Below are 220,864 nucleotides of genomic sequence, written 5' to 3' on the forward strand. Positions count from 1 at the left end.
TCGGTCAATCCCCCCGATCAGTTCGGCACGTCGGCGAGTTTCTCGATCGCCGATTTGTGCAGGTCGCTCTGCTGCTGCAGCAGCGAGGCGATTTGGGTGTAGGTCCGCGTGATCTCGATCATGCGGCTCATCTCGACGACGGAATTGACGTTCGACTTCTCGATGAAGCCCTGGCGGATCTGGGCCTTGGTGTCCGGCAGAGCCTGCGTGCCTTCGCCCGGCGCGTAGAGGTTGGAGCCTTCCTTCAGCAGGCGCTGGGCCTGCGCGAACGAGACGAGGCGCAGCTTGCCGCGGATCGAGTCGAGACGGGAGGTGCCCTCGAGCACGGTGATGTTGCCGTCGGCGGCGATCGAGACGTCGTGGTCGGTCTGCTGGAAGGTGATCGGGCCGGCGGTGCCGAGCACCTGGTAGCCCGAAGCGGTGACCAACTGGCCGCGATTGTTGATCTGCAGGCTGCCTTCGCGGGTGTAGCGCTCGCCGCCCGGCGTCTGCACCACCAGGAAGGCATTGCCGTCAATCGCGACGTCGAGCGGGTTCTTGGTCTCTTCGGTCGGGCCCTGCGCGAAATCGTGGAAGGTCGCGCGGTCCTGCACGAAGGAGACGCGGCGGTCGGAGGAGGCGAAATTGTCCTCATGCGCGTTCGAGGACAGATATTCCTGGAACAGCGACCGGTCGGCCTTGTAGCCGTTGGTGTTCATGTTCGCGATGTTGTTGGAGACGACATCCATCTGCCGTTCCAGCACCATCTGCTTCGATAGGCCGACCAGAAGCGTATTCTGCATCGGTGGTTCTCCCCTGTGAGGCGATCCGAATGCAGGTTCTCCCAAACCTTCACGCCGGACCCGTCGGTAACCATTGGGTTCTCCCAAACCCTGAGGTTACGCCGTCCTTTCAGCGAAAGCCGTGCCAACTTGGAATGGCGTGTTATTTGAACGGCTTAGGTGTTTGGCCGTGGCGCGCAAGGGGCGGCAGAAAGGTCTTGTTGACCATGTTTGCCCGGCAGTTTTTTCCTAGTGGATGGTAAATCCTAAGCTTCCGTTAACCATTATGACCCCAGTGTTGCCGGCATTGGGGCGCGTGTGCGCCGGCGGCATTTGTATCGCGTCTTCAGGCCAAGGCTGGGGCAAATCGCGTTCGCATCCTTCAGAGTGAAGCGAGCGGACGATGGCGGACGAGGAAAAGACGGACAGCGGCGAGGGCGCGGCCGCACCGAAGAAGGGCAAGCTCAAGCTGATCATTGCCGTCGTCGGCTTCCTCGTCGTGCTCGGCGCGGGCGCCGGCGGCTGGTTCTTCTTCATGCGCGGCCACGGCGAGGAGCAGCACGCCGAAGCGCCGCCGCCGAAGCCGCCGAGCTTCGTCGACGTGCCGGACATGCTGGTCAACCTGGTCGGCGCGCCCGGCGAGCGCGTGCAATATCTCAAGCTGAAGCTCGTGCTCGAGGTCAAGGAAGAGAAGCAGGTCGAGGCGATCAAGCCGGCGCTGCCGCGCGTTACCGACCTGTTCCAGACCTACATGCGCGAGCTGCGCCCGAGCGACCTCAACGGCTCGGCCGGCCTGTTCCGCCTCAAGGAAGAACTGACCAAACGCGTCAACCTCGCGCTGGCACCCAACCAGGTCAACGCGGTGCTGTTCAAGGAAGTCGTGATCCAGTGACGGGGTGGATGTAAGCCATGGCCGGCAACGACCAGATGGACCAGGACGCCATTGCGGCGCAGTGGGAAGCCTCGCTCGATTCCGAGGATCCCGCGGCGGCCGCGGCGGAAGCCGCCAAGAACGAGCTCACCGAGAACATGGCGCTGCAATGGGCCGCCATGGTCGAGGACGGCAGCCGCGACTTCGGCAGCAAGAGCACCAATGGCGAGCGCGTGCTGTCGCAGGAGGAGATCGACAATCTCCTCGGCTTCACGGTCGGCGACGTTAGCCTCGACGACCATTCCGGCATCCGCGCCATCATCGATTCCGCGATGGTGTCCTACGAGCGTCTGCCGATGCTCGAAATCGTGTTCGACCGCCTGGTGCGGTTGATGACGACCAGCTTGCGCAATTTCACCTCCGACAACGTCGAGGTCTCGCTCGACCGCATCACCTCGGTGCGCTTCGGCGACTACATGAACTCGATCCCGCTGCCGGCGGTGCTCTCGGTGTTCAAGGCGGAGGAGTGGGAGAACTTCGGGCTCGCTACCGTCGATTCCAGCCTGATCTATTCGATGATCGACGTGCTGCTCGGCGGCCGCCGCGGCCAGACCCAGCTGCGCATCGAGGGCCGGCCCTACACCACGATCGAGACCAACCTCGTCAAGCGCCTGGTCGAGGTGGTGCTGTCGGATGCCGAGCAGGCGTTCCGGCCGCTGTCGCCGGTGACCTTCACGATCGACCGGCTCGAGACCAACCCGCGCTTTGCCGCGATCAGCCGCCCGGCCAATGCCGCGATCCTGGTGCGTCTGCGCATCGACATGGAAGACCGCGGCGGCAATGTCGAATTGCTGCTGCCCTACGCCACCATCGAACCGATCCGCAACGTGCTGTTGCAGATGTTCATGGGCGAAAAATTCGGTCGCGACCCGATCTGGGAAGGCCATTTCGCCACCGAAGTGGCGCAGGCCGAGATCTCGGTCGACGCGGTGCTCTATGAAGCGGACATTCCGCTGAAGGAGCTGATGAAGCTCAAGGTCGGAGACACCCTTCCGCTGGATATCCGCTCCGACGCGCTGGTCTCGGTGCGCTGCGGCAACGTCACCCTGACGGAAGGGCGCATGGGCCGGGTCGGCGACCGTGTCGCGATCCGCGTCACCAAGAATTTGCGTAAACCCCAAACCACCTTCGCGATGTTCGAGAAGGCGGACGAGCGGACCAAGATGATGGAGGCACCATGAGTCATGTGCTTGGACTAGCAATCGAGAGTCTGGTAGCCGTGCTGCTGATGCTGACGATCGGCTATTGCTGGCTGCTCAACAGGCGGCTGCAGCGGCTGAAGGCCGACGAACATTCGCTGAAGGCGACGATCGCCGAACTGATCACCGCGACCGAGATCGCCGAGCGGGCGATCGGCGGGTTGAAGCACGCGGTGCGCGACGTCAACGAGAACCTCGGCAATCAGCTCGATGCGGCGACGCAGATGTCGGCGCTGCTGAAGAACCAGCTGGCGGAGGGTGACCACGTGGTGCGTCGCCTGTCCAAGATCGCGATGGCCGCGCGGCCGTCCGAGCCCGCGCAGGCACCGGCGCAAGCAGCCGCGCCAGTGGCGCCGGCGCCCAGGGTCTCGGCCGCGCACGCGGTTGCCGCGGCGGCTGAAGCCTTCACCGAGCGCAGGAGGGCCGGCGGTCTCGCTGCATGAAGTTGCTTCGTGACATCAGAGTGATGCCCGTGGTGCTGGTCGCGATCTTCGGCCTGATGGTGCTGAAGGTCGCCGGCCTCGTGCTCGATGGCGGTTACGTGTTCGCCGACGATACGCCGCCGGCCGGCCCGGCTGGCCCATCTTGGGCGCAACAGAATTTCAACTTCCCCGGCGCCGGCAAGGCGGTGGTTGACAGCAAGATCAAGGCCGATCCCGGCGACATCACGGGATCGGTCGAGCACAAGGACGCCAAGAAGGACGAGGCGCCGAAGCCGGCCGCACCGGCCGCGGAGCCGTCCAAGCCCGATGGCGTCGTCGTCAACCTGGATGCGCCGCCGCAAGTGTCGGCATCCGAGCGCGCGATCCTGGAGCGGCTGCAGGCGCGCCGCCAGGAGCTCGAGACGCGTGCGCGCGAGGTCGAGATCCGCGAAAGCCTGCTGAAGGCCGCCGAGAAGCGCATCGAGGCCAAGGTCGAGGAGGCCAAGGCCAATGATGCCAAGACGAATGCCGATGCCGCGGCAAAGGCGGAAGCCGATGCCGCGCGCTTCAAGGGCATCGTCACCATGTACGAGAACATGAAGCCGAAGGACGCCGCGAAGGTGTTCGATCGCCTGGAAATGAATGTGCTCTACCAGATCGCCTCGCAGATTCAGCCGCGCAAGATGTCCGACATCCTCGGCCTGATGCAGCCGGAAGCCGCCGAACGGCTCACGGTCGAACTCGCCCGCCGTGCCGGCGGCGACAAGTCGGCCTCGACCGACGATCTTCCCAAGATCGAAGGCAAGATGCTCACGCCGAAGACGAATTGATGGGAGCTATCGGAAAGTCCGCCAATTGGCGGTGGCCTGGTCAGCCGTAAGCCAGATCCGACTTAACACCGGGTTGCCTGCATCGCATCCATATCATCGCGACGAGGGTCGCGCACATGAACGGACCGACGGGCACGAGCGCGACCGGGTAGGTAAACCCCGCCAGGACAAGCACGCCGAACCCGATCCGTAGTTCGGAGCGATTCGAGAGAAGCGCGCCATGTTCGGCCATGGGCGCGTTCATGAGAAAGATGATCGCGAGAGCCAGTAGCGCCGTATCGTAGATCGCGAAGTAGGGAGAGACGAGCAGGGTCGCGACGAGCAGGCACGCGGCCTTGACGGCGAAGCTGACGTTGCGGCGCCATATGATCAGCGTCCACGTCGCGGCTGCCGCAGCGACCGCGACGTGCAGTGCCATGGCCGATCCATAGCCAAAACCGGCAAACCGAAGCACGCCGTAGACGCTCTGCAGTTTGTACCAAGCCAGCGTGCCGGTGAGATGGAACTGCGTCGTTGCGAAGACGGCGGCCTCACGGAACCCCTCAAAAGTGTTCCAGCCGAAGGTAAGCCCGGTAAGCAGCAAGAGCACCGGTGTCACCAAACTGGCTGTGATGAAGACGGTCCAGCGTCCAGTAGCTATCAAAACGAGGGGAAGCAGGACGCCATATTGCGGCTTGAAGATCAGCAGCGCGATCAGGAAGCCGCTGACGATCGGACGCCGGTCCAGCGTCAGCAGAATCGCGCCGAGCAGCGATGCCGCCAGCAAGGAGCTTTGGCCGACGATGAAATCGTACAGGACGGCCGGCACGCCGAATGCCAGCAGCAGTACGGCGAAGCGCGGCCGGATCGCGGAAACAACGAGCGCCCAGCACAGCAGCTTTGCGGTGCTCCAGATCCAGAACGCGGTCGGAAACGGCAATAGTGCCAGCAGTGCCGCCGCAAAGAGAAAAAACGGCGGGTAGAAAAACGGTATCGGTACTTCGTAAACGGGGAACGGAGCGTCGTTCAAGCTGGGATGTATTTGAATGATCGCTTGCCGCAACCGCGGCCAATCGTAGGCGGTGGCGGCATGGCCATCGAGGGCCATTTTCCCCGCGCTCCAAAAGCACGAAAAGTCGAGCCCGGTCGCGCCGGTACCGTCAACGACTTTCGGTAACACGCAGTACAGCGTAAAGCCCAACACGATGAGGCAGGCAATGGCCAATGCACGGTCGTATCCGCTGCGCTCCGCACGGGCGCGCACCATTCCAAATCCGTTCATGAAACTGCCAGAAACTAAGAATTGCTTGAAATGCAAACGGTTGTATACCGCAACTGGCGGTGGCGCAAGCGAGTGGCCGATCTCCCTGCGGCGTTGGGTTAATCGCTGGAAGTTCCGCGGATGCCCGGTGGATCGAGGTTAATCCTCTCGTGCAAAGGCCGAAGCCGGCGCCGTAGCGCCATGTGCCGGCTGGCAGACGCGGATGTTCGCCGCCTCCGATGGTGTGGGCTCGACGAGGTCTCCGCGAAGCCAAACGCCTATCGACGCCGAGAAGTGTACGCCGGTTATGGTAGCCTTAAACGGTAGCGTTAAGTTGCAACCGATTTGTCATTCTGGAATTGAAGTCGCTATGTCTCAAGGTGGTGTTTTGGGAATTGCCAATGCTGAAAGACATGCCATGGCTCACCGCGCCGCGCGCCCGATTATACGTGAGTGGCATCGCAATTGTGCTGGTGCTGACCCTTGCGAGGTCGCTTTTGCTGTTTTACCGCGATGGCGGCTATGGCGCGAATAACTTTCTGCTCGGCTCGGACTTTTTGACCTTCTGGGCCGCGTCGCTCCAGGTGTTGGCCGGGCATCCCGCCGAGGTTTATGTGCCCGAATTGCATCTGCTCGCGGAAGCTCCATACCTGCGAGAGGGCTACGAGGCGTTCTTCTATCCGCCGACGATGCTGCTTTTGTGCGTGCCGCTCGCGCTCGCGCCGTATTTCGCCTCGCTGTTCGTGTTCATTGGTATGACGGCGGCGTCGTTCGCCGCGGTGATCTGGCGTATCTTGCGAACGCCTTGGTGCCTGGTCGCGATCCTTGCCTATGCGCCGGTCTATCTTAATGCCGTGGCGGGGCAGAACGCCTTTCTGACGGCATCGATCCTTGGGTGCGGTCTCAACATCATGGACCGGAGGCCGAAGCTCGCGGGCGCGATCCTCGGGCTGATGGTGATCAAGCCGCATTTGGCGCTGGCCGTGCCGATCGCCCTGATCGTCACAGGTCGCTGGCGCACGCTGATCTGGGCAGGCCTGTCGTCGATTTCGCTCGTCGTGCTGTCCGCGCTGCTGTTCGGCCTCGATACATGGCTCAACTTCCTCGACGTCTCTCACTCGGCCCGTCAGGCTCTGGAGAACGGCGACGTCGAGTTTTCATTGCTGCAGAGCGCGTACGCGACAGCGCGCCTGCTCGGCGCCGGCGTCAACACGGCCTTTATCATTCACGGCCTCGTGGCGCTGGGCATGACGTGTGTGCTGGTCTGGATGTTGCGTCAAAAGATCAGTGCTGCGACTGAACGCTCGATCATCGTGCTCACCTGCCTTCTGATTACGCCGTTCTGCCTGTTCTACGACATGCTCATCATGGCGCTGCCGCTGGCCTGGATGCTCCGCGAGTGGTTGAAGGTCGGCTTTCCGGCCTGGTCGAAAATGGTGCTTGGCGTGACGTTTCTCGCGCCGATGGTCTTCTACCTACCTGTCCTCTATCAGCTGTCGGTCGTGAAGCCGCTGCCTTTTGGTTCTCCGGTGATCATCCTGTTCTGCTGGTTGCTGGTCCGGGAGAGCATGCAGACGCGGCAAGCGGCGCATGGCGAACGAGAGGTCGCGACGGTCTGAGTTCGGAGCACCTCACGCGGACCTCCGTAACATCGCGGGGAGTGTCCAGCGCTGGGCTGCTGGGCTTTGATCCGGCGGAGCATCCACCGCCGCGATAAATCAGTCGCGTTGCCATTGGCGCGGGAGCAAGGGCGAAGAACAACGCTGGCGGCGCCAAGGCCATTGCAACCGAGCCATCGCGGACATTGCCAAAGTGCTTGATGCGGGTCTAGCATTGGCGTGAGGAAGGCCAGCGTGACTTCGCTGTTTTGGAGCCTTCCGCGATTGCGATCGCATGGACCGCCGCTTGAGTTGATTGATTGAATGCTCTTGTGCCGGGCGCGAAGCTGCGCCCGATCAGAAATTGAATTTTTCATCACCAAGAAATTTCGAGGAAACCGATATGCGTAGCCTGTTCATGATGCTTGTCGTCATCGCCACCACCAATCTGGCATGGGCCCAATCCGAACTCGTCAAGCGGGGCGATTACCTTGTCAACGGCATTCTGGCTTGCGGCAATTGCCACACGCCCAAGGGACCGAACGGCGATGTTTTGGAGAAGGCGTTCTCGGGCGGGGGATACTGGGACGAGCCGCCGTTCACAGTGCATGCCGCCAACATCACGCAAGACAAGGAAACAGGCATCGGAAGCTGGAGCGACGCCGATATCAAGAAACTGCTGCGGACCGGGCAAACCCCAAAGGGCGTGCATACCGCGATGATCATGCCGACCAGCTTCTATCACATCCTAACGGAAAATGATCTCGACGCGGTCGTCGCATATTTGCGTACGATCACGCCGGTCCACAACAAGGTGCCCGATCCGATCTACAAGGTGCCTCAAGTCGAGAACGTTCCGCCGGGCGGCGAGAACCCATTCGCCGAACCGATGATGAGCGACAAGGTGCAGAAGGGATTCTATCTCGTCACGATCGCGCATTGCATGGCGTGCCATACGCCGATTGGACCGAGGGGACGAGAATACAAGAGCAGTCTTGGCGGGGGTGGCGTCAAATTCTCCGGGCCGTGGGGCATCTCGGTTTCACGCAACATCACGCAGAACAAGACCAATGGGATCGGCGCATGGAGTGACGACGAGATCAAGCGTGCGATCACCGACGGTGTCAGCCGCGACGGCAGCCGTCTCGGTCGACCGATGGGATACCACTACTACGCCCGGATCAGTTCAGATGACCTCGATGCCATCGTGGCGTATTTGCGCACGGTACCCGGCAGCGCGGAGTAAGGCTCGTTGCAAGGCCAATTCCTGTCCGGTCACAGCCGCGCAACGGGCCCCTGGCTGACTCCAATTCTGCGAGGATAGCGCGCGCCGCTATCTGCGCAGCTAGGCGGCGCTCGGAACAAGCTTCAGCTTCAAACCGAGCGCTTTTGTCGCCTTGTTCAGGGTTTCAATAGTCGGATTGCCGCCGGGCCGGAATGACTTGTAGATCACTTCGCGGCTCAAGCCAGTTTCGCGCGAAAACTGCGATACGCCGCGAGCTCTGGCGATGTCGCCGATAGCTGTCGCGATGAACGAGGGATCGTCCTCTTCCAGCGCCGCTTCGAGATAGGCGATCTGCTGCTCTAGCGTCTTCAGATGATCCTTGATGTCGAACTTGGTGGTCTTGAGCGGCATCTCAAATCTCCTTCACCATCTTCTGGGCCGCCTTGACGTCCTTGCTTTGGGTTCGCTTGTCGCCACCGCAGAGCAGGAGCACGATGGTTTTGCCTCGACGCGTGAAATATACCCGGTAGCCGGGGCCGTAATCGATCCGCATCTCGCTCACGCCTTCGCCCACCGATTTCACATCGCCTGGATTTCCGAGTTCGAGACGCCGGATGCGTGCGCCGATCCGGGCGACCGCTTTTATGTCGGCTAGCGAGTTGAGCCAGTGCGCAAAAGCGTCGGTCTGAACGACCTGGATCATGTGTATTATCATACACAACGCGGTCGATTTGTCAACTATAGTACACAGTCATTCCGTGGCAGGGGCCGGTCCGAAACAATCCGTTGACGTTAACAGCTCCTTAACGCCGCCCGATCCAAGATCGGGAAGCGTGGGCGAGGGCGCTTCGCGCTTGGTATGGCTGGGGTCCCGAGAAAACGTTTCGAGATGGCGCGAACGGCTGCCGCTGGAACATGGTCGCTAGGCCGCGCCTGGGCGCGGACCGCGCGTCTGTGCCTGCTTGCCACCGCCCTTGCGCTTACAACCCTTACCTATCCGACTGCGGCGCGGGCCGAAGACGCGGTGCCAGGTGAGGCGACATTCTCTGCCGCGAACGGCTATGCCCGGCTGGTGCTGAAGCTGAAGGAGGATGTCGAGTCGGAGGTCACGACCGCCGGCTCGATCATCGTGATCCGCTTCAAACGTCCGGTCGATATCCCCGTCGAGAAACTGCAGGATGCGGTGCCCGATTATGTCGGCGCCGCGCGCCGCGATCCCGACGGCTCGGCGATCCGTCTGTCGCTGGCGCGCCGCGTCTCCATCAACACCATGACCGCCGGCGAGCGCATCTTCATCGACTTCCTGCCCGACAGCTGGACCGGCCCGCCGCCGTCGCTGCCGCAGGAGGTGATCCGCGAGCTTGCCGAGCGCGCCCGCGCCGCCGAGCGCCTGCTGCGCATGCAGCGTGCCGCCGACGCCGCCAAGAAGAAGCCGCCGGTGCGGGTTCGCGCGCTGGTGCAACCCACCTTCGTCCGTTTCGTGTTCGAGGTGCCCGACGGGGTCAGTGTCTCCTCGGTGCTGAACGAGCAGAAGTTGACACTGTCCTTCAACTCGGTCCTGACCTTCGACCTTGCCGATGCCAAGGTCGCCGCCCCACCGAATGTCGCGTCGATCAGCGCGCGCGCCGACACGGACACGTCGGCAGTCGACGTGTCGCTGATGGGCGATGTCGACGTGCATTCGTTCCGCGACGAGAAGAACTACATCGTCGACGTCGCCTTCCAGCAGAACGAGCAGCAGGCGGCAAAGCCCTCGCTGAGCTCATTGTTGCCGACGCCGCGCGCCAAACCAAAAGGCGCCGCGGCGATCGCGCCGGTGACGTCGGAAAGCATCGCCCAGCAGGCCAAGATCGAGATCAAGCCTGAACAGTCCAAAACCGAACCGCCGAAGTCCGAGCCTGCCAAGTCCGAACCGCTGCGCTCCGAGCCGCTCAAGCCGGAGCAAGCCACGAGCGAGCAACCGGCGGCCGCGCCCGCCAAAACGGAGCAGCCCCGATCGGAACCGTCCGATCCCGAACTGCCGAAAATCGCGGCGGCACCTGCGGCCAACGCCGAGAACGCTGCTGCGCCGACCCCGCCGCACGACGGTGGTGCCGGCTCTGCGGCGGAACAGAACACGGCGCCCCTGACAGACGCACCACGGCCGGTGCCTGCTGTCGCCGCCGCGCCGGCGATGGAAGCGCCGGAGGCGGCTGCGGCGCCATCGCCGCCCGCTGCGGAGGCCCGTGCCGGCGGCAAGCCCGCGGTCGAGGCCCAGCGCGACAGCGACGGCCTGCGCGTGACGTTCTCATTCCCCGGCGCGACGCCGGCGGCGCTGTTCCGCCGCGCCGACACGGTTTGGATGGTGTTCGACACGGCTGAGGCAATCGACGTCGATCCGGTCCGCGCCAAGGCCGGCTCGCTGATATCAGATGTCAGCCGGATCGCGCTGGAGAAAGGCCAGGCGGTGCGCTTCCGCCTCAACCGGCCGCAGATGCCGTCGCTCGAAAGCGACGACCGCTCGCGCGGCGTGAGCTGGACGCTGACCTTTGCCGACCGCGTGCAGAAGCCGCCATTGCCGCTCACCGTGGTGCGCAACATCTCGGAGCCCTCGCTCGCCAATGTCAGCGTACCGCTCGCCAATCCCGGCCAGCTGCACAGACTGGTCGATCCCGACGCCGGCGATACGCTCTGGGTGGTGACCGCGCCGCCGCCGACCCGCGGCATCATCAAGCGGCAGGATTTCGTCGAGCTCTCGCTGCTGGAATCGATCCACGGCGTCGTGGTTCATCCGAACGCGGACGACGTCAAGGCCGAGGTCGGCGCCGACAAGGTGATGCTGGGCCGGCCGGGCGGCCTGACGCTGTCATCGGCCGACGTCGCCGCCGAGCGCGCGACCGCGGCGGTGAAGCCGTTGTTCGATCCGGACGAGTGGCGCAAGAACCAGTCAGACACGTTCCTCAAGCAGCTCGACGGCCTGATTGCGGCGACCGCGTCGGCCAATGCCGAGCAGCTGCCGCAGGCGCGGCTCGATCTCGCCGACTTCTACATGGCGCGCGGCATGTACCAGGAAGCCCATGGTGTCGCCAATCTGATCCTGTCCGAGAGCAAGCGCGGCAGCGAGACGGCGTCGGTGGTGATGGTGCACGCGGTCGCCAGCATCCTGATCGGCCACCCGGCGCAGGGCCTCAAGGATCTCGCCAATCCCGTGATCGGCAACGGCTACGATTCCCAATTGTGGAAGGGGCTCGCCTTCGCCCGCGAGGGCAAATGGGCCGAGGCGCGCGAGAAGTTCAAAAACGCCGAATTCGCGGTGGCGACGCTGCCGCCCGATTTGCAGCGCATCGTCACCATGGACTCGATGAAGGCCTCGCTCGAGGTCAAGGACTATGCCGGCGCCGCGCGGCGCAAGAGCGATCTCGACGTAGTCGGCGTTCCCGGCGAACTGAAGCCCGCGGTTGCGGTGCTGCGCGGCCGGCTGGCCGAGGCGCTCGGCCAGGAGAAGGATGCGCTCGACGCCTATCGCTTCGCCGCCAATTCGGCCGATCGCCAGGCTGCCGCCGAAGGCAGGTTGCTGGAGACGCTGCTCAAGCAGAAGCGCGGCGAGATCGGCCGCGACGATGTGCTGAAGGAGCTCGAGCTGCTGTCGATGCTGTGGCGCGGCGACAATATCGAGCTGAAGACGCTGTATGTGCTGTCGAAGATCTACGCCGAGACGGCGCGCTATGCCGACGCCTTCGCGGTGACGCGTGCGGCGACCCGGCTGCAGCCGAATGCGCCGGAATCGCGCCAGGCGCAGGATGGCGCCTCGGCCTTGTTCGTGCAGCTCTACCTCGGCCCCAGGGGCGACGAGATGTCGCCGATCGATGCGCTCGGCACCTTCTACGAATATCGCGAACTGACGCCGATCGGCCGCCGCGGCGACGAGATGATCCGCCGTCTCGCCGACCGCCTGGTCGGCGTCGATCTGCTCGACCAGGCCGCCGACCTCCTGCAATACCAGGTCGACAAGCGGCTTGAAGGCGCGGCCCGCGCCCAGGTCGCGGCGCGCCTTGCGATGATCTATCTGATGAACCGCAAGCCCGACCGCGCCATTGCCGCGCTGCGCTCGACGCGGATCGCGGATCTCTCCGGCGAGCTGCGCCAGCAGCGGCTGCTGCTCGAGGCGCGCGCGCAGAGCGACGTTGGCCGGCACGATCTCGCGCTCGACATCATCTCGAACATCACCGGCCGCGAGGCAATCCGGCTGCGCTCCGACATCTATTGGGCGTCGCGGCGCTGGCGCGAGGCGTCCGAGCAGATCGAGCTCTATTATGGCGACCGCTGGCGCGACTTCACCCCGCTCAATCCGGGCGAGAAGGCCGATATCATCCGCGCCGTGGTCGGCTACGCGCTTGCCGAGGACGCCATCGGGCTGTCCCGGTTCCGCGAGAAATACGCGCCGCTGATGTCCGGCGATGCCGACAAGCTCGCCTTCGACTCGGCCAGCAAGCCGGTGGCGACGTCCAGCGCCGAATTCGCCCAGATCGCGCGAATGGCAGCCAGCGTCGACACGCTCGACGGCTTCATCCGCGAGATGAAGACCCGCTTCCCCGACGCCACCGCCCGCGCGCCATTGCCCGATCCGGTCGCGACCGGATCGGTGACTGACAAGCCAAAGGTCGCGCCGGTGAGCGCGCTGCCGGCGATCAAGGGCGAGCGCCGCGCCAGCGCGGCGCCGTAGCCGCGCTGGGTCTCACGGCCCGGCAGACACCCACGCGGTCGAAATGATCCCGGTGGCGTCGAGCGCGATCCGCCAATGCGAGGCGCCGTTGGCGTGCCGCACACTGTAGACATCCTCGCCCTGCGCGCCGACGCCGAGGAAGCGGGTGGCTTCGATCGCGCCGAGGTCGGCGAGGAAAGGCTGCAGGTGTGGCAATTGCTCGCGGGTCGCCGCGGCGAGCGCAGGGGTCATGTCCGCATAGTCGGGCTGTCCCGATGCGACCCCCTCGATCAGGCGGCGGACCGCAGCCTCGGTTCCTGGAGCCGGCGACTGTTTCTTCACACGCTCTGCGGTGCGATCCGCAATCTGTTTCGCACTTGCAGCGTCAATGCGCGGCATCGGCTTGTCGCCATTTTGATGCAGGATCAGTGACGTCGCCTGACCGTCAGCCGCGATGACAAAGCTGATCTGCGCGTCGACCTCCCTGGCGAAAAACTCGGTCTGGCTCTCCGCAAAGAACGGTACGGCACGCTGCCCGGTGAGCTGTACAGCCAAGTGGTGATCCTCGCGCATCACACTGAGGACGGCCTGCTCGCTGAACTGGTAGAAGCCGGCATAGCGGTCGAGCACCGCCACAGCGACTGCGATCTCTTGCCGCATGACGTCCGGCGGCGATTGCTGAGCGGAAGGCAGCACATCGGCGGATCCGCCGGCGGCCCGTATCCGTGCCGCCAGCGTGTTCCAGTCGCGCTGGCCGAATAGTTTGGCGATCACTTCCAGGCTGTCGCTGTGGGTGAGGGGGATCGATTTGGCGCCGAGCGCTTCGCGCAGCGTCTGAGCCATGGCCTTGGCATCACGAAAGTCGCGCATGGGATCAACCTTTGCATCGACGAACGGAAAGCGTCAGGGGCTTGCGTTGCTGACCCGTTCGTGCGGGCAAAGGAAGCCTGAAGCATGGCTTGATACCTTCACCGTCCCCGGGCGGGGTGCAAGCGGCGGGTGGTATCGACCCTGCCAAATGTTCGCCGGGTACGAGTATTTTGTCAATTGCAACTGGTTGTGATCGCACGCGATGCTCTCGACATCGTGCCGTCAAATCGGCAACCATGGCGTCCGTTGCACAGCGCCGGGAGGACGTCGTTACATGAGCAAGCCGATCAAGACCGAAGCCGAACTGATCGCGATGGCGCGGGCCGAGTTGAAGGCCCATGCCGACTGCCCCGACAGCATCGACATCTCCGTGCTGCGCGACGGCGACAGCTGGGAGTTTCGCGCAAGCGCCGATGACGCCACGGTGGCGAGGCCCGGCTATCCCGAATGCGTCGCGATGCTGGTGCAGATCGGCGACCATCTCAGCAAGCAGTATGATGTGGAGGCCGACTAAGGCCTGCATCGACGAATGCCTGTGGCCGCTTGCCCCGAGAGCGGCGCCAGGCAGCCACGCCTATGTTGACGCCATGGGCCAACCGGCGACATTCCCGATCTCGATCATTCGACCGAATCCATGGTATCGCTAAGGGCTCGTTGAACCCATGCATTCCCGACCAATGCTTTCAGTCTTGAGCAGCAGAATAGCAATGGTCCTCCTCGCTTTGGCATGTTCGCTGGCGATCTCGGCCGATCACGCCTTTGGCGATGACGAACAGGCCTGGGTGGCATTGAAGCGAGGCGGCATGGTTGTCCTGCTGCGCCATACCCACGTCGATATGCGAGAAGGGATCGGGCACCTCGCGCCCGGAAACTGCTCCGAGGAAGTAAACCTTTCCGCCCGCGGCATTGAGCAAGCCAAGCGGATCGGCGAAGCGTTCCGTGCCCACGGGATTGCGGTCGGAGAGGTCCTGACCAGCCCGTATTGCCGTTGCATCGACACTGGGAAGCTTGCATTCGGTCGCGCGACGCCTGTCCAATATCTGATGCCTCCAGGTGTGTTGTCCGAAAGCCAGGCGAATTCGGATCAGGAGCGGGACTTGCAAGACATCCTTGAGTATCGGTCTTCCGCAAACCTGGTGATGATTACCCACGATCTCAACATCTCAAACATCGTTCTTGAACCATCGATCGCCATGGGAGATTTCTTTGTACTTCGGCCCAATGGGACGAATTTCGATGTCATCGGCAAGATACAGTTCGGCGACAAGTGAGAGATCGACGTCAATGTCGTCCAAGGTGTCTCCAGCGAAGGAGCCGTCATGGACCGCATCGACGCCATGAAAGTTTTCGTTGCGGCGGTCGACGAGGGCAGCCTCGCCGGTGCCGGCCGGAAACTGCGGCGCTCGCCGGCGGCGGTCAGCCGGGCGATCGCTTTCCTTGAGCACTATGTCGGCGCCGAGCTGCTACATCGCACGACGCGCTCGCTGAAGCTGAGCGATGCCGGCCAGCGCTATGCGGCCGCATGCCGTCGTATCCTCAGCGAGCTCGAGGAAGCCGACATCTCGGCGGGTGGCGAGCGGTCGGTGCCGCGCGGCACGCTGACCGTCACCGCGCCCGTCGTGGTCGGCGAGGATTTGCTGCGGCCGGTGCTCGATGCCTTCATGACGGACTATCCGGCGGTGTCGGTGCGGCTCGTGATGCTCGATCGCACCGTCAATCTGATCGACGAGGGGATCGACGTCGCGCTGCGCATCGCCCATCTCGCCGATTCCAGTTTCATCGCGATCAAGCTCGGCGAGGTGCGCCGCGTGGTGGCGGCATCGCCGGGCTATCTCGCGCAGCATCCGCTGATCGCCGAGCCGGCTGATCTGGCGAAGCACCAGATCATCGCCATGACGCATTTCGGGCTCGACTCCTGGAGCTTCCCGCCGGCCGCGAAGTCGAAGATCGCGCGCGCGGTCCAGTTCACGCCGCGGCTGGTCGTCAACACGGTGCGCGCGGCGGTGGCCTCCGCCAGCGAAGGACACGGCGTCACCCGGCTGTTCTCGTATCACATCGCCGACGAAATCCGTGACGGGCGGTTGCAGATCCTGCTCCCCGGCGACGAGCATCCGCCGCTGCCGGTGCATCTTTTGGCGCCGCAGGGCCGCGTCGACGTGCCCAAGGTGCGCGCCTTCGTCGATTTCGCGACGCCGCGGCTGAAACGCTATTTCGAGCGGCTGTCGCGCGAGGCCAGCAGGGCCGGCGCCATTCGTTCGCGCCGCGGAAGAGTGTCTGCCGAATAGCGGGCATTCGCGCGGAAAGCGGATGTATCTAGCTTGCTCTCCATCGAAGCGGCGCTGGGTCGCTTCAGCAACAGATGGAGAGAGATCATGGGTGCAGAGCAGAAGGTTGCCATTGTCACCGGTGCGTCGCAGGGCCTCGGCGCGGCCATCGTCAAGGGCTATCGCGACCGCAACTGGCGCGTCGTCGCCAATTCCCGCAGCATCAAGCCGTCGACCGACAGCGACGTTCTGACCGTCACAGGCGACATCGGCGATCCCGAAGTCGCCGACCGCATCGTCAAGCAGGCGCTCGGGCGCTTCGGCCGCATCGACACGCTGGTCAACAATGCCGGCATCTTCCTGGCCAAGCCGTTCACCGACTACACCGACCAGGACTACGCGCAGGTGCTCGCGACCAATCTCAACGGCTTCTTCTACATCACCCGCCGCGCCGCCAGGGAGATGGAGAAGCAGGGATCCGGGCACATCGTGCAGATCACGACCAGCCTGGTCGATCACGCCAACAGCAACGTTCCCTCGGTGCTGGCCTCGCTGACCAAGGGCGGCCTGAACGCCGCCACCAAGTCGCTCGCCATCGAATATGCCGCCAAGGGCATCCGCGTGAACGCGGTGGCGCCCGGTGTGATCAAGACCCCGATGCACGCGCCGGCGACGCACGACTTCCTCGCCAAGCTGCATCCGGTCGGACGAATGGGTGAAGCCAAGGACATCGTTGACGCCGTGCTGTTCCTGGAAGGCGCGGGCTTCGTCACCGGCGAGATCCTGCATGTCGACGGCGGCCAGAGCGCCGGTCATTAACGAGCACGATCCGGAGAGTGCCATGCCTATCGTCACCATCCAGGTCACGCGTGAGGGGACGGCGCCGGGGGCGTCGTCTACCACGCCGGAGCAGAAGGCGGCATTGATCAAGGGCGCCAGCGAACTGCTGCGCGACGTGCTTGGCAAGCCCATGGAGTCGACGTTCGTCGTCATCGAGGAAGTCGATACCGATAATTGGGGCTGGGGCGGGCTGCCCGCGCTGGACTATCGCAAGAAGCTCGCTGCCGCTGCGGCGTCCAAATCTTCCCGCTGAAGGCTTTCGCCAAACCGAATGTGCACCTCTCCCGATCGGGAGAGGTGAGCCGTGATCGCTGCGAGCGATTGCTGCGATCGCAACTAATCATTTTTCATGAACGGCCGGAGGGCCTACTGCGATGTCCATGTCAGCCAATGTCGATCATCACAGGCGCCATCATCACGCCGCGCCGGATCGCGATGCGGGCGGGCCGCTGTGGCTGTCCGCGGCCGCGGGGCTGTGCGCCTCGCTGGTCGGGCTCGGACTGGCGCGCTTCGCCTACACACCGCTGATCCCGGCTTTGATCGCCGCAAAGTGGTTCACGCCGGCGGAAGCGGTCTATCTCGGTGCGGCCAACCTTGCCGGCTATCTCGCCGGCGCGCTGCTCGCCCGCGATCTCGGCGCGCGCATCGGCTCGGTGTGGGCGCTGCGCGGCATGATGGTGCTGGCCGCGATCACCTGCTTTGCCTGCGCGGTGCCGATCTCCTTCATCTGGTTCTTCGGTTTTCGCTTTCTCGCCGGCGTCAGCGGCGGCGTGATCATGGTGCTGGCGGCAACGGCGATCCTGCCGCATACCGCACCCAGCAAGCGCGGCCTGATCGGCGGCGTGATCTTTGCCGGTGTTGGCCTCGGCGTCGCCGCGTCCGGCACGCTGGTGCCGCTGTTGCTGCAGCAGGGCGTCAAGCAGGCCTGGTACGGTCTTGGCGTGCTGTCGGCGGTGCTGACACTGGTCAGCTGGAAGGCGTGGCCTGCCGAAGCTCCCGCCGCACGTGGCGTGGTCGAGCAGCCCGTCGCGTCGCATGGCCTGCGCTCGCCGCTGGTGATCGCGCTGTGCCTGGAATACGGCCTCAACGCGCTGGCGCTGGTGCCGCACATGGTGTTCCTGGTCGATTTCGTCGCCCGCGGGCTTGGGCAGGGGATCGCGGCGGGATCGCATTACTGGGTGCTGTACGGCATTGGCGCCGTGGTCGGACCGTTGCTCACGGGACACCTCGCCGATCGCGCCGGCTTCGCCGCGGCGCTCCGCGCGGCGTTCCTGATCGAGGCGGTTGTGGTGGCGCTGCCGGCCGTGACGACATCGCCTGCCGCGCTGATCGTGTCGAGCCTGATCGTCGGCGGCTTCACGCCCGGCATCGTGCCGCTGGTGATCGGCCGCATCCACGAGCTGATCCCGCATTCCGCGGCGAGCCAGCGTTCAGCCTGGGCGCAGGCCACCACGACCTTCGCGCTGTTCCAGGCGGCGGGGGCGTACGGCCTGTCCTGGCTGTTCGCGCGCAGCGGCGGCGACTATGCGCTGCTGTTCGTGATCGGCGCGGCCGGAGTGGCCGTCGCGTTAGCGATCGAACTGTTCGGCGTCGTCGGACTGCGGCACAAGTCCAGCTAACCGCGCAGCGCTTTGGTCAAGACAGCGACGAGGCGATCGACATCGGCCTCGTCGTTGAAAACGTGCGGCGAGATCCGCATCCGGCCGAGCCGCAGCGCGACATGGATGTTCTCGGCGGCGAGCCGCGCGATCAATTCTTTCGGGATGCCGCCCGCCATGCCGAGGCTCAGGATGTGCGGCGCACGTAGGTCGCGCGCCAGCATATCGAGCTTGAGATCACGCACGCCGCCCGCGATCCGCTCGTTGAGCATCGCGAGCCGCGTGCTGACGGCAGCGGCGCCCCATTCCGCCATCATCTCCATGCCGATCGAGGCCATCTCCAGCGTGATGAAATGATCGCGCTCGCCCATGTCGTAACGCGTGGCGTTGCCGACATAGGCGAGATCGCCGAAATAGACCGGATTCTCGGAGTTGACGTTGCGGCGGCCGCTGGAGGTCTGCTCCAGCGGCACGCCGTTCTGGTGGCGTTTTGCAATGTAGAGGAAGGCGCGCCCGTAGGGCCCGATCAGCCATTTGTAGGTCGGAAACATCACGGCGTCGGGGTCGAGCCTCGTCACGTCCATCGCCACGACACCCGCACTCTGCGTGGCGTCGATGACGAACATTGCGCCGTGCCGCCGCAGCGCGGCCTGCACCTTGTCGACGTCGATCATGCCGCCGTCCGACCAGTGCACCGAGGAGATCGAGGCGAGGCCGACCGGCGGCGCGCCTGACCGCTCGATCGTTGCCAGCACTGCCGATGTCCAGTCGCCGTCGGCGGGCTGGCGTACGGTGTCGACGACGAACCCCTGCGCCTCGGCGCGGGCGTGCCATTCGAGGACCGGCGAGGAATGGTCGTTCTCCAGCACGATGACGCGTGAGCCGCGCGGAATGCTCAGCGCCTTCGCCACCGTCGCGACGCCGTAGCTGATCGCGGGGATCAGCGCGACATCGTCGGGCGCGGCCTTGATCAGGCGGGCCGCCGCGCTACGGGCGCGCTCATGCTGCCGGTCGGCGAAGCCGGGATCGATCGTCCAGGGCTGGCCTTTGCGTCCGACCGCTGTGCGGCCGGCCTCGAGCGTCTTCAGCGGCAGCGGGCTGTAGGACGCCGAATTCAGGTAGCAGACCTCGCGTGGAATCTCGAACAGATGGCGCTGGGAGGGAAGCATGTCGTCTCGTTTGCTGGAATTTGCGGATCATGACGTGACGCCGAAGAGCGCGCGCTCAGCCGTCATACTGGTCCGGCCCCATCGCCCACGGCGCCTGGTCGTAGCCGTTGGCGAAGGTGGGGTTGGTCTGCGCCGGATTGCGATTGACCAGTGGCCGCAGATACATCGGGTGGGTAGCGCTGCGCACCTCGTGCTCGACGGTGAACAGATGCCGGCCGTCGGCCGGATCGACGATGTCGCAGAAGCGGTACTGGTATTGATTGTCCTCGCGTGAGACCAGATTACGCTCGCGCAGTCGCCGGTAGGGGCCCGAGAAGTCCGTGATGTAGATCTGGATGTGATGGCCGTCGAATTCGCCCTGCGCAGCGTCGCTCTCGCGGAATTGCAGATACTGATCCTTGCCGACTTTTGCGCGCGCGACGACGTCGTCGCCGTTCACGACGCTGGCGGGGATGCCCATGATCTCAGGATAGAACCGGCTGATCGCCTCAGCCGTGCCGCGCGGCACCTCGAACTCGACATAGGGCATGCCGAGCGCGATGCGCCCGAACCGTTCGGCGTCCGGTTCGAAGCAGCGTAGCCGGTTGCCCCAGGGGCAGGTGGCCTCGACGTGATCGTTGCGCTCGCGATAGCTGAACGCGGTGCCCTCGAGCTTGGGCGCGACCGCGGCGAGCCGCTGCAGCAGGGCCTGCCGCCCGGCGATCACGATGCCGGTGTGGCCGCGCAGTACCTGCTGGCGGCCGCTCGGCAGGTGAAACTGGCTGCGGCCGACATTCACCCACATGTTGCTGTCGGAGACCATCAGATAGGGATCGCGCGTCAGCCCGATGCCGGCGACGTAGAACAGCGTGGCGAGGCGCTGGTCCGGCACCTGCACGTTGACATGTTCGAGATGGATGGCGTTGCCGAGATCTTCTGCGGCGCGGTCGAATGGCTGCTGCACGGCGCGGCTCCCTGGATGCGGTGCCGCGCATGATAGTGCAACGGTGTGGCCGATCCAGCTGACGGGCCATGAATGTTTCGCAGGGCGCTACCCGCCGTAACTCTGCACCAGGCTGCCGGCGACCAGGGCCCAGCCGTCGACCAGCACACGAAGAAGATCAGCTTGAACGGCAGCGAGACCACTACCGGCGGCAGCATCATCATGCCCATCGACATCAGGACCGAGGCGACCACGAGGTCGATGATCAAAAACGGCAGGAACAGCAGGAAGCCGATCTCGAAGGCGCGTTTCAGCTCGGAGATCATGAAGGCCGGCACCAGGATGCGCAGCGACATCTCCTCCGGCGTCGCCGGCGGCGGCTCGCCCGAGAGGTCCATGAACAGCTTCAAATCCTTCTCGCGGACGTTCTTCTGCATGAAGCCGCGCAAGGGGACCGAGGCGCGCTGCAACGCGTCCTCAACGCCGATCTGGTTGGCGACCAGCGGCTTGATGCCGTCGTCATAGGATTTCTGCAGCACCGGCCCCATCACGAAGGCGGTGAGGAACATCGCAAGCGCGATCATCACCGAGTTCGGCGGCGCGGTGGCGGTGCCGAGCGCGGTGCGCAGCAGCGACAGCACGACCACGATGCGCGTGAACGACGTCATCATGATCAGGATCGACGGCGCGATCGACAGCACCGTCAGCAGCGCAATCAGCTGGATCGCGCGCTCGGTCACGCCGCCATTGCCGCCGCCGAGATTGATGCTGATATCCTGCGCCATCGCCGGATCAGCGAGGGATCCGGCGGCGATCAGGACAGCGATGAAAAAAACTCTACGCGGGACTGCCCTTGGCCTCACGAAGGATTCTTCGGTCGGCCGAGCAGCGAGGCCATCTCGTCCTCGAGATTTTCGAACCCGCTCTTCTGTCCGCCGGCGGGCGGGGCGGGCGGCTCGCTGCGCTGCGGGCGCGCCGGCGGCGCCTCGGGCGCAACCGGCGGCGCGACGGTCTCGCCGGCGCCGGTCGGGCGGCGCAGCGCCGCTTCGAGCCGTTGCGCCATCTCGGCGAGATTGGCGTCGGCGTTCGATGGAGGCGGCGGAGCCGGAGGCGCCTGCGTTGCAGCCGGCGGCGGTGCCTGGGGAGGCGGTGGCGGCGGCGTCACGGCGCGCTCGGTTGTGCGCAGCGGTGGCGGCGCCTTCGCCGGCTCGGCGGTGCCGCGCGGCGGACGCGGGACGACCGGCTCGGAGCGCGGCGGCAGGCGTGGCGGCATCGGATCGGGCCGCGGCTCGCCGCGTTCGGGCGTGAAGCCCGCGAGCGGATCGCTGCGACGCTCGGCGATCGGCGGCGCGGGCCGGCGCAGCTCGTCGGCGAAGGAGGGCCGTGTCTGACGCGGCGGCAGCTCCGGCTCGGGAAGGTCGAAATTGTCGGAGCGGGCGGCTTCGCTCTCGTTCCAGGCTGCATCCGGAAGCGGCGCCACGCGCGGCGGCGCGGCATCGGCTGCGACCGCGGGGCGGGTCGACATTTGATCGCGCGCTGGCATCGCGCGGACGATATTCGGCTCGACGACGATATCGGTGGGGCCGCCGATCATCAGGAGATGCTCGATGTTGTCGCGGCGGACCAGCACCAGGCGGCGCCGCCCGTCAACGGCGGCAGCGTCGATCACCGCCAGGCGCGGCATGCGCCCGCGGTTGGCGTTGGCCCCGAGGCGGTTTCCGGCGAAGCGGCGGACGAGCCATGCGGTCACGCCGATCAGCGCCAGCACGACAACGAATGCCAAGACGAATGTAATGACCTGCATATTGGAGTCCCCGGCCATCTTGGCCTTCCTCAGCTTTCGCCATCAACGGGCGCGGATTGATAGGTGCGGTTTGCGCAGCGAATCGCGCCGGAGATTCGCCTTATTTCTTAATTCCCAGCGGCTTGCAGCCCACTGTTCTATTAATAAACCAAGAATCGCTTGTCCCAAAACGACTTCTCAGCGCCCCACGCTGTCTTGGTTTGTGCTGGTTAACGCAGCATTCGTGGCGAAAATGCGCTCGCAGGCCGCAGTTGCGGCGTTCTCCACGGATCCGTCCGGCATTTTAACCACCCGTTAACCATACACCGGGCAAATTCTGCCTACCTCGGAAGAGCCCTGAGGTTAACGGAGCCGCGGCGATGGCCATGAACGATCTCCCGATCCTGTCGGCGTTGCGCACCAAGATGCAGTGGCACCAGGAGCGCCAGCGGGTGCTCGCCGAGAACATTTCCAATTCCGACACGCCGAACTTCCGGCCGCGGGACCTGGCCGAGCCGAAGTTCGACCGGGCCGGCGCCACGGTTGGCGGCGGCGTGGGGACGCTGCCGATGATGCAGACCAGCGCTACCCACATGGCGGCGTCCGGCGCGCCCGACAGCTTCGACAACGATCGCGGCAAGAGCGGGTTCCAGACCCGTCCGGCCGGCAACGCGGTCAATCTCGAGGAGCAGATGCTGAAAGTGTCGGCCAACCAGATGGACTATGCGGCCGTCACCTCGCTCTACAGCCGCAGCCTGCATCTGCTGAAGACTGCGATCGGCAAGGGCTAGAGCAAGGGTTAGCCCGCCTGACGGCGGCAGGAGGATCCCATGGCAGATGGAACAAGCGATTTCGCCCGCTCGATGAGCATCGCAACCTCAGGCCTGCGGGCGCAGGCGGGGCGCATGCGGGTGATCTCGGAAAATATCGCCAATGCCGATTCGACGGCGCAGACCGCGGGCGGCGACCCTTACCGCCGCAAGGTGCCGACCTTCTCCTCCACGCTCGATCGCACGCTCGACGCCCAGGTCGTGGCGCTGGGCCGGATCCGCCCCGACCAGTCTTCGTTCCGGGTCAAGCACGAGCCGGGCAATCCGGCGGCGGACGCCTCGGGCAACGTCAAATATCCGAACGTCAATGCGATGGTCGAAATGACCGACATGCGCGACGCCCAGCGCTCCTACGAGGCCAACCTCAACATCATCAGCGCGACGCGGCGGATGATCCAGCGCACGCTCGACATCCTCAAGTCCTGACGCAACAAGAACAGGGAACGTAAATCATGGCTTCACCGACAGTCGCCGCCAACGCCTACGCCAACCTCGCCAAGATGATGGAGCGCGGCGGCGCCGAGAAGGCCGGGCAGGCCGTCGCCGGCCCATCCTTCAGCGCGCTGCTGAAGGACTCCGTCGGCAGCGTCCTGGAGGCGGGCAAGAAGTCCGACGCGCAGACCATGGCGATGACCTCGGGCAAGGCGAACGTGATGGATGTGGTGACGGCGGTCGCCGACACCGACGTTGCGGTGTCGACGCTGGTCTCGGTGCGCGACCGCGTGATCCAGGCCTATGAAGACATCATGAAGATGCCGATCTGACGTCGCTTGCGACGTCATCCCGGGGCGATGCGCAGCATCGAGCCTCAGATGTGCAATTGCACATCAAAGATCTCGAGGTTCCGGGTTCGATGCGTTGCATCGCCCCGGAACGACGGTGCAAACAACTGACAGCGAGAACTCAACAATGACCGGCCCCGAAACCCTCGACGTGGCGCGCGATGCGATCTGGACCATCGTGGTGGTGTCATCGCCCCTGATGGTGGTCGGCCTCGTGGTCGGCGTCGTGGTGTCGCTGTTCCAGGCGCTGACGCAGATCCAGGAGCAGACCCTGATTTTCGTGCCGAAGATCCTCGCGATCTTCGTCACATTGCTGCTGGCGCTGCCGTTCATGGCGGACTCGCTCAGTAGCCACATGATGCGGATTTCATCGCGAATCATCGGCGGTTGATGCACTAATGCCGCGGTCATGCGCATCGATGTCTCCCTGCTGCCGGCGCTGGCCGCGATCTTCGTGCTGGTCTTCGCGCGCGTGGGCGCGATGGTGATGCTGCTGCCCGGTTTCGGCGAGAGCAACATCCCGGCGCGGGTCAAACTGTCGATCGCGCTGTTGCTGACGCTGATCATCCTTCCCCTGCATCGCAACGCCTATCATGTCGACCTGACGTCGATCTCCTCGCTCGGCGTCCTGATGGTGCATGAGCTCATCATCGGCATCGTGCTCGGCGCGACCGCGCGGGTGACGCTGTCGGCGCTCAACGTCGCGGGCTCCGTGATCGCGCAGCAGCTCGGCCTCGGCTTCGTCACCGCGGTCGATCCGACCCAGGGGCAGCAGGGCCAGATTATCGGCAACTTCCTCACCATCCTCGGCCTCACGCTGCTGTTTGCGACCGACAGCCACTATCTCGTCATTGCGGCGCTGAGCGAGAGCTACCGCATCTTCTCGCCGGGCGAGATCATGCCGACCGGCGATGTCGCAGCGCTTGCGACCTCGGCCTTCTCCGCCGCCTTCAAGATCGGCCTGCAGCTGTCCGCGCCGTTCCTGGTGTTCGGCCTGGTCTTCAACATCGGGCTTGGCGTGCTGGCGCGGCTGATGCCGCAGATGCAGGTCTATTTCGTCGGCGTGCCGCTCTCGATCATGGTCGGGTTCCTGATCTTCGGCGTCGTGCTCGCCGCGATGATGAACACCTATCTCGACTATTTCCTCGGCGTCATGCGCCAGCTCGCTCCGATGAACTAGGTGGAGAAGCAGTGGCGGACGATACCGAAGACAAAACAGAAGACCCTACGCAAAAACGTCTCGATGAAGCCCTCGAGAAAGGTGACGTCGCCAAGAGCCAGGAGGTCAACACCTGGTTCGTGATCGCCGGCGGCACCTTGGTGTTGTCGACCTTCTCGGGTTCGATCGGCAGCGGCATCCTGATGCCGCTGCGTAACCTGATTGCCAATTCATGGATGATCCGCACCGACGGTGCCGGCCTGCTGGCGCTGACCCAGTCGCTCGGCTACGCGGTGGTCGCCGCGATCGGCGTGCCGTTCCTGTTGCTGGCGCTGGCCGCGATCGCGGGCAACATGGTGCAGCATCAGCTGGTGTGGTCGGGCGAGCAGCTGAAGCCGAAATTCTCCAAGATCTCGCCGGCTGCCGGCTTCAAGCGGCTGTTCGGCAAGCAGGCGGTGGCGAATTTCCTGAAGGGCCTGTTCAAGCTGATTGCGCTCGGCGCCGTGATGGTCGCGGTGCTGTGGCCCGACCGGATGCGGATGGAATCCTTCCTGCGGGTCGATCCGGCCGAGCTGCTGCCCGCCATCACCGGCATGACGGTGCATCTGCTGGCGGCGGTGGTGGCCATCCTCGCTGCGGTCGCGATCGCCGATTACTTCTTCCAGTACCGGACCTGGTACGAGCGTCACAAGATGTCGCTGCAGGAGATGAAGGAGGAGTTCAAGCAGTCGGAAGGCGACCCGCACGTCAAGGGCAGGATCAAGCAATTGCGGGTCCAGCGCGCCAAGAAGCGCATGATGGCCCAGGTTCCGAAGGCCTCGGTGATCATCACCAACCCGACCCACTATTCGGTGGCGCTGGCCTACGACCGCAGCATGTCGGCGCCGATCTGCGTCGCCAAGGGCGTCGACAATCTTGCCTTCAAGATCCGCGAGATCGCCAAGGAGCACGACATTCCGATCGTGGAGAACGTGGCGCTGGCCCGGGCGCTCTATGCGACGGTCGAGCTCGACCGGGAGATCCCGGTCGAGCACTATCACGCGGTTGCCGAAATCATCGGCTACGTGATGCGGCTGAGGCGCGGCCTGTCCGGCCTGCGGCAGTAAGGGGCGGAAAACCCGCTTGAAATGCGCGTAACTTGCGAAATTGCCGCCTGTTGGACTTGCGTTTTCGGGTCCGATTCAGGCACTCAGGGGCGAGGTGGCCGGCCGGTCGCCTTCGTGATGCAGACGAGCCATGTCTCTCCAGATGACCGCCGATAGCAACGATCCTTCCGTGACCGAGCCTTTCGTGGCCCACGGGCCAGCGCGGCGGAACGGCAGCATCCTGCTGGTGGTCCTGATCGCCGCCGGCATCGTCGCGGTGGCGGTCTGGCTGATGACCATCGGCCGCACCGAGGCGCAGCCCTATATTCTCGGCGTGCTGGCGCTGCTCGCCACCGTCGGGCTGTTCAACCTGTTCGCCCTTGCCGCCGGCATCATCCGCTTCTCCGACCGCGCCACCGATGATCCGGTGATGGCGCGGATCGCCGACCAGGCCCAGGAAGGGCTCGTCGTCACCGACTCCCGCGGCCACGTGGTCTATTCCAACGCCGCCTATCTCACGCTGACCGGCGCGGCCGGGCCGCAGGAGGTCCGTCCGGTCGAGCGCGTCTTCATCGGCAACCCCGACGTCTCCGAGGCCGTGTTCCGCCTTTTGAAGGCTGCGCGCGAGGGCAAGCGGCAGCAGGAGGAGGTCCGCCTCGCCGGCCACGAGGCCGGCCAGGGCCGCTGGCTGCGCCTGCGGGTACGCCCGCTCGGCGAGGGCAAGCGCGATGCGAAATATGCGGTTTGGTCGATCGCCGACGTCACCCGCGACCGCGAGCGCCAGGAAGACGTGTTCCAGGAGTTGCGGCACGCGATCGAATATCTCGATCACGCGCCATGCGGCTTCTTCTCGGTCAATCCGGCCGGCGAGATCGCCTATGTCAACGCCACGCTGGCCAACTGGCTGGACTACGATCTGGCCGAGATCGGCTCGGGCGGCCTGAAACTGACCGACATCGTCTCGGGCGACGGCGCGGCGCTGTTGACCTCGATTGCGGCGGTGCCGGGCGAGGTCAAGACCGAGGTGTTCGACATCGACCTGCGGATGCGCGGCGGCAAGACCGTGCCGGTGCGGCTCTATCACAAGCTCGCTTTCGGCTCCGACGGCGCGGCGGGCGCCTCGCGCACGCTGGTGATCAGCCGCGCCCGCGACGAGCATTCTGATCCGGAGCGCGCCGCCGAGGTGCGCTTCATGCGTTTCTTCGACCATACGCCGATGGCGATCGCGACCGTCGATCGCGGCGGCAATGTGGTCGGCGCCAATGCGCGCTATGCCAAGCTGGCGCAGGGCCTGAACGGCGACGGCGGCGCCGCCAAGTCGATCTTCCGCGCCGTCAATCCGCGCGACCGCGGCCTGCTGATCGCCGCGATCAACCAGGCGGCCGAGGGCCAGGGCGACATCGCGCCGGTCGAGGTGATGCTCGACGGGCCCAAGGAGCGCTTTGCCCAGTTCTTCGTCACCACCGTCGAGAAGGACGAGCGCGACGCCGAGACAGCGATCGTCTACATGCTCGAAACCACCGAGCGGCGCGCGCTGGAAAACCAGATCAACCAGTCGCAGAAGATGGAGATGGTCGGCCAGCTCGCCGGCGGCATCGCGCACGACTTCAACAACGTGCTGTCGGCCATCATGATGGCCAACGACTTCCTGCTGAACGCGCACAAGCCGACCGACCCGTCGTTCCAGGACATCATGCAGATCAAGCAGAACGCCACCCGCGCCGCGACGCTGGTGCGGCAGCTGCTTGCATTCTCGCGCCGCCAGACGCTGCGGCCGCAGGTGCTCGATCTCGGCGATGCATTGAGCGACCTCACAATGCTGCTGCGCCGGCTGATCGGCGAGAAGGTCAAACTCGACCTCGTGCATGGCCGCGACCTGTGGCCGGTGAAGGTCGACGTCTCGCAGTTCGAGCAGGTGGTGGTCAATCTCGCGGTCAACGCGCGCGATGCGATGCCCGACGGCGGCAAGCTGATCATCCGCACCGCCAATGTGCCGACCGAGGAAGCCGCCCAACTCGCCAACAAGGGCATGCCGGCGGCGGACTATGTGAAGATCGAGATCGCCGACACCGGCACCGGCATTCCGGCCGAGATCATCGACAAGATCTTCGAGCCGTTCTTCTCGACCAAGGAAGTCGGCAAGGGGACCGGTCTCGGCCTGTCCACGGTCTACGGCATCGTCAAGCAGACCGGCGGCTTCGTCTATGTCGATTCCGTGCCGGGCGGCGGCACCACGTTCCGGATCTATCTGCCGCGGCATCGCCAGCAGCAGGAGGTCGCACCGGAGGCCCAGGCCGGCAACGGTGCGGCCAAGGAAACCGCCGCCGTCACGGAAGCCGCCAAGCCGAAGCCGGACCTGACCGGGCAGGGCACCATCCTGCTGGTCGAGGACGAGGACGGTTTGCGCTCGCTCAATGCGCGCGGCCTGCGTTCGCGCGGCTACAGCGTGATCGAGGCGGCGAACGGCGTCGAGGCGCTGGAGGCGTTCGAGGAGAAGAACGGCGCCGTCGATCTCGTCGTCTCCGACGTCGTGATGCCGGAGATGGACGGCCCGACGCTGCTGAAGGAAATGCGCAGCCGCAACGCGGAGCTGAAGATCATCTTCGTCTCAGGCTATGCCGAGGACGCCTTCGAGAAGAGCCTGCCGGAGAACCAGCAGTTCGCGTTCCTGCCGAAACCCTTCACGTTGACGCAGCTGGTCGCCGCGGTGAAGGAAACCATGACGGCGAACTAGCCGGTTGCCGCGGCAACCGGCTTTACTTCTCGCAAGTGCGAGGCGAAATTCCGCGGTAACTGTGGTTGAAACCGGGCCTCATCCCGCGGTAGGACGCGCCGTCGCATCCACAAGGACCATAGTGTCACATCTCCGCGACCGAGGGCCGCAGCCGCGGTTCCCGTTTCCCGCTTCACTTTTAACCGTCCCTGCCCATCTTAGGGGCGTTTCCCCATGCCGGGGAATCCTTTGAGGAAACCAACATGAATTTCTCGCAACGCACGCGTGGAATTGTTCGGGCGATCGCCGTCGCGATGGCACTGGCGCTGCCCGTGATGATGACCGTTTCGGCGGCCGACGCCCGCGTTGGCGGCGGCGGCTCGCGCGGCTCGCGGACATTCTCCGCGCCGCCCTCGACCAACACGGCGCCGGGCTCGGTTGCGCCGATGAACCGCACCTTCAGCCAGCCTGGTAGCCCGAACATGGGCTCGCCGGCGGCGGCGAATTCCGGCGGCCTGTTCGGTCGCGGTGGAATGGGCCGCGGCCTGCTCGGCGGCCTGGCCGCGGGCTTCCTTGGCGCCGGCCTGTTCGGCATGCTGTTCGGCGGCGGGCTGTTCTCGGGTCTCGGCGGCCTGTCGTCGATGCTCGGCCTCTTGCTGCAGATCGGTCTGATCGTGCTCGTGGTTCGCCTTGCGATGTCGTGGTGGCAGCGCCGCAACACGCCGGCGGCCGCCTATGCCGGTGGCCCCGACGTCGGCCCCGGTCCGCAGGCGAACGCCCGCTCGGGCTTCGGCTTCGGGCTCGGCGGCGGATCGAATGCGCCGGTCGAGATCGCGCCGGGCGACTATGAGACGTTCGAACGGCTGCTCGGCGACATCCAGACCGCGTGGTCGAACGAGGACATCGCGAAGCTGCACACGCTCGCGACGCCGGAGATGGTGTCGTACTTCTCGAAGGATCTCGAGGAGAACAAGGCGCGCAACGTCACCAACAAGGTGACCAATGTGAAGCTGCTGCAGGGCGATCTGGCGGAAGCCTGGCGCGAAGGCGACAGCGAGTATGCGACGGTCGCGATGCGCTACTCGCTGGTCGACACCATGCTCGAGCGCGGCACCGGCCGTCAGGTCGGCGGCAGCACGCAGCCGGAGGAGGTCACTGAGGTCTGGACCTTCGTACGCCAGCGCGGCGGCAATTGGGAGCTTTCGGCGATCCAGCAGACCAACTGATCGGTTGCCGGAGAATGACAGATACAAGGCGCCGCGGCCTCGTCCGCGGCGCCTTTGTTTTGTGCCTTCATTCACATGTCGCGGCGCCGGAATATCCGGAGGGCCTGCGGGTTGATCTCAGCGGACCATAACAACCATCGGGAGGATTGAGATGAAGATCGTTGCGCATATCGCGGTTCCGGCCTGTCTTGCGTTCGTCGTCGTGGCGGCGCCGCCGGCGGCGGCGCAGACCGCCGACACCAGCTTCTTCCTGACCAGCAACGGCATCGGCAACGGCGGCAATCTCGGCGGGCTCGCCGGCGCCGACAATCATTGCCAGACGCTGGCGCAGGCCGCCGGCTTCGGCGCGCCGAAGACCTGGCGCGCCTATCTCTCGACCCAGGCGGCCGACGGCAAGGCAGCGGAGAATGCGCGCGATCGTATCGGCAAGGGACCGTGGAAGAATGTAAAGGGCGTCGTGGTCGCCAAGGACGTCGCCGACCTGCACAGCGCCGGCAACAATCTCACCAAGCAGACCGCCCTGTCCGAGAAGGGCGAGGTCGTCAACGGTGCCGGCGACACGCCGAACCGCCACGACGTGCTGACGGGCTCGCAAGCAGACGGTACGGCATTTGCGGCCGGCGAGGACCGCACCTGCAAGAACTGGACAAGCAGCACACAAGGCGCCGCCATGCTCGGGCACTTCGACCGCAAGGGCCTGCGCGACGACGAGCCGTCAAAATCCTGGAACACGTCGCATCCCTCGCGCGGTCCCGACGGCGGCTGCTCGCAGGCTGACCTGAAGAGCACCGGCGGCGACGGCCTGCTGTACTGCTTCGCGGCGAACTGAGAGAGCGCATCTGCTTCGTCATTGCGAGTGCAGCGACGCAATCCATCCTACCATAGGCCCGGAGCGATGGATTGCTTCGTCGCCTCGCGCCTCGCAATGACGGGATAGCACGATCGCGCTCAGCTCTTTTTGCGCTTGACGGTCTTCTTTGCGGTCTTCTTCGCGGCCTTCTTTTTCTTCGCGGTTTTTTTCTTCGCCGCGAAATAGGCTTCGACCTTCTTCGAGGAATGTCCGACCGCGGCGACCGCGGTCTTGAGCCGGGCAGGGGTCACCTTGAACTTCTTCGACCAGTAGCGGACCTCGTAGGGCTCGCTGATCGCGATCCGCGCGCGGTCGGCGGCCTTGTGGCGCTGCTCCTTGAAATGGCCTTCCACCTTCTTGGCGGAATGCCCGACCTTCTTGACCGCGGCCTTCAGCTTCGCCGGCGTGACCTTGAACTTCTTGGACCAGTACGCAACTTCGTAGGACTCGCTCAACGCGATCAGAGCGCGGTCTGCCGCGCCCCGCTTCTTCTTGCTGTCCGCCATAAGATGATCCCTCATCGAAAGATTCGACGTTGGAACCTTAGCAGCCTCTGTGCGGTTCGCACAGGCAGCGGTGCGCGATGGACGATCTGACCGCGGCGTGGCTACGATCGAGGTGAAGCGAAGCGATGCGGCGAAGTTTTCGGAGGTATGTGCATGCACTATCAGCTTTACTACTGGCCGATGATCCAGGGCCGCGGCGAATATGTCCGCCTCGCGCTCGAGGATGCGGGCGCCGGCTACACCGATGTCGCGCGCGCCAAGGGCGGCATGGGTGCCATGACGAAGATGATGGAGGCACACAAGGGCACGCCGCCCTTCGCGCCGCCGTTCCTCAAGGCCGGCAGTCTCGTGATCGGGCAGACCGCCAATATCCTGCTCTATCTCGGCGCGCGCCACGGCCTGGCGCCGAAGGCGGAGGGCGGAAAGCTCTGGGTGCACCAGCTGCAGCTGACGATCGCGGACTTCGTGCTGGAGATCCACGATACCCATCATCCGCTCGGGCCGTCGCTGTATTACGAGGACCAGAAGGCGCCGGCGAAGAAACGCTCCGCGGAGTTCTGGGATTCGCGGGTGCCGAAATATCTCGGCTATTTCGAGGATCTCGTGCAGGCCAACCGAGGTGCGTTCGTCACCGGCCGCCGGCTGACCTACGCCGACCTGTCGCTGTTCCAGATCGTGGACGGCCTGCGCTACGCGTTTCCGAAGCGGATGGCGGCATTCGAGAAGAATATCCCGCGCCTGATCGCGCTGCGCGATCGCGTCGCCGAGCGGCCGAACATCCAGACGTATCTGGCCAGCGAGCGGCGGATTCCTTTCAACGAAGAGGGCATTTTCCGGCGCTACAAGGCGCTGGATTTGTGATCGCCGTCATTCCGGGGCGCGAAGCGAACCCGGAATCTCGCGCCACAATCTCTGGATTCCGGGTTCACGCTCCGCGTGCCCCGGAATGACGGCGTGGAAGGCTACCGGCTCCGCCCATCCACCGGCGTCATCGCGATCTTCGACAGATCGATGCCATCGATGCAGCTGACATTCAGCGCCACGATGTCGGTGCCGTCGGGCTTCTTGCCGCGCGCGAACACGTCGACGCCGCAATCGACGCAAAGTTGATGGCGGATCGCATGGCGGTTGAAGAGATATTCCTTGAGGTTCTCGGCGCCGGCGCGAAGCTGGAAGCTCGACGGCGGCATGAACACGAAGTGCAGGCCCTTCTTGGTGCAGATCGAGCAGTTGCAGGCCGTCACCATGGCCATATCGGTGGTGCATTCGAAGCGGACCTGTCCGCAATGGCAACCGCCGGTGTAGGTCTTCTCCGCCATGATGATCCCTCACCACAGCCCGGGCACGAGGCGGTAGCGCACCCGTGCCGTATAATCGGCGTAGCCTGACAATCCCGTCACCAGCGTGCGCTCCTCAATCCGGGTGCGGATCGCAAACATCACGAAGAACACCGGCACGAAGGCGAGGCCCCACCAGGAGCCGAGCGTCAGCGGCACGCCGATGAAGAACAGCATCACGCTCGTATACATCGGATGGCGGACCAGCGCGTAGGGACCGGTCGAGATGACGTGATGGTCGCGCTCGGTCTGCACCTTCACGACTGGCGCGGCGAACGAGTTGGTGCGGAACACCCACAGGATCGCCACGGTCGAGACCAGATACAGCACAAGGCCGAGCACGATCAGCGGCACGCCGTCATTGACGCCGCCAAAGCGCCGCTCGAGCCCCATCGCGACGAACCACAGCACGGCAACGACCAGGAACACCAGCATGAACCGCTTGTCCTCGGTGGGCTGGCCTTCACGCGCGGTGAGGCGCATGCGCTCGGCCAGCAGCCCGGGATCGACCTTGGCGAGCCAGAGCCCGCAGGCCGGGCCGATCACGGCCGAGGCGATCAGATAGACCCACGCGCCGGGCCACTGCAGCGTACCTGCGAAGGCAAACAGCAGCACGGCCATGGTGATGACGAAGAAGGTATTCTGCAGAAGGAGCTTTGCGATCATGGGCGGCTCCGCACGATTCCAGTCGATATTATCGCACCCTTTTCCCGGCAAACATGCGACCGCAGCGATCAACTTTCGGAGCAGGCGAGACGTTCCTGCGTCGCGACCGTATTGACAATCATATAAGCAATTGCTTATATATTTTCATGCCCGCCGCCACGCAGCTGACCGATGTGTTGAAGACCCTCGCGGACCCGACGCGGCGGGCAGTGTTCGAGCGGATTGCGCGGGAAGGCGAGATCGCCGCGACCGGCCTGGTGCAGGGTTCAAAGGTGTCGCAGCCGGCGGTGTCGCAACATCTGCGCGCGCTGCGCGATGCCGGGCTGGTCGCCGAGCGGCGCGAGGGCCGGCATATCCATTATCGCATCGCGCCGAAGGGGCTCGGTCCGCTGATCGACTGGCTCGGCCACTACGAGACGTTCTGGGCCGAGCGCTTCGCAAATCTGGAACGGCTGTTGAAGGAGAGTGAGTGATGGGTGAGACGCACGCGATCACGGTCGAGAAGGTGCTGCCCTACGCGGCCGAGAAGATCTGGCGAACGCTGACGACGAGCGATCGGATCGCGAAATGGCTGATGCCGAACGATTTCGTGCCGGCCGTTGGCCATCGCTTCAATTTCCACACCAAGCCGATGGGCGACTGGGACGGTGTCGTGCATTGCGAGGTGCTGGATTGCGATCCGCCGCGCCTGTTGCGCTACTCCTGGAAGGGCGGTGCTGATACCAATCCGGAATACGGCTCGAAGCTCGACACGATCGTCACCTGGACGCTGACGCCGGTCGAGGGCGGCACCCATCTGCGGATGGTGCATGACGGCTTCGTGCTGCCGGGCAACCGCTTCGCCTTCGACATGATGAGCCCGGGATGGGGCCGGGTGCTCGACGCCATCGCGCGCATCACCAGCGAAGGCTGATCACTCGTTGTTGCCGCGGCGAACCGTGATCGAGGCGTCGGCCTTGTTGCGGGTGCATTCGAGGTTGAGGCGGCGATAGCGCATCGTGATGGTGTTGCCGCGCAAGATGCCCATGCGCTTCAGGCAGCGCGAGGTGCCGGTGACGGCGTCGTCCTTCGGCACGGTGAAGATCAGCGCGGTGGCGGAGCCGACCAGGTTGAAGAACTCCGGCTTCATCTTGCGATCGGTCTTGGCGTAGAGCTCGATCGAATAATCCTTGCCGCGGCAGCCGAGCGACAATTCCTTTGCCGCCGGATGCGTGAGGTAGGTAATGTTGGCGGCGCTGAAATTGACCTTCAGTCCGTCGATCTGGCCGGCGAGCTGCTTGGCGATATCAACGCAGGGATCGGCATGCGCGGTCGCTGCGACGAAAACCGTCGCCAGCGCGATCAGCGCGGCCGGCAGAGTGGAGCGGATGCTCAAAGGCAAGCGTCGGCGCAACGATGCTGTCACGAAATACCCCCCGCGGTATGAAAGTACGCGAAGCTACATGCAGGCTCCCGCGGAGCGCGTCAATATGGCCACGTCAGGACGCGCACCTGCCGTCCTGCGCTTTGGAAGCCCCGGCGGCCCGGCGCTCGCAATCATTGCCATAGGTCTTGCCGTCGCAGCCGCATACGGGCTTGAAGATCTTGTTGCAGATCGTCGGGCGGAACGCGCAGGTGCCGGTCTGGTCGAAGCGGCCGCAGGTCACGGGCTTGAACTGGCAGAACTGGCCGCGACCGCCGCATTGCAGTCCGGCAAGGCCGCCGCAGGGCCTGCCGAGGCGGGCGGCATCGGGCGCCGGTCGGGATCGCGATCAACAAGGCCAGCGCCGCGAACCAGACGAAAAGCGCTGTCTTCATGAAGGTCTCCTGATGGCTTCCTGATGGTTTCCTTGGCCGTTCCGCGGCTTGCCGGCGTTGTGGCAACTTGGGATTACGATGGCATGAAACATAGCACGTGGATTGCCGGTCCCGCGCATGGCTGGAAGGCGGCCCGCTTCCCTTTCCTTTGTCGGAAAAAGGCTTAGAACGGCTCTACATTGCCGGCGGCCCCGCGGCCGGCACCGGCCTTTCGAAACCAACGAGCAGCTCATGAACGCCCCCTCAGCTTTTCCCGACCAGCAGAAGCCCGTTCCGCCCTACAGGCACACGCCTCTGTTCCCGCTTGGTGCCGACACCACGCCCTACAAGAAGGTGACGAGCGAGGGCGTCCGGGTCGAGAAGGTGTTGGGCAAGGACATGCTCGTGGTGTCGCGGGAGGCGCTGCGGGCGCTTTCCGAGGCCGCCTTCGGCGACATCAACCACTATTTGCGGCCGGGCCACCTGAAGCAGCTCCGCTCGATCCTCGAGGACAAGGAAGCCAGCGACAACGACAAGTTCGTCGCCTTCGACTTCCTGAAGAATGCCAACATCGCGGCCGGCGGCGTGCTGCCGATGTGCCAGGACACCGGCACCGCGATCATCATGGGCAAGAAGGGATGCAACGTCATCACCGACGGTGACGACGAGGCCGCGCTGTCCGAAGGCGCGCGCGATGCCTATCTGCGCCGCAATCTGCGCTACTCGCAGGTAGCTCCCTTGTCGATGTATGAGGAGAAGAACACCGCCAACAACATGCCGGCGCAGTGCGAGATCTACGCCGAGGGCGATGATGCCTACAAGTTCATGTTCATGGCCAAGGGCGGCGGAAGCGCCAACAAGAGCTTCCTGTTCCAGGCGACGCCCTCGGTGCTGACCAAGGACCGGCTGCTGGCCTTCCTGAAGGAGAAGGTGCTGACGCTCGGCACCGCGGCGTGTCCCCCGTACCACCTTGCGATCGTGATCGGCGGCACCTCGGCAGAGCTCTGCATGAAGACCGTGAAGCTCGCCTCGGCGCGCTATCTCGACGCGCTGCCGACCCACGGATCGGCCGACGGCAATGCGTTCCGCGATCTCGAGATGGAACAGGAAATCCTCAAGATGACGCAAAGCCTGGGGGTGGGCGCGCAGTTCGGCGGCAAGTATTTCTGCCATGACGTGCGCGTGATCCGGATGCCGCGCCACGGCGCCTCGCTGCCGATCGGGCTCGGCGTCTCCTGTTCGGCGGACCGCCAGGTGCTCGGCAAGATCACCAGGGATGGCGTCTATCTCGAGGAGCTCGAGCACAACCCGGCGCAGTATCTGCCTGCGGTGGAGCGGTCGCTCGGCGGCGAGGTTGTCAAGATCGACCTCAACAAGCCGATGAAGGAGATCCTTGCGACACTGTCGCAATATCCGATCAAGACCCGCGTCTCGATGACCGGCACCATGATCGTCGCGCGCGACTCGGCGCACGCCAAGCTGCGCGAGCGGCTGGAGAAGGGCGAGCCGTTGCCGGATTATTTCAAGAACCATCCGGTCTATTACGCCGGTCCCGCCAAGACGCCCGATGGCTACGCCTCCGGTGCATTCGGCCCGACCACGGCGGGACGCATGGATTCCTTCGTCGACCAGTTCCAGGCGGCCGGCGGCTCGATGGTGATGGTTGCCAAGGGCAACCGCGCAGTCGCGGTGCGCGAGGCTTGCAAGAAGCACGGCGGCTTCTACCTCGGCTCGATCGGCGGCGCCGCGGCGAACCTCGCCGAGCACTGCATCAAGAAGGTCGAGGTGGTCGAGTATCCCGAGCTCGGCATGGAAGCGATCTGGCGCATCGAGGTGGTCGATTTCCCGGCCTTCATCATCATCGACGACAAGGGCAACGACTTCTTCAAGGAATTGAATCTCGGTTGAGGATCGGGGTTGATTGCGGTCGGCCTCGACGGGTTCTCCAAGGGCTGGGTCGCCGTCACCATCGACGGCGACCGGCGTACGATTTCCTTTCACAGCGATATTGCGCGCGCGCTTTCGCGTCCGTTCGATCGCGCCGGGATCGATATCCCGATCGGTCTGACCGATAACGGCGAGCGCGATTGCGACCTTCTCGCGCGCGTAAGATTGCGCCCGCACACCTCGCGCGTCTTCACCGGCGCGCGGCGCTGGCTGTGGCAGCAGTTTGACGATCCCGATCTCGCGAATGCGGAAGCACTGCGCCGCGGCCAGACCCGTGTGTCGCGCCAGCTCTGGCATCTCGGCAAGAAGATCATGGAGGTCGACGGGTTCGTGCGCGCGAACGCCACGCGCGATATCCGCGAGGTGCATCCCGAGCTGGTGTTCCTGCAGCTGAACGGCGGCGAGCCTCTGCCGCGCAAGAAGTCGGAGGAGGGCGATGCGCTACGCTGCAGGCTGCTGAAGCGATCAGGCTTTCGCGAGATCGATCGCTGGCTCACCGAGGTGCGCATCGGCACCGGCGCAAAGCGCGACGATGTGCTGGATGCGTGTGCAGTGGCGCTGGCTGCGCGCGAACCATGCGGAAGCGTTCCCGAAGCGCCGCCGCGAGACGCGCACGATCTGCCGATGCAGATCTGGTTCTAGTGTCCTGAACCAAAAGTTCATGGCATTTTATGCCTTGGCGGGCAGATTGTAAGCGCAGAAGCGTTCGATTGAGCCGAGAATGTCGTCAGCCGATTTGGTCCATCGGAACGGCATTGGGTCAGCGTTGTGATGGTCGATGAAGGAGGCAATCTCGGCCCGTAGCGCCGCCACACTGCGATAGATGCCGCGCCTAATCTTACGCTCGGTGATGAGTGCAAAGAAGCGTTCGACCTGATTGAGCCAGGATGAGCTGGTTGGCGTCAGGTGGACGTGCCAGCGCGGCCTCTTTGCCAGCCAGTTGCGGATCAACGGCGAACTCTTTGGCACGATGGCGTCCATAGCATTTGCCAATGACCCGGCCGGTTGCGACGTCGAGGGCGGCAAACAGCGAGGTGACGCCATGGCGTTTGTAGTCGTGACTACGGCGTGCCGGCTGGCCAGGTCGCATGGGCAGCATGGGGTGGCTGCGATCCAGCGCCTGGATTTGCGACTTCTCATCGACACACAGTACGATGGCGCGCTCGGGCGGAGCTACGTAAAGGCCGACGATGTCGCGAACCTTGGCGACGAAGTCGGGGTCGGTTGAGAGCTTGAAGGTCTCCAACCGATGCGGCTGCAAGCCGAAAGCGCGCCATATACGCTGTACTGTTGAGACTGACAGCCCGCTGGCCCGCGCCATGCTGCGCGAACTCCAGTGGGTGGCCCCGGGAGGCTGGGTCTCAAGGGTGCGAACGATCACCGCCTCGATCCGGGCATCCTCAATCGTGCGTGGCGTCCCCGATCGCGGCTCGTCCCAAAGACCTTCAAGCCGATGCTCGGAGAACCGCCGCCGCCATTTGCCGACCGTGTCGGGATCGACAGCCAAACGGGCCGCCACGACCTTGCTCTGCTCGCCCTCAGCACAGGCCAGGACGATCCGAGCCCGCAGTGCCAACGCCTGAGCAGTGCTTCGACGCGACGCCAACGATGTCAACTCAGCACGTTCCACCTCATCAAGCTCCAGCGGAGCAAAGCGTCGACCCATCGCCAATCCTCCCCAAATCAGGAGAGTCCGCTATCATCGAGTCGATTTGGAGTCCGCCGAACTTTTGATTCAGGACACTAGCTGCAGTTCGTCACCTGGTTGGAGCACAGGCTGCGCCACCAGCCGCGCACGCCGTCATGGCTCTCCACCAGCGCCCAGTGCCCGCTGCAGGCGAGGATGCGTTTCGGACCATCGTCGGTATCGAACTCACCGCCGAGCTTGCGCAGCGCCGGCGTCCATTTGGCATCGACGAAGGGCGCCTGGAACAGCCCGCCCATCCGGGTGTAGCCGTTGGCGTAGCTCGCGCCGACCTTGTTGGCGGCAACCCATCCGCGTCCGGCATAAGGCTTTGGCGCGTTGCGCGGATAGCGCTTGTCATCTTCATAGGCCTTGCCCGGCGGCATCGCGCCCTCGATCAGGAACCAGCCGTCCTTGAAGCCGATGATACGAAACTCGGTGAGCCAGCCGCCCTCCGGCGTGTTCTCGGCCCCGCCCATCTTGAGATGGTAGGGTGGCGGCAGCTTGCCGAGCACGCGTGCCTTCACCGACGGCTCGGCGCGCACGTTGAGGCCCGCGAGGTCCTTGTCCTCCGACCAGGCGCCGAGGTCGCATGGCTCGGTGCCAGCGGGCAGTGCGTTTCGGTTCGCGTCAAGCTCGGCCTGGCGCGCGGCAAAGTCATTGTCCGCCCCGTCGGCGTTTCCGGCAGCGATGTCGCTCGGACCGCGCGGCTTCAGTTCGGCCGACAGCGCGCGCGTGCCGTCCTTGCTGAGCGTCACGACCATCATCTGACGCGGCGCGAAGACGCTTGCCGGCGTCTTCGGGTCGTCCGCGCTCGCGGCATAGACCGCGAGGTGGCCGGTGGTGCGGGCGGCATCCGTGCTGGAAGAGCTGCCCGCAACATATCCGGCCGGCACCAGCGCGACCGCGCTCGCGCGCCACGCCGGTTCGGCTTCGCTTGCCTGCTGCGCGGAAGCCGTCGTGGCTGATAACGCCATGACGGCAACGGATGCCAGGATGCGCATGCGTGTGCGTGTGCCGCGGTTACGCCCGCGTGCCGGTGAAGGGGAAGCTGCCCATTGGGCCGATGCCCATCTCGCCGGAGATGCCGTCGCCCGAGACCTTGCCGGTGAATTCGAGCGTCAGCGGCATCGGATTGGTGATGGAAACCTTCCAGGCGACGTCGTCGCCGTTCACGGTGCCGTCGAAGATTTCGGTGGAGTTGCCCTCGGCGCCCTGCGTGCCGGTGAGCGTGCCGCCCGAGCTTGTCAGCGACAGCGTCGCCTTGCGCTCGCCCATCGGCGTCGTCATCGTGAGATTCCAGTTTCCGTCCACCGCCATTGATGTCTCCCCTCCAGGTAAGGCGCCTTCAAGCGAAATGGCTACCGTTCGCGCGAAGAAAACGCGTGCGCGGGTATAGCCCATCTTGCCGCGCGCGCCTAGTTCGCGGCTGCGGCGATCAGGCGCGGGCGGCGGCGCGCAGCCGGCTTCCGACCAGGACGCGGAAGGCGACATACTGGATCGCGAAGGCGGCGATCTTGGCGCCGACCAGCACCACCGACACGTAGAACGCCCACAGCTTCATGTCGCCGGTCGCCGCGATCGCAACGGTGCCGGCGGCGAGAATGAACATCAGCCCGGCCCAGGCGTAGCCGGCGAGGGTGGCGTATTCCGGAATTGTCTCGGTCACGATCGGCGGCAGATAGCGCAGCATCCAGCCGCGCTTGAGCATGATCGCGCCGATCGCGATGTGGCCGATCGCGGGCTTCGCCAGCACGAAGCGCGGATCGTTGGTGAAAAGCGTCGCACCGCCGAGCACGATCACCAGCCCAAGGCTCGCCCAGGTCATGTAGCCGAGCGCCTGTCCCTTGACGCGCGCATAGACCACTTGCGCGATCGCGCCCGCGATCGCAACGCCGGTGGCGATCAGGACATTGTCGGTGGCGAAATAGACCACCAGGAAGACGATGGTGGAGAGGAAGTCGCTCGCAAGCCTGGCAAATACGCTCTTCATCGTCGTGGTTTCCGTTTCCTCGGGATGATCGTGGTGATGTTGTTATGGCAGCGTCTAGCGTGAGGGCAGCGCGCCGGCTGGCGGCGTCACGTCCTTGGCCGCGCGATAGTGCGGATACCAGTGGGTAAAGCCGACCGCGGCATTGCGCGCGGCGAAGGCGATCAAGAGGCCGGTCCACAGCGGCAGCGCCGGCACGTAAAGCACCGCAATGTTGCCGATCAGCATGAGCAGCATCGCGGCGGTCCAGGCGCCGGTGATCAGGTAGTTGGCATGGAGGAAGCCGGGCAGCTTCGCGGTCTCGGCATCGACCTGCTCCAGCGCATATTGCCGCGTGAAGGGACGGCCGATCATGATCGAGCCGAGCGACACCAGCAGGATGCCGGCATCGACCGCGATCTTCACCGCGGTGTTGCTCAGCGTCGCATCGACGAAGGTGAGGTAGGAGCCGATCGCGGCGAAGATGACGACCGAACCGACGCCGAGGATCTTGATGCTGCGGCCGCGCGCGACATCGAACGCGATGGCAGCGAGGCAGATCAGGGCGGCACTGAGCAGGCTCACCGTGGCCGAGGTCACCAGCATCAGCATGGCGAAGGCGCCGTAGGGAGCGAGGATCAGGAAGATCGTCATGGTGAGCCTCATAGGCTTATCTTTACAGTGTAAAGATACGCTAATGGTGGGCAACGGAGGCGTCAAGCGAAATCTTTACAGTGTCAAAATCGTGAGGTGACGGGAAAATCCAAGGTTTGCCAATGGCATAAAGTGGCGACCGCTCGTTTTCGGTCGGTGGCGACAAAGACGTGGATGCCAGGGACAAGCCCGGGCATGACGCGTGGAGAGGTTGGCGCACTGACGTCCGGGGTGATCGTTGGCTACTCCGCCCCAACCCAATTGCCGTGGAATCCATCCGGCACGCGGTGGCCGAGATGGACCAGCGCGGTCGGGCCCGCTTCGACATCTTGCGCGTTGAACACGGCGAGGTCGCTGCGGTTTTCGCGGGCGCGCCAGACCACCGCGAGCAGCCAGCCGTCGCCTTCCGCGGCGTCAGCGCCGCGCTCGACGAACACAGGCTCGGAGATCGTATCGCCGGCGGGCAGCAGATAGTGGCCGAGCCGCTTGCCGCGGCCGTCGACATGCACGATGCCCGACAGCGCACCGAACATCGGCAGATCGGGGTTGGCGCAGGCGTACCAGCCGTGATTGCTGGCAAATCCGGCGCGGCGATCGTCGACGCGCGGAAATTCGCCGGTGAGGTCGTCGAGATAGGTTTGCGTGAAGCGGTCGGTGTTGCCGGAGAGGTCGAAGGTCCAGCGGCAATAGCGCGCGCGGTTCTTCTGCGGGTCCGTCGGCGAGCCGTCGGGATGATTGAACAGCGGCGCTTCCTCGAACTGCATCACGTCGGCGATGATGCGGTTGCCATCTTCCCACGCGTTCATCACGTGGAAAACGTAGCAGGTCTCGGCGCGGAACCAGACGATGTCCTTTGACGCGCCGCTGCGCTTCATCACGCCGACATAGGCGCCTTTCTCCGGCTCCCAGGCGTACGGCGCCTGTCCGCGCATCGCGCGCTGCATGCTGCCGGTGATCGGCAGGATCGGAAACAGCACATGATTCTCGGTGACGATGAAGTCGTGCACCATGCTGGCATAAGGCGCCTCGAAGCGTTCGAACCGCGTCACCACGCCGGACGAGCTCACCGCGCCGAACGACAGCGCCGGCGTCAGCGGGCCCGCGGCGTTGTAGCCGAAGAACACCATCTCGCCGGTCGCCGGATCGATCTTGGGATGCGCGGTGAACGGGCCTGTGATCGCGCCCTTGTAGTCGCAATAGCCGAGGCGATTGAGCGTGCCGGGCTCGATCTCGGTCGGCAGATGGCCTTCCTCCAGCGCGAGCAGGCGGCCGCCATGGAAGATGATGTTGGTGTTGGCGACGCCGCCGTCGGTCGTTGTGGTGGCCGGCGCATCCGGCATCTTGCGGCCGAAGCCGCCGAACAGCGCGCGACCGGCGTCGTGCTCGGCCTGCCATTTCGGCGTGCGGACCCAGCGGTTGCGGTAGCTGGCGCGGCCGTTCTCGAGATGGAAGGCGTGCAGCATGCCGTCGCCGACGAACCAGTGCGCACCCGGCGCCTCGAACTGCGGATTGGGGCCGTTGCGATAGAGCGTGCCGTTCAGCTCGCGCGGCAATTCGCCCGAGATCTTCAGGAACGGTGCGTCGGCTTCGAATGGGATCGGCGCCAGATTGGTGCGCGCCGCGTTGGATGTGACCTGGTCGAGCATTCCGCATCTCCCTGTATTATGATCTTTACATCGTAAAGATATCAGTAGGGATGACGCCGCCGATCGTCAAGCAAAATCTTTACAGTGTAAAAATTGCGACCTATAAGGCCGGATGGCAAGAATCTCCAAAGAAAACAAGGCGACTCGCCCGGCACGGGCTCCGACCCGCCGGGTTGCACGGACTGCGGCAGCTCGTCCGGCCCGACGGCGCCGCGCCAATGACACGCCGTATCACCATGGCGATCTGCATGAGGCGCTATTGAAGGCCGCCGAGCGCGTGCTCGAGCGTGATGGATTGGCGGGGCTGACATTGCGTGCGGTGGCGCGCGAGGCCGGCGTGTCGCACGCCGCGCCGACGCATCATTTCGGCGATCTCACTGGTTTGCTCAGCGAACTTGCGGCGATCGGTTTCCGGCAATTCGGCCTTGCAATGGCTGCTGCGGACGCTTCGGCGGCCACGACGCCCGAGAAGGGCGTGGCGAGCGCCAAGGCTTATGTTGCCTATGCCCAGGCACATCCCGGCATGTACGGGCTGATGTTCCGCAGCGAGCGGCTTGATCACTCGCGCCCGTCGCTGCACGAGGCGTCCGAGGCTTCGTTCGCAGGGCTGACCCGCGGCGTCGGCGCCAGCCGGCACGAGCAGATTTCCAAGGAGCAGCTTACGCTGGACCAGGCCGCCGCGATCGCGTCGGCCTGGTCGCTGGTGCATGGTTTCACCATGCTGCTGCTCGACGGACGCCTCAAGACGATCCTGGATCGGTCGCCCGAGGGCACATCCGCGGAAACGCTATTGACCGCGATGCTGCGATTGTCCGCGGGCCGCTCGGCGCGGCAATAACCAGTGCTGCCCCTGGACCAGCGTCCCAAATCCGAAGTTCGCATCATTTGCCGCACCTTCGGAGCGAACTTCGGATTCGATAAGGACACTAGCAAGCTTATGATTCTAGTGTGCTTTATGAATGCGAAGTTCGTGAAAGTGGTTGCCGCGAAATCGCACGAACTTCGCATTCAGCACACTAGCGCCTCACAAGCGACGTGGTCCGGCCGCTCTGTCCGATCGTCTTCACCGTATCCGTGCCGCATTTGAAATCGCGGGCGAAATCATCGGCAGCCTGCCGCGCCAGCTCGTTGGCGTTGGGATTGGCCGCGACGTCGACATAGGCGACATGACAGACATCGCCCGGCGGCAGCCGGGTCACGGCGAGCATTGCCCGCGAGACAGGACCGCCGCGCTTGTCCTGTTCGCTGTTGTCGGCGATCTGCCAGCGCTGGATGATCGCAAACGGTTTGCCGCCGGCTGCACGCCATTCGACCCTGTCGCCGGTCGAACTGAACGGGCCGAACCAGGCCCGCGCGGCCGGTTCCCTGGCGGCTGCCTCGCGGTTTCGGCCCACCGAGACCACTTCACGCAGGTCGCCCTCGTTGATCAGCACCACAAGCCCGGATTTTCCCGGACAGACCCTGGTGGTGCTGCCGTCCTCTTCGCTGGGCTTGCCGATCATGCGGCAGGCCTTGGGCGCGGTCGATGTGTAGCTGCTGCTGATCGTCTCGGAGCCGGCATGACCGGGATTTGCGCCGGCAGCCGTCATAAAGACTGTTGCAAAAGCAAGGTATTTCATCGGGGGAAACCTGCGATCCGGACGTTACTTTGTCTCTGACATATGCAATCTGGGGAACGTTCAATAGACACGCGGGAAACACCTGACAGGCGCGCGGAATCGTCCTAGAAGGGCGGCTTCGCAACTTCTGTCGCGTGCACCTGCGTGCCGTAACCTCGATCGTCATGCCCACGATATCATCCAACAAGCCCTATCGCGTCGGCCGTTCCCGGACCGGTCTTGGCCTTTTCGCCACCAAGCCGATCAAGAAAGGCACCAAGATCATCCGTTATTTCGGGCCGTTGCTCGACTCGAAGAAGAAGGATGAGGACGCGATCGAGAACAAATATCTGTTCGAGCTCACCAACCGCTGGACCATCGACGGCTCGATCCGCGAGAACGTCGCGCGCTACATCAACCATGCCTGCAGGCCGAACGCGGAATCCGACGTTCGCCCACGCAAGCGCAAGGTGTTCATCCGCGCCATCAAGGACATCGAGCCGGGCGACGAAATCAATTACGACTACGGAACCGACTATTTCAAAGCCTATCTGAAGCCGATCGGCTGCAAGTGCGATGCCTGCGAGAAGAAGCGCAAGAAGAAGCGCGCGGAGGCGAGGGCGGAGCGGGTGCGGCTGAAGGAAAGGGCCGAGCGGAAGGCACAGCGCAAGGCCGAGAAACTGGCCGAGGAGCGGGCCAGGCAGCGGCAGGCGAAGAAGGCAGCCAAAGCAAACGGCAAGCTCGCCAACGGCACGGCGCTGAACGGCAAGCACCTGAATGGCCACAGCCTGATCAACACGGCGGGCAAGAAGGCCGCCTCGTCGAAGCGCGGCACCGCTCGGGCGCTGAACGCCTGAGACTCACGTCGCTCGAAAACGCTCTAGTGTCCCGAATCCGAAGTTCGCATCATTTGCCGCACCTTCGGAGCGAACTTCGGATTCGATAAGGACACTAGCAAACTTATGATTCTAGTGTGCTTTATGAATGCGAAGTTCGTGAAAGTGGCTGCCGCGAAATCGCACGAACTTCGCATTCAGCACACTAGCCGCTCGGCCGGTGCGCCGCGCGTGGCAACGGTGAATTGCCGAAATCCAGCGTCGAGCGTTGGATGATCGTGCCGTGCTCGTCGATGACGAGACGGAAACGCTTGCTCCCCGAGAAGAATGTGAGGCGATGCCGCCCCTGATCGGCGTCGAGCCCGCGCTCCGAGCGCGTCGTGATCGCGCCCGAGCGCATCCCGGCCTGCAGCAGCGGAACCGCGATACCGAGGCCTTCGGCGACGATATTGGCGTCCACCTCGAACGCGCCGTCCGCGAATGTGATCGTCGTCATGATGCCCTCGCGGGATGGCGGCCGGGACGCGGCAGGTAGGCGCATTCGGCGAGCGTCGTACCGTCGAGCTCGCGCATGAAGGCCTCGCGCGCCGCCGCAAGCTTCGCCTTCAGCCGGCAGCGCGGCAGCAGCAGGCAATCTCCGCCATCATCCCTGAAACATTCGACCAGCGCGCTGTCGCCTTCCAGCGCACGCACCACCTGGCCGAGGGTGATGGTCTCCGCCGGCCGCGCCAGCGAGAACCCGCCCCCCGCGCCGCGCTGGGTGGCAATGAAGCCGGCGTCGGCAAGGTCGCGCACCACCTTGGCAAGGTGATTGCGGGAAATGTCGAACTCGGCCGCGATCTCGCTGGTCGCAAACGACCGGTCCGGCTCGCCGGCCAGCCGCATCAGGGCGCGGAGCGCAAAATCCGTGAACGATGTCAGGCGCATGGAAGCCCTTCGAAATCAGCACTTGGCGGATCAGCTATAGCAGCCTAAATAGGCATTTGAAATACCTATTTAGGATGTATGCCATGACAGCAGCAGAGCGCCGCGAGCAGATCACCGCCGGGATTGTCGCGCGGACCGGGATCACCGAGGCCATGATCGAGCAGCTGGTGCATGCCTTCTACGCCAAGGTCCGCAAGGACCCGATGATCGGACCGGTGTTCGAGACCAGGATCAGCAATTGGGAGCCGCATCTGGCGCAGATGTGCGCGTTCTGGTCTTCGGTTGCGCTGATGACCGGGCGCTATCACGGCACGCCGATGGTCAAGCATATGCCGCTGCCGATCGACGCCGCGCATTTCGACCGCTGGCTCGAACTGTTCGAGGCGACCGCGGCCGAGCTATGCCCGCCTGACGCGGCGGCGCATTTCATCGATCGCGCGCGGCGCATCGCCTCGAGCCTCGAGATGGGCGTCGCCGGCGGACAGGGCGTGATGCTGGCGGTCGGCGAGCGTTACAGGCGAAGCGAAGCAGGAGCAGTGCAATGAGGAACAGAGCGAAAGCGATCGAGCGTGCCATCGACGGCGCGTGGTTTCATCAGGATCAGGCCGATCCGTTTGCCGGCAGCAGTCTGGTGCCGATGCTGATCATCGGCCTGGCGCTGACCTTTGCCGGTATGATCGTCGCGGTCGTGCTGAGCTGACGGAAACGGCCGCCGCGTTTGCCGCGACGACCGCTCGTCACATCCGGCATTCGATTTACGCCGCGACCGTCTCGCCGCTGCGGCGCAGCCCGACATATTGCAGCTCGGCGAACACGCCGGTGGCGATCGCCTGGGCCAGGATCACGAGGGTCCCGAAGAGGTTCGGCGACACCGCGCCCGACAGCAGCAGCGCGATGCTGGCGAGCGTCCAGGCCGCGTTGCCGACGACCACCAGCATCACCAGCAGCTTCGGCACCGACATGCGCGTGCCGAGCCAGCCGACCAGCGCGGTATAGGCGATCAGGAACAGCCCGGTCTCGCGCAGCAGCGCTTCCGGCAGGCCGAGCAGCGATGCCAGCGCGCCGGCGTCGAGCACCATGGCTATGGCGGATACGCCGCTGAAGACGGCGTCGGCAAGCAAGGCGCGGCGCAGCAGCTGGGACGAATGGATCATGGCAGTGTCTCCTCGGGTTGGGATGGGGTGGTCAGCGGAACAGCGACTGCAGCTGACGCCACAGCCGGAGCGGACACAGCGCCTTGCCGACCCTCATCTCGGCCGCATAGACGTGCGCGAACACGAACACGCCGGTCGCGTGCACGAGCGGCTGCGGCATGTTGAGCGAGCGCGCCAGCAGCCAGGTGGCCAGATGGACCAGCCACGGCAGCAGGACGGCGAGGGCGCGGACAAGGGATAGCATCAGCATGGTCATCTCCTGTGCCGTGGAGGATGAGCCGGCCAGCGCGCCAATTCGATTACCTCAGGCGTAATGGAACGGGCGAATTCCGCATGGTAGGTTTCGCATCATGAACGCACATGCATCCATGGCGCGGGCCGAGCCCGCAAAACCCGTTCCGATCGGCGAACACCTGCGCGAGTGGCGGCAGCGCCGTCATCTCAGCCAGCTCGACCTTGCCGTCGATGCCGAGATCTCGGCGCGGCATTTGAGCTTCGTCGAGACCGGCCGCTCGGCACCGTCGCGTGACATGGTCCTCAAACTGGCGGAGCGCCTCGACGTGCCCCTACGCGAACGCAACGTGCTGCTGGTCGCCGCGGGTTTCGCGCCCGCATTCCCGCAACGCTCGCTGGACGATCCGGCGCTGAAATCGGCGCGCGAGGCCATCAACCTGGTGCTGAAGGCGCACGAGCCCAATCCGGCACTGGCCTATGACCGGCACTGGAATCTGGTCTCCGCCAACCGCATGGTGGCGCCGCTGCTCGAGGGCGTGCCGCAGCGGCTGCTCGGCCAGCCCTTCAACATCCTGCGGCTTGCCTTCCATCCCGAGGGCCTCGCCCCGCGCACCGTGAACCTCGCGGAATGGGCCGCGCATCTTCTGGAGCGGCTGCATCGGCAATGCGAGGCAACGGCCGATCCGGAGCTGCTCAAGCTCTACCAGGATCTGAAGTCCTATCCGATCCCGGCGCGGTCGGCCCCGATCACCACCGACAACAACGTCGCGCTCCCCTTCAAGCTCCGCCTCAATGGCGAGATTCTGAGCTTCATCTCGACCACCATGGTGTTCGGCACGCCGGTCGACATCACGCTGCAGGAACTGGCGCTGGAGACCTTCTTCCCGGCCGATGAGCTGACCGCCGAGCGGATGCGGCAGATGGCAGCCAGTATGAAATAGCGGCTTGTCTCGGAGCGCTTTCGGCCTACCTTTGGGGTTCCATTTTCCGCCGGGAACCCCGCCATGAGCGATCTGAAGCCGCTTCGCCTCGACATCGTCTCCGACGTCGTTTGCCCCTGGTGCTATATCGGCAAGCATCGCATCGAGGATGCGCTCAAGCTGGTGCCCGATGTGCCGGTCGAGGTGCATTGGCGGCCGTTCTTCCTCAACAATTGGGTGCCGCGCGAAGGCATCAGCCGCGAGGAATATCTCACCGCCAAGTTCGGCTCGGTCGAGGCCTACAAGGGCATTGCCGGCCGCGTGGTCGCCGCCGCCAATGAGGAGGGGCTCACCTACCATCCCGAGCTCGTCAAGCGGCAGCCCAACCACGATCGACTGCCATCGCCTGATCCACTGGGCCGAGGCCAAAGGCAAGGCGGCCGAGATGAAGCAGCGGCTGATGGAGCTGTATTTCCGCGACGGCGGCGATCTCACCGACAGCAACGTGCTGGTGCAGGCGGCAAGCGATGTCGGGCTCGATGCCGACGACGTGCGCAAGCGTCTTGCCACCGACGAGGATGTCGCCCTGGTCTCGGCGCAGGCCCAGGAGGCCGCCGAGAAGGGTATTTCCGGCGTGCCGACCTTCGTGTTCGCGCAGAAATACGCGGTGTCCGGCGCCCAGCCGGCCGAGCAGCTCGCCCGCGCCATCCGCCAGGTCTCGGCCGAGATCAACGCAGAGGCTGCGGAGTAGTCCGCAATCCCTATCCAGCGAACCGCCGTATACGGACCCGTATGTACGGTGGTGTGGGAGGGGAGGGGCTGCGAGGCTCCCCCCTATCCCGAGCCCACATCATCCATCGGAAACAATCAGGGGAGACCACCATGATCTATGAGCTGCGCACCTATACAGTCCGTCCAGGCGCCGTCGGCGAGATGGTGAAGGCGGCGAGCACGATCTCGCGCGATATCCGCGCCGACAATTTCGGTAAGCTGGAAGGCTACTGGATCACCGAGATCGGTCCGCTCAATCAGGTCATGCATATGTGGAGCTACGCCGATCTCAACGAGCGGACCCGGCTGCGCGCCGAGCTCGCCAAGAATCCGCGCTGGACCGGCGAGTATATTCCGGTGATCCGTCCGCTGCTGGTGCGGCAGGAGGTGCGGCTGCTCAATCCAATCATCCCGCCGGTGGCGCCGGCGACATCAGGCAACATCTACGAATTCCGCAACTATCGTGCCAAGCCGGTCGGCGGCGCCAAGCAATGGCTCGATCTGATCACCGGCGTGATGCCGGAGCGCGAGAAATACTCCAAGATCGTCGGCCTCTGGACCACCGAGGCCGGGCAGCCCAACGAAGTCTGCCACATCTGGGCCTATCCCGATCTCAACGCCCGCGCCGCCGCACGCGGCAACGCGATGAAGGATCCGGCCTGGCTGGAATTTTTGAGCAAGGGCACGCAGGTGCTCGAGGAGATGCACTCGACCATCATGCTGCCGGCACCGCACTCGCCGTTGCAGTAAGGGGAGGCGCTGGTCGCGCCGCGTTTCCCAATGATGCGCGGAGCGCAAGACAGAGAGGCCGTCGGTTGAGGCGGCCTTGTCGTTTGCCGTCAGGATGTCGCGAGCGCCGGCAAAAAGCCCCATCCGATGTTTCCATCAGATGAGGCTTTCGAAGCAAGGGCGCGCGCCGTCTGAGAACCAGCGCGCCGCAACGCTAGTCGGGCCAGCTGACACCAACCTGACGGCGGCAGCCCGTTGTTTCCCGATGTGTCTGCATGCCTACGAAAGGGTAAACCGCATTATCCGGGCTTGCCGCGCCGGCTGCGGATGAAGCGGACGGCGCCGCGCGCCGCTTCGTAGGCGAGTTTGTTCAGGGTCAGCGCGGCGTGAATGGCCGGCACCAGCGGATCGCGGCGCCGCAGCGGCAGCAAGACGTCGCCGATCGCGAAGCGGCCGCGCCAGATCGGGTCGATCATGGGGTGGCCGGGCGCCGCGGTGGAATCGGCCGAATTGATCGCGGGATCGGCGCAGAGATGGCGCGTCAGCTCCAGCGTCAACTGCGTGCCGGGCGAATGTTTCGCAAAGCGCTCGTCGACGCCGATCTTGAAGAAGAAGGCGCGGTCCTGGTGACGCACCACGATGCCGCCCGCGACCGGCGTGTCGCCCGCATGCAGCGTGATGATCTCGCAGCGGCCGGCTTCGGCCATCGTCGACGTCGCGCGGCGGATGAAGGCCGCATCGTCGGCATGCTGGCTCAGCGCCGTGCCGCGCTTTCCCTTCCAGCCACCGGCTTCGAGGACAAGGAAAGTCTCGAGCGCCGTCGCAACCTCGCGCGGCGTGCGGGCGACATCGAAGCGCACCGCGCCGTGGTCGGACAGGCGATGGTGCTGGCGGCGCAGCTCCTTCAGCTTCTTGGGCCCGAGCGCGTCGCGCAACAATTCGTCGGCATCGCGCGTCGCATCCAGCTGGGCGCGCTGATAGGCGCTCACCATGCGCGGCTGCAACCCGTCTCGGGCCAGCACCGCGCGGATCGCCGCGATGGCCGGCCCCTCGAGCGACATGGTGCGCAGGATCAGCGCATGCGCGCCCGCATTGCGCGCCTGCCGCAGCATCTTGCCCACCGCTTCCTCGGCGGCGTCGCGGTCGAGCAATGGCGTGCACAGCGTGCCATAGGGTTCGGCGCCGACCAAAGCGGGCAGGGGAATCCGGTAGATCCGGCGCATCGGAACCACCGGCAACAGCCCGATCAGTTGCCCGGCATCGCCGGCGGCACTGAGCAGCGCCGCGCCGGTGCGGCCGCGCGCGGAGGCATCGACCGCCAATTCCCAGTCTGGCTGATAGTAGCCATTGGCCTCGATCGCGCGCGCGGCAAGCGCGCGCCATGCATTGAGCGGCGCGGCCGACAGCGGCGGCAAGGTGCGATCGTCCGTGGCATCCTTGCGCGATGCACGGTGGATCATTGCCCGGTCAGCAATATCGGCCACGTCCCTGTTTCCCCACTCCGCGAGGCTGATTGGGCCTTGCGTTCGTCAGGGCAACGCTAGCTGAAAGAAATGGAAAATGCCGTTGAGGCCATCAGGCAATTTGAGCGGTCGTGTTAACGGACCGTTCAGCATACCCGGTGCGCAGCGGCTTGGCCGGCTCGCCGGTTCAAGCGCTAGGGTTTGGTGGTCCGTTGCGTTTCTACCGCAACGGTGCTCTCGACCGGCTCGTAAGTCTCCGTCACGCAATTGTCGTCGGCTCCGACCTGCCGGCGATCGAAAATCGAGCCTTCATTGATGAACACGCGATAGGTCTGCGTCCCCAGCGGCTTGCCGATCACCGATGTCAGCTCGGCGCGTACGCATGCCGTCCAGCCGGTGCCGCGCGGGTCGTGCAGCGGGGCGGAGACCCGCACATGGGTTGGCTGTGAACCGGCCGTGAACACCGAATCCAGCTTGCCCGCGACCAGCCGTTTGACGTCCGGAGGCATCTCGAGCGGCGCCGGCTCGGCGGCCTTGACCTTCAAGGCCTCCGGCCACACCGCATGGCTGTCCGCCAGGCCGCAGCCACTCAATATTAAGGCGGCGCCGGCCAGCAGCGCCGCCAGATGTACTTGTCCCTGTCCCATTCAGTGCATTTAATGTGCCGCCGTCAGGATTGCGCCCCCTGGTGGCGCTGAATTCGCGTGAGGCGGCGCTTTGTCGATCAACAAATGTCGAGCGACAAGTTATCGTTGGGGTAGAGGTATTACCGGATGTTGCTGCGGCGGCGGGGGAGACAGACTGACATGAAACGCTTCACGGTTGCTGCCGTCATCCTGGCGCTGCTCGCGACACCCACCCTGGCCCAGGGCCGGCGAGGGGGCGGTGGAGGCGATACGAAGACGGAGCAGAAGCCCAAGGTCGACGAGAAGGCCTACAAGGCCGCGCTCGATCGGATCCCCGAGCCCAAGGAGAAATACGATCCCTGGGGCGTCACCAAGCCGGCAGCGGATCCGGCCAAGAAACCGAAATAGCCGGGCTCACGAGTCGGCAGCCATTTGACCGGCGTCGGTCGGCAGCACATTTGCCGCAAGGCATGAACCTTGGCCTGACGGCCTCCGACCCATCTTCGATGTCATTGTCGGAGGCCGCCATGCTTCGCCGTTCGCTCCTCAGCCTGATCGTTCCGGCAGCGATCCTGCTCGGCGCCGTGCCGGCGTCGGCGGAAAACCGGCTGGCGCTGGTGATCGGGCAGTCGGCCTACAAGTCGGTGCCCGCGCTGCCGAATCCGGCCAACGACGCCAAGGCTGTGTCGCAAATGCTGACCGATGCCGGATTTGCGGTGACGGCCGCATCGGACCTGTCGCAGGACGAGATGCGCGCACGGCTCAGCGATTTCGCTGGCCAGGTGGCGGCGAAAGGCGCCGATACCGTGGCGCTGGTGTTTTATGCCGGGCATGGCCTGCAGATCGACGGCGAGAACTATCTGGTGCCGGTCGATGTCGATCCGAAGCGCGAGGCTGATATCCCGATCCAGGCGGTTCGGCTCAACGACGTCCTGAATACGCTCACCTCGGTTCCGAGTCGGATGCGCATGGTGCTGCTCGATGCCTGCCGCAACAATCCATTCCCGGAACTCAGCAAGACCGCGGGGCACGGGCTCGCCATCGTCGATGCCAGGGTCGGCGCGCCCGGCACGTTTGTGTCGTTCTCGACCTCGCCGGGAGCGGAAGCCGAGGACGGCAGCGGCGCCAACAGCCCCTACACCACCGCGTTGCTGGCCTCGGCCAAGGAGCCGGGCATCCCGATCGAGGACACCTTCAAGCGCGTTCGCCTGGCGGTGAACAGGGCAACTGACGGTCGCCAGACGCCGTGGGACTCGTCCTCGCTCACCGACGACTTCCGTTTCATGGTGGGTGCGGCGGCATCGCCCGCAGTGACGCCGCCACCGGCCGCGGCCAAACGCACCGTCGACGAATGGAAGCGCGAGTTGCAGGGCAAGCCGATCGAGGCCGCGAATGAACTGATGGTGGTCGATGGCTCCGACGAATCCTATGAGGCCTTCGCCGCGATCTTCGCCGGCACGCCGCGTGGCCTGCAGGCGCGCGACTGGCTCGACCGGCATCGCCGCATGGTGGCGTGGAATAACGCTGTTCTCGCCAACACGGCCGCGGCCTATCGCGGTTTCCTCGCGCAATATCCTGACACCGACCTGACAGCGACCGCGCGCAAGATGATCGAACGGCTGCGCTACCGTCCCGATCCGGCGCCCGCCGTCGCGCTCAGCGTGCCCGCGACCAGCGTCGCGCTGGCGGCACCGACCTGTCCCTGCAACGCCGCGCCGCCGCAACAGCCGCTGCAGCAGAGGGCCAACGTGCCGGTGAAAAAGCGTGCCGATCCCGATCCGCCGCGGCGCGCGGGCAAGCGCCCGCCGCGCGTCGTCGTTGAGGACGACGTCGTGGTGGTGCGCCGTCCGCCTCCAACCGTGGTCTACGAGCCTGCCGGACCGCCGATCGGAATCGGAATCGGGATCGGCATCGGCGGCGGCGGTGGTGGTTATCGCGGTAACTACGGCGGCGGCTATCGCCGGGGTGGATACTGACGCGACGATCGCGTAAATGCTTTCCCGCATGAGATGCGGCGCCCGGTGATCGCATCCTGGGGGAGGACGCGATGCGGTTGCTGTTTTGCCTGCTTGCCGCGCTGCTGCTGTGTGGTCAGCCGGCGCGCGCCTGGGAGTATTGGGGCGGCGACCGCGGCGGACAACGCTTCTCGCCGCTGACGCAGATCACATCAGACAATGTCGGCAAGCTGCTGCGCGGCTGGGAATTCCGCACCGGCGATCTCGATACGCGCCCGCCCGAGGTCATGAAGCGCACCAAGTTCGAGGTGACGCCGCTGTTCGTCGAGGACAGCCTGATCCTCTGCACGCCGTTCAACGAAGTGATCGCGCTCGATCCCGGCACCGGTGCGCAGAAATGGCGTTTCGATCCGAAGATCAGCATGGCGCAACGGCCGGCCAATCGCTTTGTCTGCCGCGGCGTCGCGTACTGGACGGATGATCGCGCGGCGGAAGGCGCCGCCTGCAAGTCACGCATCTTCACCGGCACCAACGACAGGCGCCTGATCGCGCTCGACGCCAGAACCGGCAAGCCTTGCGCCGATTTCGGCAACGGTGGCGAGATCAGGATCGACATTGGCATGAAGCTGGAATGGCCGGGCGAGTTTCAGATCACGTCGGCGCCGGTGACGGGACGCGGCGTGGTCGTGGTCGGGTCCGCGATCGGCGACAACCGGCGGGTCGACGCGCCGCTCGGCGCGGTGCGCGCCTTCGATGCGCGAACCGGACAGCCGCGCTGGAGCTTCGATCCGCTCGTGCACAATGGCGTCGAGGCCGGCCACAGCAATGTCTGGGCGCCGATGTCGGTGGACGAGGAGCGCGGCCTGGTGTTCCTGCCGACGACTTCGCCCAGTCCGGACTTCTGGGGCGGCAAGCGCCCCGGCAATGACGAGCACGCCAATTCCGTGGTCGCGCTGCGGATCGAAACCGGCGAACTCGCATGGGCATTCCAGACCGTGCATCACGACGTCTGGGACTACGACCTGCCGGCGCAGCCGACGCTGGCGCGGATCGACACCGTCGATGGTCAGCGCGACGTCGTGATCCAGCCGACCAAGCAGGGCTTTGTGTTCGTGCTCGATCGCGACACCGGCAAGCCGGTGTGGCCGGTCGAGGAGCGCGCGGTGCCGCAGAACGGTGCCGTGGGCGAGAGGCTGTCGCCGACGCAGCCGTTCCCGACCCATGTGCCGCCGCTGCTGACGCAGCGGATGAGGGCCGATGATGTCGCCGGCCTGCTGCCGGGCACCGGGAGCTCGGCTTGCGAGACGCTGCTCGCGCAATCCCGTAATGAGGGCCTTTACACGCCGCCGTCGACGCAAGGCACCGTGATCTATCCGATGACAGGCGGCGGGGTGAACTGGGGCGGCGCGGCGTTCGATCCGGTCAATCAGCTCCTCTACGCCAATGTCAGTCATGCGGCGCACATCGTCACACTGATTCCGCGCGACCAGGCCAAGGGCTTCAATCCGCCGCCGGGTCATGAATTCGGCCAGCAGGAAGGGGCGCCGTTCGCGATGTCGCGGGCGCTGGCGAAGTCGGCGGTCGGGTCGCCCTGCAACAAGCCGCCATGGGGCGAGACGGTGGCGGTCGATCTCAAGGCCGGCAAGATCCTCTGGCATTCGTCGGTCGGCACCAGCGAGGATCTCGCGCCGCTCGGCATCGCGCTCAATACCGGCACGCCGCTGGTCAACGGCGTCGCGATCACCGCGGGCGGCCTGGTGTTCACCGGCGCGATGGATGCCTATCTGCGCGCGTTCGATGCCAGGTCGGGAAAGCAGCTGTGGCTCGGCCGGCTTCCGGTGCCGGGCGTCGCCAATCCGATGACCTATCTCTGGAAGGGCGAGCAGTACGTCGTGATCGGCGCCGGCGGCCATTCCGAAGCCGGCACCTCAATCGGCGATAGCGTGGTGGCGTTTCGCCTGCCGCGTCAGGGCGAGGGGGCATCGTTGTGGACCCGCCTGATCGATCGGCCCGGCGGGCGGTTCACCGCCAAGGCTGTGGCCGCCGGTCTCGTGCTCGTCGCCCTCGTTGCGCTGTTCTGGCGCTGGCGGCGGAGCCGTCGCTCGCGATCCGCTTAGGTGCTCGCTGCCGCAGGTGCGCGCCGCCAAAATATCGAAAACAACCCCATGCAAAGGTGCCGGCAGCTGCCGGCGTACGAAAAGCAACTTGACACGTCGGGCAACTCAGGGTTACTTTTCTACTATTCCGAAATGGTGCAAGCGTCGCCTCGCTCCGCTAAAGCGCGATGAATTCAGGTTGAATCGGCCTGGCGGCATTCGCTGCATCTCCTCCCGCAACCGGAGAGGGGAGCGCAGGTTGTTCGCGGATGCAATTGAACCTGGGGCGTGGACCCGTAAATCCGGGACGAAATGCGGACACGCCGCGCAGACCGGGGATGTCACCTTGCGGACCAACTTCGCCGCCTCCGATTGGTCCGGTGTTGGGTGCAGTCCGGACTTCTCATCAACGATCCTCGATCGCCACATTTGACCCATCTCGGACATTCGGTAGGGTTGCCGCGGGTCGGTTACAGGCTTCTCGCACGAGCGTTCGCGCGCCATCGCTCGGGGAGGCTCTGCGGCGAGGCGGCCGGTTTCCACTGCAGGGACACGACCCAGTTGTCGAAGACCGTGTTGAAGCTCCCGGACTGGTACGAGAAGTTCTCGCCCGCCGGCCAAAAGTAGCCGGCATCGGCTGCGTAGGTGAAGAGCGTCCAGGTATGGGGTTTCTTCCAGAACGCGTTGCCGCCGTCCGGGTCCCCGTCGAGGGCGCTGAAGTCGAGGAAGAGCCAGAGAGGTGCATTCTTGGTGCCGAGGTTCGTATCCGGCGAGTTGAACTGCAGCGCGTTCCAGTAGATCCCAGGTCCGGCTCCGGGATCAGCATCGTCCACGAGCTTCTGCAGCCGCCAATAGAAGCTCGCGTCGCCGGTCATAGTGGTCTCGCCGGTGAACGTGATTAGGCCAGCCTGCGGGCCTGACTGGATGATGCCGCTGATGGAGGTGGTCCCGCTGATTGTTCCGCTCCCTTGTAGCATGCCGCCGGGAGCAGGCGAATCGGTGCCGGTCGCTGCAATGGTGACCGGGCCCGAGACCGTCCCACCGTTCATGAACAGTGTGCCCGACTCGCCGACAACAACCGCGCCGGTCACCGTGCCGGCGACCTCCAGCGTCGCCGCGTAGGATACCAGCACCTCGCCGGCACCCGTTGCTGATCCACCGGTACCGCCGGCAATCAGCGTACCCCCATTGACCCTGATCAGACCGGAAAGCATGCGGCTGCTGTCTGCGCTCAGGGTCAGCGTGCCGGGACCGAAGATCGTCAGGCCCGCCGATCCCTCGATGGCGGCTGCGATCTGCGAACTACCGCCGGTAGCATTGGTGTAGATCAGGCCTTCTGCCGCGCCGAACGAAAGGCTCGCAGTAGCGATGCTGCCGCCGTTCATGATGAGGCCCGCGGCGTCGCCGCTCGCCTGGCTTCCGACCAGAATGCTCGCATCGCCGCCCGTAATCGCCCCGCCGTTCACTTCGAGCGCCGCCACCTGCGGCACACCGCCGCTCTCGACCGCCTGGCTGTCGACGACCTCGTAGACGGCATCGGCCGGAACGTCGTTGATGCTGACATCGGTCGACGACACGGTCGCCGCGCTCGCGAAGCCCTCGGAGGGCGAATAGGTCAGGAACTTGCCCGAGCTGGCCGCGTCGTCGTCCTCTCCGAGAATGTAGGGAGCGACGATCCCGTTCATGACGATGGGCAGGTTTGCTCCCGTTCCTGCCACGAACACCTGTTGCGTCAGCCCAAGCTGGGCCATGCCGCCGCCCGGCACGATAACAAGAGTTCCGCCGGAGTTGCGGACAATGTTCGTCAGGGTACCGTCGTCATTGCCCCCGATTACGACGCGATAGTTGCCGCTTCCGGAAAGCTGCAAGGCGCCTCCCGTAGAGCCGATGACGAACGTCGCCAGAGATCCCGAGGCGATCTGCACATCGACCGTCGCGCCGTCCGAACGAAGCTCGAGTATTCCGCCGTTCGTCACCGTCACCCTGAAGCTGCCAAATGGTGTGCCGGATGTCCGGGTACTTGCCAGCGTCCCAGCGCCTACGGTGTTGTGTCCTATCAGCTGGTTCGTGTTGGTGAGCAGGAGCGTGCCTTCGCCGTATTTGTGGAGGCCGCCCAGCCCGGAGATCGGCGCGACGACGGTCAGCGTGCCGCCGTTCGTGTTGATGACCTTAGGCTGGTTGATCGTCCAAGTGCTGGGTTCATATCCGGATGTCGAGGGCAGCGCCGACGGCGAGATCGCCCAAGCTTGCCCCTGCCAGAGCACGGCGTAGACGCCCCACCCGGTGAGCGCGTCGGTGACGACCTGGCTGTAGTCTTCGGAGGGTAGCGGCAGATTTTCCAGCGTCCATCCGCTGGGCATTTGCGCGATCTGGACGGTCTGCGGATTGCTAGACGGGAGGTTGGGTACGTTCTCGAACGAGGCGGGGAAAGCGTTGTTGATGGTGATCGTGCCACCCGTCAGGTTCACCGTGAGCGGCGCGAGGACGTGGCCGCCGTTATTTTCCACGTATCCCTTCGTCGTCTGGGAAACGGAATACCAGCCAACCGCGAAATTGGCCAAGACGATCGTCTGCGGACTCTCGGACACGTTCGGGGCCAACTGATCGGCGAGCCACGCGAGGCCCGGATTGGAAGTGCTCGTCAAATTATAAAGATCAGGCCCGATTCCGCAGGCCGACAGATAGTCGGCCATCCCGCTCGTCATGCCGTCCACGAAGCTGCCGCTCTCGCTCGACGTCCGCATCAAGCCCGCGACCACCCTTTCCAGGTTGATCGCCACGGGGTCGTCCTCGCCGTTGTAGACCACAGGAGCAACCTGCGTGAAGCCGTTTGCCGACAGCCAGTAAAGGCCCATGACCATCGACGTCGGGCCGCAATAGGCTTCACCGTCCCCCGGCAGGCTCTGCCCGAAGGGCCCGAAATCGGTCTGGATGATCGAAGGCGTGCTCTTGATGGGGTCTTTCCACATGGGGCTGGTCCACTCCTGTCCGACAAAGGCCACGGTACGCGCTTGACCCGCAGGTTAATGTCCCGTTAATTGCGGGACACAACTTGTGAATACTTCAGCTAGTCGATACACTCCAAGAGTGTAGAGCGGAATCTTGAAAGTACGCAAGCTGGGTCTCCAGCTTGGCCGGCAGGGACGGCTTAGGAGTTCAAGCGCGGGCGCCGAGCGGCAGCATGTTCATCGTGAGTGGCGCATATCTGCCACCAGCGGCGATGTCCTGCGGCAGAGCCTGATACCAGGTGGTGTCGCGGCCGGTCCGTGTAACGCGAACGTCTACTTCTGAGGCGTGCTGCGAATCCTGGAAGTGGCACCTTTGAGATATGGCGACCGGATCTGAAGACGTCCGTTCATTGGGGTAGACCGGAAGTACCCGACTGATTGCTAAAACGGCGCCTTTGACCCGAAGCGGACTATCAATGTTTGACGCGCTCGATAGCTAGCGACTGGAGAAGCGAGATGTCGCTCATTTTATGCCTACTCGCCATTGTGCTAATCGGCATTGCCGGATGGGGTTTCATGTCCGTCATGAGCGAGCTGGGAAAGTGGTATCCCCAAGAGCCGGTGGATACGATTTCCCGCAGGTTCGAGGTTGATGGCTTCGTCTGGAGCTCCCGCGCTCCGCGGGCACTGCGCCGCCGGTTTGTTGTGACACAGGCGTGCGCAATCCCTGCGTTTCTGTGCTTGGCGGCACTTGTTTGGCTGAATGAGACAAGCCCTAATGTCCGTGTCTGGGGGACGATAGCATTCTGTTCTATGTCACTTTTCCTTGCCGGCTCTCTTACCTGGAAGGTCATTCGGCGCGGAGTGTGATCGCGCCATTTTTGAACCGCAGGACTGGTATTGGGCCCTGAGCGGACATTCACCACAGCATCGCCGGTATCGGCTTTTGAGAGCGACACCGACCTCGCTATCCCCGCTCGCATACACTGGATTCTCGACTACACGCCCTGTTCTCATCACGCTTTAGCGCGGGCGCCGTCGCAAATCAGAAACACGAATTCTCAAGCCGTGCAGCGAAACGATGTGCGGGCTGATCCGCGCGATGCAGTGCTTGCGTTCGATGTAACGCATCGCTTACGAGGTCGCGGACGGAGCCGCCGGGCTTCCGGCGACCGGTTCATTCCAAATCATTGCCCAAGGAGATTGCGATGAAGATCACTGCCTCGATCATGCTTGCCGCCGCGCTCGCGCTGTTGTCGGCACCAGCCAGCGCCACCGTCCTCGATCTCTCGACCATGACCTGCAAACAGTTCGTCGACGGTGGCGACGACACCATCAAAATGGTGCTGGTCTGGATGGACGGCTGGTATAAGGGCGACTCCGACGAGGCGATCATCGACACCGACGTGTTCACCGAGAACGCCAAGAAGTTCGGCACCTATTGCGGAAAGAATCCGACCGTCAGCATCGTCAACGCGGCGGAGGCCGTGCTCGGCAAGTAAATCTTGCAGCGTGGTTGGTCTGAACCTTCATTGTGAGACGCGCGGTACGCGCGTCTCTGTACGATGCTTCGCATCGCCAGGCGAACCGTGAGGCCGGGCTGGTAACCTCGTCCTTCGAGACGCCTGCTGCGCAAGCTCCTCAGGATGACGGGATTGAAGGCGGGACAACATGTCCGACGTCGTCCCTGCGAAAGCAGGGACCCATAACCACAGGGTTTAATTGTTGAGGAAGGCTGTGGCCGCAGCCCTGCGCAACAATGGTCTTCGGTGGTTATGGGTCCCGGCTTTCGCCGGGACGACACTGAATGTTTGGTGCCGCTCCTCGGTCATACATTCACATCCTTCAGGATGAGATAGACCGGCCATGATGCGAGAGGCCTATCCCGGCAGCATCGCGAACGCGCTCGACACCATCGCCACCGGCTTGTTGTCGGTGGCAGAAGATAGCGTGACGCGACCGAAGCTCATGGTGCGGCCGAGCCGGACCACGCGAGCGTCGGCCAGCACGTCGGACGCCGTCACCGCGCGCATGAAATGCGTGGTCTGGTCGACCGTCGTCATCGGCCGGTAGCCCTTGTTGGCCGCGAGGTTGGCGAGCACCATTGCGGTGTCGGCGAACGCCATCAAGGCCTGGCCGCAGACGATGCCGCCATTGCGGCACAACCGCTCGGAAAACGGCATGCGCAGGATGGCGCCGGGCTGCCAGTCGGCATCGCCGGCAGGCGGCGTGATGTCGAACTGCTCGATCGACAGATTGAGGTCCTGCACCCATGGCGCAAAGACGTCGCCGAGCACGCGTTTCGCGTCGTCGATCCCGAATTCCCCGGCTTGCTGCTGCATGACGTCCCGTTCCCTCTGTTGATGCTATCTATCTTGTTCTAGTTGCGCGTGACATGCACGGCCGGCGTGTTGCCCGCATTCCACTTGCCGTCGATCGCCCGTTCGATCTGGGCGGCGAGCTGCAGCAACAGCCCGTCATTCGCTTGCTTTCCGATCGCCTGAATGCCGAGCGGCAGGCCGTGCTCGTTGGTCGCGAGCGGCAGCGAGATCGCGGGGATGCCGCAGAGATTGGCGAGCGGCGTGAAGGCGAAGTTGCGCCAGAGATTGCCGAACCAGTCCAGCACCGACGGATTGTCGCTGATGGTGAGATATTCCGTGGTGCCGACCTTCGGCGTCGGCAGTGCCGTGATCGGCGTCAGGATGATGTCCCAGTCCTCGAAGAAGGCGCCGAAGCCGCGCGAGGTGGTGTTGAAGACGGCCTGCATGCGTGCGCGATCGGCGAAGCTGAAGTCGCGGCCATGCTCCCAGATGCGGATGTTGATCGGCTCGATCAGCTCCGCCGGCGGCCGCTCCAGCCCGCGCGCGGCGAGCATGTTGCCGATCACGACGGCGAAATTGCTGATGTAGCAGGTGGTCTGCGCCGCGAAGGCTTCCCGATAGTCGATCGCCGGCAGTGCATAATCGACTTGATGGCCGAAGCCTTCGAGGAAACGTCCGACCCGCTCGAGCTCGGCTGTGATGTGCGGCGTCGCGCGATAGTCGCCCCATGTGTGCGACAGCGCGATTCTGAGCCGGCCGGGATCACGCGCGATCATCGCGGCATATGGCTCGGGCGAGGTCCAGAACGGCATGAACTCGCCGGGCGCAGGTCCCCGGCAGGCATCGACGAAGCCAGCGGTGTCGCGCACCGTGCGCGACTGGCAGCCCTGGATCGAGACCAGCCCGGTGAGATCGGACAGATGCGGCGCGAGCGAGAACACGCCGCGCGAGACTTTCAGGCCGATATTGCCGTTGACCCCGGCGGGAATGCGGATCGAGCCGCCGCCGTCGGTCGCATGCGCGATCGGCACCGCACCGGCGGCGACCATCGCCGCGCTGCCTGCCGACGAGCCGCAGGTGGTGTAGTCGGTGTTCCAGGGATTGCGCGTGACATAGACCGCGGGATTTTCCGCCGAGCTGCAGACCCCGAACTCCGGCGTCGTGGTGCGGCCGATCAAATTGAGCCCGGCCCTGCGCATCTTCGCGGTCAGGAAGGTATCCGCCGCGGCGCGATTGCCGCGCATCATCAGCGAGCCCATCTCCTGCAGCCGTCCCTTCAGGGTCGGGCCGAGGTCCTTCATCAGGAAGGGCAGGCCGGCGAACGGGCCGTCGAGGTCGGCGCCGTCGCGCGCCGGATCGGCGATCACATCGTCGAACAGCTCGACGACGCCGCAGAGCGCGGGATCGACCTTGGTGACGGCGCTGGCTGCCTGCGACGCCAGCTCACGGGGCGTCAGCTCGCCGGACCTGACGCGCTCCGCGAGCGCCGTCCCGTCGTGCTGCGTCCACTCGTCCCAGCTCATCGCCAAAGTCATTTGATCGATTCCTTTTCTGCTTTGTTGCGCAGTGTAATTTGCGCGGCCGCCCGGTCAAACCAGTGCGCGCCGGCAGCCCGTCCGACGCGCGCTTGCGCTCCGACGCGCACTGCGCTGCGCTACAAGCGCCGTGTCCGGCTTGAAAATGCCCCAGTTTCGGCGCCCAGTCGCCTGCTCGCGAGTGGTGGGGGCGTACATGTTCCGCAGGTTGGTGGTGCTCGGCGGCGTGATTGCGATCGGACTTGCGCTCAGCGGTTGCACGCGCTGCGGTCCGATCTGGGACGACTGGATGCAGTCGCCGAAATCCTGCAAGTCAGACCATCTCTAAGGGCATGATCCGGAAAAGTGGAAACCGGTTTTCCGAAAAAGATCATGCTCAAACAAAGAGATGAGAACATGATGCGATTCCGCGGAAACGCATCATGTTCGGGGCCGGGGCAGGCGCGCTTGGCGGCGGCTTTCTTGCGGTGATATACCGCCGACGAAAACGCAGGGAGTGTTCTTATGAGAGTTTTGAGCGCAGTTGCGGTTGCGGTGCTGTTGTCGGCGCCGGCCTATGCGCAGATGCCGAACGTCAACCTGATGCCTGAGGTCAAGACCAGGACCCAGGAGGAGAAGGAGCAGGACGCGGTCAGGGACAAGGCCTACAAGGACTCGCTCAGCAAGATTCCCGATGCCAAGGGATCGTCCGATCCCTGGGGCGTCGTGCGCAGCGATCCGCCGAAAGCGGCCGCCCATCCCGCCAAGCCGAAGACCAAGACCGGAAGCTCGGCGCAGCCGGGAAGCGCCGCGCCGCGCAGCCAGTAACGCCCATTCGGGGCGACGTCGTCCGTCTCCCGCAGACTCGGATTCTCCCGCCGCCGCCCCTATATTGGGGTGTCGTCAGTTGGTCCGGAGTTGCGGCATGGTGTCTCGTCCGCGCGATCTCGCCAGCCGGATGGCCGAGCGGCGAAAGCCGGACGACGGCTATCTGCGCGAGACCTTCAGCCTGCCACGCGATCAGGCCCGCGTGAGGGCGCGTGACTTTCTCAAGCGCTATCCGAAGGCGGCCTATATGAGCGCCGTCGAGAGCTGGCGCGAGCTTCCCGGCGGCGACATCGAGTTCACGATGCGGCGGCTGGCCAGCGCGGATTGAAGCGTTTTCGAGCGAAGCGGGCGCCGGTTCGTGTGTTCTAATTTTAATTAGAACCGAAGCTCTGCAGGCCAGCGCGTCAGGGCACCGGGGCGTGCACGATAGACTGTGCCTCAGTCCCCATTGCTGCCGCGGGTCCGTTCCCGCCCCAGATTGTTCAGCTCGCGATCGATCCGCAGCTGCACGCGGCGGATCGCCAGAAGATCGAGCTTTGCTTCGGTCTTGCCCGTGAAGACGCGATCGCCGATCTGGAAGCGCCACGTCCAGACGCCGGCCATCAGCTGAGTGACGCTGAACTCGATGCCCCTGTGGATCATCTGTATCGGTTCCGCGAAGGAAGGGCGGTCGTCGATATTTAAACCATTAGTTGTAGCAATGATTAGCGCCCGTAAAAAGATCGTGTGAAAGGCCGCGCCCGTTCGGGCCGTCGTGGTGGATTCCGGAAAGGATTCGTCCGCCGGCAGCGTCGCCACGGAACGGTCGCCAGCCATGTTGCCTGCCCAGCGCCGCCCAATTCGCGTTGCTTGGAGCAGGCCAATGTTACGAACACTGGCGGAACCCGAGTCTTCCCGTCGAACGCTACGGAGTTTTTCCAGGGCTCAGGAGGGGTACCAAGGTAGTATGCAGATTGTGCCAAGCCGTTATCGGACGCCGTCGCGCCTGTCAGGTTAACTTGTTGATTATCAGGGGAACTTCGGGCGCAAGGCGCGTCGCATGGCCGGAACTTTGTTCTTGGCCGGAGAACTACGGAATTTTAAACGGCCCCAACAGGGGGCCGCCAACCCGTCCCGGAGGCGGGTTTTCCTCCAGCAGTCGGGGGGCTACCTGTCTGGCTGGGGGCCCCCAAATAAGGGCACTGCCGGGTCAATTGTTCCAGTAAACATTCCGCGAGAACAGATCGCGACCCGCAGGAAATTATGGGGCCAGAACATCTGAGGACCTTCTCAATAGTCCTACCGAGAACATCGGCTAGCCCTTGGTTACGCCGGGGTTAAAGCCAAGCCGGCCACTCGAAAAATCAAAGCTGTCGCGCGCCATGGAAAACTGCCCCCTCGGCGCCATGGAGGTTCTAGCTTGAGGTGGGGGCGTCCAGAATCTTTCCCTACCCCACGGGCGCTCCTCGGCCTCAGCCTCCCTGTCGGGGTGCTGGGGCCGTTTGTTTATGTAGAATCCAGTTTGGCTGGGGCCGCAACACTCGGAGCCCCTGCCCAGTAGCGGCGCGGTGAGGCGGTCTCAGCGTTCGTTCCAACGCGCTGGGGCCGTTTCTTCAGGACACCTGATGCCGGCGCACTTCTCCGGCCGCCATGTTGAGAACTGGGATGTGATCGGCGGCCAGCTGTCGCCGAATGAGGCTAACAGCCCATCCCTCCGGGATTGCATCCAGCACTCGGTCAACGGCTTCTTCGCGCGAGGTCGCGGCGAGCCAGATTTGGACCTCGCCGTCATCGGTCGTCACTCGGACTAGATGAACCTCGGTCGCCTGTTGCATGAGCAATAAAAGCGGCATCGAGGGAATCGTTTCAAAAATCTTCGCTTAAGTTAAGCCTGGAACCGCAATTAGGGCGCTATCGCTGACATGCCTACTTTAATGCGGACACGAAGACCGTGGCGCAAGCTCTCTGTATGTTCAGGCTCAGTCACCACGACGGCGTCGAGTACGGCTTCATGGCGTTCGCGGCGATATCGTTCGTAGCGCTCATCGTAGGCATAGGCGCCCTGTTTATGTGATGAGCCTGTCATCTCATGGATGATCCAACCGCCTTGGCCTCGGCGTGTACCCCCTCGCTGGGGCCGTTCTTTGGGCCAAGAAAAATCCCGGCTCGCGCCGGGCTTCATAGTTCAAGCTGACCTGCGAGATAGCGCCGCTTCTCGACTGCCGCGATGTCGAGAGCCTTTCAGCACCTCATTCACGCGACCGGATTCACGTCATATGTCGCAGCGATTCGACGGGAAGGGCCCGTAATGAAAGAGGCCGCCAAGTGAGGCGGCCGCTTTCTCACATGAATATTGCAATCGCAGCGATAGCAATGGGGCACAGCCCCAGCACCACAATGCTCGCTCTAAAAAGTAGGTCACTGGTCATGACACAACCTCTGCGTGAGGTTGGAATCTAACTCGGGATGACCACCAAAACAAAGTGCAGTTTGTGCCACGCTAGGAAATTAATCGTGCGCTAGATGAGAATAGGCCGTCAACTGAGGTGGCCCTTTACTCTCCCAGCTCTCTGCGGATTCGGTCGCGGTGCTGAACGTGCAAAACCTGGCATGAGTAGAAGTTATCCAGAAGCTTCTTCGCTTCCGCTAGATCGTGCCCGTGATTGGCAAGGTGCTCGATCAGTCCCTCTTGCTCGGCAATGTGTCGTTCGCCTTGGGCAATATGCCGCTCGGCTTGCTCCAGATGGCGAAGCTGCATCTCGCGGTGCGCTATTGTGGAATGGTTCGGCATGGCCGCGCTCCCTTCCTATGCAGGCGGGAGCGCTGTTGGTCTCTCAGCCACCGACGCCTACGGGCAAAGCCTTGGCCGGTGATGATGATATCGTATCACGTTCCGTTGCCCCCGGTTCGTTCTCTCAAGATTAAATTCCCTGATCTCGGTCAAAGGCGGGACGGGGATAGAACATCCGATGGGTCGCCTCGGTAGTCCTACTGAGAACACCGGCCAAGCTACGGTTTCCGTTCGCTTAATCCGAACATTCAAACTAGGATACGGGGACTTAAATACGGCCAGTACCGATCTGTTGGTACTGGCCGAAAACCGCTGTCCCGTTTTTGCGAAATACGCACTATTGAGCGGCCCCAGCAACTTTGGGGGCTGTAGGGGCCGTTGCTGGGGCCATCTACCGGGCGGCCCGATGCACCGAGCCAGGTTTGCGAAAGACTACTGTAGGCCAACTAGCCAATCTTTCCGCCGCGTCCACGATCTGAGCTTGAGAGTGGATGTGGAGCTTCCTGAGTAAGCGAAGGCGCTGGACCGATATTTGCGCTTCTGTTCCGCCGATCTGCGTGGCGATCTGAGTATCACGCCGCCCGAGAGCCATGCGCCTCAGGAGTTTCTTTTCACGCGGGCTCAGTATCAGCGCCGTCACGGCGCGAACATTGCAATACCGACGATGATGAGTGGACTTAGTCCGAACAGGACAATGCACGCGCTTATAAGTATGTCACTGCCCATGACACAACTCCTGCGTTGGAGCTGGAACTTACACCCGCCGGCAATAAGTTGTGTAGTGCAGTTTGTGCCATTGGGCTGGCACGCTCCATTCACCAACGGAGAACCCCGGTAACGCTTCTCCCTTGTGGAGGGAGAACACTTGGCGGACCATAACGATTGCTAAAGCCAGAACATCCGATGGGCGACTCAGTAGTCCTACCGAGAACATCGGCCAACCCTTGGTTGCCACAGGATTAAATCCAAACTAGGCCACTCGAAATTTCAAAGCAGGCCACTAAGGATGGAAACAGGCCAGTACCGATCTGCTCGAAAGAACATATTGCGAACATAGAACAAACGTGGTACGAGGTTCCAATCAACAACGCATTCCGCCCGATCTCTTCGCCCGTTTTCCCGCTAGCGAATCCCCGCCATAAGGAGCACATCCCAAATGTCCGCCACCGCACTGCGTATCGTCGAAGGATCCTCCATGGACAAGTCCAAGGCCCTCTCAGCCGCGCTCTCCCAGATCGAGCGCCAGTTCGGCAAGGGCTCGGTGATGAAGCTCGGCAAGAACGACCGTTCGATGGATGTCGAGACGGTGTCGTCGGGGTCGCTCGGGCTCGATATCGCGCTCGGCGTCGGCGGCCTGCCGAAGGGGCGCATCGTCGAAATCTACGGGCCGGAATCGTCGGGCAAGACCACGCTGGCGCTGCACACGGTGGCGGAAGGCCAGAAGAAGGGCGGCATCTGCGCCTTCATCGACGCTGAACACGCGCTCGACCCGGTCTATGCGCGCAAGCTCGGCGTCAACATCGACGAGCTCTTGATCTCGCAGCCGGACACCGGCGAGCAGGCACTCGAGATCGCCGACACGCTGGTGCGCTCCGGCGCGGTCGACGTGCTGGTGATCGATTCGGTCGCGGCTCTGGTGCCGAAGGCCGAGCTCGAGGGCGAGATGGGCGATGCGCTGCCGGGTCTGCAGGCCCGCCTGATGAGCCAGGCGCTGCGCAAGCTCACCGCCTCGATCAACAAGTCGAACACGATGGTGATCTTCATCAACCAGATCCGCATGAAGATCGGTGTGATGTACGGTTCGCCGGAGACCACCACCGGCGGCAACGCGCTGAAGTTCTATGCCTCGGTCCGCCTCGACATCCGCCGCATCGGCGCGATCAAGGAGCGCGACGAGGTGGTCGGCAACACCACCCGCGTCAAGGTGGTGAAGAACAAGCTGGCGCCGCCCTTCAAGCAGGTCGAGTTCGACATCATGTATGGCGAGGGCGTTTCCAAGATGGGCGAGATCCTCGACCTCGGCGTCAAGGCCGGCATCGTCGAGAAGTCCGGCGCCTGGTTCTCCTATGACAGCCAGCGGCTCGGCCAGGGTCGCGAGAATTCCAAGGCATTCCTGAAGTCGAATCCCGACATCACCGCCAAGATCGAAGCCGCGATCCGGCAGAACTCCGGCCTGATCTCCGAGCAGATCCTCGCCGGCACGCCCGAACGCGACGCCGAGGGCGAGGAGCCGACCGAAGAGTAAGCCTCCAGCATGATCCGGAAAAGTGCGAAGCGGTTTTCCCTCGCGACAAACGCGAAGCGTTTGTCCGGAGATCATGCTCAAATCATCACATGACTTCGCTGCAAGCGGGCGCTGAGGACGTTGGGTTGCCGACGTCTTCGGCGCCCGTTTGGTTTTGTGTGTCTTTTGTAAAGCAGTTGATCCTCAGCTTGCGGTGCTGATGCCATCGCGCGTAGCCGGAGAGCATCGTGACAAGTCTGATCCTGGCGACAAGTGAACTCGCGAGCTATCGCCCGAGGTAGGCGGGAAGGGCGGACATCGTCGTCGGGTTGAGGCCGCGCTTCGTTTGGGGGAAAATGCCCTCGTCGGGTGACCTCACGACCCTGCTGGAACCGCGTTCCGCAAAGCATGTCGATTTCGACACGCACTGGCTCGACTTCGCCAGTTCAAGATGGACCGGCTCGATCGGTCGGGACATTGGGCTTGTCGAGTTGTGCGAGCGTTGCGATAGCGTCGAGCTATGGGCTGATCCCCAGCCGAATGACCAGTTGGTGCTGGCCTGGTTGCTCGACGTGCTCCGCCCGCACCGCCACATCGTAGCGAAGCTCAAGCTGGTCCAGACCGATGTCGAGATCGGCGGGTACCGAGGCGAGAGCTTGGCGAAATGGCGGTTGCCTGCACTTGCGGTGACCGATGATCGGCTGGAATTGGCCGGTCGCGCCTGGACTGCCTATCGCGCTCCGACGCCCGAGCCCTGTTTCGACCTTCTCATGCAGGATCTGTCGGCCATCCCGCAGCTCCGCGCGGCACTGATTGCGTTGCTCGAGGAGCTACCCGGGCAAGACACCGGCCTCGGCGCGTCCGAACTGCGGATGCTGGATCTCGTCGCCGACGGCGAGACAAGCCCACAGGTCCTTTCAAGCGAGCTGAACAGGGAACGCGGCGTGTTCGATTTTCAGGAAGCGGAGCTGATCCTGGACCGGCTCGCCTATTGTCCATCACCGGTCCTGACCGGATTCCCCGCGGAGATCGAAGCGCCCGACGATCTGAAGGCCCGAAACAACCGACTCCTGCACAGTCGGCTGTCGCTCACCGATTTCGGCCAGGAAGTGTCGGATCGCGAGCTCGACTTCAGCCAATACAACACGATCCATCGCTGGTGGGGCGGCACCGAACTGACCAATGAGCGGCTGTGGCGCTGGGACGCCGAAAGCCGGGCCTTGGTTGCCCCGTAAGCCTGATCCGCACCTGTGTGCGCAATCAGCCTATGCCAGCGTCTTCTCCCGGCTTGCGATCAGTGCCCGCAAATCCTCGGTCACCGCGACCGACTGATGGGTCTTCTGATCGGTCGCGACCCAGATGATCTCGCCGGTGGCGCGCAAATCATCGGAGCCTTTGGCGAAGATCGCGAGCGCAAGATTGATCGAGGAGCGGCCGATCTTGGCGACCCGCACGCAGACCTCGATGTCCTCGTCGAACCGGATCGGCGCCTTGTACTCGACGACCGATTTGACAGTGTGGAAGTCGATGCCGGTCCGCGCCACCTCGCCGAGATAGTCGTAGCCGAGCGCGCGGAAATATTCGGTGATCGCGGTGTCGAAATAGGTGAGGTAGTGCGCGTTGAACACCACGGCCTGCGCGTCGACCTCCGAATAGCGGACGCGAAACGGGAAATGGAACCAGAATTCCTCGCGCATGTTTCCTCCTGCCGCGGGCCGGACCATTCCGTCATTCCGGGGCGCGACGCAGTCGCGAATCCGGAATCCGGAAGTCGTGGATCGAGATTCCGGGTTCTCGCTTCGCGAGCCCCGGAATGACACCGAGTGAATCACGCGTCAGAGACGCAGCACGACGTAGCTGCAACAATGGTGCGCTTTACTCCGCCGCCTGCGCATAATCCTCGACCGGCGGGCACGAGCACACCAGATTGCGGTCGCCATAGACGTTGTCGACGCGGCCGACCGGGCTCCAGTATTTGTCCGAGCGCGACACGCCGGCCGGGAAGCAGCCCTCGGCGCGGGTGTAGGCCCGGTTCCAGACATCGTCGGCGATGTCGTGCACGGTATGCGGCGCGTGGCGCAGGGGCGAGGCCTCGACCTTCCAGCGGCCCTTCTCGATCTCCGCGATTTCGTCGCGGATCGCGATCATGGCGTCGCAGAACCGGTCGATCTCGAACTTCGATTCCGATTCCGTCGGTTCGATCATCAGCGTGCCCGCCACCGGGAAGCTCATGGTCGGCGCGTGGAAGCCGTAGTCGATCAGGCGTTTTGCGATGTCGTCGACGGTGACGCCGCTGGTCGTCTTCAGCGGCCGCGGATCGACGATGCACTCATGCGCAACGCGGCCGCGCTCGTTGCGGTACAGCACCGGAAAGTGCGGCTTCAGCCGTGCGGCGATGTAGTTGGCGTTGAGGATCGCGATCTCGGTGGCGCGCGTCAGACCTTCGCCGCCCATCATCAGGATGTAGATGTAGGAGATGGTCAGGATCGACGCCGAGCCAAACGGCGCGGCCGACACCGGGCCGATGGCGTGCGCAGTTGCCCCGTCGGTTGCGGGATGGCCCGGCAGATAGGGCGCAAGATGCGCCTTCACGCCGATCGGGCCCATGCCGGGGCCGCCGCCGCCATGCGGAATGCAGAAGGTCTTGTGCAAATTGAGATGGCTGACATCGGCGCCGTAATCGCCGGGCCGCGACAGTCCGACCTGCGCGTTCATGTTGGCGCCGTCGAGATAGACCTGGCCGCCATGGGCATGCACGATGTCGCAGATCTCGCGGATATGCTCCTCGAACACGCCGTGGGTCGACGGATAGGTGATCATGACCGCGGCAAGGTTGGCGGAGTGCTTCTCCGCCTTGGCGCGAAGATCATTGACGTCGACGTCGCCGCGCGCATCGCACGCGACGACCACGACCTCCATGCCGACCATCGCAGCCGAGGCCGGATTGGTGCCGTGCGCGGAGGAGGGGATCAGGCACACCTTGCGGTGCGGCTCGCCGCGCGCGAGGTGATAGCCTCGGATCGCCAGCAATCCGGCATATTCGCCCTGCGCGCCGGAGTTCGGCTGCAGCGAGACCGCCTCATAGCCGGTGATGTCGCACAGCCATTGCTCCAGCCGCTTGAACAGCGCGTGATAGCCCTTGGCCTGATCCGCGGGCGCGAACGGATGCAGATTGCCGAACGCCGGCCAGGTCAGCGGGATCATCTCCGTGGTGGCGTTGAGCTTCATCGTGCAGGAGCCGAGCGGGATCATCGCGCGGTCGAGCGCGAGGTCACGATCGCTGAGCTTGCGCATGTAGCGCAGCAGCTCGGTCTCGGAACGATGCGTGTTGAATACCGGATGGCTGAGGAAGGCGCTGGTGCGCCGCAGCTCCTTCGGCAGCGCCTCGTGCGCACCGGCCTCGATCTCGGCATAGCTGAGCTTGCCGCCGAACACGCGCCACACCGCCTCGACCGTCTCCGGCGTCGAGGTCTCGTCGAGCGCGATGCCGAGCGTGGTCGCGCCGATGCGCAGATTGATCCGCTCCGCCTGCGCGCGGGTGACGAGCTCGATCTGCTTGCTACCAGCCTCGACGGTTACGGTATCGAAGAACGCTTCGCTGGTCGGCGCGAAGCCGAGCTTGCGCAGGCCGGCCGCGAGCACGGTGGCGCGGCGATGCACGCTGCGTGCGATATGGGTCAGGCCCTCGGGACCGTGATAGACCGCATACATCGAGGCGATCACGGCGAGCAGCACCTGCGCGGTGCAGATGTTCGAGGTCGCCTTCTCGCGGCGGATATGCTGCTCGCGGGTCTGCAGCGCGAGGCGATAGGCGGGCTGCCCACGCGAATCCACCGAGAGGCCGACGATGCGGCCGGGCAGCGAGCGCTTCAGCGTGTCGCGCACCGCCATATAGGCGGCGTGCGGTCCGCCATACCCCATCGGCACGCCGAACCGCTGCGCCGAGCCGATCGCGATGTCGGCGCCGAGCTCGCCGGGCGAGGCGAGCAGCGTCAGCGACAGCAGGTCCGCCGCGACGATCGCAAGCGCGCCCTTGGCGCGCAGCGACGCGATGGCAGGCTTGAGGTCGCGTACCGCGCCCGATGTGCCCGGATATTGCAGCAGCGCACCGAGCACATCGGCGTTGTCGAGCTCGGTCAAGGGATCGCCGACCACCAGCGCCCAGCCCAGCGGCGCGGCGCGCGTGCGCATTACCGCCAGCGTCTGCGGATGCACCTCCTTGTCGACGAAGAACACCTTCGCCTTGACCTGCGAGTGCCGCTCGGCGAGCGCCATCGCTTCCGCCGCTGCCGTCGCCTCGTCGAGCAGCGAGGCGTTGGCGACGTCGAGCCCGGTGAGATCGCAAATCATGGTCTGGAAGTTGAACAGCGCCTCGAGCCGGCCCTGGCTGATCTCCGGCTGGTACGGCGTATAGGCGGTGTACCAGGCCGGGTTCTCCAGAATGTTGCGCTGGATCACGGCGGGCAGGATGGTGCCGGAATAGCCCTGGCCGATCAGCGAGGTGAACACCTGGTTCTGCGCGGCGAGCTCGCCCATATGCGCGAGCGCCTCGGTCTCGCTCAGCGCCCGGCCGAGATCGAGCGGCGCCTTCTGCCGGATCGACGCCGGCAGCGTCTCGTTCATCAGCGCCTGCAGGCTCGCGGCGCCGACCGTCTCCAGCATCGCGTTGACGTCGCGCGGCGACGGTCCGATGTGGCGGCGGACGAAATCGGTGGCGGCTTCGTTGATCGGCTTGAAGGGCGCGTTCATGACGTGATCCTCGGAGTGATCCTTTAGGCGGTGTGCGCGGCGTAGGCGGCCTCGTCCATCAGGCCGCCGAGCTCGCCCTTGTCGGCAATCTTCAGCTTGAAGAACCAGGCCTTGCCGCCGGCGTCGGAATTGACCAGTGCGGGCTCGGCGGCGAGCGCGTCGTTGACCTCGACCACCTCGCCGGAGATCGGCGCGTAAACGTCGGAGGCGGCCTTGACGGATTCGACGACAGCGGCGGCCTCGGCCTGCTTCAGGCTGCGGCCGACCTTGGGCAGTTCGACGAACACGACGTCGCCGAGCTGCGACTGCGCATAGTCGGTGATCCCGATTGTGGCGACGTCGCCCTCGATGCGGAGCCATTCGTGGTCGGACGTGTACAGCGTCGTCATGGGGTCGATCCTTTGGCGTTCAGCGTTTGTAGGTATTGGGGACGAAGGGCGTAGCGGCGACTTTCAGCGGCAGCCGCTGGCCGCGCACTTCGGCGAAAACGGTGGTGCCGACGGCGGAAAGGGCCGTGGGCAGGTAGCCCATCGCAACCGGCGCATTGAGGCTCGGGCCGAAGCCGCCCGAGGTCACCTTGCCGATCTGCTCGGTCGAGCCGGCATCGGCGAACAGCGCGGCGCCTTCGCGCACCGGTGCGCGGCCGTCAGGCTTCAGGCCGACCCGTCGGCGCGCAGCGCCATCTGCGAATTGCGCGAGAATTTTGTCGGCGCCGGAGAAGCCGCCGGCGCGGGCGCCGCCGCTGCGGCGAACCTTCTGCACCGACCATTCCAGCGCGCCTTCGACCGGCGTCGTCGTGGTGTCGATGTCATGGCCATAGAGGCACAGCCCGGCTTCGAGCCGCAGGCTGTCGCGCGCGCCGAGCCCGATCGGCAACACGTCGGGATTGTCGAGCAGCGCGGTGACCAGGGCTTCCACCTTGTCTGCGGGCACGGAAATCTCAAAGCCGTCCTCGCCGGTATAGCCGGAGCGCGAGACGAAGCAGTCGACGTCACTGAGCCGGCGCGGACCGGCATCCATGAATTTCATCGAACCGACATCTGCACAAAGTTTCGCCAACGCCGATTCCGCTTTCGGGCCCTGCAGCGCGATCAGCGCGCGGTCGGCCAGCGAGATGATCTCGCAGGCGTCGGAGAGATTCGCGCGCAGATGCGCCTCGTCCTCGGCCTTGCAAGCGGCGTTGACCACCAGGAACAGGTGATCGCCGAAATTCGCCACCATCAGGTCGTCGAGCAGGCCACCGTCATTATTGGTGAATTGCGCGTAGCGCTGCCGTCCCGGCGCGATGCCGACGATGTCCTGCGGCACCAGTTTTTCCAGTGCGAGCGCGGCATCCGCGACCTTGCCGGATTTGGCCTTCAGCACGAGCTGGCCCATGTGCGACACATCGAACAGGCCGGCTTCCTTGCGGGTGTGCAGGTGCTCCTTCAGCACGCCAGCCGCGTATTGCACCGGCATGTCATAGCCGGCGAACGGCACCATCTTGGCGCCCCGCGCAAGGTGCAGCGCGTGCAGCGGGGTCTGTTTCAGCGGGGAGGTTTCGCGCGCAAGCATCACAGGGCCCTCGCGGTTCCCGCCGGGGACCTATTTCCCCTTGAGAAACCTGCAGAAAGCCCCATCTGTCGCTGTGCCTGAGAGTATTATCCCGTCGGCGGACGCATCGGGGCGAACCCCAGCGTCTCTTTCCAGATGTCAGACGTCACGCGGTCCTTTTGCCTGAGAGTTTCCGGGGCGGTTGCTCCTTCGGCGCCGGCGGTAAGGCCGGTCTCTCCCGACGTGACTAGGTATAGGTAGGTAGAAAACACGGCGCCACCAAGACTGTCAACGCAGCTGCAGCAACTATCCAATGGGCTTTGTGCTGCCGCGGCAAGCCCATGATCCGCCTGCACAGTTTCTGGACACCGCAGCTGGCAATGTCTAAAAGCGTTCGGCCGGAAAATGACGCCTTTTTGCGGCTGGCCGGCCACTTTTTCCGATTGGATGAACATGAGCAGCGTCAACGACATCAGGTCGACATTTCTGAACTACTTCAAGGCGAACGGGCACGAGATCGTGGCCTCGTCGCCGCTGGTGCCGCGCAACGACCCGACCTTGATGTTCAACAATGCCGGCATGGTGCAGTTCAAGAACGTCTTCACCGGGATCGAGAAGCGTCCCTATCAGCGTGCCACCACGGCGCAGAAATGCGTGCGCGCCGGCGGCAAGCACAACGACCTCGACAATGTCGGCTACACCGCGCGCCATCTCACCTTCTTCGAGATGCTCGGCAACTTCTCGTTCGGCGATTACTTCAAGGAGCGCGCGATCGAGCTGGCCTGGAACCTGATCACGAAGGAGTTCGGGCTGAAGAAGGACAAGCTGCTCGTCACCGTCTACCACGACGACGACGAGGCGGCGGGCCACTGGAAGAAGATCGCCGGCTTCTCGGATGACCGCATCATACGGATCGCGACCTCGGACAATTTCTGGGCGATGGGCGATACCGGCCCGTGCGGGCCGTGCTCCGAAATCTTCATCGATCGCGGCGAGCACATCTGGGGCGGTCCGCCGGGCACGCCTGAGGAGGACGGCGACCGCTTCCTGGAGTTCTGGAACCTGGTGTTCATGCAGTACGAGCAGGTGACGAAGGAGGAGCGCGTGGCGCTGCCGCGTCCCTCGATCGATACCGGCATGGGCCTGGAGCGCATGGCGTCGATCTTGCAGGGCGTCGAAAGCGTGTTCGAGAGCGACCTGTTCCGCAACCTGATCGATGCGGCATCGTCGGCGCTCGGCCATGGGCCGAACGCGCGGAACGTGGCGTCGTACCGGGTGATCGCGGACCATCTGCGTTCGTCGGCTTTCCTGATCGCCGATGGCGTGCTGCCGTCGAACGAGGGCCGCGGCTATGTGCTGCGCCGGATCATGCGCCGCGCGATGCGCCATGCGCAGCTGCTCGGCGCGAGCGAGCCGCTGATGCATCGGCTGGTCTGGGCGCTGGTCCGCGAGATGGGCCAGGCTTATCCGGACTTAGTGCGCGCTGAGAAGCTGATCGAGGAGACGCTGCGGCTGGAAGAGACGCGGTTCCGCAAGACCCTGGTGCGCGGATTGTCGCTGCTCGACGAGAAGAGCGCCGGCCTCAAGAAGGGCGACATGTTCGACGGCGACACCGCCTTCACCCTGTACGACACCTTTGGTTTCCCGCTGGACCTGACCCAGGACGCGTTGAAGTCGCGCGGTATCAGCGTCGACCAGGCGGCGTTCACCGACGCGATGGAGCGCCAGCGCATCAAGGCGCGTGCGTCCTGGGCGGGCTCCGGCGAGGCGGCGAGCGAAGCGATCTGGTTCCCGCTGCGCGAGAAGCTCGGCGCGACCGAGTTTCTGGGCTACGAGACCGAGAGCGCGGAAGGCGCGGTGACGGCGCTGATCAAGGACGGCGCCGAAGTCGCGAGCCTCAAGGCCGGCGAGAGCGGCGCGATCGTCTTGAACCAGACGCCGTTCTACGGCGAGTCCGGCGGCCAGGTCGGCGACACCGGCGTGCTGACCGGGGAGGGCGTTAAGTTCCGCGTCACCGACACGCAGAAGAAGGCCGGCGATCTCTTTGTGCATCTCGGCACGGTGGAGCAGGGCACGCTCGGTGTCGGCACCGCATTACAGCTCGAGGTCGACCACACCAGGCGCTCGTCGATCCGCGCCAACCATTCGGCGACGCATCTGTTGCACGAGGCGCTCCGCCAGGTGCTCGGCGATCACATCGCGCAGCGCGGCTCGCTGGTGACGCCGGACCGGCTGCGCTTCGACTTCGTGCATCCGAAGCAGATCACGCCGGAAGAGCTCGCCCGGATCGAGGACATCGCCAACGATGTCGTGCTGGAGAATGACGAGGTCACGACCCGGGTCATGGGCGTCGACGATGCCCGCGAGGCCGGCGCCCGCGCGCTGTTCGGCGAGAAATACGGCGACGAGGTTCGCGTCGTGTCGATGGGCAAGGGCGCCCGCGATCACGGCCAGAACGCGCTTGGCTGGTCGGTCGAGCTCTGCGGCGGCACCCATGTCCGCCGCACCGGTGACATCGGCATGATTTCCGTGACCAGCGAGGGCGCGGTCGCGTCCGGCGTGCGCCGTATCGAGGCGCTGACCGGGCATCATGCGCGCAAGCACGCCAACGACACCATCGCGCTGGCCAAGACCGCGGCGCTGGAGCTGCGCACCACGATCGACGACGTGCCGGCGCGCATCACAGCTCTGATGGAAGAGCGCAAGAAGCTCGAGCGCGATTTGTCCGACGCCCGCAAGAAGCTCGCGATGGGCGGCGGCGGTGCGTCGAACGGCGCCGCCTCAGCCGTTCGCGAGGTCGGCAATGTCAAGCTGCTGGCGCGCGCGGTCGAGGGCGTCGAGACCAAGGATCTCAAGAGTCTCGTCGACGACGGCAAGAAGCAGATCGGCTCGGGCGTGGTCGCGATCGTTGGCGTCACCGAGGACGGCAAGGCCGGCATCGTGGTCGGCGTCACTGCCGATCTGACCGCGCGGTTCAACGCGGTCGAGCTCGTGCGCAAGGGCTCCGAGGTGCTCGGCGGCAAGGGCGGCGGCGGCCGGCCCGACATGGCGCAGGCCGGCGGGCCCGACGGCGCCAAGGCCGACGCCGCGCTGTCGGCGATCGAACAGGCCATGACCCAACAGGCATCGGCTGGCGCCTGACGGAGAGGCTGATCGTGGCGACGGCTCCGCTTAAGCCCACGATCGGCGATCCCGGGCTGCGCGACCGTCTCTACGAGCTGCTCGAACGCGATGATCTGCCGCATTCGGGCGGCTTGCGCTTTGCCCGGGTCATCGTCGCCATCATCGCCGTCGATGTGCTGGCGGCGATCCTGGCCTCCGTGCCCGAGATCGACGCGCAGTTCGGCTGGCTGCTGACGACCATCGAGATCGCGGCGGTCATCGCCTTCGCGCTGGAATATGCCGCGCGGCTCTGGAGCGTGGTCGGCCACTCGCTGCGCGACATGACGCCGGCGCGGGCGCGGCTGGAATACGCCTTCTCGGCGCTCGGCGTGATCGACCTGCTGGCCTTCCTGCCGTCGGCCGTCGCGCTTGCGACCGGCGACAAGACCGCGCTGGTGCTGTTCGGCATGCTGCCGTTCCTCAAGCTGGTGCGCTATTCGACCGCGATGCGCTCGCTGCTGGCGGCGCTACATGCCGAGCGGCGCACGCTGTTCGGCTGCGTGGTGATCCTGACCGGCGCCGTGCTGCTGTTTGCCTCGCTGCTCTATGCCATCGAGCACAGGGTGCAGCCGGACAAGTTCGGCACCATGCCGCAGGCGATGTGGTGGGCGATCGTGACGCTCGGCACCGTCGGTTACGGCGACGTCGTCCCGATTACGCCGCTCGGCCGGACCGTCACGGTGGTCGCGATCGTGGTCGGCTTCGCGATGATCGCGCTGCCGGTCGCGATCATCTCGACCGCGTTCGCCGACGAGGTCCGGCGCCGCGACTTCGTCGTGACCTGGGGCATGCTGGCGCGGGTGCCGCTGTTCTCACATCTTGGCGCTGCCGATATTTCCGACATCATGCGCTTGCTGCGGTCGCAGACCATCGAGGCCGGCGAGGTCTTGGTGCGGCGCGGCGATGCGGCGTCATCGATGTATTTCATCACCGCGGGCGAGGTCGAGATCGACCTGCCGAGCCAGCTTGTGCGGCTTTCCGACGGCGCGTTCTTCGGCGAGATCGCGCTGCTGCGGCGGACCAGCCGCTCCGGCACGGTGACGGCGGCGCGCAAGACCAAGCTCCTGGTGCTCGATGCGCAGGACTTCCATGCCCTGATCGAGCGCATGCCGGCGCTCGCCGCGCATGTCCGGGAGACCGCCGAGGCGCGGCTTGCCGACCCGATCGCGGCCGGCGGCGACCTTGCCGCCGCAGAGATCGCCCAGGCGCCGCGCGAAATCGACGGCGGCATCCGCGACTAGAACCTCATTCCGATTGAATCGGAACGAGGCCTCGATTCTTCGTTTGGCGCGTTTTCTGCACGCGAACCGGTATCCACTTCGCTCGAAAACGCTTAGTCCCGTCGCAGGAACACGTAATCCGCCGAGTAGGCCGCTCCCTTCAGCGCGCCTGATTTGTCGCAAGCGCCGCTGAGCTCGCCGCCCGAGGTGTTGATCCGCTGCACGGTTGCGACGCCGGAGAAGAGGCCGTTGCCGCGATGGGCGATCACCTCGAGCTTCAGCCAGGGAATATCGGCGGCGGTGGCGCCGGGTGTGCTGCCGGCGGTGCGGGCGGTCACGACGCTGCCGTCGACATGCTCCCAGTTCGGACCCGCATAATGCCGGCCGACCGTGCGGCCGTCGGCGATCAGGGTGGCGATCGGTTCGCGGAACGACCAGGCGAGCTTGCCGTCGGTGACCGGCTTGCACTCATAGACCTGCACGCCCTCGGCATGGACGGTGAGGATCTTGGACTCGCCAGGCGCCGCGACGGCGTCGGGCAGGGGATCGGCAGCGAATGCCGCCGACGTGGTGAGCGAGAACGATGCGAGCACGACGGCTCTGACAAGGGCCACGGTCATGCTCGCACCTGTCTTCCCAGGATGACGGCCTCAGGCCGCGATCGCCTTCACGAGGTTGTCGGATACCTTGTCGAGGAATCCGGTGGTCGAGAGCCAGCGCTGGTCGGCGCCGACCAGGAGCGCGAGGTCCTTGGTCATGTAGCCCTCTTCGACGGTCGCGACGCAGACCTTCTCCAGGGTGGTGGCGAACTTTGCCAGCGCCTCGTTGTTGTCGAGCTTGGCGCGATGGGCGAGGCCACGGGTCCAGGCGAAGATCGACGCGATCGAGTTGGTCGAGGTCTCCTTGCCCTTCTGGTGCTCGCGGTAGTGGCGGGTCACGGTACCGTGCGCGGCCTCGGCTTCCACGGTCTTGCCGTCCGGGGTGAGCAGCACCGAGGTCATCAGGCCGAGCGAGCCGTAGCCCTGGGCCACGGTGTCGGACTGCACGTCGCCGTCATAGTTCTTGCAGGCCCAGACATAGCCGCCGGACCATTTTAGCGCCGAGGCCACCATGTCGTCGATCAGGCGGTGCTCGTAGGTCAGGCCCTTGGCGTCGAATTCCTTCTTGAACTCGCGGTCGAAGACGTCCTGGAAGATGTCCTTGAAGCGGCCGTCATAGACCTTCAGAATCGTGTTCTTGGTCGACAGATAGACCGGGTAGTTGCGCATCAGGCCGTAATTGAACGAGGCGCGGGCGAAATCGGTGATGGAGTCGTCGAGATTGTACATCTCCATCGCGACGCCGGCGCCGGGCGCCTTGAACACTTCCTTCTCGATCACGGTGCCGTCCTCGCCGACGAACTTCAGCGACAGCGTGCCCTTGCCGGGGAACTTGATGTCGGTGGCGCGGTACTGGTCGCCATAGGCATGGCGGCCGATGATGATCGGCTTGGTCCAGCCGGGAACCAGGCGCGGCACGTTCTTGCAGATGATCGGCTCGCGGAAGATGCAGCCGCCGAGGATGTTGCGGATGGTGCCGTTCGGCGACTTCCACATCTGCTTCAGGCCGAACTCCTTCACCCGGGCCTCGTCGGGGGTGATGGTGGCGCATTTGACGCCGACGCCGACCTTCTTGATGGCTTCGGCGGCGTCGATGGTCACCTGGTCGTTGGTCTCATCGCGGTATTCCATGCCCAGATCGAAATAGAGCAGTTCGACATCCAGGAACGGGTTGATCAGCTTGTCCTTGATGTACTGCCAGATGATCCGGGTCATCTCGTCGCCATCGAGTTCGACGACGGGGTTGGATACCTTGATTTTTGCCATGACGGGGAGGCCCTCTTGGGAACGGCGCGCTTTTGACGGCGGGGGTGGAAAATACGCCTGCGCTATAGCACCGCCCGGGGGCGGGCGGAAGCGGAGGGGTTATGCACTTTCAGCCCATCTTTTCACCGAGAACCGCCACTCTGGACGGACCAGAATAGCGCCTCTCGGCCCTTGTTCTTGACGGGTTTTCTTCACGCGAACCGGTGCCCGCTTCGCTTGAAAACCCTCTAAAACGCCGCCTGCGTCGCGGTCCCGGCCACGATGTACCAGGTCACGAACAGGCCCGCGATCAGGGCCCCCGGCAGGCTCGATCCGGTCCGCCGCCAGGTGAAGGTCGCGATCACGGCGACGATCGCGAGAAGGGGCACGAACTGGATCGCGACGATGGTCGAGAGCGGCACGAAACCGGGGTCCGGGACCGGGTTGAACAGCTTCCCCGTCAGCCACAGCGTGCCGTATTGCAGCACCAGCAACACGATGAAACCGAACGTCAGCACCAGGATGTTGGTCAGGTACAGCGCCCCGCGCGGCGCATCCATGGTCGAGAAATTCCGGTGCAGCACGTGCAGCGCCACGACGAAAAACGCCGTGAACGGAATCAGATAGATCAGGAAGATGAGGAATTGCTTCGCGCTCATCAACTTGAGTGCGACGATCCAGAAGCGGAAGTCGATCTTGAAGGCGAGGTCGGCAAGCCACAGCGCGGCGTAGCCGACCGCGACCGAAGCCAGCGCGATCACGATGGATTGACCGACGAGGCCGGCCCGGGTGGTGCGCCTTGGGGCGAAGGGCATCAGCGCCAGCGTGATCAGGCCGTTGATGATGGCCCAGACCAGGATCTGGTTGGTGATGCCCTGCGGCAGGAATGCGCTGGGGGCCACGAAGGTGCCGCCCAGCGCGAAGGCCGGATAATAGGTCAGCGCCGGGATGAAGGCGGACAGGATGAACGCCGTGGTCCAGCGCCGGCCCTTGGCAGCCTCATGCGGCGGCATGGTGCCGTCGGCAACCGCCGGCAGCCGGAGGCGGGAGAACGTCTTGGCTTCCAGCAGCCCGTCGAACGTCCCGATGACAAGGGCAATGAAACCGATGAGGGCGATGAGCGTGCCGATCTCCTTGCGGAACCAGATCTGATCGTCGACCGGGCGCGGGGTGCCGCCCTTCAACGTCTTGGCGAACCAGTCCAGGCTGTAGCCGATCGTTTCATGCGAGATGTGCTCCGCCGGATGGGTCATCGCCGGGGTGTACAGCGCCCGCGCGGTGCCGTTGGCTGGATCGCCATAGACCTTGCCCGGCTCGACCGCGCCTTGCGTGCCGAACAGCGCCCAGAGCTTTGGGCTCGTGGTGACGTCGCGGGCCAGCTGGACGCCCCACATCAGGTCGGGGAATTCCTCATACTGGGCGAACACCAGCGCGGTGTTGCGCGGCCACGACGTGGTGCCCTCGGCCGCGAACGGCTTGCCGGTGGACGAGCCCTCCAGCACCATCGACTTGTAGTCGTTGGGCTGAGCTGCGGCGGCCGCCAGCACGGTCCAGCCGCCCATCGAATGGCCCTCGAGCCCGATATTCTCCTTGTCGACGAATTGGAGGCTGCGGAGATAGGCAAGGCCGTCAGGTCCGCCAAAACCGTTGGCGAAGGAGGGCGGGTCGCTGTAGCCATGGCCGGTCTGGTCGAGCGCCAGCACGACATAGCCACGGCGGGCGAACTCGATGGCGAAGCCGTCCTGGGTCTCGCGAGAATTGATGTAGCCGTGAACGGCGAGGATGCCGGGCGCCGGAATTTGCGCGGTCGCGTTCGGCGGGACATAGAGCAGGGCACTCATGGTGTTGCCCTTGGCGCCCTTGAACCTGACATCCTCGATCCGGATGCCGCCTGCGGTCTGCGTGAGGTGGGCGAGCAGGCCCCCCGCCACGATCAAGATCAGGCCCACAATCGCCAGCGTCCATCTGCCCCGCATCGTCGTCCCCCCAATGTGCTTTGACCCAAGTGCTTCGACCTAAAGTGCTTCGGTCCAAAGTGCCTCGCCGTTCAACCGGCGTCTCAAGCGTGCCTTTACAGCTTCGCTTTGGTTGTGGTTGATAGCCTATCCGAAGGCCAAGCGCGCACAAGCGGCGGGCCTCGTTCTGTGCGATCGGGATTCCGATTCAGGATTCGCAATCGCCGCTAACCCTGTTATCTGCTTGGAGAAATTGGTCCCGCACAAAACCGGTGCAAAGCTGGTTGCGGGGACCAGTATGAGACTTTGAATCAGCCGCTTCGGAAGCTGATTCAAAATCTTCAGATGTTGAATCAGAAAGTGAAGTGAGATGTCCGGCACCGACAAGACCAAGGCAGGGCACGACCTTGCCGGTCCCGTCGTCATCCTGGTCGAGCCGCAGCTTGGCGAGAACATCGGCATGGCCGCGCGCGCGATGGGCAACTTCGCGCTGTCGAGGATGCGCATCGTCAACCCGCGCGACGGCTGGCCGAACATTGCCGCCCAGCGCGCGGCCGCAGGCGCCGACCACATCATCGGTTCCGTCGAGCTGTTCGACACCGTCGAGCAGGCGATCGCCGATCTCACGCTGGTGTTTGCGACCACCGCCCGGGCCCACGACCAGGCCAAGCCGGTGGTCGGGCCGGAGGGCGCGGCGGGTGAGATCGTCGGTCATGTCGCATCCGGCGGCGGCGCCGGCATCCTGTTCGGGCGCGAGCGTGCCGGCCTGACCAATGAGGAGGTCGCGCTCGCCAACCGCATCATCACCTTCCCGGTCAATCCGGGCTTCGCCTCGCTCAATCTGGCGCAGGCGGTGCTGTTGATGGGCTACGAGTGGTTCAAGCTCTCGACCGCGGGTGCGCTGCCGTTCGCGATGCCCGAGCGGTCCGAGCCGGCCTCCCAGCACCAGATGCAGGCGTTCTTCGACAACCTCGTCGCCGAGCTCGATAAGGTCGAGTTCCTGCGGCCGGCGGAGAAGCGCGACACCATGCTGGTGAACCTGCGCAACATCTTCACCCGGATGGATCCGACCAAGCAGGACATGCACACGCTGCACGGCGTGGTGATGGCGATCGCCGAGGGCCGCAAGGGCCCGGCCAAGGGCGGGGTGCTCGACGGCGCCCAGGCGACGCGCTTGCGGGCGCTGCTCGCCGAGCAGGGGCAGGGCGGCGCGACCGCTGACAGTAGCAGCACGGTGCGCGGCCTCGCCCGGCTGCTTCGCCGCAACCCGACCGACGCCGAACGGATCCTGTGGCAGGCGCTGACGCGGGACCGCCGCTTCGCCGGCCAGTTCAAGCGCCAGACCCCGGTCGGCCGCCACATCCCCGACTTTGTCTCCTTCGTGCACCGGCTTGCGATCGAGCTGGTCAACCCGAACGAGAGCGAGGCCATCGGGGCCGACCGCGCCAAGCGCAGAGCCTGGCTCGAAGCGCGCGACTATCGGGTGGTCGACATGCGGGTGGCCGATGTCGAGCGCGACCTCGACGCCGAGCTCGCCCGGCTGGAGGCGGGGCTGCGGCAGGAGCGGTAGCTTACGCAATTGCTCTGTCCGCGGAGCAAAAGATCGGGATTCGAGTAAGCGTCTCTTTCCACACGTCGTCCTGGCGAAAGCCAAGACCCATAACCACCGCATTGGATTGTGAAAGGGATCGAGGCCGCAGCGTCGCGCAACAATTGAGATTTGGGGTAATGGGTCCTGGCTTTCGCCTGGCTTTCGCCAGGACGACACCGTGTTGGTGCGCCGCAGATGGCACGATTTCTGCCGTCACAATCCCGAAGGCAGCATCTCGCTAGGCTCGTGCCGACACGAGCCACAGACCCACATGCAGGTCGCGCCCATCCGCTCCGAGGCTTGCGGCGAGCGCGTTGCGTACCGCTTCCATGGCGCGATGACGTTGATCGTCCGTGGCATTCTCGAGCAGCGCAGGCAGCGGGCCGGCCTGCGTGATGAAGGCCATGCTTTGCGTGATGTCGCCGCCATGGATCGGCACGTCGGTGGCCTTGAGCGCAATCTCGTGAAACCCGGCCTCGGTCAGGATGCCGCGAACGCGATCCTCGCGCGCGAACGAAAACATCCCGGGCGCCAATGGATCGAGCGGCGGCTGTGGCGGCACGTGCGGTCGGGCCGCCTCGATGGGTACGCGAAACCACGGCGACTCCGGCATGGTGCGAAAACAGACGAACACCAGCCGCCCGCCCGCTTTCATGCCGCTACGGATGTTGGTGAAGGCCCTGACCGGGTCATCGAAGAACATCAGGCCAAAACGCGAATACACCAGATCCGCCCAGCGCGGTTCGAAGCCGTAGATCGTTGCGTCGGCCAGCGCACAGGTCACGTTGCCAAATCCCGCCTCGGCGACACGATGCTTGGCCAGATCCAGCATCGGGACCGAGATATCGACACCCAGCACAGCACCCGACGGACCAACAGCCTTGGCGAACGCCAACACTGTGTCACCGGTGCCGCATCCGATATCGATGACACGCTCACCCGGCTTTGCCGCCGCGGCACCCAGGCTGACGTTGGTGACCGACGTGAAGACTTCGCTGATCACGGCTTGCTGCGAAACCCATGAGTGCCCCATGGTGCTGTTCCAGAACTCTGCTCCTCGGGGGTTTGGCGTGGGCGTCTGCATTTGATCAATCTCCTGGTGCTGAAAATGGAGTGTCGTCTGAAACAAACTGCACAAAATTCCGGATCGAACGCGAAGCTGAAATCTCCGTACCGGGCATTAGCGAATTGCAGCCGACGTGCTTTGCATCTCGGCTCTAGGCCATCAGGACGTCTTCGCGCGATCCGCATCCGATCGATGCTGGACGGCGCTCAGGTGGTGGATTCATTGCCGCCGCCCCTCGGCTTGGAAATCGGAGGGATGCAGCTACCGAAGCGTGAATCGAGCGGATCGTAGCGCGACCTCATTCTCGCAAAAATATAGAGCGCCGCCAGTGCGAAGGCGCCGAGCAACAGCAGGCCCCATGCAGGTGGCGGACCTGCAACCAAAAGCACTGCTGCTCCAACGAGGACTAACGCGATAATGCCCGAAGACAGTTTTGAAGCCATGACCGGCTCCGCAGTTAGCGCAGTGACGGGATACTATCCCTGAAATCGATCCATTTGTGAGAGGCCAACTGCGACACGCCAGCGCAGATATTTCCACCTGGGGGGACTGAGCGACGGCCTGTTCGCTCACGGCCGCGAACGTCACTATTGCGAGTTAGAGGTTGAGTTGGCCCGGGCTCACTTGCTCACTGCCGCGTGGATGGCGCGGCAATGTTGTACCAGGGCATCGTGCGAGACCACGAATTGCTTCAACGGCGTCTCGATGTCGTAGAAGTAGATGTTGGCCACGAAGCCATAGATGCCGGCATCGACGGTCGTCGGTTTGTCGCCATGCACATAGCCACGGCTCGGGATCAGGCTCGCCAGTGCAGCGAGATCGGCGAGCCCGCGGGCCATCGCGGCGTCGGGCTCGAAGCGGCCGATGCCCTGGTAATAATAGCGCTGCGCGTTGAACTCCTTGGCCTTCATCAAGCCGTCGTCGGTGAGGGCTGGATGCTCGCGCTTGAGCGCGTCGCGGAATTGGGGCCAATTGCGCGCGTCCTGCCAGCGCGAATAGGACATCACCCAGTAGAGATCGTCGAGCGTCCGCGTGACGAGGAGGTTGGTCGTGCGCTGCGCCGGCGTCAGCGCGGTATCCAGCGTCACGTCATATTTTCCGGTGACATAGGCGAGGATGGTCTCGCTGTCGCCGACAGTGTCGTCGCCGTCGACGACATAGGGCAATTGCTTGCGCGGTGCCTTCGATGCATCGAAAATATGTTCGTGCCGGAACGGTACGCCGGCGAGCTTCAGAAAAGCGAATACCTTCAGACCATAGCCATTGTTGTCGGCAACGCCGAACAACGGCGGATAGGAATAGAGCGTGAGCATGATGGCTCGCCACGTTCGAGGTCGCTACACGCTACCTCAGAATCCGTCGGCTGGATACGTCGGGCAGGCAGGCCCGCCTGTTGCGCCGCAACGCCTGAAACGATTGCCTACAATCCGTAGTTGATGTCTTATTGTCGTCCTCGTCCCGGGTCGGGCGATTTTTACGGACATTTTTCAGGGAGGAATTGCGATGCTGCGGACGTACTTCTCATGCCTGTTCGTGACTGCCTTTTCGCTGTCTGCAATGGCCGCCGACGGTGATCCAAAGCAGAAGGCCGAAGCGATTGCTTCCGAATATGCGGCGAGTTTCAACAAGCAGGATGGTGCGGGAATTGCCGCGCTGTTCGCGGCCGGTGGCATCCACGTCAATCCCGCGGGGCCGCGCTCCGACATTGCGGAGTTTTATCAAGGCGCCTTCAAGGCCGGGTTCGACCATGAGGAAATAACGGTGGACCAGGCATGGCCATTGGGCTCGGACATGGCGCTCGCCATCGGCGGGTATCGTCTCTCGGGCAAGAACCAAAGCGGGGCGCCTATCGAGACAGGGGGCATCTGGACAGCAACTTACGTGACCGAGGGAGGCAAGCTCAAAATTCGCTTGCTGTCGGCGATGCCCAAGCCGCCGCCGAAGTAGCAGGGGCATCCGGACGGACGATACCGCCGCGCGCTTCGGCGCGCGGCTTCGATGAAGTCTACCGGCGCAGTTCGCGCCAGCGGTGCACGCCCGGGACGATCACGCCTTCGAGATCCCGCCGTCGATCACCGGTCCCATCGGCTCGTAGCGCTCGCCGCTGAAACGCACCAGTTGCAGCTGCTCGAGCGGATAATAGTCTGATGGCGAGGTGTTGATCCGGATGCCGGGCAGCAGCATGTCGGATTCGAAATCCTTCAGGTTGGCCGCCTGCTTGATGATGCTTTCGGACGAGACGTCGTCGCCGCACTGCTTGAGCACCTGGACCAGGATCTGGCTGGTGAGATAGCCGGTGACCGCGTAGATGTCGTTCTTGGCGGCGGCCGGATCATATTTGTCGAGGAACGCGCGCCATTTCTGGATGGCGGGATCGCTGTCCCAGGCGGCGTCGACGGGATCCTTCAGGTAGGCGCTCGAAATGATTCCCTTGGAGACGTCGAAGCCCGCGGCCTTCAGCGTCGAGCCGGCGGAGGAGGCGTTGTTGCCGATGTAGTGCGCCGGCTGCCAGCCGAGCTCGGCGATCTTCTTGATGCCTTGGGCGGCGAATTTTGGTGTGGTCATGCTCATGAACACGTTGGCGCCGGCGGATTTGCAGCGGACCACCTGGCTGTCGATGGTCGGGTCGGCGGTCTCATAGGACAGCTCCGCCACGATTGCGGACGTCCTGGCGCCAAGTCCGTCCTTGAAGCCCTTCAGCACGTCGCGGCCGAAATCGTCGTTCTGGTAGACGATGCCGATTTTGGGATCGTTCTGTGTCGACAGCACATGCTGCGCGAAGGTGCGGCCCTCGATCTGGTAGCAGGGCTGGAAACCCATGGTGTAGGGGAAATTCTTGTAGTCGCCGAACTTGGTCGCGCCCGAGGCAATGAAGAGGTGCGGGACCTTCTTCTGGTTCATGTACTTCATGATCGCCGCGTTGGTCGGCGCGCCGAGCGGCGCAAACAGCACGTCGATCTCGTCGCCTTCGACCAGCTTGCGCGCCTGCTCGACAGTCTTGGCCGGGCTGTAGGCATCGTCATAGGTGATATACTTGATCATGCGGCCATTGATGCCGCCTTGCTCGTTGATCATCTTGAAATAGCCGCCGGGGGTGCGGCCGATCGACGAATAGACCGCGGCCGGTCCCGAATAGGCGTCGATGTTGCCGATGACGATCTCGGTCTTGCCCTCCGTCTTGCCTCTGGCGATCGCGGGCCTGCCGAGCAGCAGCGCGGCTGACGTGGCCGCGGCGCCCTTGATGAGATGACGGCGCGATAGCCGGGGCGAACGGTTCCTTGTCATTGCAGTCCTCCGCTTCTTCTTGTTGGCCGTTTTGGCATTATTGGCCGTTTGGCAGCCTCTGACGGGCATGTCGGCGCGCAGCATTCCACAGCGGTGCTTTGGGACTTGTGTGCAGTCGCTACCATCTGAAATTTTCGCGCGATGTCAGCCGCGGAGGCCGCGTTCCCCATCCTCGGTTACCGACATGCCGCGCCGGATTGCTATACTGCGGCGGATGTCTTGGTGATCTCAGCAGGGTGGACCGATGGCGAAAGTGTTGGAAGGCAAGGTGGCGGCCGTGACTGGGGCGGCGTCGGGGATTGGACTGGCGAGCAGCGCGGCGATGCTGGCCGCGGGGGCGCGCGTGGTGATGGTCGACCGCGATGCCGTCGCGCTGCAAGCGCTCGCCCGCAACCACGGCGATGCGGTGGTCCCGCTGGTGATCGACCTGCTCGATCCCGGGGAGTGTGCGAGCTTGCTGCCCAAGGTGCTCGAGAAGACCGGCCGGCTCGACATCCTGCACGCCAATGCCGGCATCTATGTCGGCGGCGACCTCGTCGATGCCGACACCGCGGCGATCGACCGGATGCTGAACCTGAACGTCAACGTCGTGATGAAGAACGTGCACGACGTGCTGCCGCACATGATCGCGCGCGGGACCGGCGACATCATCGTCACAAGCTCGCTCGCCGCGCATTGCCCGACGCCGTGGGAGCCGGTCTATGCGTCGTCGAAATGGGCGGTCAACTGCTTCGTGCAGACGGTGCGGCGCCAGGTGTTCAAGCACGGCATCCGCGTCGGCTCGATCTCGCCCGGGCCCGTGATCAGCGCGCTGCTGGCGGACTGGCCGCCCGAGAAGCTTGCGGAGGCCAAGGCGGCCGGAAGCCTGCTGGAGGCCAGCGAAGTCGCCGAGGTCGTGATGTTCATGCTGACCCGGCCGCGCGGCATGACCATCCGCGACGTCGTGATGCTGCCGACGAATTTCGACCTGTAACGGCGAGCGCCGCGCCTCAGGCGGCGCTGCGATCGGTGGCGGGCGCCGGGCTGTGCTGCGTGAGGCGGCGCAGTGCGGCGACATTGGTCGCGACGGAAGCCATCCGGCACCGCGCCTTGCCTTCGGATTTCGCCTCGTACAGCGCGGCGTCGGCGGACGCCAGCAGCTGTTCGGCCTCGGTGCCGTGCTCAGGCGACACCGCGATGCCGACGCTGACGCCGACCTCGGCCGAGATGCCGCCCGCGAGCTGATAGGGCATCGTGACGGTCTGGATGATGCGCTGGCCGGCCGTGAGCGCCTGTTCCGCCGTGACGCCGCTGACCAGCACCACGAACTCGTCGCCGCCGAGCCGTGCGATTACCGCGGTTTCGGGCAGCGCGCGCCGCAGCCGCTCCGCGGTCAGCATCAGCACCTGGTCGCCGGCGGCGTGGCCATAGGTGTCGTTGACCGGCTTGAAATTGTCGAGGTCGAAGAACAGCAGCGCAAAGGGCCTGCCATTCCCGGCGGGAGCCGCCAGCTTCGTGTTCAGCGCCGCGACGAAGCCGGCGCGATTGCGCAGGCCGGTCAGGGTGTCGTGATGGGCAAGATGGCCGTTCTCGCGCTCGGCGCGCATGGTGGCGATCAGCATCTTGTCGAGACGGAAGGCCGCCACCGTCATCGCCGTGAGATACAGCGGCACCTGCATGACGACGATGAAGAGCAGCGGCTCGCCGGCAAGGGCCGCGCCCGGAACAATCGGGCCGAGGCTGAGCAGGATCATGGTGCCGGCAAGGCGCGGGGCGCTGAAATTGCGGAAGCAGATGCCGCCGACCATCGCTGCCGCCGATAGCGAAGCCAGCAGCGCAACCACCCAATCGCCGCTTGCGAGGCTGATCAGGATGCCGAAGCCGACGCTGGCGCTCCAGGCGACTGCAAGCAAGAGATGCAGATCGGTCGGGGTCGGCCGCTGCTCGCGCGCGGCGCGATGCGCAACCACGAGCACGGCGAGGCGCGAGAGGCAGATGACGAGTTCGAGGACGACCCAGGTGATGAACAGCGCGGTCGGCTCGCGGATCGCAATCACGGCTGCGACTGCGACCGTATTGACCGCGCCAGCCGCAAACACCGGCAGCGAGCCGTAGAGATCCCCGATCAGCGCCGCGCGGATGTCCTCAGGTACGCCTGGTCCGGCGTCGGCGAGCCAGCGCATCACGCCCCAGCGCGGCTGGCTGTATCGTCCTTTTTCGGACTGCATTGTTCTTGCCTCGTACTTTCACCGCGCAACTGACCCGGCCGGACCTAACAGGCGTTTAAGGCCGGCGCCGATCGCGCGGCGTGATTGACGGCAGGCAAACCCGGCGGGCGATCGCGCCGCAGAAATACCGACGCCGGAGGTCGCGACGATCGGTTCGGCCGGCGGCGAGAAGGATGAAGTCTGCGCCAATGCCGGCCTTGCCAGGGTGGCGGACGCGCTGAAACAGCGCGGACGCCGCGTCGGCAGACAATCACATGTGAAAAGGGCAGAACTGCTGCGGATTGCGGCGGCCGTTGCGTTACACGGCGAGGAGCTGTTGTTCGGCCGCGCCGCCGGCGCGCTTCGGCTTCTTCGCCTTGGCCGGCGCGAACAGATTGCTGGCGGCAAGGCCCGCGGTGTCGGCGACAGCCGGATCGCACGACACCATGGCGGCGACGATGGCGCCGTCGATCAAGAGCGCGAGCTGGTGCGCAAGCACGGCCGGCTCGGCCGCGCCCATCTCGCCGGCGAGCTTCTCGATATGCGCCAGCACCACCTTCTTGTGCTTCAGCGCGATGTTGCGGAACTGCTTGGCGTCCTTGTCGTGCTCGGCGACCGCGTTGATGAAGGGGCAGCCGTAGAAGCGCTCCTCGGCGAACCAGGTCTTCAGGGCAGGGAAGATCCGCGACAGCTTGGTCTGCGGATCGCCGCCGCCGGCCTCGATCGCGCCGATGAACCATTCGCGCCACTGGCGGCCTTCGCTCTCCAGCACCGCATGCACGAGGTTGGTCTTCGAGCCGAACAGCTTGTAGAGCGTCGTCTTCGCGGTTCCGGCCTCGTCGATGATCGCATCGATGCCGGTGGCGTTGATGCCGTTCTTGCAGAACAGATGGGTTGCGGCGTTCAGCAGGCGCCCGCGCGCCGATTCATCGTCGCCGGCGGTGAACGCCGCGGCAGATTTTTTCTTCGCAAGCGATTTGGCCATGCGCGGCAGTAAATCGGAGCGCGCCGAAATCATCAAGCCGCATCTTCACGGGGGCGGGCATGTGCGCCGTCCTGCGCTCAAAATAATCGCGGCGGCGCCGCAGATGCACCGCGTTTGAGCAGCCGCGCCCTGATCAATCCGCAGGCAGCCCCGCTTAAGCGCCTGCGGGATTTCGGCTTTTGTTTTGGGGCAGGACTGGCACGCTTCGTGCAGGAAACAGACCGTTCGGTATCCTGACCAATTCCATCGCTCCCAGGGAGAAAACTGATGACCGCTGTCGCCCAGAAAACCGCACTGACCGGCTGCCTCGCGCCGATCGACAGAGGCGGGCTCGAGCAGCTGATTGCCAACGGCAAGGCCAACCCGAAGGTGATCAAGACCTTGAAGTGCAAGACGGTGGCCGAGGGCAAGTTCCGCCACGCCAACTACATCCGCAACCTCGCGCCCTACATCGTCGACGAGCCGCCGGGCCTGCTCGGCGACGACACCGCGCCCAATCCCTCCGAGGCCTCGCTCGCCGCGCTTGGCTCCTGCCTCGCTGTCGGCCTGCACGCCAACGCCGTGCATCGCGGCTGGATCGTCAACAAGCTCGAGCTCGAGCTCGAGGGCGATCTCAACATCACCGCGGTGTGGGGCACCGGCGACGTCAGCGAGAAGCCGGTCGGCTTCACCGACGTCCGCGTCAAGGTCGACATGGAGTGCGAGGGGGTCTCGCAGGCCGAGATCGACGCGCTGGTGGCGCATGTGAAGAAGTGGTCGCCGGTCGCCAACACCTTCACCCGTCCCGTCAATCTCGAGGTCAGCGCGTAAACGCCCGACCGGCAATTCAAGGTGCGGAGATCATCCATGGGTTCACTGGCTTTGTCGCGGGTCGCAGCTCAAGATCCCGCACCGACCATTGCGGACGAGGTTGCCCGCCTTGCCCGTCAGGAGCTGGCGCCGATCGCAGCCGCGGTCGATGCCGGCTCGGTCTATCCCGGCGAATTCCTGCGCCGGCTCGGCAAGGTCGGCGCCTGGAGCAGCCATGTGCCGCAGGAGGGGCCTGCCGACCTGCGCTGGGCCATCCAGTCGATGGCCGCGCTCGGCGAGGTCTGCGGCGCCACCGCCTTCATGGCGTGGTGCCAGAACACGCTGGTCTGGTACGTCGCCAATTCCACCAACATGAAGCTCGCCGCGCGCTTCGGTGACTGCTTTGCCCGCGGGCGCGCGCTCGGCGGCACCGGGCTCTCCAACCCGATGAAGAGCTTCTTCGGCATCGAGCGGCTGAAGCTGAAGGGCCGCAAGGTCGATGGCGGCTACATCGTCCGCGGTGCGCTGCCCTGGGTGTCGAACCTCGGGCCCGGCCATTACTTCGGCACGATCTTCGAGCGCGAGGACGAGGGCACCAAGGGCGAGCCGGGCGGCATCGCAAGCGGCGAGCTGGGCAGCACCGTGATGTTCCTCGCCGACTGCTCCGATCCCGCGATCACGCTGACGCCCTGCAAGCCGTTCCTGGCGATGGACGGCACCGGCACCTATGGCGTCCAGTTTCGCGACGTGTTCGTGCCGGACGAACTGATCCTGGCCGAGCCGGCTGCGCCGTTCGTCAAGAAAATCCGCGCCGGCTTCATCCTGTTGCAGGCCGGCATGGGCCTTGGGCTGATGAAGGATTGCATCAACATCATGGACGAGGTCCATGCGCCGCTCGGACACGTCAACCGCTATCTGCCGCAACAGCCGCTGCAATTCCGCGAGCTCCATGCCGAGTTCGAGAAGGAGGCGATGGCGCTGGCAAGCGACCCCTACAATGCCGATGACAGCTACTGGCGCCGCGTCGTCGCACTGCGACTGCGGATCGGCGATGCCAGCGTCGCGTTCGCGCATGCCGCGATGCTCCATTGCGGCGCGCGCGGCTACCTGATGAGCCACCGCGCCCAGCGCCGGCTGCGCGAGGCCTATTTCGTCGCCATCGTCACGCCCGCAACCAAGCAGCTGCGCAAGATGCTGGCGGACGGCTGAAGCATGATCCGGAAAAGTGGAAACCGGCTTTCCCTCGCGACAAACGCGGAACGCGTTTGCGCGGAGATCATGCTCAAACAAGTTCGGGACCACCACAACTGCAACCACAGACAGGAGAGGCTGCCATGACGGACGTTCTGATCACCGCCGGCGAACTTGCCGAGCTCGTCAAGAAAGACCCGTGTGTCATCATCGACACGCGAAATCCGGATGCCTATGCGGCCGGCCATTTGCCCGGTGCCGTCAATGTGCATGACATCTTCACCTTCCTCGCGACTTCGACGCCGGAGGGTATCCACGAGCTCAAGACAAAATTCGCCGACGCGTTCGGCGCCGCCGGTCTCTCCGGCAAGGAGACCGCGGTGATCTACGAGCAGTCGATGAATTCCGGCTTCGGTCAGTCCTGCCGCGGCTACTACCTGCTGACGATGCTGGGCTATCCCAGGATCAAGGTGCTGCATGGCGGCTTCGATGCCTGGAAAGCGGCCGACCTGGCGGTGACCACCGACGTTGCGGTGCCGGCGAAGGCCGCCTTTGCGATCGTACCGGAGGCCGGCGATATCATGATCGACGCCAAGGCGATGCTGGCGGCGGTCGGCAAGCCCGGCGTTGCGATCCTCGACGTGCGCGACGTCGACGAGTGGATCGGCGAAAGCTCCTCGCCCTATGGCAAGGATTTCTGCCCGCGCAAGGGCCGCATTCCCGGCGCGGTGTGGCTGGAATGGTACCGCATGATGAAGCCGACCGCCGAGGGCCCGCGCTTCAAGTCGAAGGACGAGATCCTGGCGGAATGCGCCACCGTCGGCATCTCGCAGACCACGCCGGTCTATCTCTACTGCTTCAAGGGCGCGCGCGCCTCGAACACCTTCCTGGCGCTGAAGAACGCCGGCGTGAAGGACGTGCGGATGTACTTCGGCTCCTGGAACGAGTGGTCGCGCGACCCGTCGCTGCCGATCGATGAGGGCTTGCCGACCGCGGCCGTCGTCACCGGCAAGGCGGCATAGAACCTGCATGTTTGTTGGTGTCCGGCGGCGCAAAACGCGGCCGGACGCCGATCAATGAACCGGATCGCGGAGTTCTCCGCGTTTCGGTGCGACAATGGGGCGCAGCATGCCGACGTCAGATGATCCCTTCGATACCGACCGCGTGCGCACGCGATCGGGTTGCGCCTGCGGCTGGCATCGCTCAGCCGCCGAGCATGAGCAGGCCGCGCGCACGCTGCGCTGCGAGCCGGTCGCCGATCTCAGCGAACAGAAGCGTTACGAAGGCATCGTCGCGTCGGCGGTGATGCGGGCGGTGTTTCCGCAGAATGTCGCGCGCCGCGCTTTCCTGAAATCGGTTGGCGCCGCGACGGCGCTCGCCGCGCTGTCACAGTTCTTCCCGCTGAAGACGGCGACAGAGGCGTTCGCCGACGCCGGACCGCCGGAGAAGAAGGACCTCAAGGTCGGCTTCATCCCGATCACCTGCGCGACCCCGATCATCATGGCGGCGCCGCTCGGCTTCTATGCCAAGCAGGGCCTCAACGTCGAGGTGGTGAAGACCGCCGGCTGGGCGGTCATTCGCGACAAGACCATCAACAAGGAATACGACGCCGCCCACATGCTGGCGCCGATGCCGATCGCGATCTCGCTCGGCCTTGGCGCCAACGCCATCCCGTTCACGGTCCCTGCGATCGAGAACATCAACGGGCAGGGCATCACGCTGGCCATGAAGCACAAGGACAGGCGCGATCCGAAGGACTGGAAGGGCATGAAGTTCGCCATTCCGTTCGACTACTCCATGCACAATTATCTGCTGCGCTATTACCTCGCCGAGCACGGGCTCGACCCGGATACCGACGTGCAGCTTCGCTCGGTGCCGCCGCCGGAGATGGTCGCCAATCTGCGCGCCGACAACATCGACGGTTTCCTCGCGCCCGACAATATCTGCCAGCGCGCGATCTATGACGGGGTCGGCTTCCTGCACATCCTCTCCAAGGAGATCTGGGACGGCCATCCCTGCTGCAGCTTTGCCGCCAGCCGCGAGTTCATCACGACAGCGCCGAATTCCTTCGCTGCGCTGACCCGCGCGATCGTGGATGCCACCGGCTACGCGGCGAAGGCCGAGAACCGCAAGCAGATCGCGGAAGCGATTGCGCCGGCCAACTACATCAACGCGCCGGTGACGGTGCTGGAGCAGGTGCTGACCGGCACCTATGCCGACGGGCTCGGTGGCGTGAAGACCGATCCGAAGCGCGTCGATTTCGATCCGTTCCCCTGGCAGTCCTTTGCGGTGTGGATGCTGACGCAGATGAAGCGCTGGGGCCAGATCAAGGGCGACGTCGACTACAAGGCGGTCGCCGAGCAGGTCTATCTCGCCACCGATACCAAGAAGGTGATGGCCGAGATGGGCCTCGCGCCACCCGCCACCTCGTACAAGTCGTTCTCGGTGATGGGCAAGAGCTTCGATCCGGCCAAGCCCGACGATTATCTCGCGAGCTTCAAGATCAGGAAATCGTCGTGAGAGAGCAAGCTTTCTCCACGATGTCGTCCCGGCGAAGGCCGGGACCCATAACCCCAACAGCCAGTGATTCGGCACGGCGTCTCCCCGCGTGCCTTATCGCGACGGCACGGCGTATGGGTCCCGGCTTTCGCCGGGACGACGGGTTGAAAGAGTGGGCGCGATGATGCTGCCCCTTCGCCTTCGCGCCGCCATCGTCTCGATCGCGCTGCTCTGCGCCTTCCTCGGCGCCTGGCACCTCGCCACCCGCGGCAGCGGCACGACGGCGGCCATGAGCCCCGAATACGCCAGGCTGATGGGGCTGACCGCGACGCAGGGCAAGTCGGCGATGCCCGGACCGCTCGATGTCGGCGCCAAGCTGTGGGAGCATCTGAAGCGGCCGTTCTACGACAATGGCCCGAACGACAAGGGGCTCGGCATCCAGCTCGCCCATTCGATCGGGCGCGTCGGGCTCGGCTATCTGATCGCGGTCGTCGTCGCGATCCCGCTCGGCTTCATGATCGGCATGTCGCCGCTGATCAGCAGGGCGCTTGATCCGTTCATCCAGGTGCTGAAGCCGATCTCGCCGCTGGCCTGGATGCCGCTCGCGCTCTACACGATCAAGGATTCCTCGATCTCGGCGATCTTTGTCATTTTCATCTGCTCGGTGTGGCCGATGCTGCTCAACACCGCGTTTGGGGTCGCGGGTGTGCGCAAGGAGTGGATCAACGTCGCGCGCACGCTCGAGGTCGGCACCATCAGGCGCGCCTTCACCGTGATCCTGCCGGCGGCGGCGCCGACGATCCTGACGGGCATGCGGATCTCGATCGGGATCGCCTGGCTCGTGATCGTCGCCGCCGAGATGCTCGTCGGCGGTACCGGCATCGGCTATTTCGTCTGGAACGAGTGGAATAACCTGTCGATCACCAATGTGATCATCGCAATCCTCTTGATCGGCCTCGTCGGCATGCTGCTCGACCAGGTGCTGGCGCGGTTCACGCGCATGGTGACGTTTCCGGAGTAGCGATGACCGACAGCCGCATTGCAGCCCCTTCACCTCGCCCCGCCTGCGGGGAGAGGTCGATTGCGAAGCGATCGGGTGAGGGGGAGTTTCCGCGAGTCTATCTGCCGCCGTGCTCGCGGAGGAAGCCCCTCCCAACCCTCTCCCGGCGAAGAGCGGGGCGAGGGAGTGCAGTCCATTCGTGGAGCTACCGCGGATGACCGACAAGTTCATTTCGATCGAGGGCATTGCGCGGCGCTATCCCGGCGCCGGCGGCGGCGTCACCACGGTGTTCGAGAATTTCTGGCTGTCGATGGCGCGCGGCGAGTTCGGCTGCGTGATCGGCCATTCCGGCTGCGGCAAGACCACGGTGCTGAACATCCTCGCCGGCCTCGACGAGCCGAGCGAGGGCACGGTGATCGTCGACGGGCAGGGGATCGAGGGCACCAGCCTCGACCGCGCTGTGATCTTCCAAAGCCATGCGCTGCTGCCGTGGCGCACCGTGTCGGGCAATGTCGCCTATGCTGTCAGCTCGAAATGGCGCAAATGGGACCGTGCGCGGGTGAAGGCGCATGCGCAGAAGTTCATCGATCTCGTCGGGCTCACCGGCTCCGAGCACAAGCATCCGTCCGAGCTCTCCGGCGGCATGAAACAGCGCGTCGGCATCGCGCGGGCGCTGTCGATCACCCCGAAGATCATGCTGATGGACGAGCCGTTCTCGGCGCTGGATGCGTTGACCCGCGGCACGCTGCAGGACGAGGTGCGGCGGATCTGCCTGGAGACCGGGCAGACCACCTTCATGATCACCCATGATGTCGATGAGGCGATCTTCCTCGCCGACAGGATATTCCTGATGACCAACGGTCCCGGCGCCGTGCTGGCCGAGATCGTCGAGAACCCGCTGCCGAAGGAGCGCGGCCGTATCGATCTGCACCGCCATCCCTATTACTATGCGCTGCGCAACCATATCGTCGATTTCCTGGTCAGCCGCAGCAAGAGCTTTGCCGCCGAGGTGACCGGTCACGATCCGCGCCACGTGCCGACGGTGCGGCCCGGCGTCGGCGAGCCCGTGATCGTCTCGCCGCCACGCGCCATCGAACTCAATCCCGCGCAGAGCGCTGCGCGCTGAAGCCCAAGGAGGAAACCTGATGAAACGCGAAGACCTCACCGAGAAGCTGCTCGACATCAAGCGCGAGAAGGGCTGGAGCTGGAAATACATCTGCGAGAAGATCGGCGGCTATTCCGATGTGCTGATCACGGGCGCGATCCTCGGCCAGATGAAATTGACAAAGCCGCAGGCGGCGAATGCCGGCGAATTGTTCGGGCTGTCGAAGGCCGAGATCGCGATGCTCAACGAGGTGCCGACGCGCGGCACCGGCACGCCGATGCCGCCGACCGATCCGCTGATCTACCGCTTCTACGAGATGGTGATGGTCAACGGCCCAGCCTGGAAGGCGCTGATCGAAGAAGAATTCGGCGACGGCATCATGTCGGCGATCGACTTCGACATGGCGCTGGAGCGCGTCGCCAATCCGAAGGGCGACCGCGTCAAGATCACCATGAGCGGCAAGTTCCTGCCGTACAAATATTACGGCGCCAGCGGCAACGTGCCTGAATACGGCTTCAAGGAAGAGTAAGGCGAGGGGGCGAATGGCGAGTAGCGAATGGATTCCTGCCCACTCGCTACTCGCACCTCACCAATCGCTACAGGATCGTGCCCGGGTTGTAGCGAGCCGCCTCAGGCTTGGCCTTGGCCAAAGCCTCGACCTGCTCGGCGAAGAAATCGACCTGGGCGCCGGCGTCGCCGGAGTTGGCGCGACCCTGGTCGAGCACGTGCTGCAGTTCGGCTGCGCTCAAGCCAAGACGCTTGTCGGCGGCGAGGCGCTGCAGCAGATCGTTCTGCACGATCTTGCCGGTGCGCAGGTCGCCGATGGCCGCGACGGCATGCTCCTTGATCGCCTCGTGGGCGCCTTCACGGCCCGCACCCTTCTTGACCGCTTCCATCATCACCGTGGTGGTCAGCAGGAAAGGCAGATAACGGTTGAGCTCGGTCTCGACGACGGCTTCGAACACCTCCATCTGGTCAAGCACCGTGAGCAAAGTTTCGAGCAGGCCATCCATGGCGAGGAAGGCATCGGGCAGCATGACGCGGCGGACGACCGAGCAGGAGACGTCGCCTTCGTTCCACTGATCGCCGGCAAGGCCTGCGGCCATCGCGAGATAGCCCTTCAGGATCACATGCAGGCCGTTGATGCGCTCGCAGGAGCGGCTGTTCATCTTGTGCGGCATCGCGGAGGAGCCGACCTGGCCCTTGGCAAAACCTTCGCTGGCGAGTTCGTGGCCTGCCATCAGGCGGATGGTCTTGGCGAAATTGCCGGGCCCGCTGGCGAGCTCGGTGAGCACGCTGACCGCACGGAAGTCGAGGCTGCGCGGATAGACCTGGCCGACGGCATCGAGGGCCTTCGGCAGGCCGAGGTGAACGAGGACGCGCTGCTCGAGCGCGCGCGCCTTGCCGGCATCTCCGTTGAACAGGGTGATCTGATCGAGACGGGTGCCGACCGCGCCCTTCAGGCCGCGGGCGGGATAGGTCTGCAGCACATTGACCAGGCTCTGATGCGCCAGCAGCATCTCCTCGCCGGACATGGCGATGCGCTTGCCGAGCGTCGTGACCTGCGCGGCCACGTTATGGGTGCGCGCGGTGAACGGGATGTCGCGCAATTGCTTCGCGCGCGTGGCAAAGCGGATGAGTGCGGCGATGCTCTTGGTCTCGATGAGCTGCAGCGCGCGGTAGACCTGCAATTGCTCGACGTTCTCGGTGAGGTCGCGGCTGGTCATGCCCTTGTGCAGGTGCTCGTGACCAGCGAGCTCGCAGAACTCCTCGATGCGCGCCTTGACGTCGTGGCGGGTGACGCGCTCCCGCTTCATGATGGAGGCCAGGTTGATCTGGTCCTTGACGCGCTCGTAGCTTTCGATCACGCCATCCGGCACCGCGATGCCGAGATCGCGCTGGGCCTTCAGCACGGCGATCCAGTAGTCGCGTTCGAGGCGGACCTTGCCTTCGCCACTCCAGATGGCGCGCATGGCGGGCGAGGCGTAACGTTCGGCGAGGACGTTGGAAATGTGATCTTGGGACATCCCGCTCTCTTGGCATTGCCTGAGACTGGCTGCAAGCCGCGACCTGCGATGAATCGTCAGGTCTGGTAACGCTCGGCCGGGCTTGCGGTGCTGGCGCCAGCATACCAGATTCAGGAAGGCGCCGCCTCGGGCAATCCGGGGCGGCGCAGGCATGCTTCGCCCCGCGTCAGAGCGAGAAGGTCACTGCGGCGGGTCCGCAGCTCAGGCCGGCCGTGTTCGGCACGGCCGTGTCGCTGGTCCAGTTGTCCTCGCCGTCGGTCGTCTTGTACAGGAACTGGCCGTTAGGCCCCTGGTGCGGGACGTACAATGTGTCGTTGAACACGACCGGCGCGGCATTGCCGAAATTGCCCGGCGTGTCGGGGACCTGGCGGTCGGCTCCCCAGCTGCCAATGCCGTCGAACCGCTTGAAGAAGAAGAGACCCGTGGGGTCGTTGAAGAACAGGTAGATCCAGTCCTTGTAGGAAGCTGCGCCCGGACCGTTCCGTGCCGGCAACCGGATTGCTTCGCCAGGTGCTGCGGTCGAAGGTCGCGTACCAGAAGCGGTTCATGTTGCCGGGTTCGCTATAGCCGGGCCCGCGGCCGAACACGTAGAGCGTGTCGCCGCGCACGACCGCGGCCGGGGTGTCGACGTTCTGGTAGGCGACGGAGATGAGATGATTGGTTCCGGATGTGTTGATCTCGGGTCCGAAGCTGGTGCCGTCGTAGGTCTTGTACATCAGGTCGGACTGGCCGGGATTCGAGTACAGCAGATAGATCAGGCCGTCATACACGGCGGCCGCCACGCCGCCGCCGACGCCGGCCATGTTGGGCACCTGGGCTGCCGCCGTCCACAGCTCGCCGTCATAGACCCTGTAATAGAGGGACTGGTTGATCGGATAGAACACATACAGGTTGGTGTTGAAGACGACGGCTGCCGGCGTGTTGCTGATCCAGGTGTTCCCCGGCATCGGGACATCGCCGCTCCAGGCCTCGCCGTTGAAGACGTTCGTAAAAAATTGCGGACTGTTTCCAACGCCCTTGTGCAGGGAAAACAACCAGCTCTTCATTTTGGAAATCCCCCACGGCGACGAGACGCCGCCTCTGATCATCGGTGTAGATTGGATCGATGTGCGCAGGATCGATTGGAATGAACTGATCGTACGCCTGCGCCCGTCGTGTTCTACGTCCGATTCACCGATGGTTGTGTGAAGCTGTTCACTCACCCTGGAGGAGGAGACCATATATGTCGTGCGCAGACTGAGAATCGCGGCCGCTCAAGGCACGCCGCGACGTGAGTGGCGACTTGTCGGAAGACGGATTTCGAGGAGATGAGAGAAGCGCGAATAGCGAATGGATGCTTTCCGATTAGCTATTCGCTGCGCCCTATTCGCCTTTCGCTGCGGCGAATGCCGCGCGGACCTCCTTCACCGGCGCCATGTCGCGGACGAAGCCGAATGCGCCGTTGTCCTTCATCTCGCGGGCACAGCGCAGGAACGCAGCCAGCGCGTGGCGCTGCATCGCGCCGCCGACGCTGATGCGCTTGACGCCGGCGGCGGCGAGTTGCTCGACGGTCAGGGTCGGATCGGCAAAGCCCATCACGAGGTTGAACGGCTTGTTGATCGATGACACCACGGTCTTGATGGTGGCGAGATCGTAGAGGCCCGGCGAATACAGCACGTCGGCGCCGGCGGCCTCGAACGCCTGTAGCCGCTTGATGGTGTCGTCGAGGTCCTTGCGGCCGTGCAGGAAGTTTTCCGCCCGCGCCGTCAGCGTGAACGGGAACGGCAGCGCCCGTGCGGCCTCGACCGCGGCCTGGACCCGCTCGACCGCCAGCGAGAAGTCATAGATCGGGCGCTGCGGGTCGCCGGTCGAGTCCTCGATCGAGCCGCCGACCGCGCCGGCCTCGGCGGCGAAGCGGATCGCCTCGGCCGCGAGCTTCGGCATGTCGGCGCCGCATTTTTCCAGATCGGCATTGACGGGCAGGTCGGTGGCCTCGGCGATCACCCGGCAATTCTCGATGATCTCATCGAGGCTGACCGTCGAACGGCCGAGCGTATTGGCGAGCCCGAGGCTGGTGGTTGCGAGCGCCTCGAAGCCCATGGATGCGAGCAGCTTCGCCGTTCCGGCGTCCCACGGATTTGGAATGATGAAGGTGCCGGGCCGCTGATGCAGCTCGCGAAACCGTGCTGCCTTGTCCGCCTGGGTGCGCATGTGAACTCCTGCTGTTGTCAAAAGCGACTGAAAGCAGCGATAGGGCGGTATCGCCCATCAGACAAATTTGTTATTTCTCTCGATATCATCAGCTTTTTGCATGGGGAGGGCGATGGACAGCGACGCGCTCAACACGTTCCTGGTGGTGCATCGGCGCGGCGGGATCTCGCATGCCGCCAAGGCGCTGCACCGCTCGCAGCCGGCGATTTCGCGGCGCATAGGGCTGCTCGAGCAGGAGCTCGGGGTGCCCCTGTTCGAGCGGATCGCGGGCAAGACGCGGCTGAGCGATGCCGGGCGGGTGATGGTGCCCTATGCCGAACGGGCGGTGGCGGCGGCGCAGGATGCCGAGAACGCGGTGCGCGCGCTGCTGCGCGGCAATTCCGGCCCGGTGGCGCTGGCGGTGACCGGTACCCTCGCCGGCGAGCGGCTCTCGAACGTATTGAAGCGCTTTGCCCGCCGGCACCCGGACGTTGCGCTGACGCTGCGCACCGCGACCAGCGCCGAGGTCAGCGACCTGATCCGGCGCGGCGAGGCGACGATCGGGTTGCGTTACGACCGCGACCGCTCGCGCGACCTCGATTGCGAGGTGCTGTTTGCCGAGCCGCTCGGGGTGGTCTGCGCGCCGGACCATCCGCTGGCGGGACGCCGGGTCGGCAAGCTTGCCGATCTCAGGGATGAGCGCTGGATCGCCTTCCCGGAGGTGCCGGGACGCCGCGAAATCACCGCCTCGCACGTCTTCGCCCTGTTCCTGACGCACGGGCTCGGCGAGGTCGCCTGGACGCCGGTCGACAGCCTGACGGCGCAGAAGCGCCTGGTCGAGGCCGGGCTCGGGATCGCGCTGCTGTCACAAAGCAATGCGGCGGAGGAATTGGGTAGCTCGAGGATCGCGACGATCCGCGTCGGCGATCTCGCCGCAAGCCACGAGGTCGTCGCCGTGACACGGCACGGCGGCTTCCTCAGCGCCGCCTCACGCCGTCTGCTCGACATCCTCCGTGCCGACTTCACCAAGACGAGGGGCACAAACACGTCGCGCCGGAACGGTGTCCGGCGCGCGTAAAGGTCGACTTGGTAGGATGTCCGGGGAACTCAGCTTCCCGCCTTGACCTGCGCCGCGGCCATCGCCAGCAGCTCGTCCATCTTGGCGCGGATATCGCGCTCGGTGGCGGGTTGCCCCTTGGCCGTGAGGTCCTTCAGAACCTTGTGCAGCACGTCATTGTCGCCGGCTTCCTCGAAGTCGGCGGCGACCACTTCCTTGGCATAGGCGCTGGCGGCATCGCCCGTGATGCCGAGCTTCTCGGCCGCCCACAGGCCGAGCAGCTTGTTCCGGCGGGCTTCAGCCTTGAACTTCTGCTCCTCGTCGAGGGCGAACTTCTTCTCGAAACCTTCCTCGCGCTTGTTGAATTCGCTCATGGCTGAAGTTCCAATTCCCTTGCTGAATGAGGGCCGCCGCGCGTTGCGGCAACCCCGATGCCTGCCTAGATAGGTGGGAGGAATCGGCAAGACAACGAGCCGTTAAGCCGCAGGCAAAACTGGCGGAATCGGCCCTTTATGATAGGGCGGTATAAGTGCCCTCAAGGGGGCACTATCGATTGTGCTGGATGGGCCAATCGGATAGGTTGCCAACAGGCATGGTTCTTGTTCTGTTTCCAGTTGGATTGCCCAGGTTCCAGGCCTCCGCGGCAGCTCCGTCGTGGGTCGTAACCCCAAGTCATCCGGAGCACCCAAATCCATGGATTTCAACAAAACACGGTACATCCCAATGAGCCGTCGACGCCGTATTTATGAAGGCAAGGCCAAGGTGCTTTACGAAGGCCCCGAGCCGGGAACCCTGATCCAGCACTTCAAGGACGACGCGACCGCGTTCAACGCCAAGAAACACCAGGTGATCGAGGGCAAGGGCGTCCTCAACAACCGGATTTCGGAGTACCTGTTTCAGCACCTCAACGACATCGGGGTGCCGACCCACTTCATCCGCCGCCTCAACATGCGCGAGCAGCTGATTCGCGAGGTCGAGATCGTGCCGCTCGAGGTGGTGGTGCGGAACGTCGCCGCCGGCTCGCTGTCGCAGCGGCTCGGGATCGAGGAGGGCACCCAGCTGCCGCGCTCGATCATCGAGTTCTATTACAAGAACGACCAGCTCAACGACCCCATGGTGTCGGAAGAGCACATCACCGCCTTCGGCTGGGCGACGCCGCAGGAGATCGACGACATCATGGCGCTGGCCATCCGCGTCAACGACTTCCTGACCGGCCTCTTCCTCGGCATCGGTATCCGCCTCGTCGACTTCAAGATGGAGTGCGGACGGCTGTTCGAGAACGAGATGATGCGGATCATCGTCGCCGACGAGATCTCGCCGGACTCCTGCCGGCTGTGGGACATCAAGTCGAACGAGAAGCTCGACAAGGACCGTTTCCGCAGGGATCTGGGTGGCCTGCTCGAGGCCTACACCGAGGTCGCCAAGCGGCTCGGCATTCTGATTGAAAACGAGCGGCCGGCCGGTAGCGGCCCGGTGCTGGTGAAGAGCTAAGCTGAAGGGACGACTGTGAAGGCACGTGTGACTGTGACATTGAAGTCGGGCATCCTCGATCCGCAGGGCAAGGCGATCGAGGGTGCGCTGAAATCGCTCGGCGTCGACGGCGTCGCCAGCGTTCGCCAGGGCAAGGTGTTCGACATCGAGCTCGCCGCGACCGACAAGGCCAAGGCGGAAGCGGCGCTGAAGGCCGCCGCCGACAAGTTGTTGGCGAATACCGTGATCGAGAATTATGCCATCGAACTGAAGGCGTAAGGGGCGAGCAAATGGCCGACGTGACGATGGAGCTGATGTTCGAAGTGATGAAATCGGTCCAGGCGCGTTTGGCTCAGGTCGACGGCAAGATCGATGAGTTGAAGCAGGAAATGCAGGCATCGCGAACGTCTCAGAATGGTATCCGCCAGGAAATTACCGGCGTGTTCCAGGAGATTTCCGGTATTCACGCGACGCTGGTTCGCCACGAAGGGCGTCTTGACCGCATAGAGACACGTCTCGAATTGAACGAAGTACCAACTCCATGAAATCAGCCGTCCTCGTCTTCCCCGGCATCAACCGCGAGCGCGACATGGCGCGCGCGCTCAAGCTCGCATCCGGCAATGAGACCGCGATGGTCTGGCACGCCGAGACCGCGCTGCCCAAAGGCACGGACCTCGTGGTGGTGCCCGGCGGCTTCTCCTATGGCGATTACCTGCGCTGCGGCGCGATCGCGGCGCGCGCGCCGGTGATGGACGCGGTGCGCGACTTCGCCGCCAAGGGCGGGCTCGTGCTCGGCGTCTGCAACGGCTTCCAGATCCTCTGCGAGTCGGGGCTGCTACCGGGCGTGCTGATGCGCAATGCCGGGCTGAAGTTCATCTGCCGCGACGTGCATATGCGCGTCGAGCGTTCCGACACGCCCTTCACCCGCGGCTACAATGCCGGCCAGGTGATCCGCGTGCCGGTGGCTCACGGCGAAGGCAATTACGAGGCGGACGAAGAGACGCTGAAGCGGCTCGAAGGCGACGGGCGGGTGCTGTACCGCTACTGCTCGCCGGAGGGCGTGGTCGACGAGGCCTCCAATATGAACGGCGCCGCGCATTCGATCGCCGGCATCGTCAATGAGCGCGGCAACGTGCTCGGCATGATGCCGCATCCGGAAAACCACGTCGAAGAGATCATGGGCTGCACCGACGGCCGCGGCCTGTTCGCAGGCCTGGTCCAGCAGTTCGAAAAGGCGGCGTAATCACCATAGCGTTTTCGAGCGAAGTGGGGACCGGTTCGCGTGAAGAAAACGCGTCAGAATAAAATGCTGCGGCGGTGGTGCGTTGCCGCGGCTGCGGCGCTTCTGCTTGCGACGTCGGCCTACGCCCAGGACTTCCCGAAGCGTCCGATCACGATGATCGTGCCGTTCACGGCCGGCGGCACCTCCGACGTCATCGCCCGCGCGGTCGCCGACCAGATGGGCACGGCGCTCGGCCAGAGCATCATCATCGAGAATGTCGGCGGCGCCGGCGGCTCGACCGCGCTCGCCCGCGCCGCGCGCGCCGAGCCGGACGGCTACACCATCGCGATCGGCAATGCCGGCACCAACGCCGCGACCTACACGATCTATCCGAAGCTGCCGTTTACGCCTGACTCCTTCGCGCCGATCGCCGTGGTCGCCAAGACCTTCGGCATCGTCGCGCTGCGCAAGGATTTTCCGGCCAAGGACCTCAAGGAATTCATCGACTACGCCAGGAACAATCCGGGCAAGGTCAATCTCGGCCATGCCGGCGTGGGCTCCTCGAATTACCTGATCTGCAAGAGTTTTGTTCATGCCGCCGGCATCGACGTGCAGCTGGTCGGCTATCGCGGCGCGGCGCTTGCGCTGACGGACGCGATCGGCAGTCAGATCGACGGCGTCTGCGATGCCGCGGCCTCGGTGTCGCAGGCGGTCGACGACAAGCTGGTGAAAGCGGTCGTCGTCGGCTCGACGGTACGGCTTGCGTCGTTGCCGGAACTGCCGACCTCGGCCGAGGCCGGACTGCCCGAGTTCGAGGCGCAGGGCTGGAACGGCCTGTTCGCGCCGAAGGGCACACCGCCCGAGATCATCGCCAAGCTCAACGCCGCCGCGCGCACCGCGGTTGCGAGCGAGGCGGTGAAGAAGCGCTTCGCCGACCTGTCGACCGTCGCCCCCGACGCCAATGAGCTCGCGCCCGAGGCGCTGCAGCAGCTCGTGACCCGCGACGTCGCGAAATACCGCACGCTGCTGGCGGACGATAAGAAGTAGAGGGTCATCGTCGCTGCGTTGGCTCTGCCCTCGACGCGGTCGCCGAGGCGGCGAGCCTTGCGTCAGCCGCTCTCCAGACTGGCCTGAAATTTGCTGGTGATCTCCCGATCGATCAGGACGGGAGCGCATCATGCTCATTCGCAAGGCTCACTGCACGATTGCGTTCCTATGCGCGCTGCTGTGGTCGCATTGGGCGATGGCCGAGACCACGTTGCGCATCGCCATGACGGCGTCCGATATCCCGACGGCCACCGGGCTGCCGAATAACGGCTTCGAAGGCATGCGCTTTCTCGGTTATCCGATCTTTGAAGGTTTGGTGCTGTGGAATCTGAGCGGAACCGACCGCTTGGCGACTTTGCGTCCCGGACTCGCGGAGAAATGGGAACAGGACCCCGTCGACAACAAGACCTGGATTTTCCATCTGCGCCAGGGCGTCAAATTCCACGATGGTACCGATTTCAATGCCGATGCCGTGATCTGGAATCTCGATCGCTACTTCAACAGCGAGAGCCCGCAATTTGAGCCGCCGAGTTCGGCGATGTCGCGGGCGCGGGTCCCGGTGATGGGCAGTTACCGGAAGATCGATGACGCAACGGTGGCGATCTCGACGACGAAGCCGGCATCCTATTTTCCCTATATGGCGGTCTATCTTCTGTTCACCTCGCCCGCCTCATTCGAAAAGGCCGGCCGCGACTGGGCCAAGGTCGCGACGTTGCCGGCTGCCGGCACCGGGCCGTTCCGCATCACCAGGATTGTGCCGCGGCAAGAGGCAGATCTGGCGCGTTGGGACAAGTATTGGGACACGAGCAAGACAGCGAAGGTCGACAATGTCGTGTTGCTGCCGATCCCCGAGGCCAATTCGCGGCTGGCCGCCTTACGTGCCGGCCAGGTCGACTGGATCGAAGTGCCGCCGGCCGATGGCGTCGACTCGCTGAAATCCGCCGGCTTCACCATTACCACCGGCTCCTATCCGCATGTCTGGCCGTGGTTCTACAACATCGGCGCCGCCAACAGCCCGTTCAAGGACGTCAGGGTTCGCCAGGCCCTGAACTACTGCATCGATCGGGACGGGCTGGTGTCCCTGCTCAACGGGACCGCAGAGCCGTCGGTCGGCTGGCTCAAGGCCAGCGATCCCGATTTCGGCGCGCCGGTCAATCACTACAAGTTCGATCCGACCAAGGGCAAGGCGCTGCTTGCCGAGGCGGGTTACACGTCGGCGAAGCCATTGGCGTTCAAGGTGCTGATCTCGAATTCAGGCTCGGGGCAGATGCTGCCCCTGCCGATGAACGAATTCCTGCAGCAGAACCTGAAGGAAGCCTGCGGGGTCGATGTGGAATTCGACGTCATCGAGTGGCAGGTGCTCCTGACGGCGGCCCGGGCCACGCCCGACAGCTCAACTTTGCGCGGCGCCATGGCGCTCAATATCAGCTCGCCTTCGTCGGACGCCGGCGTGATGGCGCGCTATTTCCTGGCCGCCAATTTTTCACCGAACGGTTTCAATTTCGAGCAATGGAAGGACGACGAGTTCGAAGCCGCACTCAAGACGATTTCGGAAGCGACCGATCCGAAAGTGATCTCGGCGGCTTACCGCAAGGCGCATGAGCGCCTCGTCGACGATCCGCCCTGGCTCTATATTGTCCACGATCTGAACCCTCGCGCGATGAGTCCGAAGGTGAAGGGTTTTGTGTCGCCCCAATCGTGGTTCGTCGACCTCACGCTGGTCAGCGTGCAATAAGCCGGGGTCCAGCATCGTCGCCCGCATGGCTGCGCCCGAGTGCGAGCGAAGCGGTGAAGAAGCGGTTCGTCGACCTGTCGACGGTCGTACCCGACGCCAATGAACTCGCGCGCCGAGGTGCTGCAGCAACTCGTGACCCGCGACGTTGCGAAGGACGACAAGAAGTAGCATTTCTGCGGCGTGCAACGCCCTGATGCGGACACAGTCCGCGACGAGCCTGAGTTCAGGTCTGATCGGGGAAAGCGGCCATGCGCCGTGTGATCTTGCGTTGCTGCGCCGGCATGGCGCTTGCTTGGCTGGTTGCCGGCCCAGTAGCCGGCGAACAGGCTACGTTGACTTATCCCCCCTGGACGAAGTTCTGCATAGCCGACACCTGCATTGTCGGGCGAGAGGGGCGATCGAAGATAGAGAACATAGACTGCGGGGCAGTCGTGGCAGCCGCGCTGATCGCGCGCACCGGAGATTCCAGGAAGACGTTGCGCGTTTTCTTGCCGACCCGGGTGATAGTCGAACGTGGTGTTCGGATCATTATCGATCAGGAACAAGCGATTGAGCGGCCCTACGCGGGCTGCTTTGCCTACGGTTGCACGGCTGACTACGACGCCGGACCGGAAATGGTCGATCAGCTCAAGCAAGCGCATGCGCTCACTCTGGAAGCCTTCGATAAGGCCAATTCGCCGATCAGCCTGACCGTGCCGCTCGCCGGATTCGATGATGCCTACGATGGACCCGCACAAGAGACGAAGGTCATCGAGGAGGTGCTTTCGGCGGAGGAAAAGCAGGCGAGATCGGAGCGTGCGAAGCGCGCCGAAGAGGAGCGCAAAGCGCGCTGTGAAGCGAGATAGGCGACCGCAAATAGCGGGTCTGTCAGATTCGATGAGCAGCAGCTAAAGCCTGCGCAGCCACCGTTTGACTGCTTCGCCCGGCACCGTCATCGCGGCGACGCCGGCCATGACCAGCACGAGGCCGAGCGCGAGATTCGACGGCACGGATTCCCCGAGCAGGATCACCGACAGCGCGACGCCGATCGGAATGCGAAGATAACCTTGCGCATTCGTCGTCAGCGTGCCGAGCCGCGTCAGGCACATGTAGAACAGCATCAGGCCGAACGCGCTGGAGAAGATGCCCATCACGACGGTGGCGACCAGCGCCTGCGGCGTCGGGTGCAGGGTCCAGGGATGGTCGACGATCAGGGCGACCGGCAGCAGCACGGTGCCGCCGAACAACAGCGAGCCGGCCGCCACGACCATCGGATCATAGTCCGACAGCCGAAGCCCGAAGATCGTGGCGCAGGCGAACGAGACGGTGGCGAGCAGGATCGCGATCTCGGCGAAGATCTCCTTGCCGAAGCCTGAGAGTGCGTCGAGGCCGATGATCGCGACCGTGCCGGCGAGGCCGAGGATCGCGCCGACCAGCTTGAGCAGCGAGGCCGGCTCGTGTCGCGTGATCGCCCAGGTGATGAGGAAGGCGAAGATCGGCGTCGTCGAGGCCAGCACCACGGTGTTGGATGCCGGCACGTAAAGCTGCGCCCAGGTGATCACCAAAAACGGGATCGTGGAGTTGATGGTCTGCTGGAAGGCGAACAGCTTCCAGGCCTTGAGGTCGGTCGGGATGCGGATGCCGCGGATGCGCAGCACGATGAGCAGGAAGGCGGCGGCCACCAGCGAGCGCGCGGAAATGAAGGTGACCGGCGGGATCGAGCCGAGCCCGATCTTGGTCAATGGATAGGTGGAGCTCCAGCAGCAGGCCAGCGCCAGCAGCAGCGCATAGTCGCGCCAGCCGCGCGCGCCCGGCGCTGACGTGGACGAGGTGGGCACTTTCTCGGGAGCCGTCACGCCGCCCGTTTTCGCTGTGCTCTTCGGCACCTTGATTTGGCTCCCTTCGCGCATTGGCGCGCGAAGCAGCAATCTAGCGCGGCGGCGCGATGCAAGGCTAGGGTATTGAATTTACGCCGATATCCCGCTTGGAGGAATTGGCGGGCTGCGTCTGTGGGACTGAGGCTGGCGTCGTCCGGGTGCCAATCCGACGCCTCCGGCGTATGCTACCGTTTTGTGACTTGGCCCACACGGGCGTCTGGCTCGTCCTGCAAGCCTCAGCACCATGACGAAGCATTTCAGATTACCGATCATTTTCACTGCGCGTCGTCGCAACGCAATGCTTTGCTGCGGAGACCAAGGGCGCGGGCTCAACCTTCGTGTCGCCTGTGGTGGCGAAATGGATCGATGCCTACAAGGCCAAGACCGGCAACACGGTCAGCTATCAATCGGTGGGCTCGAGCATCGGCGTCGGCCTGATCAAGAAGGCCGCCGTCGATTTCGGGACGAGCGATATGCCGCTCGATCCGAAAGAGCTGGACAGGCTCGGCATGGTGCAATTCCCGATCGTGATCGGAGGCGTCGTGCCGGTGGTCAACATCGCGGGCGTCAAGCCCGGCCAGATCCAGTTCACCGGACAGCTGCTCGCCGACATCTATCTCGGCAAGGTCAAATCGTGGAACGATCCGGCCATCCAGGCGGTCAATCCCGATCTGAAGCTGCCGCGCACGGCGATCACCGTCGTGCATCGCCTCGATGGGTCGGGGACGACGTTCAATTGGTCGAACTATCTTGCGAAGGTCAGTGCGCAGTGGAAGGCAAGCGTCGGAGAGGGCTCGTCGGTCGAGTGGCCGGTAGGGCTCGGCGGCAAGGGTAATGATGGCGTCGCCTCGCTCGTCAGTTTGATTCCCGGGGCGATCGGCTATCTCGAATATGCCTACGCGCTGCAACGGCTTGACCGGATTTCCTTCGGTCTGGTGCAGAACAGTGCCGGCAATTTCGTCACTCCGGACGCCGCATCGTTCCAGGCTGCGGCGTCGAGTGCGGACTGGACGACGACGCAGGATTTTTACCAGGTCCTCACCAACGCTCCCGGCGAGGACGCATACCCGATCACGGCCACGACCTTCGTCCTGATGCACAAGCAGCCGAAATCGCCCGACGGGTCGGCAACCGCGATCGACTTCCTGCGCTGGTCGTTGCAGAGCGGCAAGCCGCAGGCTCAATTGCTCAACTACGTTCCCCTGCCGGCCACGCTGGTCGAACAGATCGAGCAGTATTGGCAACACAATTTCGAGGCGCTTACGGCGTCGGCAGCGGCGTCCGGAAAGCGGACTGATCGGTAGACCACGCGGATACGCTACTTAAATCCGATCACCATCGAATCCGGGCCAACGAGCGGTTCGACCCGCGTTCGGGAAAATCCGACGTCGCGCATCCAAGCCTGACAGTCTTCGCCTGTGTAGTCAAACCCACCGGCGGTTTCGATCAGCATATTCAAGCTCATCAGAAGCCCGAAAGCGTTTTCGCGGCGATCGTCATCGATGATGGCGTCATAAACAATGATTGCGCCACCTTTCGGAAGCGCATCGAATGCCTTGCCGAGAAGCGCCCGTTTCTTGGCAAGGTCCCAATCATGAAGGATGTGACCCATGATGATGACGTCAACCTCCGGCAGCGGGTCCTCGAAGAAGTTTCCTCCCCGAAACCGCACCCGATCCTCCAGCCCGCGCTGAGCGATAAATTCCTCGAACACCGGCTTGACCGCGGGAAGGTCGAAGCCGATGCCGGTGAGGTGCGGATGGTCGTGTGCGAGCGTGGCAGGCACCATGCCCTGAGCCGAACCGAGATCCATGAAAGTCTTGTACTCGCTCCAAGGGAACTTGCCGGCAATAGCATGCGCCGCACCCGCGCTTATTGCGCTCATCGCGGTCAGAAATCCCCGCAACCGATCCGGATCGGCATACAATGCCGCAAATAAGTCTTCTCCTCCGCCCTTGCCCTCGTTCTGCAATTCGCCGCTGCGCAGGGCCTCCGTGAGCGATCCCCAAAAGCCATAGAGCCGGGCATTCGCCATCTCCAGAATGCCTCCGATGTAGGATGGCTTGGCGCGATCGAGATACAGGTCCGTGTCCGGGGTGTTGCTGTAGATGCCGTTCTCGCGCTCAAGCAATCTGAGCGCCACCAGCGAATCGAGGAAGTCGCGGGCCGATCGCTGATGCAACGCAAGCGTCCTTTGCAGCGTCGGCAGGTCAGCGGGGCCATCGGCCAACGTACTGAACACGCCCAGTTCGACGGCGCTCAAGAGCGTTTTGGACGCCCAAAAGCCCAGACCAATCTGCATAATATGTTCCGGTGTTGCCGCGCTCATGACTTGATCCCAATTGGTTGTCACTGCTGGTGCAGCCGGGTGAACATGTCGCCCCTGGTTCGGGCCTGGTGCGCCGGGAGGGTGGCAGGGGTTCACCACGGCGTCATTTCAAATAACGGCGAATAAATTTGATTTTGACACTTCCGTTCGGTGAACGCCAGTGGCGCAGGATTGGCGAGAACGAATCAGCGATGGACGCCGCTCCGGCGTCCATCGCGTGAGCTGTGCCTGAAATGCCGGACCATGCTCTAGCGCAGGACCTGGCCCAGCACCTCGCCGTCGACCTGCTGCGGTGCCAAACCGAGGATCCGCATGATGGTCGGCGCCACGTCGATATTGCGCATGTGCCGCACCACGGTGTCCTTGCGGATCTGCGGGCCCGCGGCGATGAACGTCGCGCTCATCACCGGAAGCTCGGGATCGTGACCGTGGGCGCCATGGAAGTTCGGCATCGACAGCATGGTGGTTGCCGCGTTGAACGGCGCGTCGCCCTGGCGCGCGACGCCAGGGTTCTGGATGCCGTCGAAATTGTAGCCGGGCGCCATCAGCGCGAACACGTCGCCATAGTCCTGGCCGATGGTCTTGCTGATGCATTGTCCGGTTCCGGCGTCGCATTGCAGCGGCCGGGTCTCGACGACGGTGAAGATGCGTTGGTCCTTCAGTGAGTAGTTGAAGCGGGCATTGGGGTCGACCGCGTTCTTCACCGCGTCAGTGATCTGCGCCACCAGGGTGCGGTAGGTCGCCAGATCAACGGTGCCGCCGAGCTCGCGGTTCTGCAGGTTGACGTAGATGTCGGCGGCGGGGCCGGAGGTGCGGATCCCGACCTTGCTGGTGTCGATCCCGGCGTTGCGCAGGATGTTGGTGAGATTGACCGAGGTGTGGAACGGCGCGAAGCCGTGGTCCGACACCACGATCACGTTGCTGTCGCGGCCCGCCGCATCGGCGATCTGCTTCACCGCCTTGTCGGCCGTCTGGTAGGCGAAACGGATGTAGGACGCGTAGCGCTTGACCTTGGCAGCATCCTGGTTGGCGCCGATCGAATTCGGATCGGTCGGGTTGGTGCCCTGGCGGGGATCGGTCAGCAGGAACTGGTGCTCGGAGCCGTCGGGCTGCTCGATATAGACCATGACGAGGTCGGCGTCCGGATGGGTCTTGATCGCGCGCTCGCCGATATTGGCCTGGTAGCGCACGAAGGTCTTCACCATGTCCTCGAACATCGTCTCGATCTCGACGTCGGAGAAGCTGGTGAAGCCGGGGCTCAGGCGCTCCGGAATGCGGAAGTCGGCCTGCGGACGCCAGAACCCGATGTTGTTGTTGATGTCGTCGACGTCGGCGAGCACAGGCGTGTTGCGCGGGATGTAGTTGGCGCCGTAGCGGGCGAAGCGCACCACCGAGAGATCGGGAGACAGCGCAGAGACGAAGTACGCGGCACCAACCTTCGCCCCGCTGCCTTCAAAGAAGAACGGTGCGTTCTCGCCACCGAACTTGACATAGGCCGGTCCGGTCGACGGCGCGTGGAACGGTCCTGCGGTGATGCCGCGGTTGGCGTCGAAGAACACCAGCGTGTCGTAGTTCACCTTCCGATCGTTGGTGGTGTCGATCGCGGCGACGCGGATCGAATATTTGACATCGAGCGTCGAGGCATTGGTGCAGGTCGCGGTTGCCGCGGCCGAGCAGGAGAACGTCTCGATCGGTGCCGAGGTCACCAGCATTGGGCTGAACGAGAAATGGCCGGCAGCCTGCAGCGCCGTCACGATGCTCGGGTCGGCCGTGAAGTCGCCTCGCGACAGCGAGAAGCCCTGGGCCCCGATGCCGCCGAACGCGCCGAACGGGACCGTGAAGTCGGTGATGCGGGTCGGCTGGGCCGGCTGCACCACGGTCTTGTTGATGGAGATGTCGGCGCCGTCGCCGCCGGGCCAGGTCGCCGTGACAACCTTCTTGCCCTTCTGGCGCAGCTGCACCCACAACGGCACCGCGGTCGGGTGCGGCGACGGCCCGAGCGGATTCTCGCTGTAGCCGCCGATCGGCGCCGCAAAGCCGCTGATGCTGCCGGAGATCGGCCCGACGATCGGCTCGAACGTGTTCGAGGGGATGTCGTTGTGGACCGCCGTCGAACCGGTCGCGATGGCAATATGAGACACCGCGGTGAGCGACGGTGACGCCGTCACGTTCTGCAACGTCACCGCGCCGCGCCGGCTCAGCCGGGCGAGGCCGCCGTCGCGCGGCAGTACGCCTTCCTCGATGAATTTCTGGATGAAATCGGGCTTGGCACCGTCAAGCGAGATCATCACCACGCGCGGCTTGCGGCCGTGATGACCGCCGTCATGATCCTGGTCTTGATCCTGATCATGACCGCGAGCATCGCCAACGCCGCGATCACCATTATCGCCGTCTTGACCGGCGCGCACCGGAGTTGCAGTCCACACCAGCGATGCGACAAGCGACATCGCCGTCGTAACGGAAACGAACGTCTTCAATTTCATGAGAATGCCCCAACTTCGCTGCGCGAACGCACAAACGGAAACGGTTCAGCAATCTTCGGGGGCTTGCCTGACGCGCATGTGACGCGCGCGCGACGACGCAACGACAGTGCGTCGATGCGTCACAACCGCAGTTCGTATTGCCTCACGCGAAGAACGCGCGTGAACACAACGCGCTAGAGCTGCGCTGTCGATTCAATCCGTGGCGATGTAACGGCTGGATGACGGCGAGCGTCCACAGACGTCACACGCTTTACGCCGTTGCCTGCGCCGGCGTCCTGCGCTTCACCCGCTTGATGGTGCCGGAGAAGGTGAACAGCGGCCGCTCCGCCGATGTCAGTATGCCCCGCACGAAGATCAGCGACATGCCGGCGCGGGTGACCTCGCCGGTGCACTCGATCAGGTCGCCCTCGCGGGCGGCGTCGAGGAATTCCGAGGCGAACGACACCGTGACGCCGGGGCCCTGCAGCACCGAGCCGGCGAGCGCGAACAGGCAGTAATCCGCGAAGGTCATGAAGCAGCCGCCGTGGACGTTGCCGGAGCCGTTGAGATGCTTCTTGCCGACCCGGAACGCGCAGGTGATGCGGCCGTTCTCGTCCATGCGGTGGTAGAACGGGCCGGTATGGGTCTCGAAATTGTCCCGGGTCCAGGTTCGCCAGCCGGTGAATTCGCCCTCGGTTTCGACGTGCAGGTCGGGGCGGCGGTTGAATGCAGTTTTGGCGAGCTCGTTCACGAAATATGGCCTTCAATTATCGGGTTCGGGTCCTTAAATCCGATCCATCCCCATTGTGCAAATCCCGGGAGCAGATCTCGGGCCGCGGCCAGCTGCCGCAAAGCTCTGGACAGGCCGGAAATGGGCCCTAAAAGGCCTTTTCGCCCCCGTTCTATCTACCTATTAAGGGTCCCATGAACGCGCCCAAGAACGACCCCAAGAACGAGCCCCAAATCACCCCCGAACTCGTCGCCGCCCACGGGCTGAAGCCGGACGAGTACGAGCGCATCCTGAAGCTGATCGGGCGGGTTCCGACCTTCACAGAACTCGGCATCTTCTCGGCGATGTGGAACGAGCATTGCTCGTACAAGTCGTCGCGCATCCATCTGCGCGGGCTGCCGACCAAGGCCCCCTGGGTGATCCAGGGCCCCGGCGAGAATGCCGGCGTGATCGACATCGGCGACGGGCAGGCCGTGGTCTTCAAGATGGAGAGCCACAATCACCCGAGCTACATCGAGCCCTACCAGGGCGCGACCACCGGCGTCGGTGGCATCCTGCGCGACGTCTTCACCATGGGCGCGCGGCCGATCGCCTGCCTGAACGCGCTGAGCTTCGGTGCGCCCGAGCATCCCAAGACCCGGCATCTGGTGTCCGGCGTGGTCGCGGGCGTCGGCGGCTACGGCAATTCCTTCGGCGTGCCGACGGTCGGCGGCCAGGTGCGTTTCCACACCCGCTATGACGGCAACATCTTGGTCAACGCCATGGCGGTCGGCCTCGCCGACGCCGACAAGATCTTCTACGCGGCGGCCTCCGGCGTGAACATGCCGATCGTCTATCTCGGCTCCAAGACCGGCCGCGACGGCATCCACGGCGCCTCGATGGCCTCAGCCGAATTCGACGACGCCTCCGAGGAGAAGCGCCCGACCGTGCAGGTCGGCGATCCCTTCGCCGAGAAGCTCTTGCTGGAAGCCTGCCTCGAGATCATGGAAAAGGGTTGCGTGATCGCGATCCAGGACATGGGCGCGGCGGGCCTGACCTGCTCGGCGGTCGAGATGGGCGCCAAGGGCGATCTCGGCGTCGAGCTCGACCTCAGCGCGGTGCCGACCCGCGAGACCGGGATGAGCGCCTACGAGATGATGCTCTCGGAAAGCCAGGAGCGCATGCTCATGGTGCTCAAGCCCGAGAAGGAAAAAGAGGCCGAGGCGATATTCCGCAAATGGGGGCTCGATTTCGCCATCGTCGGCTACACCACGCCGACCGAGCGTTTCGTCGTCAAGCATGGCGGCGACGTGATGGCCGATCTGCCGATCAAGGAGCTCGGTGACGAGGCGCCGGTCTACGACCGTCCGCACGTCGCCTCGAATGCGCTGCCGGTGATCCGCGGGCAGGACGTCAAGCCGCCGCTCGGTATCGCGGATGCGCTGGAAAAGCTGATCGGCACGCCCGAATTGTGCTCGAAGCGCTGGGTGTGGGAGCAGTACGACCACGTCATCCTCGGCAATACCATGCAGCGCCCCGGCGGCGATGCCGCGGTGGTTCGCGTCGAGGACGGACCGAAGGGCCTTGCGCTCACCGTCGACGTCACGCCGCGCTATTGCGAGGCCGATCCGTTCGAGGGCGGCAAGCAGGCGGTCGCGGAAGCCTGGCGCAACATCACTGCGGTCGGCGGCCGGCCGCTCGCGATCACCGACAATCTCAACTTCGGCAATCCGGAGCGGCCCGAGATCATGGGCCAGTTCGTCGGCTGCCTGAAGGGCATTTCGGAGGCCTGCCGCGCGCTGGACTTCCCGGTCGTGTCCGGCAACGTCTCGCTCTACAACGAGACCAACGGCCGCGGCATCCTGCCGACGCCCTCGATCGGCGGCGTCGGCCTGCTCGACGACTTCACCAAGTCCGCGACCCTGGCGTTCAAGGCGGCCGGCGAGGCGATCCTTCTGGTTGGCGACACGCAGGGCTGGCTCGGCCAGTCGGTCTATCTGCGCGACGTCTGCGGCCGCGAGGAGGGCGCTCCGCCGCCGGTCGATCTCGCTGCCGAGAAGCGCAATGGCGACGTGGTGCGCGGCATGATCCACGCCGGCACCGCGACCGCGGTGCACGACGTCTCCGACGGCGGTCTTTTGATCGCGCTCGCCGAAATGGCGATCGCAAGCGGCATCGGCGCGCAACTCCTGGCCGCGCCGTCCTCGATCGTGCCGCACGCCTATTGGTACGGCGAGGATCAGGCCCGCTACATCGTCACCGTGCCGGCCGCCGACGCAGGCCTCGTGCTGGCCAAGATGAAGGGCGCCGGCGTGCCCTGCGCGCGCATCGGCACCACCGGCGGCGACGCGATTGCGGTGGCTGGGGAGTCGCCGGTTGCGGTCGAAAGCCTGTCGCGCGCCTTCGAGCACTGGCTGCCGAACTACATGCACGGCACTGCCGCCTGATCCGGCTGGATCAGGCGCCGCGAGCAATGATTCAATGGCGCGATGAACCCATCATCGCGCCATTTCTATTCCGAACGTGATCCCTTCGGATCATGCCTTATGTCGCGCCGCGGACCGCGCGCCAGGCAAAGATGATGATGCAGGCGCCGATGAAGCCGGCGACGAGATAGCTGAGCCAGCCTCCGCCGAGCGATACGCCGAGCAGACCCAACAGCCAGTTCGCCAGCGCGGCGCCGACAATGCCGAGGATGATATTCATGAAGATGCCGGTTCCGGATTTCATGAACATCTCGGCGAGCCAGCCCGCCAGTCCGCCGACGATGATGGCGGCGATCCATCCAACTTGAGGGTCGTTCATCTCAGGACTCCCTAGGGTCAAGAAGTCCGGCCAGCATACCTGAGAATCACCTGGCGGGATGTGACCAAAGGCAGGTTGTGCGCAACTTGTCGGCCGCGAAAATGCCGTCAGCCCCGCCGCTTGCGCCGCGCCCGGCGTTCGGCCGCGGTGATCAGGATGCGCGGGCCCGGCCCCTGGGCGCCGAGCTTGTCGTCGCAGTTGCGCAGCGGGCAATCGGTCACCGACAGGCAGCCGCAACCGATGCAGTTGAACAGCTTGTCGCGGAGATCGGTGAGATCGTTGATGCGCTGCTCGAGCGTCTCGGTCCAGGCCCGCATCGCGCGCTCCCATTCGCGCACGGTCGGCGCGCGATCGAGCGGTATCGCGGCGAAGGTCTGCCTGATCTCCTCGAGCGGGATCCCGGCGCGCTGCGCGATCCTGATCACGGCGATCCGCCGCAGCACCCCGCGCATGTAGCGCCGCTGGTTGCCGCCGGTGCGCCGGCTCGCGATCAGTCCCTTGCTCTCGTAGAAGTGAAGGGTGGAGACAGCAAGTCCGCTGCGCCGCGCCACCTCGCCGACAGAAAGCTCCTGCGCAAGCGTCATTGCAAATCCTGGATTAGAAGTCCTGCAAGCTGCCAGCCTTGACCTCAACCGTACTTGAGGTTCTATATCAGTTGCGGGCTTGCAGGCGCAAGCTTCCGGCCGACACGCCGGGGTTTGTTCTTGGAAACAATATGCCGTCCGCATCATTTTCGTCGCGCCGCTGGCTCGGGCTTTGTGCCAGGCCGTTCGGCATCACCGTTCTGTTGCTCGCCTGTGCCGCGGCCGGCTTGTTTGCCTGGCGTGCAGGCGGATCCAGCGCCTCGGCCAAGCCCACCGCCGAGGCCCCGCCGACGCCGGTCGCGGCGATGGTGGTGCGGACCGAAACCCTGCCGCGGTCGATCGAGGCGATCGGCTCGCTGCAGGCGGTGCGTCAGGTGATTCTGGCGCCGGAGGTTGCCGGCCGCGTCACCGCGATCAATTTCGATGCCGGCATCGATGTCGCCGAGGGCGCGCCGCTGGTGCAGCTCTATGACGCGCCGCTGCGCGCCGCGCGTGCGGTTGCGGTCTCCAAGGGACGCTTCGCGCAATTGCAGGAGAAGCGCTCGCAGGGCCTCGCGCCGTCCGGCTTCGTGACCCAGGAGACGCTGCAGCAGCGGCAGGAAGATCTGAAGCAGGCCGACGCCTCGCTCGACCAGCTCGATGCCCAGATCGCGCAGATGACGATCCGCGCGCCGTTCGCGGGCCAGATCGGTCTGCGCAAGGTCAATCTCGGCCAATACGTCAATGCCGGCGATGCGCTCGCGACGCTGACCGCGCTCGACCAACTCTATGCCAATTTCACCGTTCCGCAGCAGCGCCTGTCAAATCTGAAGGTGGGAGGCGCGGTGACGATCCGTACCGATGCTTTCCCCGATCGGGTGTTCGAGGCCAAGATCAACGCCATCGAGCCGCAGGTCGCCGAGGACACCCGCAATGTCCTCGTGCAAGCCCTGTTTCCTAATCCCGACCGGCTGCTGCGGCCGGGCCTCTTCGTGATGGTAAGCGTGGTGCTGCCGCCGCAGGCGGACGCCATCGTGGTGCCGGTGACCGCGATCCAGACCAGCGCATCCGGCGAGAGCGTGCTGGTCGTGCGCGACAACAAGGCGGTCGGCGTCGCTGTCAAGACCGGGCAACGGATCGGCGAGCGTGTCGTGGTGGAACTGGGGCTTGCGCCCGGCGATCACATCGTCACCGCGGGCCAGCTCCGCGTCATGCCCGGCGCGGCCGTCCAGACGACCATGGCGGAGACGCCGGAGAAGGGGCGCTGACCCGCGAGCGGTAGGCGACCAAAGGCAAGCATCATGCATTTCACCGACATCTTCATCCGCCGGCCGATTCTGGCGACGGTCGTCAGCCTGCTGATCCTGTTGATCGGCACCGCAGCGATGGTCTCGCTGCCGGTGCGGCAATATCCCAACATGGAGAGCGCGACGATCCAGGTCGACGTCTCGTTCCCCGGTGCGACCCAGGACGTGATGCAGGGCTTCGTCACGTCCGTCATCGCGCAGTCGATCGCGACCGCCAACGGCATCGAGTACATGACCTCGAACTCGACGCTTGGCCTCAGCCAGATCAAGGCCAAGCTGGTGCTCAACGCCAATGCCGACCGCGCCATGACCGAGGTGCTCGCCAAGGTGCAGCAGGTCAAGTACCGGATGCCGACCGGCGTGTTCGACCCTGTCATCACCAAGATCACCGACGGCGCCTCGGCGGTGCAGTACATCGCCTTCACCAGCGACACGCTGACGCCGGCGCAGATCACCGACTTCGCGACCCGCGTGGCGCAGCCGCTGCTCACCTCGGTGCCCGGCGTGGCGTCGGCCGACACCTCGGGCGGATCGTCGCTGGCGATGCGGGTGTGGATCGATCCGTTCAAGCTCGCGGCACGCGGGCTGACCGCGGCCGATATCTCCGCCGCGCTGCGGTCCAACAACGTGCAGGCGGCGCCGGGGCGGCTGCGCGGCGAGATGACCGTCACCAACATCTCCGCGGCGACCGATCTGCGCAATCTCGACGATTTCCGCAAGATGGTGATCAAGACCGGCGCCGGCGGCGGCGGCCTGGTGCGGCTCGGCGACGTCGCCACCCTCGAGATCGGCGGCGAGAACTACGATTCCAACGCACGCGACAGCGGCAGGCCCACCGTCTACATCGCGGTGCAGCCGACCCCCGACGGCAACCCACTGGAGATTGTCGCCGCCACCGCCAAGGTGATCGAGGACCTCAACCGCGTGGCGCCGCCCGGCTTGAAGGTCGCCGACGTCTTCAACATCGTGCACTTCGTCAAGGCCTCGATATCGGAGGTGCAGCATTCGCTGGCCGAGGCGATCGCGATCGTGGTGGTGGTGATCCTGCTGTTCCTGGGCTCGTTCCGTTCGGTGCTGATCCCTGTGGTCACCGTGCCGCTGTCGCTGGTCGGCACCGCCGCGATGATGCTGGCGCTCGGCTTTTCGATCAATCTGCTGACCCTGCTCGCGATGGTGCTGGCGATCGGGCTCGTGGTCGACGACGCCATCGTGGTGGTGGAAAACATCCATCGTCACATCGAGGAAGGGCGGAGCCCCAGCGACGCCGCCTTGATTGGCGCGCGCGAGATCATCGGTCCCGTGATCGCGATGACGATCACGCTCGCCGCGGTCTATGCGCCGATCGGCCTGATGGGCGGCCTGACCGGCAGCCTGTTCCGCGAATTCGCCTTCACACTGGCGGGCTCGGTGGTGGTCTCGGGCGTCATCGCCCTGACCTTGTCGCCGATGATGAGCGCGCAGCTGCTCGGCGAAGCCAACTCGCACGGCCGATTTGCCCGTTTCGTCGAGCATCAGTTCTCAAGGCTGTCGCGTGGCTACGGCCGGCTGCTGGCCGCGACGCTCAAGATGCGCGCAGCGGTGCTGCTGGTGGCATTCGGCGTGCTGGCGGCGATCGTGGTGCTGTTCCTCGGCAGCCAGCGCGAGCTCGCGCCCTCCGAGGACCAGGGCTATGTGTTCACCGTGCTCCGCGCGCCGCAATATGCCAGCGTCGATTACACCACGCGCTCCTCCGACCAGATCGAGCAGCTGTTTCGCTCGTTTCCCGAATACCATGCGAGCTGGTTCATCAACGGTACCGACGGGCAGAACCATGCCTTCGGCGGCATCACCCTGACCGATTGGGACAAGCGCAAGCGCTCGGCCAACGACATCCAGAACCAGCTCTACGGCATGTCCTACGGCGTGCTCGGCGCCAGCGTGACGCCGTTCCAGCCGGCGGCGCTGCCGGCGGCGACCGGCGGCCTGCCGTTTCAGATGGTGGTGCGCTCGGCCGGCGATTTCGCCACCATCTATCAGGAGGTCGAGACGCTGAAGGGGGCCGCATGGAAGAGCGGGCTGTTCGCCTTCGTCGACAGCGATCTTGCCTTCGACAGCCCGACCGCGCGGATCACCATCGATCACGCCAAGGCGGCCGAGGCCGGCGTCAGCATGCAGACCATCGCCGACACGCTCGCGGTGCTGGTCGGCGAGAATTATGTCAACCGCTTCAATTTCTTTGAACGCTCCTACGAGGTGATCCCGCAGGTGCGCCAGGCCGACCGGGTCACGCCGGAAGGGCTCGGAAACTTCAACGTCCGTTCGAGCTCGGGGCAGATGTTTCCGCTGTCGACGGTGATCAAGGTCAACGTCAAGCCGGAGCCGAACCGGCTGCCGCAGTTCAATCAGATGAACGCGGCGACGATCTCGGCAGTGCTGAAGCCCGGCGTCACCATGGGGCAGGCGGTGTCGTTCATGCAGGGGCAGAAACTGTCGCCGGGGATGACCGTCGACTGGCTGTCGGACAGCCGGCAATATGTCCAGGAGGGCAACCGCCTGATCGTGACCTTCGGCATGGCGCTGATCGTGATCTTCCTGGTGCTGGCGGCGCAGTTCGAGAGTTTTCGCGATCCGCTGGTGATCATGGTCACGGTGCCGCTCGCGGTCTGCGGTGCGCTGCTGCCGCTGTATTTCGGCTTCACCACGCTGAACATCTATACCCAGATCGGCCTCGTCACCCTGATCGGGCTGATCTCCAAGCACGGCATCCTGATGGTGAGCTTTGCCAACGAGATCCAGCACCATGAAGGGCTCGACCGGGTCGCCGCGATCCAGAAGGCGGCCGCGGTGCGGATGCGGCCGGTGCTGATGACGACAGCCGCGATGGTTGCGGGCCTCGCCCCGCTGCTCTATGCCGATGGCGCCGGCGCGGCGAGCCGCTTCGCGATCGGCATCGTCGTGGTGATGGGCATGCTGATCGGCACGCTGTTCACGCTGTTCGTGCTGCCGACCTTCTACATCCTGATCGCCCGCGATCATCGCGCGGCGGCCGCCCCGCGGCTGGAAAGCGTGGCGGCGAGGGGCGAGATCGCTGCGTAGGCGTAGGGTGGGTAGAGCGCAGCGAAACCCACCATCTCGATGCACGGCACGAAAGTGATGGGTTTCGCTGCGCTCTACCCATCCTACGGGTTCATCGAACTAAAGCACGTATCTCGAGCCGGGAATCTTGCGCAACACGGCCGTGACCGCCCAGCTCAGCGCCACAGTGGCGAAGAACGCGATCGCGGCCTTGGCGAAGGCCGGCAGATCCATATCAAACAGCCAGTATTGCAGCCACAGCACGATCGGATAGTGCACCAGGAACATTCCGTAGGCGTCGCCCTGCATCCGGTCGAGCAGCGTCGGGCCCGACGATTTCGATTGCAGGAAGTAGGCCAGGATCGCGAACAGGATCGAGGCGCTGAACAGCACATAGAAGGTACCGTAGATCCCGAGATACCAGCCCGGCAGCGGATCGGGGTTACCGATGATCATGCGCTTGATGTAGATCATCACCCACATCAAACAGTAGGGGATCAGCGTGATGCCGGTCCAGAACCAGCGGCGCTCGGTCAGCCGTCCGTGCGCGCTGAGCACGCCACCCTCGAGGTTCGCCGCCCCGATTCCCGCTCCGATGAAGAAATAGGACGCGTACAGCAGCACCCGACTCGCCTGCACCGAAAACGGTCCGAACTCGAACCAGTAGTTCTGGCCGTAATGGACCAGCATCGGCAGGTAGGCGGCGACACTGACGATGACGAGGAACAGCCAGAACTTCGAGGGACGTTGAAATCCCTTGATCGATAGGCGGTTGATCGGATCGAGCAGACGCGGCGACACCCGGTACAGCAGGCTCGCCGTGAGGTCGAAAGCCATCAGGACGTAGACGAACCAGATCGGTCCGCTTGGCCACGGCCCGACCGTCATGGTTTTCCACCAGAATTCGGAGAAGCTCAGCCCCGGCGTCGCGCGCAGCGCGATCGCGTAATAGGCGATCGGAATGACCGTGACAGCGCAGATCACGAACGGCAGGCCGAGCCGCAGCAGCCGGTCGCGCAGGAAGATCAGCCATGGCTTGTTGCCGAGCCCCGGCCAGACGAACAGCCCCGACAGGAAAAAGAACATCGCCATGAAGAAGCTGTCGGTGGCGAGCACCACGCAGTCGAAGCCGATCCACGATGTCGGGTCGGTGTGCCCGAAATAGGTGTAGGGGATCACCGCGTGGTGCAGCAGCACGACCAAGGTCAGGAAGGTGCGCGCGCGGTCCAGCGCGACATTGCGCTTGTGGAGCTTCGGTGCTGCCTGGATGTCGACGGCCGGAGCCGCGTGAGCAATCGATTTCATGGTGCCACCAGCCGGGTCTGCATCCTGATGTTGCAGTCGGGAACCTGATTCAGCAAGGCCCAATCGGCTGGACGGGGGAGTATCGAGGTCGGTCATCTCGGCGAAGCCGTTTCGTCTTTGGAACTGCGGTCGGGTGCGGGCGTTCTCGTTCGACCTGGCGGACACGCGCGGTTATGAGGAGCGGGTAATGACAATTCTGAAATGGGCGCTGATCTTCCTTGTCGTATCGATCATCGCGGGTTTGCTTGGCTTCACCGGCATTTCCGCCGCCTCCGCCGACATCGCGCGCTTTCTGTTCTATGTGTTCGTCGTGATCTTCCTGGTGCTCCTGATCCTCGGGCTCACGATATTCAGGGTATAGCTGGGATCGGGGCCAAGCGCTCCCGACGTCATGCCCGGGCCTCGCCCGGGCATTGCCGTTTTGCAGGCTGAGTCAGCGCGCGCCAAAGGCCGGGCGAGGCCCGTCGCTTGCGGCAGGCGACCCTAGGCGACTTCCTCGATCTTCACCTTGTCCGGATAGAAGGCGAGGTGGCCGGCGATCTCGGTCATCGCCGGGAAGGGCTCCTCATAGGTCCAGATCGCGTTGTCCAGCGTCTTGCCGTTGGCCTTGATGCTGAAGTAGGTCGCGTCCCCCTTGTACGGGCAATGCGTGGTCCGCTCGGTGCGGGTCAACAGCTCCATGTTGGCGTCCTGCCGGGGGACGTATTGCACGGCCGGATAGCTCGCTTCCTTCAAGGTCAGCGCATGGGTAGTCTCGGCGATCACGACGCCGTCCGCGATGACGCGGACGCGCTTGGCGTTGGGCGTGATCGTAATGGGATGATCGGGGCCGGGGAGCTTCATGATTCTGCGCCTCTTCTGGTCATTTCGGTGTGATGGCTTGTGACCGATTGATGCAGGTTTAAATCGCTGGGAATGGGAATATAGTGTGCCCGGGATGACCTAGAAGACCCCAAGGGCTAGGTTTTATCCTTAGGTTTATCTGGCCGATCTGGCCCTGATTCGAACGACCTGACGGAGGTGGACTGGGATGCCGATGGACGCCCGTGATATCGAATCGATGATCAAGGCAGCGATTCCCGATGCCGAGGTGACGATCCGCGATCTGGCCGGCGACGGCGACCACTACGCCGCCACTGTTATTTCCGAGTCCTTCCGCGGCAAGTCCCGCGTCCAGCAGCACCAGATCGTCTACCAGTCGCTGAAGGGCCAGATGGGCGGCGTGCTGCACGCGCTGGCCCTGCAGACCGGCGTGCCGGAAGGCTAGGCCCGGCAAAGCTGCGGGCGGGGGCCTCAAGCATGGTGGACAATCCACGCGGTGCGATGTTTCGCGTCATCGTGCCGAACCAGCACAGCCGCGTCACCAATGCCGAGCTGTTCTTCGACCTCGTCTTCGTCTTCGCCGTCACGCAGCTGTCGCATACGCTGCTGCACCACTTCACCCCGCTTGGGGCGGTGCAGGTCACGCTGCTGTTCCTCGCGGTGTGGTGGGTGTGGGTCTACACCACCTGGGTCACCAACTGGCTCAATCCCGAGCTGACGCCGGTCCGCCTGCTGCTGTTCGTGCTGATGCTGGGCGGGCTGTTGCTGTCGACCTCCATACCGACCGCCTTCGAGGGCCGCGGGCTGTGGTTTGCCGGGACCTATGCGGCAATGCAGGTCGGCCGCACCACGTTCTGGCTGCTGGCGACGCCGCGGCGCCGGACGGCGGTGCGCCACAACGCCATCCGCATCCTGACCTGGCTGTCCTGCTCGGCCGTGCTGTGGATTCTCGGCGGATTCGCCGAGCACGAGACGCGGATGTGGCTCTGGATTGCGGCGCTGACCATCGAATATATCGCGCCGGCCGCGCGGTTCTGGACCCCTGGGCTCGGCTTTTCCTCGATCGAGGCGTGGTCGGTCGAGGGCGGCCACATGGCCGAGCGCTGCGCCGGCTTCATCATCATTGCGCTCGGCGAGGCCATCGTGGTCGATGGCGCGACCTTTGCCGAGCTGACCTGGACGCCGGAGAATGTCACCGCGTTCATCTCGGCGCTGGTCGGCAGCATCGCGATGTGGTGGATCTATTTCCACAAGGGCGCCGAAGCCGGCTCGGATATGATCTCCAAGTCAGAGGAATCCGGGCGCGTGGCGCGGATCGCCTATACCTATCTGCACATGCCGATCGTCGGCGGCATCATCCTCACCGCGGTGGCCGACGAACTGGTGCTGAAGCACCCGTCCGGTCATTCCGATCTGAACACGATCGTCAGCTCGGTCGGCGGGCCCATGCTGTTCCTGGTCGGAACCATCCTGTTCAAATATGTGATCCGCAACTTCCTCCAGCTGTCGCACGGCGTCGGCATCGTCGCGCTGGCGATCACGGCCTATTTCGCCCGCGAGATGTCGCCGCTGGTGCTCTCGATCGTCACCACCGCGATCATGATCGTGGTCGCCGCGTGGGAGTCGATCTCGCTGCGGTCGACGGGGGAAGAGGAATAGCGGCGGCCGTTACTTGCGGCCGGCCTTTGCTACCAGGTGCTGCCAATAGACGAACAGCGGTGCGCCGATCACTTCGAGCGCGGTGAAGCCCACGAAGGGCAGCGGCGGCAAGCCGACCATCAGCATCGACAGCAGCCTGCCGATGCCGCCGAGGAAGATGCCGCCCCAGACCACCCGAAACAGCACGCTCTCGCTTTCGATCCGCGGTACCAGCCAGAGCAGCGCGAGGCCGAGACCAAGCCAGACCCCGCCGAAGAAGCGCAGATTGCTGTCGAGCACCGGCAGCGCCGGAACGCCCGCTGAGGCGTAGAGCGGATCGCTGACGCCCAGCATGGTGATGATGCCGGTCAGGATCGGGACCAGGGCGAGCAACGCCGTCGCGATCTGCAGCGGACGCCTGCCCATGATTTGCCCCGTCCTGGTTTGGGCGCTAGTCCGCGACCAGTGCGTGCACCGAGAACATCGTGTTGGCGTCGGTCCAGCTTTCGCGCACCGTCCAGCCCGCGCTGCGGGCGAGCGCGGTGAAGCGCTCGAGCGAGTATTTGTAGCTGTTCTCGGTGTGGATGCTCTCGCCCGGACGGAACGCAAAGGTGTTGCCGAGGATGCGCACGGTCTGCGCCTTGCGACTGATCAGGTGCATCTCGATGCGATGGCGATCGCGGTTGTAGATCGAGCGGTGCGTGAATCCCGACAGATCGAAATTGCCGCCGAGCTCGCGGTTGATGCGAACCAGCACATTGAGGTTGAACCGCGCGGTGACACCGGCTGCGTCGTTATAGGCGTCGTACAGCACGCGCTCGTCCTTCTCGAGGTCGACGCCGATGATCATCTGCGCGCCGTGGCCGAGGATTTTTCGCGCGCTGCGCAGGAAGGCCAAGGCCTCGCTCGGCTCGAAATTGCCGAGCGTCGAGCCGGGGAAGAAGCCGACCTTCGGCATCGTGGCGACGGCCTCGGGCAGCGTGAACGGCGTGGTGAAATCGGCAGCGACCGGGTAGATGCCGAGGCGAGGGAAATCCTTCCGCAGCCCGTCGGCCTGGGCTTTCAGGAAATCGCCTGAGATATCGACCGGCGCATAGGCTGCGAATTCGCAATGCTCGAGCAGCAGGCGCACCTTGGTGGTCGCGCCAGCGCCGAACTCGACCAGCGCCGCGCCGTCAGGGATGATCGCGGCGATCTCGTCGCCGCGGTCGCGCAGGATGCCAAGCTCGGTGCGCGTTGGATAATATTCCGGCAGCACCGTGATCTGCTCGAACAGCTCGGAGCCGGTGGCGTCGTAGAAATATTTCGGCGACAGCCGTTTCGGGTGACGGGCGAGATCGCCAATCACGTCGCCGGCAAACACCGATGTCGCTTCGTCGAACGGATACGCTTTGGCCAAAGCGGCGGCATGCACATTCATGATACTCTCCCGAACGCGCTTACCGACGCGTTATTGATGTCGACAGGACTCAATCAGGCATAGTCTGCGAGGCGTAACCCCGTGAATTGCCAGCGATGGTGTGGATAGAAGAAGTTGCGATAGGTGACGCGGCTGTGACCTGAAGGCGTCGCCAGCGACGAGCCGCGCAGCACGAGCTGGTTGACCATGAACTTGCCGTTGTACTCACCGAGCGCGCCTTCGATCGCGCGGTAGCCCGGATAGGGCGAATAGGAGCTACGGGTCCATTGCCAGACGATGCCGTAGGCGTCGTTGAGCAGGCCGGCGCGCGCGGCGACCTCCCATTCCATCTCGGTCGGCAGGTGCCTGCCGGCCCATCGGGCGAAGGCGTCGGCCTCGTAATAGCTGACGTGGCAAACCGGCGCTGACGGATCGATCGGCTGCAGGCCGCCGAGCGTCATGAGCTTCCATTCGCCGTCGATCTCGCGCCAATGGCCGGGTGCCTGCCAGCCCTCGTTGCTCACGGTGCCGAAGCCATCCATCAGCCACAGCGTGGCGGTGGAATAGCCGCCGTCCTTCATGAAGGCGAGCCAGTCGGCATTGGTGACGAGGTTCTTCGCAAGCTTGACCGGGCCGACCAAGGCGCGATGCGCGGGCTTCTCATTGTCGAAATGGAAGCTGTCCTCGCCATGGCCGACGGTGTGGATGCCTTCGTTGAGCGTCACCCATTCCTCAGGCCCGTGCTGCGACGCCGGGAAGCGCCACGCCGGATCGTAGGCCGGCGGGATCGGGTTCTGCGCGAAGGCATGCAGGATGTCGGTGTACATCAGCTCCTGATGCTGCTGCTCGTGATTGAGCCCGACCTCGACCAGCGGCACCAGCGCCTCGAGCGTGTCGGCGCCGGCAGTCTGGAAGAATTTCACCACCTCGGCATCGACATGGCGGCGGTAGGCGGTGACTTCGTCGGCGGTCGGGCGGGTCAAATGGCCGCGCTGGTGGCGGGCGTGCCGCGGACCGGCGCTGACGTAATAAGAATTGAACAGATAAGCGTAGTCGGGATGGAATGGCGTGTAGCCCTTGACGTGCTCGCCGAGCAGGAACTGCTCGAAGAACCAGGTGGTATGGGCGCGGTGCCATTTGGCTGGGCTCGCGTCCGGTATCGACTGGATCAGCTGGTCTTCGGGCGACAGCGGTGCGGCCCGCCGTTCGGTCTCGTCGCGGACGGCGCGATAGGCGTCCACCAAGCGCTGGGCGAGCGGGCCGGATTCGGAGGATAGTGACGGGGGGACGGCGGGAAGGGCGGCCGCGGCAGAGGCTGGTTTCGTCACAGGGGTCTCCGATTCAATGGAGAGAACGTTGCTTCGGCAAACTGGTTCCCAACGGACAGTTCGTCCTAGATAGGGGCTCCGTTACGGGAAAAAAGCCTCCCCCCGCGATGATATTGGGGCCGTCAGATAATCCCGGCCCATTTTGGGCGCCCGCAGCGCCCGGTGCATGCCAGATTTCCGCCATTTTGCTTTGGATGCACAATGGTTTGAGCTACATATATAGTCAGTCACGGGTTAGAAGGGTGGGCCGGCCCGTCAAGGCCTGAGAGCGCCGCCCCCGAAGGAAGCGAAAATGAGCATCGAGCAATTCATCGACAACGAAGTGAAGTCGAACGACGTCGTGCTGTTCATGAAGGGCACGCCGCAATTCCCGCAGTGCGGGTTTTCCGGTCAGGTCGTGCAGATCCTCGACCACATCGGCGTCGGCTACAAAGGCCTCAACGTTCTCGAATCCGCCGAGCTGCGCAACGGCATCAAGGTCTATTCGAACTGGCCGACGATTCCGCAGCTCTATGTGAAGGGCGAGTTCGTCGGCGGTTGCGACATCATCCGCGAGATGTTCCAGGCCGGCGAATTGCAGCAGCTGTTTGCCGACAAGGGCATACCGGTCGACGTGGCTGCCTGACCTTGACGGCGCGCCAGATCGGCAAGGCGCGGCTCGAAGTCATCGTTACCGACATCACGACCCTGCGCGTTGACGCCATCGTCAACGCGGCCAATTCATCGCTGCTCGGCGGTGGCGGCGTTGACGGTGCGATCCATCGTGCCGCGGGGCCCGAGCTGCTCGCTGAGTGCCGCACCTTGCACGGCTGCAAGACCGGCGATGCCAAGATCACCAAAGGCTATCGGCTCCCGGCCAAGCACGTGATCCACGCCGTCGGCCCGATCTGGCACGGCGGCATTCAAAACGAGGATGCGCTGCTCGCATCCTGCTATCGCCGCGGCATCGAGCTGTGCCACGCCAATCAGCTGGGCTCCATCGCATTTCCCGCCATCTCGACCGGCGTCTATCACTTCCCGCCGGATCGCGCCGCCGACATCGCGGTCAAGGCCGTCGTCGATGCCCTGGCCGCCGCACCCGGCCTCGCGCAGGTGATCTTTTGCTGCTTTTCTGCCCAAAGCGGCGAGCTTCATCAGAAGGTCCTTGGGGCCTTTGGCAGCCCTTGTGCCTGATGATACCGCCGCTACACTTCCCCGTGATTTCCGGGGAGGGATAATCCAAATGCATTCATTTCGTTTGACGTGCGCGGCCGCGGCCGCCGCGGTGGTGCTGGCGGCGCCGGCGTACCCGCACACCGAGGGCACCTACGAGATTCCGGCGGGTGCGCATTTCAACCGCGACAAGCTCGCCAAGATCAGCGAGTTCTTTAAGAACGAGGTCGCGACCGGGAAGATTCCCGGCGCCATCGTCTTGATCCAGCAGCGCGGCAAGCCGGTCTATCACGAGGCCTTCGGCGTGCAGGATGTGGTCAGCAAGGTGCCGATCACGGACAAGACCATCTTCCGGCTGGCCTCGATGTCCAAGTCGATCACCGCCGTGGTGTCGATGCAGTTGCTGCAGGAAGGGAAATACAAGCTCGACGATCCCGTCTCGAAATACATCCCGTCCTTTGCCAACGTGAAGGTCGGCGTCGAGAAGAAGGCCGAGGACGGCACCAAGACGCTGGAGCTGGTGCCGCCAAAGCGGCCGCTCACGATCCTCGATCTGATGACGCATACGTCGGGTATCACCTACGGCTTCTATGGCGACAGCCTGGTCCGCAAGGCCTACAAGGAAGCCAATATCTACGGCGGAGATTTTGATCTCGCCGAATTCGCCGAGCGGATCGCCAAGCTGCCGCTGCACAACCAGCCCGGCGCGCTCTGGCAATACGGCCATTCCACCGACATTCTGGCGCGCGTGATGGAGGTGACCACCGGCGAGAAGCTCTCGACGATCGAGCGCGAAAGGCTGCTCGATCCGCTCGGCATGAAGGACACCGGCTTCTTCGTCACCGATCCCGAGAAGCAGAAGCTGATGGCCGAGCCGATGCCGAACGACAGCGACTTCCGGGTCGGCCGGGTCAACGATCCGACCAAGGTCAAGAAATGGGAGTCCGCCAGCGGCGGCATGGTCTCGACCATGGCGGATTATTCGCGCTTCGCGCAGATGCTGCTCAATGGCGGCACCCTCGACGGCAAGACCATCCTGAAGCCCGAGACGTTCAAGGAGCTGACGACCGACCGCGTCGGACCGGGCTCCGGCGTCGAGCGCGACTTTTTTTACTTCCCCGGCGACGGCTTCGGCTTCGGGCTTGGGATCGCGGTGCGCACCGATCCCGGCACTGCGAAGCCACCACCGCCCGGCGATCTCGGCGAGCTGAAATGGGACGGCGCCAGCGGCTGCTATTATGTCATCGACCGCAAGCAGGACTTCTTCTTCGTTCTGCTGGAGCAGACGCCGACCGAGCGTCAGCGCATCCAGCGGACGCTGAAGCAGCTCGTCTATGAAGCCATGGAAAACTAGAGCGTTTTCGAGCGAAGTGGATACCGGTTCGCGTGAAGCAGCGCGTTGAAAAGAAGGGAATGACGGCATGATCCGATTCAGGCGGATCGGCTCATGCGCTTGCATGCGTGGGGGCCGCGCGTTCGTCGCGGCACTAGCGTTCGCGTTGGTCGCAACGATTGCGAAGGCCGGCTCCGCGGGGCCGGCCGCGCACAGCTTCTCGGCGGAGGGCCTCGCCAGGGTCTCCGACTATGTCAGGAACGAGGTCGCGACCGGAAAGATCCCGGGCGCGATCCTGCTGCTGCAGCAGCATGGCAAGCCGGTCTACTACGAGAAGTTCGGGGTTCGCGACGTCGCCACCGAGCTCTCGATGAGCGCGGATACCATCTTCCGCCTCTATTCGATGTCGAAGCCGATCACCACGGTCATCGCGATGATGCTGGTCGAGGAAGGCAAGCTCGCCCTCGGCGATCCGGTGTCGAAATATATCCCGTCCTTTGCCGACATGAAGGTCGGGGTGGAAAAGCGCGGCGATGAGGGCAAGATGGCGATGACGCTGGAGCCGCTGAGGCGCCCCATCACCATCGAAGACCTGATGCGCCACACCGCCGGCCTGCCTTACGGCTATTACGGCGGTGGTATCGTGAACAAGACCTACGCCGATGCCGGCCTGTTCAACAACGATCCCGACAATGCCGAATTCGTCGCGCGGCTCACGGCGCTGCCGCTCGCCGAACAACCCGGCACGCAATGGGACTACGGCCATTCCACCGACGTGCTCGGCCGCATCATCGAGGTGATCACAGGGAAGTCGCTGTTTCAGGTCGAGCAGGAGCGGCTGCTCGGCCCGCTCGGGATGAACGAGACCGCGTTCTACGTCGCCGACCGGGCGAAATGGCCGCTGATCGCCGAGCCGATGCCGAAGGATCGCACCATCAGTCCGGTCGCCGACGTCCGCAATCCGCGCAAGCGGCTGCGATGGGAATCCGGCGGCGGCGGCATGGTCGGCACCATCGGCGACTATGCGCGCTTCTCGCAGATGCTGCTGAACGGCGGCAGCTATGAGGGCAGGCGCTATCTGAAGCCGGAGACCATCGCGCTGATGGCGAGGGACCATATCGGTCCGGAGACCGGCGTCGTGCGCGACCAGAACTACTATCCTGGTCCGAATTCCGGCTTCGGCCTCGGCTTCGCGGTCCGCACCTCGGTGCCGGCGAACACAGACTGGCCGCTGGGCGAGTATCGCTGGGACGGCGTCGGCGGCACCTTCTTCTTCATCGATCCCGCGGACGACCTGTTCGGGATCTTCATGGTGCAGACGCCGTCGCAGCGCGGCCGGATCCAGCAGGAGCTGAAGACGCTGATCTACCAGGCGATGGGGCGGTAGAATTCAGCTTCGAAGCCCGGATGAAGCGAAGCGCAATCTGGGCTACGGGAGTTACGCCGCGCGCACGATGTCCCTGACGTGTCCGACCGCTTCCTCGATCATCGCCGCGGTGACATCGAGATGCGTGCAGGCCCTGATCCGGCCGTCCATCATCGCCAGGGTCACGCCGCGCTTGCGCAGCTCGGCGACCATCTTGTCGCCTGAGACGCCGGCGCCGTCGGGCTTGAAGAAGACGAGGTTGGTCTCCGGCGCCTGCACCGCGATGCCGTTGATCTGCGACAGGCCGCGCGCCAGCGCCCGCGCATTGGCATGGTCGTCGGCGAGGCGGTCGACATGGTGATCGAGCGCATGGATGCAGGCGGCGGCGCAGACGCCGGACTGCCGCATCGAGCCGCCGAGCCGCTGCTTCCAGCGCCAGACATCGTCGATGAAGGCGCGGGTGCCGGCGATCACGCCGCCGATCGGCGCGCCGAGGCCCTTGGAGAAATCGATCCAGGCGGAATCCCAGCCCGCCGTCATGTCGCGCGGCGTGATGCCGGACGCCACAGTCGCATTGAGCAGCCGCGCGCCGTCCATGTGGGTGACAAGGCCGTGGGCCTTGGCGGTACGCACGACCTCGTCGAGCGCCGCCTTCTTCCAGATCGTGCCGCCACCGATATTGGCGGTCTGCTCGACGCTGACGAGCACCTGCGGCGGCTGGTAGCGGGTGCGCGGATGCAGCGCGGCCTGGAAGGTCTCAGGCGTGAACTGGCCGTCATCGCCCGGCAGCTGCGTGATCTGGAAACCGCCGAGCGCGGCATGGGCGCCGCCCTCGCGCGCAATGATATGCGCGGTCGCATGCGCCAAAATCTCGTCGCCGGGGCGGCAATAGGCCAGCGTCGCCGCGACGTTGCACATGGTGCCCGACGGCATGAAGACGGCAGCCTCCTTGCCGAGCAGATCGGCGACGCGGGCGCAGAGCTCATTGGTGGTCGGATCGTCGCCGACCTGCTCGTCGCCGACCTCCGCCTTCGCCATCGCCTCGCGCATCGCCGGCGTCGGCCTGGTCTGCGTATCGGACAGAAGGTTGATGCGGACGGGCGGGGCCTTGGGATCGGGCCGGGCAGGGGTGTAGTGCATGGGCTTTCCTCATCGCTCCGCTGGCGTGCGGAATCGCCGCTAGCGTATAGGCCTCCGGGCAGCGTGACGAAACCGCATAATTATGATCTCGGTGGGCGTCACGCGATAGTCGATCAGGTAGGGATAAGGTGTCGCCGAAAGCCGGCGGACGCCTGAGCGGCTTGTCGGGCGCCCTGCGCGCGGCTGCTCTTGCAGCAGCGTGACAAGTGCCAAGATGCGGTCCCGCACGTCGACCGCCCCCTGGGGCGATCGTGTCTCGATATAGGAGAGTGCCTGATCAATCTGAACAAGAGCGCGTCGCGTGTAACGGACGCTCACAGCCCGTGCTTTGCCCACATCGCACGGACTTCCTCGGCCGTTGCCAGCTCGCCGCGTGCAATCTCGGAGTCGGCTTCAGCCAGATCGGCGTCTTCTTCCGGCGCGAGCTGAAGCGGTGGTTGGTCGACGCCGGCAAGCTGCAGCATGATGCGCGCGAGCTCGTCCTGCTCTGTGTCAGGCAAGTTTGAAACTGTCTCGAAGGCCTGTTCCAGTAACCGGGTCATCGGCAAGAAACCTCAACGGGCAGTCATCTGCCAAGTCCCGAATATCATAGTCGTCTTGTGGGCAAACAAAAAGGCCCCGGCAAAACCGGGGCCTTTCGGATATCGCAATGCTGCAGTGATCAGCGCGAATAGAATTCGACGATCAGATGCGGCTCCATCTGCACCGGGAATGGCACGTCCGAGAGGCCGGGGGTGCGCGCGAACGTCGCGGTCATCTTGGAGTGATCGACCTCGATGAAGTCGGGCACGTCACGCTCAGGGAGCTGGGCCGCTTCCAGCACCGGCGTCAGCTGCTTGGAGGAGTCCTTGACCTCGATGAGGTCGCCGACCTTCAGCTTGTAGCTGCCGATGTTGACCTTGCGGCCGTTCACCTTGATGTGGCCGTGGTTGATGAACTGGCGCGCGGCGAACATCGTGGAGACGAACTTGGCGCGGTAGACCACGGTGTCGAGACGGCGCTCCAGGAGGCCGATCAGGTTCTCGCCGGTGTCGCCCTTCAGGCGGCTGGCTTCGACATAGATGCCGTGGAACTGGCGCTCGGAAATGTTGGCGTAGTAGCCCTTGAGCTTCTGCTTGGCGCGCAGCTGCACGCCGAAGTCGGAGAGCTTGCCCTTGCGGCGCTGGCCGTGCTGGCCGGGGCCGTATTCGCGGCGGTTCACGGGGCTCTTCGGGCGGCCCCAGATATTCTGGCCCATGCGGCGATCGATCTTGTACTTCGCCTCACTGCGCTTTGTCATCGCGTCCTCTTTGTACAGCCGTCGCACCCAGCGCCCGGCGTTTTGTCAGTCTAGGGTTTGAGGAGACGCGCCCTCCTGTGTACCGGCCAAAAGGCCTGTACCGACAGGTCCGCCTCGAAAGCTCGGGGAGGACCACGGGTCGCGAAACGCATCGCGGGCCGAAAACCGGCCCGCGAGCAAGGTGGTCTTAAGGAGAAAGTCCGGTTCTGTCAAACAAAACGCAGGGCATTTTGGGCCGAATTGGCGTCAAAATTCGCCGATTTTGCCCCTCAGAGGCGGCTTCCGGCCGCCCGGACCAGCCGGGCATCGGCTTGCGGCCGGCCCGCGCCCAGTTCCGCGGCGATTTCGCCGCCCAGCACCTGCTCGAGGCGGATCAAGGTCTGCGCGATCAGGGCGGCGTCGCAGACCAGATGGTCCCAGCGCAGCACCAAGTCGACAGTGTGGTCCGGCCTGATCACGCCGTAGCTCAACAGGAATGGCCCTGGGCTCAGCGCGTGCAACTCGCCGGGGCCATAGGCCGCGACCGAGGTCACGCCAAAACTGCCGCAGAAATTGGCGCGCTGCCGGCCAAAATTCATCCCGATCGTCCACGCCAGGCGGCGCAGCGGAAGCGGCAGGCGCGTCACGCAGAGCATTTTGCGGAACGAGGGGATTTCGTGCAGCGGCGCGGTCTTGGCGCGGCGGATCAGCGCGTCGACCTCGGCGAGCGGCATCTCGTCGGCGGCACAGATGCGCTCGAACAGCACGCAATCCTCGCCCTTCTCAACGCGGGCAATCGCCACCATGCCGACGCTGCGCGGCAACTCGTAGAGGCAAGGCCACGGCCATTTGACGTGCAGCGTGCGTAACGTCGGCTCGGTCCTGGCGACCAGCGCGAATGCCTTGACGAAGATGGCGGCCCAGCCCGGTGCCTGCGCCGCACGTGCACGAGCCTCGACGATTGCCCGCACGTTCAGGGTGCGCTTCAGGGAGACCAGCGGCACGCCGGCCGATGCATGCATCAGATCGGCGACGAGACGGCGCGGCAATGAAATCTGACGAAATTTACCGCGCATCCGTTCGGTTCAGTTCCTTAGCAAACAGGCAAAAAATCAAAGGCCCGGCGAGCTCAAATGGTTGCTCGCCGCATTGGAGCTCAGATGAACCAACTGGTCGGAGACCAAAGGGTTCTGCTCACGGCGCGGGTTTTGCCAACGGCTCGCCGGCCTTGACCACATAGACGCCGAGCACCTTGAGCGGCTTGTCGCCGGACGTCTTGGCGTCGTGCACCGCGCCTTCCGGGATCTGGTAGGAATCGCCCGCCTTCAGCTCAGCGGCGGTTTGCCGTCGATCAGAAGCTCGAGCTCGCCTTCGAGCACATAGCCGGTTTCAGCGCCGGGATGGGTGTGACGCCCCGACGCACCTACGGCCGGAACCTCGGCGATCGCGGTGATCGTGTTGTAGCCTGTCGGAAAATCGACCTTCTGCAGCGGCGTCCGCTTGATGCCGCTCTGCTGCGCCAGCGCAGCGCCGGCACCGGCAAGGGCAATCACAGTGAGACCAAGCAATAATTTCCTGAACATGGATTTTCCTCCCAACCCGCGAATCTCTAGCAGCGCGGAATCGCGGCGGAAAGCGGGCGATATGTGATGTGCACTTGCGACGTTGGGATTAGTCCGTTCATCGAACAGCGCGGGTTGTGCCGCTTATTCATGAGCTACTCAGGCGAACGAGCCGTATCGGCGACACGCATCGTTCACTCCGTCGCAGGCGCGATGCAGGAAGTTGCGCCCGCGGTTCCTTCACGACGTGACTGGAACCTGCTCGCCGGCAGCTGTGAACAAGCGGAGCGCCGCGCGGCCGCGTTTGACGCCTACCGCTTGATCCCCGCGAACACAGCCGCAATGCCGCGCTGGAACAGCGACCAGTCGAAGCCGAGTGCGAGCGCGAGGTAGCCGCGGTCGATCATCGCATTGGCCTGTTCGGCGGTGCGCGCGACGCCGCCGATCGGCACGCCGCTCTTCATGATGCCTTGTTCGGCGCGCTGCATCAGCGCGACCACTTCGGGATCGTCGGGCAGGCCGCGCTTGTTGATCGAGGTGGCGAGATCGCCGGGGCCAATCACCGCGAGGTCGATGCCCGGTGTCGCCATGATCTCGTCGATGCGGTTGACGGCATCGACGTGCTCGATCGTGATCATGCAGATCATGTCGTCGTCAGCGGTCGCCATATAGTCGTTCATCGAGACGCCCCAGCGGAACGGCGCATGGAACGGTCCCCAGAGCCGGTCGCCTTGCGGCGGATAGCGCACGCTGCGCACCGCCTTCACCGCATCGCTTGCGTTGCAGATCATCGGAAAATTGATGCCGAGCGCGCCGATGTCCATCGGTGCCTTGGCGAGATGCGGCTCGTTGGCGGCGATCCGCACCATCGGCACGCAGGGCGTGCCCGAGGTCGCCACGATCATCGCATGGGCGGTGCCGAGATCGATCGGGCCGTGCTCGAGATCGACGATGATCCAGTCCAACGACTGCGCCATGATCTGCACGGTCTGGATGCTCGGAATGGTCGCGATCGCGCCGAAGGTCGGGCGCTTGTCGCGCCACGCCTCGCGCAGGCGATTGAGCGGTGTCAGCGGGGCTGCGGTCAAATTTGGTCCTCCCTCGAAGGAGAGCAGAGGCTAGCAGCGCGTTGTGACGGCGAAAAGGATCAGGCCGGCACGCGGCCGCCGAAGAATGGCGTCAGCGCTTCCGTCAGCGCGTGCGGGCGCTTCGATGTGAAGATCATCTCGGCGCCGGCCTGGTCACTCTCCGAGCCTGCCGGGCCGAGCAGGTCGGCGACGCGGCGTGCGATCGCCGGCGCCGGATCGATCCAGTCGACCGGCCAGGGCGCGAGCCTCCTGAGGCGCTCCAGCAGCAGCGGATAATGCGTGCAGGCGAGCACGACGGTGTCAGTGCGGGCGGGGTCATGGGCGCCATCGCCGACGAAGCAGGGCGCGAGCTCGGCCGCGATATCCTCGTCGCGCACCCTCTCGCCGCTGAGGGCGGCCTCCGCCAGCGAAGCGAGCTCGCCGGAGCCGACCAGCGTCACCTCGCAGCCTTGCGCAAAGTCCGAGATCAGCTTGCGGGTATATTCGCGCTTCACGGTGCCCCTTGTGCCGAGCACCGACACGCGCTTCGTTTTCGACGAGGCGCAGGCCGGCTTGATCGCCGGCACGGTGCCGACGAAGGGCAAAGGATAGGCGTCGCGCAAATGCGCCATGACCAGCGTGGACGCCGTGTTGCAGGCGATCACGACGAGGTCGGGCGCGTGGGCCGCGATCAGCTCACCGACCAGCGGCACCACGCGGGCGATGATCTCGTCCTCGCCGTGATGGCCATAGGGGAAGAAGGCGTCGTCGGCGACATAGACGTAATGCGCGTCGGGCCGGGCGCGGACGATCTCGCGCAGCACGGTGAGGCCGCCGAGACCGGAATCGAACACAAGGATGGTCGGGGGAGTGGACACGCGAAAACTCTATCCGAAGCAGGGTTACCATTCAGTTGTTTTTGGCTATCCGGCCGCTTCGGCCGACAAAAGGCGGTGAAGCCGGGAATTTCACATGGCCTTGACCGATAGCTGCAAGTATCACGGCAAACTATTGCTGCGACGTGTGAAATCCAAAAATGCGGCCGCAAGGGGGCCACGCGACATGATCCGCAATACCGCCGCGAGCTGGGGCTCGCTCGCCCGCGCGTTCCACTGGGTGCTCGGCATCGCCATCATCGGCATGCTGGCCTATGGCTGGTGGATGAACCACGTCCCGGCGCGGGCGGACAAGTTCTTCTACCGCTCGATCCACGCCGATATCGGCTACCTGGTGCTGCTGCTCACCGTGCTGCGGCTGGTCTGGCGCGGCGTCAACCCGACGCCGGCGCTGCCGGCCGAGATGCCCTCCTGGCAGCGGATCGCCGCCCGGGTCAGCCACGGCGCGCTCTACGCCGTCACCCTCCTGGTGGCGATGCTGGGGTGGGCGCATTCCGGCGCCCGCGCCCAGGATTATTCGAGCTTCTTCGGCCTGTTTCACGTTCCCCAGATCACCTCGCCCGACAAGGCGGCGGCGGATGCCTTTGAGGATCGCCACATCTTCTTCGCCTATGTCTTGCTGGCGCTGATCGTGCTGCACCTCGCCGCGGTCGCCTTCCACCACTTCGTCAAGCGCGACCGTGTCGCCGCGCGGATGGTGGGGACGGGCGCGGCGGACCAAGCCGGTTTGTCCACATGAGAAACTCCGCACCGGACGCTGACCGCCGTTGGCGGATGCCGGACGAGAGCGCTTTGCATGTCGCCACCTGGATGGCGTTCGCGCACGACACTAAGATCTGGCGCAAGCAGCGGCTGCTTCCGGTGGTCAGGGAAAACCTCGCCCTGGTCGCGAAGGAGATCGCGGCTCATGAGCCCGTGAACATGCTGGTGCGCAAGGAAGACTACGATATTGCCGCGCGGCTATGCGGCCCTCGGGTGAACCTCGTTGTTCAACCGCTCGACGACATCTGGATCAGGGACACCGGACCGGTCTTTGTAACGAACCCGTCAGGGCAACTCGGAGCCGTCGGCTTCAACTTCAACGGCTGGGGCGGGAAACAAAGGCATGCGCATGATGCCAAGATCGCGGAACGTGTGGCCGAGCTTGCGCAAGCTGAGTTCATCAAGGCCGGCCCGAAGCTGGAGGGCGGCGGCATCGAAGTCGACGGCGAGGGGACAGCGATCATCACCAAAAGCTGTGTTCTCAACGACAATCGCAATCCTGGTTTGACGAAGGATGAATGCGAGGCTGAACTCTTCCGCCTGCTCGGGCTGCAGGAGATCATCTGGCTACCCGGCTGTCACAACAAAGACGACATTACCGACGGCCATACCGATTTCTACGCGCGCTTCACCAGCCCGGGCGTCGTTGTCGCGGGCCTGGAGATGGATACGTCGTTCGACGATTACGAGGTGACGAGAGAACACCTGGCAATCCTGCCCAAGTCGACAGACGCAAGAGGTCGACACCTGAAGGTCGTGGAGTTGCAGGGACCGTCGACGGTCCGTCCAAAGTACGGAAACGACGACGGCTTCGCCGCCGGCTACATCAATTTCTACGTTTGCAACGGTGCCGTGATCGCGCCGGAATTCGGTGATGCGGCAGCGGACCGCAACGCGCGCGACAAGCTGCGCGACCTGTACCCCGACCGGGAAATCATCCAGCTCGATATCGACGGCATCGCCGCCGGTGGCGGCGGCATCCACTGCGTGACGCAGCAGCAGCCGCGCTTGTGAAAGCTGGCGGCCCGGTCGCGAAGCGGGCGACCGGGCCGTGGCTGCACGAGCGGCGCTAGCCCGCCGGCATCTGCTTCTCGACCAGCCGCACCCAGTAGGAGGCGCCGTGGCCGAGGATGTTGTCGTTGAACTTGTAGGCGGGGTGGTGGCACATCGGACCGTCGCCCATGCCGAGGAAGACGAACGCGCCGGGTCGCGCTTCCAGCATGAAGGCGAAATCCTCGGCGCCCATCACCGGCACCAGATTGTCGTTGACGCGGTCGGCGCCGACCACATCGCGGGCGACCTCGGCGGCGACGCCGGCCTCGCGCGCGTGGTTCAACGTCACCGGATACATGCGTCCATAATCCGTCTCGGCCGAGCCGCCATAGGCCTTGGCGATGCTGGAGGCGACCTCGCCGATCCGGCGCTCGACCAGGTCGCGCACACCGGGATCGAGCGTGCGCACGGTGCCGCCCAGCGTCACGGTCTCCGGGATCACGTTGAACGCGGTGCCGGCCTCGAACATGGTGATCGAGATGACCGCCGATTTCAGCGGGTCGACATTGCGCGATACGATCGACTGCAACGCATTGATGATCTGGGCGCCGATCAGCACGCTGTCGACCGCCTCGTGCGGGGCGGCGCCGGCGTGGCCGCCCTTGCCGTGGACCACGATCTTCAACGTGTCTGACGAGGCCAGCATCGGGCCCGGCGTCGTCGCGAAGTAACCCTCGGGCAGGCCGGGCATGTTGTGCAGGCCGTAGACCTCCTGGATGCCCCACCGGGTCATCAGCCCGTCGTCGACCATCGCCTTGCCGCCGGCGCCGCCTTCCTCGGCGGGCTGGAAGATCACGACCGCGGTGCCGTCGAAATTGCGCGTCTCGGTGAGATATTTGGCGGCGCCGAGCAGCATTGCGGTGTGGCCGTCATGGCCGCACGCGTGCATCTTGCCGGGAATCTTCGAGGCGTAGGCGACGCCCGAGGCCTCCGCGATCGGCAGCGCGTCCATGTCGGCGCGCAGGCCGATGGTCTTTCCCGAAGTGGACTTGCGGCCGCGGATCACGCCGACCACGCCGGTGCGCCCGATCCCCGTCACCACCTCGTCGCAGCCGAACTCGCGCAGTCTGTCGGCGACGATGCCGGCGGTGCGGTGGACTTCGTAGAGCAGTTCGGGATTCTCATGGAAGTCATGGCGCCAGGCGGCCATTTCATCCGAGAGGGCGGCAACGCGATTGACGATGGGCATGGGGAGCGTCCGTTTCTTGTGAACTTTGGTGGGCGGGTCAGCGTAGCGTAACCCGCCGACTTGTCACGCGGGAATGGCGTCAGTATCCCGGATGAGCGCAAGCGATATCCGGGGATATGCACAACCAGCCCCGGGTGTCGCTGCGCTCACCCGGGCTACGGGAGCGGGCTACAAATTCGCCAGCCCGCATTCGACGGCGAGGCGGACCAGCTGGGCGTCGGTCCGCATGCCGGTCTTGGCCTTGATGAGGTAGTGATAGTTCTGCACGGTCTTGGTGCTGAGGTTGAGGTTGGCGGCGATCTGCTCCTTGGTGCTGCCGGCGGCCAGCTGCCGGAGGATTTCGATCTCGCGCTCGCCGAGCTGGTCGAGCGCCGATCGGGTCGGCACCAGGCTTTCCATCGCCAGCACGCGGGCGACGTCGTCGCTCATCGCATGCTCGCCGCGCGCCACCGAGCGGATCGCCGCGATCAGCTCGGCCGGTTCGCTGCCCTTGGTGACGAAGCCACTGGCGCCGGAGCCGAATGCCGCTTTCACCTGGGCCGCCTCGCTATGCATGCTGAAGACGAGGATGCGCGCGTCAGGGTCGCGCGCGCGGATGTTGCGGATCGCCTCCAGCCCGCTGGCACCCGGCATCGAGATATCCATCACCACCACGTCCGGCTGGTGCGACTTGAACGCGCGATAGGCACTGGCGGCGTTGTCGGCTTCGGCGACCACGTGGAAATCGTCCTGATGCTCGAGCACGCGCCGATAGCCCTGGCGGACCACCGGATGATCGTCCACCAGCAGGATCGAGATGCCCCGAATCTTCGCCGTTGTCGTCGTCACGGTTGTCATCTCAGGCGGCGAGCGGGATCGTGGCGGCGACCGACAGGCCGCGGCTGGCGCGCGCGATCGACAGCGAGCCGCCGAGGGCTGTGACGCGTTCGCTGACGCCGGTGAGGCCGAAGCCCGCGGATTGCGCCACCTTGGCCGCATCGCCGCCGCCGTCGTCCTCGACGCGCACCAGCAGGGCGTTCTCGCTTCCGGTGCGCCGCTCGATCCGCAGCACGATCTCGCGCGCCGAGCTGTGGCGCAGCGCATTGGTCAGGCATTCCTGCGCGACGCGATAGGCGGTGGCGGCGACCGTGCCGCTGATGTCGGCAAGGTCGCCCTGCAGATCGAGCTGGATCATCGGCTGCGCCGTGCGCGACCGCCAGCTGTCGACGAGATCGACGAGGCTTGCCTCCAGCCCGAGCTCTTCGGCCGGCGGATGGCGCAGCCGGTTCAGTGTATCGCGCAGGCACGCCATGATGCGGCGCGTCGCCTGCGAGATCATCCGTGCATCCTGTGCAATTTCGGTGCCGGCGGCGTACTTGTCTCCGGCGCTTGCCTCGATCGTGTTGGCGAAGGCGAGGATCGCGGTGAGATTCTGGCCGAACTCATCGTGCAGCTCGCGCGCCAGCGTGCGGCGTTCGTCGTTGCGGATTTCGAGCAGCCGCCTGGTCAGCACCGTGCGTTCCTCCTCGGCAAGCGCGAGGCGGTCGCCGAGATCGCTGACGGCGCGCCCGATCATCGCGAGCTCCATCGAGCGGACGCGCGGCAGCGGCGTACGGTACTCGCCGTCGGCCATCCGCCGCAGCGCGGACACGATCGAGTGGGCGGGCGCCAGCGTGTGCGCGATCGCAAGCGAAGCGAGCAGCGCGATGGCGAGGGCCATCAACAGCGCGACATGGATGTTGTCGAGGATGTGCTGCCAGGCGAGCGCGATCGCGGCGTCCGGATCGGCGATGGCGCGGACGGTTCCCGCGGTCGCGGCGCGGGCGCTGATCGGCCGCTCCACGGTGGCGTGATCGCCGAGTATCATCTGCACGGTGGCCGCGAACCAGCGTGGCGGCGCCTTGCCGATCCCCTTGCTCTGGCCGCAGAGCGGCTTCTCGAAGGCGCCGGCCGGTTCGAACTGCACGCAGATCCCGGGCGCGATCAGGCCCATGGTTTCGATGGTGCGCCAGTCCGGTGCCGGCAGCAATTGCTCGCGCATCCGGTTGCTGCGCAGCAGCAATTCGCGCCAGTACAGCGCCTCGAGCGATTGCGAAACCCGCTCGGCGGATGCCTGCGTGGCACGATCGACACTGCGATAGGCGTCGATCGTGGCCCAGACGGTGGCCGCGCCGAGGCATAGCGCGACGATCACGAGCAGGCGGGCGACCAGTTGAAGCACAAGGCGCATGCGATCACTCCACGGCCAGAGCATGATCCGGAACGGAGAGAAGCGGCTGGTCATGCTCAAACGAGAGGTGCGATGCTAACAGCACCGCTGTTCCCCGCCAATCGCAAGCATGCGAAGCTACGCAGGTCGGGAAATTTGCCTGACGGAATCTGGGCAGATGTCTTTGGACGGCGCAGGCCGGCTCTGCTCTAACGGAAGGTGAGGCCCGCGCCGCGCCTCACGGAACACAGGGAGCTCACGCAGCATGGATGCCAAGGTCGATGTCGCGGCCGCATCGGCCGGCACGGACGCGGCAGAGCGCAGCGCCCTGCTGCTCTGGATGATCTTCACCGGCCTTTCGGTGTTCGCCGCATTCCTGCTGTGGCGCTACGGGCTGATCCGCCTCATGATCAGTTCCGACCGCACCTACATTTCCAGCGTCATCGCCGTCCTTTACATCGTCACCTGCATCCATTGCTTCTGGCGGACGCGGGCGATCGCGCGGGAAGGCGAGGTCGCGCGCTCCTGCCGCACCATCCTCGCCGCGCCCGATGGCGCCAAGATCCTTGCATCGGGGGCGCTCGCATCAAATGCCCGCGGCCTGCCCGGCGGGCTCGTCACCGATCACATCAAGAGCCTGGTGCAGAAGGCCGAGGCGCAGGCCAAGGGGCGCATCGACCAGACCCTGCTGCTGCGGACGCTGGCGGACCGGCTGCGCGGGTCCAACGGCTTCGGCGCCTTCGTCTCCGACACGCTGATGAAGCTCGGCCTGCTCGGCACCATCATCGGCTTCATCATCATGCTGGCGCCGATCGCTTCGCTGGATGCCGCCGACAAGGTCGCGATGAAATCGTCGATGGGCCTGATGAGCGACGGCATGGCGGTCGCGATGTACACGACGCTGGCCGGGCTGATCGGATCGATCCTGGTCCGGATCCAGTATTACATGCTCGATTCCGCGACCCAGCGGGTGTTTTCCGACGCAGTCGTGCTGACCGAGACGCACGTCACGCCGGCCCTCGAACGTCGCCTTGGTACGCCGTCATGATGGATGAGTTCGGGCTCTATCCGCGCGAGGAGCCGTTCGATCCGCTCGGCGTGATGTTGTTCAAGGCGCTGCAGGTCATCGCCTTCCTGTTCTTCTTGGCGCTGCTTGCGGTGTCGCCGGACTCCAAGGAAGGCAAGATCGAATCCAAGGCGGAGTTCATCATCACGATGGACTGGCCGGACAACCATCCTGACGATCTCGACTTGTTCGTGCAGGATCCGGCCGGCAACATCGCCTGGTACCGGCATCGCGAGGCCGGCTTCCTGACGCTCGATCGCGACGACCGCGGCGGCGCCAACGACTTCATCGTGGTCAACGGCAAAAAGATCGCATCGCCGATCCGCGAGGAGATCGTCACGCTGCGCGGCGTCGTCGCCGGCGAATACACCGTCAACGTCTCGCATTTCCAGGCGACGACCGGCCAGCCAGTGCAGGCCAATGTGAAGGTGCAGAAGCTCAATCCGACCGCGCAGGTGATCTTCGACGACAAGCTGACCGTCGATCACACCGGCGACGAGAAGACCGCGGTCAGGTTTCGTCTCGATGCCGAGGGCAAGGTGATCAACGTCGACCGGCGGCCGAAATCGCTGCTCGAGACCTTCCGCAGCAGCTGGCGCAACGGCGGCGACCTCGATCCTAACACCGGCGTCCCGAAATCCGGCGTCAGGGTGCTCCGCAATGATTAGCTTGCAGTCGGCGATCCTCACGCTTGCGGTCGCATACGCGGTGGTCGGTGCGCTGCTCTTGATCGTGCTGGTCTATGCGCGGCTGCACTGGTCGCTGAAGGCTGTCGTCATCGTCGTGACCAGCGCGTTCTATTTCGTCAGCTTCGGCGGCATGCGCGATCTGCTCGGCTGGGCGTCCGCGGAAAAATTGCCGGCGAATTTCAAGCTGCTGTCGACGCGGATCGTGGAGCCGCATTCGCTGGAGGGCGACCCCGGCTCGATCTATCTCTGGGTCGAGGAGCTTGACGAGGACAACCGGCCGAGCGCGATCCCGCGCGCCTTCCGCATTCCCTATAGCGACGCGCTGGCGGCGCAGACCCACACCGCCGAGAACGAGATCAAGGCCGGGCACCCGCAAGGCGGACGGGCGGCGGATTTCGGCGGCGGCGACGGCACCATCATCGACTTCGTCAGGGAGTACATCACGCCGAAGACGATCCTGGAGACGACCGGCGGTGATTCCACGACGGGGACGTTCGTGGCCCCGCCGGCCGGCGCGCAAGGGTCGGTGTTCACGCCGCTGCCGCCGCCCCGGATGCCGCCCAAGGACGAGCAGCGATAGCAGGATGCCTCCCCGGGAGGGTGGCACAAAAATAGGGATCGGGAATAATCAGTCAGCGGGATGGACAGTAATCATCCGGAATTCCTCAATTCCCTGAAGTGTGTAGTCTTGGGGCTAACCGGGGCTAGATTTCATCCCGAAGCGATTTTCCCGGCAAAGGGGCCGCTGCGTGAAGCGGCCCCTTTCGATTCCGTCGCCAAGCCCGGTGAGGGGCCGGCGCGGTGAGGCGGGCTCACAGCACCGTCAGGAATGCGATCGCAAGAACCATCAGCCACCCGACAATGACGAGCGAGACCACCGCGCCCGCGGTGATCTTGGCGATCTCCTTCAAGGTCATTGGCCGGTCCATGCAAGTCTCTCCCAGGTAGCCCCGAGCGAGAGATAGGCGCGGATTGGCAGATCGCCCCCGCTGCTCACGGAACGTTGTAGCGCCCATCAGCCGGGGGCTTTCCCGGGAGGACCGCTGTCATTTCACAAAATATTGTCTGACAGATATTGAAATCTGTCAGCGGGATGGTGTATATATTCATCAGCCCAAGGGAGGAGGGCGCCCAGTGGCTGTTCCGGCGTTTGGCCGGGGAGCCGGACTTAATTTGACTACCTCGAAGGACTACCTCCATGACCATAGAAATCTTTCAATTGACCGCCCAGATTCAACAGTGGCTCAATCTTCGCGTCGCTCGCCACTTGGCCGCCCAGGCCGCCAAGTTCACCCGCGGGCAGGACAGCGATAACCAGACGGTAAACGCATGAACGAGGCGGTGGTTTTGACACCCGAGCGGATCCTTGAGGCAACTGAGGATGTCTTGAGGCGCTTCGGGTTGACCAAGGCCACCGTTGTCGACGTTGCCCGTGCGCTGGATGTCAGCCACGGCAGCGTCTACCGTCACTTCCCCAGCAAAGCCTCGCTGCGCGATGCCGTCGCCAAGCGCTGGCTCGACCGCGCCAACGAGCCGCTGTGCAAGATCGCAGCCGGCGAAGGCCCGGCGCCGGAGCGGCTGGAGCAATGGTTGCGCACCGCCTTCACGATCAAGCAGAAGAAGGTCTGCGACGATCCCGAGATGTTCGCGACCTACCTGGCGCTGGCGCAGGACGCGCGCGAGGTGGTGGAAGCCTACAAGGACAAGCAGGTCGACCTGATCGCGAAAATCCTCTCCGACGGTGTCGCGCAGGGCGTGTTCGAGATCGACAATGTGAAGGCGACCGCCCGTGCCGTGTTCGACGCCACCGTCCGCTACCATCACCCGGCGCATGCTGAGGAATGGGCCAAGCCGGAATGCCCGGGGCGGATCGATGCGCTGCTGGCCCTGCTGCTGAAGGGCCTGCGGGTCTGCAAGCCCTAGCTGAGCTTTCTGCCGACATCCCCTGACCACCTGATGCCTTTGGCCCGATTGCGAGCCCGGGGCCGCATGTGCTTGATATCGGATAGGGATCAGCAACGCGGACCACGATGCGGCTTGCACTGTTTGCCGATATTCACGCCAACCGGCAGGCCTTCGCCGCCTGCCTCGACGCTGCGCATGCGCGCGGCGCCGAGCGGCTGATCTGCCTCGGCGATATCGTCGGCTACGGTGCCGATCCCGAATGGGCCGTCGACACGGTGATGGACCTCGTCGCCAAGGGCGCGATCGCGGTGCGCGGCAATCATGACAATGCGATCGGCGTGCCGAGCGACAGCATGAATGCCGAGGCGCAGGCTGCGATCGACTGGACCCGCGGCCGGCTCAGCGGCGAGCAGAAGGCGTTCCTTGCCGAGCTTCCGATGTCGCGGGAGGAGGACAATCGGCTCTACGTGCACTCCGAAGCTTCGGAGCCCGCGAAATGGCGCTACGTGCGCGACACCGCGGACGCCGCGCGCAGCATGATGGCCACCGAGCTGCAGATCACGTTCTGCGGCCACATCCATCGTCCCGGCCTCTATTCGATGTCCTCGACCGCCAAGATGACGAGCTTCGTTCCGACTTCGGGCATCGCCGTTCAGTTGCTGCCGGGGCGGCGCTGGCTTGCGGTGCTCGGCTCGGTCGGCCAGCCGCGCGACGGCGATCCCGCGGCGTCGTTTGCGATGTTCGATACCATAAGCCGCGAGATCACCTTTCATCGCGTGCCCTACGACGTCGCAACCGCGGCGGCGCGGATCAAGGCGAACGGCCTGCCGCACTGGCTCGCCGACCGCCTGCCGCTCGGCCGGTGACGCCGATGGCGGCGCTGGCGATGCAGGCGGGCGCCGAGATCGATGGCTTCACCATCGGCGAACGCGTGCACCGCGGCGGCATGGCGACGCTGTGGAGCGTCACCCATCCCGGCATCACCGTGCCGCTGCTGATGAAGGTGCCGCTCACCTCGGAGGGCGAGGATCCGGCCGCGATCGTCAGCTTCGAGATGGAGCAGATGATCCTGCCGCGGCTGTCGGGGCCGCACGTGCCGGCCTGTTTCGGCACCGGCGACTTCGAACGCCAGGCCTATGTGGTGATGGAGCGCATCCCCGGTCAGACGCTCTACAAGCGGCTCGGCGAGCTGCCGATGCCGTATGAGGAGGTGAGGGTGATCGGCGGCAAGGTCGCCACCGCGCTCGCCAGCCTGCACCGGCAGAACGTCATCCATCACGACATCAAGCCGAGCAGCATCATGTTCCGCGAGCGCGGCGAGGCGGTGCTGATCGATTTCGGCCTCTCGCATCACCGGCATCTGCCCGACCTGTTGCAGGAGGAGTTTCGGCTGCCTTACGGCACCGCGCCCTACATGGCGCCGGAGCGCTTGCTCGGCGTCCGCGACGATCCGCGCAGCGATCTGTTTTCGCTCGGCGTGCTGCTCTACTTCTTCACCACCGGCGTCCGCCCCTTCGGCGAGACCGAAAGCCTGCGCGGCATGCGCCGGCGGCTGTGGCGCGATCCCTATCCGCCGCGCGAGCTGAAGCCCGACTATCCGCCTTGGCTGCAGGAAATCGTGCTGCGCTGCCTGGAGATCGACCCCGCCGCGCGCTATCCGACCGCGGCGCAGCTTGCCTTCGATCTCGGCCATCCCGATCAGGTGAAGCTGACGGCGCGGGCGCAGCGGCTGCGCCGCGATCCGCTCAGCACGGTCTGGCGCCGCCGCTTCAATCTCGGCGCGGTGCCGCCGCGGCCGAAGTCCGATGTCGCGGCCCAGCTCGCCTCGAGCCCGATCGTGGCCGTCGCGCTCGATATCGGCGAGGGTGCCGAGGCGCTGAACGACACCATCCGCGTCACCGCCGAGCGGGTGCTGTCGACCTCGCCCTCGGCGCGGCTCGCCTGCGTGAATGTGCTGAAGCTCAATCGCCTGGCGATCGACCGCACCCATGACGAGCAGGGCCAGAACAAGCATGTCGACCGCCTGGTGGCGCTGCAGCACTGGGCGCGGCCGTTCGGGCTCGAGGAAGGGCGGTTGACCGTGCATGTGCTGGAGGCGATCGATCCGGCGGCCGCGATCCTCGAGTTCGCCGCGGTCAACCTGGTCGACCACATCATCATCGGCGCGCGGCAGAACTCGCTGCGGCGCGCGCTGCTCGGCAGCGTGTCCGCCAGGGTCGCGGGGGAAGCGCCGTGCACGGTGACCGTGGTGCGGCCGTCGCGGCTGGCGTCGCAAGCGGACGACGGCGAGAGCGATGAGGCGGCCGAGCAAGCGGCGAATGCCGCGGCCACGCCGCCCGCACTGTTCTAGTTTCCCCGGATCGTCAGATCGCCTCGCCGCGAGCTTCGGCCGCCGCATGGCGGATCGCGGCGATGTTGGTCTTGTAAGCCTCGACCGTGCCGCCCTTGAACACGGCGGACCCCGCGACAAAGGCGTTGGCGCCGGCGGCCGCGAGCTGGCCCGCGACGTCGGGTGCAACGCCGCCGTCGACCTCGATGTCGATCGGCCGGCCCGCGATCATCGCCCTGACATCGCTGATTTTGCCGATCGCCGAGCGGATGAAGGCCTGGCCGCCGAAGCCGGGATTGACCGACATGACCAGCACGAGGTCGATCAGGTCGAGCACATATTCGATCGCGCTCGCCGGCGTTGCCGGATTGAGCGAGACGCCGGCCTTCTTGCCGAGCGCGCGGATCGCCTGCAGCGAGCGGTGCAAATGCGGGCCGGCCTCGGCATGCACCGTGATATGGTCGCAGCCCGCCTTGGCGAACGCCTCCAGGTAGGGATCGCAGGGCGAGATCATCAGATGGGCGTCGAAGATCTTTTTGGTGTGCGGCCGCATCGCCTTGATGACGTCGGGGCCATAGGAAATGTTCGGCACAAAGTGTCCGTCCATCACGTCGAGATGGATCCAGTCGGCGCCGGCCTGGTCGACGGCGCGGACCTCCTCGCCGAGCTTTGAGAAATCCGACGCCAGGATCGACGGAGCGATAACGAGGGGACGCGGGGTGAATGACTGAGTCATGTCAGCTGTTCCGGAACACTTCAGGGGGCGACGGGTGAGTCCGCCTAACATGCGGACGCGTGGCGGGCAATGACGAGCGGACGGCGCTCTGCGACCGGAAAATTCTTCCGCCGGCGGCAGCTCTTGCCGGGTGCGCGGAACCCGCTTCGATGCGGGAACGCCTGGTTTTGCTGGGTTTTTGCCATGGCACGCCCTTTGCTCAGCCATTGACCAGCGTTTGAGCCGCCAGGCGCGGCCCTGTTGGAGTATTGCCATGCTGTTCGCCCTTGGCGCTGCGTCGTCGGCCATTGACCTCTTGAGCTCGCTGATGTCGTCGAAGTCGACGACCAAGACCGGCAGCTCTGGTCAGGGGAATCAGACCACCGGCCTGTTCGCCCCTTCGACCGGTACATCGACGTCGGCCGGCAGCAGCACCGGTATCGGCTCGGGCAGCGGCTCTCCGCAGATTTCGCCCCTGACGATGGGCGCGCTGATTTCCGCGCAAAGCCAGTCCCAGACCGCGGTTTCAAACAGCCCGACGGCGGCCAGCCGCTCGGATGCGCTCAAGGACCTGTTCTCGCAGATCGATGCCGACGGCAACGGCAAGATCACCCAGTCGGAATTCGAGAACGCGCTCGGCGCCGGCGGCACCAATACGGCGCAGGCCGACGACGTGTTCTCCAAGCTCGACAGCAATGGCGACGGTAACGTCAGCCTCGACGAGATGTCCCAGGCCTTGCAGGGCCACAAGGGCGGTGGCCATCATCGCCATCACATGGCCAGTGGCTCGACCGACGAATCCAGCAGCGGCGCGGGCGGATCGAGCTCCGATCCCTTGATGCAGGCGCTGGACGGCGCGACCTCGACGTCGGTGACCAACAGCGACGGCTCGACCACCACGACGACGACCTATGCCGACGGCTCGAAGGTGGCTATGACGACGCCGGCCACATCCTCCGCGACCCTCAACGCGGCTTCGTCCTACAATATCGTCGAGCAGCTGATCCAGCGCCAGGCGAAGGCGATCTCGGCGCAGGACTTCGCTGCGATTTCGGTCAGCGCTTAAGACGAGACTGGTAATTTCCGTCATTGCGAGGAGCTCGGCGACAAAATTGCAAAGCAATTTTGCGCTGGAGCGACGAAGCAATCCATCTGTCCACATGTGCGGACAGATGGATTGCTTCGCTTCGCTCGCAATGACGGCAGAGCCAGAAGCGCGATGATCTAACCGAATCTGTCCCGCCAGCTCGGTAGCGCGCCGGCGAATGGCAGCGCGGCCGCTGAATGGACGCCGCGGGCGATGGCGCGCGCCACCGTGTTGGCGGCGAGCGCACCGAGCCTGGTGAGGCCGAACAGCGGATCGATCGGCCTGGCGCCGGTCGCGGCGGCAAACACCACGTCGCCGTCGAGCGGGGCGTGCACCGGATAGATCGCGCGCGCCATGCCGGTCTGCGCGATCATCGCAAGCCGCCGTGCCTGCGGCTTCGTCAACTGCGCATCGGTCACCACGACGACGAGGGTGGTGTTCTCGACGGCGCGCGCGTCGGCGCCGCCCTTCAGCCGCGCCTTTAGCATGTCCGGCGTGAACGAGGGCGGCAGGCCGCGCCCGCCGAATTCACCGCCGACCTCGAACGGCGCCGCCCAGAACCAGGGGCCGCTGCCGACCGTGACGCTGCCGACCGCGTTGACCACCGCGAGCGCCGCGACCGTCACGCCGTCGTCGGTCATGTCGGACGCCGAGCCGAGGCCGCCCTTCAGGTTGGCCGTGGTCGCGCCCATGCCGGCGCCGACGCTGCCGAGCTCGAAGTCATCGGAGGCGGCATTGGCCGCCGCGTAGCCGAGGTCGCGATAGGGCGGAAAGCGTCCCCACGCCTTGTTGCCGCCGTTGAGCAGGTCGAAGCAGATCGCGCCCGGCACGATCGGGATCACCGCGTCGCGGATACGGAAGCCGCGGCCGCGCTCGGCGAGCCAGGCCTGCACGCCGCCGGCGGCATCGAGCCCGTGCGCCGAGCCGCCGGACAGCGCGATGGCGTCGATCGCCTCGACGACGTTGTGCGGCGAAAGCAGCGCTTCCTCGCGGGTCCCGGGACCGCCACCGCGGACATCGATCGAGGCGACCGCCGGCCGCTCGAACAGGATGGCGGTGACACCGGAGGCGACCGTGGGATCGTCGGCATGGCCGACGGCAACGCCGGCAATATCGGTGAGAAGGTTTTTCACGATGGGTCCATCCGCCTGCTGTCCGATCGATCCGGTATAGCAGCCGCAACGGATGCATCAACCGTCGGGCATGGGCGGGCAGGCACCTGCGGTAAGACTTGCAGGCAACAGGTCAAGAAAACGCCCCGGCGGACCGGGGCGTTCTCGTACTCTGATTGGATCAGACGCGAGAGAGGCTCAGGAGCCCTTCGGATTGATCTCGGTGTAGTTGCCCTTGGCGTCCCACTTGTAGACGACGTAATCGATCGCCTTGATGTCGCCCTTGGCGTCGAAGGCCATCTTGCCGAGCACGGTGTCCCACTCGCCGGCCTTGATGGTGTCCATCACCTTCTTGGCGTCGGTCGAACCGGCCTTGGCGACGGCCTGCGTCCAGACCTGCATCGCGGCGTAGGTGTAAAGCGTGTAGCCCTCGGGGTCGATGTTCTTGGCCTTGAACTTCTCGACGATCGCCTTCGCGGTCGGCTTGTTGCGCGGGTCGGGGCCGAAGGTGAACAGCGTGCCTTCGGCGGCGGGGCCGGTGATCGAGGCGAATTCCTTGTCGTTCATGGCATCGCCGGCCATCAGCACGGTCTGCAGGCCCTGGTCGCGCATCTGGCGCAGGATCAGGCCGGCTTCCTGATGGTAGCCGCCGACATAGACCAGATCGATGTTGTCGCGCTTCAGGCGCGAGACGATCGAGTTGAAGTCCTTGTCGCCCTTGTTGTAGGACTCGAACATCTTCTCCTGGAAGCCGGCCTTGTTCAGCGCCTTCTTGGTCTCGTCGGCGAGGCCTTTGCCGTAGGTGGTCTTGTCGTTCAGGATCGCGACGTTCTTGCCCTTGTAATTCTTCATGATGTAGTCGGCTGCGACCAGGCCCTGCTGGTCGTCACGGCCGCAGACGCGCGCCACGTTCCAGAGCTTGCGCTCGGTGAACAGCGGGTTGGTCGAGGCCGGGGTGATCTGCAGCACGTTGGCGTCGGCATAGGCCTCGGAGGCCGGGATCGAGGACGACGAGCAGAAATGGCCGGCCACGAACGGGATCTTCGAAGAGCCGATCTTTTCCGCGATCGAGCGCGCCTGCTTCGGATCGCAGGCGTCGTCGTCAGCTTCCAGCGCGAGCTTCTTGCCGAGCACGCCGCCGGCGGCGTTGATGTCGGCGACCGCCTGCTCGGCGCCGTTCTTCATCTGCCGGCCGAAAGCGGATTCGGAGCCCGTCATCGGGCCCGCGACGGCGATGGTGATGTCTTGCGCGAACGCGCTCGCCGATAATGCGAACGAAGCGCCAAGTGCCAGGCCGATCAGCTTCAGTGATTTCATGAGACGTCCCTCGTGGTCGTTGCCTCTTGCGGAAGGGCCCGGCACGCCGGGCCCCAAAACCGCGGGCATTCTCAGCTGATTTCGCGGCGAAGTCACCGGCAATTTTCAGGCAAATCGACGCTGCATCCGCCGCGTCTTGCTTGCGGGGACGGCACGGAACGTCAAGCTAGCCGCGGCGGCCGCCTTCCAGATAGGCGGCGCGGATTTCCGGGCGCTGCAGCAATTCGGCGCCGGTTCCGGCCAGCGTGATCAGCCCGTTGACCATGACATAGCCGCGATGGGCGAGTTTCAGCGCATGGTTGGCGTTCTGCTCCACGATCAGCACGGTGAGGCCGTCCTGCCGGTTCAGCGTGCGGATGGCGTCGAAGATCTGCCGCGCGATCAGCGGCGCGAGCCCGAGCGAGGGCTCGTCCAGCATCAACAGCCGCGGCCGGCTCATCAGGGCGCGGCCGATCGCCAGCATCTGCTGCTCGCCGCCCGACAGCGTGCCGCCGCGTTGTGCGACGCGTTCCTTCAGGCGCGGGAACAGCGCGAACACCCGCTCCAGCCCGGCTGCGCGCTCGGCCTCGCTGCATTCGGTGGCATCGGCGCCCATCTGCAGGTTTTCCGCGACGCTCATGCGCGGAAAGATCCGCCGGCCCTCCGGCGATTGTGCGATGCGCAGCCGCGCGATCTCGTGGGTCGGCACGCCGGTGATGTCACGGCCGTCGAACTCGATGGCGCCGGCGCGGGCGCGCGGCCTGCCGAAGATCGTCATCATCAGCGTCGACTTGCCGGCGCCGTTGGCGCCGATCAGGGCGACGATCTCCCCGCGATTGATCTCGATATCGACGCCCTTCAGCGCCTCGATCTTGCCATACGCCGCGCGCACGCCGCGCACCGCGAGCAGGGGTGTCGTTGCCTGTGCCGCGCTCACGTGCCGCTCTCCATCACGGCGATCGCCTCTTCCTCGTCGGCGCCGAGATAGGCGGCGATCACCTTGGGGTCGTCGCGCACCGTCTGCGGCGTGCCTTCGGCGATCTTGACGCCGTAATCCATGACCACGACGTGATCGGAGATCTCCATCACGACCGACATGTCGTGCTCGATCAGGAGGATCGAGGTGCCCTGTTCGTTGCGGATCGACAGCAGCAGCTCGTTGAGCCCGCCGCTCTCGCGCGCGTTCAGACCGGCCGCCGGCTCGTCGAGACAGAGCAGCACCGGTTCAGTGCACATCGCGCGCGCGATCTCGAGCCTGCGCTGGTCGCCATAGGGCAGATTTCCCGCGGCATCGTCGGCGCGGTCGAGCAGGCCGACGCGCGCGAGCCAGGTCCGCGCCAGATCGATGGCGCGCTGCTCGGCCTCGCGCCAGGACGGCAGGCCGAGCAGCCCGAGCAGGGTCAGGCCCGAGGCGCGCATCAGCGCGTTGTGCTGGGCGACCATCAGATTTTCCAGCGCGGTCATGCCGGGAAACAGCCGGATGTTCTGGAAGGTGCGCGCCACCTTGGCCTGCTTGGAGATGCGGAAATCGTTCAGCCGCTCGAGCTGGATGGTGCGGCCGTCGTCATGGGCGAGGCGGATCGCGCCCCCGCTCGGCCGGTAGAACCCGGTGATGCAGTTGAACACGGTGGTCTTGCCGGCGCCGTTCGGCCCGATCAGCGCGGTGATCTTGCGCCGCTCGGCCGCAAAGGACAGCTCGTTGACCGCGACGATGCCGCCGAAGCGCATCATCAGGCGGTCGACGGTGAGGATGGGGTCGCCGCTCATCCGTGGCCCTCCTTGACGAGGTCGGACGAGATCGCCTGGTTGCGTTCCAGGAACACGGTCGGCGCGCGATGGCCGATCAGCCCGCGCGGCCGCCAGATCATCAGCAGCACCATCGCCATGCCGAACACCAGCATGCGGTATTGATCGAGGCCGCGGAACAGCTCGAAGCCGCCGATCATGGTCAGCGCGGCGAGCGCCACGCCAAGCTGCGAGCCCATGCCGCCGAGCACCACAATCGCCAGCACCAGCGCCGATTCCTGGAAGGTGAAGGATTCCGGGCTGATGAAGCCCTGCCGGGTGGCGAAGAACGCGCCGGCGAGGCCGCCGAACATCGCGCCGGTCGCGAACGCCGTCAGCTTGGTGGTCGTGGTGTTGATGCCGAGCGCGCGGCAGGCGACCTCGTCCTCGCGCAACGCTTCCCAGGCGCGGCCGATCGGCAGCCGCCGTAGCCGGATCGTCACCCAGTTGGTGATCAGCGCCATCGCCAGGATCAGATAGAACAGGAAGACGAGGCGGTGGGTCGGCGAGAATTCGATGCCGAGCTTGGCGGCGAGCCCGTCGTCACCCGCCGTCAGCGGAATGCCGAACATGGTCGGGCGGGGAATTCCCGAGACGCCGTTGGGGCCGCCGGTCAGGCTCTGCCAGTTGATGATGACGAGGCGGATGATCTCGCCGAAGGCGAGCGTCACGATCGCAAGATAGTCGCCGCGCAGCCGCAGCACCGGGAAGCCGAGCAGCACGCCCCAGAACGCCGCCAGGATGCCGGCAAGCGGCAGGCAGACCCAGAACGACAATCCGAAATTGGTCGCAAGCAACGCATAGGAATAGGCGCCGACCGCGTAAAACGCGACATAGCCGAGGTCGAGCAGGCCGGCGAGGCCGACCACGACGTTCAATCCCCATCCCAGCATCACATAGGTCAGGACCAGGATCGACAGGTCGAGAATGTAGCGCTGGTTGTAGAAGATGACAGGCACGAGGAAGGTGAACACCAGGAGCGCCGGCGCCAGCCAGCGGCCGGCGAACGACATCGCCGATTGCACCGGCTTCGGCACGATGCGGTCCTTGTCGACCGGTCCCCACCATTGCCGCAGCAACTCGACGACGATGCTGCCGCCGAACACGGTAGCGACAAGGGCTGCGAGGTCGCCGAACCGCGTCCAGTAGATCAAGCCGCCCTGCGGCCCGGCCTCGGTGCGAATGCCGATCATCAGCGAGAACAGCACCAGCGCGACAAGGGCGCTGATCAGGGCCTTCTTGAGAATGAAGGCGCTGCCCGAGGGCTGCGCGGCGTGCGAGGGGCGGGCTGAGGTCGCGCTCACGAAGTGCCTGTCAGACTTTTTCGACTTCGGGACGGCCGAGCAGGCCGGTCGGCATGAAGATCAGCACCACGATCAGGATCGAGAACGCGGCGACGTCCTTGTACTCAACCGAGAAATAGGCCGACCAGAACGTCTCGATCAGGCCGATTGCGAGCCCGCCGAGCATCGCGCCCGGCAGCGAGCCGATGCCGCCGAGCACGGCGGCGGTGAACGCCTTGATGCCAGCGACGAAGCCCATGAAGAAATCGACCAGGCCGTAATACAAGAGATACATCATGCCTGCGACCGCGGCGAGCGCGGCGCCGATCACGAAGGTCATCGAGATGGTGTAGTCGACGTCGACGCCGAGCAGCGCGGCCATGGTCTGGTCCTGCTCGCAGGCGCGCATGTCGCGTCCGAGCCGGGTGCGCGAGACCAGCCAGGTGAACAGCGCCAGCACGACGATGGTGGCGAGCACGACCATGATCTGGATGTTGGAGAGCTGCACGGCGAAGCCCGACGAGCCTTCATGCAGCGTGTAGCCGCCGGTGATGATCGGCGGCACCGGCTTCACCCGCGCGCCCTGCGACACCTGTGAGAAATTGGTCAGCACGAATGACATGCCGATCGCCGAGAGCATCGGCGCCAGGCGGAATGAATGCCGCAGCGGCCGGTAGGCGATGCGCTCGATGGTCCAGCCGTAGAGCGCCGTGATCGCCATCGAGACCAGCAGCACGATCAGCAGGATCAGGGGGATCGCGGTGAGGCCGAGCGACACCAGCACCAGGAACGAGATCAGCGCGATGAAGCCGCCGATCATGAAGATGTCGCCATGGGCGAAGTTGATCATGCCGACGATGCCGTAGACCATCGTGTAGCCGATGGCGATCAGGCCGTAGATCGAACCGAGCACGAGGCCGTTGATCAATTGCTGGGCGAAATAATCCATACGCTGCCGTCAGAGCCTGTTCGGTTGAGAACCGACCAGGCTCTCGTGTTGATCTGGACGCGCTTTCTTCACGCGAACCGGTTCCCACTTCGCTCGAAAACGCTACGTCGAGGGTGACGCGGCGAGGGCCCCGGCAGCCTGATCCGTCGCGTCGTGTCGTTTTCTAACAGTGGAACCCCGGCCGCGGCAACAGCGTGGCAGCAGCAGAAAGGGCTTGTACATAACTAGTTTGGCGGATGCGGTTCCGATGTCACAGGGCCGACATGGCCTTGCCTTGCAATGATCACGCCGGAACCCGTGTTCCCCGAGCAACCGCGCTTCCGACGCGCGCGTTGTCCCCAGCTTGATGAAAGCAAGGGAGTAGCTGAATGAGCAACCCAAATCAGAATCCGGGACAGCCGAACCAGAACCCCAATCAGAAGCCCGGCCAGCAGCAGCAGGGCGGCGGCCAGAAGCCCGGCCAGCAACAGCAGGATCAGGGCCGGCAGGGTCAGAAGCCCAATCCGGAGCGCTAATTCGGACAATTGAGCCGAACTAGCAGGGAGGCCTCGCCGAAAGGCGAGGCCTCCCTTGTTCAGGCTGGACCCTTTTCGCTTGGGCTGTCTTGTTCAGGCCAACTGGTCGGCGAAGCGGCCGCGGAAGGCGTACGAACCGAAATGCGTGAGCTCGCTTCGAAGGTCGAGCCAGATTTCGCCGCCGAGATCGATCCAGCGCCGGCAGAACGCGTAATCTTCGGACAGATACTCGCCGGTTGTCTTGTCGATCATGCATTCGAACAGCGAGACGCGGTCGAGGTCGGCGCGAACCAGGTCGCCGGTGTTCAAGTCGTTGCTTTTGTGGTTCGCCCGATATTTGAGTTCGGGATGGGCGTCGCACAGCCTGACGAGGGCGGATCGCTTCATCATGAGAAAGCCGGTTCCGGCATATCGGACCTTGGCGAAGCCGTCGCCGCGAGATGTGATCTGGTCGCCCTCCCATGTGACGACATAGTCCAGCGAGGATGACGCGAGGTTCTTGCGCTTGGCGTCCGCAGCCCGCTGCACCTTTGCCCAATCGATGTGCTTGAGCGGATAGGCCGCGGCGGAAACGTCGGTGCCGCAATCCAGCAGCCGGAACACGGACTCGGGTTCGAACCCGATATCGGCATCGATGAACAGGAGATGGCTGGCGCCGGATGCAAGGAATTGGTGGGCCAGTTCGTTCCGGGCGCGGACGATCAGCGATTCGTTTCCGATCAGATGAAACTGGATGTCGATGCCCCGGGCGGTGGCCGCAGCTTGAAGCTTCAGGGCGGACAACACATAGGCCATCTTCAGATCGCCGCCGTAGCAGGGCGTTGCGACGAAAACGCGCGCTCTTTCGGTCATTTTACCCCCTTTATCCCCGGCCGGCGCCGATCTTGCGCAGATCCCGGCCTCGATCCGGAATCATCGCATCGCGCTTAACCTTAACAAAGGGTTTAAATTGCTGCCGGCAATTGATCGGCGTTAGCTCGCAAGCTGAACCGTCGCCGGTCTGAAAGGCGCGGGATGCACGGGAAGCGGCAATGTCGAACAACTGGCGGATCAGCTCCTTCAACGGCGCGCTGCTTGCGGCCTATTTCATTCCGGTCTGGACCATCATCGCCTTCAGCATCATGGTGTCGCCGATCCACGGCCTCTATGAGCGGCCGAGCGTGTCGATCGCGTTCTATGCCAGCGACTATCTGCACCTCGGCAAGATGGCGACGGTGCGCCTCGCATGGCTGCTCGCGCTGGCGCGGATCACCGTGGTGGCGTTCTTCGCAGTCTTCCTCGCGATGGCCGCCTTCTCACCGCTGCGCAAGAGCAGCAGCGGCGCCGACGAGGCGCTGGCGGTGGCGCTCTGCCTCGGCAGCGTGCTGAGCTTCGCCAGCATGATGATGGCCTCCAAGGTCGGCGAGGTCGAAGCGTTGCGCATGCATGCGGCCGAGCTCCTGATGCTGCTCGGGACCGCGATCGTGATGTTGTTCGAGACTGCGCCGAAACGGGCCGTCGAGCCGCCCGTCGCCGAGGCGGGCGCGCCTGCGAGCGAGCTATCCCTTCAGCAGCCCTAGCTCGGCAATGATCGCGCCGGCTTCCTTGACGGCGTGGTTGGCCGCTGGCACGCCGCAATAGATCGCCTGCTGCAGCAGGATCTCCTTGATGTCCTCGGGCGTGAAGCCGCCCTCGGCGAGCGCGGCGCGCACATGCAGGCGGAATTCGTCCCACTGGCCGAGCGCGACCATGGTGCCGATCACAAGCACACGCCGGGTGCGGTGATCGAAATGCGGCCGGGTCCAGATGTCGCCCCACGCATAGCGCGTGATCAGGTCTTGGAAGTCGGTGTTGAACGCGTTGCGGTTCTTGATCGACTTGTCGACCCATTCATTGCCGAGCACCTTGCGGCGCTGCGTCATGCCGTCGTCGCGGCGCTGATTGTCGTCCATGGATGTCTCCTCATGAAATCGTAGCCCGGATGGAGCGCAGCGCAATCCGGGGCTTCAGCGTTGGCCGAAGGACTTGTCCCGGATTTCGCTTCGCTGCATCCGGGCTACGTGCTGATTGTGGCCCATAGAGCATCTTTCCCGGTTACGTCATTCCGGGGCGGTCCGCAGGACCGAACCCGGAATCTCGAAGTTATGGATGCGGATCGAGATTCCGGGTTCGATGCTTCGCATCGCCCCGGAATGACGATGACCGTTACCGTTGCGTCAGGAAGCCGACCACGGCCTCGGTGAAGGCGTGCGACTGCTCGACGTTGGAAATGTGCGCGGCATCGAGCAGCGTCATGCTGGCGCCGGGAATGCCGCTGCGGATCATTTCGCCTGCCGACACCGGCGTCGCCATGTCCTGCTTTCCTGCAATCACCAGGGTCGGGCTCTTGATCTTCGGCAGCAGGGCGCGCTGGTCGAGTGTCGACAGCGCCTCGCAACAGGCGAGATAGCCTTCGACCGGCGAGGCAACCAGCATCGCTTTCATGCGCGCCGCGGTCTCCGGCTCGCGCTCGCGGAAATCGGCGGTCAGCCAGCCCGCGATCACGGTATCGGCGACGGCGGCGATGCCGCCTTCCTTCACTACCTTGATGCGGTTCAGCCAGTTGGTCGGATCGGGGTAGTAGCAGGCGGTGTTGGCGAGGATGATCTTGCCGAATCTTTCCGGGGCATTCGCTCCCAGCCACTGTCCGACCATGCCGCCCATCGACAGGCCGCACCAGTGCACCTTCTCGATGTTGAGGTCGTCGAGGATCGCCAGCACGTCGCGGCCGAAGCGCTCCATGGAGTAGGGGCCCGCCGGCACGCCGGACTTGCCGTGACCGCGGCGGTCGTAGCGGATGACGCGGAACAGCTGCGTCAGCGCCCGCATCTGCGGCTCCCACATCTGCAAGGTGCAGCCGAGTGAGTTCGACAGCATCAAGGTCGGTCCGCCGTCGCGGCCGTCCACCTGGACGTTGAGCAGGCACCCGTCGGCGTTGATCATCGGCATCGTCTTGTCCCTCTCGTCATGCGCTTGCCGGGTCATCTGCGCGAACATGCGCTTCGCGCTGTTGCCCGGCAATGACATCGTCGCTATTTGTGATCCAGTGAAGCCAGCAGGCGGTCGATCAGCGCTTGCGAGGCGCCCTGATAGGCCATCGGCTCGAACAGCTCCGCGATTCGTTTCGCGTCGAGATGCGCGGTGATCTTGGCGTCCGCCGACAGCACCTCGCGCAGGTGCTTCTTCTCCGCGACCGCGCGCTTGCTGGCGGCCTCGATCAGATGATGGGCGTCGCTCTTTCCGATCTTGTCGGCGAGCGCAAAGGTGACGGCTTCCGCCATGATCAACCCTTGAGTCGCATCGAGATTGACGCGCATCCGCGCCGCATCGACCTCAAGCCCTTCGGCGAGATCGACGATGGCAGCAAGCGCGCCCGAGGTTACCAGCATCAGGCCCGGCAAGGTCGGCCATTCCGCATGCCACGGACCGGCGCTGCGCTCATGATCCTGCACCTGCGCGGCGAAGATCGTCGCGGCGAGATTCGGCGCCATGGTCGCAGCCCCCAGCGCGCTCGCGGCGGCGACCGGATTGCGCTTGTGCGGCATGGTGGAGGAGCCGCCGCGGCCGGCGCCGGCCGGCTCGAAGGCCTCGCCGACATCGGTCTGCATCATCAGCGACACGTCGCGCGCGATCTTGCCGCAGCTGCCGGCGAGGATGGCGAACACCGACGCGGCCTCGGCGATGCGGTCGCGATGGGTATGCCAGGGCGCATCCGGCAGCGGCAGATCGAGCTCTCGCGCAAGGGCGGCGGCGACCGCCAGCCCCTTATCGCCGAGCGCGGCGAGCGTCCCGGCGGCGCCGCCGAATTGCAGCGCCAGCGTCTCGCGGCGCAGGCGCAGCAAGCGCTTGCGGGAGCGATGCAGCGCCGCGGCATATTCGGCGAGTTTGAGGGCGAACGGCATCGGCAGCGCATGCTGCAGCCAGGTCCGCGCCACCACGGCGGTGTTGCGATGGGCGCGCGCAAGCCCGGCGAAGCCGGCGACGGCGCGGTCGAGGTCGGCCAGCAGCGCGTCGATCCCCGCACGCAACGACAGCATGGTCGCGGTGTCGATGACGTCCTGGCTGGTCGCGCCCCAATGCACGTAGCGCGCCGCCTCGGCGTCCGCCCTGGCGACATTGGCGGTCAGGGCCTTCACCAGCGGGATCGCCAGATTGCCGGACCGCGTCGCGGCGTCGGCCAGCGCGGCCAGGTCGAATGATTCGGCCTTGCAGGCGGCGCCGATTGGTCCTGCGCCAGCTGCGGGAATCACCCCGCAGGCCACCTCGGCGCGGGCCAGCGCGGCCTCGAAATCCAGCATGTTCTGCAGCGTAGCGGCGTCGTTGCACACCGCGCGCATCGCGGCGCTCGACAGCATCGGCGCAAGCAGGGGAGAAAGGGCTGTGCTCATGGCCGGCGACCTAACCACTGTCGCGCGTCGATGCCAATGCCCCGGGGCTACCTGCATTTTCAACACCGGGGATTGCGCGATTTCGTGAACGATCGGCTTGGCTTGCTGCGGTTGCGAATATGCATCGCTCATCCTCCGAAGGTGCCCTTTCCTTTGCGCCCCGGCTGCTTTACTTGGGGGAAAAGGTTCTAGCGATCGAGGAGATCCCCCATGGCCATGACAATGACCGGCGAAGTCCAGCTTGCAGCGCCGCGCCAGGCTGTGTGGGACAAGCTCAACGATCCCGAAGTGTTGAAGGCCTGCATTCCCGGCTGCGAAGAGCTGGAGAAGACCGACGAGGGCGGCTTCCGCGCCACCGCCAAGATGAAGGTCGGCCCGGTCTCCGCCCGCTTCAAGGGCAAGGTCACCTTGAGCGATCTCGACCCGCCGAACGGCTACAAGATCTCAGGCGAAGGCGAGGGCGGGGTCGCCGGCTTTGCCAAGGGCGGCGCCACCGTGGGCCTTGCAGACAAGGATGGCGGTACGCTTCTGAGCTACAATGTGGAGGCGCAGATCGGCGGCAAGCTCGCCCAGCTCGGCCAGCGCCTGATCAACGGCGCCGCCAAGAAGCTGGCCGATGAATTCTTTGCAAATTTCGCCAAGGCGGTGCAGGGTTAGCCTCGCCTTTCGGCTGGATTATTCAGGTCCGGCCATGTCCTGGATGGGTGGCTCGAAAGGTTGCCCATCGCGGGGCGCGCCCATATTATGCCGTCTGGAATGATTTAAAACCGCCTGCTTCGCCGATATGCGGTGGCGCAGATAAGAGAGTGCTGATGGCCAAGATTTCAATGATCGTGAACGGCAACCCCGTGAACGCGAATGTCGACCCCCGTACCCTTCTGGTCCAGTTTCTGCGCGAAAACCTGCGGCTGACAGGCACCCATGTCGGCTGCGACACCTCGCAGTGCGGCGCTTGCGTCGTGCATCTGGACGGCAGGGCGGTGAAATCCTGCACGACGCTTGCGGTGATGGCCGACGGTCACGAGGTCAAGACCATCGAGGGGCTGGCGGCCGATGGCGCGCCGCTGCATCCGATGCAGGAGGCCTTCCGCGAGCATCACGGCCTGCAGTGCGGCTTCTGCACGCCGGGCATGATCATGACCGCGGTCGACCTGGTCCATCGCAAGGGCCACGAGCTCTCCGACGAGGTGATCCGCGAGGAGCTGGAAGGCAATCTGTGCCGCTGCACCGGCTACCAGAACATCGTTGCTTCGATCGCCGCCGGCGCCAAGGCGATGGCGAAGTCGGACCTCGCCTAGTCAGCAATTCATCGCGAGCGCGATCAGGACATTCCAATGTACGAATTCAAATATCACCGTCCCGGCACCGTGCGGCAGGCCGCCAATTTGCTGGTGAAGAACGAGGACGCCAAGCTGATTGCCGGCGGTCACACGCTGGTGCCGGTCATGAAGCAGCGGCTCGCCAGCCCGCCGCATCTGGTCGATCTCTCCCACATCGAAGGTCTCGATACGATCGAGATGAAAGGCCGCTCGCTGGTCATTGGCGCCACCGCCAAGCATGCCGAAGTCGCGAACTCCGCGGTTGTGGGCGAGGCGATCCCGGCGCTGGCCGAGCTTGCCGGCCTGATCGGCGATCCCGCCGTGCGCCACCGCGGCACCATCGGCGGCTCGCTCGCCAACAACGACCCGACCGCCGACTATCCGGCCGCGGTGCTGGCGCTGGGCGCGACCATCGTCACCAACAAGCGCCGCCTCAAGGCCGAGGAATATTTCCAGGGCCTGTTCTCGACCGCGCTGGAGGCCGACGAGATCATCACCAAGGTGATGTTCCCGGTGCCGAAGAAGGCGGCCTACGTCAAGTTCCGCAACCAGGCCTCGCGTTATGCGTTGGTTGGCGTGTTCGTGGCCAAGCGTCCGTCCGACGTGCGCGTCGCGGTCACCGGTGCGGGCTCCGACGGCGTCTTCCGCGTCACTGCGTTCGAGGACGCGCTGAAGAAGCGCTTCTCGCACAAGGTGCTCGACGGCATCGCAGTTTCGGCTGACGGGCTGAACAGCGACCTGCACGGCAGTGCAGAATACCGCGCGCATCTGATCGGCGTTTTGACGCGCCGGGCGGTGGAAGCCGCGAACGCCAAGGACTAAGTACCAAGGCGTGACTTTGCTGACCTCTGTTCGAAGACTGGCTGTTCCATGAGTGCATCGGCGTTACCCACTTCCGTCGATGCGCTCGAGGATCTCCTGACCTCGCGCGGCTACCTCGCCGAGCGGTCGCTCGCGACCGTGACCTATCTCGCGCTGCGGATGGGCCGGCCGCTGTTCCTCGAAGGCGAGGCCGGTGTCGGCAAGACCGAGATCGCAAAAGTGCTGTCGGCGGCGCTCGGGCGCAAGCTGATCCGCCTGCAATGCTATGAAGGCCTCGACGTCGCCTCCGCGGTCTACGAGTGGAGCAGTGCGGCGCAGATGATCGCGATCCGCCTTGCGGAGGCTTCCGGCGATACCGATCGCGACCAGCTCGCCAGCGACATTTTCGCCGAACGCTTCCTGATCAAGCGGCCGCTGCTGCAGGCGCTCGAGCCCGATGTCGCGGGTCCTCCGGTGCTGCTGATCGACGAGCTCGACCGCGCCGACGAGGCGTTCGAGGCGTACCTGCTGGAAATCCTCAGCGACTTCCAGGTCACGATTCCCGAGCTCGGCACCGTGAAGGCGCCGGCGCCGCCGATCGTGATCATCACCTCGAACCGCACGCGCGAGATTCATGACGCGCTGAAGCGGCGCTGTCTCTATCACTGGGTTGATTATCCCACAGCCGAGCGCGAGCTTGCGATCGTCAAGTCGCGGGTGCCGAACATCTCCGCCAAGCTGTCGCAGCAGGTCGTCCGCTTCGTGCAGGCGCTGCGCAACCAGGATTTCTACAAGTCGCCGGGCGTCGCCGAGACCATCGACTGGGCCACCGCGCTGTCCGAGCTCGACGCCCGCTCTCTGACCCCGCAGGTCGTCGGCGACACGCTGGGCGCGCTCTTGAAGTATCAGGACGACATCGCGCGCATGCAGGGCGATGCGTTGCAGAAGACATTGAAGGAAGCGACGAGCGACTAGCCGTCATTCCGGGGCACGCGAAGCGTGAACCCGGAATCTCGCGCCGCAATCTCCAGATTCCGGATCCGCACTTCGTGCGGTCCGGAATGACGAGGCCAAACAACAATGGCGATCAACCACCTCGCGCCTCCGACCGGCCACATGGCCGACAACGTGATTGGCTTTGCCCGCGCGCTGCGGGCGGCCGGGCTTCCCGTCGGGCCGGGCTCGGTGATCGATGCGCTCGACGCGCTGCAGCTGATCGAGGTCGGCCACCGCTCCGATTTCTACGCCACGCTGGAAGCGATCTTCGTCAAGCGCCACGAGCACGCGCTGATCTTCCGCCAGGCCTTTATGCTGTTCTTCCGCGCCGCCGAGGAGTGGAAGAGCATGCTGGATTCGGTGCCGCTGCCGGACCACGCCAGGAAGAAGCCGCCGCCGGCCTCGCGCCGCGTCCAGGAGGCGATGGCGCAGCCGGCGCGGAGCGAGGAGCGCCCGCAGGCCCAGGAGCAGGAGCTCAAGCTCTCGGTCTCCGACAAGGAGATCCTGCAGAAGAAGGATTTTGCGCAGATGACCGCGGCGGAGATCGCCGAGGTGACGCGCGAGATCGCCAAGATGCGGCTGCCGCAGGCCGAGCTCGTGACCCGCCGCTACCAGCCGGATGCGCGGGGCCTGCGGCTCGACATGCGCCGCACCGTGCGCAACTCGCTGCGCACCGGCGGCGAGATCATCGACATCCGAAAGCTCGGCCGGATCGAGAAGCCGGCGCCGATCGTGGCGTTGCTCGATATCTCCGGCTCGATGAGCGAGTACACCCGCCTGTTCCTGCACTTCCTGCACGCCATCACCGACGCCCGCAAGCGGGTCTCGGTGTTCCTGTTCGGTACCCGCCTGACCAATGTGACGCGCGCGTTGCGGGAGCGTGACCCCGACGAAGCGCTGGCGAATTGCTCGTCCGCGGTCGAGGACTGGGCCGGCGGGACGCGGATCGCGACCTCGCTGCACAGCTTCAACCAGCTCTGGGCCCGCCGGGTGCTCGGGCAGGGCGCCATCGTCCTCCTTATATCCGATGGACTAGAACGGGAGGCTGATGCCAAACTGGCCTTCGAGATGGACCGATTGCACCGTTCCTGCCGCCGCCTGATCTGGCTCAATCCGCTGCTGCGCTACTCCGGCTTTGAGGCCAAGGCGCAGGGCATCAAAATGATGTTGCCCCACGTTGACGAATTTCGCCCGGTGCATAACTTGACGTCCATCAAGGGCTTGATCGGGGCGCTGTCATCCCCGCCGCCGGCGCACCACCGCAGCCTGATCCGCTCCGTAGCCTAAGAAGCCTGACCCGATAGCAGGAGGCCACCATGCTGAACCGCGACGAAGACATCCTGCAGGCCGCCGAGACCTGGCAGAAGGAGGGCCATGGCGTGGCGCTTGCCACCGTGGTCGAGACCTGGGGCTCGGCGCCGCGCCCGGCCGGCTCGAGCCTGGTCATCAATGACGACGGCACCTTCCTCGGCTCGGTCTCCGGCGGCTGCGTCGAGGGCGCCGTCGTGACGGAAGCGCTCGACGTCATCGCGAGCGGCCAGCCAAAGATGCTTGAATTCGGCGTTGCCGACGAGACGGCCTGGAATGTCGGCCTGTCCTGCGGCGGCACCATCCGCGTCTTCGTCGAGAAGGTTGGTTAGCCGTGAAACTCGAGATCCTGAAAGAGCTGAACGCCGAGCGCGCCGCGCGCCGCCCGGTGATCATCGTCACCGACACCGCCAATGGCGATCAGCGTCTGGTCAAGGCCGCGGACATCGCCGCCGATCCGCTGCGCGCCGAGCTTTCAAAGCAGCTGCGGATGGGCAAGAGCGGCAATGTCGAGGTCGGGACCAAGAAGCTGTTCCTCAATGTCTACGCGCCGACCGCAAAGCTCGTGATCATCGGCGCGGTCCATATCAGCCAGGCGCTGGCGCCGCTGGCGCGCTCGCTCGACTATGACGTCACGGTGGTCGATCCGCGCACCGCGTTTGCGAGCCCGGAGCGCTTCCCCGACGTGCCGCTGGTCGCCGAATGGCCCGACGTCGCACTGCCGCCGCTCAACGTCGATCACTACACCGCCTTCGTCGCGGTGACGCATGATCCGAAGATCGACGATCCGGCGCTGCTGCACGCCTTCGACCGCAACTGCTTCTATATCGGCGCACTCGGATCGCGAAAGACCCACGCCAAGCGCGCCGAGCGGCTGCGCGCGCAGGGCGCCAGGGACAGCGACATCGCGCGCATCCACGCGCCGATCGGCCTCGATATCGGCGCGGTGTCGCCGTCGGAGATCGCGGTCGCGATCATGGCCGAGATCACCGCGCAGCTGCGCTTGCCCCCCAAAGAAAAAGAAGAAGCGGCATGAAATTCGGTCCCGCCAGTCCGGCCGACGCGATTGGCGGCGTCACCGTGCATACCCTCCGCCAGGGCGCGCTGGTGCTCAAGAAGGGCACCACGATCGGCCTCGCCGAGGTCGAGGCGCTGACCAAGGCGGGCGTCGACGAGATCGTCGTGGTGCGGCTCGACAAGGGCGACGTCTCCGAGGACGCCGCGGCCGCCAGCATCGCGCAGGCGGTGGCCGGCGACGGCGTCAACGTCGAGCGCGCCTTCACCGGCCGCGCCAATCTGTTCGCGGCCCGTCCCGGTGTGCTGGTGATCGATCGCGCCGCGGTCGACCGTATCAACGACGTCGACGAGGCCATCACCTTCGCAACGCTCGCCGCGTTCAAGCCGGTGGTCGAAGGCGAGATGATCGCGACCGTCAAGCTGATCCCGTTCGGCGTCGAGGGGCGCTTACGCGATGCCGCCGTCGCGGTCGCCGGCAAGGATACGCTGCGGATCGCGCCCTATGTGATCCAGAAGGTCGGCGTGGTCTCGACGCTGCTGCCGGGTCTTGCGCCGAAGGTGATCGACAAGACGCTGCGCGTCACCGCCGAGCGGCTCGCGCCGGCCGGCGCCACCATCATCGCCGAGCGCCGCGTGCCGCATGACGAGACGGTGCTCGCCGCCTCGATCAAGGAATTGCTCGGCTTAGGGGCCGAGCTCGTCATCGTGTTCGGCGCGTCCGCGATCGCCGACCGTCGTGATGTCATTCCTGCTGCAATCACCGAGATCGGCGGCGCGGTCGAGCATTTCGGCATGCCGGTCGATCCGGGCAATCTGCTGCTGATCGGCAGCGCCGGCGGCGTGCCGGTCCTGGGCGCGCCAGGCTGCGCGCGCTCGCCGGTCGAGAACGGCTTCGACTGGGTCTTGATGCGGCTGCTCGCCGGCATTAAGGTGACGCGATCGGATCTCACCGGCATGGGCGTCGGCGGCCTGTTGATGGAGATCGTGACGCGGCCGCAGCCGCGCACGGTGCCGGACACCGAAGGCAACCGCAACGTCGCCGCGATCGTGCTTGCCGCCGGCCGCTCGACCCGGATGGGCGGCCCGAACAAGCTGCTCGCCGAGCTCGACGGCAAGAAGCTCGCGCGCATCGTCGCCGAGCAGGCGCTGGCCTCGAAGGCTTCCGAGGTGATCGTGGTCACCGGGCATCAGGCCGAGCTGGTCGAGCAGGCGCTCGATGGCCTCAAGGTCAAATTCGTCCGCAACCCGGATTTCGCCGGCGGCCTCGCCAGCTCGGTGAAGGCGGGCATTGCGGCGGTGTCCGACAGCGCCGACGGCGCGATCGTCTGCCTCGGCGACATGCCGCTGATCGATGCGAAGCTGATCGATCGCCTGATCGAGACCTTCGCGCCGGACCGCGGCCATCTGATCGCGGTCCCGGTCAGTGAGGGCCGCCGCGGCAATCCGGTGCTGTGGTCGCGGCGCTTTTTCAAGGAGCTGATGACGCTCGACGGCGACATCGGCGCGCGTCACTTGATCACCAAGCATGCCGAGGTAGTCGCCGAGGTCCCGGTCGACGGCGACAGCGCCTTCCTCGACATCGACACGCCGCAGGCGCTGGAAGCGGCAAGACAGGGCTGAACATTCTCCGCGTCGTCCCGGCGAAGGCCGGGACCCATTACCACCAATCGTTGTTGTTGGTGGGACAGCGGCCAGAGCCTCGCGCAATCATCACCATCGGTGGCTATTGGTCCCGGCCTTCGCCGGGACGACGAGTGGATAGAATTCGCTCTCAACCCGTCATTCACCATCTGGAAACGACCCCTGCGTACAGTCCGCGCCGGGCTTTGGGGGATTTCCGCTTGATCATTTCGACCGCCGTCGCGCAGCGTCGCGCGTTGACGATTCTCGTCCTGACATTGCTGCTCGGCGCCACGCGTTTCTCCGTGGAAACCTTCGTGCCCAAGGCGCGCGCGGCCGGCGCGTTCGCGGTCGGCAAGTGCGGGGCCTATGGCCAGGCCTACGACTATCCGGCGGAAGGCGCGGCGCGCGCCGCCGCGCTGAAGCAGTGCAAGGGCGATTGCACCACCGTCACCATGAAGCGGGCCTGCGCCGCGCTCTCGATCGACATGAAGAATCCCTGCGGCGCCCATGGCTATGCCGTGGCGCCGAAGATCTCGAGCTCGCTCAATGCCGCGACCAGGAAGTGCTACGACTATGGCGGCAAGGAATGCGTGATCCGCGCCTGGGCCTGCGACGCCAAGGGGTAAGGCAGTCGCCGCAATCCGCCTGGTGGGCAAAGCGCGCTGCCGAGTTCAGACGGCGCCATAAAAGTGCCGGTATTGCCAGGCGGCGTCGCGCTCCAATTGGTCTTCGGACCACGATTGGTCTTTGAACCGCATGACCGACATCGGCGATAGATCGATGGGCGGCTTGCCGTCCACGATCCAGGCCGCAAGCGCCTCGCCGACGGTCGGCGAGATCGACAGACCGGCGACGTTGCACCCGCTCGCAAAATAGAAGCCGGTCACGCCGGCGGCCGGACCGAGAATATGATGGCCGTCGGCGGTCATCGTCGGAATGCCGCCGCGAAACTCCCGCACCTTGGCGGTTTGCAGGAACGGGAGCTGGTCCTTGACCTCATCGGCGGCTGCATGAAGCACGCCGATATCGAGCGGCATGTCCTTGACGTCGAAGCCGGCCCCAAGCGACTGCATATCGAAGAAGCGCGGCGTTTCCTCGTAGACACCCCACAGGAAGCCGCCCTGACATGGGCGGGCATACACCGCAGCGTCCATGATGCGGATCATCGGCAGGTCGGCACGGACGCCATCCAAAGGCTCGGTGACGATCAACTGCTGCCGGGTCGGCACCAGCGGCACGCGGATCCCGCTCGCCTCCGCGACCTGCCGCGTCCACGCGCCGGCCGCATCGACGACAACCGGACTTTCAATGACGCCGTTCGCGGTGGTCAGGCCGATCACGGTGCCGCCGACGATGTTGACGGCGCGCACGTCGGTCTTCGGCAGCAAGATTGCACCGTTGGCCGCCGCGGCTGTGGCGAAACCGACGGCAACCTGCGCCGGGTCGAAATACCGGTCGTCGCCGATCCGCATCGCCGCAACGACGCCCGTCGGCTGCAAGAACGGATTGAGACTGCTCGCCTCTTGCGGAGAGATCAGTTCGACGTCGAGGCCGGTGCGGCGTCCGCGCGCGAAATCGTCCTCGATCACTTCGGCGTCCTGTGGCCGGCGCGCAATCTTGAGGCTGCCCGAATGCACCCAGTCGAGCGGCTGGCCGGTTTCTTCCGTGAACGCCTCGATCTTGCGGCATGCGTCCTTGATGAGGCCAATCATCAAGTCGCTCTTGCGCGCACAACTCACCATGCCTGCCGCGCGGGGCGAGGTTTGCGATCCGATCTCATGCTTGTCGACAAGGGCGACGCTGAGACCTCCACGCTTGCTCAGGTAATAGGCTGTGGCCGCGCCCAATCCGCCCGAACCAATAACAACAACATCGGCCTTGCTGATCATGATGCAATGCCCTGAAATATGCTGATGGTCATCGAACGCCCGAAGCCTACTACGCGGCGCAGGAGCTGACTATCGCTTTCCGTCCCGGCAGGGATCGGGCCCTTGCGACGTGGCACGACTAGCGGTCGACGTGTGGGTTGAGCTTCTTCGCCGCAGCGATATCAGCTTCGCCAGCCGCGACGTCGCCCTTCAGGCGGGCAGGGTCCGCCCGTGGGTTGCTCAAGAAACTAACGTCAGCGCCTGGCGGGCAGATGAGGGATGCGCGGTCAGAACTGGCGTTTGTCGTCAACCTGCGGATAGATTTATCGCCATGCAGTTCGACACCAAGATCGCGGTCGTGATCCGCACCGACTTGGAAGTCTGGCAGAAGCTCAACGTGGCGTCGTTTCTTGCCGGCGGCATCGCGGCTTCCTTCCCCGAATGTATCGGCGAGAATTACCAGGACGGGTCGGGGACCAGATATCTCTCTTTGATCGGCCAGCCGATCCTGATCTACGGCGCCGACGGGCCCGCGCTGTCGCGGGCGCTGGAGCGCGCGCTGGCGCGCAACGTGCAGCCGGCGCTCTACACCGAGGACATGTTCAAGACCACGCATGACGCCGCCAACCGCGAGGTGGTGAGGGCGGTCGCGCGCAGCGAGCTCAACCTGGTCGGCCTCGCTATTCGCGCCGAGCGCAAGGTGGTCGACAAGATCCTCGATGGGCTGAAGTTTCACACCTAGCGGACAGCGCGCGTGTGCGGTCCGGCGCTTATCGGCTCGCCTCCTTGTCCGGCATGATCTGCAGCAACGGCGTCGGCGCAATCGATATCTGGCCGGTGAATGGTCGATCATGCGCGGCAATCAGCAGAACCGATGTGGCCACGCCGGTCGCGAATAGTCCCATCGCGATGGCGGATCCCAACCGGTTGTCGCAGTGAACAAGGGCAATGACCAATAGCTCGCAGATGGCCTGAAGGTAGAGGCACCACCATTTGATCAAGTCGACTTCCGTCTGGCTGACGATGATCCGTTGTCGTCGCGCATCGAGTGCCGAATTCAGATTGGTGATGATCTCGTGCTGCGTCGTCTGCTGGCCCGGGTTTTGCGCGGGCGTTGATACGACAAGCCGCAACGCCGCGGTCAGCGCAGGAGGAGCTGCCTTGAGCGATGCAGCCTGGCGCGCCATCATCGGCCATTCCACGGCGACCGTTTCCTCGACGTAGTCGCGAACGAGGCCGCGCAGGCGCGCCTCCTGCTCCGGCGGCAGGCCGCCGGCGAGCAGGATGACCGCCCGCAACGAACTGGCTTCGCGGCTCACCGCCGCGGTGGCGCGGTCGCTGTCACTCCAGACCTGTGCCGCGGTGAATGCGACAAACAGGCCGAAAAGGATGCCGAGCACCGGCAACATGCCGGGAGAGATCGATTTGAAAGACGTTGCGCGCTCCTTGGTCGACAGGATCGCAACGCCTGCGAAAATGAGAATGGCAACAAGGTAGGTGAAGCCGAAGACGATGAAGGCCATCCACGGCACAGAAAGGTTGTGTAACCAATCGCTCATTGGTGTTCCCCCAGCGGACCGCTTGTATCAAATTCCCCCCAATCTCGCCGGGGAGAGCACGAAGTGAGCCGTAGCGCATCGCGCAGGGAAAGCCGGATTGCTCCGGTTACACCTGTGGTGCCACCCCTGTGCCTTTTTGTTGCACAGGGCCCGCGGGTGCGATCGGCACCCGGCTTTCCCAGCGCCCACTGTTCCCCATAGGGCGGACATAAGCAGCAAATTCGGGCATTTGCGCCGCGAGATCGCGAATCTATGCGCACCCTGAGGGGCCGGGAAGGCCGACAGGAACGCTTCCGGCCGGCAGGCGTTTTCTCTGAACATATTGACAATGACTGACTGGTCAGTCATATTATGGCCATGACAAAGCGCATCGAAAAGACGACCCGCTCCCGGCCCGCCAAGCGCCGGACCACCGCGATCCGGGCTGCCGCGGCGAGGATCCCGAAGGTGGCCTCGGCAAAGCTGCCCGAGGCCAAGCCTGCTGCGAACCGCGCCGAGAAATCGGCGGAGCGGCGCGCTGCGATCGTCGAGGCGGCGATGGACGAGTTCATTGCGCGCGGCTTCGCCGCGACGCGGCTCGACGATGTCGCCAGGCGGGCGGGCGTCGCGAAGGGCACGCTCTATCTGTACTTCAAGGACAAGGAGTCGATGTTCGAGGAGTTGATCCGCACCGCAGTCGTGCCCTTGGTCAATCGCATGGCCGCGCCGCCCACCATCACCGGCCCGGTGCGCGATGCGGTGGAGAGGTTTGCCGAGACCTTCATCCGCGAGATCGTGTCGACCCGGCGCGGCGACATCGTCCGTTTGATCGTCTCCGAAGGGCCGCGCTTCCCGACGATCGCCGACTTCTATTTCCGCGAGGTGGTGTCGAAGGGGATGGCCGCGATGCAGGCGCTGATCCAGCTTGCGATCACGCGCGGCGAGATCAGGCAGCGCCAACTCGCGCAGTTTCCGCAACTCGTCGTGGCGCCCGCGATCGTCGCGGTGATCTGGCAGGGCCTGTTTGCCCGGCACGCGCCGCTCGATGCCCTCGCGATGTTCAAGGTTCATCTCGATCTGATCTTCGGCGAACGGAGCAAGCCATGACCGGCTCGCGCATGATGAAGCTCGTGACCGCAGTCGTGCTGGCGGCGGCGCTGGCCGGTTGCCAGGAGAAGCGTGATCCCGGCTTCCAGGGCTGGGTCGAGGCCGACATGATCTTCGTCAGCCCCGATGAATCCGGCCGCGTCATCAAGCTCAATGTGCGCGAAGGCGACGAGGTCAAGCCCGGCGATCTGCTCTATTCGGTCGACGACGATTTGCAGCGCGCCGATCTCAACCAGAACAATGCGACCCTCGCCAATGCGCGGCAGAGCTATGACCGCGCGGCCTCGCTGCGCGGCACCGGCGCCGGCACCCAGGCCAATCTGGATTCCGCGGTCTCGGCGCTGCGCGTCGCGGAGGCGCGGGTCAACACCTCGCAGACCCGGCTCGACCGTCGCAAGGGCTTTGCGCCGATCGCGGGCTCGATCCAGCAGATCTATTTCCGCGAGGGCGAGATGGTGCAGGCGCAGCGCCCGGTGCTGTCGATCATGCCGCCCGGCAACATGAAGCTGCGCTTCTTCGTGCCGGAGGCCGAGCTGCCGAAGCTTGCGCTCGGCGACGAGGTGAGGGTGACCTGCGACAATTGCGCCGCCGACCTCACGGCAAAGATCTACTTCATCGCCACCACGGCGGAGTACACGCCGCCGGTCATCTACAGCCTCGATGAGCGCAACAAGCTGGTCTATCTGATCCAGGCGCGGCCGAGCCGGCCCGATGTGCTGCGCGTCGGTCAGCCGATCAGCATCTACCTCAATCCCAAGACGCCGGTGGCGGAGCGCAGATGAACGGCGGCTCCACCAGCGCGCGGTCCGACGCACCCTCCATCGCGATCGATGTGAAGGGGCTGACCAAGTCGTTTGGCGGACGCGAGGTCGTCCATGACCTGTCGATGCAGGTCAAGCGCGGCTCGATCTACGGCTTCCTCGGTCCCAACGGCAGCGGCAAGACCACGACCATCCGCATCCTGTGCGGCCTGCTGACGCCCGACAGCGGCGAGGGCACCTGCCTCGGCTACGACATCCGGCGCGATGCCGACAAGATCAAGCGCAAGGTCGGCTACATGACGCAGCGCTTCAGCCTCTACCAGGATCTGTCGGTGCGCGAGAATCTCGAATTCGTGGCGCGGCTCTATGGCATGCCGGACGCGCGCGGCGCCGCGGCCGACATGATCGCGCGGATCGGGCTGAAGGGCCGCGAGGAGCAGCTCGCCGCCAACCTTTCCGGCGGCTGGAAGCAGCGGCTGGCGCTCGGCGCCTGCACGTTGCCCAATCCGCAATTGCTGCTGCTCGACGAGCCGACCGCCGGCGTCGATCCCAAGGCGCGGCGCGATTTCTGGAACGAGATCCACGCGCTCGCCGCCGAAGGCCTCACCGTGCTGGTCTCGACCCATTACATGGACGAGGCCGAGCGCTGTCACGAGATCGCCTACATCGCCTACGGTCATCTCTTGGCCCATGGCACGGTGGACGAGGTGATCGCGGCGTCCGCGCTGTCGACCTGGACGGTGACGGGCGAGGATTTCAACGGCCTGATGGCCGAGCTCACGGACAAGCCCGGCGTCGACATGGTGGCGCCGTTCGGCACCAGCCTGCACGTCTCCGGCCGCGACAAGGCGGCGGTCGAGGCCGCGATCGCGCCCTATCGGGACAATTCGAAGTGGCATTGGCAGGCCAGCGAGCCGTCGCTCGAAGACGTCTTCATCGATCTGATGGGGCGCTCCAAGGATAATTTCCAAGGATAATCTCCAGGGATAATTGCGATGAGCGCAACGGAATCGATCCAGAACAGCGAGGCGAGGGAGCCGGCATTCGGCTTCTGGCGGCGCAGCTACGCGATGCTGGTCAAGGAGTTCATCCAGCTTCGCCGCGACCGCGTCTCTTTCGCCATGATCATCATGCTGCCGGTCATGCAGCTGACGTTGTTCGGCTACGCCATCAACACCACGCCGCGCAATCTGCCGACCGCGGTGCTGACCCAGGAAGACAGCGATCTCGGCCGTTCGATCCTGAAGGCAATGGAGAACACCGCCTATTTCCATTTTGTCCGCGAGGTCCACACCGTCGAGGAATTCGACGAGCTGCTGCAATCCGGCAAGGTGCTGTTCGGCGTCGAAATCCCGCGCGGCTTCGAGCGCGCGGTGCGGCGCGGCGACAGACCGGCGCTGCTGGTCGCCGCCGATGCCACCGACCCGGTCGCGTCGGGCTCGGCGCTCGGAGCACTCGGGCCGCTGGTGCAATCGGCGCTGGCGCATGATCTGCACGTCGGCGATCCCCCGGACATGCCGTTCGAAATCCGCGCCCACGCCCGTTACAACCCGGCGGCGGACTCGCGCCTCAATATCGTGCCCGGTCTGGTCGGAACTATCCTGACCATGACCATGCTGATCTTCACCGCGCTCTCGGTGACGCGCGAAATCGAGCGCGGCACCATGGAGAGCCTGCTGTCGATGCCGATCAAGCCGGTCGAGGTGATGTTCGGCAAGATCATCCCCTATGTGCTGGTCGGCTTCATCCAGGCCACGCTGATCATCGCCATCGGCATTTTGCTGTTCGGCGTGCCGGTCCTCGGCAGCCTCACGCTGCTGGCGCTGCTCACCACGCTGTTCATTACCACCAATCTGTCGATCGGCTACACCTTCTCGACCATCGTCCAGAACCAGCTGCAGGCGATGCAGCTCTCGATGATGTTCTTCCTGCCGAGCATCCTGCTGTCCGGCTTCATGTTTCCGTTCGCGGGCATGCCGGTCTGGGCGCAATATATCGGCGAGGGGCTGCCGCTGACCCATTTCGTGCGCATCGTGCGGGCCATCATGCTGAAGGGCGCGGCGATGCAGAACCTGCAATACGACACCGCCGCATTGGTCGCCCTGATGCTGTTCGCCATGACGATCGCGGTGACGCGCTTCCGCCGTACGCTCGATTGAGGCTATGATGGATGCCATCAATGATCGTCATTTCGGGGCGATGCGAAGCATCGAACCCGGAATCTCGAGATTCCGGGTTCGCTTCGCGCCCCGGAATGACGGGGTGGGAGGCATGGCGGAATCTTCGGACAAAAACAGCGTAGCGGCAGACACAACCGTATCCGCCGACTTCCATCACGCCCTGATGCGCGAGGTGATGACCACCGAGTTGCTCCGCATCAAGGTGCTGATCGCTACCGCCGCTGCCCTCGCGGCGATCAGTCTGCTGGTGTATTTCTTTGCGCCCGATGCGGTCAGCCGCGTCTGGCACGGCAACCTCAGCCCCGTCTACGTCTTCTACGTCACCATTCCGCTGATCCTGTTCGAGTTCTGGGTGCACGGGGCGATCAGCTGGCACATGCGCAAGGGGCGCGACCTGCCGGTGGTCCGGCGCTACATCGGCGTGCTCGTCGAGACGTCGCTGCCGACCGTCGTGCTGGCGCTGCACATGAATAGCATGGGGCCGCAAGAGGCGCTCGGATTCGTGGCGCCGCTGATCTATTTCGTCTTCATCATCCTGTCGACGCTGCGGCTCGACTTCTGGCTCTCGACCTTCACCGGCTTCGTCGCGGCGGTCGAGCTGTTCTATATGGCGGTGTTCTTCCATCCCTCGGGCGGCGGCGCGGCCGAGACCAGCATCTACTATCACGCCGCGCGCAGCGCGATCATCCTGATCTGCGGCATGCTGGCCGGCGCAGTCGGCATGCAGCTGCGCCGGCAGTTCGCGGCCAGCATCGCGGCCGCCACCGCGCGCGATCGCATCACCAACCTGTTTGGCCAGCACGTCTCGCCGCAGGTGGTCGAACGTCTGATGACGGAGGGGGCCGGCACCGGCAGCGACATCCGCCGTGTTGCGGTGATGTTCGTGGATTTCCGCAGCTTCACGGCCGGTGCGCGCACCCGCTCGCCGCAGGAGGTGGTCGACAGGCTCGATGGCGCCTTTGCCGTGCTGGTCGATATCCTCGATCGCCATGGCGGCATCGTGAACAAGTTTTTGGGCGACGGCTTTCTCGCGCTGTTCGGTGCCCCGTTCGAGACCGGCGACGCCGCGCATCAGGCGGTCGCCGCCGCGCGTGAAATGCTCGCCGCGAACGAGCGCACCAACGCGGCGACGAGCTGGCCGCTGCGCATCGGCATCGGCGTCCACATCGGCGAGGTCGTCGCCGGCAATATCGGCTCGCCCCGGCGCAAGGAGTACACCGTGATCGGCGACACCGTGAATTTTGCCGCGCGGCTCGAGGCGCTGAACAAGGAGCTCGGCTCGCAGTTTTTAATTTCCTCCGCGGTGCGCGAGGCGCTCGGCGATGACTGCAAGGACGCGGTGTCGCGCGGCGAGATCCCGGTGCGGGGCTACGAGCACCCGGTGCACGTCTGGCAGTTGGGGTAGGCGGCGACGCTCACATGATCCGAGGCAATCACGCACGGCTCCTCAAGCCGCGCGAGCTGCCTGCATGTGACTTGCCCGCGATTGTACCGAGTGCTCTGAAGGGCATCGCTCGGGCCGTGGTACGGTGACGTCATCGGAATGACCGGAGCACGAGGACAAGCAGGATGCAGCGGCGCTATATCACCGTCGACGTTTTCACCGACCGCGCCTTCGGCGGCAACCCGCTCGGCGTGGTGCTCGACGCCGAAGGGCTCTCGACCGAAGAGATGCAGGCGATCGCGACCGAGTTCAACTATTCCGAGACGACCTTCGTGCTGCCGCCGCAGGACAAGGTCAACGACGCCCAGGTTCGCATCTTCACGGTGCGCTCGGAAATTCCGTTCGCCGGCCATCCCAATGTCGGCACCGCCTTCGTGCTGGCAAGCCGGGCCGCGAAGGCGCCGGCGCGCTTGAGGTTCGAGGAGAAGGCGGGCCTCGTGCCGGTCGAGATCCTGTCCGACGGCGGCAATGTGGTCGGGGCCGAGCTGACCGCGCCGCAGGCGCTACAGCGGACCAATGAGGTCAGCGCGGCCGCCGCCGCCGCGTGCCTGTCGCTGACGGCGGCTGATGTGAAGACCAATCGGCACGCGCCGCAGGTCGTCTCGGTCGGGCTGCCATTCCTGGTGGTCGAGATCGCCTCGCGCGAGGCGCTGAGGCGCGCCCGGCCGGATGCTGCGGCGTTCGCCAGGACGCTGGCCGAGATCGGCCGCGACGTGGTCTATTTCTACACGCGCGACGTGCCGGCGAGCGAGCAGCCGCTCGACCTGCAGGCGCGCATGTTCCATCCGGGCGCCAGCGGCCTGTCCGAGGATCCCGCCACCGGCAGCGCGACCGCGGCTTGCGCGGCGCTGCTCGCCGATATTGATCCCGCGCGCGATGGCGAATTGCGGCTGCGGATCGGGCAGGGCGTCGACATGGGCCGGCCGAGCCTGTTGCTGACGCGCGTGCGCAAGCAAGGCGGCGTGATCACTTCGGTGCATGTCGGCGGCGGCTGCGTGACGATGATGGAGGGAACGCTGAACGTGCCGGGCGAGGCAGGCTAGAGCTGCGGTGCCGCCAGGTTCTCGATCCTGACGCCGTCGCGCTCTTCAATGATCTCGGCGATCCATCGACGGTGGCAGTGCTGGTGGTCGCGCTCGTAGCAGAGGATGCAGACCGGGCCGGACTGCTTGACCAGCGCCGACAGCTCGTCGAGCTCTTCCTTGGCCTGCGCCGTCTTTAGGTGCGCCGAATAGATCTTGTGCAGCAGCGCATATTGCCCGCTGCGTGCCGCTTCCCGTCCGCTTTTCGGGGTGCCGAGACCGCGCAGATGGACGTAGCCGATGCCGCGCTCGTCGAGACCGGCGGCGAGCTGGGTCTTGGAGAAGCCGGGCCGGCGCGAGGAGGCGATGGCGCGGACGTCGACCAGCAGCTTGACGCCGGCCTGCTCGAGCTCGTCGAGCACCGCCTTCGACGGCGTCTGCTCGTAGCCGATGGTGAACAGCTTCCTGGCCTTCGCCATCGGTTCTCGCTCACTTCACCCGTTCGATCAGTTCCATCGCGCCGGCCGGCGCGCGGACCTTGCCCTCGTGGATCACATAGGCGAACACGTCGCGCGGCGCCTTCTTGGGCGCGGTCTTCTCGACCTTCGGCAGGTCGTCGGGCTCGCTGCCGGCGGCCCAGTCCTGAAACCGCTTGGCCCAGGCGTCGAGCTGCTTCGGCGGATAGCAGGTCTTCAATTCGTCATTGCCCTTCTGCAGCCGCGCATAGACGAAGTCGCTCGCGACGTCGGCGATCGCCGGATATTTGCCGTGCTCGGCGAACACCACCGGTACCTCGTGCTCGCGAATCAGGGCGACGAATTCGGGCACGCAAAAACTGTCGTGGCGGACCTCGACGACGTGGCGCAGCGCGCGGCCGTCGAGCTTGCGCGGCAGCAGCTCGAGGAACTTGCCGAAATCGGCGCCGTCGAACTTCTTGGTCGGCGCGAACTGCCAGAGCACCGGCCCGAGCCGGTCCTTCAGCTCCAGCACGCCTGAATCATAGAACCGCTTCACCGAATCGCCGGCTTCGGCGAGCACGCGGCGGTTGGTGGCGAAGCGCGGCCCCTTCAGCGAGAAGATGAAGCCGTCGGGTACTTCGCTGGCCCATTTGCGAAAGCTCTCCGGCTTCTGCGAGCCGTAATAGGTGCCGTTGATCTCGATCGAGGTCAGCTTGGAGGCGGCGTAGGACAGCTCCTTCGCTTGCGCGAGCTTCTCCGGATAGAACACCCCGCGCCACGGCTCGAAGGTCCAGCCGCCGATGCCGATATAGATGTTGCCTGCGTCGGTCTTGGTTTTGGTCGCCTTGGTGGGAGCTTTGGCCACGACTGCACTCATCGTGAGGGAGGGAACAGGAAGCAAGACTAATCAAAATAATCGTGATTGGCCAGTTTGCCAGATCGGCACGGCGGCGCTTATCGTCGCTGTCGCTCTTCGCTACGATGCGCCGAAATGGAGAACAACAATGCGCATGCTGGTTGCGGCCGCCCTCTTGATCATGTCCTCCGCCGCCATATCCTCCGCTGCAATGGCCGATGAGGTCGACGATGCGCACAAGCTCGCGATCACCGGCCGCGACGCCTACTGGAATTGTCTCGCCCGCGAATATCCCCGCGACAGCAACAAGGCGATGTCCGACCAGGAGTTCACCTCGCTGATCGCCAATGTCTGTCCGTCGGAGCGGCAGAACTTCCGTGTGTCGCTGATCGACTTCCTGTCGCTGCAATTTCCGAAGCAGGACGCCGACGCGAATCTGACGACCGCCAACCGTGCGATCGAGCTCGCGCAGAAGGACATCGTGACCGCCTTCACCCGGCGCAGGGCCGCGGCCAAATAGGTTCCCAAATCCTGTTGCGGCCGGCCGATTTTTGATATCAATCCGCGCAGGCGAGGGGATCATCGGCATGAGATCACAATCGACGGCAGGTTTCTTGGGCGCACTGGTCGCGGCCGTCGCGCTGGCGGCGGCGTTCATCTACGGGCCGTCGCCGAGCCAGCTCCGTAACCCGACCCGGTCCGCCGCACAGCCGCAGGCGGCTCCAGCTGCCGAGGCCGCGCCGGCAGCCCCGGCGCCACGCGGCCCGGTGATCCGGGAAGTCCCGAACAACTAGCGCCTCCTGCGCCCCTTGCGGACCGCCTGGGACCTTCCTATCTTGCTTCCAACGGCGACGTTGCAGCTTCAGGGCTCCGGCGCCGGACGACCACGACATTGATTGGCTGCGCCGGATGTACGCGCGCCCCTTGTTCGTGGTCGTTGGCATTTTCAGGGGTGTTTTGCCCCGTTTTCCCGCTTTCCGAGCGTGCGTTTGGGTCGGCCTGCCTTGGCAGCGGGAGAGGCTGCGGCTATACGCTGGCGCTCATGAACCAAGCCATCAAGCCGAGCCCCGAAACCTCATCGCAGGCAGCAAGCTTGCCGCTGCTTTCGGTGGTCGTCCCGACCTTCAACGAACGCGACAATGTCACGGTGCTGTACCGCCGGCTCGACGCGATCCTGAAGGACGTGTCCTGGGAAGTCATCTTCGTCGACGACAATTCGCCCGACGGAACCTGGGACGTGGTGCGCGCGCTGGCGCGGAAGGATTCCCGCGTGCGCTGCATCCGCCGGATTGGCCGGCGCGGCCTGTCCGGCGCCTGCATCGAGGGCATTCTGGCCTCGAGCGCGCCCTATGCCGCGGTGATGGACGCCGACCTGCAGCATGACGAGACCCAGCTGCCGAAGATGGTGGCGCTGCTGCAGAGCGGCGAGGCCGAGCTCGTGGTCGGCAGCCGCTACATCGAGGGCTACAAGGCCGACGGCTTCAACAAGCAGCGCGCCGGTGCCAGCGCGTTCGCCACCGAGATCGCGCGCCGCGCGCTGAAGGTCGAGATCGCCGACCCCATGAGCGGCTTCTTCATGATCCGCCGCGACCGTTTCGAGCAGCTCGCGCCGCAGCTGTCGACGCAGGGCTTCAAGATTCTGCTCGACGTCGTAGCGACTGCGGAGGGCAAGCTGCGCGCGGTCGAGATTCCCTACACGTTCGGTGCCCGCCAGCATGGCGAGAGCAAGCTCGACTCCATGGTCGCGCTCGACTTCCTCGGTTTGGTGCTGGCGAAGCTGACCAATGATCTGATCTCGCTGCGCTTCATTTTGTTCGCGGCGGTCGGCGGGCTCGGCCTGGTGGTGCACCTCACCGTGCTGTTCATCGCGCTCGAACTGTTCAAGGCGCCATTCCCGGAGGCCCAGGCCACCGGTGCGATCGTCGCCATGACCAGCAATTTCATCCTCAACAATTTCCTGACCTATCGCGATCAGCGGCTGAAGGGCTTTGGCATCCTGCGCGGCCTGCTGCTGTTCTATCTGGTCTGCAGCGTCGGCCTGCTCGCCAATGTCGGCGTCGCGTTCTCGGTCTACGACCAGGAGCCGATCTGGTGGCTGGCGGGCGCAGCCGGCGCGCTGATGGGCGTGGTGTGGAATTACGCGATGTCCGGGCTGTTCGTCTGGCGCAAGCGATGACGGTGGCATGAACGCGGACGAGGCGCGGCTGGCCCGAAACACCGCGCTTGCGGTGTGCGCGCTGGTCGTGTTGCGGCTGGCCGCCGCTGCATGGACGCCGCTGACTTTCGACGAAGCCTATTACTGGATGTGGTCGAAGTCGCTCGCCGGCGGCTATTACGACCATCCGCCGATGGTGGCGGTGGTGATCCGGCTCGGCACCATGATCGCGGGCGATACGCCGTTCGGCGTGCGGCTGGTGTCGATCCTGCTCGCACTGCCGATGAGCTGGGCGATCTACCGGGCGGCCGAGATCCTGTTCGGCGGCCGGCGCATCGCCGCGAGCGCAACCATCCTGCTCAATGTCACGCTGATGGCCGCCGTCGGCACGCTGATCGTGACGCCAGATGCGCCGCTGCTGGTCGCTGCCAGCCTCCTGCTGTACGCGCTGGCAAAGGTGCTGGAGAGCGGTCGCGGCGAATGGTGGCTTGCGGTCGGCGCCAGCGCCGGCGCGGCGCTGCTGTCGAAATACTCGGCGCTGTTCTTTGGTCCGGCGATCCTGATCTGGCTTGCGATGGTGCCGAAGCTGCGGCGCTGGTTTCTGTCGCCCTGGCTCTATCTCGGCGGCCTGGTCGCGCTCGGCCTGTTCAGCCCGGTCATCCGCTGGAATGCCGACCATCACTGGGTGTCGTTCATCAAGCAGATGGGCCGCGCGCGGATCGAGGATTTCCGGCCGACCTACATCGCCGAGCTGATCCCGACCCAGTTTGCGTTCGCAACGCCATTGGTCTTCATCCTCGGCGTGATGGGCCTGTACGCGCTCTATCGGCGCCGCGCCGGCGCGCTGGAGGCGCGCGTGCTGGTCAACACGATGTTCTGGACCATCGTCGTCTACTTCACCTGGCACGCATTGCATGCGCGGGTCGAGGCCAACTGGTTCGCGCCGGTCTATCCCGCCTTTGCCGTAGCGGCCGCGGTCGCGGCAGTCCAGGTGCAGTGGGCGCCGCGCGAGCAGCGCACGGTCGATTTCTGCCGCCGCTGGGCCGCGCCCCTCGGCGTCGTGCTGTTCGCGCTGCTGATCGTGCAGGCCAACACCGGTTTGCTCTCGGGCTACCGCCGCGACGCCACCGTGCGCAGCGTCGGTGTCGGCTGGCCGGAGCTTGCGGACGAGATCGAGGCGACCCGCGTGCGGACCGGCGCGAGCTGCGTGCTGGCGGCGGATTACGGCACCACCGGCTGGCTCGCCTTCTATCTCCCCAAGGGCACCTGCGTCGCCCAGCAGGGCCAGCGCATTCGCTGGATCAACATGTCAGAGCCGAGCCCTGAGCAGTTGTCCGGCAAGCTGCTCTATGTGCATGAGGTCGAGCAGGCGATGCCGGCCTCGCTGCGCGACAATTTCGCCCATATCGAAACGGTGGCCGAAGCCAAGCGCATGCGGGGGCCGCTGACCATCGAGACCTACGCGCTCGACCTGCTGGAAGGCGCAAAGGGCGAGATCCTCGACCGTTCCTCGCCGCCGGAACTGCAATAAATCCTCGCCGTTGAGTGTCGGATCGTCCGGGGCCGGCTCGTCTTCCAGACAGCCCGTCAACCACGCGAGGTTCCAACCATGACCAGTTCCGTCCTCAAGCCCGCCACCGAGCTCGCCACGACCAATGTTAGGCGCTTTCCCAATGAGAGCGCCGAGTATCGCCGCGCCCGCCAGGAATTGCTCGTCGAAGAGATCGAGCTGCGCCGGCATATCGAGCGCGTCGCCGCGCTGCGCCGCGCATTGCCGCCGGGCGGCGAGGTGGCCAAGTCCTATGAGTTCATCGGAGAGGCCGGTGCGACATCGCTCGCCGATCTGTTCGGCAGCAAGCCGACCCTCATCATCTACAGCTACATGTACGGCCCGCAGCGCGAGAAGCCGTGTCCGATGTGCACATCGTTCATGGGCACGTGGGAGGAGAAGCTGCCCGATATCGAGCAGCGCGTGTCGTTCGTGTTCGTGGCGCGCTCGCCGATCGCACGCCTGATCGAGGCGAAGAAGGCGCGCGGCTGGACGCGTCACAGGATCTACTCGGATGCATCGGGCGATTACACGCGCGACTATGTCAACAAGGATGACAGCGACCTGCCGGGCTACAATGTCTTCACACGCCACAACGGCACGATCCGTCATTTCTGGGCCGGCGAAATGGGGGCGGGCACGATGGACCCCGGCCAGGACCCGCGCGGCGCGCCGGACATGGATCCGCTGTGGACCTTGCTCGACACGACGCCTGAAGGACGCGGCAAGGACTGGTATCCGAAGCTCAGCTACTGAGAGATGGTTTTTGCTCGATCCCCGCGCGATTACGGGGCGATCTGCAAGGAAATTCTCCCCTGAATATATTCCGGTATGCCGCGCTGGAGCGGCATACCGGAATGTCCCATGATGGGACAGAAAAGCCGCTTTGGCGGTCCAATGTCATCTTAAAAAAGCCCTACGCCACAGGCACTTCCCGCGCTGCAGGGGATCGCATCCGGTTAAGACGCATTTAACTAAAAGTCGCCTTAATGGCCGTCTGTGCCCCCGCGCGACGTTGAGCCGAACACCCGTTCGACCCCGCGTCGAGTGAGGGACAAAGGTGGACCTGTTTTGAGCGCCGGGCGTATGGGTACGAGTGCGTATGTTCTTGGGGCGCCAAGCCGCAAGAAATCCTCCCGAAAAATTCTCCCACAGCATTTCCTCGGCAGCGCCGCGGTGGCGGGGCTGGTGCTTGGCTGCGCCTGGACCGTCTACGCCAACATTTTTGCGGCGAGCGTCTATCCCTCCGTGGGCAATGCGTCGTTCGATGCGCCGGTGGTGAAGCGGCCCGTCGCGGTCGCTGCGCGGCCGACGCCTGCCTTCAACGAGGTGTTCGCGTCCCTGACGCCAGCACCGGCGGCGCCCGCGAAGACCGAGGTCGCGAAGTCGGAAGCACCGGCATCGTCGCTTATGTTTAACGATCGGTTTGCGGCCGCCTCGCCCGAGGGCGTCGCATCCAGCGTCGTGGCTGACGCCGCATCGCAGATCGACCCGATCAAGCAGGCCGCTGCGCCCAAGGTCGCCGAAGCGGCGAGGGCGGTCGCCTCCGCGGAGCTTGCCGAGACATCGAAGGCGTTGCCGGCGCCGAAGTCGGTCGAGACCGCCAAGAAGCAGGCCGCCGCCAATCTGAAGGTGGCGCTCAACGATCCCGCTGCGGACGTTCAGCCCAAGGGGGCCGATAAGGCGTCCGAGGCGAAGCCTGCCGAGTCCAAGCAGGCTGCGAAATCCGGCGGCGTTCGCGACATGGCCGCGCGCGCCAAGGCCGCGGTGATGTCGATCGCATCGAACGAGCGGCAGACCATGGTCGAAAAACTGTGGGGCAAGCGGGAGTCGAGCGGCGGACTGCTCTCCTTCGCTTCAGCCGACGCGAACGTGACCGGCAGCATCCCCTCGACGTTGGACCAGAACCCGATGCTCGGCGGCTCGCCGCCCTATGACCGTCAGACCGCAGTCTACGACATCTCGGCCAAGACCGTGTACCTGCCCGATGGCACGCGCCTCGAGGCGCATTCGGGCCTCGGCTCCAGGCTCGACGACCCCAGATCCTCGCATCTGAAGATGGTCGGCGTGACGCCACCGCACATTTACGAACTCAAGCCGCGCGAGGCGCTGTTCCACGGCGTGCCGGCACTGCGGCTCAATCCGATCGGCGGCGAGGGCAAGATCTTCAACCGCGACGGCCTGCTCGCGCACACCTTCATGCTCGGTCCGAACGGCGACTCCAACGGCTGCGTCTCGTTCAAGGATTATTACGCGTTCCTCGACGCCTACCGTAACAAGGGCATCCGCCGTCTCGCGGTGCTCGCGCGGATTCAGTAGTCAGAGCGGGCAGCGGCCCACCGCTGCGGCCTGATCGACGTCTGGAACCCGATGCCATAGTCGCTATATTGTGCTGATCCAGGGCGAGTCCAAGCTCGGCAACGGATCTGGTGCAAGCGAACATGTCTCCTACACCCTCCATCGAAACCCCGCCGCCGATCACGACCGAAGCGTTCGTCGATGCCGCCGCGGCCGTTGCCCGCCTCGAAGAGATCTACGTGCGCAACACTGAATTCCTGCGCAATCGCTTTGAGGCCTATGTCAACGGCGTGCCGTTCACGACGCGGGTGCGGGCACATTACCCGTTCGTCCGCATCACGACCTCGTCGCATGCGCGGCTCGACTCGCGGCTTGCCTACGGCTTCGTCGCAGGACCCGGCGTCCACGAGACCAGCATCACGCGCCCCGATATCTTCCGGACCTATCTCACCGAGCAGATCGGGCTTCTGATCAAGAACCATGGCGTGGCGGTCGAGATCGGCGAGTCGAACGAATCTATCCCGATCCATTTCGCCTATCGCCGCGACATCAATATCGAGGCGGCGCTGACCATCGCCGACAGTTCGGCGTTCACAAGGTCGCTGCGCGACATCTTCGATACGCCCGATCTCGCGGCGATGGACGATGCGATCGCCGACGGGACCTTTGAGCTGACGCCGGGCGTGCCGGAGCCGCTGGCGCTGTTCCGCGCGGCGCGGGTCGATTACTCGCTGCGCCGGCTCTACCACTACACCGGCACCGACCCGGAGCACTTCCAGAATTTCGTGATCTTCACGAACTACCAGTTCTATGTCGATGCCTTCGTGCAGCTTTCCCAGCAGCGCCTTGCGTCGGGCGAGGCCGGTCTCGAGGCCTTCGTCGCGCCCGGCAATGTGATGACGCACAATGCGCGGCTCGGCGGCGGCATCACCGGGACCCCGTCCGAACGCGTCCCGCAGATGCCGGCCTTTCATCTGGTCCGGCCCGGCTATCGCGGCATTACCCTGATCAATATCGGAATCGGTCCGTCCAATGCGCGCAACATCACCGATCACGTCGCGGTGCTGCGGCCGCATGCCTGGCTGATGATCGGGCACTGCGCCGGACTGCGCAACACGCAGCGGCTCGGCGATTATGTGCTCGCCCACGGCTATGTGCGCGAGGACCACGTGCTCGATCACGAGCTGCCGCTCTGGGTGCCGATCCCGGCGCTTGCGGAGATGCAGGTCGCGCTTGAGGAAGCCGTCGGCGAGGTGACCGGGCTCACCGGCTTCGAGCTCAAGCGGCTGATGCGCACCGGCACGGTCGCCAGCGTCGACAACCGCAACTGGGAGATCAGCGGGCCGCAGGTGATCCGGCGCATGTCGCAGTCGCGCGCGGTCGCGCTCGACATGGAATCGGCGGCGATCGCCGCCAACGGCTATCGCTTCCGCGTACCCTACGGCACGCTGCTATGCGTCTCCGACAAGCCGCTGCACGGCGAGATCAAACTCGCAGGCATGGCCAGCGAATTCTACCGCCAGCGCGTCGGCCAGCACCTTGAGATCGGTCTCAAGGCGCTGGAGCGGCTCAAGCAGCAGGAATCCGAACGCCTGCATTCGCGCAAGCTGCGCAGCTTCGCCGAGGTCGCGTTTCAGTAGCGAACGCAGAGCGGGGCGGCCCTCAGGCAAGCGCGTTGCCGCGGGCGATGATCGCGAAGCGGTCGGACAGTTCGGCGAGCGCGACGTCGTGAATCAGCCTTGCGGCAATCGTGCCGCCGACGCCGTCGGGCAGGTCGCGGGTGGCGCAGCTGTCGGCGTCGATCGTGGTGCGGAAGCCGAGATCGAGCGCGGCGCGGGCCGTCGAGCTCACGCACATATGCGTCATGAAGCCGGCCAGCACCAGCTCCTTGCGGCCGGTCGCGGCAAGCTGCGCGTTGAGGTCGGTGCCGGCGAACGCGTTCGGCAATTGCTTCTCGATCACGATCTCGCCCGGCCGCGGCGCCAGCGGCGCGACGATCGCGCCACGCTCCGCGCTGCGGTCGAACAGGCTGCCCGGCTGGCCCTTGTGCGCGATGTGGATGATCGCGGCGCCGCTTTCACGGGCGCGCGCGAGCAATGCGGTGGCGCGCGCAATCGCCGGGTTGGCGTCGGGCAGCGCCAGCGGACCGGCCAGATATTCGTTCTGGATATCGATCAGCACCAGGCAGCTGTCGCCGAGGCGGGGCGGGGTGAGGTCGATACCGGCAAGCTGCATCAATGTCTTGGCTGACGTCATGGTCTCTCTCCAGCGGATGTATCGCCGAAAACATAGCCCGGGATCGGCCTGCCGTTATGCAGGGATACTGCAGCCGGTGGCTGCGTTATTGCAGGTGGCCGCCGTGCGATGTAGCCTGCCGCCATGAACTGGGACGATCTTCGCATCATCGCGGCCGTCAGGGATGAGGGCACTTACGCGGGCGCCAGCGCGCGGCTGCGCATCGACGAGACCACGGTCGGGCGCAGGCTGGCGCGGATCGAGCGCGCGCTCGGCCTGCGCCTGTTCGAGGCCGTCGATGGCGTTCGCAAGCCGACCCGGCAGTGCGACATGGTGCTCGCGCATATTGAGGCGATGGCCGCGCATGCCGAGGAGATCGGCCGGATCGGCGAAAGCCTGCCTGGTCCGGTCGGGCGGCTGCGCATCGCCTCCACCAGCGCGATCGCCGAGGAGGTGCTGGCGCCGCGCACAAGTGAATTCCTGCGCGCCCATCCAGGCCTGACGCTGCAGTTTCTGACGTCGAGCGACAATGTAAAATTCTCGCGCTGGGAGGCCGATCTCGCGATCCGCTTGCGCAAGCCGGACAAGGGCGACTTTGCGATCTCGAAGCTTGCCGAGGTCAGGTTGTATTTCTTCGAGCCGGCCGCGACGACAGCGGGCGAAGCGATGCTGTGCGCCTATCCCGACGAGCTTGGAGGGATTCCGGAAATGCAGTTCCTGCGCGCGAAGCGGCTTCGCGCGCGCTGCGTCACCGACAATGTCCGGATCATCCACACGCTGATTCAGTCGCATCACGCGGTCGGCGTGTTGCCGGAGCACAGCTGTGCCGACCTGCTGACCGACCAGCGTTTGCGCGCCACGCTGCTGCCGAAGCGACGCGACGTCTGGCTCCTGGTGCAGAACCATCTCAAGCGCGACGCGGCGACGCGCGTCACCATCGACTGGCTGCGCGCCTGCTTGCAGGATGCCACGCAGAGGGGGTGAGGTGCCCTCGCAATGACGGGACGTGCCGCGACGCGTGGGTCACAGCAGCGCCCCGTCATGAAAAAATCACACGCAGCCCTCTTGCAACCCGGACGTGCTTCGTCTATTAGCCCGCTCCTTCGCTTCGGCCACGGGTTCGGGCTCGTTGAGATCCCGACTGGCGCGAGCCGCTTTGCGGTGTCGTGTTCCGCCGAAATGAAGATCGCGAGATGAAGCTCCTGGTCGAGCGTCGGGGATGAAGTCCCGAAGGCATCGGTTCGAATCCGGTCTCTCACAAAGGATAGCTCAGTTGGTTAGAGCAGGTGAATGATACTCATCGGGTCGCGGGTTCGATTCCCGCTCCAAGCGCTCCGTTTCAGCCTGTAAAGCTGATACCTCTGAAGGGGACCGGACGCGCGTTTCAGTCGCAGTCCGGCCGTCCTGCCGCAAGGCATTTCGTCCGAACATCGACACTGTGAGACCGGCTTTGCGCCGCGGTGGATACCGCTTGCGCTGATGCCGGGTGGCTCCGCTCGGCCGCGCGACATTCGTCGCGCGAACGCGCGCGTGCGCCCGTCATCGCGCAAGCCTTAAGCCACGGCCCGCTTGGCTGACAGGAAGCCGCGTTCGCGTCCTCACGTCCTTTGCCAAATGCAACCCGCTCTCAGGCCCATGGGCCTGATGGCAAACGATGGAGGCGTGTCATGACCTGGCACTTCTTGACGACCAATTTGACGGTGAAGGATGGCGAGCGCGCGTTGCTGACGCGCAACGGCCGGCTCGAGCAGGTGCTCGCGCCCGGACGTCACCGCCTGTTCGATCCCCTGCATCAGCTCAAGGCCGAGCTGTTCAGCGTCGTGCGGACCGAATTCCCCGCGGATCGCTTCGCGGTGATCAAGGCCGCGCGGCCTGATCTCGCCGACGAGCTGTTCGAGGCGGTGGAAACCCGCGCGAACGAGATCGCGATCGTCAGCCTCGACGGCCGTCCCGTGCAACTGATGACGCCTTGGCAGACGCGCGTGTACTGGAAGATCGCGACGTCGGTCGTGGTCGAGCGCATCGACGTCACCAGCGATCCCAGGGTCACGGCACGCCACCTCGCGATGATCCAGCCCAACCGGGCCGGCGTCATCACCGAGGCGGTGGTCGAGAACCACGAGGCCGGTCTGCTCACGGTCGAGGGCAAGCTGGTCGAGCGGCTCGCGCCCGGCCGGCACGCGTTCTGGATCGCGGGCCGCAAGATCGAGGTCAAGCGCCTCGATTTGCGTCCCCAGGCGGTCGAGATCACGGCGCAGGAGATGCTGACCAAGGATCGCATCGCGCTGCGCGTAACGCTGACCGCGTTCCGCCGGATCGTCGATCCCGAGCGGGTCGTGGCAACGGTGCCCGACGTGGATGCGTGGCTGTACCGCCTGGTGCAGTTCGCGATCCGCGAGGCGGTGGCCGGCCGCACGCTGGACGAGGTGCTGTCCGCGAAGACGGCGCTCGATACGGAGCTTCGCGACTTCGTCCGCGATCGTGTCGCGGACAGCGGCGTCGAGGTCACCGAGCTCGGCGTGAAGGACGTGATCCTGCCCGGCGAGATCCGCGAGCTGGTCAACAAGGTGGTGGAGGCGGAGCGGGTGGCGAAGGCCAACCTGATCCGCCGCCAGGAGGAGACCGCGGCGACGCGTTCGCTCCTGAACACCGCCAGGCTGATGGAGGAGAACCCTCTGCTGCTGCGGCTCAAGGAGCTGGAGTCGCTCGAGCGTCTGGTCGAGAAGGTCGGCCGCATCGACCTGCATGCGGGGGAGGGCCAGGGCCTCGATGCGCTGCTGACCAAGCTGGTGCGTCTCAAGGCGCCCGAGAGCGCGTAAGACAGGAAGGGCCGCCCACGGGCGGCCCTTCGATTTTTTCGCCGGGACGGACCGCCGGCACTCGTACGAATGTTAGCGTGCAGACGGCTGTAACCGGGCACCGCCACTGCACAATTCGCATCTCCTGCGTCACGCCGCAAAACAGAGGTGCCACTCCGGTCAGATTGCGATAACGTTCATGCACCGTGGTCCATTCGGCCAGCCGTCAACCCGTCGGTGAAGCCAGTGCAGCAGATTGCGGAATGGCTCGAGAAGCTGGGACTTGGGCAATACGCGCTGCGTTTTGCCGAGAACGGGATCGACCTCGGCGTTCTTCCCGAACTGACGGATGAAGACTTCGACAGGCTCGGCGTCCTGCTCGGCCATCGCCGCAAGATGCTGCGCGCGATCGCCGATCTCAATCAAGCCGAACTGATCGCCGCGCCGGTTTCACCGCACGATGCCGAGCGCCGCCACCTCACCGTGATGTTCTGCGACCTGGTCGGCTCGACGGCGTTATCGGCACGTCTCGATCCCGAGGACATGTGGGAGGTGATCCGCGCCTATCGCGCGGCCTGCGCGCAGGTGATCACGACATATGACGGCGCCGTTGCCAGATTTATCGGCGATGGGATCCTTGCTTATTTCGGCTATCCCCGCGCCCACGAGGATGATGCGGAGCGCGCGGTGCGCGCCGGCCTCGACGTCATCGCCGCAATCGGCAAGCTCGAGACCCGCGCGGACGAGGGGGTTGCGGTGCGGATCGCAATCGCGAGCGGGCTCGTCGTGGTCGGCGACCTCGTCTCCGGCGGCGCGTCGGAGGAGCAGGCGCTGGTCGGCGATGCGCCGAACATCGCCGCGCGGCTGCAAAGCCTGGCGGAGCCGGGCGTGGTCGTCGTGGCGGCCTCGACCCGCCGGCTGCTCGGCAATTTGTTCACGCTGCGCAACCTCGGCCGCCGCGAGGTCAAGGGCATCTCCGAGCCGATCGCGGTGTGGGCCGTCGAAGGCGAGCCGGCATCGGAAAGCCGTTTCGAGGCGGTGCGCACCGCGCGCTCGATCGGCTTCGTCGGCCGCAAGGCGGAGATCGAATTTGCGCTGTCGCGCCAGCAACTGGCGTGGCAGGGCCAGGGCCAGGCCGTGCTGATATCGGGCGAAGCGGGTATCGGCAAATCGCGCATCGTGGCGATGCTCTCCGACAGCCTGGCGCCCGGAACACACCGCCGTGTGCGGTATCAATGCTCGCCCTATCACACCAACAGCGCGCTGCACCCCTTTGTCGGCCAGCTCGAGCGTGCCGCCGGCATCAGGTCGGAAGATGCGCCGGAGCAGAAGCTGGACAAGCTCGAAGCCATGCTGGCGCTCGGCACGCAGCACGTGCCCACCGTGACACCGCTGATCGCAGCGCTGCTGTCGATCCCGACCGGCGAGCGCTATCCGCCGCTCGGCCTCAGCCCGGCGCAGCAGCGGCGGCAGACATTCGCAGCGCTGCTCGACCAGCTCGAGGGCCTCGCCCGGCAGCAGCCGGTGCTTGTCGTCTGCGAAGACGTGCATTGGGCCGATGCCACGTCGCTCGAGCTGCTCGACCTCGCGGTCGACCGGATCAGGGGGCTGCCGATCCTGATGCTCATGACGTTCAGGCCGGAGTTCGAGCCGCCATGGGCGGGGCTCGCCAATGTCAGCCTGCTGCGGCTCGATCGGCTCGACCGGCAGGATACGCGCGCGCTGATCGAGCAGGTGACCGTCGGCCGGTTGCTGCCCGGCGAGATGATGGCGCAGATCGTCGAGCGGACGGACGGTGTCCCGCTGTTCGTCGAGGAGCTGACCAAGATGGTCATGGAGTCGGGGCTGCTGGTCGAGAATGCCGGGCGCTATCGCCTCGACAATCCGCTGCCGCCGCTGGCGATCCCGGCAACGCTGCAGGACTCGCTGATGGCACGGCTCGACCGGCTGGCGCCGGTCAAGGAGGTGGCGCAGATCGGTGCCGCGATCGGCCGTGAGTTCTCATATGCGCTGCTGCGCAGCGTGGCAGGGCGCGACGATCTGACGCTTGCCGCGGCGCTTGCCCAGCTCGAAGAGGCCGAGCTGCTGCTGCGCCGGGGCGTGCCGCCGGACGCAAGCTACAGCTTCAAGCACGCGTTGGTCCAGGAAGCGGCTTACGAGAGCTTGCTCAAGAGCCGCCGGCAATTGCTTCACAAGCATATCGGCGATGTGTTGCGCGACAAGTTTGCCGAGATGGCCGAGATCGAGCCGGAAGTCGTCGCCTACCATTTCACCGAGGCAGGGCTCGGCGAGACCGCGCTGGCGTGGTGGCGCAAGGCCGGTCAGCAGGCGCTGAAGCGCTCGGCCTATTGCGAGGCGATCGCGCATCTCGGCAAGGCGGTCGCCATCGCCGATGAACTGCCCGACGAGCCGGATCGGATGATCGGCCGGCTCCATCTGCAAATCGCCTACGGCCGCGCGCTGCGGGGCAGTCTCGGGCACAGCGCCCCCGAGACGGTCGCCGCCTGGACCCGCGCCCGGCAGTTCGCCTCCGATATCGATGATCCGATCGAAATGGCGCCGATCCAGTCGGGCCTCTTCAACGCCTGCTTGACCCACGGCGAGCTCGCGCCGATGCGGGAGTTGGCGGAGGCGATCATGGGCGCAGCGGAGCGGCACCCGCAGTCGCCGGTGGCGAGCGTCGTCGCGCGCTGGACCAGCGGGGTAACCTGCTGGTTCGCGGGCGAGTACCTGAACGCGGGCATCCATCTCGAGCAGGCCTTCGCGGCCTATGCGACCGAGCCGGATCCGGCAACCTTCAAGGCGTCGACGCTCGACTTGCCGTTCGTCATCATGAGATTTCTCGCCCTGGTGCTTTGGCCGCGCGGCGAGATCGATCGGGCCCGGCAGCTCGCGGGCGCCGCGGTGGACGTCGCCGGGAAACAGCGCGCGCTCGCGCGCGCCAATGCGCTGGTTCACAAGGCCGTCTTCGACGGGCTGTGCGGCAGCAGGTTGCGTCAGACCGAGACGATCCTGGCCCTGGGCCTGGCGCGCGACCACACGATGCCGTTGTATGTCGCCGCCGGCACCTATCTCAACGGTCTGGAGAAGTGGCGTGCCGGCGACCGCGCCGCAGGTCTCGCGGAGATGCAGCGTGGCTGGTCGTTGCTTCATGAGAACGACTGCTACCTCTGTGAACCGTTCTGGGGATTGCAGATTGCCGTGGCGAATGCGGAGGCCGGGCATGTCGATGCCGGGCTCGACATCATCAATGAGTTGATCGAGGCGACGGAGCAGTCCGGGCAGCACTGGCTGGATGCCGAGCTGTACCGCGTGCAGGCTGGGCTGCTGTCGCATCGTCACAGCCCCGACATGTCCGGCGCCGAGGATGCCTTCCGTCGTGCCCTCGAGATTGCTCGAAGGCAGCAGACCAGGACGTTCGAGCTGCGCAGCGCGCTGGGACTTGCACGTCTTTACAGCCGCAGCGGCCGCGCAGAGGAGATATCTCAATTGCTGGCGCCGGTGCTCGCCGGTTTCGATCCGGCGCTTGATCTCGCCGAGATCAAGGACGCGCAGGAACTGCTCACGCAGGCGCATCGGTGGCCGGACCGCCACTCGCGCGCGTCTTGACGGGTGCCGCAGCGGCGGCGCGGTCGCACCGCGTCCGCCCACGCCCGCGCAGATGGTGAAAGAGAAGGGTCGGATCTGGCGCGCGGCGCGAGCGATGCGAAACTGGAACTGTTGGGTTCCCGAAGTTCTACGGTGTAACGATGCGCATTTTGCTATTGCGTCCGGCGGCGCATTTGCATCTAACTTTAAGGACGCCGCCGCGGAGAATTCCGCCTTGCGGTCAAGCGTTTGGAATATGTTTTTGATCCCGTGTTCGAGTGAGTATGCTGTGCGACCCTTGACGTTCCCGCAGGTGAGCATTTCCGGTGGAACTTGTAATCGCCTTCTCGCGACATTGTCGCCGGCGGATCTGGACCTCCTGAGACCCGAACTTGAGACCGTTGCGCTCGAACAGGATGCAGTCCTGGCGCGCGCCGGTGACGAGATCGACCACGTCTTCTTTCCTCACAGCGGCGCGATCCTGTTGATGATCGACATGGCGGATGGGCAGACGGTCGCAACCGGCGTGGTCGGATGCGACGGGGCCGTGGGCAGTCTTTCGGTTCTCGGAGCCTCGCCGTCAGGCATTACCGCCGTCGTTCGTGCGGCTGGTACCGCCTCGCGGGTTCCGGCGGCGCGCTTTCACGCCGCTTTCGGGCGCAGTCCGGGGATTCGGCAGGCAATCCAGAAGCACGTCAGATCGATGCTGATCCAGTTTCAGCTCGGCTCCGCTTGCAATGCGCTCCACCCGGTCGAGGCGCGGATGGCGCGCTGGCTGCTTCAGCTTCGCGACCGCGTCGACAGCGACGTCCTCCCGCTGACCCAGCAAGCGCTGTCGCAAATCCTCGGCGTGCGACGAACGACGGTGACCTTGCTGATGGGCAATCTGCGCAAGCGCGGTGCGATCAGGTCAGATCAACGAGGCCAGATCGAGATCGACCGGGCGCGGCTATTGGCGGCGGCGTGCGAATGCCATCGCGTCATGCGTATCGAGGCCGAGGAGATCTTCTCGGGCGACAGGGTTCGAACGCGAGGAATGGCGCCGGCTAACGATCCGGGTATCCCGGAAATCGAGGCTGACGACGCCGTGTGAGCGCGTTCCCTGCTGCGATCAGCTTCCCGGCCGCCGATCAAGCTCCCGTGTCGGGGAGGATACCCTTTCGAGCTCCGCAATCTCACGCAGCACCTTTGCGGTCTCGCGCAACTCATTGCGCTTCGGACCGGGCTTCAGCCGTCGTGCTTCATCGAGAAAGTCCTTGGCCTGCAGCAGCCAGGCAGATGTTTCGGTCGAGATCTGTACCTGCGCCATGGTGTCCCTCCATCGCGGTCGTCAAAAGTGGTGGCCATTTCAGGCCGGTGAACCGCCGCCGCGGCGCCGCCGCACGCGGATGCTCGGCTCATCGACCCAGGCGTCCCGCGCAAACCAGGCGTGATCCGCGCGGCAAAATGGACAGGGCGTGCGCGAGAAGAACACGGTACTGCGTCGAAAGCTCTCGCGATCGGTCTTGATTCCGGTGGAAATCGCGTGCCCGGTTTGCGGACATCTGACCATCACCATGCCCATGAGCGCCTCCCTCCCATATTGCCTTTTGCTTTTTGCCTGTTGCCTTGCAGAATAGTCCGGCCGGTTGGATTGGCCCGATCGGTGCGCGGGGTAGTTGGGGGGCATCGCGCACCTGCGGCGGTTGACGGAGCATCGGGCAGTGGGGGCTGCATGCTCTCGTCACTGGGCTTCTTCCAACCGGCCAGGTCCCTCCTTGAACGAATCCTCGATGTGACTTCAACGCCGCTTCTTCAGGCGGCTCGGCTGAAAACCTTGTCGCTTTCGCTCACTGCACTGCCTCCCTCGCAAGTGAAAGCATTCTCCGCAACGCTTGCCCGCGTCACGGGAGCTGACGCTCCGTGCTCAATTCAGATTGTTGGAGTGAACTTCGATCTTGTCCCGAAGCTACTGTGGGGGACGAAGATGACGCTGTCGGTTCGGTTTGCGACTCTCGCACGAAATTTTTTTTGAAATTGTCAACTCAGACCAACGTATGTTTACGGAGAGTGTTGTGCATAACCTGCATGCCGTGAGCAATGTGAGGCGCCTGCATCAGCGCGAGGTTGTGGAAGTATTCGCATTGGCCGCGCTGCGGTAAGTCGCCCGGCGAGCCTGCCCCAAACAAAAACCCCGGCATCGCTGCCGGGGTTTTGCGTGTGTGCCGAGCATGACCGGCAGCTTGGAGGTGGAAGTCCTCTATCCAACCTGATGACGGTGAAGGATTAGCGAAGCGCAAGGGCGTCATCGCGAGGTGGGGTCTGAAGGAAGCGTGGAGCAAAGCCGCGGCCCGATGGACAAAAACCGGATAACGAGGCCTACCCGGCCGGACGAGCGAGCACGTGATCGCGAAGTCCACGGTCATCAAGGGGCGGGGTGGTAAATCCGGCGGGCGTGCGGCGAAGGCGGTCGATCTTACCTCGGGAGATCTGCGCTGCGTCTCGGCAACGAGACTGAGGTCGTCGTAAGGCGATCTGACCGCAGTGCAGAAGTCAGCAGAGGGCATAGTAGGCGGAACGAGTTTCGCCGAAGGCCTGAACGCTGGAAGTGACGAGTAGATGCAGCGATATCGCATCGGCCATGCGACTGAATTCCGGGCAACTGGCCTCGGAACGGCGGGAAGGGGTGAAACCCTGACTGACGCTGATCAGAGGAGTCGAAGCTGGCGCGACGATTGCTGACACCCAAACTACGGCGGCAACAGAACAACTCTTGCCGCTTAATCCAGCGAACCGCCGTATACGGACCCGTATGTACGGTGGTGTGGGAGGGGAGGGCTGCGAGGCTCCCCCCTATCCCGATTTCGTTGTCGTTGAGCGAGATCCCGGCTCTGCGGTGCACCGCTTCGCGCTGCACCGCGTCCGGGACGACTTCGTCGCTTAGAAGTCCATGCCGCCCATGCCGCCGCCCGGAGGCATCGCGGGGCCGCCGGCGTTCTTCTTCGGCAGCTCGGCAACCATCGCTTCCGTGGTGATCAGGAGCGCGGCAACCGAGGCAGCGTTCTGGATCGCGGTGCGCACGACCTTGGTCGGGTCGATGATGCCCTTCTTGACGAGGTCGGCATAGTCGCCGGTCTGGGAGTCGAAGCCGTAATTGTAGGTCTTGTTCTCCAGGATCTTGCCGACGATGACCGAACCGTCTTCACCGGCGTTGATCGCGATCTGGCGAGCGGGAGCCGACAGCGCCTTGCGCACGATCTCGACGCCGGTCTTCTGGTCGTCGTTCTTGGTGCGCAGGCCCTTGAGCTGCTCGGAGGCACGGAGCAGGGCGACGCCGCCGCCCGGGACGATGCCTTCCTCGACAGCCGCACGGGTCGCATGCATCGCGTCATCAACGCGATCCTTGCGCTCCTTCACCTCGACCTCGGTCGCGCCGCCGACGCGGATCACCGCGACGCCGCCCGCGAGCTTGGCGAGACGCTCCTGCAGCTTCTCACGGTCGTAGTCCGAGGTGGTCTCCTCGATCTGCGCCTTGATCTGGGCAACGCGGGCGTCGATGTCGGCCTTCTTGCCGGCACCGTTGACGATCGTGGTGTTCTCCTTGTCGATCATCACCTTCTTGGCGCGACCGAGCATCTGCAGCGTGACGTTCTCGAGCTTGATGCCGAGGTCTTCCGAGATGGCCTGGCCGCCGGTCAGGATCGCGATGTCCTGCAGCATGGCCTTGCGGCGATCGCCGAAGCCCGGAGCCTTGACGGCCGCGACCTTCAGGCCGCCACGCAGGCGGTTGACGACGAGAGTGGCGAGAGCTTCGCCTTCGACGTCCTCGGCGACGATGACCAGCGGCTTGCCGGTCTGCACCACGGCCTCGAGCAGCGGCAGCAGCTCGTTCAGCGAGGAGAGCTTCTTCTCGTTGATCAGGATGTAGGCGTCGTCCATCTCAACGCGCATCTTGTCGGCGTTGGTGACGAAGTAGGGCGAGATGTAGCCGCGGTCGAACTGCATGCCCTCGACGACGTCGAGCTCGGTCTCGAGCGACTTGGCTTCCTCGACCGTGATCACGCCCTCGTTGCCGACCTTCTTCATGGCGTCGGCGAGGAACTTGCCGATCTCGGCATCGCCATTGGCCGAAATGGTGCCGACCTGGGCGATCTCCTCGTTCGAGGTGACCTTCTTCGAGTTCTTCTGGAGGTCCGCAACGACGGCTTCGACCGCGAGGTCGATACCGCGCTTCAGGTCCATCGGGTTCATGCCGGCGGCGACCGACTTGGCGCCTTCCTTCACGATCGCCTGGGCGAGCACGGTTGCCGTGGTGGTGCCGTCGCCGGCCGCGTCAGCGGACTTGGAGGCGACTTCGCGCACCATCTGGGCGCCCATGTTCTCGAACTTGTCGTCGAGCTCGATCTCCTTGGCGACGGTGACGCCGTCCTTGGTGATGCGGGGAGCGCCGAACGACTTCTCGAGCACCACGTTGCGGCCCTTCGGACCGAGGGTGACCTTCACCGCGTTGGCGAGAACGTCGACGCCGCGCAGCATCTTGTCGCGCGCCTCGACGGAGAATTTGACTTCTTTAGCTGCCATCTGAGTTTTTCCTTGAGAGATTTAACCTGGGAGGGAGGGAGGCGCTTAGGCCGCCTTCTTCTTGGAAGCGGGGACGTCGAGCACGCCCATGATGTCGCTTTCCTTCATGATCAGCAGGTCTTCGCCGTCGATCTTGACCTCGGTGCCCGACCACTTGCCGAACAGGACGCGGTCGCCGACCTTGACGTCGATCGGGATCAGCTTGCCAGCTTCATCGCGGCCGCCCGGGCCAACGGCGATGACTTCGCCCTGGGAGGGCTTTTCCTTGGCACTGTCCGGAATGATGATGCCGCCAGCAGTCTTCTCTTCGGCGTCGATACGCTTGACCACGACGCGGTCGTGAAGCGGACGGAATTTCATGCAGTCCTCCTAAACATTTGTAGATGCTCTAGATTTTTGGAGAGTTAGCAGTCCAGTCCAGCGAGTGCCAGACTGGTTGGGCAGGAGATAGGCCAAGCCTTGGCGGCGGGCAAGTGCCTCTAGCAGAAAAATTGGCACTCGTGAGTACCGCCTGCCAAGAGGATGCCGAGATCATTTCGGCATCCTTAATGCCGCCCAAGAGGGGTTGCCGGGGCTATTAGCAGATGCGGTAAGCTGCTGCCAACGCAAGAAATTTCAACAACCTATTAAACATTTAGGCTTGAGATGGGTTAGTCGCGTGCGTCACATTTCTCTCATGTGAGCGCATCCATTGCCGGTGGTCCGGCGGGGGAGGTCGGCCACCACGTGAATGCGCTCCGTCACAGGAGGTTGGCATGGTCTCGCGAGTTGGTGGGGTTGTTTCCGACGATTTCCGGAAGCAGTTGCTGGGGTACGGGCTGACGACGGCGCAAATCCTCTATCGGATGCCGGATCACCCCTCGTTGCTGCAGACCTATGTCTGGCAGAACTACGACCTGTTTCCGAAATTTCCGGCGCTGCAGGATTTCCTCGCGTTCTGGCAGGCGAAGCTCGAAGGCCCGCTGTTTTCGGTGACGGTGGCGCATTCCAAGCTGGTTAAGCCGGCCGAGCTGCGTGCCGTCGACGGCGTGTTCCGGCTGCATTGATCAGCAAACGTAGCAGGGCGCGGCTCTGCGCCTTTGCTCGCCTCGCGGCGCGCGACTTGTGTTAGCCTCTCTCCGTCACAAAAAGACGGGAGGCGAAACAATGGCCAAGAAGACGGCATCAAGATCGGCAGCCAAGACCGCGGTGAAGAAGAAATGGTCGGGGCTTGGCGCAGGCGCCAAGAAGACGTCCGCGAAATCGTCCGCGCGCAAGACCATCAAGTCGAAAGGCCGCGTCCCGGCGGCCAAGAAGAGCGCGCCGAAAGCCGCAGCCAAGGCGTGGCCGAAGCAGCGCGTCGCGATCAGCCATCACCGCGAAGAGGACTTCAAGGCCGACGGGCTGCGCGCCTACGCCAAGTACCGCGACCTCGGCATATCAGCCGCGTCGCATGGCCTCGCGCAGGCACATGTCATCCGGCTGCAGGGACCGTGCAATCCCGATGAAGTGTCGAAGCTGCACTTCCACGATGTCGACTTCCAGATGGTCTATGTGCTCAAGGGCTGGGTGAAGACCTACATGGAAGGCGAGGGCGAGACGCTGATGCAGCAAGGCAGTGCCTGGACCCAGCCGCCGCGCATCCGGCACATGATCCTGGACTATTCCGACGACGTCGAACTGCTGGAAGTGATCCTGCCGGCCGAGTTCAAGACGGTGGAGCTGAAGGCGTAGTGCTCACGCACTCGTCGTGGCCGGGCTTGACCCGGCCATCCAGCTTGCTTCGCAAGATTCTCCTTGGTCGATGGATGCCCGGGTCAAGCCCGGGCATGACGATTTTCTAGCTAGGGCTGTGTACCCATAAAACCGTCGGCGTGACTCTACGTCCGCTTTGCCCCGATAGCGACCAAGTTCGTGCGGCAACGCAAGATGTCGCGATGGGCCAACTGCCGACGTTCCAAAGTGAATGAGACCACCAACAGTTATTCTGTCGGCGCTATTGGAGGAGCGGCGTCAAGTAGCCCGAAACAGACTATCCCCGCAATCAGACTGCAAGACGATCCAAAGGAATCGAAACCCTTAACCTGAGCCCGCTCGGTAACCAATCATATTCCACCTTGCCGCCCAGTTGAGCGGCAATGCTGCGCTCCGCAAGCACACTCCCAAAACCCTTTGCCGAAGGCGCAGCAACAATCACTGGGCCGCCTGTCTCTTCCCATTCAAGATGCAAGTCCCCGCCTTGCGTGTCCCATGCGATGTTTATTGAACCGGTTGGTTCCGACAACGCCCCATACTTGGCCGCATTCGTAGTGGTTTCATGCAGCGCGAGTGCGAGGCTTGTAACGGCCATAGCACCCACGGGGACAGCTGGTCCTCTTACCATGATGCGTTCGCTGGACGCGTCATCTTCATACGGCCGCAAGACCGTTCGCACCACGTCTCCCACCGTCGTTCGCTCGCTATGCGCCTCCGTACCCATGATTCCAGGACGGATCAGGTCCTTGGCCTGCATTAGAGCGTCGAGACGGCCTCGTAACGATTGAGCCATCTCTTGCGGAGTTCTGGCTGACCGAGCGCTCAGACTTATGATGCCATGGAAAACGGCAAACATGTTCTTCACGCGATGGTTTGCCTCCCGAGCGAGCAACCGTTGGCGTTCTTGCGCAATTACACGTTCGGTAGTCTCACTAACGATGCAGAGTACACCGCCAGTTTCGCCAGCCTCGTTCTGAACTGGAGAATACGAGATGTCGAAATAAACTGTCTCTGGGTAGCCGTGCCGCTCAATGTAGAAGGGGCGGTCCTTCGCGAAGACTGTTTCGCCGGTGTCGAGGACGCGCCTGAGAAGCGGTCCTAAATCGTCCCACAGCTCGGCCCAATTATCGCGTGCTGGTCGCCCAAGTGCCTTTGGATGCTTCTGACCTATCGTAGGAGCATAGGCGTCGTTGTAGAGAGCGACAAATTCGGCTCCCCAAAACAGCACGATTTGTGCTTTGGCCGGCAGCATAAGGCTCACCGCGCTCCTGAGGTGCGTTGGCCACCCAACGATTGGTCCCAAGCTGGTGCTGGACCAGTCGAAAGACCGGATGAGTGCGGCAGCTTCGCCCTCAGCCCGCGGAAAATCGCCTTTTACTTCTCGAACAGTGCCCATGGCGATCAACAAAGCAAACATTGGAATCGGGAACAATGGCCCACGAAACACTGATGTCAACAGAGCAACGACGAGATGGGCATAACGAGCTGTCGCAACGGGCCATAAGCAGTCATCAACCGCCGCTGTAGGTCGGCGGTCGGCCGAGAATGTTCCCGCCACGACGCCAAATTAGCAAAAGAACTCAATGGCTTGGAACGTTGCGCTCCTCTGTAGGTTGGCTGACCAGCATCCGAGGAGCCAACGATGGTCCCCCAAGCGCAGCAAAAGAGCGAACGGATCAGGGTTTTGTTCGTGGAGGACGAATGGTTCATCCGATTTGACGTAGCTGAGCAGCTTCGAGGCGCGGGGTTTGAGGTTATTGAGGCGAGGACCGCCGATGACGCGATGGACTACATCTCATCAGGCGAGCGGATTGACGCGCTGATAACCGATATCCGGATGCCCGGAACCCTTGATGGTCTGGAGTTGGCTGGGAAGGTCCGCGTCATGCAACCGATGCTCCTTATCCTCGTTGCCTCTGGAAGCACAGAATTGGAGAGCGCAGCGAGCCGCGTAGGTAGGTTCATCAGCAAGCCCTACGATCCCAGGCAGATCGCGATGCTGATCGCGGAGATGCTCGGCCCGGCGCTGTAGTAAGCATGCAAGCAACAACTGTATTGATCGTCGAGCAGGACGTGCTCGTGCGCCATCCGCTGGCGGAGTACCTTCGTGAGTGCGGCTATCGCGTGATGGAAGCAACTCAACACGATGAGGCACGTGAATGCCTCGAAGGCGGGAAACACTGTATTGAAGTCGCCCTGATCGACGTAGGCGGCGCCACCGGCTCTGGGTTTGCTCTTTCTGCGTGGATACGGAGCAACTACCCAACTGTGAAGACAATGCTGGGCGCGACGGTCGGCAAGGTCCTCGCGCTCGCGGGTGACCTTTGCGAGGAAGGCCCGCAGGCAGCGAAGAAGCTGAATTATAGCCCCGTGTTGGATCACATTCGCCAACTGCTCGCGACCCGGAAGCCGCCGAAAATCACCAGCCGCGATACCCGCGCAGGATAGGTGGCTGCAAACAGTGCGCTCATCGCGCTGCCTTCGGAATTCCCCATGATCACCGCTTGTGATGCGCCAATTGTTGTATCCATGATGGCGCGAACGTCGTCCATGCGTTGCTCAAGGGAAGGAGCAGCGGAATCCGGTCGGATAGTCCGTCGCCCCTTTTGTCGAATGTAGTGACACGCGCAAAGGCTGAAAGCCGCTGCAAGAATGCCGTATATCCGGACGTTTCGTGCTGAAAATCGACGTGCGAGAACCCACCAAGAACCATGATGATGTCGATAGGTCCTTCACCCATCACTTGACAGGCGATATTGACCTCGCCGCTCAGAGCATATCTGGTTTCGGCTAAGGCGAACTCTGACATCCGGTCGTCGCGAGACCCGACAATTCTCCTCGGCTGAACTATGGGGGTCAGCGGATAAAGTCACCTCAGAAGTATGGCAATGTCCACAGCGGGTCATTCACGTCGAATCGCATCGGGCGGAGCCGCCGGTCGATGTCCGCAATGCTCCGTTTGCGTCCACGCCGGCACTGCGCGGCAAACGACGCTAGGGGCCAATAGCTGCCCCGCAATGTTAAGACGGCGGCGCGCACTTCGAAACTAACACCGGCACGTCCGGTCGAATCTTCCGTGCCAACGCGACGCGCTCGTCCAACCGCAAGTAAAATGGCGAAAACCCTCTGAGAAATCTGCTACACTCGATTTATGAAAACCTTTTCAGATAAGGTCCGCGACATCGTGCGCAAGATCCCAAAAGGGAAGGCCATGACGTACAAAGCTGTCGCTGCTAAAGCCGGCAATCCGAAGGCTGCGCGCGCGGTCGGTGCCATAATGCGCACGAATGACGACCCATCGATCCCCTGTCATCGCGTTATTGCAAGCGACGGCTCAATGCGCGGCTACGTGCGCCCGCGCCGTCGGCCGGCCCAACAATGATCCGCTTGGCAGGGAGCTTCACCGCGTCAGCACCGCCCCGGATTGCGCGGAGCCTGTCATCGCGCGACCCGTTGGCTCCATCCGGGCTACTGCGACTACGGCTGCGTCAGCATCCCCACGATCGCGCCCATCAGGCAGGTCGTCAGCGTGCCCGAGACGATCGACTTCAGCCCGAGCGCGTTGATCTCGTCGCGCCGCTCGGGCGCCATGATGCCGAGGCCGCCGATCATGATGCCGAGGCTCGCGAAGTTCGCAAAGCCGCACATCGCGTAGAGCATGATCAGCCGCGAGCGCGGATCGAGCGCGTCGGGGCCGAGCTTCGACAGGTCGACATAGGCGATCAACTCGTTCAGCACGGTCTTGGTGCCCATCAGGCTTCCGGCCGTGATCGCCTGCGGCCAGGGCAGGCCCATCAGCCAGCACACCGGCGCCATGACGTAACCAAGCAGGCGCTGCAGCGAAATCTTCGCGCCGCCGATCTCCGGCAGCAGGCCGATGATCGCGTTTGCCAGATACACCAGCGCGACCAGCACGAGCAGCATCGCGATGATGTTCATCAAGAGCTCGAGCCCGGCTGCCGTGCCCTTCACGATGGCGTCCATCGTCGACGACACCTGGATATCGGGATTGTCGAGCGATCCGCCGGTGCGCTTGCCGGACGTTTCCGGCACCATGATCAGGCTCACTAAAATAGCGGCCGGCGCGCCGAGCACCGAGGCGATGACGAAATGCGCGGCCGCATCCGGGATCAGCGGCGCCAGCAGCGTGGCGTACAGCACAAGCACCGTGCCGGCGATCCCGGCCATGCCGCCGGTCATCACCAGAAACAATTCGGAGCGCGTCAGCTGTGCGAGATAGGGGCGGATGAAGAGCGGCGCTTCGACCATGCCGAGGAAGATATTGGCCGCGGTCGAGAGCCCGACCGCGCCGCCGACGCCGAGTGTGCGCTCCAGGATCCAGGCCATGCCGCGCACGACAGGCGGCAGCACGCGCCAATAGAACAACAGCGTCGTCAGCACGCTCATCACAAGCACGATCGGCAGCGCCTGGAAGGCGAGGATGAAATCCGAGCCGGGCGCCTTGGGATCGAACGGCGCCGGGCCGCCGCCGACATAGCCGAACACGAAGGCAGTGCCGGCGCGCGTCGCGGCGGCGATGGTGCCGACGGCGTCATTGATCGCGCCGAAGGCCTGCGTCACCAGCGGCACTTTGATCAGCACCAGAGCCGTGACGATCGTGACGACAAGCCCGATCGCCGCCTGGCGCAGCGACACCTTCAGGCGATTCTCGCTCAGCGCCCAGGCGATCAAGAGCAACGCCACCACGCCGAACGCCGATTGCAACTGCAGCATCACGCCCCCAAGAACTCTCGCGGGATTATGGGCAGGGGCCTCGCGCAGCGCAATGCTGTTGCGCGTTCATCTCGTATCCATTGACAAGTTGCAGGCGCTCGGCCACGCAATCATCCATGTCCTCCGCCACGCCGGCCGGCGCCCGCGATCTGCTCGGCCACAGACCGTTCCTGTTCTTCTTGTCGTCGCGCAGCCTGTCGCGCTTCTCCAGCCAGATCGGCGCGGTGGCGATCGGCTGGCAGATCTATGATCTGACCGGCAGCGCGTTCGACCTCGGCATGGTCGGACTTGTGCAGTTTTTGCCGACGGCGCTCCTGGTATTCGTCGCCGGCCACGCCGCCGACCGCTTCGAGCGCAAGCGCGTGGTGCAGGCCTGCCAGATCGCGGAGGCGCTGACCGCATTGTTTCTCGCCGGAAGCACCTTTGCCGGCACCATCTCCGAGATCCAGATCTTCGTCGCGACCTTCGTGCTCGGGATCGCCGGCGCGTTCGAGAGTCCGGCGACCGCCGCGCTGTTGCCGCTGATCGCGCCGCAAGGCTCGCTGCAGCGGGCGACCGCGATCTCGAGCGGCGCGGCGCAGGTCGCGACCATCACCGGACCCGCGCTCGGCGGCTTCGCCTATGCCCTGATGCCGGGCGCGCCCTACGGCATCATGATGGTGTTCTGGCTGTTCGGTGTGCTGCTCACCGGCGGCATCGGCCGGCTGCAGCAGGCGCCGGTGAAGAACGGCGGGTCGTCGGACGACCTGTTTGCCGGCGTCACCTTCGTTCGCAGCAATCCGGCAATCCTCGGCACCATCTCGCTCGATCTGTTCGCGGTGCTGTTCGGCGGCGTCACCGCGCTGCTGCCGATCTATGCGCGCGATATCCTGCAAGCCGGTCCGCTCGGCCTCGGCATCCTGCGCGCCGCGCCCGCGGTCGGTGCGCTGCTGATGACGATGGTGCTGGCGCGGCACACCATCAACCGCCGCGTCGGCATGCGGATGTTCCAGGCGGTGATCGTGTTCGGCGTTGCGACGGTGGTGTTCGCGCTGTCGCACTGGATGTGGCTGTCGGCGCTGGCGCTCGCGGTGCTCGGCGCCGCGGACACGATCAGCGTCGTGATCCGCTTCTCGCTGGTGCAGCTCGCCACCCCCGACGAGATGCGCGGCCGTGTCGGCGCGGTGAACTTCCTGTTCATCAACGCGTCGAACCAGCTCGGCCAGTTCGAGAGCGGCGTCACCGCGGCGCTGCTCGGCACCGTGCCGTCGGCCGTGCTCGGCGGCGTCGCCACGGTCGCGGTCGCGCTGCTCTGGATGAAGTTGTTCCCGACGCTGCGGGACGTCGAGAAGCTGGAGTAGGGCGCTTCCCTTACCTCGCCCCGCTTGCGGGGAGAGGTCGGATTGCGCAGCAATCCGGGTGAGGGGGACTCTCCGCGCGTTTGTCTCTCACCGTCCTTGTGGAGACTCCCCCTCATCCCGACCTTCTCCCCGCGCGCGGGGAGAAGGGGAAGATGAGCCCCGGGGCAAGCTTTTCATGATTTCGGAATAATGGAAAAGTATCGCTGATTTGCCCGACGTGTCAAGTTGCCGTGTCGGACGCCGACAGCTGCCGGCTCCTTTGCATGGGGGTTGTTTTCGATATTTTGGCAGCGCACCCCGCGACGGCCGGCCGGGACAAGCCCGGCCGGGCGTCGTGAGGGTCCTGCCGCAAGCAGGGAGGAGAAGATCAGCCCCGGCCGACGAACGGCATCTTGGTCGCCATCACAGTCATGAACAGCACGTTGGCGTCGAGCGGCAGGCCGGCCATGTAGGCCACGGCGTCGCCGACCGCCTTGGCGTCCATGCGCGGCTCGTGCTTGGTGGTGCCGTCCGGCTGCAGCACGCCGGGGCCGTTGACCATGCGGTCGGTCATCGGGGTCGCGGCATTGCCGATATCGACCTGGCCGACCGCGATGTCATACATGCGGCCGTCGAGGTTGGACGACTTGGTGAGGCCGGTGATGGCGTGCTTGGTCGAGGTGTAGGCGGCCGAGAACGGCCGCGGCGCATGCGCCGAGATCGAGCCGTTGTTGATGATGCGGCCGCCGCGCGGCGCCTGGTCCTTCATGATGCGGAAGGCGTGCTGGGTGCACAGGAACGGCGCGGTCAGGTTGGTGTTGACCACGGCCTGCCACTGCTCGAGCGGCAGATCCTCGAAGTTCACCGGCGGCGCGCCCATGCCGGCGTTGTTGAAGAGAACGTCGAGCCGGCCATAGGTCGCCTTCACCTTGTCGAACAGGGCTGCGATCGCGGCCGGATTGGCCATGTCGGCCGAAACGCACAGGCTCTTGCCGGCGGGGCCGAGCTTGGCGGTCTCTTCCAGCATCTCCATGCGGCGCCCGGCGAGCACCACGGTGTAGCCCTTGTCCATCAAAGCGAGCGACGCGGCGCGTCCGACGCCGGTGCCGGCGCCGGTCACGAGTGCGATCTTGCTGGTTGCCTCAGTCATCCGAGTTTCCTCTTACTTGGTTTTTGCTTCGGTTTCGTTCTTGTAGGGGGGCCGTGGAATGTTCTGGTGCGCCGCGCGCAGCGCCGCCGACCAGCGTGAGCGCAGGTCGTGGAAATAGGGCTCGCCGGCCTCGATGCGGTGGTTGAGGTCGGCCTCGCAGGCGTCCGTGCGCACCACCAGCACGTCGATCGGCAGGCCGACGCCGAGGTTGGAGCGCATCGTCGAATCCATCGAGATCAGCCCGGTCTTCAGCGCCTCGTAGAGCTCGACGTCGTAGTGCATGGCGCGGTCGAGCACCGGCTTGCCGTATTTGTGCTCGCCGATCTGCAGGTACGGCGTGTCGGTGGTGCACTCGATGAAGTTGCCGGCGGTGTAGACCATGAACAGGCGCATCCGCGAGCCCTTGATCTGGCCGCCGAACAGGAACGAGACGTCGAAGGAGATGTCCTCGGCGCGCAGCGCGTCGCCCTCGGTGGCGTGCACCGAGCGGATGGCGCGGCCGATCCGCTGCGCCGCCTGGAACATGGTCGGGGCGTTCATCAGCGTCTCGAGCTCGCCGGTGTCCGGATTTTCCATGCCCTCGGTCAGGGTCGACAGCACCGACTGGCTGATCGCGAGATTCCCGGCGCTGGCGATCGCCATGATGCGGTCGCCAGGCTTTTCGAAGATGTGCAGCTTGCGGAAGGTCGAGACGTTGTCGAGGCCGGCATTGGTGCGGGTATCGGCGATCATGACGAGCCCGTCGCGCACCAGGATTCCGCAGCAATAGGTCATTTAAAGCCCTCAGACGGTCCGAGTTTCTCGGCGGGAAACGTGTAGCCAATTTCGAGGATGCATCCAACCCCAATTCCCCGTGACGGGACGTGCGATGGCCGGTCGCGCGGGTCGGGGCCGCCGGTCCCGGCGGTGGTCCGTCCGGGTGCCCTGTTCCGGCCATCGAGGTCGCGAGCATTCCGGTCTCGCTCTGCGTGGCGCGCAGCCGGCAATGATCTTCGCCTTGCGTCGTTGCGGGGGGCGGGGTGTTGTGCTCGACTGCCTGCAACCGACGACAACAAGAAATTTCGGGAGGCGGGAATGTCGTTCAAACTGGCCGCGTGCATTGTGGCATTGGGCATCGCCGCGATGGCCGCGAGCCCTACATCGGCGCAGAAGAAGGGCGGCACCCTGCGGCTCTATCACAACGACAACCCGCCCTCGACCTCGCTGCTCGAGGAATCCACCATCGCCTCGGTGATGCCGTTCGCGGCCGTCTTCAACAACCTCGTGGTGTTCAATCCGGCCAAGGTGCACGAAAGCATCGACACCGTGATCCCCGATCTCGCCGAGAGCTGGTCGTGGGACCAGACCAACACAAAGCTTACCTTCAAGCTGCGGCACGGCGTGAAGTGGCATGACGGCCAGCCGTTCACGGCCAAGGACGTGCAGTGCACCTGGCGGATGCTGATCGGCAAGAGCGAGACCCAAGACGTCAAAACACCGGACTTCAAGCGCAACCCGCGCAAGGTCTGGTACTCGAAGCTCAGGGACGTCAGCATCAATGGCGACAACGAGGCGACCTTCGAGCTGACCGAGCCGCAGCCAGGTCTCTTGGCGCTGCTCGCCAGCGCCTTCTCGGTTGTCTATCCCTGCCACGTGCCGCAGCAGGTGATGCGCACCAAGCCGGTCGGCACCGGGCCGTTCAAGCTCGTCGAGTTCCGGCGCGGCGACTCTATCCGTCTGGTCCGTAACCCCGATTACTTCAAGAAGGACCGGCCGTATCTCGACGAGATCACGGTGCGCTCGATCGATAGCCGCGCCACCCGCATGCTGGCGTTCGCGACCGGCGACTACGACATCACCTTTCCGTCCGACGTCAGCATTCCCCTGATGAAGGACGTCAAGGCGCGGGCGCCGAACGCGATCTGCGAGATGACGTCGACCAATCTGCAGATCAATCTTCTGGTCAACCGCGTCAATCCGCCGTTCGACAATCCGGATATCCGCAAGGCGATGTCGCTGGCGCTGGATCGGAAGGCCTTCAACAGCATCCTGTTCGAAGGCAGCGGGCGGCTCGGGGGCGCGATGCAGGCCAAGCCCGAAGGCGAGTGGGGCATGCCGCCGGAGATCCTGTCGACGCTGATGGGTTACGGTCCCGATACCGGGAAGAACCTCGCCGAGGCGCAGGCGATCATGCAGAAGCTCGGCTACAGCGACGCCAAGCCGCTGTCGATCAAGATCCAGACCCGGAACCTGCCGACCTATCGCGACCCGGCGGTGATCCTCGCCGACCAGCTCAAGAAGATCTATATCACGGCCGAGCTCGACATTCTGGACACGCCGCGCTGGTACTCGCGGCTGCAGCGCAAGGACTACACCATCGGCCTCAATGTCACCGGCGTCAGCGTCGACGATCCCGACGGCAATCTGGTGGAGAACTATTCCTGCAACTCCGAGCGCAACTACACCCAGTATTGCAACGCCGAAGTCGACAAGCTGCTGGCGGCGCAGTCGCGCGAGGTCGACAGGGACAAGCGCCGCAAGATCGTGTTCGACATCGAGCACCTGCTGGTCGACGATGCCGCGCGGCCGGTCATCCTGCACTCATCGGCCGGCAATTGCTGGCAGCCCTATGTGAGGAATTTCCATCCGCACGACAACAGCCAGTACAACAATCTGCGCTTCGAGGATGTCTGGCTGGATAAGTAGCGCGTGGTGGCCCGCCGGCGACGACGTGTGCCGTTGCCCTCGTGCGCTTCGTATCCTCATTTATTCACACGACCAAAGCGGTGGCTGGTCCTGCGCATGCGCGCACTCCCGCGCCGATCGCCGGGGCAAGTCTGCGACGGCGCCCGTCAGTCAGGCCGCGCAGAGATCCATCGGGATATCCGACGTAGCTACGGGAGCTCGGATATCAGCTTGGTCCACTCCGCCTCGGGCCAGGCCCGTGAGGTGCAAGTCCGTATGTTTCCCAGAGAGCTGAGGGCAAGCGCGAGTTTTGTGATGTTGTCGCCGAGCGGTGCTTCGGCGAGGAGAAGGATGTCATGCTCGCCGGAGGTGAGATAGACCTCCTTGATTTCGACACCTAGCGTCTTGGCGAGTTCTTTCGCCGCTCGGCTGCGCTTGGGAGCTTCCTTGACATTACGAATTCCCTGGTCGGTCCAGTCGATCCTCAATATGAATGTCGCCATGTCGTCCTCCAAGGGTTAAGCACTGCCCTTGTCTGCCGCGCGCGCGGCAGGCCAACCTGTTTCATGTTGAAGTTGAGGGAGCGCCACATAAGGCAGGCGCTGCTTTCAGACTGCGATGCCTGCCGACGGCCTGACCGCTGCCCGTTCCTTCAAACGGCGACGTCGGCCCGTCCCGTCTAAGGGCAGCTCGCTGCAGATTACGCCATGTCCCTTGCTCGAGAAAGAGGGCTCCCCGCGTTGTGATCGGGACCGCGGTGGCCTCGCGTAAGCGAGGGCGCCGCGTCAAGATCACACCCTCTGCGCAAGGATGCGGCCGCAGACCTTCGCGCGCCGGGCAGCTATCCGATGCAAGTCAGCTGTGGGTGTAGTCACCGGGTTTCAACCCGAGCGCCTTGACAGCTGCTTCGGGAAGCGGCCCCCACGCTTCGACTGTTTCATTCGGGGCCATCATGTCCGCAATAATGGCCGTGGCCTTTGCCGCGTCTCCTTCAGCCACGAAGAAGACCGAGCGAACAGGCGGGCCGCCGTCCAACGGCGCAGTTGTTACGAGGACAACCTGACCATTTGCCATGCTCTCTTATACCGCAGTCGCGGCGCTGTTCCACGGATCCTGTCGATCGATCCTTACGACCCGGCCGCTGACGCGTGCGCCAAGAGCGATGCTGCTACGGTATTGCATCGTCGCGGCCCTAACACCAAATAACTGAATGTGGGAGGCAGAACCGCTCCAGGAATGAGCGCGTGGCCAGCAAAAGAGCAAACGAAGAGCTCCCCGTCATTGCGCGCTTTGAGGTGCGCCGCCGCAATTACCTCGCGCCCGACGGCTCGATAGAGCGGCCGCTTCCTGCCTTCGCCACCGATGCCAAGCTGCTGGTCGAACTTTACCGGTCGATGGTGCTCTTGCGTCTGTTCGACCGAAAGGCTGTTGCATTGCAGCGCACCGGTCGGCTGGGAACCTATGCCATTTCGCTCGGCCAGGAGGCGGTGTCGGTCGGGATTGCGAGTGCTATGCGGGAGGATGACGTTCTGTTGCCCTCCTATCGCGACAACGGCGCGTTGCTCTGGCGTGGCGTCGCGCTGGAGGAGATCCTGCTGTTCTGGGGCGGCGATGAACGCGGCAATCAATTCTCCGGTCCGGTGCACGATTTCCCGTTCTGCGTTCCCGTCGGATCACAGGCGCCGCATGCCGCCGGCGTTGCCTACGCCCTGAAGTTGCGCAAGGAGCCGCGCGTGGCCGTCTGCATGTTCGGCGACGGCGCCACCTCGAAAGGCGATGTCTACGAGGCCATGAATTTCGCCGGCGTTCACAAATTGCCGCTCGTGTTCGTCGCCACCAACAATCAATGGGCCATATCGGTGCCGTTGCGTCTGCAGACGGGTTCCGAGACGCTGGCGCAGAAGGCCATCGGCGCCGGGTTCAGCGGCGAGCAGGTGGACGGGAGTGACGTGGTGGCGATGCGTGCCGCGGCCGAGGAGGCCATTGCCACTGCCCGCGACGGCAAGGGCCCTCACTTCATTGAAGCGGTCACCTATCGGCTCGGCGATCACACGACGTCAGATGATGCATTGCGCTATCGTTCGGCCGAAGAAGTCCAGGCGCATTGGAAGGAAGAGCCGATCGCGCGCCTCCGGTCCTATCTTGTGGGTCAGAAGATGTGGACCAAGGCGGATGAGGAGCGGCTTGCCGCCGAGTGCCATGAGCGCATCGAGGCGGCGGTGGAGCGCTATCTGAAGACGCCGCCACGCCGAGCAGAAACCATGTTCGACAACCTTTATGCCGATCTGCCCGAGGCGTATGCCGCGCAGCGTCGCGAACTTGCAGGAGAGGACGATGCCTGAACTCACGTTGGTCGAAGCCATCAATCTGGCGCTCGGCCGCGCGATGGCGGATGATCCCGATGTGGTCGTGCTCGGCGAGGATGTCGGCGTCAATGGCGGCGTCTTCCGCGCGACCGTCGGCTTGCAGGAGCGCTTCGGTCCGGAGCGCGTCCTCGATACGCCGCTTGCCGAACTCCTGATCAGCGGGCTTTGCGTCGGCATGGCCGCGCAGGGACTGAAGCCCGTGGGCGAAATCCAGTTCATGGGATTTATTTATCCCTGTCTCGATCAGCTGGTGAACCACGCATCACGGCTGCGCAACCGTACCCAGGGACGGCTCACTTGTCCGATGGTCCTGCGGACGCCGCATGGTGCCGGCATTCGCGCGCCCGAGCATCATTCCGAAAGCACCGAGGCGATGCTGGCCCACATTCCGGGCTTGCGTGTCGTGGTGCCTTCGTCGCCGGAGCGCGCCTATGGACTTCTCCTCGCCGCGATCCGCGATCCCGATCCGGTGGTGTTCCTGGAGCCGACGCGGTTGTACCGCGCCGTGAAAGGCGAGGTGGAGGACAACGGCGAAGCCTTGCCGATGGATCGCGCCTTTGTCGAGAGGGAAGGTCGCGACGTCACGCTGATCAGCTGGGGTGCGATGCTGAAGGAAACGATGGCCGCAGCGGACGCGCTCGCCGACGAGGGCATCGCTGCCGAGGTTATCGACCTCGCCACGCTCAAGCCCTACGATGAAAACACCGTGCTCAGGTCGGTCACAAAGACCGGGCGCTGCGTCATCGTGCACGAGGCCGCGCACACCGGCGGATTTGGGGCGGAGATCGCGGCCATGATCGCCGAGCGCGGACTGTCCTCGCTGCTCGCACCCGTGACCCGCGTCACCGGCTACGACACGATCATTCCGATGGCCCGCCTCGAGCAACGCTACATGCCGTCGGTCGGACGCATCGTGACCGCAGCCCGAAAGGCGCAACAGTACAACTGAACACCGACGGACCTTGTGCCATGCGCCAGTTCACGTTGCCGGACCTTGGTGAAGGTCTTGAAGAAGCCGAGATCGTCACCTGGTACGTCAACGAGGGCGATCACGTCGTGACCGATCAGCCGCTCGTTTCGGTCGAGACCGACAAGGCGGTGGTCGAGATACCGGCGCCGTCGAGCGGACGCATCGCGCGCCTGTTCGGTGCCAAGGGCGATATCGTGAAGGTCGGCGCGCCGCTCGTCGAGTTTGCCGAGGACGCCGGGCAGGACACCGGCACGATTGTGGGCGAACTCGACACCGGCGAGCAACGGCCGGCGCCAGCAACTGCCTCGCCGCCCAGCGGGCAGGGAGCCCGAGTGTTTCCGGCAGTGCGCGCCCTTGCGCGCAAGCTTGACGTCGCGCTCGATCTCGTCGAGGCGACCGGGCCCGGCGGCACCATCACGCGGGCCGATGTCGAGAGGGCGGCGAAGCGGATGTCTCACAGCGGACCCGCCGAGCCGCTGCGCGGCTTGCGCCGCGCGATGGCCCAACGCATGACGGCAGCGCATGCGGAAATCGTCCCCGCGACGGTCACCGATGAAGCCGACATCGACGATTGGCGGCAGGGCGAGGACGTGACAATCCGCCTGGCGCGGGCGATCGCCGCTGCCTGCAAGGCAGAGCCCGCGCTCAATGCCTGGTATCATTCCGGTACGGGAGAACGGCGCCTGATCGAGCGCATCGATCTCGGCATCGCTGTCGACACCGGCGGCGGCCTGATCGTCCCCGTGCTGCGCAATGTCGCGGAGCGGAGCGTATCGGACCTGCGGGCCGGACTCGACCGTCTGCGAGCCGACGCAATCGCGCGCGCGATACCCCCGGGGGAACTGCGCGGTGCGACGATCACGTTGTCGAACTTCGGCATGATCGGAGGCCGGTTTGCTAATCTCATCATCGTGCCGCCACAGACGGCGATCGTCGGCGCCGGGCGGATTTCGCAGCGCGTGGTCGCGCTTCGCGGGCAGGTTGCGGTCCGACGCACGCTGCCGCTATCGCTGACCTTCGATCATCGGGTGGTGACGGGCGGCGAAGCTGCCCGTTTCCTGGTTGTCCTCAAATCCGACGTTGAGCGCATTTCGTGACATCACTCATCCGCGGGACAGGCAGGAGCGTCACGGCTCCTGGCTTCGTCCCGCAGGTGCATCGACGAGGAAGGCCTCGTCGACCGGCACGCCAAGCGCCGTGACCAGCCGGTTGGTCTCGGCGGCCATGCCGACGATTGCCAGCATTTCCTGATATTCGGCGTCGGTCATGCCCTTGGCGCGGGCGCTCGCGGTGTGCGAGTGAATGCAATAGCTGCAGCCGTGGGCCACCGAGACGGCGACGTAGAGCATCTCCTTGACCTTCGGGTCGAGCGCGCCGGGTGCCATCACCTCCTTGATGCTCTCCCAGGTCCGCCGCAGGGTCTTCGGATCATGCGCCAGCGCGCGCCAGAAATTGTTGACGAAGTCCGAGTTCCGCGTCTTGCGGATGTCGTCGAAGACGGCGCGTGCTTCCGCCGAGAGCTCGTCGTCGGAAAGCAGTTTTACGGTGGCCATGGCTTGTCCCGCTGGTTTGGTTTGCAGCAGCGATCATAGCACCCCTGCGGACATTGCGAGGAGCGAAGCGGCGAAGCAATCCATGCCTCCGCAAGCGATCAGATGGATTGCTTCGCGGAGCCTGGCCTCGGGCGCGCGTTCGCGCGACCCGTTGGCTCGCAATGACGGACGCGGAGAGGGATCAGCGCTACGACTGCGTCTGGCTCTGCCACTGTCCGGGGCGGCCGGCCTGGTCGACCTTGACCGCGACCGTCAGCGTCTCGTTGCCGCCGCCATAGCGGGTGCCGCGGACCGGGGCGGCGCCGAGATAGTCGAGCCCGATCGCGACGCGGGCATGGGCGTCGGTCGTGCAAATGCCATTGGCGGCGTCGAAGCCGATCCAGCCGAGATCGGGCACGAAGGCCTCGGCCCAGGCGTGGCCGGCCTGCTGGTTGACCATGCCGTCGGAGCGCAGGAAGTGGCCGGAGACGAACCGCGCCGGAACGCCGCCGGCGCGCGCGCAGGCGATCAGGATGTGCGCGTAGTCCTGGCAGACGCCGCGCTTCAGCGCGAACGCCTCGGCGGCCGAGGTGGCGCTGTTGGTCGGGTCCTCGTCGAAGGTCATGTGCTCGTAGATCTGCACCATCAGCGCGTGCAGGAAACCGAGCACGTCGGCGCCGGCTTCCGCGCGCAGCTCGCGCACGATGGCCGTCATTGCCGGGTTGAGATCAGTCAGCGGTGTGGGACGCAGGAACAGGCTCGGCGGAAACCGCTCGTCGCTGCCGCGCAGCACGCCGCCGGTATCCTGGGTCTCGATCAGGCCCTCGCAATGGATCGTGAGGTCACTGATCGAACCATGCGTCAGCACATGGGTGACGTTGCCGAAGGCGTCCTCATGGGTGTCGAGCCGGGAATCGGTCGAGACGTCGATCTGCCAATCCGCGACATACTGGCCGTCATGGCTGCCGGGCGTCATCCGCAGAATCTGGATCACGCCCGAGGCCGCCGGCTCGTAACGATAGGTGGTGGTGTGGGCTATCCGCAGGCGCATGGCTCAACCGGTGTTCAATCGGTTTTTTCAGGGCAGGAGTGTCATGCCCGGACCCTTCCCGGGCACCCACGTCTTTCTTCCTAATCGGCCGCGAAAGCAAGATGTCGATGGCGGTCACCTACGTCACGAAAGACGCGCTTCGCGCTTTTGCCTGGCCATGACGAGATTTTGCCTCAAAACCGGTCAGATCAGATATTGCTTGGTGATGATCTCACCCAG

At 64.7% G+C, this 220,864-nt stretch carries 224 protein-coding genes, 2 tRNA genes, 4 pseudogenes and 1 riboswitch (2 of these 231 cut by a window edge); of the genes and pseudogenes, 127 read left to right on the forward strand and 103 right to left on the reverse strand.

The window, feature by feature from the left end:
* Window position 1, reverse strand: partial view of a flagellar basal-body rod protein FlgG gene (gene flgG / locus ACVWZM_RS34870; protein ID WP_076825657.1) — a 1-nt sliver only. Its footprint begins 788 nt before the window's first position; only 1 of the gene's 789 nt is visible here; its start codon straddles the left edge of the window (only 1 of its three bases is visible, at window position 1); the stop codon falls past the left edge of the window.
* Between the two features lie 16 nt (window positions 2-17).
* Window positions 18-782 (reverse strand): flagellar basal-body rod protein FlgF, encoded by a 765-nt coding sequence (gene flgF, locus ACVWZM_RS34875; protein WP_057018627.1) that lies wholly within the window; start codon window positions 780-782, stop codon window positions 18-20.
* 382 nt (window positions 783-1,164) lie between these two features.
* On the opposite strand from flgF, the gene fliL reads away from it, so the two are divergent.
* Genes fliL through ACVWZM_RS34895 form a run of 4 tightly spaced genes read left to right on the forward strand, consistent with a single transcriptional unit; the run spans window position 1,165 to window position 4,143 of the window.
* A complete protein-coding gene (fliL, locus tag ACVWZM_RS34880) occupies window positions 1,165-1,653 on the forward strand; it encodes a flagellar basal body-associated protein FliL (RefSeq protein ID WP_057018626.1) in 489 nt (162 codons plus the stop codon).
* Window positions 1,654-1,670: 17 nt separating this feature from the next.
* Entirely contained in the window at window positions 1,671-2,873 is a 1,203-nt protein-coding gene (fliM, locus tag ACVWZM_RS34885) for a flagellar motor switch protein FliM (protein ID WP_057018625.1), read from the forward strand.
* The gene (locus tag ACVWZM_RS34890; protein ID WP_076825655.1) at window positions 2,870-3,334 is read left to right on the forward strand and encodes a DUF6468 domain-containing protein; all 465 of its coding nucleotides are present in this window, start codon (window positions 2,870-2,872) and stop codon (window positions 3,332-3,334) included. Before fliM ends, ACVWZM_RS34890 begins: the two co-directional genes overlap by 4 nt.
* Complete coding sequence (locus ACVWZM_RS34895; protein ID WP_057018623.1) at window positions 3,331-4,143, forward strand: MotE family protein; 813 nt, start codon at window positions 3,331-3,333, stop codon at window positions 4,141-4,143. Before ACVWZM_RS34890 ends, ACVWZM_RS34895 begins: the two co-directional genes overlap by 4 nt.
* Window positions 4,144-4,183: 40 nt before the next feature.
* Here the strand turns inward: ACVWZM_RS34895 and ACVWZM_RS34900 are convergent, their stop codons facing one another.
* On the reverse strand, window positions 4,184-5,404 hold the full coding sequence (locus ACVWZM_RS34900) for a glycosyltransferase family 87 protein (protein WP_456855736.1): 1,221 nt from the start codon (window positions 5,402-5,404) through the stop codon (window positions 4,184-4,186).
* Window positions 5,405-5,784: 380 nt separating this feature from the next.
* On the opposite strand from ACVWZM_RS34900, the gene ACVWZM_RS34905 reads away from it, so the two are divergent.
* A complete protein-coding gene (locus ACVWZM_RS34905) occupies window positions 5,785-7,002 on the forward strand; it encodes a glycosyltransferase family 87 protein (protein WP_253589863.1) in 1,218 nt (405 codons plus the stop codon).
* A gap of 382 nt (window positions 7,003-7,384) precedes the next feature.
* Complete coding sequence (locus tag ACVWZM_RS34910) at window positions 7,385-8,227, forward strand: c-type cytochrome (protein WP_076825650.1); 843 nt, start codon at window positions 7,385-7,387, stop codon at window positions 8,225-8,227.
* Window positions 8,228-8,326: 99 nt separating this feature from the next.
* On the opposite strand, the gene ACVWZM_RS34915 is transcribed toward ACVWZM_RS34910, so the two are convergent.
* Window positions 8,327-8,617, reverse strand: a complete 291-nt coding sequence (locus ACVWZM_RS34915) for an addiction module antidote protein (protein ID WP_028339801.1) — start codon at window positions 8,615-8,617, stop codon at window positions 8,327-8,329.
* A gap of 1 nt (window position 8,618) precedes the next feature.
* Complete coding sequence (locus ACVWZM_RS34920) at window positions 8,619-8,909, reverse strand: type II toxin-antitoxin system RelE/ParE family toxin (protein WP_253589865.1); 291 nt, start codon at window positions 8,907-8,909, stop codon at window positions 8,619-8,621.
* 186 nt (window positions 8,910-9,095) lie between these two features.
* Between ACVWZM_RS34920 and ACVWZM_RS34925 the strand changes: the two genes are divergently transcribed.
* Window positions 9,096-12,908 (forward strand): tetratricopeptide repeat protein, encoded by a 3,813-nt coding sequence (locus ACVWZM_RS34925; protein ID WP_456855737.1) that lies wholly within the window; start codon window positions 9,096-9,098, stop codon window positions 12,906-12,908.
* A gap of 12 nt (window positions 12,909-12,920) precedes the next feature.
* Here ACVWZM_RS34925 and ACVWZM_RS34930 read toward each other — a convergent pair whose 3' ends face one another.
* Window positions 12,921-13,757 (reverse strand): glyoxalase superfamily protein, encoded by an 837-nt coding sequence (locus ACVWZM_RS34930; RefSeq protein ID WP_253589867.1) that lies wholly within the window; start codon window positions 13,755-13,757, stop codon window positions 12,921-12,923.
* Between the two features lie 274 nt (window positions 13,758-14,031).
* Between ACVWZM_RS34930 and ACVWZM_RS34935 the strand changes: the two genes are divergently transcribed.
* The 6 genes from ACVWZM_RS34935 (at window position 14,032) to ACVWZM_RS34960 (ending at window position 18,480) form a co-directional block, all read left to right on the forward strand.
* On the forward strand, window positions 14,032-14,271 hold the full coding sequence (locus ACVWZM_RS34935) for a hypothetical protein (protein WP_076825642.1): 240 nt from the start codon (window positions 14,032-14,034) through the stop codon (window positions 14,269-14,271).
* A gap of 193 nt (window positions 14,272-14,464) precedes the next feature.
* A complete protein-coding gene (locus ACVWZM_RS34940) occupies window positions 14,465-15,028 on the forward strand; it encodes a histidine phosphatase family protein (RefSeq protein ID WP_456855738.1) in 564 nt (187 codons plus the stop codon).
* A gap of 48 nt (window positions 15,029-15,076) precedes the next feature.
* Window positions 15,077-16,042: a LysR family transcriptional regulator gene (locus ACVWZM_RS34945; protein ID WP_456855739.1), complete on the forward strand. Its 966-nt coding sequence runs from the start codon at window positions 15,077-15,079 to the stop codon at window positions 16,040-16,042.
* A gap of 87 nt (window positions 16,043-16,129) precedes the next feature.
* The gene (locus ACVWZM_RS34950; RefSeq protein WP_456855740.1) at window positions 16,130-16,840 is read left to right on the forward strand and encodes an SDR family NAD(P)-dependent oxidoreductase; all 711 of its coding nucleotides are present in this window, start codon (window positions 16,130-16,132) and stop codon (window positions 16,838-16,840) included.
* Between the two features lie 22 nt (window positions 16,841-16,862).
* Window positions 16,863-17,114 (forward strand): tautomerase family protein, encoded by a 252-nt coding sequence (locus ACVWZM_RS34955; protein ID WP_028337158.1) that lies wholly within the window; start codon window positions 16,863-16,865, stop codon window positions 17,112-17,114.
* A gap of 121 nt (window positions 17,115-17,235) precedes the next feature.
* Window positions 17,236-18,480, forward strand: coding sequence for a YbfB/YjiJ family MFS transporter (locus ACVWZM_RS34960; protein ID WP_244558690.1), 1,245 nt, complete (start codon window positions 17,236-17,238; stop codon window positions 18,478-18,480).
* Here ACVWZM_RS34960 and ACVWZM_RS34965 read toward each other — a convergent pair.
* The 4 genes and pseudogenes from ACVWZM_RS34965 to ACVWZM_RS34980 all read right to left on the reverse strand — a co-directional run bounded on the left by ACVWZM_RS34965 (window position 18,477) and on the right by ACVWZM_RS34980 (window position 22,354).
* Window positions 18,477-19,628, reverse strand: a complete 1,152-nt coding sequence (locus ACVWZM_RS34965; protein WP_456855741.1) for an aminotransferase class V-fold PLP-dependent enzyme — start codon at window positions 19,626-19,628, stop codon at window positions 18,477-18,479. The genes ACVWZM_RS34960 and ACVWZM_RS34965 overlap by 4 nt on opposite strands.
* Window positions 19,629-19,683: 55 nt before the next feature.
* The gene (locus tag ACVWZM_RS34970; RefSeq protein ID WP_253589870.1) at window positions 19,684-20,571 is read right to left on the reverse strand and encodes a hypothetical protein; all 888 of its coding nucleotides are present in this window, start codon (window positions 20,569-20,571) and stop codon (window positions 19,684-19,686) included.
* An 87-nt stretch (window positions 20,572-20,658) separates the two neighbouring features.
* Window positions 20,659-21,413 (reverse strand): annotated as a pseudogene (fliP, locus tag ACVWZM_RS34975) (flagellar type III secretion system pore protein FliP).
* The gene (locus ACVWZM_RS34980) at window positions 21,410-22,354 is read right to left on the reverse strand and encodes a flagellar biosynthetic protein FliO (RefSeq protein ID WP_456855742.1); all 945 of its coding nucleotides are present in this window, start codon (window positions 22,352-22,354) and stop codon (window positions 21,410-21,412) included. Before ACVWZM_RS34980 ends, fliP begins: the two are co-directional and overlap by 4 nt.
* A gap of 359 nt (window positions 22,355-22,713) precedes the next feature.
* On the opposite strand from ACVWZM_RS34980, the gene flgB reads away from it, so the two are divergent.
* The 9 genes from flgB to ACVWZM_RS35025 all read left to right on the forward strand — a co-directional run bounded on the left by flgB (window position 22,714) and on the right by ACVWZM_RS35025 (window position 30,957).
* Entirely contained in the window at window positions 22,714-23,124 is a 411-nt protein-coding gene (flgB, locus tag ACVWZM_RS34985; RefSeq protein WP_076825629.1) for a flagellar basal body rod protein FlgB, read from the forward strand.
* A 39-nt stretch (window positions 23,125-23,163) separates the two neighbouring features.
* Window positions 23,164-23,589, forward strand: coding sequence for a flagellar basal body rod protein FlgC (gene flgC / locus ACVWZM_RS34990; protein WP_018272466.1), 426 nt, complete (start codon window positions 23,164-23,166; stop codon window positions 23,587-23,589).
* Window positions 23,590-23,615: 26 nt separating this feature from the next.
* Window positions 23,616-23,927, forward strand: a complete 312-nt coding sequence (gene fliE / locus ACVWZM_RS34995; protein WP_057018333.1) for a flagellar hook-basal body complex protein FliE — start codon at window positions 23,616-23,618, stop codon at window positions 23,925-23,927.
* A gap of 145 nt (window positions 23,928-24,072) precedes the next feature.
* Entirely contained in the window at window positions 24,073-24,336 is a 264-nt protein-coding gene (gene fliQ / locus ACVWZM_RS35000; protein ID WP_016844766.1) for a flagellar biosynthesis protein FliQ, read from the forward strand.
* A gap of 18 nt (window positions 24,337-24,354) precedes the next feature.
* Complete coding sequence (gene fliR / locus ACVWZM_RS35005; protein WP_016844767.1) at window positions 24,355-25,125, forward strand: flagellar biosynthetic protein FliR; 771 nt, start codon at window positions 24,355-24,357, stop codon at window positions 25,123-25,125.
* Window positions 25,126-25,136: 11 nt separating this feature from the next.
* Window positions 25,137-26,210, forward strand: a complete 1,074-nt coding sequence (gene flhB, locus ACVWZM_RS35010; RefSeq protein WP_057018335.1) for a flagellar biosynthesis protein FlhB — start codon at window positions 25,137-25,139, stop codon at window positions 26,208-26,210.
* A 142-nt stretch (window positions 26,211-26,352) separates the two neighbouring features.
* Window positions 26,353-28,923 (forward strand): cell cycle histidine kinase CckA, encoded by a 2,571-nt coding sequence (gene cckA / locus ACVWZM_RS35015; RefSeq protein WP_253641020.1) that lies wholly within the window; start codon window positions 26,353-26,355, stop codon window positions 28,921-28,923.
* A gap of 242 nt (window positions 28,924-29,165) precedes the next feature.
* Window positions 29,166-30,128, forward strand: coding sequence for a Tim44 domain-containing protein (locus ACVWZM_RS35020; RefSeq protein ID WP_456855743.1), 963 nt, complete (start codon window positions 29,166-29,168; stop codon window positions 30,126-30,128).
* A 151-nt stretch (window positions 30,129-30,279) separates the two neighbouring features.
* The gene (locus tag ACVWZM_RS35025; protein ID WP_076825625.1) at window positions 30,280-30,957 is read left to right on the forward strand and encodes a lectin; all 678 of its coding nucleotides are present in this window, start codon (window positions 30,280-30,282) and stop codon (window positions 30,955-30,957) included.
* Window positions 30,958-31,076: 119 nt separating this feature from the next.
* On the opposite strand, the gene ACVWZM_RS35030 is transcribed toward ACVWZM_RS35025, so the two are convergent.
* Window positions 31,077-31,484, reverse strand: coding sequence for a DUF3606 domain-containing protein (locus tag ACVWZM_RS35030; RefSeq protein ID WP_076825623.1), 408 nt, complete (start codon window positions 31,482-31,484; stop codon window positions 31,077-31,079).
* 153 nt (window positions 31,485-31,637) lie between these two features.
* Here ACVWZM_RS35030 and ACVWZM_RS35035 point away from each other — a divergent pair, with 153 nt between their 5' ends.
* A complete protein-coding gene (locus tag ACVWZM_RS35035; protein ID WP_456855744.1) occupies window positions 31,638-32,345 on the forward strand; it encodes a glutathione S-transferase in 708 nt (235 codons plus the stop codon).
* Between the two features lie 101 nt (window positions 32,346-32,446).
* Here the strand turns inward: ACVWZM_RS35035 and ACVWZM_RS35040 are convergent, their stop codons facing one another.
* Together ACVWZM_RS35040 and ACVWZM_RS35045 are read right to left on the reverse strand one after the other, a co-directional pair.
* A complete protein-coding gene (locus tag ACVWZM_RS35040) occupies window positions 32,447-32,803 on the reverse strand; it encodes a GFA family protein (protein ID WP_057018339.1) in 357 nt (118 codons plus the stop codon).
* Between the two features lie 9 nt (window positions 32,804-32,812).
* A complete protein-coding gene (locus tag ACVWZM_RS35045; protein WP_456855745.1) occupies window positions 32,813-33,487 on the reverse strand; it encodes a methyltransferase family protein in 675 nt (224 codons plus the stop codon).
* A 146-nt stretch (window positions 33,488-33,633) separates the two neighbouring features.
* On the opposite strand from ACVWZM_RS35045, the gene ACVWZM_RS35050 reads away from it, so the two are divergent.
* Both ACVWZM_RS35050 and ACVWZM_RS35055 read left to right on the forward strand, forming a co-directional pair.
* Entirely contained in the window at window positions 33,634-33,960 is a 327-nt protein-coding gene (locus ACVWZM_RS35050) for an ArsR/SmtB family transcription factor (protein WP_028339820.1), read from the forward strand.
* A complete protein-coding gene (locus tag ACVWZM_RS35055) occupies window positions 33,960-34,400 on the forward strand; it encodes an SRPBCC family protein (RefSeq protein WP_057018341.1) in 441 nt (146 codons plus the stop codon). Before ACVWZM_RS35050 ends, ACVWZM_RS35055 begins: the two co-directional genes overlap by 1 nt.
* Here the strand turns inward: ACVWZM_RS35055 and ACVWZM_RS35060 are convergent, their stop codons facing one another.
* On the reverse strand, window positions 34,401-34,856 hold the full coding sequence (locus ACVWZM_RS35060) for a hypothetical protein (RefSeq protein WP_456856825.1): 456 nt from the start codon (window positions 34,854-34,856) through the stop codon (window positions 34,401-34,403).
* On the opposite strand from ACVWZM_RS35060, the gene ACVWZM_RS35065 reads away from it, so the two are divergent.
* The 3 genes from ACVWZM_RS35065 to ACVWZM_RS35075 all read left to right on the forward strand — a co-directional run bounded on the left by ACVWZM_RS35065 (window position 34,855) and on the right by ACVWZM_RS35075 (window position 37,852).
* On the forward strand, window positions 34,855-35,286 hold the full coding sequence (locus ACVWZM_RS35065) for a hypothetical protein (RefSeq protein ID WP_456855746.1): 432 nt from the start codon (window positions 34,855-34,857) through the stop codon (window positions 35,284-35,286). The two genes, ACVWZM_RS35060 and ACVWZM_RS35065, sit on opposite strands and share 2 nt — an antisense overlap.
* Window positions 35,287-35,515: 229 nt before the next feature.
* Window positions 35,516-37,171, forward strand: coding sequence for a fumarate hydratase (locus ACVWZM_RS35070; protein ID WP_253623702.1), 1,656 nt, complete (start codon window positions 35,516-35,518; stop codon window positions 37,169-37,171).
* A gap of 9 nt (window positions 37,172-37,180) precedes the next feature.
* Window positions 37,181-37,852: a DUF429 domain-containing protein gene (locus ACVWZM_RS35075; protein WP_456848849.1), complete on the forward strand. Its 672-nt coding sequence runs from the start codon at window positions 37,181-37,183 to the stop codon at window positions 37,850-37,852.
* A gap of 27 nt (window positions 37,853-37,879) precedes the next feature.
* On the opposite strand, the pseudogene ACVWZM_RS35080 reads toward ACVWZM_RS35075, so the two are convergent.
* The 6 genes and pseudogenes from ACVWZM_RS35080 to ACVWZM_RS35105 form a co-directional block, all read right to left on the reverse strand.
* A pseudogene (locus ACVWZM_RS35080) lies at window positions 37,880-38,876 on the reverse strand (IS630 family transposase).
* A gap of 77 nt (window positions 38,877-38,953) precedes the next feature.
* Entirely contained in the window at window positions 38,954-39,898 is a 945-nt protein-coding gene (locus tag ACVWZM_RS35085) for an SH3 domain-containing protein (protein ID WP_456848847.1), read from the reverse strand.
* A gap of 19 nt (window positions 39,899-39,917) precedes the next feature.
* Entirely contained in the window at window positions 39,918-40,214 is a 297-nt protein-coding gene (locus ACVWZM_RS35090; RefSeq protein ID WP_050387634.1) for a hypothetical protein, read from the reverse strand.
* A gap of 118 nt (window positions 40,215-40,332) precedes the next feature.
* Window positions 40,333-40,887, reverse strand: a complete 555-nt coding sequence (locus ACVWZM_RS35095; RefSeq protein ID WP_076825607.1) for an inner membrane-spanning protein YciB — start codon at window positions 40,885-40,887, stop codon at window positions 40,333-40,335.
* Window positions 40,888-40,941: 54 nt separating this feature from the next.
* Window positions 40,942-41,517 carry a hypothetical protein gene (locus ACVWZM_RS35100; RefSeq protein WP_253625983.1) on the reverse strand — a complete coding sequence of 192 codons (576 nt, stop codon included), beginning with the start codon at window positions 41,515-41,517 and terminating at the stop codon, window positions 40,942-40,944.
* 242 nt (window positions 41,518-41,759) lie between these two features.
* The gene (locus ACVWZM_RS35105; RefSeq protein WP_253623705.1) at window positions 41,760-43,163 is read right to left on the reverse strand and encodes a carotenoid oxygenase family protein; all 1,404 of its coding nucleotides are present in this window, start codon (window positions 43,161-43,163) and stop codon (window positions 41,760-41,762) included.
* Between the two features lie 112 nt (window positions 43,164-43,275).
* Here ACVWZM_RS35105 and ACVWZM_RS35110 point away from each other — a divergent pair, with 112 nt between their 5' ends.
* Window positions 43,276-44,001, forward strand: a complete 726-nt coding sequence (locus tag ACVWZM_RS35110; RefSeq protein WP_141342781.1) for a TetR/AcrR family transcriptional regulator — start codon at window positions 43,276-43,278, stop codon at window positions 43,999-44,001.
* A 178-nt stretch (window positions 44,002-44,179) separates the two neighbouring features.
* Here ACVWZM_RS35110 and ACVWZM_RS35115 read toward each other — a convergent pair whose 3' ends face one another.
* Window positions 44,180-44,752, reverse strand: coding sequence for a hypothetical protein (locus ACVWZM_RS35115; protein WP_141342780.1), 573 nt, complete (start codon window positions 44,750-44,752; stop codon window positions 44,180-44,182).
* A 194-nt stretch (window positions 44,753-44,946) separates the two neighbouring features.
* On the opposite strand from ACVWZM_RS35115, the gene ACVWZM_RS35120 reads away from it, so the two are divergent.
* Complete coding sequence (locus ACVWZM_RS35120; RefSeq protein ID WP_076825821.1) at window positions 44,947-45,618, forward strand: SET domain-containing protein; 672 nt, start codon at window positions 44,947-44,949, stop codon at window positions 45,616-45,618.
* 184 nt (window positions 45,619-45,802) lie between these two features.
* Here the strand turns inward: ACVWZM_RS35120 and ACVWZM_RS35125 are convergent, their stop codons facing one another.
* Both ACVWZM_RS35125 and ACVWZM_RS35130 read right to left on the reverse strand, forming a co-directional pair.
* Complete coding sequence (locus ACVWZM_RS35125) at window positions 45,803-46,093, reverse strand: DUF6522 family protein (protein ID WP_028339832.1); 291 nt, start codon at window positions 46,091-46,093, stop codon at window positions 45,803-45,805.
* Complete coding sequence (locus ACVWZM_RS35130) at window positions 46,090-46,524, reverse strand: RrF2 family transcriptional regulator (RefSeq protein ID WP_092085010.1); 435 nt, start codon at window positions 46,522-46,524, stop codon at window positions 46,090-46,092. Before ACVWZM_RS35130 ends, ACVWZM_RS35125 begins: the two co-directional genes overlap by 4 nt.
* Before the next feature lie 83 nt (window positions 46,525-46,607).
* On the opposite strand from ACVWZM_RS35130, the gene ACVWZM_RS35135 reads away from it, so the two are divergent.
* Window positions 46,608-47,069, forward strand: a complete 462-nt coding sequence (locus ACVWZM_RS35135) for a group III truncated hemoglobin (protein ID WP_283070352.1) — start codon at window positions 46,608-46,610, stop codon at window positions 47,067-47,069.
* Entirely contained in the window at window positions 47,066-47,224 is a 159-nt protein-coding gene (locus ACVWZM_RS35140) for a hypothetical protein (protein ID WP_456855747.1), read from the forward strand. Before ACVWZM_RS35135 ends, ACVWZM_RS35140 begins: the two co-directional genes overlap by 4 nt.
* Before the next feature lie 55 nt (window positions 47,225-47,279).
* Here the strand turns inward: ACVWZM_RS35140 and ACVWZM_RS35145 are convergent, their stop codons facing one another.
* Window positions 47,280-47,678 (reverse strand): hypothetical protein, encoded by a 399-nt coding sequence (locus tag ACVWZM_RS35145; RefSeq protein ID WP_076825599.1) that lies wholly within the window; start codon window positions 47,676-47,678, stop codon window positions 47,280-47,282.
* Between the two features lie 31 nt (window positions 47,679-47,709).
* Window positions 47,710-47,934, reverse strand: coding sequence for a hypothetical protein (locus tag ACVWZM_RS35150; protein WP_076825597.1), 225 nt, complete (start codon window positions 47,932-47,934; stop codon window positions 47,710-47,712).
* 94 nt (window positions 47,935-48,028) lie between these two features.
* Here ACVWZM_RS35150 and ACVWZM_RS35155 point away from each other — a divergent pair, with 94 nt between their 5' ends.
* The 3 genes and pseudogenes from ACVWZM_RS35155 to ACVWZM_RS35165 all read left to right on the forward strand — a co-directional run bounded on the left by ACVWZM_RS35155 (window position 48,029) and on the right by ACVWZM_RS35165 (window position 50,353).
* The gene (locus ACVWZM_RS35155) at window positions 48,029-48,853 is read left to right on the forward strand and encodes a helix-turn-helix domain-containing protein (protein ID WP_038385984.1); all 825 of its coding nucleotides are present in this window, start codon (window positions 48,029-48,031) and stop codon (window positions 48,851-48,853) included.
* A 63-nt stretch (window positions 48,854-48,916) separates the two neighbouring features.
* Window positions 48,917-49,583 (forward strand): annotated as a pseudogene (locus tag ACVWZM_RS35160) (DsbA family oxidoreductase).
* Between the two features lie 131 nt (window positions 49,584-49,714).
* The gene (locus ACVWZM_RS35165) at window positions 49,715-50,353 is read left to right on the forward strand and encodes an NIPSNAP family protein (protein ID WP_057018355.1); all 639 of its coding nucleotides are present in this window, start codon (window positions 49,715-49,717) and stop codon (window positions 50,351-50,353) included.
* 278 nt (window positions 50,354-50,631) lie between these two features.
* Here ACVWZM_RS35165 and ACVWZM_RS35170 read toward each other — a convergent pair whose 3' ends face one another.
* Both ACVWZM_RS35170 and ACVWZM_RS35175 read right to left on the reverse strand, forming a co-directional pair.
* Complete coding sequence (locus tag ACVWZM_RS35170) at window positions 50,632-51,816, reverse strand: GNAT family N-acetyltransferase (RefSeq protein ID WP_456855748.1); 1,185 nt, start codon at window positions 51,814-51,816, stop codon at window positions 50,632-50,634.
* Window positions 51,817-51,989: 173 nt separating this feature from the next.
* Complete coding sequence (locus tag ACVWZM_RS35175) at window positions 51,990-52,442, reverse strand: hypothetical protein (RefSeq protein WP_076828380.1); 453 nt, start codon at window positions 52,440-52,442, stop codon at window positions 51,990-51,992.
* A gap of 159 nt (window positions 52,443-52,601) precedes the next feature.
* Here ACVWZM_RS35175 and ACVWZM_RS35180 point away from each other — a divergent pair, with 159 nt between their 5' ends.
* The 3 genes from ACVWZM_RS35180 (at window position 52,602) to ACVWZM_RS35190 (ending at window position 56,493) form a co-directional block, all read left to right on the forward strand.
* Entirely contained in the window at window positions 52,602-52,829 is a 228-nt protein-coding gene (locus tag ACVWZM_RS35180; protein WP_016848541.1) for a hypothetical protein, read from the forward strand.
* 119 nt (window positions 52,830-52,948) lie between these two features.
* The gene (locus tag ACVWZM_RS35185) at window positions 52,949-54,397 is read left to right on the forward strand and encodes a caspase family protein (protein ID WP_076828547.1); all 1,449 of its coding nucleotides are present in this window, start codon (window positions 52,949-52,951) and stop codon (window positions 54,395-54,397) included.
* Between the two features lie 71 nt (window positions 54,398-54,468).
* Window positions 54,469-56,493, forward strand: coding sequence for a pyrroloquinoline quinone-dependent dehydrogenase (locus tag ACVWZM_RS35190; protein ID WP_456855749.1), 2,025 nt, complete (start codon window positions 54,469-54,471; stop codon window positions 56,491-56,493).
* A gap of 449 nt (window positions 56,494-56,942) precedes the next feature.
* Here ACVWZM_RS35190 and ACVWZM_RS35195 read toward each other — a convergent pair whose 3' ends face one another.
* Window positions 56,943-59,441, reverse strand: a complete 2,499-nt coding sequence (locus ACVWZM_RS35195) for an autotransporter outer membrane beta-barrel domain-containing protein (RefSeq protein WP_253639466.1) — start codon at window positions 59,439-59,441, stop codon at window positions 56,943-56,945.
* Window positions 59,442-60,628: 1,187 nt separating this feature from the next.
* Between ACVWZM_RS35195 and ACVWZM_RS35200 the strand changes: the two genes are divergently transcribed.
* Complete coding sequence (locus ACVWZM_RS35200; RefSeq protein WP_076828386.1) at window positions 60,629-60,922, forward strand: HdeA/HdeB family chaperone; 294 nt, start codon at window positions 60,629-60,631, stop codon at window positions 60,920-60,922.
* A gap of 378 nt (window positions 60,923-61,300) precedes the next feature.
* On the opposite strand, the gene ACVWZM_RS35205 is transcribed toward ACVWZM_RS35200, so the two are convergent.
* Both ACVWZM_RS35205 and ACVWZM_RS35210 read right to left on the reverse strand, forming a co-directional pair.
* Complete coding sequence (locus ACVWZM_RS35205) at window positions 61,301-61,762, reverse strand: PaaI family thioesterase (RefSeq protein WP_076828387.1); 462 nt, start codon at window positions 61,760-61,762, stop codon at window positions 61,301-61,303.
* Between the two features lie 38 nt (window positions 61,763-61,800).
* The gene (locus tag ACVWZM_RS35210) at window positions 61,801-63,276 is read right to left on the reverse strand and encodes an amidase (protein WP_200844496.1); all 1,476 of its coding nucleotides are present in this window, start codon (window positions 63,274-63,276) and stop codon (window positions 61,801-61,803) included.
* A gap of 196 nt (window positions 63,277-63,472) precedes the next feature.
* Between ACVWZM_RS35210 and ACVWZM_RS35215 the strand changes: the two genes are divergently transcribed.
* From ACVWZM_RS35215 to ACVWZM_RS35225, 3 genes are all read left to right on the forward strand, one after another.
* A complete protein-coding gene (locus ACVWZM_RS35215) occupies window positions 63,473-63,604 on the forward strand; it encodes a hypothetical protein (protein WP_057018364.1) in 132 nt (43 codons plus the stop codon).
* A gap of 176 nt (window positions 63,605-63,780) precedes the next feature.
* Entirely contained in the window at window positions 63,781-64,083 is a 303-nt protein-coding gene (locus tag ACVWZM_RS35220; protein WP_076828393.1) for a hypothetical protein, read from the forward strand.
* A gap of 97 nt (window positions 64,084-64,180) precedes the next feature.
* Window positions 64,181-64,411, forward strand: coding sequence for a hypothetical protein (locus ACVWZM_RS35225; protein WP_016848527.1), 231 nt, complete (start codon window positions 64,181-64,183; stop codon window positions 64,409-64,411).
* A gap of 110 nt (window positions 64,412-64,521) precedes the next feature.
* Here the strand turns inward: ACVWZM_RS35225 and ACVWZM_RS35230 are convergent, their stop codons facing one another.
* The gene (locus tag ACVWZM_RS35230) at window positions 64,522-64,725 is read right to left on the reverse strand and encodes a hypothetical protein (protein WP_076828394.1); all 204 of its coding nucleotides are present in this window, start codon (window positions 64,723-64,725) and stop codon (window positions 64,522-64,524) included.
* 962 nt (window positions 64,726-65,687) lie between these two features.
* Between ACVWZM_RS35230 and ACVWZM_RS35235 the strand changes: the two genes are divergently transcribed.
* A complete protein-coding gene (locus ACVWZM_RS35235; RefSeq protein ID WP_253639467.1) occupies window positions 65,688-65,873 on the forward strand; it encodes a hypothetical protein in 186 nt (61 codons plus the stop codon).
* Between the two features lie 743 nt (window positions 65,874-66,616).
* Here the strand turns inward: ACVWZM_RS35235 and ACVWZM_RS35240 are convergent.
* Together ACVWZM_RS35240 and ACVWZM_RS35245 are read right to left on the reverse strand one after the other, a co-directional pair.
* A complete protein-coding gene (locus ACVWZM_RS35240; protein ID WP_063790118.1) occupies window positions 66,617-66,853 on the reverse strand; it encodes a hypothetical protein in 237 nt (78 codons plus the stop codon).
* A 391-nt stretch (window positions 66,854-67,244) separates the two neighbouring features.
* Window positions 67,245-67,553 carry a LuxR C-terminal-related transcriptional regulator gene (locus ACVWZM_RS35245; protein WP_375162606.1) on the reverse strand — a complete coding sequence of 103 codons (309 nt, stop codon included), beginning with the start codon at window positions 67,551-67,553 and terminating at the stop codon, window positions 67,245-67,247.
* A gap of 456 nt (window positions 67,554-68,009) precedes the next feature.
* Here ACVWZM_RS35245 and recA point away from each other — a divergent pair, with 456 nt between their 5' ends.
* Both recA and ACVWZM_RS35255 read left to right on the forward strand, forming a co-directional pair.
* On the forward strand, window positions 68,010-69,098 hold the full coding sequence (recA, locus tag ACVWZM_RS35250) for a recombinase RecA (protein WP_028337774.1): 1,089 nt from the start codon (window positions 68,010-68,012) through the stop codon (window positions 69,096-69,098).
* Window positions 69,099-69,433: 335 nt separating this feature from the next.
* Window positions 69,434-70,312, forward strand: coding sequence for a hypothetical protein (locus tag ACVWZM_RS35255; protein ID WP_456855750.1), 879 nt, complete (start codon window positions 69,434-69,436; stop codon window positions 70,310-70,312).
* 30 nt (window positions 70,313-70,342) lie between these two features.
* Here ACVWZM_RS35255 and ACVWZM_RS35260 read toward each other — a convergent pair whose 3' ends face one another.
* From ACVWZM_RS35260 to gcvT, 4 genes are all read right to left on the reverse strand, one after another.
* The gene (locus ACVWZM_RS35260; protein ID WP_076828403.1) at window positions 70,343-70,774 is read right to left on the reverse strand and encodes an acyl-CoA thioesterase; all 432 of its coding nucleotides are present in this window, start codon (window positions 70,772-70,774) and stop codon (window positions 70,343-70,345) included.
* A gap of 178 nt (window positions 70,775-70,952) precedes the next feature.
* Window positions 70,953-73,826, reverse strand: a complete 2,874-nt coding sequence (gene gcvP, locus ACVWZM_RS35265) for an aminomethyl-transferring glycine dehydrogenase (RefSeq protein WP_456855751.1) — start codon at window positions 73,824-73,826, stop codon at window positions 70,953-70,955.
* Window positions 73,827-73,849: 23 nt separating this feature from the next.
* Window positions 73,850-74,215, reverse strand: a complete 366-nt coding sequence (gcvH, locus tag ACVWZM_RS35270; RefSeq protein ID WP_076828407.1) for a glycine cleavage system protein GcvH — start codon at window positions 74,213-74,215, stop codon at window positions 73,850-73,852.
* Window positions 74,216-74,234: 19 nt separating this feature from the next.
* On the reverse strand, window positions 74,235-75,380 hold the full coding sequence (gene gcvT / locus ACVWZM_RS35275; RefSeq protein ID WP_076828408.1) for a glycine cleavage system aminomethyltransferase GcvT: 1,146 nt from the start codon (window positions 75,378-75,380) through the stop codon (window positions 74,235-74,237).
* Window positions 75,381-75,521: 141 nt separating this feature from the next.
* Window positions 75,522-75,610: riboswitch (glycine riboswitch) on the reverse strand.
* Window positions 75,611-75,812: 202 nt separating this feature from the next.
* Between gcvT and alaS the strand changes: the two genes are divergently transcribed.
* Complete coding sequence (gene alaS, locus ACVWZM_RS35280; RefSeq protein ID WP_253623723.1) at window positions 75,813-78,500, forward strand: alanine--tRNA ligase; 2,688 nt, start codon at window positions 75,813-75,815, stop codon at window positions 78,498-78,500.
* A gap of 11 nt (window positions 78,501-78,511) precedes the next feature.
* Complete coding sequence (locus ACVWZM_RS35285) at window positions 78,512-79,762, forward strand: cyclic nucleotide-gated ion channel (protein WP_141340034.1); 1,251 nt, start codon at window positions 78,512-78,514, stop codon at window positions 79,760-79,762.
* A 92-nt stretch (window positions 79,763-79,854) separates the two neighbouring features.
* On the opposite strand, the gene ACVWZM_RS35290 is transcribed toward ACVWZM_RS35285, so the two are convergent.
* The 3 genes from ACVWZM_RS35290 to ACVWZM_RS35300 form a co-directional block, all read right to left on the reverse strand.
* The gene (locus ACVWZM_RS35290; RefSeq protein ID WP_141340029.1) at window positions 79,855-80,361 is read right to left on the reverse strand and encodes a DUF3455 domain-containing protein; all 507 of its coding nucleotides are present in this window, start codon (window positions 80,359-80,361) and stop codon (window positions 79,855-79,857) included.
* 30 nt (window positions 80,362-80,391) lie between these two features.
* Window positions 80,392-81,606: an NADP-dependent isocitrate dehydrogenase gene (locus ACVWZM_RS35295; RefSeq protein ID WP_016848511.1), complete on the reverse strand. Its 1,215-nt coding sequence runs from the start codon at window positions 81,604-81,606 to the stop codon at window positions 80,392-80,394.
* A 227-nt stretch (window positions 81,607-81,833) separates the two neighbouring features.
* Window positions 81,834-83,561, reverse strand: a complete 1,728-nt coding sequence (locus tag ACVWZM_RS35300; RefSeq protein WP_246786817.1) for an alpha/beta hydrolase family protein — start codon at window positions 83,559-83,561, stop codon at window positions 81,834-81,836.
* 349 nt (window positions 83,562-83,910) lie between these two features.
* Here ACVWZM_RS35300 and ACVWZM_RS35305 point away from each other — a divergent pair, with 349 nt between their 5' ends.
* Window positions 83,911-85,110 carry a TrmJ/YjtD family RNA methyltransferase gene (locus ACVWZM_RS35305; protein WP_253623724.1) on the forward strand — a complete coding sequence of 400 codons (1,200 nt, stop codon included), beginning with the start codon at window positions 83,911-83,913 and terminating at the stop codon, window positions 85,108-85,110.
* A gap of 259 nt (window positions 85,111-85,369) precedes the next feature.
* Here the strand turns inward: ACVWZM_RS35305 and ACVWZM_RS35310 are convergent, their stop codons facing one another.
* The 3 genes from ACVWZM_RS35310 to ACVWZM_RS35320 all read right to left on the reverse strand — a co-directional run bounded on the left by ACVWZM_RS35310 (window position 85,370) and on the right by ACVWZM_RS35320 (window position 87,510).
* On the reverse strand, window positions 85,370-86,215 hold the full coding sequence (locus ACVWZM_RS35310; RefSeq protein ID WP_141340027.1) for a class I SAM-dependent methyltransferase: 846 nt from the start codon (window positions 86,213-86,215) through the stop codon (window positions 85,370-85,372).
* A gap of 188 nt (window positions 86,216-86,403) precedes the next feature.
* Window positions 86,404-86,640: a hypothetical protein gene (locus ACVWZM_RS35315; protein WP_143270934.1), complete on the reverse strand. Its 237-nt coding sequence runs from the start codon at window positions 86,638-86,640 to the stop codon at window positions 86,404-86,406.
* A gap of 177 nt (window positions 86,641-86,817) precedes the next feature.
* Window positions 86,818-87,510, reverse strand: coding sequence for a glutathione S-transferase C-terminal domain-containing protein (locus tag ACVWZM_RS35320; protein WP_076828417.1), 693 nt, complete (start codon window positions 87,508-87,510; stop codon window positions 86,818-86,820).
* Window positions 87,511-87,700: 190 nt separating this feature from the next.
* On the opposite strand from ACVWZM_RS35320, the gene ACVWZM_RS35325 reads away from it, so the two are divergent.
* A complete protein-coding gene (locus ACVWZM_RS35325) occupies window positions 87,701-88,144 on the forward strand; it encodes a YybH family protein (protein WP_076828419.1) in 444 nt (147 codons plus the stop codon).
* A 99-nt stretch (window positions 88,145-88,243) separates the two neighbouring features.
* Here the strand turns inward: ACVWZM_RS35325 and ACVWZM_RS35330 are convergent, their stop codons facing one another.
* Entirely contained in the window at window positions 88,244-89,482 is a 1,239-nt protein-coding gene (locus ACVWZM_RS35330) for an ABC transporter substrate-binding protein (protein WP_076828552.1), read from the reverse strand.
* A 244-nt stretch (window positions 89,483-89,726) separates the two neighbouring features.
* Here ACVWZM_RS35330 and ACVWZM_RS35335 point away from each other — a divergent pair, with 244 nt between their 5' ends.
* Window positions 89,727-90,455, forward strand: a complete 729-nt coding sequence (locus ACVWZM_RS35335; RefSeq protein WP_456855752.1) for an SDR family oxidoreductase — start codon at window positions 89,727-89,729, stop codon at window positions 90,453-90,455.
* 16 nt (window positions 90,456-90,471) lie between these two features.
* On the opposite strand, the gene ACVWZM_RS35340 is transcribed toward ACVWZM_RS35335, so the two are convergent.
* Entirely contained in the window at window positions 90,472-91,689 is a 1,218-nt protein-coding gene (locus ACVWZM_RS35340) for a GGDEF domain-containing protein (RefSeq protein WP_253623726.1), read from the reverse strand.
* 298 nt (window positions 91,690-91,987) lie between these two features.
* Window positions 91,988-92,653 carry a TetR/AcrR family transcriptional regulator gene (locus ACVWZM_RS35345; RefSeq protein WP_141340023.1) on the reverse strand — a complete coding sequence of 222 codons (666 nt, stop codon included), beginning with the start codon at window positions 92,651-92,653 and terminating at the stop codon, window positions 91,988-91,990.
* A gap of 267 nt (window positions 92,654-92,920) precedes the next feature.
* Here ACVWZM_RS35345 and ACVWZM_RS35350 point away from each other — a divergent pair, with 267 nt between their 5' ends.
* From ACVWZM_RS35350 to cynS, 7 genes are all read left to right on the forward strand, one after another.
* The gene (locus tag ACVWZM_RS35350) at window positions 92,921-93,463 is read left to right on the forward strand and encodes an OsmC family protein (RefSeq protein ID WP_038385944.1); all 543 of its coding nucleotides are present in this window, start codon (window positions 92,921-92,923) and stop codon (window positions 93,461-93,463) included.
* A gap of 36 nt (window positions 93,464-93,499) precedes the next feature.
* On the forward strand, window positions 93,500-94,651 hold the full coding sequence (locus tag ACVWZM_RS35355; RefSeq protein ID WP_200844579.1) for an acyl-CoA dehydrogenase family protein: 1,152 nt from the start codon (window positions 93,500-93,502) through the stop codon (window positions 94,649-94,651).
* 125 nt (window positions 94,652-94,776) lie between these two features.
* Window positions 94,777-95,655 carry a sulfurtransferase gene (locus ACVWZM_RS35360; RefSeq protein WP_141340021.1) on the forward strand — a complete coding sequence of 293 codons (879 nt, stop codon included), beginning with the start codon at window positions 94,777-94,779 and terminating at the stop codon, window positions 95,653-95,655.
* Window positions 95,656-95,761: 106 nt separating this feature from the next.
* Window positions 95,762-97,153 carry a CmpA/NrtA family ABC transporter substrate-binding protein gene (locus ACVWZM_RS35365; RefSeq protein WP_141340020.1) on the forward strand — a complete coding sequence of 464 codons (1,392 nt, stop codon included), beginning with the start codon at window positions 95,762-95,764 and terminating at the stop codon, window positions 97,151-97,153.
* A gap of 160 nt (window positions 97,154-97,313) precedes the next feature.
* A complete protein-coding gene (gene ntrB / locus ACVWZM_RS35370) occupies window positions 97,314-98,153 on the forward strand; it encodes a nitrate ABC transporter permease (RefSeq protein ID WP_456855753.1) in 840 nt (279 codons plus the stop codon).
* Window positions 98,154-98,346: 193 nt separating this feature from the next.
* Complete coding sequence (locus ACVWZM_RS35375) at window positions 98,347-99,258, forward strand: ABC transporter ATP-binding protein (RefSeq protein WP_141340018.1); 912 nt, start codon at window positions 98,347-98,349, stop codon at window positions 99,256-99,258.
* Between the two features lie 19 nt (window positions 99,259-99,277).
* Complete coding sequence (gene cynS / locus ACVWZM_RS35380) at window positions 99,278-99,766, forward strand: cyanase (RefSeq protein WP_076828434.1); 489 nt, start codon at window positions 99,278-99,280, stop codon at window positions 99,764-99,766.
* A 67-nt stretch (window positions 99,767-99,833) separates the two neighbouring features.
* On the opposite strand, the gene purB is transcribed toward cynS, so the two are convergent.
* The 3 genes from purB to ACVWZM_RS35395 form a co-directional block, all read right to left on the reverse strand.
* Window positions 99,834-101,264, reverse strand: a complete 1,431-nt coding sequence (purB, locus tag ACVWZM_RS35385; RefSeq protein ID WP_076828436.1) for an adenylosuccinate lyase — start codon at window positions 101,262-101,264, stop codon at window positions 99,834-99,836.
* Between the two features lie 281 nt (window positions 101,265-101,545).
* Complete coding sequence (locus ACVWZM_RS35390) at window positions 101,546-102,310, reverse strand: hypothetical protein (RefSeq protein WP_253639470.1); 765 nt, start codon at window positions 102,308-102,310, stop codon at window positions 101,546-101,548.
* A 316-nt stretch (window positions 102,311-102,626) separates the two neighbouring features.
* Window positions 102,627-103,454: an isocitrate lyase/PEP mutase family protein gene (locus ACVWZM_RS35395; protein ID WP_076828440.1), complete on the reverse strand. Its 828-nt coding sequence runs from the start codon at window positions 103,452-103,454 to the stop codon at window positions 102,627-102,629.
* Between the two features lie 112 nt (window positions 103,455-103,566).
* On the opposite strand from ACVWZM_RS35395, the gene ACVWZM_RS35400 reads away from it, so the two are divergent.
* Window positions 103,567-104,511 carry a LysR family transcriptional regulator gene (locus ACVWZM_RS35400; RefSeq protein WP_076828442.1) on the forward strand — a complete coding sequence of 315 codons (945 nt, stop codon included), beginning with the start codon at window positions 103,567-103,569 and terminating at the stop codon, window positions 104,509-104,511.
* Between the two features lie 29 nt (window positions 104,512-104,540).
* Here ACVWZM_RS35400 and ACVWZM_RS35405 read toward each other — a convergent pair whose 3' ends face one another.
* The gene (locus ACVWZM_RS35405; RefSeq protein ID WP_076828443.1) at window positions 104,541-104,864 is read right to left on the reverse strand and encodes a DUF1476 domain-containing protein; all 324 of its coding nucleotides are present in this window, start codon (window positions 104,862-104,864) and stop codon (window positions 104,541-104,543) included.
* A gap of 349 nt (window positions 104,865-105,213) precedes the next feature.
* On the opposite strand from ACVWZM_RS35405, the gene purC reads away from it, so the two are divergent.
* From purC to ACVWZM_RS35440, 7 genes are all read left to right on the forward strand, one after another.
* On the forward strand, window positions 105,214-105,981 hold the full coding sequence (gene purC / locus ACVWZM_RS35410; RefSeq protein WP_016843454.1) for a phosphoribosylaminoimidazolesuccinocarboxamide synthase: 768 nt from the start codon (window positions 105,214-105,216) through the stop codon (window positions 105,979-105,981).
* A 15-nt stretch (window positions 105,982-105,996) separates the two neighbouring features.
* A complete protein-coding gene (gene purS, locus ACVWZM_RS35415) occupies window positions 105,997-106,239 on the forward strand; it encodes a phosphoribosylformylglycinamidine synthase subunit PurS (protein ID WP_057018386.1) in 243 nt (80 codons plus the stop codon).
* Between the two features lie 11 nt (window positions 106,240-106,250).
* A complete protein-coding gene (locus ACVWZM_RS35420) occupies window positions 106,251-106,505 on the forward strand; it encodes a hypothetical protein (RefSeq protein WP_057018387.1) in 255 nt (84 codons plus the stop codon).
* Window positions 106,502-107,203, forward strand: a complete 702-nt coding sequence (gene purQ / locus ACVWZM_RS35425) for a phosphoribosylformylglycinamidine synthase subunit PurQ (protein WP_456855754.1) — start codon at window positions 106,502-106,504, stop codon at window positions 107,201-107,203. Before ACVWZM_RS35420 ends, purQ begins: the two co-directional genes overlap by 4 nt.
* Window positions 107,204-107,266: 63 nt before the next feature.
* Complete coding sequence (locus ACVWZM_RS35430; protein ID WP_253641021.1) at window positions 107,267-108,229, forward strand: tripartite tricarboxylate transporter substrate-binding protein; 963 nt, start codon at window positions 107,267-107,269, stop codon at window positions 108,227-108,229.
* Window positions 108,230-108,359: 130 nt separating this feature from the next.
* Window positions 108,360-109,964, forward strand: a complete 1,605-nt coding sequence (locus tag ACVWZM_RS35435) for an ABC transporter substrate-binding protein (RefSeq protein ID WP_076828447.1) — start codon at window positions 108,360-108,362, stop codon at window positions 109,962-109,964.
* A gap of 248 nt (window positions 109,965-110,212) precedes the next feature.
* A complete protein-coding gene (locus tag ACVWZM_RS35440; RefSeq protein ID WP_456834977.1) occupies window positions 110,213-110,809 on the forward strand; it encodes an invasion associated locus B family protein in 597 nt (198 codons plus the stop codon).
* Window positions 110,810-110,851: 42 nt separating this feature from the next.
* Here the strand turns inward: ACVWZM_RS35440 and ACVWZM_RS35445 are convergent, their stop codons facing one another.
* Window positions 110,852-111,829 (reverse strand): DMT family transporter, encoded by a 978-nt coding sequence (locus tag ACVWZM_RS35445; protein ID WP_076828557.1) that lies wholly within the window; start codon window positions 111,827-111,829, stop codon window positions 110,852-110,854.
* Between the two features lie 329 nt (window positions 111,830-112,158).
* Here ACVWZM_RS35445 and pstS point away from each other — a divergent pair, with 329 nt between their 5' ends.
* Window positions 112,159-113,124 (forward strand): phosphate ABC transporter substrate-binding protein PstS, encoded by a 966-nt coding sequence (gene pstS, locus ACVWZM_RS35450; protein WP_456855755.1) that lies wholly within the window; start codon window positions 112,159-112,161, stop codon window positions 113,122-113,124.
* A gap of 14 nt (window positions 113,125-113,138) precedes the next feature.
* On the opposite strand, the gene ACVWZM_RS35455 is transcribed toward pstS, so the two are convergent.
* From ACVWZM_RS35455 to ACVWZM_RS35465, 3 genes are all read right to left on the reverse strand, one after another.
* Window positions 113,139-114,149, reverse strand: a complete 1,011-nt coding sequence (locus ACVWZM_RS35455) for a methyltransferase (protein WP_057018393.1) — start codon at window positions 114,147-114,149, stop codon at window positions 113,139-113,141.
* A 248-nt stretch (window positions 114,150-114,397) separates the two neighbouring features.
* Complete coding sequence (locus ACVWZM_RS35460; protein WP_456855756.1) at window positions 114,398-116,632, reverse strand: alkaline phosphatase family protein; 2,235 nt, start codon at window positions 116,630-116,632, stop codon at window positions 114,398-114,400.
* Between the two features lie 250 nt (window positions 116,633-116,882).
* Window positions 116,883-117,362, reverse strand: coding sequence for a PaaI family thioesterase (locus ACVWZM_RS35465; RefSeq protein WP_141340012.1), 480 nt, complete (start codon window positions 117,360-117,362; stop codon window positions 116,883-116,885).
* Window positions 117,363-117,535: 173 nt separating this feature from the next.
* Between ACVWZM_RS35465 and purL the strand changes: the two genes are divergently transcribed.
* Window positions 117,536-119,767, forward strand: a complete 2,232-nt coding sequence (purL, locus tag ACVWZM_RS35470; RefSeq protein WP_456855757.1) for a phosphoribosylformylglycinamidine synthase subunit PurL — start codon at window positions 117,536-117,538, stop codon at window positions 119,765-119,767.
* Window positions 119,768-119,864: 97 nt separating this feature from the next.
* Here purL and ACVWZM_RS35475 read toward each other — a convergent pair whose 3' ends face one another.
* The gene (locus ACVWZM_RS35475; protein WP_016843463.1) at window positions 119,865-120,125 is read right to left on the reverse strand and encodes a GlsB/YeaQ/YmgE family stress response membrane protein; all 261 of its coding nucleotides are present in this window, start codon (window positions 120,123-120,125) and stop codon (window positions 119,865-119,867) included.
* A gap of 107 nt (window positions 120,126-120,232) precedes the next feature.
* Entirely contained in the window at window positions 120,233-120,709 is a 477-nt protein-coding gene (gene soxR / locus ACVWZM_RS35480) for a redox-sensitive transcriptional activator SoxR (protein ID WP_057018397.1), read from the reverse strand.
* Between the two features lie 131 nt (window positions 120,710-120,840).
* On the opposite strand from soxR, the gene ACVWZM_RS35485 reads away from it, so the two are divergent.
* Entirely contained in the window at window positions 120,841-121,956 is a 1,116-nt protein-coding gene (locus ACVWZM_RS35485) for an efflux RND transporter periplasmic adaptor subunit (protein WP_456855758.1), read from the forward strand.
* Window positions 121,957-121,989: 33 nt separating this feature from the next.
* Window positions 121,990-125,070, forward strand: coding sequence for an efflux RND transporter permease subunit (locus ACVWZM_RS35490; protein WP_456834982.1), 3,081 nt, complete (start codon window positions 121,990-121,992; stop codon window positions 125,068-125,070).
* Between the two features lie 99 nt (window positions 125,071-125,169).
* On the opposite strand, the gene ACVWZM_RS35495 is transcribed toward ACVWZM_RS35490, so the two are convergent.
* Window positions 125,170-126,354, reverse strand: a complete 1,185-nt coding sequence (locus tag ACVWZM_RS35495; protein ID WP_057018399.1) for an acyltransferase family protein — start codon at window positions 126,352-126,354, stop codon at window positions 125,170-125,172.
* A gap of 187 nt (window positions 126,355-126,541) precedes the next feature.
* On the opposite strand from ACVWZM_RS35495, the gene ACVWZM_RS35500 reads away from it, so the two are divergent.
* Window positions 126,542-126,715, forward strand: a complete 174-nt coding sequence (locus tag ACVWZM_RS35500) for a DUF1328 domain-containing protein (RefSeq protein WP_024582607.1) — start codon at window positions 126,542-126,544, stop codon at window positions 126,713-126,715.
* A 122-nt stretch (window positions 126,716-126,837) separates the two neighbouring features.
* On the opposite strand, the gene ACVWZM_RS35505 is transcribed toward ACVWZM_RS35500, so the two are convergent.
* Window positions 126,838-127,197 carry a DUF427 domain-containing protein gene (locus tag ACVWZM_RS35505; RefSeq protein ID WP_456834983.1) on the reverse strand — a complete coding sequence of 120 codons (360 nt, stop codon included), beginning with the start codon at window positions 127,195-127,197 and terminating at the stop codon, window positions 126,838-126,840.
* A 187-nt stretch (window positions 127,198-127,384) separates the two neighbouring features.
* Here ACVWZM_RS35505 and ACVWZM_RS35510 point away from each other — a divergent pair, with 187 nt between their 5' ends.
* Window positions 127,385-127,621 carry a BolA family protein gene (locus ACVWZM_RS35510; protein ID WP_016843470.1) on the forward strand — a complete coding sequence of 79 codons (237 nt, stop codon included), beginning with the start codon at window positions 127,385-127,387 and terminating at the stop codon, window positions 127,619-127,621.
* A 32-nt stretch (window positions 127,622-127,653) separates the two neighbouring features.
* Complete coding sequence (locus tag ACVWZM_RS35515) at window positions 127,654-128,835, forward strand: low temperature requirement protein A (RefSeq protein ID WP_076828463.1); 1,182 nt, start codon at window positions 127,654-127,656, stop codon at window positions 128,833-128,835.
* A 9-nt stretch (window positions 128,836-128,844) separates the two neighbouring features.
* On the opposite strand, the gene ACVWZM_RS35520 is transcribed toward ACVWZM_RS35515, so the two are convergent.
* Genes ACVWZM_RS35520 through egtB form a run of 3 tightly spaced genes read right to left on the reverse strand, consistent with a single transcriptional unit; the run spans window position 128,845 to window position 131,541 of the window.
* Window positions 128,845-129,240, reverse strand: a complete 396-nt coding sequence (locus ACVWZM_RS35520) for a DUF4345 domain-containing protein (RefSeq protein ID WP_076828465.1) — start codon at window positions 129,238-129,240, stop codon at window positions 128,845-128,847.
* A gap of 25 nt (window positions 129,241-129,265) precedes the next feature.
* Window positions 129,266-130,234, reverse strand: a complete 969-nt coding sequence (gene egtD / locus ACVWZM_RS35525) for an L-histidine N(alpha)-methyltransferase (RefSeq protein WP_456814594.1) — start codon at window positions 130,232-130,234, stop codon at window positions 129,266-129,268.
* Window positions 130,235-130,287: 53 nt separating this feature from the next.
* Window positions 130,288-131,541, reverse strand: coding sequence for an ergothioneine biosynthesis protein EgtB (gene egtB / locus ACVWZM_RS35530; protein WP_456855759.1), 1,254 nt, complete (start codon window positions 131,539-131,541; stop codon window positions 130,288-130,290).
* Between the two features lie 292 nt (window positions 131,542-131,833).
* On the opposite strand from egtB, the gene grxD reads away from it, so the two are divergent.
* The 4 genes from grxD (at window position 131,834) to ACVWZM_RS35550 (ending at window position 135,413) form a co-directional block, all read left to right on the forward strand.
* Window positions 131,834-132,166: a Grx4 family monothiol glutaredoxin gene (gene grxD, locus ACVWZM_RS35535; protein ID WP_016843475.1), complete on the forward strand. Its 333-nt coding sequence runs from the start codon at window positions 131,834-131,836 to the stop codon at window positions 132,164-132,166.
* Entirely contained in the window at window positions 132,163-132,714 is a 552-nt protein-coding gene (locus tag ACVWZM_RS35540; RefSeq protein WP_057018462.1) for an O-acetyl-ADP-ribose deacetylase, read from the forward strand. The genes grxD and ACVWZM_RS35540 overlap by 4 nt, the downstream gene beginning before the upstream one ends.
* A gap of 49 nt (window positions 132,715-132,763) precedes the next feature.
* Complete coding sequence (locus tag ACVWZM_RS35545; RefSeq protein WP_076828470.1) at window positions 132,764-134,047, forward strand: serine hydrolase domain-containing protein; 1,284 nt, start codon at window positions 132,764-132,766, stop codon at window positions 134,045-134,047.
* Between the two features lie 103 nt (window positions 134,048-134,150).
* A complete protein-coding gene (locus tag ACVWZM_RS35550; protein WP_253641022.1) occupies window positions 134,151-135,413 on the forward strand; it encodes a serine hydrolase domain-containing protein in 1,263 nt (420 codons plus the stop codon).
* A 51-nt stretch (window positions 135,414-135,464) separates the two neighbouring features.
* Here the strand turns inward: ACVWZM_RS35550 and ACVWZM_RS35555 are convergent, their stop codons facing one another.
* From ACVWZM_RS35555 to murI, 8 genes and pseudogenes are all read right to left on the reverse strand, one after another.
* A complete protein-coding gene (locus tag ACVWZM_RS35555) occupies window positions 135,465-136,532 on the reverse strand; it encodes a threonine aldolase family protein (protein ID WP_076828474.1) in 1,068 nt (355 codons plus the stop codon).
* 39 nt (window positions 136,533-136,571) lie between these two features.
* Window positions 136,572-136,868, reverse strand: coding sequence for a type II toxin-antitoxin system RelE/ParE family toxin (locus ACVWZM_RS35560; RefSeq protein ID WP_076828475.1), 297 nt, complete (start codon window positions 136,866-136,868; stop codon window positions 136,572-136,574).
* The gene (locus tag ACVWZM_RS35565) at window positions 136,847-137,074 is read right to left on the reverse strand and encodes a hypothetical protein (protein ID WP_076828477.1); all 228 of its coding nucleotides are present in this window, start codon (window positions 137,072-137,074) and stop codon (window positions 136,847-136,849) included. The genes ACVWZM_RS35560 and ACVWZM_RS35565 overlap by 22 nt, the downstream gene beginning before the upstream one ends.
* Before the next feature lie 119 nt (window positions 137,075-137,193).
* Window positions 137,194-137,811, reverse strand: a complete 618-nt coding sequence (rpsD, locus tag ACVWZM_RS35570; protein ID WP_076828559.1) for a 30S ribosomal protein S4 — start codon at window positions 137,809-137,811, stop codon at window positions 137,194-137,196.
* Between the two features lie 269 nt (window positions 137,812-138,080).
* Entirely contained in the window at window positions 138,081-138,866 is a 786-nt protein-coding gene (locus tag ACVWZM_RS35575) for an acyltransferase (protein ID WP_076828479.1), read from the reverse strand.
* A gap of 118 nt (window positions 138,867-138,984) precedes the next feature.
* Window positions 138,985-139,373, reverse strand: a pseudogene (locus ACVWZM_RS35580) (cupin domain-containing protein).
* A 290-nt stretch (window positions 139,374-139,663) separates the two neighbouring features.
* A complete protein-coding gene (locus ACVWZM_RS35585; RefSeq protein WP_076828481.1) occupies window positions 139,664-140,440 on the reverse strand; it encodes an HpcH/HpaI aldolase family protein in 777 nt (258 codons plus the stop codon).
* 59 nt (window positions 140,441-140,499) lie between these two features.
* Window positions 140,500-141,297: a glutamate racemase gene (murI, locus tag ACVWZM_RS35590; protein ID WP_076828483.1), complete on the reverse strand. Its 798-nt coding sequence runs from the start codon at window positions 141,295-141,297 to the stop codon at window positions 140,500-140,502.
* A gap of 184 nt (window positions 141,298-141,481) precedes the next feature.
* On the opposite strand from murI, the gene ACVWZM_RS35595 reads away from it, so the two are divergent.
* Both ACVWZM_RS35595 and ACVWZM_RS35600 read left to right on the forward strand, forming a co-directional pair.
* Window positions 141,482-142,054 carry a cytochrome b gene (locus tag ACVWZM_RS35595; protein WP_076828485.1) on the forward strand — a complete coding sequence of 191 codons (573 nt, stop codon included), beginning with the start codon at window positions 141,482-141,484 and terminating at the stop codon, window positions 142,052-142,054.
* 35 nt (window positions 142,055-142,089) lie between these two features.
* Window positions 142,090-143,091, forward strand: coding sequence for an agmatine deiminase family protein (locus ACVWZM_RS35600; RefSeq protein ID WP_456855760.1), 1,002 nt, complete (start codon window positions 142,090-142,092; stop codon window positions 143,089-143,091).
* A 55-nt stretch (window positions 143,092-143,146) separates the two neighbouring features.
* On the opposite strand, the gene ACVWZM_RS35605 is transcribed toward ACVWZM_RS35600, so the two are convergent.
* From ACVWZM_RS35605 to ACVWZM_RS35615, 3 genes are all read right to left on the reverse strand, one after another.
* A complete protein-coding gene (locus tag ACVWZM_RS35605; RefSeq protein ID WP_076828489.1) occupies window positions 143,147-144,319 on the reverse strand; it encodes a M20 aminoacylase family protein in 1,173 nt (390 codons plus the stop codon).
* Window positions 144,320-144,487: 168 nt separating this feature from the next.
* Window positions 144,488-145,156 (reverse strand): response regulator, encoded by a 669-nt coding sequence (locus ACVWZM_RS35610; protein ID WP_076828491.1) that lies wholly within the window; start codon window positions 145,154-145,156, stop codon window positions 144,488-144,490.
* Window position 145,157: 1 nt separating this feature from the next.
* Window positions 145,158-146,528 carry a histidine kinase gene (locus ACVWZM_RS35615; RefSeq protein ID WP_076828560.1) on the reverse strand — a complete coding sequence of 457 codons (1,371 nt, stop codon included), beginning with the start codon at window positions 146,526-146,528 and terminating at the stop codon, window positions 145,158-145,160.
* Between the two features lie 244 nt (window positions 146,529-146,772).
* On the opposite strand from ACVWZM_RS35615, the gene ACVWZM_RS35620 reads away from it, so the two are divergent.
* The 7 genes from ACVWZM_RS35620 to ACVWZM_RS35650 all read left to right on the forward strand — a co-directional run bounded on the left by ACVWZM_RS35620 (window position 146,773) and on the right by ACVWZM_RS35650 (window position 152,517).
* Window positions 146,773-147,555 (forward strand): MotA/TolQ/ExbB proton channel family protein, encoded by a 783-nt coding sequence (locus tag ACVWZM_RS35620; protein WP_253607960.1) that lies wholly within the window; start codon window positions 146,773-146,775, stop codon window positions 147,553-147,555.
* Window positions 147,552-148,241 (forward strand): hypothetical protein, encoded by a 690-nt coding sequence (locus ACVWZM_RS35625; protein ID WP_076828495.1) that lies wholly within the window; start codon window positions 147,552-147,554, stop codon window positions 148,239-148,241. The genes ACVWZM_RS35620 and ACVWZM_RS35625 overlap by 4 nt, the downstream gene beginning before the upstream one ends.
* Complete coding sequence (locus ACVWZM_RS35630; protein ID WP_076828497.1) at window positions 148,234-148,842, forward strand: hypothetical protein; 609 nt, start codon at window positions 148,234-148,236, stop codon at window positions 148,840-148,842. The genes ACVWZM_RS35625 and ACVWZM_RS35630 overlap by 8 nt, the downstream gene beginning before the upstream one ends.
* A gap of 618 nt (window positions 148,843-149,460) precedes the next feature.
* Window positions 149,461-149,595: a hypothetical protein gene (locus ACVWZM_RS35635; RefSeq protein ID WP_016843141.1), complete on the forward strand. Its 135-nt coding sequence runs from the start codon at window positions 149,461-149,463 to the stop codon at window positions 149,593-149,595.
* The gene (locus tag ACVWZM_RS35640) at window positions 149,592-150,185 is read left to right on the forward strand and encodes a TetR family transcriptional regulator (RefSeq protein WP_076828498.1); all 594 of its coding nucleotides are present in this window, start codon (window positions 149,592-149,594) and stop codon (window positions 150,183-150,185) included. Before ACVWZM_RS35635 ends, ACVWZM_RS35640 begins: the two co-directional genes overlap by 4 nt.
* 107 nt (window positions 150,186-150,292) lie before the next feature.
* On the forward strand, window positions 150,293-151,033 hold the full coding sequence (locus tag ACVWZM_RS35645; RefSeq protein ID WP_076828500.1) for a metallophosphoesterase family protein: 741 nt from the start codon (window positions 150,293-150,295) through the stop codon (window positions 151,031-151,033).
* 5 nt (window positions 151,034-151,038) lie between these two features.
* Window positions 151,039-152,517, forward strand: coding sequence for a serine/threonine protein kinase (locus ACVWZM_RS35650; RefSeq protein WP_076828502.1), 1,479 nt, complete (start codon window positions 151,039-151,041; stop codon window positions 152,515-152,517).
* 13 nt (window positions 152,518-152,530) lie between these two features.
* Here the strand turns inward: ACVWZM_RS35650 and rpe are convergent, their stop codons facing one another.
* Window positions 152,531-153,232: a ribulose-phosphate 3-epimerase gene (rpe, locus tag ACVWZM_RS35655; RefSeq protein ID WP_076828504.1), complete on the reverse strand. Its 702-nt coding sequence runs from the start codon at window positions 153,230-153,232 to the stop codon at window positions 152,531-152,533.
* 253 nt (window positions 153,233-153,485) lie between these two features.
* Between rpe and ACVWZM_RS35660 the strand changes: the two genes are divergently transcribed.
* Window positions 153,486-154,277 (forward strand): EF-hand domain-containing protein, encoded by a 792-nt coding sequence (locus ACVWZM_RS35660; protein ID WP_456855761.1) that lies wholly within the window; start codon window positions 153,486-153,488, stop codon window positions 154,275-154,277.
* A gap of 158 nt (window positions 154,278-154,435) precedes the next feature.
* Here the strand turns inward: ACVWZM_RS35660 and ACVWZM_RS35665 are convergent, their stop codons facing one another.
* From ACVWZM_RS35665 to ACVWZM_RS35690, 6 genes are all read right to left on the reverse strand, one after another.
* Window positions 154,436-155,431 (reverse strand): P1 family peptidase, encoded by a 996-nt coding sequence (locus ACVWZM_RS35665; RefSeq protein WP_076828508.1) that lies wholly within the window; start codon window positions 155,429-155,431, stop codon window positions 154,436-154,438.
* 177 nt (window positions 155,432-155,608) lie between these two features.
* Complete coding sequence (locus tag ACVWZM_RS35670) at window positions 155,609-156,727, reverse strand: branched-chain amino acid ABC transporter substrate-binding protein (RefSeq protein ID WP_028339917.1); 1,119 nt, start codon at window positions 156,725-156,727, stop codon at window positions 155,609-155,611.
* Between the two features lie 166 nt (window positions 156,728-156,893).
* A complete protein-coding gene (locus ACVWZM_RS35675; RefSeq protein WP_018272406.1) occupies window positions 156,894-157,643 on the reverse strand; it encodes an ABC transporter ATP-binding protein in 750 nt (249 codons plus the stop codon).
* Window positions 157,640-158,473, reverse strand: coding sequence for an ABC transporter ATP-binding protein (locus ACVWZM_RS35680; RefSeq protein ID WP_028336791.1), 834 nt, complete (start codon window positions 158,471-158,473; stop codon window positions 157,640-157,642). Before ACVWZM_RS35680 ends, ACVWZM_RS35675 begins: the two co-directional genes overlap by 4 nt.
* Window positions 158,470-159,795 carry a high-affinity branched-chain amino acid ABC transporter permease LivM gene (gene livM, locus ACVWZM_RS35685; RefSeq protein ID WP_057018422.1) on the reverse strand — a complete coding sequence of 442 codons (1,326 nt, stop codon included), beginning with the start codon at window positions 159,793-159,795 and terminating at the stop codon, window positions 158,470-158,472. The genes ACVWZM_RS35680 and livM overlap by 4 nt, the downstream gene beginning before the upstream one ends.
* A gap of 10 nt (window positions 159,796-159,805) precedes the next feature.
* The gene (locus ACVWZM_RS35690) at window positions 159,806-160,723 is read right to left on the reverse strand and encodes an ABC transporter permease subunit (RefSeq protein ID WP_076828509.1); all 918 of its coding nucleotides are present in this window, start codon (window positions 160,721-160,723) and stop codon (window positions 159,806-159,808) included.
* A gap of 368 nt (window positions 160,724-161,091) precedes the next feature.
* Here ACVWZM_RS35690 and ACVWZM_RS35695 point away from each other — a divergent pair, with 368 nt between their 5' ends.
* Window positions 161,092-161,238 (forward strand): hypothetical protein, encoded by a 147-nt coding sequence (locus ACVWZM_RS35695; RefSeq protein ID WP_168858023.1) that lies wholly within the window; start codon window positions 161,092-161,094, stop codon window positions 161,236-161,238.
* Window positions 161,239-161,331: 93 nt separating this feature from the next.
* Here the strand turns inward: ACVWZM_RS35695 and ACVWZM_RS35700 are convergent, their stop codons facing one another.
* Both ACVWZM_RS35700 and ACVWZM_RS35705 read right to left on the reverse strand, forming a co-directional pair.
* Complete coding sequence (locus ACVWZM_RS35700; protein WP_076828511.1) at window positions 161,332-162,090, reverse strand: hypothetical protein; 759 nt, start codon at window positions 162,088-162,090, stop codon at window positions 161,332-161,334.
* A gap of 10 nt (window positions 162,091-162,100) precedes the next feature.
* The gene (locus ACVWZM_RS35705; RefSeq protein WP_143270940.1) at window positions 162,101-162,280 is read right to left on the reverse strand and encodes a hypothetical protein; all 180 of its coding nucleotides are present in this window, start codon (window positions 162,278-162,280) and stop codon (window positions 162,101-162,103) included.
* Here ACVWZM_RS35705 and ACVWZM_RS35710 point away from each other — a divergent pair.
* A complete protein-coding gene (locus ACVWZM_RS35710) occupies window positions 162,270-162,797 on the forward strand; it encodes a hypothetical protein (RefSeq protein ID WP_076828512.1) in 528 nt (175 codons plus the stop codon). The two genes, ACVWZM_RS35705 and ACVWZM_RS35710, sit on opposite strands and share 11 nt — an antisense overlap.
* Here the strand turns inward: ACVWZM_RS35710 and ACVWZM_RS35715 are convergent.
* From ACVWZM_RS35715 to ACVWZM_RS35725, 3 genes are all read right to left on the reverse strand, one after another.
* A complete protein-coding gene (locus tag ACVWZM_RS35715) occupies window positions 162,777-163,169 on the reverse strand; it encodes a carboxymuconolactone decarboxylase family protein (protein WP_028339924.1) in 393 nt (130 codons plus the stop codon). The two genes, ACVWZM_RS35710 and ACVWZM_RS35715, sit on opposite strands and share 21 nt — an antisense overlap.
* Before the next feature lie 253 nt (window positions 163,170-163,422).
* Window positions 163,423-164,205 (reverse strand): 3-oxoadipate enol-lactonase, encoded by a 783-nt coding sequence (pcaD, locus tag ACVWZM_RS35720; RefSeq protein WP_076828562.1) that lies wholly within the window; start codon window positions 164,203-164,205, stop codon window positions 163,423-163,425.
* 83 nt (window positions 164,206-164,288) lie between these two features.
* On the reverse strand, window positions 164,289-165,644 hold the full coding sequence (locus ACVWZM_RS35725) for a 3-carboxy-cis,cis-muconate cycloisomerase (RefSeq protein WP_253639482.1): 1,356 nt from the start codon (window positions 165,642-165,644) through the stop codon (window positions 164,289-164,291).
* 210 nt (window positions 165,645-165,854) lie between these two features.
* Here ACVWZM_RS35725 and ACVWZM_RS35730 point away from each other — a divergent pair, with 210 nt between their 5' ends.
* The 9 genes from ACVWZM_RS35730 to ACVWZM_RS35770 all read left to right on the forward strand — a co-directional run bounded on the left by ACVWZM_RS35730 (window position 165,855) and on the right by ACVWZM_RS35770 (window position 173,334).
* Window positions 165,855-166,301, forward strand: a complete 447-nt coding sequence (locus tag ACVWZM_RS35730; protein ID WP_016840413.1) for an SRPBCC family protein — start codon at window positions 165,855-165,857, stop codon at window positions 166,299-166,301.
* A gap of 155 nt (window positions 166,302-166,456) precedes the next feature.
* Window positions 166,457-166,942: a (2Fe-2S)-binding protein gene (locus ACVWZM_RS35735; protein ID WP_028336799.1), complete on the forward strand. Its 486-nt coding sequence runs from the start codon at window positions 166,457-166,459 to the stop codon at window positions 166,940-166,942.
* A 36-nt stretch (window positions 166,943-166,978) separates the two neighbouring features.
* Window positions 166,979-167,785: an FAD binding domain-containing protein gene (locus tag ACVWZM_RS35740; protein ID WP_050383296.1), complete on the forward strand. Its 807-nt coding sequence runs from the start codon at window positions 166,979-166,981 to the stop codon at window positions 167,783-167,785.
* A 48-nt stretch (window positions 167,786-167,833) separates the two neighbouring features.
* On the forward strand, window positions 167,834-168,739 hold the full coding sequence (locus tag ACVWZM_RS35745; protein WP_076828515.1) for an AAA family ATPase: 906 nt from the start codon (window positions 167,834-167,836) through the stop codon (window positions 168,737-168,739).
* A 105-nt stretch (window positions 168,740-168,844) separates the two neighbouring features.
* The gene (locus ACVWZM_RS35750; RefSeq protein ID WP_076828517.1) at window positions 168,845-170,047 is read left to right on the forward strand and encodes a vWA domain-containing protein; all 1,203 of its coding nucleotides are present in this window, start codon (window positions 168,845-168,847) and stop codon (window positions 170,045-170,047) included.
* A 29-nt stretch (window positions 170,048-170,076) separates the two neighbouring features.
* The gene (locus ACVWZM_RS35755) at window positions 170,077-170,400 is read left to right on the forward strand and encodes an XdhC family protein (protein WP_018272401.1); all 324 of its coding nucleotides are present in this window, start codon (window positions 170,077-170,079) and stop codon (window positions 170,398-170,400) included.
* A gap of 2 nt (window positions 170,401-170,402) precedes the next feature.
* On the forward strand, window positions 170,403-171,104 hold the full coding sequence (locus tag ACVWZM_RS35760) for an XdhC family protein (protein ID WP_057018431.1): 702 nt from the start codon (window positions 170,403-170,405) through the stop codon (window positions 171,102-171,104).
* Complete coding sequence (locus ACVWZM_RS35765; protein WP_456855762.1) at window positions 171,101-172,705, forward strand: NTP transferase domain-containing protein; 1,605 nt, start codon at window positions 171,101-171,103, stop codon at window positions 172,703-172,705. The genes ACVWZM_RS35760 and ACVWZM_RS35765 overlap by 4 nt, the downstream gene beginning before the upstream one ends.
* Window positions 172,706-172,983: 278 nt before the next feature.
* A complete protein-coding gene (locus tag ACVWZM_RS35770) occupies window positions 172,984-173,334 on the forward strand; it encodes a DUF4189 domain-containing protein (protein ID WP_371852140.1) in 351 nt (116 codons plus the stop codon).
* A 45-nt stretch (window positions 173,335-173,379) separates the two neighbouring features.
* Here ACVWZM_RS35770 and ACVWZM_RS35775 read toward each other — a convergent pair whose 3' ends face one another.
* Entirely contained in the window at window positions 173,380-174,597 is a 1,218-nt protein-coding gene (locus tag ACVWZM_RS35775) for an NAD(P)/FAD-dependent oxidoreductase (RefSeq protein ID WP_076828522.1), read from the reverse strand.
* Window positions 174,598-174,907: 310 nt separating this feature from the next.
* Between ACVWZM_RS35775 and ACVWZM_RS35780 the strand changes: the two genes are divergently transcribed.
* Complete coding sequence (locus tag ACVWZM_RS35780; RefSeq protein ID WP_076828524.1) at window positions 174,908-175,318, forward strand: DUF2000 family protein; 411 nt, start codon at window positions 174,908-174,910, stop codon at window positions 175,316-175,318.
* Between the two features lie 28 nt (window positions 175,319-175,346).
* Here the strand turns inward: ACVWZM_RS35780 and ACVWZM_RS35785 are convergent, their stop codons facing one another.
* The gene (locus tag ACVWZM_RS35785) at window positions 175,347-176,135 is read right to left on the reverse strand and encodes a bestrophin-like domain (protein WP_456855763.1); all 789 of its coding nucleotides are present in this window, start codon (window positions 176,133-176,135) and stop codon (window positions 175,347-175,349) included.
* Window positions 176,136-176,486: 351 nt separating this feature from the next.
* On the opposite strand from ACVWZM_RS35785, the gene ACVWZM_RS35790 reads away from it, so the two are divergent.
* The 6 genes from ACVWZM_RS35790 (at window position 176,487) to ACVWZM_RS35815 (ending at window position 182,649) form a co-directional block, all read left to right on the forward strand.
* Window positions 176,487-177,221, forward strand: a complete 735-nt coding sequence (locus tag ACVWZM_RS35790; RefSeq protein ID WP_076828528.1) for a TetR/AcrR family transcriptional regulator — start codon at window positions 176,487-176,489, stop codon at window positions 177,219-177,221.
* Window positions 177,218-178,003 carry an HlyD family secretion protein gene (locus ACVWZM_RS35795; protein ID WP_038388292.1) on the forward strand — a complete coding sequence of 262 codons (786 nt, stop codon included), beginning with the start codon at window positions 177,218-177,220 and terminating at the stop codon, window positions 178,001-178,003. The genes ACVWZM_RS35790 and ACVWZM_RS35795 overlap by 4 nt, the downstream gene beginning before the upstream one ends.
* Window positions 178,000-178,959 (forward strand): ABC transporter ATP-binding protein, encoded by a 960-nt coding sequence (locus ACVWZM_RS35800; RefSeq protein ID WP_076828530.1) that lies wholly within the window; start codon window positions 178,000-178,002, stop codon window positions 178,957-178,959. Before ACVWZM_RS35795 ends, ACVWZM_RS35800 begins: the two co-directional genes overlap by 4 nt.
* 18 nt (window positions 178,960-178,977) lie before the next feature.
* Complete coding sequence (locus tag ACVWZM_RS35805) at window positions 178,978-180,141, forward strand: ABC transporter permease (RefSeq protein ID WP_076828531.1); 1,164 nt, start codon at window positions 178,978-178,980, stop codon at window positions 180,139-180,141.
* Window positions 180,142-180,253: 112 nt separating this feature from the next.
* Window positions 180,254-181,567: an adenylate/guanylate cyclase domain-containing protein gene (locus ACVWZM_RS35810; protein ID WP_076828564.1), complete on the forward strand. Its 1,314-nt coding sequence runs from the start codon at window positions 180,254-180,256 to the stop codon at window positions 181,565-181,567.
* A gap of 164 nt (window positions 181,568-181,731) precedes the next feature.
* Entirely contained in the window at window positions 181,732-182,649 is a 918-nt protein-coding gene (locus ACVWZM_RS35815; protein WP_076828533.1) for a PhzF family phenazine biosynthesis protein, read from the forward strand.
* Here the strand turns inward: ACVWZM_RS35815 and ACVWZM_RS35820 are convergent.
* Together ACVWZM_RS35820 and ACVWZM_RS35825 are read right to left on the reverse strand one after the other, a co-directional pair.
* The gene (locus tag ACVWZM_RS35820; RefSeq protein ID WP_057018441.1) at window positions 182,646-183,107 is read right to left on the reverse strand and encodes a DUF488 domain-containing protein; all 462 of its coding nucleotides are present in this window, start codon (window positions 183,105-183,107) and stop codon (window positions 182,646-182,648) included. The genes ACVWZM_RS35815 and ACVWZM_RS35820 overlap by 4 nt on opposite strands.
* Window positions 183,108-183,117: 10 nt before the next feature.
* Window positions 183,118-183,951, reverse strand: coding sequence for a DUF72 domain-containing protein (locus tag ACVWZM_RS35825; RefSeq protein WP_076828565.1), 834 nt, complete (start codon window positions 183,949-183,951; stop codon window positions 183,118-183,120).
* Between the two features lie 139 nt (window positions 183,952-184,090).
* On the opposite strand from ACVWZM_RS35825, the gene ACVWZM_RS35830 reads away from it, so the two are divergent.
* The 7 genes from ACVWZM_RS35830 (at window position 184,091) to ACVWZM_RS35860 (ending at window position 191,584) form a co-directional block, all read left to right on the forward strand.
* Window positions 184,091-184,462 (forward strand): hypothetical protein, encoded by a 372-nt coding sequence (locus tag ACVWZM_RS35830; protein WP_028339943.1) that lies wholly within the window; start codon window positions 184,091-184,093, stop codon window positions 184,460-184,462.
* Between the two features lie 67 nt (window positions 184,463-184,529).
* Window positions 184,530-184,736 (forward strand): hypothetical protein, encoded by a 207-nt coding sequence (locus ACVWZM_RS35835; protein WP_057018442.1) that lies wholly within the window; start codon window positions 184,530-184,532, stop codon window positions 184,734-184,736.
* A gap of 248 nt (window positions 184,737-184,984) precedes the next feature.
* On the forward strand, window positions 184,985-186,118 hold the full coding sequence (locus ACVWZM_RS35840) for a glycosyltransferase (RefSeq protein WP_076828534.1): 1,134 nt from the start codon (window positions 184,985-184,987) through the stop codon (window positions 186,116-186,118).
* Between the two features lie 7 nt (window positions 186,119-186,125).
* Window positions 186,126-187,628 (forward strand): glycosyltransferase family 39 protein, encoded by a 1,503-nt coding sequence (locus ACVWZM_RS35845; RefSeq protein ID WP_456855764.1) that lies wholly within the window; start codon window positions 186,126-186,128, stop codon window positions 187,626-187,628.
* A gap of 78 nt (window positions 187,629-187,706) precedes the next feature.
* On the forward strand, window positions 187,707-188,402 hold the full coding sequence (locus ACVWZM_RS35850) for a DUF899 family protein (RefSeq protein WP_076828538.1): 696 nt from the start codon (window positions 187,707-187,709) through the stop codon (window positions 188,400-188,402).
* A gap of 330 nt (window positions 188,403-188,732) precedes the next feature.
* Window positions 188,733-189,965 carry a tlde1 domain-containing protein gene (locus ACVWZM_RS35855; protein WP_456855765.1) on the forward strand — a complete coding sequence of 411 codons (1,233 nt, stop codon included), beginning with the start codon at window positions 188,733-188,735 and terminating at the stop codon, window positions 189,963-189,965.
* Between the two features lie 122 nt (window positions 189,966-190,087).
* On the forward strand, window positions 190,088-191,584 hold the full coding sequence (locus tag ACVWZM_RS35860) for an AMP nucleosidase (RefSeq protein ID WP_057018446.1): 1,497 nt from the start codon (window positions 190,088-190,090) through the stop codon (window positions 191,582-191,584).
* A gap of 22 nt (window positions 191,585-191,606) precedes the next feature.
* On the opposite strand, the gene ACVWZM_RS35865 is transcribed toward ACVWZM_RS35860, so the two are convergent.
* Complete coding sequence (locus tag ACVWZM_RS35865; protein ID WP_028336826.1) at window positions 191,607-192,200, reverse strand: cysteine hydrolase family protein; 594 nt, start codon at window positions 192,198-192,200, stop codon at window positions 191,607-191,609.
* A gap of 123 nt (window positions 192,201-192,323) precedes the next feature.
* Between ACVWZM_RS35865 and ACVWZM_RS35870 the strand changes: the two genes are divergently transcribed.
* The 6 genes from ACVWZM_RS35870 to ACVWZM_RS35895 all read left to right on the forward strand — a co-directional run bounded on the left by ACVWZM_RS35870 (window position 192,324) and on the right by ACVWZM_RS35895 (window position 199,658).
* Window positions 192,324-193,163, forward strand: coding sequence for a LysR family transcriptional regulator (locus ACVWZM_RS35870; RefSeq protein ID WP_253639487.1), 840 nt, complete (start codon window positions 192,324-192,326; stop codon window positions 193,161-193,163).
* 204 nt (window positions 193,164-193,367) lie between these two features.
* Window positions 193,368-193,439, forward strand: a tRNA-Phe gene (locus ACVWZM_RS35875).
* Window positions 193,440-193,441: 2 nt separating this feature from the next.
* Window positions 193,442-193,508: transfer RNA gene (locus tag ACVWZM_RS35880), tRNA-Ile, on the forward strand.
* A gap of 338 nt (window positions 193,509-193,846) precedes the next feature.
* Window positions 193,847-194,998: an SPFH domain-containing protein gene (locus ACVWZM_RS35885; RefSeq protein WP_456855766.1), complete on the forward strand. Its 1,152-nt coding sequence runs from the start codon at window positions 193,847-193,849 to the stop codon at window positions 194,996-194,998.
* A gap of 225 nt (window positions 194,999-195,223) precedes the next feature.
* Window positions 195,224-198,586, forward strand: coding sequence for an adenylate/guanylate cyclase domain-containing protein (locus tag ACVWZM_RS35890; RefSeq protein WP_456855767.1), 3,363 nt, complete (start codon window positions 195,224-195,226; stop codon window positions 198,584-198,586).
* A 334-nt stretch (window positions 198,587-198,920) separates the two neighbouring features.
* Window positions 198,921-199,658 carry a Crp/Fnr family transcriptional regulator gene (locus ACVWZM_RS35895; protein WP_083715044.1) on the forward strand — a complete coding sequence of 246 codons (738 nt, stop codon included), beginning with the start codon at window positions 198,921-198,923 and terminating at the stop codon, window positions 199,656-199,658.
* Window positions 199,659-199,676: 18 nt separating this feature from the next.
* On the opposite strand, the gene ACVWZM_RS35900 is transcribed toward ACVWZM_RS35895, so the two are convergent.
* The 4 genes from ACVWZM_RS35900 to groES form a co-directional block, all read right to left on the reverse strand.
* Window positions 199,677-199,874 (reverse strand): hypothetical protein, encoded by a 198-nt coding sequence (locus ACVWZM_RS35900; RefSeq protein WP_057018449.1) that lies wholly within the window; start codon window positions 199,872-199,874, stop codon window positions 199,677-199,679.
* A gap of 39 nt (window positions 199,875-199,913) precedes the next feature.
* Window positions 199,914-200,129 carry a hypothetical protein gene (locus ACVWZM_RS35905; protein ID WP_028352345.1) on the reverse strand — a complete coding sequence of 72 codons (216 nt, stop codon included), beginning with the start codon at window positions 200,127-200,129 and terminating at the stop codon, window positions 199,914-199,916.
* A gap of 1,355 nt (window positions 200,130-201,484) precedes the next feature.
* Window positions 201,485-203,125 carry a chaperonin GroEL gene (gene groL, locus ACVWZM_RS35910; RefSeq protein WP_076830236.1) on the reverse strand — a complete coding sequence of 547 codons (1,641 nt, stop codon included), beginning with the start codon at window positions 203,123-203,125 and terminating at the stop codon, window positions 201,485-201,487.
* A 45-nt stretch (window positions 203,126-203,170) separates the two neighbouring features.
* Complete coding sequence (gene groES, locus ACVWZM_RS35915) at window positions 203,171-203,485, reverse strand: co-chaperone GroES (RefSeq protein ID WP_021077770.1); 315 nt, start codon at window positions 203,483-203,485, stop codon at window positions 203,171-203,173.
* A 395-nt stretch (window positions 203,486-203,880) separates the two neighbouring features.
* On the opposite strand from groES, the gene ACVWZM_RS35920 reads away from it, so the two are divergent.
* The gene (locus ACVWZM_RS35920; protein WP_026192965.1) at window positions 203,881-204,171 is read left to right on the forward strand and encodes an usg protein; all 291 of its coding nucleotides are present in this window, start codon (window positions 203,881-203,883) and stop codon (window positions 204,169-204,171) included.
* A gap of 100 nt (window positions 204,172-204,271) precedes the next feature.
* A complete protein-coding gene (locus tag ACVWZM_RS35925; RefSeq protein WP_076830233.1) occupies window positions 204,272-204,838 on the forward strand; it encodes a cupin domain-containing protein in 567 nt (188 codons plus the stop codon).
* 310 nt (window positions 204,839-205,148) lie between these two features.
* Here ACVWZM_RS35925 and ACVWZM_RS35930 read toward each other — a convergent pair whose 3' ends face one another.
* A complete protein-coding gene (locus ACVWZM_RS35930) occupies window positions 205,149-206,111 on the reverse strand; it encodes an HWE histidine kinase domain-containing protein (RefSeq protein ID WP_244558904.1) in 963 nt (320 codons plus the stop codon).
* A 390-nt stretch (window positions 206,112-206,501) separates the two neighbouring features.
* On the opposite strand from ACVWZM_RS35930, the gene ACVWZM_RS35935 reads away from it, so the two are divergent.
* Both ACVWZM_RS35935 and ACVWZM_RS35940 read left to right on the forward strand, forming a co-directional pair.
* Window positions 206,502-206,891 carry a response regulator gene (locus tag ACVWZM_RS35935; RefSeq protein WP_076830227.1) on the forward strand — a complete coding sequence of 130 codons (390 nt, stop codon included), beginning with the start codon at window positions 206,502-206,504 and terminating at the stop codon, window positions 206,889-206,891.
* A gap of 5 nt (window positions 206,892-206,896) precedes the next feature.
* Window positions 206,897-207,307 (forward strand): response regulator, encoded by a 411-nt coding sequence (locus tag ACVWZM_RS35940; RefSeq protein ID WP_456855768.1) that lies wholly within the window; start codon window positions 206,897-206,899, stop codon window positions 207,305-207,307.
* A 49-nt stretch (window positions 207,308-207,356) separates the two neighbouring features.
* On the opposite strand, the gene ACVWZM_RS35945 is transcribed toward ACVWZM_RS35940, so the two are convergent.
* Window positions 207,357-207,668, reverse strand: coding sequence for a hypothetical protein (locus ACVWZM_RS35945; RefSeq protein WP_076830221.1), 312 nt, complete (start codon window positions 207,666-207,668; stop codon window positions 207,357-207,359).
* Between the two features lie 342 nt (window positions 207,669-208,010).
* Here ACVWZM_RS35945 and ACVWZM_RS35950 point away from each other — a divergent pair, with 342 nt between their 5' ends.
* Window positions 208,011-208,241 (forward strand): MGMT family protein, encoded by a 231-nt coding sequence (locus ACVWZM_RS35950; protein WP_076830218.1) that lies wholly within the window; start codon window positions 208,011-208,013, stop codon window positions 208,239-208,241.
* A gap of 95 nt (window positions 208,242-208,336) precedes the next feature.
* Here the strand turns inward: ACVWZM_RS35950 and ACVWZM_RS35955 are convergent, their stop codons facing one another.
* Entirely contained in the window at window positions 208,337-209,593 is a 1,257-nt protein-coding gene (locus tag ACVWZM_RS35955; RefSeq protein WP_253623741.1) for a NupC/NupG family nucleoside CNT transporter, read from the reverse strand.
* 116 nt (window positions 209,594-209,709) lie between these two features.
* Between ACVWZM_RS35955 and ACVWZM_RS35960 the strand changes: the two genes are divergently transcribed.
* On the forward strand, window positions 209,710-210,933 hold the full coding sequence (locus ACVWZM_RS35960; protein WP_456855769.1) for an MFS transporter: 1,224 nt from the start codon (window positions 209,710-209,712) through the stop codon (window positions 210,931-210,933).
* Window positions 210,934-211,300: 367 nt separating this feature from the next.
* On the opposite strand, the gene ACVWZM_RS35965 is transcribed toward ACVWZM_RS35960, so the two are convergent.
* Together ACVWZM_RS35965 and ACVWZM_RS35970 are read right to left on the reverse strand one after the other, a co-directional pair.
* Window positions 211,301-212,062 carry an SDR family oxidoreductase gene (locus ACVWZM_RS35965; protein ID WP_456816720.1) on the reverse strand — a complete coding sequence of 254 codons (762 nt, stop codon included), beginning with the start codon at window positions 212,060-212,062 and terminating at the stop codon, window positions 211,301-211,303.
* Window positions 212,063-212,074: 12 nt separating this feature from the next.
* Window positions 212,075-212,836: a hypothetical protein gene (locus ACVWZM_RS35970; RefSeq protein WP_057019101.1), complete on the reverse strand. Its 762-nt coding sequence runs from the start codon at window positions 212,834-212,836 to the stop codon at window positions 212,075-212,077.
* A gap of 300 nt (window positions 212,837-213,136) precedes the next feature.
* On the opposite strand from ACVWZM_RS35970, the gene ACVWZM_RS35975 reads away from it, so the two are divergent.
* On the forward strand, window positions 213,137-214,747 hold the full coding sequence (locus ACVWZM_RS35975; RefSeq protein ID WP_253639490.1) for an ABC transporter substrate-binding protein: 1,611 nt from the start codon (window positions 213,137-213,139) through the stop codon (window positions 214,745-214,747).
* 188 nt (window positions 214,748-214,935) lie between these two features.
* Here ACVWZM_RS35975 and ACVWZM_RS35980 read toward each other — a convergent pair whose 3' ends face one another.
* Entirely contained in the window at window positions 214,936-215,229 is a 294-nt protein-coding gene (locus ACVWZM_RS35980; RefSeq protein ID WP_026192964.1) for a GYD domain-containing protein, read from the reverse strand.
* A gap of 352 nt (window positions 215,230-215,581) precedes the next feature.
* Complete coding sequence (locus tag ACVWZM_RS35985) at window positions 215,582-215,800, reverse strand: hypothetical protein (protein WP_057019099.1); 219 nt, start codon at window positions 215,798-215,800, stop codon at window positions 215,582-215,584.
* Between the two features lie 170 nt (window positions 215,801-215,970).
* Between ACVWZM_RS35985 and pdhA the strand changes: the two genes are divergently transcribed.
* Genes pdhA through ACVWZM_RS36000 form a run of 3 tightly spaced genes read left to right on the forward strand, consistent with a single transcriptional unit; the run spans window position 215,971 to window position 219,159 of the window.
* Complete coding sequence (pdhA, locus tag ACVWZM_RS35990) at window positions 215,971-217,068, forward strand: pyruvate dehydrogenase (acetyl-transferring) E1 component subunit alpha (RefSeq protein ID WP_168858050.1); 1,098 nt, start codon at window positions 215,971-215,973, stop codon at window positions 217,066-217,068.
* Window positions 217,061-218,041 carry an alpha-ketoacid dehydrogenase subunit beta gene (locus ACVWZM_RS35995; RefSeq protein WP_057019116.1) on the forward strand — a complete coding sequence of 327 codons (981 nt, stop codon included), beginning with the start codon at window positions 217,061-217,063 and terminating at the stop codon, window positions 218,039-218,041. Before pdhA ends, ACVWZM_RS35995 begins: the two co-directional genes overlap by 8 nt.
* Before the next feature lie 20 nt (window positions 218,042-218,061).
* Window positions 218,062-219,159, forward strand: coding sequence for a dihydrolipoamide acetyltransferase family protein (locus ACVWZM_RS36000; RefSeq protein ID WP_253639491.1), 1,098 nt, complete (start codon window positions 218,062-218,064; stop codon window positions 219,157-219,159).
* Between the two features lie 30 nt (window positions 219,160-219,189).
* On the opposite strand, the gene ACVWZM_RS36005 is transcribed toward ACVWZM_RS36000, so the two are convergent.
* The 3 genes from ACVWZM_RS36005 to ACVWZM_RS36015 form a co-directional block, all read right to left on the reverse strand.
* A complete protein-coding gene (locus tag ACVWZM_RS36005) occupies window positions 219,190-219,615 on the reverse strand; it encodes a carboxymuconolactone decarboxylase family protein (RefSeq protein ID WP_076830207.1) in 426 nt (141 codons plus the stop codon).
* A gap of 187 nt (window positions 219,616-219,802) precedes the next feature.
* On the reverse strand, window positions 219,803-220,645 hold the full coding sequence (locus ACVWZM_RS36010; RefSeq protein WP_229158887.1) for a transglutaminase family protein: 843 nt from the start codon (window positions 220,643-220,645) through the stop codon (window positions 219,803-219,805).
* A 183-nt stretch (window positions 220,646-220,828) separates the two neighbouring features.
* Window positions 220,829-220,864: the end of an alpha-E domain-containing protein gene (locus ACVWZM_RS36015; protein ID WP_016846373.1), read on the reverse strand. 909 nt of this gene lie beyond the right edge of the window; 36 of the gene's 945 nt are visible here — the last part of the coding sequence; its start codon lies beyond the right edge, outside the window; the stop codon is at window positions 220,829-220,831.

The sequence above is a fragment of the Bradyrhizobium sp. USDA 4501 genome (assembly GCF_054062115.1).

Bases quoted from the DNA above. Each gene is read 5' to 3' on its own strand.
- ACVWZM_RS35310 (WP_141340027.1), bottom strand. From the start codon at position 86,215: ATGCAGACGCCCACGCCAAACCCCCGAGGAGCAGAGTTCTGGAACAGC.
- ACVWZM_RS35355 (WP_200844579.1), top strand. From the start codon at position 93,500: ATGGGTTCACTGGCTTTGTCGCGGGTCGCAGCTCAAGATCCCGCACCG.
- ACVWZM_RS35025 (WP_076825625.1), top strand. From the start codon at position 30,280: ATGAAGATCGTTGCGCATATCGCGGTTCCGGCCTGTCTTGCGTTCGTC.
- ACVWZM_RS35500 (WP_024582607.1), top strand. From the start codon at position 126,542: ATGACAATTCTGAAATGGGCGCTGATCTTCCTTGTCGTATCGATCATC.
- ACVWZM_RS35735 (WP_028336799.1), top strand. From the start codon at position 166,457: ATGGCCAAGATTTCAATGATCGTGAACGGCAACCCCGTGAACGCGAAT.
- fliR (WP_016844767.1), top strand. From the start codon at position 24,355: ATGCGCATCGATGTCTCCCTGCTGCCGGCGCTGGCCGCGATCTTCGTG.
- ACVWZM_RS35020 (WP_456855743.1), top strand. From the start codon at position 29,166: ATGAATTTCTCGCAACGCACGCGTGGAATTGTTCGGGCGATCGCCGTC.
- ACVWZM_RS35400 (WP_076828442.1), top strand. From the start codon at position 103,567: ATGGACAGCGACGCGCTCAACACGTTCCTGGTGGTGCATCGGCGCGGC.
- ACVWZM_RS35035 (WP_456855744.1), top strand. From the start codon at position 31,638: ATGCACTATCAGCTTTACTACTGGCCGATGATCCAGGGCCGCGGCGAA.
- flgF (WP_057018627.1), bottom strand. From the start codon at position 782: ATGCAGAATACGCTTCTGGTCGGCCTATCGAAGCAGATGGTGCTGGAA.
- ACVWZM_RS35085 (WP_456848847.1), bottom strand. From the start codon at position 39,898: ATGCGCATCCTGGCATCCGTTGCCGTCATGGCGTTATCAGCCACGACG.
- ACVWZM_RS35205 (WP_076828387.1), bottom strand. From the start codon at position 61,762: ATGCAGCAGCAAGCCGGGGAATTCGGGATCGACGACGCGAAACGCGTG.
- ACVWZM_RS34905 (WP_253589863.1), top strand. From the start codon at position 5,785: ATGCTGAAAGACATGCCATGGCTCACCGCGCCGCGCGCCCGATTATAC.
- ACVWZM_RS34915 (WP_028339801.1), bottom strand. From the start codon at position 8,617: ATGCCGCTCAAGACCACCAAGTTCGACATCAAGGATCATCTGAAGACG.
- ACVWZM_RS35940 (WP_456855768.1), top strand. From the start codon at position 206,897: ATGCAAGCAACAACTGTATTGATCGTCGAGCAGGACGTGCTCGTGCGC.
- gcvT (WP_076828408.1), bottom strand. From the start codon at position 75,380: ATGCTTGCGCGCGAAACCTCCCCGCTGAAACAGACCCCGCTGCACGCG.
- ACVWZM_RS35155 (WP_038385984.1), top strand. From the start codon at position 48,029: ATGAACGCACATGCATCCATGGCGCGGGCCGAGCCCGCAAAACCCGTT.
- ACVWZM_RS35970 (WP_057019101.1), bottom strand. From the start codon at position 212,836: ATGACCTATTGCTGCGGAATCCTGGTGCGCGACGGGCTCGTCATGATC.
- ACVWZM_RS34895 (WP_057018623.1), top strand. From the start codon at position 3,331: ATGAAGTTGCTTCGTGACATCAGAGTGATGCCCGTGGTGCTGGTCGCG.
- ACVWZM_RS35140 (WP_456855747.1), top strand. From the start codon at position 47,066: ATGAGGAACAGAGCGAAAGCGATCGAGCGTGCCATCGACGGCGCGTGG.
- ACVWZM_RS35030 (WP_076825623.1), bottom strand. From the start codon at position 31,484: ATGGCGGACAGCAAGAAGAAGCGGGGCGCGGCAGACCGCGCTCTGATC.
- ACVWZM_RS35330 (WP_076828552.1), bottom strand. From the start codon at position 89,482: ATGACAAGGAACCGTTCGCCCCGGCTATCGCGCCGTCATCTCATCAAG.
- ACVWZM_RS35765 (WP_456855762.1), top strand. From the start codon at position 171,101: ATGAAATTCGGTCCCGCCAGTCCGGCCGACGCGATTGGCGGCGTCACC.
- ACVWZM_RS35420 (WP_057018387.1), top strand. From the start codon at position 106,251: ATGGCCGACGTGACGATGGAGCTGATGTTCGAAGTGATGAAATCGGTC.
- ACVWZM_RS35520 (WP_076828465.1), bottom strand. From the start codon at position 129,240: ATGGGCAGGCGTCCGCTGCAGATCGCGACGGCGTTGCTCGCCCTGGTC.
- ACVWZM_RS34930 (WP_253589867.1), bottom strand. From the start codon at position 13,757: ATGCGCGACTTTCGTGATGCCAAGGCCATGGCTCAGACGCTGCGCGAA.
- ACVWZM_RS35865 (WP_028336826.1), bottom strand. From the start codon at position 192,200: ATGACGTCAGCCAAGACATTGATGCAGCTTGCCGGTATCGACCTCACC.
- ACVWZM_RS35840 (WP_076828534.1), top strand. From the start codon at position 184,985: ATGAACCAAGCCATCAAGCCGAGCCCCGAAACCTCATCGCAGGCAGCA.
- ACVWZM_RS35605 (WP_076828489.1), bottom strand. From the start codon at position 144,319: ATGCCCATCGTCAATCGCGTTGCCGCCCTCTCGGATGAAATGGCCGCC.
- ACVWZM_RS35260 (WP_076828403.1), bottom strand. From the start codon at position 70,774: ATGCGCGAGGAATTCTGGTTCCATTTCCCGTTTCGCGTCCGCTATTCG.
- rpsD (WP_076828559.1), bottom strand. From the start codon at position 137,811: ATGACAAAGCGCAGTGAGGCGAAGTACAAGATCGATCGCCGCATGGGC.
- ACVWZM_RS35100 (WP_253625983.1), bottom strand. From the start codon at position 41,517: ATGACGATCTTCCTGATCCTCGCTCCCTACGGCGCCTTCGCCATGCTG.
- ACVWZM_RS35185 (WP_076828547.1), top strand. From the start codon at position 52,949: ATGCTTCGCCGTTCGCTCCTCAGCCTGATCGTTCCGGCAGCGATCCTG.
- ACVWZM_RS35755 (WP_018272401.1), top strand. From the start codon at position 170,077: ATGCTGAACCGCGACGAAGACATCCTGCAGGCCGCCGAGACCTGGCAG.
- ACVWZM_RS35745 (WP_076828515.1), top strand. From the start codon at position 167,834: ATGAGTGCATCGGCGTTACCCACTTCCGTCGATGCGCTCGAGGATCTC.
- ACVWZM_RS35095 (WP_076825607.1), bottom strand. From the start codon at position 40,887: ATGAAGAGCGTATTTGCCAGGCTTGCGAGCGACTTCCTCTCCACCATC.
- ACVWZM_RS35700 (WP_076828511.1), bottom strand. From the start codon at position 162,090: ATGACCGAAAGAGCGCGCGTTTTCGTCGCAACGCCCTGCTACGGCGGC.
- ACVWZM_RS35145 (WP_076825599.1), bottom strand. From the start codon at position 47,678: ATGATCCATTCGTCCCAGCTGCTGCGCCGCGCCTTGCTTGCCGACGCC.
- ACVWZM_RS35515 (WP_076828463.1), top strand. From the start codon at position 127,654: ATGGTGGACAATCCACGCGGTGCGATGTTTCGCGTCATCGTGCCGAAC.
- fliM (WP_057018625.1), top strand. From the start codon at position 1,671: ATGGCCGGCAACGACCAGATGGACCAGGACGCCATTGCGGCGCAGTGG.
- ACVWZM_RS35610 (WP_076828491.1), bottom strand. From the start codon at position 145,156: ATGACAACCGTGACGACGACAACGGCGAAGATTCGGGGCATCTCGATC.
- ACVWZM_RS35050 (WP_028339820.1), top strand. From the start codon at position 33,634: ATGCCCGCCGCCACGCAGCTGACCGATGTGTTGAAGACCCTCGCGGAC.
- ACVWZM_RS35980 (WP_026192964.1), bottom strand. From the start codon at position 215,229: ATGGCGACATTCATATTGAGGATCGACTGGACCGACCAGGGAATTCGT.
- ACVWZM_RS35845 (WP_456855764.1), top strand. From the start codon at position 186,126: ATGAACGCGGACGAGGCGCGGCTGGCCCGAAACACCGCGCTTGCGGTG.
- ACVWZM_RS35110 (WP_141342781.1), top strand. From the start codon at position 43,276: ATGGCAAGAATCTCCAAAGAAAACAAGGCGACTCGCCCGGCACGGGCT.
- ACVWZM_RS35345 (WP_141340023.1), bottom strand. From the start codon at position 92,653: ATGGCCAAATCGCTTGCGAAGAAAAAATCTGCCGCGGCGTTCACCGCC.
- ACVWZM_RS35885 (WP_456855766.1), top strand. From the start codon at position 193,847: ATGACCTGGCACTTCTTGACGACCAATTTGACGGTGAAGGATGGCGAG.
- gcvH (WP_076828407.1), bottom strand. From the start codon at position 74,215: ATGACGACGCTGTACACGTCCGACCACGAATGGCTCCGCATCGAGGGC.
- ACVWZM_RS35630 (WP_076828497.1), top strand. From the start codon at position 148,234: ATGATTAGCTTGCAGTCGGCGATCCTCACGCTTGCGGTCGCATACGCG.
- ACVWZM_RS35295 (WP_016848511.1), bottom strand. From the start codon at position 81,606: ATGGCAAAAATCAAGGTATCCAACCCCGTCGTCGAACTCGATGGCGAC.
- ACVWZM_RS35065 (WP_456855746.1), top strand. From the start codon at position 34,855: ATGCTCAAAGGCAAGCGTCGGCGCAACGATGCTGTCACGAAATACCCC.
- ACVWZM_RS35350 (WP_038385944.1), top strand. From the start codon at position 92,921: ATGACCGCTGTCGCCCAGAAAACCGCACTGACCGGCTGCCTCGCGCCG.
- ACVWZM_RS35945 (WP_076830221.1), bottom strand. From the start codon at position 207,668: ATGTCAGAGTTCGCCTTAGCCGAAACCAGATATGCTCTGAGCGGCGAG.
- purQ (WP_456855754.1), top strand. From the start codon at position 106,502: ATGAAATCAGCCGTCCTCGTCTTCCCCGGCATCAACCGCGAGCGCGAC.
- ACVWZM_RS34925 (WP_456855737.1), top strand. From the start codon at position 9,096: ATGGCGCGAACGGCTGCCGCTGGAACATGGTCGCTAGGCCGCGCCTGG.
- pcaD (WP_076828562.1), bottom strand. From the start codon at position 164,205: ATGCCGATGATCAACGCCGACGGGTGCCTGCTCAACGTCCAGGTGGAC.
- ACVWZM_RS35220 (WP_076828393.1), top strand. From the start codon at position 63,781: ATGAGAGTTTTGAGCGCAGTTGCGGTTGCGGTGCTGTTGTCGGCGCCG.
- ACVWZM_RS35090 (WP_050387634.1), bottom strand. From the start codon at position 40,214: ATGGCGGTGGACGGAAACTGGAATCTCACGATGACGACGCCGATGGGC.
- ACVWZM_RS35810 (WP_076828564.1), top strand. From the start codon at position 180,254: ATGGCGGAATCTTCGGACAAAAACAGCGTAGCGGCAGACACAACCGTA.
- ACVWZM_RS35850 (WP_076828538.1), top strand. From the start codon at position 187,707: ATGACCAGTTCCGTCCTCAAGCCCGCCACCGAGCTCGCCACGACCAAT.
- ACVWZM_RS35780 (WP_076828524.1), top strand. From the start codon at position 174,908: ATGCAGTTCGACACCAAGATCGCGGTCGTGATCCGCACCGACTTGGAA.
- ACVWZM_RS35600 (WP_456855760.1), top strand. From the start codon at position 142,090: ATGCCGGACGAGAGCGCTTTGCATGTCGCCACCTGGATGGCGTTCGCG.
- ACVWZM_RS35930 (WP_244558904.1), bottom strand. From the start codon at position 206,111: ATGCTGCCGGCCAAAGCACAAATCGTGCTGTTTTGGGGAGCCGAATTT.
- ACVWZM_RS35950 (WP_076830218.1), top strand. From the start codon at position 208,011: ATGAAAACCTTTTCAGATAAGGTCCGCGACATCGTGCGCAAGATCCCA.
- cckA (WP_253641020.1), top strand. From the start codon at position 26,353: ATGACCGCCGATAGCAACGATCCTTCCGTGACCGAGCCTTTCGTGGCC.
- ACVWZM_RS36010 (WP_229158887.1), bottom strand. From the start codon at position 220,645: ATGCGCCTGCGGATAGCCCACACCACCACCTATCGTTACGAGCCGGCG.
- ACVWZM_RS35715 (WP_028339924.1), bottom strand. From the start codon at position 163,169: ATGGACGACAATCAGCGCCGCGACGACGGCATGACGCAGCGCCGCAAG.
- soxR (WP_057018397.1), bottom strand. From the start codon at position 120,709: ATGACGCTTGCGCAGGAGCTTTCTGTCGGCGAGGTGGCGCGGCGCAGC.
- ACVWZM_RS35300 (WP_246786817.1), bottom strand. From the start codon at position 83,561: ATGCGGGGCAGATGGACGCTGGCGATTGTGGGCCTGATCTTGATCGTG.
- ACVWZM_RS35505 (WP_456834983.1), bottom strand. From the start codon at position 127,197: ATGAAGCTCCCCGGCCCCGATCATCCCATTACGATCACGCCCAACGCC.
- ACVWZM_RS35645 (WP_076828500.1), top strand. From the start codon at position 150,293: ATGCGGCTTGCACTGTTTGCCGATATTCACGCCAACCGGCAGGCCTTC.
- groES (WP_021077770.1), bottom strand. From the start codon at position 203,485: ATGAAATTCCGTCCGCTTCACGACCGCGTCGTGGTCAAGCGTATCGAC.
- flgC (WP_018272466.1), top strand. From the start codon at position 23,164: ATGGCAGATGGAACAAGCGATTTCGCCCGCTCGATGAGCATCGCAACC.
- ACVWZM_RS35375 (WP_141340018.1), top strand. From the start codon at position 98,347: ATGACCGACAAGTTCATTTCGATCGAGGGCATTGCGCGGCGCTATCCC.
- ACVWZM_RS35320 (WP_076828417.1), bottom strand. From the start codon at position 87,510: ATGCTCACGCTCTATTCCTATCCGCCGTTGTTCGGCGTTGCCGACAAC.
- ACVWZM_RS35775 (WP_076828522.1), bottom strand. From the start codon at position 174,597: ATGATCAGCAAGGCCGATGTTGTTGTTATTGGTTCGGGCGGATTGGGC.
- fliE (WP_057018333.1), top strand. From the start codon at position 23,616: ATGGCTTCACCGACAGTCGCCGCCAACGCCTACGCCAACCTCGCCAAG.
- ACVWZM_RS34950 (WP_456855740.1), top strand. From the start codon at position 16,130: ATGGGTGCAGAGCAGAAGGTTGCCATTGTCACCGGTGCGTCGCAGGGC.
- ACVWZM_RS35175 (WP_076828380.1), bottom strand. From the start codon at position 52,442: ATGGGACAGGGACAAGTACATCTGGCGGCGCTGCTGGCCGGCGCCGCC.
- ACVWZM_RS35595 (WP_076828485.1), top strand. From the start codon at position 141,482: ATGATCCGCAATACCGCCGCGAGCTGGGGCTCGCTCGCCCGCGCGTTC.
- fliL (WP_057018626.1), top strand. From the start codon at position 1,165: ATGGCGGACGAGGAAAAGACGGACAGCGGCGAGGGCGCGGCCGCACCG.
- ACVWZM_RS35725 (WP_253639482.1), bottom strand. From the start codon at position 165,644: ATGAGCACAGCCCTTTCTCCCCTGCTTGCGCCGATGCTGTCGAGCGCC.
- ACVWZM_RS35835 (WP_057018442.1), top strand. From the start codon at position 184,530: ATGAGATCACAATCGACGGCAGGTTTCTTGGGCGCACTGGTCGCGGCC.
- ACVWZM_RS35150 (WP_076825597.1), bottom strand. From the start codon at position 47,934: ATGACCATGCTGATGCTATCCCTTGTCCGCGCCCTCGCCGTCCTGCTG.
- ACVWZM_RS35805 (WP_076828531.1), top strand. From the start codon at position 178,978: ATGAGCGCAACGGAATCGATCCAGAACAGCGAGGCGAGGGAGCCGGCA.
- ACVWZM_RS35690 (WP_076828509.1), bottom strand. From the start codon at position 160,723: ATGGATTATTTCGCCCAGCAATTGATCAACGGCCTCGTGCTCGGTTCG.
- ACVWZM_RS35240 (WP_063790118.1), bottom strand. From the start codon at position 66,853: ATGCCGAACCATTCCACAATAGCGCACCGCGAGATGCAGCTTCGCCAT.
- ACVWZM_RS35440 (WP_456834977.1), top strand. From the start codon at position 110,213: ATGCGCCGTGTGATCTTGCGTTGCTGCGCCGGCATGGCGCTTGCTTGG.
- fliQ (WP_016844766.1), top strand. From the start codon at position 24,073: ATGACCGGCCCCGAAACCCTCGACGTGGCGCGCGATGCGATCTGGACC.
- ACVWZM_RS35625 (WP_076828495.1), top strand. From the start codon at position 147,552: ATGATGGATGAGTTCGGGCTCTATCCGCGCGAGGAGCCGTTCGATCCG.
- egtD (WP_456814594.1), bottom strand. From the start codon at position 130,234: ATGAATGTGCATGCCGCCGCTTTGGCCAAAGCGTATCCGTTCGACGAA.
- ACVWZM_RS35070 (WP_253623702.1), top strand. From the start codon at position 35,516: ATGAACGCCCCCTCAGCTTTTCCCGACCAGCAGAAGCCCGTTCCGCCC.
- groL (WP_076830236.1), bottom strand. From the start codon at position 203,125: ATGGCAGCTAAAGAAGTCAAATTCTCCGTCGAGGCGCGCGACAAGATG.
- ACVWZM_RS35255 (WP_456855750.1), top strand. From the start codon at position 69,434: ATGCCCTCGTCGGGTGACCTCACGACCCTGCTGGAACCGCGTTCCGCA.
- ntrB (WP_456855753.1), top strand. From the start codon at position 97,314: ATGATGCTGCCCCTTCGCCTTCGCGCCGCCATCGTCTCGATCGCGCTG.
- ACVWZM_RS35495 (WP_057018399.1), bottom strand. From the start codon at position 126,354: ATGAAATCGATTGCTCACGCGGCTCCGGCCGTCGACATCCAGGCAGCA.
- ACVWZM_RS35180 (WP_016848541.1), top strand. From the start codon at position 52,602: ATGAAACGCTTCACGGTTGCTGCCGTCATCCTGGCGCTGCTCGCGACA.
- ACVWZM_RS35855 (WP_456855765.1), top strand. From the start codon at position 188,733: ATGGGTACGAGTGCGTATGTTCTTGGGGCGCCAAGCCGCAAGAAATCC.
- ACVWZM_RS35995 (WP_057019116.1), top strand. From the start codon at position 217,061: ATGCCTGAACTCACGTTGGTCGAAGCCATCAATCTGGCGCTCGGCCGC.
- ACVWZM_RS34935 (WP_076825642.1), top strand. From the start codon at position 14,032: ATGAGCAAGCCGATCAAGACCGAAGCCGAACTGATCGCGATGGCGCGG.
- ACVWZM_RS35900 (WP_057018449.1), bottom strand. From the start codon at position 199,874: ATGGCGCAGGTACAGATCTCGACCGAAACATCTGCCTGGCTGCTGCAG.
- ACVWZM_RS34980 (WP_456855742.1), bottom strand. From the start codon at position 22,354: ATGCAGGTCATTACATTCGTCTTGGCATTCGTTGTCGTGCTGGCGCTG.
- ACVWZM_RS35215 (WP_057018364.1), top strand. From the start codon at position 63,473: ATGTTCCGCAGGTTGGTGGTGCTCGGCGGCGTGATTGCGATCGGACTT.
- ACVWZM_RS34890 (WP_076825655.1), top strand. From the start codon at position 2,870: ATGAGTCATGTGCTTGGACTAGCAATCGAGAGTCTGGTAGCCGTGCTG.
- ACVWZM_RS35740 (WP_050383296.1), top strand. From the start codon at position 166,979: ATGTACGAATTCAAATATCACCGTCCCGGCACCGTGCGGCAGGCCGCC.
- ACVWZM_RS35485 (WP_456855758.1), top strand. From the start codon at position 120,841: ATGCCGTCCGCATCATTTTCGTCGCGCCGCTGGCTCGGGCTTTGTGCC.
- ACVWZM_RS35975 (WP_253639490.1), top strand. From the start codon at position 213,137: ATGTCGTTCAAACTGGCCGCGTGCATTGTGGCATTGGGCATCGCCGCG.
- ACVWZM_RS35670 (WP_028339917.1), bottom strand. From the start codon at position 156,727: ATGAAATCACTGAAGCTGATCGGCCTGGCACTTGGCGCTTCGTTCGCA.
- ACVWZM_RS35870 (WP_253639487.1), top strand. From the start codon at position 192,324: ATGAACTGGGACGATCTTCGCATCATCGCGGCCGTCAGGGATGAGGGC.
- ACVWZM_RS35115 (WP_141342780.1), bottom strand. From the start codon at position 44,752: ATGACGGCTGCCGGCGCAAATCCCGGTCATGCCGGCTCCGAGACGATC.
- ACVWZM_RS35230 (WP_076828394.1), bottom strand. From the start codon at position 64,725: ATGATCCACAGGGGCATCGAGTTCAGCGTCACTCAGCTGATGGCCGGC.
- rpe (WP_076828504.1), bottom strand. From the start codon at position 153,232: ATGACTCAGTCATTCACCCCGCGTCCCCTCGTTATCGCTCCGTCGATC.
- ACVWZM_RS35985 (WP_057019099.1), bottom strand. From the start codon at position 215,800: ATGGCAAATGGTCAGGTTGTCCTCGTAACAACTGCGCCGTTGGACGGC.
- ACVWZM_RS35650 (WP_076828502.1), top strand. From the start codon at position 151,039: ATGGCGGCGCTGGCGATGCAGGCGGGCGCCGAGATCGATGGCTTCACC.
- ACVWZM_RS35360 (WP_141340021.1), top strand. From the start codon at position 94,777: ATGACGGACGTTCTGATCACCGCCGGCGAACTTGCCGAGCTCGTCAAG.
- ACVWZM_RS35680 (WP_028336791.1), bottom strand. From the start codon at position 158,473: ATGAGCGGCGACCCCATCCTCACCGTCGACCGCCTGATGATGCGCTTC.
- ACVWZM_RS35200 (WP_076828386.1), top strand. From the start codon at position 60,629: ATGAAGATCACTGCCTCGATCATGCTTGCCGCCGCGCTCGCGCTGTTG.
- ACVWZM_RS34965 (WP_456855741.1), bottom strand. From the start codon at position 19,628: ATGCTTCCCTCCCAGCGCCATCTGTTCGAGATTCCACGCGAGGTCTGC.
- recA (WP_028337774.1), top strand. From the start codon at position 68,010: ATGTCCGCCACCGCACTGCGTATCGTCGAAGGATCCTCCATGGACAAG.
- ACVWZM_RS35860 (WP_057018446.1), top strand. From the start codon at position 190,088: ATGTCTCCTACACCCTCCATCGAAACCCCGCCGCCGATCACGACCGAA.
- ACVWZM_RS35920 (WP_026192965.1), top strand. From the start codon at position 203,881: ATGGTCTCGCGAGTTGGTGGGGTTGTTTCCGACGATTTCCGGAAGCAG.
- ACVWZM_RS36000 (WP_253639491.1), top strand. From the start codon at position 218,062: ATGCGCCAGTTCACGTTGCCGGACCTTGGTGAAGGTCTTGAAGAAGCC.
- ACVWZM_RS35660 (WP_456855761.1), top strand. From the start codon at position 153,486: ATGCTGTTCGCCCTTGGCGCTGCGTCGTCGGCCATTGACCTCTTGAGC.
- ACVWZM_RS35390 (WP_253639470.1), bottom strand. From the start codon at position 102,310: ATGAAGAGCTGGTTGTTTTCCCTGCACAAGGGCGTTGGAAACAGTCCG.
- ACVWZM_RS35125 (WP_028339832.1), bottom strand. From the start codon at position 46,093: ATGACGACGATCACATTCGCGGACGGCGCGTTCGAGGTGGACGCCAAT.
- ACVWZM_RS35395 (WP_076828440.1), bottom strand. From the start codon at position 103,454: ATGCGCACCCAGGCGGACAAGGCAGCACGGTTTCGCGAGCTGCATCAG.
- cynS (WP_076828434.1), top strand. From the start codon at position 99,278: ATGAAACGCGAAGACCTCACCGAGAAGCTGCTCGACATCAAGCGCGAG.
- ACVWZM_RS35325 (WP_076828419.1), top strand. From the start codon at position 87,701: ATGCTGCGGACGTACTTCTCATGCCTGTTCGTGACTGCCTTTTCGCTG.
- ACVWZM_RS34910 (WP_076825650.1), top strand. From the start codon at position 7,385: ATGCGTAGCCTGTTCATGATGCTTGTCGTCATCGCCACCACCAATCTG.
- ACVWZM_RS35165 (WP_057018355.1), top strand. From the start codon at position 49,715: ATGATCTATGAGCTGCGCACCTATACAGTCCGTCCAGGCGCCGTCGGC.
- ACVWZM_RS35210 (WP_200844496.1), bottom strand. From the start codon at position 63,276: ATGACTTTGGCGATGAGCTGGGACGAGTGGACGCAGCACGACGGGACG.
- ACVWZM_RS35790 (WP_076828528.1), top strand. From the start codon at position 176,487: ATGGCCATGACAAAGCGCATCGAAAAGACGACCCGCTCCCGGCCCGCC.
- ACVWZM_RS34900 (WP_456855736.1), bottom strand. From the start codon at position 5,404: ATGAACGGATTTGGAATGGTGCGCGCCCGTGCGGAGCGCAGCGGATAC.
- ACVWZM_RS35510 (WP_016843470.1), top strand. From the start codon at position 127,385: ATGCCGATGGACGCCCGTGATATCGAATCGATGATCAAGGCAGCGATT.
- flgB (WP_076825629.1), top strand. From the start codon at position 22,714: ATGGCCATGAACGATCTCCCGATCCTGTCGGCGTTGCGCACCAAGATG.
- ACVWZM_RS35830 (WP_028339943.1), top strand. From the start codon at position 184,091: ATGCGCATGCTGGTTGCGGCCGCCCTCTTGATCATGTCCTCCGCCGCC.
- ACVWZM_RS35055 (WP_057018341.1), top strand. From the start codon at position 33,960: ATGGGTGAGACGCACGCGATCACGGTCGAGAAGGTGCTGCCCTACGCG.
- ACVWZM_RS35225 (WP_016848527.1), top strand. From the start codon at position 64,181: ATGGTGTCTCGTCCGCGCGATCTCGCCAGCCGGATGGCCGAGCGGCGA.
- gcvP (WP_456855751.1), bottom strand. From the start codon at position 73,826: ATGAACGCGCCCTTCAAGCCGATCAACGAAGCCGCCACCGATTTCGTC.
- ACVWZM_RS35620 (WP_253607960.1), top strand. From the start codon at position 146,773: ATGGATGCCAAGGTCGATGTCGCGGCCGCATCGGCCGGCACGGACGCG.
- ACVWZM_RS35490 (WP_456834982.1), top strand. From the start codon at position 121,990: ATGCATTTCACCGACATCTTCATCCGCCGGCCGATTCTGGCGACGGTC.
- ACVWZM_RS35565 (WP_076828477.1), bottom strand. From the start codon at position 137,074: ATGACCCGGTTACTGGAACAGGCCTTCGAGACAGTTTCAAACTTGCCT.
- ACVWZM_RS35960 (WP_456855769.1), top strand. From the start codon at position 209,710: ATGTCCTCCGCCACGCCGGCCGGCGCCCGCGATCTGCTCGGCCACAGA.
- ACVWZM_RS35965 (WP_456816720.1), bottom strand. From the start codon at position 212,062: ATGACTGAGGCAACCAGCAAGATCGCACTCGTGACCGGCGCCGGCACC.
- ACVWZM_RS35120 (WP_076825821.1), top strand. From the start codon at position 44,947: ATGCCCACGATATCATCCAACAAGCCCTATCGCGTCGGCCGTTCCCGG.
- ACVWZM_RS35455 (WP_057018393.1), bottom strand. From the start codon at position 114,149: ATGAGCGCGGCAACACCGGAACATATTATGCAGATTGGTCTGGGCTTT.
- ACVWZM_RS34960 (WP_244558690.1), top strand. From the start codon at position 17,236: ATGTCCATGTCAGCCAATGTCGATCATCACAGGCGCCATCATCACGCC.
- ACVWZM_RS35785 (WP_456855763.1), bottom strand. From the start codon at position 176,135: ATGAGCGATTGGTTACACAACCTTTCTGTGCCGTGGATGGCCTTCATC.
- ACVWZM_RS34920 (WP_253589865.1), bottom strand. From the start codon at position 8,909: ATGATCCAGGTCGTTCAGACCGACGCTTTTGCGCACTGGCTCAACTCG.
- ACVWZM_RS35040 (WP_057018339.1), bottom strand. From the start codon at position 32,803: ATGGCGGAGAAGACCTACACCGGCGGTTGCCATTGCGGACAGGTCCGC.
- ACVWZM_RS35555 (WP_076828474.1), bottom strand. From the start codon at position 136,532: ATGCACTACACCCCTGCCCGGCCCGATCCCAAGGCCCCGCCCGTCCGC.
- ACVWZM_RS35635 (WP_016843141.1), top strand. From the start codon at position 149,461: ATGACCATAGAAATCTTTCAATTGACCGCCCAGATTCAACAGTGGCTC.
- ACVWZM_RS35905 (WP_028352345.1), bottom strand. From the start codon at position 200,129: ATGGGCATGGTGATGGTCAGATGTCCGCAAACCGGGCACGCGATTTCC.
- ACVWZM_RS34945 (WP_456855739.1), top strand. From the start codon at position 15,077: ATGGACCGCATCGACGCCATGAAAGTTTTCGTTGCGGCGGTCGACGAG.
- purL (WP_456855757.1), top strand. From the start codon at position 117,536: ATGAACGCGCCCAAGAACGACCCCAAGAACGAGCCCCAAATCACCCCC.
- ACVWZM_RS35550 (WP_253641022.1), top strand. From the start codon at position 134,151: ATGCGTGGGGGCCGCGCGTTCGTCGCGGCACTAGCGTTCGCGTTGGTC.
- ACVWZM_RS35475 (WP_016843463.1), bottom strand. From the start codon at position 120,125: ATGAACGACCCTCAAGTTGGATGGATCGCCGCCATCATCGTCGGCGGA.
- ACVWZM_RS35820 (WP_057018441.1), bottom strand. From the start codon at position 183,107: ATGGCGAAGGCCAGGAAGCTGTTCACCATCGGCTACGAGCAGACGCCG.
- grxD (WP_016843475.1), top strand. From the start codon at position 131,834: ATGAGCATCGAGCAATTCATCGACAACGAAGTGAAGTCGAACGACGTC.
- ACVWZM_RS35305 (WP_253623724.1), top strand. From the start codon at position 83,911: ATGTCCGGCACCGACAAGACCAAGGCAGGGCACGACCTTGCCGGTCCC.
- ACVWZM_RS34940 (WP_456855738.1), top strand. From the start codon at position 14,465: ATGGTCCTCCTCGCTTTGGCATGTTCGCTGGCGATCTCGGCCGATCAC.
- purC (WP_016843454.1), top strand. From the start codon at position 105,214: ATGAGCCGTCGACGCCGTATTTATGAAGGCAAGGCCAAGGTGCTTTAC.
- ACVWZM_RS35195 (WP_253639466.1), bottom strand. From the start codon at position 59,441: ATGTGGAAAGACCCCATCAAGAGCACGCCTTCGATCATCCAGACCGAT.
- ACVWZM_RS35235 (WP_253639467.1), top strand. From the start codon at position 65,688: ATGCCGGCGCACTTCTCCGGCCGCCATGTTGAGAACTGGGATGTGATC.
- ACVWZM_RS35430 (WP_253641021.1), top strand. From the start codon at position 107,267: ATGCTGCGGCGGTGGTGCGTTGCCGCGGCTGCGGCGCTTCTGCTTGCG.
- ACVWZM_RS35105 (WP_253623705.1), bottom strand. From the start codon at position 43,163: ATGCTCGACCAGGTCACATCCAACGCGGCGCGCACCAATCTGGCGCCG.
- ACVWZM_RS35795 (WP_038388292.1), top strand. From the start codon at position 177,218: ATGACCGGCTCGCGCATGATGAAGCTCGTGACCGCAGTCGTGCTGGCG.
- ACVWZM_RS35750 (WP_076828517.1), top strand. From the start codon at position 168,845: ATGGCGATCAACCACCTCGCGCCTCCGACCGGCCACATGGCCGACAAC.
- ACVWZM_RS35935 (WP_076830227.1), top strand. From the start codon at position 206,502: ATGGTCCCCCAAGCGCAGCAAAAGAGCGAACGGATCAGGGTTTTGTTC.
- ACVWZM_RS35710 (WP_076828512.1), top strand. From the start codon at position 162,270: ATGTCGAACAACTGGCGGATCAGCTCCTTCAACGGCGCGCTGCTTGCG.
- ACVWZM_RS35135 (WP_283070352.1), top strand. From the start codon at position 46,608: ATGACAGCAGCAGAGCGCCGCGAGCAGATCACCGCCGGGATTGTCGCG.
- ACVWZM_RS35460 (WP_456855756.1), bottom strand. From the start codon at position 116,632: ATGAAATTGAAGACGTTCGTTTCCGTTACGACGGCGATGTCGCTTGTC.
- ACVWZM_RS35130 (WP_092085010.1), bottom strand. From the start codon at position 46,524: ATGCGCCTGACATCGTTCACGGATTTTGCGCTCCGCGCCCTGATGCGG.
- ACVWZM_RS35695 (WP_168858023.1), top strand. From the start codon at position 161,092: ATGAGCAACCCAAATCAGAATCCGGGACAGCCGAACCAGAACCCCAAT.
- ACVWZM_RS35335 (WP_456855752.1), top strand. From the start codon at position 89,727: ATGGCGAAAGTGTTGGAAGGCAAGGTGGCGGCCGTGACTGGGGCGGCG.
- ACVWZM_RS35340 (WP_253623726.1), bottom strand. From the start codon at position 91,689: ATGCAGTCCGAAAAAGGACGATACAGCCAGCCGCGCTGGGGCGTGATG.
- ACVWZM_RS35575 (WP_076828479.1), bottom strand. From the start codon at position 138,866: ATGCGCGGTAAATTTCGTCAGATTTCATTGCCGCGCCGTCTCGTCGCC.
- ACVWZM_RS35615 (WP_076828560.1), bottom strand. From the start codon at position 146,528: ATGCGCCTTGTGCTTCAACTGGTCGCCCGCCTGCTCGTGATCGTCGCG.
- ACVWZM_RS34955 (WP_028337158.1), top strand. From the start codon at position 16,863: ATGCCTATCGTCACCATCCAGGTCACGCGTGAGGGGACGGCGCCGGGG.
- ACVWZM_RS35045 (WP_456855745.1), bottom strand. From the start codon at position 33,487: ATGATCGCAAAGCTCCTTCTGCAGAATACCTTCTTCGTCATCACCATG.
- ACVWZM_RS35315 (WP_143270934.1), bottom strand. From the start codon at position 86,640: ATGGCTTCAAAACTGTCTTCGGGCATTATCGCGTTAGTCCTCGTTGGA.
- ACVWZM_RS35800 (WP_076828530.1), top strand. From the start codon at position 178,000: ATGAACGGCGGCTCCACCAGCGCGCGGTCCGACGCACCCTCCATCGCG.
- ACVWZM_RS35190 (WP_456855749.1), top strand. From the start codon at position 54,469: ATGCGGTTGCTGTTTTGCCTGCTTGCCGCGCTGCTGCTGTGTGGTCAG.
- ACVWZM_RS35435 (WP_076828447.1), top strand. From the start codon at position 108,360: ATGCTCATTCGCAAGGCTCACTGCACGATTGCGTTCCTATGCGCGCTG.
- ACVWZM_RS35925 (WP_076830233.1), top strand. From the start codon at position 204,272: ATGGCCAAGAAGACGGCATCAAGATCGGCAGCCAAGACCGCGGTGAAG.
- ACVWZM_RS35815 (WP_076828533.1), top strand. From the start codon at position 181,732: ATGCAGCGGCGCTATATCACCGTCGACGTTTTCACCGACCGCGCCTTC.
- ACVWZM_RS35955 (WP_253623741.1), bottom strand. From the start codon at position 209,593: ATGCTGCAGTTGCAATCGGCGTTCGGCGTGGTGGCGTTGCTCTTGATC.
- ACVWZM_RS35545 (WP_076828470.1), top strand. From the start codon at position 132,764: ATGCATTCATTTCGTTTGACGTGCGCGGCCGCGGCCGCCGCGGTGGTG.
- ACVWZM_RS35730 (WP_016840413.1), top strand. From the start codon at position 165,855: ATGGCCATGACAATGACCGGCGAAGTCCAGCTTGCAGCGCCGCGCCAG.
- ACVWZM_RS35640 (WP_076828498.1), top strand. From the start codon at position 149,592: ATGAACGAGGCGGTGGTTTTGACACCCGAGCGGATCCTTGAGGCAACT.
- ACVWZM_RS35365 (WP_141340020.1), top strand. From the start codon at position 95,762: ATGCCGACGTCAGATGATCCCTTCGATACCGACCGCGTGCGCACGCGA.
- alaS (WP_253623723.1), top strand. From the start codon at position 75,813: ATGAGCAGCGTCAACGACATCAGGTCGACATTTCTGAACTACTTCAAG.
- ACVWZM_RS36005 (WP_076830207.1), bottom strand. From the start codon at position 219,615: ATGGCCACCGTAAAACTGCTTTCCGACGACGAGCTCTCGGCGGAAGCA.
- ACVWZM_RS35405 (WP_076828443.1), bottom strand. From the start codon at position 104,864: ATGAGCGAATTCAACAAGCGCGAGGAAGGTTTCGAGAAGAAGTTCGCC.
- ACVWZM_RS35290 (WP_141340029.1), bottom strand. From the start codon at position 80,361: ATGACCGTGGCCCTTGTCAGAGCCGTCGTGCTCGCATCGTTCTCGCTC.
- purB (WP_076828436.1), bottom strand. From the start codon at position 101,264: ATGTCCCAAGATCACATTTCCAACGTCCTCGCCGAACGTTACGCCTCG.